The following is a 230,686-nucleotide window of genomic DNA, read 5'->3' as shown; positions in this document are numbered from 1 at the left end:
GACGCACAAAGCTCGCTGTAGCGCTTTGAATCGCTGCATGTCTTATTCTTGAACCGACGATGGTTTGAGAAAACGTGCAGCAGTCGATCGGATGCCGGTGGGGACGGAACGGGTCAATGCGTATCGGACTTCTCGCAGTCGGCCGCCTGAAGGCGGGGCCGGAAAAGGATCTCGCCGCCCGTTATCTCGATCGCTTCGCCAAGGCCGGGCCGGCCGTGGGCCTGGAACTGGCGCGGGTCGTCGAGATCAACGAGAGCCGCGCGGCGAATATGGAGACGCGCAAGCGCGATGAGGCGGCCCAGCTCGAAAAGGCGCTCGCCGACGGCAGCCTGCTGGTACTGCTCGACGAACGCGGCAAGGCGCTCGATTCGGAGAGTTTCGCCACGCTGCTCGGCACGTTCCGGGACGGCGGCAAGCGCGATCTGATGATCGCCATCGGCGGTGCCGACGGGCTCGATCCGGCGCTTCATGCCCGAGCCGATGCGGTTCTCTGCCTCGGCAAGATGACCTGGCCGCATCAGCTCGTGCGCATCCTCATCGCCGAGCAGCTCTATCGTGCCGTGACCATCCTTGCCGGCCATCCGTACCACCGAGCATAGTCGCCCCTCATCCGGCCTGCCGGCCACCTTCTCCCCGCGAGCGGGGCGAAGGAGACCCGCGGCGGCGCCTCGCCCGCTCGCCGGCGCGTTGGAATTGCGGGCGCGCGGCTTGTCCCTTCTCCCCGCGCTGCGGGGAGAAGGTCGCGGCAGCGGGATGAGGGGCACTCCCCGGTACTTGTCTTACCGCATGTATTTGGATCGGCGACGACTCAACGAAGGGCAACGCCTCCCTGAAGCCCTTGTCGAGCAATAACAAGAATATGTATTGGTGGCTTCCGCCAAATCGGATTAGGGTTTCCTGAATTATTTGCTAGCCGACGAGACAGGATGACGCGCGCCAGGAACAGAACCGACGTGGCCCGGATGAAATTTGCCGTCGGGCAGATCGGCCGGCACGCGGCGATCGCCGCCCTTCTCCTGTCGACCGGTGCGCCGGCGCTGGCGCAGGATCCCGGCGTGGGCGCCGCTCCAGGCCCGGCCGCCGCCAAGCAGGGCCCCCCGGATCCAGCGGCCGACCTGACCCTGAGGCGCGACAGCACGCGCAGCGAACTCGAGGCATTGTCGAAGACGATCGGCCTTTCGCGCGACCGCGCCGCGGCCCTCGAGCAGACGATTGCCGAGATCGACAAGAGCAACGCGGCGCTGCGTTCCGCGATTGTCGACTCGGCCGCTAAACGCCAGGAACTTGAACGGCAGATTGCCGAGGGAGAGAAGAAACTCAACGAACTGCGTGCCAAGGAGGACGTGGTCAAGCGTTCGCTTCGGGGTCGGCGGGGCCTGCTCGCCGAGGTGCTCGCTGCCTTGCAACGCATGGGCCGCAACCCGCCACCGGCGATCCTGGTGACGCCGGAAGATGCGCTGGCTTCCGTTCGCAGCGCCATCCTGCTCGGCGCCGTCGTTCCGGAAATACGCGAGCAGACCGACAGCCTGGTCGCCGACCTCAAGGCGCTTGCCGACATCCGCGCCGGGATCGCCCGGCAGAGGGACGACCTGACGGCGGCGATGACGGCCAACCTCGAGGAAGAGCGGCGCATGTCGATGCTCGTCGCCGAAAAAGAAAGGCTGCGGCAGCGGAGCGCCACAGAACTGGCCTCCGAACAGCGCAAGACAGAGGAACTCGCTTCGCAGGCGGGCAATCTCGAAGGGCTGATCTCGTCGCTCGAAAACGAGATCTCCTCGGTGCGCGAGGCGGCTGAGGCCGCGCGCGCCCAGGAGGAGGAACGGCTGCGGATGAACGAGGCCGAGCGCGAGGCGGCGCGGGAGCTTGCCAAGAGCGCAGTGCCCGACAAAAACCGCATTGCGCCCGCATATGTGTTTTCGGAATTGCAACAGAGGCTCAGCTATCCGGTCGCAGGCGCGATCCTGCGGCAATTCGGCGACGCGGACGGCACCGGGCACTCGCTGCAGGGGGTCATGCTGGAAACCAATGCAGGCGCGCTGGTGACCACGCCGGCGGACGGCTGGGTCGTCTATGCCGGCAGTTTCCGCAGCTATGGGCAGATGATCATCCTCAATCCCGGCGACGGCTACCATATCGTGCTGGCCGGAATGGAAAATGTGAGCGTCCGCCCCGGGCAGTTCGTCGTCGCAGGCGAGCCGGTCGCGACGATGGGTGCAAAAAGAGTGGCGAGTGCGGCGGCCTTGACGCTGGAAACGGACAGGCCGACGATTTACATTGAGTTCCGAAAAGACGGAAAGCCGGTTGATTCCCGACCGTGGTGGACCGCAGCAGAAGTTGGAAAGGCGCGAAATGATACGTAGAGCTTCACTTGTTCTGGTCGGGGCGCTGATGGGGGCGACGGCGATGGGCGTCGTCTATTCGGCAACGATCCCGGCCGTGGCGGCCAATTCGTCCACATACCGCGAGCTGGCGATTTTCGGCGATGTGTTCGAGCGCGTACGCGCGCAGTACGTGACGCCGCCGCAGGACGACAAGCTCATCGAGAATGCCATCAACGGCATGCTCTCCTCCCTCGACCCGCATTCGAGCTACATGAACTCGGCGGATGCCGAGGATATGCGCACCCAGACGCGCGGCGAATTCGGCGGCCTCGGCATCGAGGTGACGATGGAAGAAGATCTCGTCAAGGTGACGAGCCCGATCGACGACACCCCCGCCGCCCGCGCCGGCGTGCTTGCCGGCGACCTGATCTCGAAGATCGACGGCCAGGACGTTCGCGGCCTGAAGCTCGAGGAAGCGGTCGACAAGATGCGCGGTGCCGTCGGCACGCCGATCAAGCTCACCATCCTGCGCAAGGGTGCGGACAAGCCGATCGAGTTGACGATCGTTCGCGACGTGATCGCCGTGCGTGCGGTCAAATACCGCGTCGAAGGCGATGTCGGCTATCTCCGGGTGATCTCCTTCACCGAAAAGACCTTCGACGACCTCAAGAAGGGCATCGAGAAGGTCAAGACGGAAGTCCCGGCGGACAAGCTCAAGGGCTATGTCCTCGACCTGCGCCTCAATCCGGGCGGTCTGCTCGACCAGGCGATCAATGTTTCGGACGCTTTCATGGAGCGCGGCGAGGTCGTCTCGACCCGCGGCCGCAACCCGGACGAGACGCGCCGCTTCAACGCGACGCCGGGCGACCTGACGGACGGCAAGCCCATCATCGTTCTCGTCAACGGCGGCTCGGCTTCGGCATCGGAGATCGTCGCCGGCGCGCTGCAGGACCTGAAGCGCGCGACCGTGCTCGGCACCCGTTCCTTCGGCAAGGGCTCGGTTCAGACGATCATTCCGCTCGGCGATGCCGGCGCGCTGCGTCTGACGACGGCGCTCTACTACACGCCGTCCGGCAAGTCGATCCAGGGCACCGGCATTACGCCCGACATCAAGGTCGAACAGCCGCTGCCGCCGGAACTGCTCGGCAAGGTGGAAGCCCAGGGCGAGTCCGACCTGCGCGGCCACATCAAGGGCCAGAATGAGAGCGACGAGGGCTCCGGCTCGGTGGCCTATGTGCCCCCGGAAGCCAAGGACGACATCCAGCTCAACTACGCGCTCGACCTTTTGCGCGGCAAGAAGACGGATCCGTCCTTCCCGGCCAATCCCGAACAGGCCGAACTCAAGAAGTAAGCGGACGTTGCTGTAAGTGGCTCATTGGCCTGATCCAGCAATCCAAGTGGGCCTTCGAAGCGAATGAGATAAAGGCGCCGGGCTGTTCAACCCGGCGCCTTTATATTATGCATCGGCGATGTAGCCGACTGCCGATGATTCTTCGCGAGCGGGCGCATATCTCACCGGCAACTTCCTAAGGTCGAGGCTCCGTTTGGGAACTGATCTCAATGCCCCCCTTGGCCAGGGCCGGAAGAACAGGCCTAAGCCCAGGCGCGATCCGCGCCGGATGTTCGGCTATGCGTTTCTTGGCACCTTCACGCTTGCCGTCGCCGGGCTTTCCGGCTGGGCCGCCTTGGCACCCGATCACCTGATCCGCACGCCCGATCCGACCGCGAGTGCCGAAACGAACCCGGCGGCCGCCGAGCAAGCCACACCTTCCGCCAAGCCAAAGCGGGCGGCCGGCTCGCTTCGCCCGGGCGGCGCTTACTCGGGAGCCCATGTCGAGGAAATCCTCACCGACGACGGCGCCACGGTCACGAAATTCACGCCGAGGCCGCGCGAGGGGGACGGGCCGGCGCTGATCAGCGCCGAGACGGTGCGCGGTCAGGATCCCCGCATGGCGGCGCTGCCGAACGATGACCTCATCGAAGACACGCCGCAAGGCCGGTTGCCGATCGTCGGTCCGGACGGGTTGAGACCGATGGACCAGTATGCGCGCCCCTGGTCCGGCGCGCGCGGCACGCGCATCGGCCTGGTCGTCGGCGGCCTCGGCCTCAGCCAGACGGGAACCCAGCGCGCCATCCGCGACCTGCCGCCGGAGGTGACGCTCGCCTTCGCCGCGGCCGGCAACAGCCTGCAGCGCTGGATGCAGGATGCGCGGCGCGACGGCCACGAACTCCTCCTGCAGATCCCGATGGAGCCCTTCGACTACCCGGACAACGACCCCGGGCCGCAGGCGCTTCTCGTCTCACGCGGAGCCACGAAGAACCTCGCAGAGCTGCACCGCAGCATGGGCCGGATCACCAACTATACCGGCATCATGAACTATCTCGGCGGCCGTTTTCTCTCCAATGCGGATGCGCTCGAGCCGCTGATGCGCGATCTCGGCAAGCGCGGCCTCCTGTTTCTCGACGACGGCACCTCGGCGCAATCGCTTTCCGGAACGCTCTCCGGCGCCTTCGGCGTGCCGCACGGCTTCGCCGATCTGGTCCTCGACAGCGAACTCAGCCGCAACGCGATCCTGCGCAAGCTCGACGAGCTCGAACGCGTCGCGCGGCGCAACGGCACGGCGATCGGCGTCGCCTCCGCCTTCGACGAGAGCGTGGCGACGATCGCCGAATGGATGGAAGAGGCCGGCGCGCGCGGCATCGAATTCGTCGGTATTTCGGCCCTCGTCAACGATCCGCAACAAAACTGATCTAAGCAGGCAATCGGCTGAATGCCTGACAGCACATGCAAGGGAATGGCGACATGGGTAAGGACAAGGGCAAGGTTTTGAAGGCAGAGGACCTGCCCTATCGGCCGTGCGTCGGCGTCATGGTCCTCAATCGACAGGGGCTCGTCTGGGCGGGGCATCGGCTCGCCGTCGGCAATTCGGAATATGACGGCTCGCCGCAGCTCTGGCAGATGCCGCAGGGCGGCATCGACGAGGGCGAGGATCCGCTCACGGCCGCCTATCGTGAACTCTATGAGGAAACCGGCATTCGCACCGTCTCTTTCCTTGCCGAGGCGCCCAGCTGGATCAACTACGATCTGCCGGAGCACCTGATCGGCATCGGCCTCAAGGGCAAGTATCGAGGCCAGACCCAGCGCTGGTACGCCTTCCGCTTCGAGGGCGACGAAAGCGAGATCGCCATCAACCCGCCGCCCGGCGGCCACGCCCCGGAATTCGACGCCTGGGAATGGAAGCCGATGCAGGACCTGCCGAGGCTGATCGTGCCGTTCAAGCGCAAGGTCTATGAGGAGGTCGTCGCCGCTTTTTTGCATCTTGTGAAGTAGGCGGGTCCTGCCCCGGTAGAACGCCCGCCCCGAACCGGGACGGGCATAGCTCGTCGCGGAGCACGTCAGGCGAGGACGAAGTCGCTCGTCGAGAGCGTCGCGACCTTTTCGAGGATGGCGACGAGCTGCAGGTCGGCGTCGGTACCGGCTCCGTCGGCATCGAACCAGAGGCGGCCATTGTCCGTCTCGAACAGGAACGTGCCCTTCCCGCTTGTGGCAGCCGGATCCGTTCCGGTCACGAGCGTCACCGCCGTGTCGCCCGCCCCAATGCCGAAGCCGGCGCGCTCGATGACGAGTTTGTCCTGGCCGCGTACGAAGTCGGTTATCACGTCCCCCTGGCCGTCGAAACCGTCCTTGTCGAAGACGAACCGGTCATTTCCGGCACCTCCGGTCAGCCAGTCGTCGCCCTTCCCGCCGACCAGCGTATCGTTGCCGGCGCGGCCGTCGAGCAGGTCGTCGGCCTTCCCGCCATAAAGAACATTGCCGTTTGCATCGCCGCGGATCTCGTCGTCGGCGCCGCTGCCTTTGATGATCTCGACGTTCGTCACCGTAAGACCGAGCGCCAGGCCCCTGTTCGCCGCCTGGTCCTGGAGATCGAGAACGGCCGAAGTCAATCCGTCGCTGAAGGAGAACGTGTCGATACCGCTACCGCCGTCGAAGACATCCTTGCCCGCGTGATCATCGCGGATGAGGAGGTCGTCGCCGGCATCGCCGAAGAGCTGATCGTCGCCGGCGCCGTCCCGGAGCGTATCCTTGCCGCCGCCGCCGTGCAGAACGTCGTCGCCGTTGTCGCCTTTGAGCGTGTCGTCGAGATCGCCGCCGTTCACCCTGTCGCGGCCGTTGCTGCCCGAATATTCGAGCCCTTCGAAGCCGTTGAACCATGTCGCCGTATCGACGATGACGGCTCCGCCGGAGAAGGTGAAACTGATGTCCCGCGTCTGCCCCGTGAGATCGAGGTTCAGCACGTCGGTTCCGGCGCCGCCGACGGCCTTGTCGCCAATCCCGATATACACCTTGTCATCGCCATCCTCGGCATAGATCACATCCTTGCCCTCGGTGCCGGCGAGGCCTGCGCCGCGGATGACGTCGTTGCCCGCGCCGCCTCTCAAGCGGTCGTCCCCGGCATCGCCCGATATCGTGTCGTCGCCGGCGCCGCCATTGAGGACGTCGTTGTTGCCGCCGCCGCTCAATTCGTCAGCGAGGCTGCCGCCGACGAAGGTGTTGCTGCCCGCGCCGCCGATGAGCTTGACGCACTCGACGTTCCTCACAAAGACGGGCGCGTTGGTGGCGGTCACGTCGGCCGAGAGCTCAAAGCCGACATCCGCCCAGGAAGCGCTGAAGTCGATGGTCGCGAAGTCGATCCCGGCGCCACCGTCGAGGTCGAGAACCCCATTCGTGGCGCTGCGCGAAAAACTATCGTTTCCAGCGCCAAGATCGACGACGTTGTTGCTGGCGCCGCTCGATCCGTCGCCGACGGAAACCTTGTCGTCGCCGTCCCCGGCGCTGATCGTGTTGAAGCCGTCGAGGTCGTTGATCACATCGTCGCCGGCTCCGGATGTGAGCGTGTCGTTGCCATTGCCGCCATCCAGCCGGTCCGCACCGTTGCTGCCGATCAGCGTGTCGTTGCCGCCATGGCCGTAGAACCAGACGCTCTCGGCGGAGCCTACCGACGCGACCACGTCGTCGCCGGCGCCGAAATAGACGATGTAACGCTCGAAATTCGTAAGCACCGTACCGTCGGAAAGCGTGGCCGTCGTGCCGCTCACCGAGAAGGTCTGGGCCGTCGTCAACGAGAGGCGATGGAGAGATACATAGTCCGTCCCGTTGCCGCCATCGGCCAGATCCGGCCCGCCTTCGCAGAAAACCATCTCGTCATCGCCGTCGCCGCCGGACACGTTGTCCATGCCGGCCCCCGCATTGACGTAATCACGACCGGCGCCGAGGTCGACCGTATCGTCCCCACCATCGGAAAAGACGACGTCGTTGCCATCGGCGGTGACGATGTGGTTCGCGTCGGAACCGGCGGCGAAGAACGTATAATGCTCGATGCCCATGATCGTCGTTCCGTCGCCGAGCGTATTGACTTCGGACGGCGCCTTGGCGGTGAAATTGCCGGTGAAGTTCCCGACCTGCAGACGATCGCTGCCGCTGAAATCGGTAATCTGGTCCTTCCCTTCGCCATAGGTGTAGACGAAGACATCGTCGCCGGAGCCTCCCTCCGACATATCGTCTCCAAGACCGCCGTAGAGGACGTCGTCGCCCGCCCCTCCCTGGAGAATATCCGCGCCGTCACCGCCGGAGAGCTGGTCCCTGCCGCTGCCGCCCGAAAGCAGGTCGTTGCCGGCGTCGGCGATGAGCACATCTTCGTCGTCGCCGCCATAGAGCCTGTCGTCGCCGTCGCCGCCGTAAAGCCAGTCCTTTCCGGCGTCGCCGAAGATGACGTCACTGCCGGTTTCGCCAAAGATGCGGTCGGAACCGGAGCCGCCGGCGAGCATGTCGGCGCCGGTGCCGCCCGTCAGAGAATCGTCGCCACGGCCGCCCGAAAGCTCGTCGTTGCCGAGCCCCCCGGACAGAACATCGGCATAGTTGCCACCGACGACCACGTCGTCGAAATTCGTTCCGGTGATAGAGAAGGACTCGACATTGCTGATCTGCATGCCGCCGGTCAGCGTCTGCACGGAAGCCCAATCCTTGATCGTGATTTCGAGGCCGGCGCCATAGGTCGAATAGTTGAGCCTCATCGTGTCGAGGCCGGAACCGCCGTCGACGATGTCACCGACAATCTCGTCGATCCCGTTGGCAACGATGGTGTCGTTGCCGCTGCCGCCATTGAGCCTGTCCTTGCCGGCGTCGCCGGCGAGCACATCTTTGCCGCTGTCGCCGTTCAACGTATCGTCACCGTCACCGCCGTGAAGGTCGTCACCCTGAAATGAACCGCTGACGCTATCATTGTCCTCATAGCCGTAGGCACTATCGCCGCCCATGCCGCCATTGATGATATCGGCGCCGCCGTAGGCCCAAATGACATCGCCCTCGAGATCGCTGCCAATCAGCGTATCGGCGGCGTACGTGCCCTCAATCACTCCCATTCGTGTCTCCTGACTGTTGCGGGACGCGCAGGCTCCGGCCGCGATCATCGGTTCTCGCCGCATCGAACTCGTATTCGTTCGCAGAAATGCGATGGGCGTGCCCTGTTTCGATGCCGCTTGTCACATTGAAGCGCATCCGCCCCGCTAACGAACCATGAGCGGGCCGTGAAAAAAGCGCAAAATGAGCCAATGCCAGTGATTTTCGTAACCTGCTTCGAACCATACCAGGTGATGCGCTTGCATGACCTGCAGAACGGCGCTTCCGTTCCGCGCCGTTTATGTGCGATTTCGGGAGGCTCTCCTGTTCCCGTCGAAACAGACAGATGCGGACGGCGGCCAAGCCGCGATCGCAGCGCGACTTGGCCGCCGACCGCATGACGGATAGCGAGGGGCATCGGCAGAAAGCCTGCCTCACCGGAATGAGACAGGCTATTCTTCATCATGGGATCTTCTCAGGCGAGGACGAAGTCCGAGATCGAAAGCGTCCTGACGTTCTGCAGGATGGCGACGAGCTCAAGGTCGGCCTCGGTGCCCGAGCCATCGGCATCGAACCAGAGGCGGCCGTTGTCGGTTTCGAACAGGAAAGTGCCCTTCCGGCTCAAAGCCTCGGGTTCCGTCCCGGTCACGAGCGCTACCGCCGTATCGCCCGCCGCAATGCCGAAGGCGCCACGGTCGATGACGAGCTTGTCCTGGCCGCGCACGAAGTCGGTGATGACGTCCCCTTCGCCGTAAGACCACTCTTCGCCGAAGACGAACCGATCATTGCCGGCGCCACCGGTCAGCCAGTCGTCGCCGGCGCCGCCGACCAGCGTGTCGTTACCGCCGCGGCCGTCGAGGATGTCGTCGGCGGCCCCGCCACGGAGGATATTGCCGTTCGCGTCGCCACGGATTTCGTCATCGCCGTAGCCACCTTCGATGATCTCGAAATTCTTGACCGTAAGCCCGAGCGCCAGGCCCTTGTTGCGGGCCTGGTCCTGGAGATCGAGAACGACGTCGAGCTATCCTCGAAGGAGAGCGTGTCGACGCCGGCACCGCCGTCGAACAGATCCGTGCCGGACGGATCTTCACGGATGAAGCGGTCGTCGCCGGCGTCGCCGGAGAGCCGGTCGTCACCGGCGCCGTCGTAAAGCGTATCGTCGCCCTTGCCGCCCGAAAGAGTATCGTCTCCGGCATTGCCGCGGAGCGTGTCGCCGCGATCGCCGCCGGTTATCCTGTCCCGGCCTTTGCCGCCCCAATAGTCGAGCGCCTCGAAACCGGTGAACCACGTCGCCGTGCCAATTATATTCACGGCGTCCGAGACCGCGAAGCTGACGTCCTGCATCTGCTGCGCCAGATAGAGGCTCAGCACATCGGTTCCGGCGCCGCCGTCGGCCTTGTCGCCGATGCCCGCATAGACCGTGTCATCGCCGTCCTCGGCATAGATCACATCCCTGCCCTGAGCGTCGGAGGAGTTTGCGCCATATATGACGTCGTTGCCCGCCCCGCCCCTCAAGGCATCGCTGCCGGCGCCGCCCGAGATCGTGTCGTCGCCGGCTCCGCCGTTCAGGTCGTCGTTACCGCCGCCGCCGCTCAACTCATCATTGAGGTTGCCGCCCTCAAACACGTCATCGCGCGTACCGCCGGTGAGATCAATGCGTTCGACGTTCCTGACGGTGACCAGCGCGCCGGACGCGGTCACGTCCGGCGAGAGCTGGAAAATGATTCCCGCCGCGTATCTGCTGAAATCGAGGGTAGCAAGATCGACCCCGCTGCCGCCGTCGAGCATAAGCGCGCCGGTCGAGGCGTAGAGCCAAAAGTTGTCGTCCCCGGCGCCAAGATCGACGGTGTTGTTGCTGGCGCCGCTCGGACCGTCGCCGACGGAGACCTAATCCTTGCCATCGCCGGCGCTGATTACATTCCTGCCGTCGAAGTCGCGGATCGTGTCGTCGCCGGCACCGGAGGTCAGCGTGTCGTCGCCGTCGCCACCTTCGAGTCTGTCCGCCCCGTCACCGCCGATGAGTGTGTCGTTGCCGCCATAGCCGTAGAATGAAACGCTGCTGGCGGACCCGACGGACATGACCACGTCGTCACCGGATCCGAACTGGACGCTGTAGCGCTCGAAATTGGCGAGACTTGTGCCATCGGACAGGGTGGCGGTGCTGTCGATGGCCGAAAAGGTCTGGCCCCATGTCAGGGAACGGCGGTCGACCTCCACCTGATCCGTTCCCGTGCCGCCGTCGGCCTGGTCCGCACCGCCGCCGCCGAGACCTATCGTGTCATCGCCGTCACCTCCTGACACGTTGTCCTGGCCGAGGCCTGCGATGAAGACATCGTTGCCGCCACCGAGATCGACCGTGTCGTCGCCTGCCGCTGCATTGACGAGATCGTTGCCGGCACCGGTGACGATGTGGTTGGCGTCTGACCCGGTGGCGAAGATAGAATAATGCTCGATGCCGGTGAACGTCGTTCCACCGTCGAGCGTATTGACCTCGCTCGCCGCCTTGGCCGTGAAGTCGCCGGTGAAAAACTGGATTCTTAGACGGTCGCTGCCGCTGGAATCGGTGATCCGGTCCTTTCCCTCGCCATAATTGTAGTTGAACGTGTCGTCGTCGGCTCCGCCCTCCAGCATGTCATCGCCGAGACCGCTTGAGAGGGTGTCGCTGCCCGTCCCTGCGTTGAGGCTATCGGCGCCGTCGCCGCCGTAGAGCGAATCGTCGCCAGTACCGCCTGCCACAAGGTCGTCCCCGGCGTCACCGTAGAGCGAATCGTTGCCACTACCGCCTGATAGAATGTCGTTCCCAGCGTCGCCGCTGAGGGTATCATTGCCATCGCTGCCGTAAAGTTCGTCGTCGCCATCGCCGCCATTGAGGTAGTCGTCTCCGGCATCACCCGAAAGGACGTCATCGCCGCCGTCGCCTAGGATAGCGTCGGATCCATCGCCGCCAGCCAGTGTGTCGGCCCCGGCGCCGCCATACAGGACGTCGCGGCCACCACCGCCCGAAAGCTGGTCGTTGCCGAGCCCGCCCGACAGAGTATCGGCATAGTCGCCGCCGATGATCATATCGTCGAAACTCGTTCCGGTGATTTCGAAGGACTCGACATTCGTGACCTTCATACCGCCGGCAAGCACCTGCGGCGAAATCCAGTCCCTGATGACGATGTCAAGCGCTGCGTTATGTGCCGTATAGTCAAGCACCACCCTGTCGATGCCGGAGCCGCCGTCGACGATATCGCCGGCACTATTGCCGATCGAATCCGCGTAGATCGTGTCGCGGCCGCTGCCGCCATTGAGCGTGTCGTTGCCGGCGCTGCCCAACAGCCAATCGTCGCCGCTGCCGCCATTCAGCGTGTCGTCCCCCTCGCCGCCGACGAGGGAGTCATCCTGAAACGAACCGCTGATGGTGTCGTTTCCGTCGCCGCCATAGACCTCGTCGCCGTACATGCCGCCATCGATGATATCAGCCCCGTCGAGGCCCTCGATGAGGTCGGCCTCGAGATCGCTGCCGATCAACACATCGTTGCCGGCCGTACCCGTAATAGTTCCCATTCCGGTCTCCTAAGTGATAGCACGGGTGCTATTTTCCGTACCGCTGGCATCTATTGCGCGGCTCCGGGCGCCGTTCTGTACCCGTCGAAACAGATGGCTGGCTTCGGCCGGAGTCCGGTGCGGTCTTGCGCCCGGCCTCGGGGAAGGCCCGTCCCGCCAACGCGGGACGGGGCTCTCTGCGGATCGTTCGCGAAACCCCGTCAGCCGAGGAGGAAGTCGCTGGTCGAAAGCGTCGTGACGTTCTTGAGGATCGCCACCAGTTCGAGGTCGGCGTCCGTGCCCGACCCATCGGCGTCGAACCATAGCCGGCCGTTGTCGGTTTCGAACAGGAAGATGCCCTTCGTGCTCGTCGCCACCGGATCGGCGCCGACGACGAGCGTGACGGTCGCGTCGGCGGCGGCAATGCCGTAGTCGCTGCGGTCGATCGAGAGCTTGTCCTGGCCGCGGGTGAAGTCGGTGATGACGTCGCCCTCGCCGTCCCGGCCGGAGCTGTCGAAGACGAACAGGTCGTTGCCGGTGCCGCCGGTCAGCCAGTCGTCGCCGGCCCCGCCGTTCAGCCGGTCGACGCCGGCGCGGCCGTCGAGCACGTCGTCGGCGCCGCCGCCGTTCAGCGTGTTGGCGAGAGCGTCGCCGCGGATGACGTCGTCATTGGCGCTGCCGTTGATGATCTCGAAGTTCTTCACCGTCAGGCCCTGCGCCATGCCGCGGTTCAGGGCCTGGTTCTGCAGATCGAGCACCACCGAGATGTCGCTGGCGTCGGCGAAGGACAGCGTGTCGGTGCCGGCGCCGCCGTCGAACACGTCGGTGCCGCTGAAGACGGTGCGGGTCAGCGTGTCGTTGCCGGCGTCGCCGTAGAGGCTGTCGCTGCCGGCGCCGTCGGTGATGACGTCATTGCCGTCGCCGCCATGCAGCGTGTCGTTGCCGCCATTGCCCTCCAGCCGGTCGGCGAGGCTGCCGCCGGTGACCGTGTCCTTGCCGGCGCTGCCGAGATAGTTCAGCGCCTCGAAACCCTTGAAGGAGGTCGTCGTGTCGACCGTTGCGCTGCGGGTCGCGAAGCTGAAGGTGATGTCCTTCGTCTGGTTGCTCGCATCGAGGTCGAGCGTGTCGGTGCCGGTGCCGCCGTCGGCAATGTCGCCGATCCCGGCATAGACGCGGTCGTTGCCGTCCTCGCCGGAGAGCTTGTCGCGGCCGCCATAGAAGCCGACGCCGTCGCCCGACAGCGTATCGTTGCCGAGGCCGCCGGCCAGCGTGTCGTTGCCGAGATTGCCGGCCAGCACGTCGTCACCGGCGCCGCCCGTCAGGCTGTCGTGGCCGCTGCCGCCGTGCAAGGCATCGTTCAGCGCGCCTCCGACGAAGAGATCGTTGCCGCTGCCGCCGACGAGTTTCACCCGCTAGATGTTCTTGACCGTCACCGGCGCATTGCTGACGGTGACCGAGGGGGCGAGCTTGAAGGTGATCCCGGCCGTGTATTTGGAGAAATCGATCGACGCGAAATCCGTGCCGGTTCCGCCGTCGAGCGTCAGCTTGCCGGTCGAGGCGCTCCGCGTGAAGGAATCGTTGCCGGTGCCGAGATCGACGGTGTTATGACCGGTGACGGCGCCGCTGTCGCCGACGGTCACCGTGTCGTTGCCGTCGCCGGCGTTGACGACATTGGTGCCGCCGAAGTCGACGAGGCGGTCGTTGCCGGCCCCGGAGGACAGGCTGTCGCTGCCGGTGCCGCCGTCGAGCATGTCGGCGCCGGCCGTGCCGATCAGCGTGTCGTTGCCGGCAAACCCCGAGAAGCTGACGCTCAGCGCGCTGCCGACCGATTTCACCACGTCGTTGCCGGCACCGAACGACACCCGGTAGTGCTCGAAATTCTTCAGGCTGGTGCCGTCCGACAGCGTCGCGGCCGCGGTCGTCGCCGAGAAGCTCAGGCCCGCCGTCGCCGAGCGCCGGTCGACGACGACCGTATCCGTGCCGGTTCCGCCGTCGCCGCTATCGGCGCCGCCGTCGCCGAGGCTGACCAAATCGGTCCCGTCGCCGCCCGACACGGTGTCCTTGCCGATGCCGCCGTTCAGATTGTCGTTGCCGGCGCCGGTGACGATCCTGTTGATCCCGGTCCCGGTGGCAATGATGCTGTAGTGCTCGATGCCGACGAAGGTCGTGCCGCCGGCCAACGTGTTCAGCTGGGTCGAAAGCTTTGCGGTGAAATCGCCGCTGAAGTTCCGGATGACCAGCCGGTCGCTGCCGCCGGCGTCGGTGATCGTGTCCTTGCCCTCGCCATGGACATGGGTGATCGTGTCGTTGCCGGCGCCGCCCTCGACCTTGTCGTCGCCGGCGTTGCCGTCGAGCATGTCGTCACCGTCGTCGCCGAACAGGCTGTCGTTGCCGATGCCGCCGGAGACCGTGTCGAATCCCGTGCCGCCGCGTACTTCGTCGTCGCCGCCGTCGCCGGAAAGCAGGTCGCTGCCGCTGTCACCGGCAAGGATATCGTTGCCGTCGTCGCCGTTGAGTAGGTCGGTGCCGTAGCCGCCTTTCAGGGTGTCGCTGCCGAAGCCACCCATCAGCATGTCGAAACCGCGACCACCCGTCAGCCTGTCGTCGCCGGCGCCGCCCGTCAGCACGTCGCTGTAGTTGCCGCCGGTGACCGTGTCGGCGAACTCGGTGCCGGTGATGCTGAAAGCCTCGACGTTGGTCGCCTGGATGTTGCCGATCAGCGTTTGCGGGGTGATCCAGTCCTTGATCGTGATGCTCACGCCCTCCGAGAGCTCGGAAAAGTCGATCATCAGCCGGTCGGTGCCCGACCCGCCGTCGACGATGTCGCCGGTTCCGGAGAGCGGCACGTCCGACATGATCGTATCGCGCCCGGAGCCGCCCTTGAGGTGGTCGCTCTCGTCGCCGCCGTCGAGAAAATCATCGCCGCTGTTGCCGTTCAATGTGTCCTGGCCCGTGTCGCCGACGATCACGTCGCCCTGGAACGAGCCGCTGAGCGTATCGTTTCCGCCCATGCCGAAGATCTGGTCGCTGCCGAAATCGCCATTCAGCGTATCGGCGCCGTCGCTGCCCGGTATGAATTTCATTTGTTTCTCCTGAGTACCTGTTGGCATGGAAGCGTCGTTCGCCGGCTACTGCATGTCTCCCTGAACCACCTCGGTTTAAGGACAAAGACATGCAGCAATTCAAAGCGCTGCAGCGACCTTTGCGCGTCTGATGACGCGCGGCGCTGTAGGGGCAGCGTCGAAGAGGATTTGAGTTCTCGGAAAATGCCGCCGCGACTGGATGCCGGAGGGTCTCGCCTGTTCAAGCCGCCTTGTCGCGGCCAATCGCCTGGATCTTGTCCCAGACGTTTCCGGGCCGGGGAATGTCGATGTCGAAAACAGTTTCAAACGTCTCCGCGAGATGGTCCGCGCTTGTGATGCGGTGTTCGCCAACACCGTTGGGCGTGACGGTGCGCAAGCGGTCGTTCTGCAGGGCGACATAGCCGTCCGCGTTGTGACGCAGGACTGCCAGCGCGTTTGTGAACGGCGAACCGGGATCCCGCATCAGCCAGGCATGCGTGGCGCCCATCGCGGCCTCGTCGCTGTGATCGGCCCGGAAATCGAAGCTGCGCGCGATGCCATGCAATTGATTGTTGAAGCGCAGCCAGCCGTCTTCGGTCGGCATGATCGAAAAATCGAACCCGCGCTGGCTGATCGGTCCGACAGCAAGCGGCACGGGCTCGACGATCGCATCGGCCACGCCGACCTCGGCGAGATAGGGGCGGTCGAGATCGACGCGCAGGGTCAGGTGATTGCCGATGGCGATGTCGCCCAGCTTTTCCCGGTCGACGCCGCCGCACAGACGGGTGACCCGGAACCCGAGCGCATCAAGCGCTGCGCCGAAGAGACCGTTCATCTCGTAGCACCAGCCGCCGCGCCTGCCCTCCACCATCTTGGCGAAGGCGGATACCGGGGTGACAGAGGACGGCCATCCCATGAAGGCATCCAGCGCCTCCCAGGTGAAGGTCATGAGGTGAGCGCGGTGAAGTTTCGACAGGCTGTGAAGGTCGAGAGAAACCGGCCGGTCGACCGCGATTCTTTCGAGATAGGCATCCAGCTGGCGGGGCGTCAGGGTCATCCCGTTTTCGTTTGAGGGCACGTGTGTCATCCTTCGGTTTCCTTTTGATGGACCGTTGTCGAGTTTGTCGGTGCTGTATTTCGGGGCAGTGTGCCGCCTGTCCTCAGGCGACCTTGCGATCGTCGTGGGGGCGCTCGTCGTGGGGGAGACCGTCGTCGGGGACGAAGGTCACGCCGAAATCCTTGGCGACGGAGGCGATCTGTTCAGGGGTCTCTGGCTTGCAGAGGTCGATGATCGGAAAGAAGTTCTCGAAGCCGCCCGGCGTCACGACGACCATGAGGCAGCCTTCCGTTTCTCCGATGTTCCGGAAGCGATGCGGCACGCCGCGCGGCAGCGCGATGCAGCCCCCCTCGGCGAGCTCCACATAGTGGCCCGCACACCAGAAGCCGAAGCGGCCGGACAGGACGCGGAAGAACTCGTCCTCGCGCTCGTGCATATGAAGCGGCGGGCCTTCGCCGGGCGGCACGCTGGCCTCGAACATGCCCAGCGCGCCGCCTGTATTGGCCGCCATCATGCGTATGACGTGCTTGCCGGACGCCATTGCCGGCGTTCCGTGGTCCGGCGGCGATACCGCCGCATGCGTGAATGTCGTCATGTCGGATCTCCGTCTGCTTGGACAACCATCGATTACTTTGTGCTGCGTCCCATGATAAGAGCGATGAATTGACATCATTGAACGGATGATCGCTCTCATGAAAACGCTCGATCCGCTTGACGGGATTGCCGCCTTTCTGACGGTTTCCACGCATCTGAGCTTCACGAGGGCGGCGGACGAGCTGGGCATGTCGCGCGCGACGGTGGGAGCCCAGGTCAGGCAGCTCGAGGATCGCCTCGGCATCCGCCTCTTTCAGAGATCGACGCGCAAGATCGCCCTGACCGAGGCGGGGGCGGCCTACCGCGAAGCGCTTTCGGGTATCCTGCCGCAGATAAGGGAGGCGGAACGGGCGGCAACCTCGTTCCAGAAGGAAGCCGTCGGGCGATTGCGGGTGTCCGCGCCGCCCGACCTCGGGCATATGGTGATCGTGCCGGCGGTGTCGGAGTTCCTCAAGCTCAACCCGGCCGTGTCCATCGAGCTGGACCTGTCGCATCGGGCCGTAAACCTGGTCGAGGATGGCTTCGACCTTGCAATTCGTGGCCGCCTCGAGGTCGACGTCAATCTCATCACCCGGCAACTGGCGACATCGTCAATCGTGATTTGCGCTTCGCCAGCTTATGTTGCCGAACATGGCGCGCCGGAAACGCCGCACGACCTCGCACACCATTCCTGTCTCCACTTTGCCGAACTCAGATGGGGGCGGATCTGGCCGTTCATCAGGAACGGCGAGGAGTTTCGCATTCCGATCGTGCCCCGGCTGGAACTCAATCATAGCCTTGGCCTGCGCGACGCCGCCTTGGAGGGGGTCGGTATCGTCCTCCTGCCCGACTTCATCGTCGGGGAGGACATCAGGCAGGGCCGGTTGGTGCGCCTTCTCCCCGGCTGGGAAATCAGCACGATACAGCTGCAAGCGGTCTATCCGGCCAATCGCCACATCGCAGTAAAGGTCCGTCGCTTCGTCTCGTACTTGGCCGGAAAGCTACGGTCGTAGAGACAAGCTCAAAAGAAAGCGCCGCACGTTTGCACGCGCGGCGCTCTCTGTAATCGATCGATGTTTACTCGGCTTCGTTGGCCGGGGCGGCGTTGAGTTGCCCGTATTTTTCCTCGCCGATCGTCTCCAGCAGCTGGATCTGCGATTCGAGGAAGTTGATATGGCCTTCCTCGTCGGCGAGCAGTTCCTCGAAGAGCTTCATCGAGACATAGTCGCCGGCGGCGTGACAGACATCGCGGGAATTCTTGTAGGCCGTGCGGGCGTCGTATTCGCCGGCGAGATCGGCCTTCAGCACTTCCTTGACATTCTGCCCGATGCGCAGCGGTGCGACCGTCTGGAGGTTCGGATGGCCTTCGAGGAAGATGATGCGGTCGATGAGTTTGTCGGCGTGCTGCATTTCCTCGATGGACTCGGCGCGCTCCTTCTTGGCGAGCAGCGTGTAGCCCCAGTCTTCGAGGAGGCGGTAGTGCAGCCAGTACTGGTTTACGGCACCGAGTTCGAGAAAGAGCGCTTCGTTAAGCTGCTCTATGACCTTTGCGTCGCCTTTCAAGATCCGCCCTCCGGTTTTCTTCGTGGAATTGTTTTAGGCGGGTCATGAAATCAAATATCTCGGCTTCCGTCGAGTCGCCACGGGCGTGATATTGCTCGGTGGTGCGGATGATGATGTCGACGACATTGGGGAAACAGCCGCAGCAGCGGCCGCGCTTTTCCATCGCGTGATAGACCTTCGCCGGCACGATCAGTTGCCAACAATCCTCGTCGAGGAGAGCGATGATCGTGTCCTCGATCTCTTTTTCGGTGATGAAATTGCAGCTGCAAACCAACATTCGTCTTGCCTGTCAAACGCAACATCCTGATTTTGCGATAAAGCAAAAGAGGATATTTGCCGTCAACAAAAAACTCCTCTCCACAAAGTTGAGGGGCATATTAGATTGGTTCTAATCTTGAGGAAAAATTTCGTGTTTTCATTAGATTAGGAGAGTCTAAGGCGACTATTTTTCTCCCGGAGCGTGCAGATTGGGCTGGACAGGCTGCGACATTTTTACACAGGCATGTCCGGGACGCGAAAGAGGAAGGAAAACGAGGAGGCAACGATCGCCGGTAGCAGGCCTGACCGAGGGCTCAATGGAAATTGCGTCCCTTCGGCATGACCTCGGCCACCGCGCTCCCCGCCTCAGCTTCCAGCCCCTCGTGCGCAGGCGGCGCTGGGCGCAATTGCCGGAGCGCCTTCTTGTCGCGGGCATCCGCCGTCGGCCTGAGCGCCTCATCGGCGCGCTCATTGGCTCCGAAACGCCGGACCTCGTTGCGCAGGAGGCCGAGCATCGGCGTCATGTCTTCCATATACTCGGCGACCACATGGATGACGCCGCTTTCGCTCTGCAAGCGGCCGCGCACCTTCACGAGCCGCGACCCCATGACCTGCCGCCGATATTTCTGGAACGTCCTTTCCCAGACGATGATGTTGGCGACACCGGTTTCGTCCTCGATCGTCATGAAGATGACGCCATTGGCCGAACCCGGCCGCTGGCGGACGAGCACAAGGCCCGCCACCGTCACCCGCCTGCCGGCCGGGGTGCTCGCCAGGTCACGGCTGGAAAGAATGCCCAGGCGCGCGAAATCCCCGCGCATGAAGGAAACCGGATGGGCCTTCAGGGAAAGCGTCAGGTAGCGATAGTCATGGATGACATGCTCGCCCGCGGCCATGTCCGGCAGGGCGACCGCCGGCTCGACCTGCAGGTCGGTGGAGCCCGCCCCTTCGAAGAGCGGCAGGCGCTCGACCGCCGACTGCTCGTCGAGCGCCTTCACCGCCCAGAGTGCTCTTCGCCGATCGAGTCCGATGGAGCGGAAGGCATCCGCATCCGCAAGGCGCTCCAGCACGGCCCGGGTCAGGCCGGAGCGGACCCAGAGATCGTGGACGGAACGGTACCCCTCGCCACGGCGCGCAACGAGCGTCTCCATATCCGTTTGCTTTACGCCCTTGACCAGCCGGAATCCGAGCCGCACCGCCTTTTCGGCGCGGAAGACATCGCGCATGTCCGCATGACGCGGATCGATCGCATCCTTGCGGAACATCGCTTCACCTTCGAGCAGGGCATCCCAGGACGAATGGTTGACGTCGACCGGCAGCATCCTGACCCCGTGTTCGCGGGCATCGCGCACGAGCTGGGCGGGCGCATAGAAGCCCATCGGCTGCGAATTCAGGAGCGCGGCGCAGAAGATGTCCGGATAGTAGGCCTTGAACCAGGAGGAGGCATAGACGAGTGAAGCGAAGGAGGCGGCATGACTTTCGGGAAAGCCATATTCGCCGAAACCCTTGATCTGGTTGAAGCAGCGTTCGGCGAATTCCCTGTCATAGCCGTTCTTGATCATGCCATCGATCATCTTCCGCTCGAAAGTGTGGATCGTGCCGGTCCGCTTGAAGGTCGCCATGGCGCGGCGCAGGCGGTCGGCCTCGCTGGGCGAGAAGCCGGCGGCGGTGATGGCGATCTGCATCGCCTGCTCCTGGAACAGCGGCACGCCCAGCGTCCTTTCCAGGACCGCCTTCAATTCCGCACTCGGATAATCGACCGGCTCTCCCCGGCGCTGCGCCTCCCGCCGCTTCAGATAGGGATGCACCATGTTGCCCTGGATGGGGCCCGGGCGCACGATCGCCACCTCGATCACCAGATCGTACATTTCACGCGGCCGGAGGCGCGGCAGCATGCTCATCTGGGCCCGGCTTTCGATCTGGAATACCCCGACCGTATCGGCGCGGCAGATCATGTCGTAAACGGCCTCCTGCTGGTCCTGGTAGAGTTCGGCCAGGATCTTCTTTTCCCCATAATGCGCCTCAAGGAACTTGAAGGCCTTGGCGAGGCAGGTCAGCATGCCGAGCGCCAGCACGTCGACCTTGAGGATCTTCAGCTGGTCGAGATCGTCCTTGTCCCATTCGATCATGTAGCGGTCGGGCATGGCCGTATTCATGATCGGTACGACCTCGTCGAGCCTGTCGCGGGTGATGACGAAGCCGCCGACATGCTGGGAGAGATGCCGCGGGAAGTTCATAAGCAGGCTGGCATAGGCAAGAACGCGCCTGGTGAGCGGATCCGCCGCGTCGAGACCCGCTCCCTTCGCCTGCTCTTCGGTGAAGGGCGAGGTCCCCCAGCCCCAGATCGAACTGACGAGCGCCGATTGCACGTCCTCCGAAAGGCCGAAGGCCTTGGCGACCTCGCGCCCGGCCGAGCGCGAGCGATAGCTGATCACCGCGGCGGTGAGCCCGGCATGCTCCCTGCCATAGGTCCTGTAGATGTATTGGATGACCTCTTCGCGCCGCTCGTGCTCGAAATCGACGTCGATATCGGGCGGCTCGTCGCGGTCGCGAGACAGGAAGCGGTCGAACAGCAGCGTGAATTTCTGCGGGTCGACATCGGTGATGCCGAGGCAGAAACAGACCGAGGAATTGGCCGCGGACCCCCGCCCCTGACAGAGAATATCCACGCTGCGGGCAAATTTCACCAGCTTGTGGACGGTCAGGAAATAGGGCTCGTATTTCTTGTCGTGGATGAGTTCGAGCTCGTATTCGATCTGCCGCTGGACCTTTTCCGGGACGCCGGAAGGATAACGCTCGAGCGCGCCTTCGGCGACCAGCCGTCGCAGGCTTTCGGCCGGCGTCTCGCCCTCGGCGTTCTCGTCCGGATATTGATGGCTGAGCTCGTCGAGGCTGAAGGAAAGCCGCTTGAAGAATTTGCCCGCATTGACGATCGCTTCGGGATAGTCGCGGAAAAGCCGTGCCATCTCCTTCGGGCCCTTCAGATGCCTTTCGGCATTCTTCTGGAGGAGGAAGCCGGCGCTGGCGATCGTCACATGCTCGCGAATGGCGGTGACGACATCCGCAAGCGGCCTGTAGTGCGGATCGTGATAGAGCGCGTCATTGGTGGCCAGCAGCCGGACATCCAGGCTCCTGGCGACTGCGGCGAGCACGGCGAAGTCATGCCGGTCGAAACCGTCATAGCGGGGCGCCAGGCCGAGATAGAGCCGGCTGCCGGCATGCTCCTGTAATTTTTCAAGAAGTTTGCGAAGGGTTTTCGCCCGCGGCCGGCCTTCGCCCGGCATGACGATCAGGAGAAGATCCTCCTGCCATTCGAGCAGATCGGCGAGATAAAGCGTGCAGTCGCCCTTCTTCGAGCGCAGGTTGCCGGCGCTGAGCAGCCGGCAAAGATGCCCCCAGCCCCGCCTGTTCCTCGGATAGGCGAGAATATCCGGCGTGCCGTCGGCAAAAACCAGGCGGGCCCCCGGCTGGAAAGGGTAATTCTCCACTTTCGCCTTGGCATGGGCCCTGACGACGCCGGCCACGCTGTTGCGGTCGGCGACCCCGAGGCCTGAAAGCCCGATCTTCTTGGCAAAGACGACCATTTCCTCGGCCGGCGCCGCCCCTTCAAGGAAGGAGAAATTCGTGCGCGCCCCGAGCTCATGGAAGATCGGCCCCTCGCTCATGCGAAAACTCCATGCATGAACCAGCGGGTCGCGGCGACTTCCCTTCCGTAAAGGCCTTCGCGGAACAGCCAGAAGCGGCGGCCCTCCTGATCCTCGACCCGGAAATAGTCACGGGTCGGATGGTCCTCCCCGTCGATCCACCATTCGGCGGCGATCCGCTCCGGCCCCTCGGCGCGGGCGACCCGATACTGGGTCTTGCGCCAGCTGAAGCTGCGCGGGGCGCCGTCCGGCACCTCGGCCGTCGCCTCTACCAATTCGGGATGCGTAAAAATCCGTAAGGGCCGGTTTTCGGGAAAAGCCTTCTCTTCAGAGGCAGGAGAGCCGATCACCGCCGCAACATCCCTGACGGCGGCAAAGCCGCCCGCCCGCTCCGGCAGGTGGCTTTCGGCAAGGCTCGCCTGCATCAGGCAATCGGGGCCGAAACGGGCGGCAACCTTGTCGATGAAGGCGGCAAGCGGCTGGCTTTCCTCGGGCACGCCGGAAAAATCCTGCTGTGCCGGATCGAACCTTTCGCTGCGCAAAACGGCCAGCCTGAGGATTTCGAAGCCGTATCCGGCATCGAGATCGTCATGGACCGCCTGCAGCCGTTCGCGAAAGAGCGCCGCGATGCGATCGGCATCGTTCAACGGCATGGCCGCATGCGCCCGGACACGGAACACCCGTCCGTCGACGCGAAACAGGAGGAGTTCGAACAGCCGACCGCCTTCGCCATGCCGCTCCAGCGAGGCGCGGACGTCCTTGGCAAGGTGCCTTGTCAGTTCGAGAATGTATTCCTCGTCGATAAGCGGCTCGGCGAGCCGGCGCTCGGCGGAAAAGCTCGGCACCGGCAGGCGGGGCGATAAAGGTTCGTCCGCCTCGCCCCTCGCCTGGTCGAGCCTGAGGAGAAGAAGGGAACCGAAGCGGCGGGTGAGCGGCGCGCGCGGCGCTTCGAGAAGGTCGCCGATCTGTTTCAGCCCGACGCGTTCGAGCGCTGCGGCGGTTTCCTCCGGCAGGCGGAGCGCAGCGACCGGCAAGGGTGCAAGAACCCGGCCGGCCTCTTGCCGTTCGATGACGGCCACATTGCCGTAGCGGGCGGCAGCCCAGGAAAGGCCGGCGGAGGAGGAGACGGTCGCCCGCGCCTCGACGCCGAGCGAAAAAAGCCGGGACAAGACGTCGCTGACGAGCCCCTTCTCGCCGCCATGCAGATGGGCACAGCCAGTGATGTCGAGGAACAGGCCGTCCTTTCCGTCGAGCGCGACGAGCGGCGTATAGCGGTCGCACCAGTCGGCAAGCCCTTCCAGAAAGGCCTGGTCGGCGGCCGGATCGGCGGTGATCACGTCGAGCGCCGGACACATGGCGCGGGCCTCCGCGGCCCCCTGGCCGCGCTTCAGGCCGATGCGCTCGGCAAGTGTGTCGAGGGCGACGAGGCGCATGGCATTGTCGATCTTGGCGGCAAAAACGACCGGCGGATGATCAGGACGCCCGCGCGAAAGCCAGGAGGCGCCCCAGCGGCTGCGCGCGATGCGATCGGCCGGCAGATGCGGAAAGTGGATCGACAGGATTCTCTGGTCCATTGGCCTGAAGAGCGGCGCTCCGGCGCTCGTCGAGGGGGTAGAAGCGGCGGTCATGGGCGTTCCATTCCAGAAAGATGTCGGCAGCGGCATAAGCCCTGCTTTTTTCGACAAGGAGGTGAAAGGCGGGATGGTCGATGCTGCCGCAAAGCACCGAGCCATCGGGGAGAGGTCGCTCGCCGGCCGGTGCCGGCTTGATCTGGAACCGGAAGAAGGCGCTGCTCGCCTCCTCCTCGCCCGCCTGGCGGAAGAGAAGTAGAGGCACGCCGCCGGCCCGGGCCCGGACATGCAAGCGCCGGCTCTCGCTCAAGGCGAGACAGGCGGGATTGCCGCGGATTTCCAGAACGACCGCGGCGAAGACCGGCACCAAAAGCGCCGTCTCGGCGATCCAGAGCGCATCCTTGACGGTGCGCGCCGAGACGAAGAGGAAGCGTTGCGGGTCGAGCCCGTAGGACCTGAGACCGGGCGCATAGGGATGCCCCGCCTCGCGGGAAGCGAGCGCCTGGCTGATCCACAGCACCGGGGCGAGATGGCCTTTCTCCTTCCTCACTTGCTGATAAAGCACCGCAAGCGCCGCCACGAAGCCGGCGGCCGCGCCCGCGTCACGGGTTTCGGCATTGCGGATTTCCATCATGCCTTCGAGCGGCAGCCCGCCCTTGAGGACATCGTCGAGGGCCGCAATCCCAAGCGGCAGGACCTTGCGATGCAAGGTCCCTTCGCTGCCGCGCCGAAAACCGGCGGCATCGGCCGCCTTGGCGGTCCGCACAATTCCCGGCAAGCTGCAATTTTCAATCCGTGCTATGGTGTCACGAAGGGAAAGAATGGTTTGCCGTTGCACGGCGTTCTCGGCCATGACGGTCAACTCCCATCAAATGTTCATGTTATGTTCTTATGGATTCCAGACCTTGCAGAAAGAGTCAACAGCAAAGGATAAGAATTTATTCCTCATCCTGCCGCAACCGAATTCAACACTCGAAAAATAAAGGCGAAATCGTTATATGAGGGCAACAAGGAGTGCCCATGGCCCGCATTGACCAGACCGATGATTGGCGGGAACGCCACGCACCGACGCTTACCACATTCGAACAGCTCGCGTTTGAAGCCTACAGCCACCTGCCTGAGGAATTCCGCAAGCTGACGACCGATCTCATCATCGAAGTTGCCGACTTTCCAAGCGACGACGTCTTCGAAGACATGGCGCTCGAGACGCCTTTCGACCTGCTCGGCCTCTTCGAAGGCCGCGGCATCGGCGAGCGCTTCACCATGGAGACCGGCGAGTTTCCGAACCGGATCACCCTCTACCGCCGCCCGATCCTCGATTACTGGGCGGAAAACGAGGAGACCCTGGGCGACATCATCACCCACGTGCTGATCCACGAAATCGGCCACCACTTCGGTCTTTCCGACGACGACATGGAGCGGATCGAGGCGAGCGTCGAGCACGTCGGCGGGTAGCCACCCCGGTTTTCCGACCACAAATTGCCCCTCATCCGCCTGCCGGCACCTTCTCCCCGCAAGCGGGGCGAAGGGACTCGCGGCAAGCGCCCATCCGGTTGGCTGGCGAACGGGGCGAGGCGGCGCGGCATGCCCCTTCTCCCCGCTAGCGGTCCGCTTGCGGGGAGAAGGTCGCGGCAGCGGGATGAGGGGCAAAGCAACCGCCGCCTAATCCTCGATCTTGCGCGCCTCCGAGACCAGCATGATCGGCACGCCGTCGCGGATCGGATAGGCAAGGCGGGCCTTTTCCGAGACCAGTTCGTGGGCCTCGGCATCGTAGCTGAGCCGCCCCTTCGTCAGGGGGCAGACGAGCAGTTCGAGAAGTTTCGGATCGACCCGGCTGGCGTTTGCGTCCATGGCCTCGTCTTCACTGCAGAATGTTGTCGAGATCGCCGAAATTGCGGGCAAGCACGATCTCGGTGATGGCGATGAGCGTTTCGGCGCGCGTCTTGAGGTCGGGCGCTTCGAGCAGCGCCTGTTTCTCCGCCGGTCCATAGGGCGACATCATCGCCATCGAATTGACGAGCGTGCGGTTGCTGGCCCGTTCGACGCTCTCCCAGTCCGCTTCCAGCTTGTTGGCGTCGAGATAGGCGCGGAAGGCGGCGAGCAGCGCCTCGCGGTCGACGAGCGCCTCGTCGTCCGGGCCTTCGAGATCGGCTGCGAAGGGGCCGATGCGGAAACGGCGATAGCCGCGCACCCCGGAAATTTCCGCAAACAGCCTGTAGCGGCAGACGCCGGTGAGCGAGGTGATGTAGCGGCCATCGCCGGTCTCGGCGAAGGAAGTGATGCGGCCGATGCAGCCGACCTGGCAGAGCGCCGGCACCGGCGAGGAATCGATATCGCTGCGCCCCTCCGCAAAGGAAGGTTGGACGATGCCGATCAGTCGGTCACCGGAGAGCGCGTCGTCGAACATCGCGAGGTAGCGCGGTTCGAAGATGTTGAGTGGAAGCTGTGCGCCCGGAAGCAGCAGCGCGCCCGTCAGGGGAAAGACCGGAAGTATCTCCGGCAGATCCTTCGGACTGAGATAACGCGCATTTCCGACATGCATTTCCGATTGCCCCTGAAGATCGCGGCGTCCCCGTCGCACGAGCGTGGCCGCACGCTCAAGAGATGGTGCATTCCTTGAAAATCTCAAGGAGAAAAGCTGCGATCGGAGACGCAAAAAGCAGTTCCGCTGCCTGCCGCCAACCGGTCAGGAGAAGAGAAGTGCGGAAAGCTTGCGCCGGGCGGCAATCGTCGCCGGATCCTTCGGCCCCCAGACTTCGAAGAAGGACAGGAGTTCGCGCCGGGCGGCGTCGTCCTCGAAACTGCGGTCGCGCTTCATGATCAGCAGCAGATGGTCGGCCGCGCCGGCCCTGTCGCCCTCGACATTGCGGATTTTGGCAAGCTTCAGCCGCGCTGCGTGATCGTCCGGATTGACCGCCAGCTGATGCTCCAGCTGAACCGGATCGCCGAGCTTGCGTGCCTCTTCGATCTGGTCGAGCTTCTTGGAAATAGCGCCGATGGCCGCCGTCTTGCCAAGCTCTTCCGGCAGCTGCGAGAGCGCCTGGCGCGCCTCGGCAAGCTGGCCGAGCGCGATCATGCATTCCACCATGCCGGCGATCGCGTCGGCATTTTCCGGTTCCGCCTGCAGCACGGCACCGTAGAGGCCGGCGGCGTTCTGAACATCGCCGGCTTCGAAGAGCGCCTTTGCGTCGGCAAGCACGGCCTCGACCTCGGCCTTGGCATCGTCGACGGGCGGGCCGGCAATGCGGTCGATGAACTGCTTGATCTGGCTCTCGGGGATGGCGCCCATGAAGCCATCGACCGGACGTCCACCGACGAAGGCGATGACCGCCGGGATCGACTGGATGCCGAGCTGGCCGGCGATCGAGGGATGGTCGTCGATATTCATCTTGACGAGCTTCACGCGGCCGGCAGCTTCCTTGACGACCTTCTCGATGATCGGCGTCAGCTGTTTGCACGGCCCGCACCAGGGCGCCCAGAAATCGACAAGTACCGGCTGCTGGCGCGAGGCTTCGAGGACGTCGCGCGCGAAGCTGGCGGTGGTCGTCTCCTTGATCAGGTCGCCGGCGGCTGCGGCATCCGCTGCCGGCTGCCCGCCGAACGAGGCCGAGGCCGTCATCTGGTTGCCGAAGGAACCTGCATAGGGATTGTCGCTACCGCCCATTCTTCTCTCCTCGCGGGCTTGTCGCCCGACTTGATGCTTTCCGCGCCAAAGATCGTATGTCAGGCCGTCACTTTCAAGACAAGCGGTTCGTGTCCGGTCGCCTCCATGAAGCGCAGCATGTCCTTCGCGGCGATCGAGGTCGTTCGGTCGTTCGAGAGCGGATGGCAGTTGATCGTGTCGAATTCCATCAGGCCCTCGTCGAGAATGATCTTCACCTTGCCCGAGGTGTCGTTGATCGCGCCGAACGCGGTCACGGCACCGGGGATCACGCCCAGATACTCCATCAGCTTCTCCGGCTTGCCGAAGGAGACCTTGCTTGCCGCGCCGATGGTCTGATGAATGGTCTTCAGGTCCACCGTCGCATTCTCCTCGACGGTCAGGAGGAAATAATTGTCCTTTTTGTCCTTCAGGAACAGGTTTTTTGTATGTCCGCCGGGGATTTCGTCGCGCAGCGCCACCGATTCGGCGACGGTGAAGACCGGCTGATGCCGCTTCGTCTTATGTTCGATGCCGAGCTCGTCGAGAAAGCGGAACAGGTCGTCCGCGGTCTTCGGCTGTGCCTCGCTCATGCTCAATTCCTTTCTGCCGCCTGAGATTTTGTGCCGGTTTACGAGGAAGGGGCGGCTTGCGCAATCTCAAGGGCGGCGGTGAACGACCGAGATCGCGGCATTGCGACGCTTTGGATCAGCCCGAAAAATTTCTTGCCTTCACGTCATTTCCCTGTTGCATTTGAAAAATGCTTGGGCCATATAGCGCCCGTCGCCGCAAGACGGGGCGGCAACCCACGGTCCACAGACTACCCCGGGCCTGGGTCTGATGAGCGGGTGTAGCTCAGGGGTAGAGCACAACCTTGCCAAGGTTGGGGTCGAGGGTTCGAATCCCTTCGCCCGCTCCAGTTTCTCCATTGTCCGACCCGGAGACATAGGTAACAGAACGTACCTAAGACAGGGGTGACAACCTCGTGGCGAACGGGTTGTCGATGGTTTGCAAGGTTCTCTGCTCCAGGTCGATATATCCCAAATCATAATGCATGAAGCTGACGAGCCAAATGCCCCCGGATCAAGTCCGGGACAGGCTCTGTCGACTTCCTTGATCCCGAGTTTCTGTCCCGCCAGCACGGTCGAGATGTTGATCCTCTTGCGGTAGATGCAGATGCGGCCGCAATTGGTGACGAGCGCATCCCTGTCGTGGAAGGGGTAGCTGATCTCCGGCAGCCCCTTGGTAGGGTCTTGCGGATGCGACATAGAGGCTGGCGGGCATGGCGAATTACAAGAAGTGCTGGTCAACTCTTCGCAAAAACGTAATCCGTCTCCTGCCGAAGCGTCTCGCCCGGCCTGAGCACCGCCTTCGGAAAACCTGCGTGGTTCACTGCGTCGGGCCAGATTTGCGTTTCCAGGCAGAAGCCGGCGAAGGGGCCGTAGCGGCGGCCTTCGAGGCCCGGGACCGGGACGTTCAGCTTGCTGCCGGTATAGAGCTGGACGCCGGGCTCCGTCGTCAGCACCTCCATCGACACGCCGGAATTGATGCTGCGCGCCAGCGCCACGGAGCGCTTCTGCATGCGCTCCGGCGACAGGCAGAAATTATTGTCGTAGACGACCCTCCCGCCCTCCGTCTGTCGCCGCAGCGGGGTCATTTCGCGGAGATCGAAGGCGGTGTCGGCAACCGAGCGGATTTCGCCGGTCGGGATCAGCCGCTCGTCCGTCGGGAGATAGTGGTCGGCGGCGATCATGATGTCGTGGCCGAATGCGTCGGCGCCGCCATCGAGATTGAAATAGCTGTGCTGGCAGACGTTGGCGAGCGTCGGCGCGTCTGCTTCGGACTCATAGAGGACGTTCAGCGTGCCGCCCGGCTTCAGCGTATAGGTGCAGGTGACCGTGCAATTGCCGGGATAGCCGGCGCGGCCGTCGGGATCGGTGATCCTGAGCGTGACGCGGTCCTCCGCCCGGTCGACAATCGTCCAGTTGCGCTTGCCGATGTTGTCGCTGCCGCCGTGCAGGTGCGTGACGCCATTTTCATTGAGTTCGAGCTGATAGTCCCTGCCGTCGAGCGTGAAGCGCCCGCCGCCGACGCGGTTGGCGTTGCGGCCGGGGGTTGCGCCGAAATAGGCGGAATGGGCCGGATAGCTGTCGAAATCCGCAAAGCCGAGCACGAGCGGGGCCGCATGCCCCTCGAGCCGCAGGTCCTGGATGACCGAGCCCCAGCTGATCACCTTGGCCGTCAACCCGCCGCCCGTGAGCGTCACCCGGTAGACCGGTTCGCCCGTGGGCAGGTGACCGAAGATTTCCGTGCCGGTGCTCATCTTGTCTCCACTCGCTTCGTTTCCAGCGGGCGACAAACTGCGTCATTTCCTGCGGTGCGGCAACCGGAAAGTCACACTTTTCAGCGGCGTGTTTTCGTGGCCTGCAGTGAACCGATCCTGCTGCCTACTTACATCACGCTCCGGTGCCGATCTTTTCGAGCTCGTAGGGCGTCGTCTGGTACATCTCGTTGATCCAGTTGCCGAAGAAGAGATGCGCATGGCTGCGCCAGCGGTTCTGCGGCGGCAGGTCCGCATCGTTGTGGGGGAAATAGTCGTGCGGCAGCTTGATCGGCACGCCGGCGTCCACGTCGCGGAAATATTCGTCCGAGAGCGAGGTCGAATCATATTCGACGTGATTGAACATATAGAGCCGGTTGCCCTTCTTCTCGTGAACGAGGCAGACGCCCATCTCCTTCGATTCCATCAGGATCTCGAGGCCCGGCACACGGTCGATATCTGGCCGGCGCACCTCGGTCCAGCGCGACACGGGTACGGCGAAATCATCCGAAAAGCCGTTCAGATAGACGGAGGAGGGCTTGAGGTTCTGGTGCCGATAGACGCCGAAGGCCTTCTCCTTGAGCGGATATTTCGGCACGCCGTGGAAGTGGTAGATCGCCGCCATCGCGCCCCAACAGACGTTCAGCGTCGAATGCACATGCGTCGCCGTCCAGTCGAAGATGCGCTGCAGTTCCTCCCAGTAGGTGACCTCTTCGTAGTCGAGCGTCTCGACCGGCGCGCCGGTGATGATGAAGCCGTCGAACTTGCGGCCCTTCACCTCCTCCCAGGTCTCGTAAAAGGCGAAGAGATGCTCCTCTGGCGTGTTCTTCGGCCGGTAGCCGCCGATGCGCACCAGCGTCAGTTCCACCTGCAGCGGCGTCGCGCCGATCAGCCGGGCGATCTGGATCTCCGTCTTGATCTTGTTCGGCATCAGGTTCAAGAGCCCGATCTGAAGCGGGCGGATGTCCTGCCGGACCGCCGCCGTCTCGGTCATCACCCGCACACCCTCGTTGACGAGCGTTTCGAAGGCGGGCAGCGTATCGGGAATCTTGATGGGCATGGTTCCACTCGATCAATACAAAAAAACCGGCGGCGAAATGATCGCGACCGGTCCTCGGAAATCCGTTTTTCCTCGGCCCTTTAGCGACTTCTTTAACGTGGCTGCAAGCCGGCCGGCCAAATCACCACAGGAATGCTTGATAGCGTGACGCGGGGCCGATGGTCAAGAAAAACGATTCGATTGCGGGCGGCCCCTCATCCGCCTGCCGGCACCTTCTCCCCATCATGATGGGGAGAAGGGACTCGCGACACCCGCTCGGCTCCCTCTGCCGCTTGTGTGGTAAAGAGGAGAGGCAAGCTCCCATCCCCTCCCCGTTCTGACGGGGAGAGGACTAGGGTTAGGACTAGGGTATGGCAAGCGACTATGCAGACGGCGTCTATCGGATCTGTTGGTCGGAAAACCGCTTATCCGCGAAACGCCGTGACCTCGATTTCGATCAGCATTTCCGGGCGGATCAGATCGCAGACGATCATCGTCGCAGCCGGGCGGATGTCGCCAAAAACCTCGCCGAAGATCGGGAAGACCCGGTCGGCGAAGCTGGCATCGGTGACGATGTAGTGATTGCGCACGACGTCGGAAAGCGAGAAGCCGGCTTCCTTCAAAGCGCCCTCGATCGTCCTCAGGCAGTTTCGCGCCTGTTCCTCGACGCTCTCCGGCATGGTCATCGTGGCGTAGTCGTAGCCGCTCGTGCCGGAAACGAAGCACCAGTCGCCCTTTGCAACGGCACGCGAATAGCCCGCCGCCTTCTCGAAGGGCGAGCCGGAGGAGATGCGCTTGCGCGTCATCGCGCCGGTTCAGGCCCAGGGGCGCGATGCGGCAGTCGACTTCTCGAAGCTGTCGATGGCGTTTGCCTTTTCGAGCGTCAGGCCGATGTCGTCGAGGCCGTTCAGCAGGCAGTGGCGCTTGAAGGCATCGATCTCGAACTTGATCGAGCCGCCATCGGGACCGGTGATTTCCTGGGCTTCCAGATCGATCGACAACACGGCATTGGAGCCGCGGTTGGCATCGTCCATCAGCTTGTCGAGATCGGCCTGGCTGACGACGATCGGCAGGATGCCGTTCTTGAAACAGTTGTTGTAGAAGATGTCCGCGAACGAGGTGGAGATGACACAGCGGATGCCGAAATCGAGGAGCGCCCAGGGCGCATGCTCGCGCGAGGAGCCGCAGCCGAAATTGTCGCCGGCAACCAGGATCTTGGCGTTCTGATAGGCCGGCTTGTTTAGCACGAAGTCCGGATTCGGCGTGCCGTCCTCGTTGTAGCGGGCCTCGGCGAAAAGTCCCGTGCCGAGACCGGTGCGCTTGATCGTCTTCAGGTAGTCCTTCGGGATGATCATGTCCGTGTCGATGTTGACGACGGGCAGGGGCGCGGCAACGCCGGTGAGCTTGACGAACTTGTCCATGGTCTAGCCTTCGATTTCAGCGGAAGTGTCGGAGAGCGTTTAGATCAGTTTCGCGCCGAAATGAAGGGGAATCTGCGCTTGCGGGCTTCCCCGGCTCGATTCTAGAGCTTCCTTTGCGCGTTCAACTGAACGCGCGGCGCTCTAGAGATCGATGATCGTGCCGCGCCCGTCGTTCCAGATCCGCATTTCGCGCTCACGACCGGCGGCGCGGGCGCGCGCCGGGACCGGCTTCGCATTGAACCTGGCTGCGATCGCGCTGCCGGTCGCAATGACGGCGGCAATACCGGCGAGCGCCAGGGCCAGCGAGGCGGTCAGCACGAAGGCCGCAAACGTGATGACAATGGCTGCGGCCGTGAAGAGAACAGAGCGGATGCTTTGCATGTTCGTACCTTTCTATGCGGCATGTGGTGGCTCGCGGCACCGCTTGCAAGGCCCCTTCGAGCTTGCGTGAGGCAACAAACGCGGGCACAACGGGTTGCATGACACGAGCGACCGATCATCATCCCGTGCGGCTCCGCCGCTCCGTGCTTTCAGTTCCGGCCGACAATCCCCGCGCCCTCGCCAAGATCAAGGACCTTGCCGCGGACGCGGTGATCTTCGATCTCGAGGATGCCGTCGCACCCGAGCGCAAGACGCAAGCCCGCGACGCCCTCATCCGCCATCTATCCGATAACCGACCGGACGGCGAAGCGATCATCCGCATCAATGTGGCGGAATCGGGTTTCAGCGAAGCGGATCTTGCCGCCGCGGTCGCGGCAAGCCCGGATGCGATCCTCCTGCCGAAGGTCGAAAGCCCCGCCGATATCCAATCGGTGCTCGATTGGCTGTCTGATAACGACGCGCCGGAGAGCCTGCGGCTCTGGGCGATGATCGAGACGCCGCGCGGCGTCATCAACGCGCCGGCGATCGCCGAAATGGGCCGCACTTTCGGCGGTCGGCTCGATTGTTTCGTCCTTGGCCTCAACGACCTGCGCAAGGAGACAGGCGTTCCCGCACGCGCCGGCCGCACCTATCTCGTGCCCTGGCTGATGCAGGTCCTCATCGCCGCCCGCGGCAGCGGTCTCGACGCCATCGACGCCGTCTTCAACGATTTTCGCGATGCGGAGGGTCTTGCGGCCGAGTGCCGTCAGGGGCGCGACATGGGCTATGACGGCAAGATGCTGATCCACCCCGCCCAGATCGACGAAGCCAATCGCTGCTTCGGCATCGACGAGGCGGCCCTTGACGAAGCCCGCGCGATCATCGACGCCTTCGCCCGGCCGGAACATGCAGGCAGGGGCGTGATCAGTCTCAACGGCCGCATGGTCGAACGCCTCCATCTCGACCAGGCACTGAAACTCGCCGGGAAGGCGGACATCATCGAAAAGCGAAAGGCGAAACCTTGATACTCTACCGATTCCTGACCGGTCCCGACGACGCTTCGTTCTGCCACAAGGTGACGGCGGCATTGAACCAGGGTTGGAGCCTGCACGGGGCGCCGACTTACGCCTTCAACGCCGACACACAGCACATGCAATGCGGCCAGGCGGTGGTGAAGGAGGTGGAGGGCAAGGATTATCACCCGGACATGAAACTGTCGGAGCAGTGAGGCGAGGCATCGAGTGGAAATTTGCCCCTCACCCTAACCCTCTCCCCGCAAGCGGGGAGAGGGGATTTAGGCGGCGCCGCGAGTCTCCTTCGCCTGCGGGGAGAAGGTGGCCGGCAGGCCGGATGAGGGGCGCTCAAGCGAAGGGAATCCTCGCACCGCTAGATCGGCTGCCCCGAAAGCAATCGCGGGTCCGTTTCGCCGGCAACGCCGGCGGCCTGGCGGATGAAGAAATTCTTGAGCGACGGCAGGCGGTCGACGAGGCCGAGCCCGATGTCGCGGATCACCCTGACCGGCGTGATGTCGTTGGAGAACAGCCGGTTCAGCACATCGGTCGTCACACCCATGCGGAAAGTGTCGAAACGCCGCCAGGTCTGGTAGCGCTCGAGGACGGCAAGCGAGCCGATATCGAGGCCGAGGCGATCCGCCTCGACGATCGTCTCGGCAAGGGCTGCCACGTCCTTGAAACCGAGATTGAGGCCCTGGCCGGAGATCGGGTGAATGCCGTGGGCGGCATCGCCCGCCAGCGCGAAGCGGGATGCCACGAAATCGCGCGCCAGCGTCAGCCCGAGCGGAAAGGCCCTGCGGCCGCCGACCACCTTGAGGTGGCCGAGCTTGTGGCCGAAGCGGCGCTCCAGTTCCTCCTCGAAAATGAAGTCATCCTCTTTCACCAGCCGTTCGGCATCGTACGTGCCCTCCGTCCAGACGAGCGACGAGCGGTTGTTCTTGAGCGGCAGGGTGGCGAAGGGGCCGGCCGGCAGAAAATGCTCCTCCGCCGTGCCGCCATGCGGCCTCTCGTGCTCGACCGTCGTGACGATGCCGGACTGGCCGTAATCGAACTCGACGACCTTGATGCCGGCCGCCTCGCGCAATTTCGATCGGACGCCATCGCAGGCGACCAGCAGCCGCGCCTCCAGCGCCTCGCCGCCGGCGAGCGTCACGGCAACGGCGTGGTCGCCGCTCTTGAAGCTCTCGACCATAGCCGCCTGGCGGATCGCCACGCCGAGCTCCCGGCAGGCGTCGCGCAAGGCGCCGACCAGCGCGGTATTCGGCACCATATGCGCGAAGGGACGGCCCTCGCCGCCATCGCCCTCGAAGGTCAGGAACACCGGACGGACGGGGTCGGCGGTCTTCGAATCGGTGATCACCATCCTGAGGATCGGCTCGGCCTCCGGCGCGATCGCGCCCCAGACGCCGAGAACATCGAGCATGCGCTCGGCCGCAAGGGCGACCGCCGAGGCGCGCTCGTCCTTTTTCCAGGCGCCTTCCGGTGCCCCGTCGACGACCGTCACGTCAAGATGGGGAGCCGCCTTCTTGAGCGATACGGCGAGCGACAGGCCGACATAGCCGCCTCCGGCAATCAGGACATCGATCATTCCGTCTCTCCCAGCACTTGAGCATCCTCTCCTGGCTATATAGATCAATGCCATCGCCGTTCCTACTACGGGAGACCGCCGAAATGTCGCGCCCCATTGAGACCGCTACCCCCATGGATGCGCTGCTTGGGATTCTCGATCTTGAGAAGCTCGAAGAAAACCTGTTCCGGGGCCTCAGCCCCCAGGTCGGCTGGCAGCGGGTGTTCGGCGGGCAGGTGATCGGCCAGGCGCTCGTCGCCGCGCAACGGACCGTGGACGCAGGCCGCTACGTTCATTCGCTGCACGCCTATTTCCTGCGGCCCGGCGATCCCACCGTCCCGATCATCTACGAGGTCGACCGCATCCGAGACGGATCGAGCTTCGCGACCCGGCGGGTCGTGGCGATCCAGCATGGGAAGGCGATCTTCTCGATGTCGGCTTCCTTCCAGTATGACGAGGACGGTTTCGACCATCAGTTCGGCATGCCGGACGTGCCGATGCCGGAAACCCTGCCCGGAGAAAAGGAACTGCGGGAGAAGTTCCTCGTCCATGCCCCGGAAGCGATCCGGCGGTATTGGGAGCGGCCGCGGCCGATCGAGATCCGGCCGACCTCGCTCGAACACTATTTCTCCCGCGAGAGGGCCGCTCCGAGGCAGGACGTCTGGGTGAAGGCCGTCGGCAAGGTTCCGGACGAGCGGCATCTGCAGGCGGCCGTCCTTGCCTATCTCTCCGACATGACGCTGCTCGACACGTCGCTTTATGCGCACGGCACCTCCGTCTTCGACCGCACGCTCCAGGTCGCGAGCCTCGACCACGCCATGTGGTTCCATCGACCGTCCAGCATGGACGACTGGCTGCTCTACACTCAGGACAGCCCAAGCGCCCATGGCGCGCGCGGCATGACGCGCGGCAGCCTGTTCGATCGTTCCGGCGTGCTGATCGCCTCCGTGGCGCAGGAGGGCCTGATCCGCAAAAAGGCAATTGAGTAAAAAATAGCCGATTGTCAGCCAATTTTGCTCTTCTGCCTATTTTTTAAGCTATCTCATTGGCTTCTTTTTTAGCACTTCGCGGCGGAAGCGTCGCGAAAAGTGGTTTTTTCGTGTCTTTTCCTGAATTTGGACCCTCTCGCTTGAATCTGGCACGCCCCTTGAATGTGACTTTTCGGTTGCCCAGCGCTTCGCGCGCTTAAGCAGCAAGGAGAGACGGCCTCCGGGCCGAGGCAGACAAGGATGGGAAGCCGATGAAAATTGTGATGGCCATTATCAAGCCGTTCAAGCTCGATGAGGTTCGCGAAGCCCTGACCGCCGTAGGCATCCAGGGTTTGACCGTGACCGAAGTTAAGGGATACGGCCGCCAGAAGGGGCACACCGAAATTTACCGTGGCACCGAATATGCCGTGAGCTTCCTGCCGAAGCTGAAGATCGAGATCGCGGTTCCGTCGGAGATCGTCGACAAGGCCGTCGACGCGATCGCCTCGGCCGCCAAGACCGGCCAGATCGGCGACGGTAAGATCTTCGTCTATTCGATTGACCATGCCGTGCGCATCCGCACCGGCGAAACCGATTCAGAAGCACTGTAAGCAGCGCCGATCAGGGAGCATTTTTCGATGTCGTCATTCAATCTTTCCACCTCTCTTCGACGCGTGGGCGCCACCGCTGCCGCCTTGCTCGCGCCGGTTGTTGCTTTCGCCCAGGAGGCGGCGCCCGCCGCTGCCGAGGCCGTCGCGGCAACGCCGGTCCCCGACAAGGGCGACACCACCTGGATGCTGCTGTCGACCATCCTCGTCCTGCTGATGACCGTTCCGGGCCTCGCTCTCTTCTATGGCGGTCTGGTTCGCGCCAAGAACATGCTCTCGGTGCTGATGCAGGTCCTGATGATCACCGCCGTCGTGATGATCATCTGGGTGACCTACGGCTATTCGCTGGCCTTCACCGATGGCGGCTCGCTCAACTCCTTCGTCGGCGGCTTCTCGAAGATGTTCCTGGCCGGCGTTGACACGACGACGCTTGCGGAAAGCTTCTCGAAGGGCGTCTTCATCCCCGAATACGTCTTCGTCGTCTTCCAGATGACCTTCGCCTGCATCACGCCCGCCCTGATCGTCGGCGCCTTCGCCGAGCGCATCAAGTTCTCGGCCGTCATGCTGTTCGTCATCCTGTGGGTCACCTTCGTCTACTTCCCGGTCGCCCACATGGTCTGGTTCTGGGGCGGCCCGAGCGCCTACACGGCTCCGACCGGCCTGATCTTCTCCTTCGGCGCGATCGACTTTGCAGGCGGCACCGTCGTTCACATCAACGCGGGTATCGCGGGCCTCGTCGGCGCGATCCTGCTCGGCAAGCGCACGGGCTACAAGAAGGAGATCATGGCTCCGCATTCGATGACGCTCACCATGGTCGGCGCCTCGCTGCTGTGGGTCGGCTGGTTCGGCTTCAATGCCGGCTCGAACCTCGAGGCCAATGCATATGCAGGCCTCGCCATGCTCAACACCTTCCTGGCGACGGCAGCCGCGATCGTCTCCTGGGCCGTGGTCGAAACGCTGGTTCGCGGCAAGGCGTCGATGCTCGGTGCCGCCTCGGGTGCGGTTGCCGGCCTCGTCGCGGTAACCCCGGCCGCCGGCTTTGCCGGCCCGATGGGCGCGATCGTGCTCGGCCTCGTCGTCTCGCCGGTCTGCTACTTCTTCGTCGACGTGGTGAAGAACAAGTTCAACTATGACGACAGCCTCGACGTCTTCGGCATTCACGGCATCGGCGGCATCCTCGGCGCCATCGGCACCGGCATTCTCGTCAATCCGGCCCTTGGCGGCGCCGGCATCGTCGACTATTCCACGGCCGACTTCGCCGCCGGCTATGCCGGCACGGCAACGCAGGTCTGGGCGCAGCTCAAGGGCGTGCTCGTCACGGTCGTCTGGTCCGGTATCGGCTCGCTCATCCTCTTCAAAGTGGTCGATGCGGTCGTCGGTCTGCGCGTCTCGGTCGAGGCGGAGCGTGAAGGTCTCGACCTCTCCTCGCACGGCGAAGCCGCCTACCACACCAGCTAAAGCGCATCGCGGCGCTGGCAGAACGGCGCCGCCATCAGTCCCGTCGCGATCCTCATATTTCGTGGATCGCCCTTTCGCCCGGATCCTCGCGATCCGGGCTTTTTTTGTGTCGGCCGCCCCTCATCCGCCTGCCGGCACCTTCTCCCCGCAAGCAGGGAGAAGGAATGATGCCGCGCCGACGCCAGTCCCCTCTCCCCGTTTGTACGGGGAGAGGGTTAGGGTGAGGGGCAACCGTCCACACTGATTGTAGCTCGATCCGACCGCGATCCACCGCTATTTCCCTCCCACACGCGCATGGTTAATGTCGCATTAACCCTACTCCGCGTAGGTTGATTCCATGGCACGCAATGTGCCCGGAGCATTCTGCGTCCCCGCTGGTTTGGAGGCGGCAAGGATGCTCTGCAATCAATGGCTGGAATGTTCCCACCGTTCACTTGGAAGATGCGTGGCGTTCCGGCGGATCGAAACGGGCAGCAGGCAATATGAGCAGAAGCAATCCCGCAACGCTTGACAGCCGTTCCAATCAGTTCGTGCTGACCACCTTCCTCTGGCGCCAGACCGCGTCGCTGGCAGGCTTTGCGCTGTTCGGCGCCCTGGCGCTCGCCGTTGCCGCGCTGTCGACCTGGAACGTCGCCGATCCGAGCTTCTCCTATGCCACTTCGGACGAGCCGACCAACCTGCTCGGCTATGGCGGCGCAACCTTTGCCGACATCTTCATGCAATTTTTCGGCCTGGCGAGCGTCGTGGCGCTGCTGCCGGCCGTCGCCTGGGCTCTCGTGCTGATTGGCGGCAAACCTTTCGACAAGGTGTTGAAGCGGCTCGCCCTCTGGTTCCTCGGTTCGGTGCTGGCGAGCGCCGCATTGAGCTGCGTGCCGGCGCCGATCACCTGGCCGCTGCCGAACGGTCTCGGCGGCGTCTTCGGCGACATGATCCTGCGCTTCCCGGCGCTCTTCACCGGCACCTTCCCGACCGGCACCTTCGCGACCGTTCTCGCCTGCCTCTTCGCTGCGCCGGCCGCCTGGGCGCTGATCTTCAGCGCCGGGCTCATCGGCGTCCGCGAGGAGGACGAGGAAGAGAAGGCAACGGAGCCCGTCCCCAGCAAGGCGCGCACCATCCGCGAGGAACTCGAGGACGAGGACGACGAAGGTCCGCTGACCCTCCTGATGGGTTCGCTCGCCCATATGCGCTTCACGGCACAGGCCCGGCTGCGTCGTGCTTTCGGCATGAGCGCCAGCCGTGCCAAACGCCAGTACGACGAGCCCTACGATTTCAACAACGACGAATTCGGCACGCTCAACGAGCCGGCCCGGCCCAAGGCCCAGGCCGGCGCCGCGCGCATCGAACCGTCGCTCGATCGCGCCGAGCGCCGCTTCGTCACGCCGCCGCCGATCGTCGCCGATGAAGACGACCCGCCCTTCGACATCGACGAGCCCCGCCCTGCCGGGATCCTGCCGGACGACGAGGACGACATTGCCGCCGATTGGGCGCCGCGGCCGGCCCCGGCAAGGCCGGCGCTCAACGGTTCCAGGGTCGCCCCGCCGCCGACGCGGCCGAAGAGCGGCCAGCGCATAGAACGCGAAGCCCAGCGCTCTTTCGTCGACGACGATGGCGACTTCGCGCTGCCGCCGATCCATTTCCTTGCGGAGCCGAAGAATGTCGCGCGCGACGCCTCGCTGTCGGCCGATGCGCTCGAACAAAATGCCCGCATGCTCGAAGGCGTGCTCGAGGATTTCGGCGTCAAGGGCGAGATCATCCATGTGCGCCCCGGCCCGGTCGTCACGCTCTACGAACTCGAGCCGGCGCCGGGCATCAAGTCGTCGCGCGTCATCGGCCTTGCCGATGACATCGCCCGCTCGATGAGCGCCATTGCCGCCCGCGTCGCCGTCGTGCCGGGCCGCAACGCCATCGGCATCGAACTGCCGAACCAGCGGCGCGAAATGGTCTATCTGCGGGAGCTGATCGGCTCGCGCGACTTCGAGACCACCAAGACGAAGCTCGCCATGGCGCTCGGCAAGACGATCGGCGGCGAACCGGTCGTCGCCGATCTCGCCAAGATGCCGCATCTGCTCGTTGCCGGCACCACCGGCTCGGGCAAGTCGGTGGCGATCAACACGATGATCCTGTCGCTGCTCTACCGGCTCACGCCCGACCAGTGCCGGCTGATCATGATCGATCCGAAGATGCTCGAACTCTCCGTCTACGACGGCATTCCGCATCTGCTCTCGCCGGTCGTCACCGATCCGAAGAAGGCCGTCGTCGCGCTGAAATGGACGGTGCGCGAGATGGAAGAGCGCTACAAGAAGATGTCGAAGATCGGCGTCCGCAACATCGACGGCTTCAACGCCCGCGTCGAGCAGGCGCTGGCGAAAGGCGAGGCGATCACCCGCACCGTCCAGACCGGCTTCGACCGCCAGACCGGCGAGGCCGTCTACGAGACCGAGGAATTCGACCTCTCGCCGATGCCCTATATCGTGGTCATCATCGACGAGATGGCCGACCTGATGATGGTCGCCGGCAAGGATATCGAAGGCGCGGTGCAGCGTCTCGCGCAGATGGCGCGCGCCGCCGGCATCCATGTCATCATGGCGACGCAGCGCCCGTCGGTCGACGTCATCACCGGCACGATCAAGGCGAACTTCCCGACCCGCATCTCCTTCCAGGTCACCTCGAAGATCGACAGCCGCACCATCCTCGGCGAACAGGGCGCCGAACAGCTGCTCGGACAGGGCGACATGCTCTACATGGCCGGCGGCGGGCGCATCCAGCGCGTCCACGGACCCTTCGTCTCCGACACCGAGGTCGAAGAAGTCGTCGCCTATCTGAAGACGCAAGGCGTGCCGCAATATCTCGATGCGATCACCGAGGATGACGACGAGGAGAACGAAGGCGGCGGACCCCCCGGCACCTCGAACCTTGCCGATTCCGAGGACCCCTACGACCAGGCGGTGGCGATCGTGCTGCGAGACGGCAAGGCTTCGACATCCTACGTGCAGCGTCGTCTCGGCATCGGCTATAATCGTGCCGCCTCGCTGATCGAGCGGATGGAGCAGGAGGGCATCATCGGTCCGGCGAATCACGCCGGCAAGCGCGAGATCCTGGTGCCGACCGAGGGGGAGATCACGGGCCGGTAAATCTGGAGAGCCGGCCGGTAACGGTCATTTGAGAGCCGGGGTGTCGCGGCGCCGGACAACGCCTTGAAGGCGCCCCACTTGCGCTCCAAATGACGCTCATATGAAGGAGACTGCGATGACAGAGACAAGAAACGGCGACGGCAACACTCGGGCGATCTCGCGACGCCTCTTCGTTTGCGGCCTGGCAGCGCTCGCGGGCATCGCCGGAACGACGCTTGACGCGGCGCCCGCTTCGGCGCAGGCATCGGCCGTCGCCCAGAAGATCGCCGATCATTTTTCCTCGGTGAAGACGATGGCGGGCGAATTCGTCCAGTTTGGGCCGCGCGGCGAGCAGACCGGCGGCAAGTTCTACATCCGCCGGCCCGGACGCATCCGCTTCAACTACGAGGCCCCCTCGCCGATGCGGGTCATCGCCGACGGCAGGTCGGTGGTGATCGGCAACATGAAGCTGAAGACCTGGGACATCTATCCCTTGTCGAAGACGCCGCTCAATCTGCTCTTGAGCGAGCGGATCGACCTGAGCAGCCGCATGGTGCGCGACGTCCGGGTCGAGCCCGACCTCATCACCATCGTGCTCGGCGACCGCTCGATCTTCGGCGATTCGACCATCACCATGATGTTCGACCCGAAGACCTACAATCTGAGACAATGGACGATCACGGACGCGCAGAAGAAGGACACCTCGGTGATGATCTTCAACGTCCAGACCGGCATCCAACTGGACGACAAGGTGTTCCGCATTCCTTATGACGAGGTGCGCAACAAGGGCGGCAAATGACCGGACGCGCATCGACTCTGATGCTGTGCAGGCCGCCCTCGGGCGGCCTTTTTCATGCTTGTCGATCGGCGCCAGACCTGCTTAAACGCGCCGGACACTGCTCCGCCGCCGGCGAAACTTTCCAGAGGAATGTGAATGCCCCTTTCCATCGCCACGTGGAACATCAACTCCGTCCGCCTGCGCATGCCGCTGGTGGAACATCTATTGGTAAATTGGCAGCCGGACATCCTCTGCCTGCAGGAAACCAAGTGCCCGGACGACCAGTTTCCGTCGGCGCCTCTGAAGAAACTCGGCTACAACTTTATCGAGATGCACGGCCAGAAGGGCTATCACGGCGTCGCCACCATCTCGCGCCTGCCGCTTACCGAACTGACCGATCGCCGCGACTATTGCGGCGTCGGAGACGCGCGTCATCTCTCCGTCGTCTTTGCGGCCAGCGGCAAGACCATTCGCCTGCATAATTTCTATGTGCCGGCCGGCGGCGACGAACCGGATCGCGCGATCAATCCGAAATTCGGCCATAAGCTCGACTTCGTCGACGAGATGAAGCTCCTGCACGCGGAGGCCGAGGCGGGCATCTCGTCGATCCTCGTCGGCGACCTCAACATCGCGCCGCTGGAGCACGACGTCTGGTCGCACAAGCAGCTCCTGAAGATCGTCAGCCACACGCCGGTCGAAACCGACGGGCTCACCACGGTCATGACCGGCGGCGCCTGGGTCGACCTGATGCGCCAGCACACCCCGCCGCCTGAGAAGCTCTTCACCTGGTGGAGCTACCGGGCGAAGGACTGGGCCGCGGCCGACCGCGGCCGCCGGCTCGACCATATCTGGTCCTCCGCCGACCTCGCCGAAAAACTCGTCCGCGTCGACATCCTCCGGGAAGCACGCGGCTGGGAGCGCCCCTCCGACCATGTGCCGGTGATTGCGCATTTCGAGCTTTGAAGCGCGGGCAGTTGCCCCTCACCCTAGCCCTCTCCCCGTTCTCACGGGGAGAGGGGACAGGAACGCGCGGCTCGCTCTTCCTACAACGATAGGCGGTGCGAGACGGGGCCGCGAGTCTCCTTCGCCCCGCTCGCGGGGAGAAGGTGGCCGGCAGGCCGGATGAGGGGCAGAAACACGCCTCAGGCAAACCGCCCGGCCAGCGCCTCGACGCGGCGGATCATCGTCTGCAGGTTGTCGCGGATCCGCGCTTCGACCATTGCCGTCACCTCCGGATATTCCTCCAGCATGCGGCGGAAGAGCGGCCGGTTGATGCGGATCACCTCGCTGTCTTCGTCGGCGGTCGCGGTGAACTTCCGTTCGACCATCGATATCAGCGCCAGCTCCGACAGCAGCGCCCCGCGGGAGACGGTGTCGACGTGCTGCGGGCGTCCTTCGGCGTCGAGCTTCGATAGCGAGAAGCTGCCGACGGCAACCGCATAGGCGCAATCGGCCGGCGCGCCTTCGCGAAAGAGCTCGTGGCCCTTCGCGACACGACGGCGCTCGGCGCCGAAGGCGATCAGCCGGAGCTTGTCGTCGCCGATCTCGGCAAAAAGCGAGACGTTCGACAGAAGCGCGATATCGTCATTGAGCGCCAAGCAGCATATCTCCTAGCTGATGTCGAGGAGCGGGTCTGGAATGGAAAACCGCTTCCCACTTTCCGCGGCCGGGACTTACGGAACGATCTTGTAGCCGCCGTTCTCTGTCACCAAAATCTCGGCATTGGAAGGGTCGCGTTCGATTTTCTGGCGCAGCCGGTAGACATGCGTCTCCAGCGTGTGCGTCGTCACCCCGGAATTGTAGCCCCAGACCTCCTCGAGCAGCACGTCGCGGGTCACCACCTTCTGGTCGGCCCGGTAGAGGTAGCGGATGATCGCCGCCTCCTTCTCGGTCAGGCGAATCTTCTGGCCGTTCTCCATGGTGAGCAGTTTCTGGCTCGGCTTGAACGTGTAGGGGCCGACGCTGAAGGTCGCGTCCTCGCTCTGCTCGTGCTGGCGAAGCTGGGCGCGGATACGGGCAAGCAACACGGCGAAGCGGAAGGGCTTGGTGACATAGTCGTTGGCGCCGGCCTCGAGGCCGAGAATCGTGTCCGAATCGGTATCGTGACCGGTGAGCATGATGATCGGCGCCTTGAACCCGCCCTTGCGCAGAAGCTTCACCGCCTCGCGACCGTCCATGTCCGGCAGCCCGACATCCATGATCAGGAGGTCGACCTGGCGGGCGCGCGCCGTCTGGATGCCCTTGCCGGCGGTCGCTTCCTGCAGGAGGTCGAACTCCTCGTAGAGAGAGAGCTGCTCTATCAACGTCTCACGCAGATCATTGTCATCGTCGACAAGGAGGATAGTGCGCGTCGCCATGGGACAGTTCCTGTTGCTTCCTGAATTCAAACTAGCTCAAATGCCGCCCTTGGCAAAGCGCGGCGGCTACGCAATCTTGTCTCGGTGCAACCGTGCTTAGGGTGGCCGTGAGATCACGGGCAAAGCAAGAATCTGTGAGAATAATGCGCAAGAAAACGTCGGGAGTAAGATCGCGGAAATCCACGATCATGGTCCGGGCCGCGCCACGCGACCGCCGGCGCGCGCTGCTGAGCTTCGACGGCAGAACGGAGCAGGCGGCGATCGGCCGAAGCGGCCTCACGGCCATGAAGCGCGAAGGCGACGGCGCGACGCCGCGCGCGACGATGAAGCTGATCGGCGGCTTCATGCGCCGCGACCGCGTGTCGCTGCCGCCAACGCGATTGCCGATGCGCGGGATCCGTCGCGACATGCTGTGGTGCGACGCGCCGGACCATGCCTCCTACAACCGCCCGGTCAGGGCGCCGTTTACCGCGAGCCACGAGACGATGGCGCGGTCTGACGGGCTGTACGACGTCTGCCTCGTGATGGACTGGAATATCTCCTGCAGGCGGCGGCTAGCCGGCTCTGCGATCTTCTTCCACCTCATTCGACCCGGCTATGAGCCGACGCAAGGCTGCATCGCCGTCAGCCTGCCCGCGATGAAGCGGCTGATACGGCACATGCGCCGGGGAATGGCTGTCAGGGTCGCATAGTCATTGCTTCCGCTCGAGCATGCGCGGCGTCACGAAGCGGACGAGCCGGCCCCTGCCCGGTTCGATTTCCGACCATTGCCCGGCATCGAATTCGATCACGGCGAGGCCGGCGGTCGGAAATTTGTCGCGAAGACGCGGCAACGCATCGCCTTCCCCGGCGAGCAGAAGGGCCAGTTCCGCCATGCCCGGATTGTGCCCGACGAGGAGCAGGCTGCGCGCCGACGCCTCCACGCCTCGGATCACGCCGAGAATGGCCGTGGCCGAGACTTCGTAAATACCAACGGCATCGCGGACGTCGATGCGGCGGGGCAATGCCCCGGCCACGAGTTCCCATGTCTCCTGCGCGCGCCGTGCCGTGGAGACAAGCGCCAGATCCGGAAGGAGGCCGTGCGCGGCCATGTAGGCGCCAATCGTCGGGGCCGCCTTTCGTCCACGTTCGGCGAGCGGCCGGCGATGATCGGCGACCCCTTCGGGCCAGGCGGACTTCGCATGGCGGAGCAGCATCAGGCGGCGCACTGCGGTGTCATCGTGATCGGCCATGATGTTCTTCGCAGACAAATGGAATTGCCCATTGTCGCACCGTCGGCGCCGGATGTCTTGCGAGGATGCAGCGAAAGGGGTGCCAAATTCGCCCTTCCCCAACCCCTCCCCACAGGTGGGAGGGGATAACCGCGCTGCACCATCCTTTCGCTGCCTTCACCGTCACACCAGCTTCAAAGTGGAAGCCGGGGCGGCAAACGCAAAGCCCCTCCCCTTGCGGGGGAGGGGTCACCCTCCCGGAACCGGAAAAGTTTAAAACCGGTTTAGTTCCAATCGCGGATATCGACGAAATGGCCCGCTACCGCGGCGGCGGCGGCCATCGCCGGCGAGACCAGATGGGTGCGGCCCTTGAAGCCCTGGCGGCCTTCGAAGTTTCGGTTCGAGGTCGAGGCACAGCGCTCGCCCGGCTTCAGCCGGTCGTCGTTCATCGCCAGGCACATGGAGCAGCCGGGCTCGCGCCAGTCGAAGCCGGCTTCCTTGAAGATCTTGTCAAGACCCTCGGCTTCGGCCTGTTCCTTGACGAGGCCCGAGCCCGGCACGATCATCGCCGAGACCGTCGGGGCGACCTTGCGGCCTTCGACGACCTTGGCGACGGCGCGCAGGTCCTCGATGCGGCCATTGGTGCAGGAGCCGATGAAGACCCGGTCGATGGCAATGTCGGTGATCTTCGTGCCCGGCTTCAGGCCCATATAGTCGAGCGCCCGCCACTTCGACGCGCGCTTCGTCTCGTCCTGGATGTCGTCCGGATTGGGAACGGCGCCCTGGACCGAGATCACATCCTCCGGAGAGGAGCCCCAGGAGACGATCGGCGGCAGGTTGGCGGCATCGAGCACGACGACGCGGTCGTAATGGGCGCCCTCGTCCGTATGCAGCGTCTTCCAATAGTCGAGCGCCATCTCCCAGGCCTTGCCCTTGGGCGCCCGTGGCTTGTCCTTGATATATTCGAAGGTCGTCTCGTCCGGAGCGATCAGGCCGGCTCGGGCGCCGCCTTCGATCGTCATGTTGCAGACCGTCATGCGGCCTTCCATCGACAGAGAGCGGATCGCCTCGCCGGCGAATTCGATGACATGGCCGGTGCCGCCGGCCGTGCCGATCTCGCCGATGATGGCGAGGATGATGTCCTTTGCGGTGACGCCGGGCGGCAAGTGCCCGTCGACGCGCACCAGCATGTTCTTGGCCTTCTTCTGGATCAGCGTCTGGGTCGCGAGCACATGTTCGACTTCAGACGTGCCGATGCCGTGGGCGAGCGCCCCGAAGGCGCCATGCGTCGAGGTGTGGCTGTCGCCGCAGACGATCGTCATGCCCGGCAGCGTGAAGCCCTGCTCGGGGCCGACGATGTGGACGATGCCCTGACGCTTGTCGTTCTCGGAGTAATATTCGACGCCGAAATCGGCGGCGTTCCTGGCGAGCGCCTCGACCTGGATGCGGCTTTCCTCGTTCTTGATGCCCAGATGGCGGTCCGGCGAGGTCGGTACGTTGTGGTCGACGACGGCGAGCGTCTTCTCCGGCGCGCGGACCTTGCGGCCGGCCATGCGCAGCCCTTCGAAGGCCTGCGGACTCGTCACCTCATGCACGAGGTGACGGTCGATGTAGAGCAGACAGGTGCCGTCGTCCTGGCTGTTGACCAGATGATCGTCCCAGATCTTGTCATAGAGGGTACGCGGTGCGCTCATGGCGATATATCCATCGAATTTTCAAAAATACGGAAAAGCCGGCGGCGATGCTGCCGGAACGACACTGATCAGGCGATCAGGATAGGCGGCTCGTAGGCGCGCCGCAGACACGCGCGAAGAAACGTGCCGGCAGACGCTTGTGGTCCTGCAGCACGACGATTTTCTGTTCGCGACATCCGAATTTGGATTCCATGGCCGGTGCTCATATCAATTTTTCAGCCGTTCGGCAATCGGCGACGTGGAGAGCGGATGATCCAAAAGACCCCTCCCCAACCCCTCCCCACAAGGGGGAGGGACGTACGATGCCGCCCTCGCTCCACTCGTATCGCGCCTGATCCACCGGAGGGAATGTCGCAGTTGGAATTTCTGCAAAAGGGACTTGGTATAGGCTTGGCCGGCTGCCTCTCTGGTGAAGATGGGGAGGCGAGAGCGGCACGGTAAGCCCCTCCCCCTTGTGGGGAGGGGTTGGGGAGGGGTTTGCCTGCAGCCTACCGCGCCTCTGCCCTTCTCAGCCGCCGCTCGAACCCCCGCAGCGCCAGCGACAGGCCGATCGTCAGGATCAGATAGACATAGGCGACGATCGAATAGGTCTCGAAGAAGCGAAACGAGCCGGAGGCGTAGACCTTGCCCATCTGGGTGATGTCGGCGACGCCGAGCACCGAGACGAGCGAGGAGTCCTTGACCATCGCGACGAAGTCGTTGCCGAGCGGCGGCAGGATGACGCGGATCGCCTGAGGAAAGACGACCAGGCGGAAGCGCTGGTAGCGCGTGAGCCCCAGCGCCTTGGCGGCCTCCACCTGACCCTTGTCGACCGACTGGATGCCGGCCCGGAAGACCTCGGCGATGAAGGCCGAATAGCCGATCATCAGGGCGATGATCGCCCGCCACATCAGCGAGATGTCACGAACGACGAGCGGCTCGATGGCGCCAGCCTTGATGAGCGGCGCCGCCAAAAAGTTGACGGCTGTCACCAGTGCCGGTGCCCCGACGAAGGCGATATAGAAGAGCAGAACGAGGATCGGTACGCCACGGATGACTTCCGTATAGAAGCGGGCGATCTGGCGCAGCGCCGCGTGCTCGGAAAGCGCCATCAATGCCACGGCAAGGCCGAGCACGGTAGCCAGCGCGAAGCCCACGAGCGTGACGAAGACGGTGACGCCGAGACCCTTCAAGACGACGGCGAAGACCTGAGCGAAGATGTCATTGGCGGCGATCACCGCGGCAAGCGCCAAGGCGATCACGAGAAGGGCGACCAGCCACCAGGGATAGTCGCCCTTCTCGGAAGTGTCGGATTTAACTGGCGCCATCGTTAGCGATCAGCCGCCCATCTTGTAGTCGAGGAACCATTTCTTGTTGAGCGCATCGAAGGTGCCGTCCTCCTTGAGCGCCTTGATGGCGGCATTGACCGGCTGGACGAGATCGGATCCCTTCGGGAAGATGAAGCCGAAATCCTCGGTGCCGAGCGGCTCGCCGACCACCTTCAGCTTGCCCTCGGACGCATCGACATAGCCCTTCGCAGCGACGCTGTCGGTGAGCACCAGATCGACGTCGCCGGCCTTCAGCGCCTGCACCGTCGCACCGAAGGTCTCGAACAGCTTGATACGCGGGTTCTGCTCGTTGCCGTCGAGGATCTCATAGACCGCCGTGTAGAAGGGCGAGGTGCCGGGCTGGGCGCCGACAAGCGCGTCTTCGACCGCGGCGAAGCTCTTGGCGTCCTTGAAGCGGGTCTCGTCGGCGCGAACAAGCATGAACTGCTGCGAGCGCATATAGGGGTCGGAGAAGTCGACCTTCTCCTTGCGATCGTCCTTGATGGTGATGCCGGTCATGCCGATCTGATACTGGCCGTCGGAAACCGACTGGATCATCGCGTCCCAGCTGGTGTTCTGGTATTCGATCTTGAAGTTCAGCCGCTTGGCGATCTCGTTCATCGCGTCATATTCCCAGCCGACCGCCTGGCCGGACTTGGGGTCAACGAACTGCAGCGGCGGATAGGCGTTCTCGGTGACGACGACGACCGTCTTGCCGCCGAGGTCCGGCAGATCGCTCGCGACTGCGGGCGCGGAGAATGCGAATGGGACGGCGAGGGCAGCGGCGATGCCCGCGAGCACGTGGCGACGGATTGTCATTGGAGGAACTCCCGAAAATTGTGGCGACCGAAAATGTCACGAATTTCGTCGGGAAGACAAGCAGATAGTGCTAAAAAAGAAAGGCGGCCGAGAGACCGCCTTTCCGCAAATCCGAGGATTTGAAAACTTATTCCGCAGCGGCTTCCGCAGCCTTCGCCTCTTCCGCTGCCTTTGCTTCGGCGGCCTCGGCTGCTGCCTTCTCGGCGGCGAGCGCCTGGGCGGCTGCTACCTTTTCAGCCTCGATGCGTGCCTTCTCGTCGGCAACGGCCTGGCGCTCGGCTTCATTCAGCTTGCGGGCGCGCGTGCCGGTGTTCTCGACAATGCGGGCCGACTTGCCGCGACGATCGCGCAGGTAGTAGAGCTTGGCGCGACGGACCTTACCGCGGCGAACCACTTCGACGCTCTCGACGAGCGGCGAGTAAACCGGGAAAACGCGCTCGACGCCTTCGCCGTAGGAAATCTTGCGGACGGTGAAGCTCTCGTTGAGGCCACCGCCGGAACGGGCGATGCAGACGCCTTCATAGGCCTGGACGCGGGTACGGTTGCCTTCGACGACGCGGACGTTGACGCGGACGGTGTCGCCGGCGGAGAAATCGGGAAGGGTGCGCTTGGCGGCGATCTTGGCGGCCTGTTCGGCTTCCAGCTGCTGGATGATGTTCATCGGTCTAACCTTTGCTTTCTTCTGAAACAGCCAGAGCGCTCTCGGCCGGCCTGTCGGGATTTCCTCCAGGTCTTGCCCTCTTGGAGGACAGGAGCGGTTTCGCCATTCTTTGTTGGTGGTCGACGGGCAAGAACCCGAGCCGGGCCGGCACATACACCAAATGATCGGCCTTGTCATCCCCGATCGCGGAATTTCTCGGGCCACCACGGGCATGGCCGGATGGTAGCGGCACTCAAGACCCCTCCCCAACCCCTCTCCACAGGTGGGAAGGGCTTCAGCGCCCGCTGCGATCGCCTTGCTATTTCCGACCGTCGCGTCAGCCGCAAAGATCGACAAGGAGGCAAGACGGTGCGGCCGGTTAAGCCCCTCCCCCTTGTGGGCCCACAAGTGGGAGGGGCCATGTTCTGCCGGCAGGCTTGCGGTCGATTGCTCCAGCCGCTATCCCCGAATCCAAGCTTTTACGAGGACGGCCATGACGATATTCCAGGCGCTGCTGCTTTTTGTTGCGGGATTCCTGTCCGGCGCCGTCAATGCCATTGCCGGTGGCGGGACGTTTCTCACTTTCGGCGCGATGACGCTTGGCGGCCTGCCGCCGATCGTCGCCAATGCCACGTCCTCGATCGTCCAGTTTCCGGGCTACATCACCTCGGCGCTCGCCTATGCCAAGGAGATCCGCGCCGACCGTAGGAACGCCATCCTCCTCGGCGTCATATCGGCAATCGGCGGGCTTGCCGGCGCGCTGCTCCTGCTTTCGCTCTCCAACCCGTCGTTCCGCGCCATGGTGCCCTGGCTGCTGATCGCCGCGACGGCGATCTTTGCAGCGGGGCCTCTTCTTAAACCGAAGGCCCGCAGCGACGAGCACCGGATCGGGCCGCTCGGGGTCGCCAGCCAGATGGCGACCTCCGTCTACGGCGGATTCTTCGGGGCCGGCATGGGTATCATGATGCTTGCGGTGCTCGGACTTGCGACTGGCGGCAGCTACCACCGGCTCAATGCGCTGAAGAATTTCATCTCGATCGTCATCGCGCTGATCGCCATCCTGGTCTTTGCGGCAGGCGGCGTCGTTTCCTGGCTGCATGCGGCGATCATGGTGCCGGGTGCGGCACTTGGCGGCTATTGCGGGGTCTGGGCCGCCCGAAGGGTTCCGCAGGCCGTCATTCGCGCCATTGTCGTTGCCGTCGGCTTGCTGCTCGCCGCCTATTATTTCTTCACCGGCTGAGCCGGATCGCGCTTCAGGTTTTGATTTGCGCGTGTTTCTTCCGAAATCCGGTTCCCACTTTTCGGATCACGCTCAGGGTTTTGTGCAACGCGTGATTTTTCCGAAAACCGGTTCCCACTTTTCGGATCACGCTCAGGGTTTTGTGCAACGCGTGATTTTTCCGAAAACCGGTTCCCACTTTTCGGATCACGCTCCAGCAGATCCGGCCGGCGCTCCGCCGTCAGCCGCCGCGCTTCGGCCTCGCGCCACTTGGCGACGGCGCCGTGGTTTCCGGAGGTCAGCACCGCCGGGATCTCATGGCCCTCGAAGACCTGCGGCCGCGTATACTGCGGGTGTTCCAGCAGGCCGCCCTCGAAGCTCTCATGCACGCCGGAGAGTTCATTGCCCATGACCCCCGGCAGAACGCGAACGACCGAGTCAAGCAGGACCAACGCGGCCGGCTCGCCTCCGGAGAGGATGTAGTCACCGATCGAGACCTCTTCGAGATGGCGCGTATCGATCACCCTCTGGTCGACACCCTCGAACCGTCCGCAGACGATGACGGCGCCGGGGCCTGCGGCGAGCTCGCGCACGCGCGCCTGCGTCAGCGGCCTGCCGCGCGGGCTCATCAGCAGGCGTGGCCGGTCGTCATTCGCCGAGACATGGTCGATGGCGCGAGCCAGAACATCCGGCTTCAGGACCATGCCGGCGCCGCCTCCGGCCGGCGTATCGTCGACGGTGCGGTGCTTGTCCTCGGCGAAATCGCGGATCTGCACGGCTTCGATCGACCATTGCCCCCGCTCCAGCGCCTTGCCTGCAAGCGAGACGCCGAGATGGCCCGGAAACATCTCGGGGTAAAGCGTCAGCACAGTCGCACGAAACGGCATGGCCCGCGGCTCACTTGCGTTTCGTCGGAAATTGCTTGCCGAGGCTCTCGTCCTTGTCCTCGACGAGGCCGGCAGCAACAGGATCGACCAGCAGCCTGCCGGCCTCCAGATCGATCTCCAAGACCGACCATTCGGTGAAGGGGATCAGCACCGGCCGGCGGCCGGGTCCCTTGAGCTCCAGGAGGTCGCCTGCGCCGAAGTCGAAGATGCCGGTCACCGAGCCGTAGCTCTTGCCGGTGCCGTCCACCGCTTCCAGCCCTTCGAGGTCGGCATAGAAAAACTCGTCCTCGTCGAGATCGTCGTCGGGAAGGTTGTCGCGTTCGATGAAGAGTTCGAGGCCATTGAGCGCTTCGGCCGCCGTGCGGTCGTTGATGCCGCGAAAACGGACGATAACCACGTTCTTGGCCTCACGGATTTCCAGCACTTCGAAGACGCGGCCGTCCCCGCTGTGCAGGTTGCCGTAATCGCCGAGCGCCGTCGGATCCTCCGCGTAGGATTTCACCCGCACTTCGCCGCGCAGGCCTTGCGCCGCGCCGATCGTCGCCATCAGGACAGGGTTTTCGAGCTTCGTCATTTCGGCATCCAGCTGGGAACGGGCGCATTCTATTCCCGGTCCCGCTCCAATTCATTGAAGGTGCACATAAAGCAAAACGGGCGGCATGAAAATGCCACCCGTTTGCCACACCGTTTTGACGGTGATTATTCCGCGGCAGCTTCCGCAGCAGCAGCGGCTGCGTCTTCGGCCTTCTGCTTGGCTTCGGCGGCACGCTCCTGTGCCTTCTTGCCGGGCTGAGCCTTGGTCGGGTTGTTGCGGGCCGGGCGCTTGGCAAGGCCAGCCTGGTCGAGGAAGCGCAGGACGCGGTCGGTCGGCTGGGCGCCCTGGGCGATCCAGTGGCTGACACGCTCGGCGTCCAGTTCGACGCGCTTCTCGTCGTCCTTGCCGAGCATCGGGTTCCAGGAACCGATCTTTTCGAGGAAGCGGCCGTCACGCGGGCTGCGCGCATCGGCAACGACGATCTGGTAATAGGGACGCTTCTTGGAACCGCCACGGGCGAGACGAATTTTCAGTGCCATTTCAGTTTACTCCTTGCAGGCTTTCTTGACCGCTTCGTTCAAGCGGAACGGGTGGTGCCGGCGCTGCCCGCGGGCTGCGAGCGATCGGCGGCGATGGCTTCATGATGCCGGATGACTTCCTTGATGATGAAGTTCAGGAACTTCTCGGCGAAATCCGGGTCCAGATTGGCGTCCTTGGCCAAATGGCGAAGGCGTTCGATCTGGTATTCTTCGCGCGCCGGGTCGGCCGGCGGCAGCTTGTGCTTGGCCTTCAGAACTCCTACCGCCTTGGTGCAGCGGAAGCGTTCGGCCAGCATGTGGACGAGTGCGGCATCGATGTTGTCGATCGACTGCCGGTAGCTCGCCAATTCTTCTTTGATCTCGGGATCAAGCATTCGTCGCGATCCTCACTTCTTCTTGGGTAGGCCGGGAAGACCCGGGAAACCGCCACCGAGGCCGGGCAGACCGCCTCCGGGCAAACTGCCGCCGCCGAGGCCCGGAAGGCTGCCGGGCTTGCCGAGACCGGCGGCTTCCGCCTGCTTCTGCAGCGCTTCGAGCTGTTTCGGGTCGAGCTTCGAGAGATCAGGCATGCCGCCGCCCATTCCCCCGAGGCCCATCTTGTTGGCAAGGCCGCCCATCATCTGCTTCATCATGCCGCCTTTGCCCTTGCCGCCCATCATCTTCATCATGTCGGCCATCTGGCGGTGCATCTTCAGAAGCTTGTTGATGTCGGCGGCGTCGGTCCCGGAGCCGCTGGCGATGCGCTTCTTGCGCGAATGCTTGAGCAGGTCCGGATTGGCGCGCTCCGCCTTGGTCATCGAGGAGATGATGGCGAGCTGCCGCTTGAACAGCCTGTCGTCGAGGCCGGCGGCGGCCATCTTGTCCTTCATGCCGGCCATGCCGGGCATCAGCCCCATGATGCCGCCCATGCCACCCATCTTCTGCATCTGGCGCAACTGGTCGGCGAGGTCGTTCAGGTCGAACTTGCCCTTGGCCATCTTGGCGGCCATGGCGGCCGCCTTTTCGGCGTCGATGTTTTCCGCGGCCTTCTCGACCAGCGAGATGATGTCGCCCATGCCGAGGATGCGGTCGGCGACGCGGCGCGGATGGAACTCCTCGAGCTCGTCCATCTTCTCGCCGACACCGATCAGCTTGATCGGCTTGCCCGTGACGGCACGCATCGACAAGGCCGCACCGCCGCGGCCGTCGCCGTCCATGCGGGTCAGCACCAAGCCGGTGATGCCGACGCGGTCGTCGAAGTTGCGAGCGAGATTGACGGCGTCCTGACCGGTCAGCGCGTCGGCAACGAGCAGGATCTCATGCGGATTGGACTTCCGCTTGATCTCCGCCATCTCGATCATCAGCGGCTCGTCGATATGGGTGCGGCCGGCGGTGTCGAGGATGACGACGTCATGGCCGCCGAGCTTCGCCGCCTGCACGGCGCGCGCAGCGATATCGGTCGGCGACTGGCCGGCGATGATCGGCAGCGTGTCGACGCCGGTCTGCACGCCGAGCTGGCGCAACTGCTCCTGCGCGGCCGGGCGGCGCGTGTCGAGCGAGGCCATCAGGACCTTCTTCTTGTCCCTGGTCGTCAGCCGCTTGGCGATCTTGCCGGTCGTCGTCGTCTTGCCCGAGCCCTGCAGGCCGACCATCATGACGACGACGGGGGCCGGTGCGTTGAGGTCGATCGTCACGCCCTCGGAGCCGAGCATGGCGATGAGCTCGTCATGGACGATCTTGACGACCATCTGGCCGGGCTTGATCGATTTCAGGATCTCGGCGCCGACCGCCTTCTCGCGCACCTTCTCGGTGAAGGAGCGCACGACATCGAGCGCCACGTCGGCTTCGAGCAGCGCACGGCGAACCTCCCGAAGCGCCGCGGAAACGTCAGCTTCCGACAGGGCGCCGCGGCCGGTCAGTCCATTCAATATGGAACCAAGACGGTCCTGGAGGCTCTCGAACATTCTCTCTTCCTTCTGGTTTCCGGTTTCGCTTCAGGCTCGCCGGAAACTTGGGTTCCCTCGCGCGGAAAACAAGGCGCAAAGCCAAAAACCACCCGAGGGCGCAACGCGCTGTCGGGTGTTGACCGCCGGGCTCTCTTTATACCTTTGCGGGGCCCGGTCGGCGGCTTCGGAAGTCATCACTTGCGAAGGAATTTCGCCGCGATAAACAGGAAAGCGGACGAAAAGTCAAGGATGGAAGGCGAAACCCGCCGCACCCCTGTTCCGCGTTCGCTTTCACGCAAGAGCGATACCACCGCCGCTGGCCGGTTGCCATCTCGCAATAGATCTTGACGTCTTCTCGCTCCGGCCCTGTGATCGGGAAACGAAGCTGCCTATTTCTGCTCTTGTATTTCCTCGACTGAGGCAACCATGCGCAAACGCGCCAACCCCTACTACAGCGGCCCCGTTTCGGACCATTTCGACGGCACCCGTTTCTTCAATCCGGGCGGGACGCCTCCACGCGGCCTCGCGCACCTGCTACGCTGGCAGTTCGGCGGCAAACGCGTGCGATGGCCCGGGCGCTACGACAGCCCCTTCCTGGAGGTGCGGCCGGAACTCAGCGTCGACGGAGACCGGCTGCGGGTGACCATGATCGGTCACGCGACGCTCCTGATCCAGGTAGCCGGCATCAATATTCTCACCGATCCGGTCTGGTCGCACCGGGCGAGTCCTTTCGCCTTTGTCGGGCCGCACCGCCGCAACGCGCCGGGCATCCACATGGATGACCTGCCGCCGATCGATATCGTCCTCGTCACTCACAATCACTACGACCATCTCGATCTCGAGACGCTCAGTGCCCTCTACGCGGAGCATGCGCCGCATATCGTGACGCCGCTCGGCAACGACACGATCATCCGCCGCGCCGTTCCGGATGCGGAGATCTCCGTGATCGATTGGGGCGATCGGATCGACATGGATGACGGCTTGGTCATCCATGCGGAGCCCTGCCACCATTGGTCGGCCCGGGGCACACGCGACCGGCGCATGGCGCTTTGGGCAGCTTTCGTCCTCGAGACCCCGGCCGGCAAGATCTACCATGTCGGCGACACTGGTTTTCACGCCGGGATCAACTACCGGTCTGCTCTCGAAAAACATGGCCGCTTCCGGCTGGCCAACCTGCCCTTCGGGTCCTACGAGCCGCGCTGGTTCATGGAGAGCCAGCACCAGAATCCGGAAGAGGCGGTCATGGGCATGATCGCCTGTGGCGCCGAACATGTGGCAGGGCACCACTGGGGGACGTTCCAGTTGACGAACGAGGGCATCGAGGAGCCCCTGAGAGCCCTGGAGGCCGCGCTCGACAAGGCCGGCATCGAGCGAAGCAGGTTCCGGCCGCTGCGCCCTGGCGAAGCCTTCGACGTTCCGCCCTTGCCACAGGAATGACGGCGCCACTGGTAATTTCCGGGCTTTTCGGCCATATACAGCCCGAATGCAGGGTGCCTCCCCGGTGGGGGGGGCGAGTTTGGACGATCGCGATATGGCCGACCGCGTGCAATTTGCCAGGATGAACGGGCTTGGAAACAAGATCCTGCTGATCGACATGCGCGGCCGCAAGGATCGAGTGACGCCTGAAGCGGCGATCGCGCTCAACGCCGATCCGGCGACCGAGTTCGACCAGATCATGGCGATCCACGACCCGAGGGCCTCCGGCACCGATGCCTGGATCGACATCGTCAATTCCGACGGCTCGATGGCCCAGGCCTGCGGCAACGGTACCCGCTGCGTCGTCCAGGCGCTCGCCGCCGAGACCGGCAGGAAGGCCTTTCTCTTCCATACGGTCGCCGGGCTGCTCGAAGCGCAGGAGCATGACGACGGCTTGATCTCCGTCGATATGGGAAGCCCACGCTTCGGCTGGGATGAAATCCCGCTTGCGGAAGAATTCCACGACACGAGCCGGATCGAGCTGCAGATCGGGCCGATCGACGATCCGGTGCTGCATTCGCCTTCGGTCGCATCGATGGGCAATCCGCATGCGATCTTCTGGGTGGAAAGCGACGTCTGGAGCTACGAGCTCGATCGCTTCGGACCGCTGCTCGAAAATCATCCGATCTTCCCGGAGCGCGCCAATATCTCAATTGCCCATATCCGCTCCCGTGACGAGATGGACCTCAGGACCTGGGAGCGCGGCGCCGGGCTGACCCTTGCCTGCGGTTCCGCCGCCTGCGCCGCCGCCGTCAGCGGCGCCAGGACAGGGCGTACGGACCGGATCGTGACGGTGAACGTGCCGGGCGGTCCGCTCCTGATCGAATGGCGGGAGCGGGACGACCACGTCATCATGACGGGACCGGCCGAATGGGAGTGGTCGGGCACGGTCGATCCGGCCACCGGCGCTTTTCAGCGCGACGAGGCCACCGGCGAAAGCGGAGCACGGGCGCTTTGAGCGGCGTGGAGGTCATAACCTTCGGCTGCCGCCTCAACACCTATGAATCGGAAGTGATGCGGGCGGAAGCCGAGAAGGCGGGGCTGAACAACGCCATCCTCGTCAACACCTGTGCCGTCACGGCGGAAGCCGTGCGCCAGGCGCGCCAGGCGATCCGCCGGGCGCGACGCGACAATCCGCACGCCCGCATCATCGTCACCGGCTGCGCCGCCCAAACCGAGAAGGAAACCTTCGCCGAAATGGCCGACGTGGACGCGGTGCTCGGCAACGAGGAGAAGCTCAAGAGCGCCTCCTATCGCTCGCTGCCGGATTTCGGCGTTTCAGCCGAAGAGAAGCTGCGCGTCAACGACATCATGAGCGTGCGCGCCACCGCGCCGCAGATGATCAGGCATATCGACGGGCACGTGCGCGCCTTCATCCAGGTGCAGAACGGCTGCGACCACCGCTGCACCTTCTGCATCATTCCCTATGGCCGCGGCAATTCCCGCTCCGTGCCGATGGGCGCGGTCGTCGACCAGTCGCGCCGGCTCGTCGAAGGCGGCTATCGCGAGATCGTCCTGACCGGTGTCGACGCCACCAGCTACGGCGGCGACCTGCCGGGGACCCCGACGCTCGGGCTGCTCGCCAAGACGCTGCTCAAACAGGTGCCGGACATCCTGCGCCTGCGACTTTCCTCGATCGACAGCATCGAGGCGGACCCGCACCTCCTCGACCTCATCGCCGACGAGCCGCGCTTCATGCCGCATCTGCATCTTTCGCTGCAGCACGGCGATGACCTGATTCTGAAGCGCATGAAGCGGCGCCACTCGAGCGCCGACGCCCGCGCCTTCTGCGCCGCGGTGCGCGCTTTAAGGCCCGAGCTCAGCTTCGGCGCCGACATGATCGCCGGCTTTCCGACAGAGACCGAGGCGATGTTCGAGAATGCCATGCGCCTCGCCGAGGACTGCGGCATCGCCCATCTCCACGTCTTCCCCTACAGCCCCCGCCCCGGCACGCCGGCGGCGCGCATGCCGCAGCTCGACCGGGCGCTCGTCAAGGAGCGCGCCGCGCGCCTGCGGGGCAAGGGGGCGGAACTCTACGCCGCCCATCTCGATTCCATGATTGGCGGCGATGAGACGATCCTCGTCGAGATGAACGGCCTGGCGCACACCGAGAATTTTACCCTCGTCGATGCGGCCGGGCTCGAGCCGCGATCGCTTATCACGGTCGAAATCACCGGCCACAACGGCAAGCATCTGGCGATGCAAAGAAAACAGATGGCTGCGGCCTGACACCCGGACATTCAAATGGCGATTGGTTTCATCAAGAAGATTTTCTCCTTCGGCAAGGACACCGTCGAAGAGAAACCCGTGCCGGCGGCGGAGGTGGCGCCGGGGATGCCGGCTGCCGATGAGGCCGCGACAACCACCTCTGTCCCTTCGGGACATCTCCCCCACAGGGGGGGAGAGGGGGCGGCAGAGGCGACCGCCGAGGGTGACCGCGCTGCCTCGAACGAGGAAAGGGCCGCCACGGAGGAGGCGAAACCCGGCATGCACGATCTCGCTGTTCCGCCTGCGCCAGCCACGTCAACGCCGGAAGCGATAAGCGAAGAAGATTCCGAAAGCGCTGGTCCCACCGCACGTGAAAACATTGCGGTCGAGGAGGAGAGCGCGCCACTTCCGATCTCCCCCCTTGCGGGGGAGATGCCCGGCAGGGCAGAGGCGGGTGAGGCCCCGATCGGCGACGTTGCACTTGGTGATGGGGTCGCGACACCCCCCTCTGTCCCTTCGGGACATCTCCCCCACGAGGGGGGAGATCAGTCGGAGACCGAGGCCACAGCCGAAGAAAACCGGGCTGCCATCGAGGAGGCAATGACGGGCGCGGACGACTGCGCCGATTTGCCTGAGGTGACCCAGGGCGACGCTCCGGAGATAGCGACCCCCGAGCCTGAAGCCGAACTCGAAAACCTCGCAGCACCCCCTGACATCGCTCCCACCGAAGGCGTCGAGGCGGGCAAGGAGAGCGCCCCAATTCTCTCCCCCCTTGTGGGGGAGATGCCCGGCAGGGCAGAGGGGGTCGAGGCACCCGAAAACCCCGCAACCGCCCCTAGCCTCCCGAAGGGCTTCGCCGCCTCCGACCAGCGCCCGAAGGAGCAAGCCCCCACCCCGCAGCCAAAGCTTTCCTGGTACCAGCGGCTGCGCCGCGGCCTCGCCCGCACCTCGTCGCAGCTCACTGGCCAGATCGCCAGCCTCTTCACCAAGCGCAAGCTCGACGAGGCGACGCTGCAGGATCTTGAGGACCTTCTGATCCAGGCGGACCTCGGCGTCGAGACGGCGATGCGGATCACCGACACGCTCTCCTCCGAGCGATACGGCAAGGACGTGACCGGTGAGGACGTCTCGCGCATCATGGCTGGCGAGATCACCAAGGTGCTGGCGCCGGTCGCCAAGCCCCTCGAACTCGATCTCAGCCACAAGCCACATGTGATCCTTGTCGTCGGCGTCAACGGCACCGGCAAGACGACGACGATCGGCAAGCTCGCCGCCAAACTTTCCGGCGCGGGGCTGAAGGTGATGCTGGCGGCCGGCGACACGTTCCGCGCCGCGGCGATCGAACAGCTGAAGATCTGGGCCGAGCGGACGAAGTCCGACATCGTTGCCTCGAAGCTCGGCGCCGACGCCGCCGGCCTTGCCTATGAGGCCTACCAGCTCGCCCGCGAAAAGAAGTCGGACGTGCTGATCATCGACACGGCCGGGCGGCTGCAGAACAAGGCAGAACTGATGGCCGAACTCGAAAAGATCGTCCGCGTGCTCGGCAAGCTCGACCCGGACGCGCCGCACACGGTGCTGCAGACGCTCGACGCGACGACCGGGCAGAACGCATTGCAGCAGGTGGAGATCTTCCGCAATGTCGCCGGCGTCAGCGGCCTGATCATGACCAAGCTCGACGGCACGGCGCGCGGCGGCATCCTTGTGGCGATCTCCGCCAAGCACAAGCTGCCGGTGTATTTCATCGGCGTCGGCGAGGGCGTCGACGATCTCGAACCCTTCGAGGCGAAGGATTTCGCCGAGGCGATCGCCGGGGTTGCCGCCGCTTGATCAAGCGACGGGAAGCTTGCGGCCGCAACGGCGCTTGATATGGTTTTGCCGCAATGCTGGTGTTATGAGCGGCCAAGGAGCGGGGCGAGAAAAGCGGTCTTTTCTAACGCGTCTCCGCTCCACTGCATGTTTCCTTAAATCGGAACGGATTTAAGGAAACATGCAGAAATTCAAAAGCTACGGCGACCTTTGCGCGTCTCGAAAGCGCGCGGCGCTGTAGAAGGCACGACATGAAAGAACAGGATCCGCATATGTCGACAATCGAGGCCGAGAAGCCGAAGACGGAGGTCAGCCCGCTCCTGAAGCTCGTGCTGGAGCTCGGGCCGCTGATGGTCTTCTTCTTCGCCAATTCGCGCGGCGACTGGCTGGCGCAGCGTTTTCCGGTGCTTGCGGAGCTCGGTGGACCGATCTTCATCGCCACCGGCCTGTTCATGGCGGCGACGGCCGCAGCGCTCATCGCCTCCTGGATCATGACGCGCACCCTGCCGATGATGCCGCTCGTCTCCGGCATCGTCGTCTTCGTCTTCGGCGCGCTGACGCTCTGGCTGCAGAACGACACCTTCATCAAGATGAAGCCGACCATCGTCAACACGCTCTTCGGCGCAATTCTGCTCGGCGGCCTGCTGTTCGGCAAATCGCTGCTCGGCTATGTCTTCCACGCCGCCTTCAAGCTCGACGAGGACGGCTGGCGCAAGCTGACGATCCGCTGGGGCGTGTTCTTCCTGTTCCTCGCGGTCCTGAACGAGATCGTCTGGCGCTCCTTCTCGACCGACTTCTGGGTCGCCTTCAAGGTTTGGGGAACGATGCCGATCACCATTCTCTTCACGCTTGCCCAGATGCCGCTGATCATGAAGCACTCGCTGGATAAGGAGAGTGCCGAGTGACGATCGCCGCCGGGACGGACGACAACAGGCAACGCAGCACCTGGATCTGGCTGATCGCCTGCCTCGGCGTCGTCGCCATCCAGATCCTGACGCAGCACCTGATGGGGCGGCTGTGGATCTGCGAATGCGGTTACGTGAAGCTCTGGGAGGGCGTCGTCAACTCGAGCGGCAACTCCCAGCACATCACCGACTGGTACACGCCGTCCCACATCATCCACGGCTTCCTCTTCTACGGCCTCGGCTATCTCCTCTTGCGCGGCAAGCGCTTGAGCGCCCGCCTGCTGCTTGCCACCGTGATCGAGTCTGCCTGGGAGATTGCCGAGAACACGCCGATGGTGATCAACCGCTATCGCTCGGCGACGATCTCGCTCGACTATTTCGGCGACAGCATTCTGAATTCCACCATGGACACGCTCGCCATGGCGGCTGGGTTCCTGCTGGCCTCGCGGCTGCCGGTAGCGGTGACGGTCACGATCGCCATCGCCCTCGAGCTCTTCACCGGCTGGATCATCCGCGACAACCTGACGCTCAACGTGCTGATGCTCGTCTGGCCGCTCGATGCGGTGAAGGCGTGGCAGGCGGGAGTTTAGCGGCTCGCATTTGCCCCTCATCCCGCTGCCGCGACCTTCTCCCCGCAGGCGGGGAGAAGGGGCTTGCCGCACCCGATCGCTTCCTGTTGAGTTGAGAGAGAGAGAGAGAGAGGTGGGCTCGGCGGTGCCACGAGTCCCCTTCGCCCCGCTTGCGGGGAGAAGGTGGCCGGCAGGCCGGATGAGGGGGAGTATTTTTACGACCCCGCCAACGCCTTCTCGATCGCCGGCAGCAGCCCCTCGTTCAGTGTCCGCTCATCGAACGGGCCGGCGCGCTTGTAGAGGATCGTGCCGTCGGCAGCGACCAGGAAGGATTCAGGAATCCCATAGACGCCCCAGTCGATCGCCGCCTTGCCATGCGGATCGGTGCCGATCGCCGAGAACGGATTGCCGAGTTCGCCGAGGAACCGGAGCGCATTGTCGTTGCGGTCCTTGTAGTTGATGCCGACGACGGTGAGGCGCGGGTCTTTGGAGAGTTCGAGGATGATCGGATGTTCCTGCCGGCAGGGCACGCACCAGGAGGCCCAGACGTTGACGAGCGTCAGCCTGCCCTTGACGGCCGTGTCGGTGAGCGCCGGCATCGGCTGTCCGGCGGGCGTCGTGGCGCCTTCGAGCGGCGGCAGGTCCAACTTCGGCGCCCTGGTGCCGATCAGCGCCGAGGGGATTTCGCTGATGTCCCGGCCGGAGTTCAGCTGGCTCCAGAAGATCAGCGCAAGGGCCACGAAGATCAGGAGCGGCAGGGCCGCGAGCAGATAGCGCAAGGCGCCGGGCCTGCGCTCGTCGGGCTGCGGCGCTGGCGTGGTGGTCATTTGCCCTCCCCGATCGGCGCTTCCGCCGAACGGCGGCGAATGCCGGCGGCATTGAGTGCCTTCAATTCACGCTGGCGGGCGCGGCCGTCGCCGACAACCCAGAGCACAAGCCCCGCAACGACCGCTAAGGCGACGGCATAACTGGCGAAGACATAGGCTGCATGGCTCATCATGGCGCCAGGCTCTCCCGTCCGGCATTGCGGGCCACCTGGCGCCGAAGCGACGTCACCCGGCGGCGCCAGATCTCGTTCCGCATGGCGGCGATATGCAGCGTGAAGAACAGGAGCGTGAAGGCGATCGCCATGATCATCAGCGGCCACAGGAATTCCGGATCGATGGTGGGGCCGCCGAGGCGCATGACGCTTGCCGGCTGGTGCAGCGTGTTCCACCATTCGACCGAGAATTTGATGATCGGGATATTGACGAAGCCGACCAGCACCAGCACGGCCGAGACGCGGGCCGAGCGGGCCGGATCCTCCATGGCGCGGTTCAGCGCCATCAGCCCGAGATACATGAGGAAGAGCACGAAGACGGAGGTCAGCCGCGCATCCCAAACCCACCAGGTGCCCCACATCGGCTTGCCCCAGAGCGAGCCGGTGACGAGCGCGAGGAAGGTGAACGAGGCGCCGATGGGTGCCGCCGCTTTGGCCGAGACATCGGCGAGCGGATGGCGCCAGACCAGCGTGCCCAGCGCCGAAATCGCCATCACCGTGTAGCACATCATCGAGAGCCACGCGGATGGCACATGCACATACATGATGCGCACCGTCTCGCCCTGCTGATAGTCGCCCTCGGTGGTAAAGGAGAGCCAGAGCCCGGCGGCGAAGAACAGCACCGTGAGAGCGGCAAGCCACGGCAAGACGCGATCGGCCAGCGCCAGGAACCGGGTCGGGTTGGCGAGATCGCTGAATTTGCGGATGGCCAGGCTGTTTTCGCTCATGACGGCTCTTTAACGCGGAAGGCCTCCTTCGGCAATTGACCTACGGCGCCGCGCGTCCTTTAGACGCGCAAAGGTCGCTGTAGCACTTTGAATCGCTCCGCAATTTTATCCCTGGATCGAAATCGATCTAAGGAATTGTGCCGTGGTCAATCACGATTGCGTCAGTCGGCCGAATGCCTGAGGGCGGCAGCTGCCGCCAGTGGTCCGATCACCGCGAAGAACAGGGTTATCGCCATCAATATCATCAAAGGCGGCAGAAACGGGGCGGGATCTTCGACCGCCGCATAGACCGCGCTGACCCCGAAGATCAGCACGGGGATGGCAAGCGGCAGCACGAGGATCGAGACGAGCAGCCCGCCGCGCGGCAAGGCGACGGCGACGGCCGCGCCGACCGCCCCGATGAAGGTGATCGCCGGCGTTCCCGCAAGGAGCGTCAACATGGTGGCGCCGATGGCAAGCTCGTCCATGTTCATGAACAGGCCGAGAAAGGGCGACGCGACGACCAGCGGCAGGCCGCTGGCGGACCAATGGGCGGCGCATTTCACGAAGACGGTGAGGATCAGCGGTGTCTCCTGCATCAGCATGAGATCGAGCGAGCCGTCTTCGCGCTCGGCCTGGAAAAGCCGGTCGAGGCCGAGGAGGGAGGCGAGCAGCGCGCCGATCCAGAGGATCGCCGGGCCGATCCGTGCGAGCAGATTGAGATCCGGCCCGACGCCGAAAGGGATTACCGAGACCACCGTCATGAAGAAGAGCACGCCGATCATCGCGCCGCCGCCGGCGCGCACCGAAAGCTTCAGGTCGCGGAAGAAGAGAGACATCAATGCGAAAACCCCGTCATCTGCAACGTCTTCGACTGCCCGATCCCCAGCGACTGGTGCGTGGCGGCGATGACGATGCCGCCACGCTCGAGGTGGCTCGTCACCAAGCCGGCAAAGAGCCTGTCCGCCCCGGCATCGAGAGCGGCGGTGGGTTCGTCGAGAATCCAGATCGGCCGATAGGCGACAAGAAGCTTCGCCATGGCCATGCGCCGTTGTTGCCCGGCGGAAAGATAGCCGAAGGGCAGATGGGTGATGCCGGCAAGCCCGACGGCTTCGGCGGCAGCCGCGAGATCGATACCGGAGCCTCCCGGCGAATTGCCGAGAAAGCGCCGCCAGAAGGAAAGATTTTCCTCGACGGTCAATTCCCGCTTCATCGCGTTGCGATGGCCGAGATAGTGGCTGAGCTCGTGCGGATGCTCAAAGCCGGGGGGGCCGTCCTTGAGTGATATCTTCCCGGTTTCCGCCTGAAGAAGGCCTGCGAGGACGCGCAGTAAAGTCGACTTTCCCGAGCCGTTCGGCCCCGTCACCACAAGCGCCTCCCCCGCCGCAAGCGAAAAGGAAATATCGTTGAAAATCAAGTCTTCGCCTCGCCTCGCACTCAGACCCTCAACCAGCAGGCGCATCGATTTCAAGCTTTCCTTAATGCTCTTTTCCGCAGAGCAAAAAAAGTTCCGATTGGACCTTTGTTGGTCTGGCACGATTTCCAGAAATTATCTATAAGGCGGCCAACACGCCAGCGGTCGGCGTGAATTTCATCCAAGCGCCGAACCTGGAATGACATTCCACGTACGGACAGCGGAAATGGCCGCACCCGCATCCCATTTCGCGCCTCACAGGCGCTCGGGCGTTCGTACGTCAGTTTTTGGCGATCAGACGGAACGGGGTGTTTCCAGTGTCCAAGTCCCTAGACAGCTTCAATTGTCGCTCCACGCTCACGGTCGATGGCGTGGATTATGTCTATTACAGCCTGCCGAAAGCGGAAGCGAACGGTCTCGCCGGTGTGTCCAGGCTTCCCTATTCGATGAAGGTGCTGCTGGAAAACCTGCTTCGCAACGAGGACGGCCGCTCGGTCACCAAGAAGGACATTGAAAACGTTGCCGCATGGCTCAGCGACAAGGGCACTGCGGAAAACGAGATCGCCTACCGTCCGGCCCGCGTGCTGATGCAGGACTTCACCGGCGTTCCGGCCGTCGTCGATCTCGCTGCGATGCGCGACGCCATGGTCTCGCTCGGCGGCGACCCGGAAAAGATCAACCCGCTCGTTCCCGTCGACCTCGTCATCGACCACTCGGTCATCGTCGACGAATTCGGCACCCCGCAGGCCTTTGCCCGCAACGTCGAGCTCGAATACCAGCGCAACGGCGAACGCTACCGCTTCCTGAAGTGGGGCCAGCAGGCCTTCAAGAACTTCCGCGTCGTGCCGCCCGGCACCGGAATCTGTCACCAGGTGAACCTCGAGTATCTCGGCCAGGCGGTCTGGACCCGTGAAGAAGACGGCGAGATCACGGCCTATCCGGATACCTGCGTCGGCACCGACAGCCACACCACGATGATCAACGGTCTCGGCGTTCTCGGCTGGGGCGTCGGCGGCATCGAAGCGGAAGCCGCCATGCTCGGCCAGCCGGTCTCGATGCTGCTGCCGGAAGTGGTCGGCTTCAAGCTGACCGGCAAGCTCAAGGAAGGCGTGACGGCAACCGACCTGGTGCTGACCGTCGTCCAGATGCTGCGCAAGAAGGGCGTCGTCTCGAAATTCGTCGAATTCTTCGGCCCCGGCCTCGACAACATGACGCTCGCCGACCGCGCCACGATCGGCAACATGGGCCCCGAATACGGCGCCACCTGCGGCTTCTTCCCGATCGACGCCGAGACGATCAACTATCTCACCATGTCGGGCCGTGAAGAGAGCCGCATCGCGCTCGTCGAAGCCTATTCCAAGGCGCAAGGCATGTGGCGCGACGGCGATGGCTCCGAACTCGTCTTCACCGACACGCTGGAACTCGACCTCGGCGAAGTCGTGCCGTCGATGGCCGGCCCGAAGCGCCCCGAGGGCCGCATCGCGCTTGAAAACATCTCCTCCGGCTTCGCGGTAGCGCTTGAGAACGACTACAAGAAGCCCGGCCAGGGTGCGAACCGCTATGCGGTCGCAGGCACCGACTTCGACATCGGCCATGGCGATGTGGCGATCGCGGCGATCACCTCCTGCACCAACACCTCGAACCCGTCGGTGCTGATCGCCGCCGGCCTGCTCGCCCGCAATGCCGTCGCCAAGGGCCTGAAGACCAAGCCCTGGGTCAAGACCTCGCTGGCGCCGGGATCGCAGGTCGTCGGCGAATACCTCGCCAAGTCGGGTCTGCAGAAGGACCTCGACGCGCTCGGCTTCAACCTCGTCGGCTTCGGCTGCACCACCTGCATCGGCAATTCCGGACCGCTGCCGACGGAGATCTCCAGGACGATCAATGACAAGGGCCTGATCGTCGCCGGCGTGCTCTCCGGCAACCGTAACTTCGAAGGCCGCATCTCGCCGGACGTCCAGGCGAACTATCTCGCCTCGCCGCCGCTCGTCGTCGCCTATGCGCTCGCCGGCTCAGTCCAGAAGGACCTCACCAAGGATCCGATCGGCGAAGACAAGGACGGCAAGCCGGTCTACCTCAAGGACATCTGGCCGACCTCGCAGGAGATCCAGGAGTTCATCTTCAAGTACGTGACCCGCGAGCTCTATGCGACCAAGTACGCCGACGTCTTCAAGGGCGACGAGAACTGGCAGGCGGTCCAGGTTCCGGCCGGCCAGACCTATGCCTGGGACGAGGCCTCCACCTATGTCCAGAACCCGCCCTACTTCGTCGGCATGGGCAAGAAGGGCTCCGGGATCTCCGACATCGAGGGCGCCCGCGTCCTCGGCCTCTTCGGCGACAAGATCACCACCGACCATATTTCTCCGGCCGGTTCGATCAAGGCCGCGTCGCCGGCTGGCTCCTACCTGCTCGGCCATGGCGTCACCGTTGCCGACTTCAACCAGTACGGCACCCGCCGCGGCAACCATGAAGTGATGATGCGCGGCACCTTCGCCAACATCCGCATCCGCAACCACATGCTCGGCCCGAACGGCAAGGAAGGTGGCTACACAATCCACTATCCGTCCAAGGAGGAGATGTCGATCTACGACGCGGCCATGAAGTACAAGGAAGAGGGCGTTCCGCTGGTCATCTTCGCCGGCGTCGAATACGGCAACGGATCGTCGCGCGACTGGGCTGCCAAGGGCACCAACCTGCTCGGCGTCAAGGCCGTCATCGCCCAGTCCTTCGAGCGCATCCATCGCTCCAACCTCGTCGGCATGGGCGTCATTCCCTTCGTCTTCGAAGAGGGCACGACCTGGGATTCGCTGGGCTTGAAGGGCGACGAGGTCGTCACGATCGACAACCTCGTCAATGTCCAGCCGCGCGAGAAGCGCGTTGCCAAGATCAGCTATGGCGACGGTTCGGTGAAGGAGGTGCCGCTCATCTGCCGCATCGACACGCTGGACGAGGTCACCTACGTGAACAATGGCGGCATCCTGCAGACGGTTCTGCGCGACCTGGCGGCCTGAGCCGGTCGCGGACCGGAGCGCGATCAGCCTATCCGCCGCATTCCGCTTCCATCGATCTGGCCGGGGCATCAGCCGATGCCCCGGCCTTTTGCTGCCGGCCATCCGCTGAATCGGCCCAGGCACGGCTGCCGCCCGGTTTTCCCCAGCCTGGCGGCAGGTCACTCCAACGTGACTTTCCGTTGAAACCGGGCCGTCGTATGTAATGTACTCCCCTGTTGAAAGACGCCCGCCCGAAAAACGCAAGTGAAGCCATGACTTTCGCCTCGACGCCAATGATCCGCCGACTGGCCCTGACGATAGGGCTTCTCGGCGCCATCGGCGGCACGGCGGCGGCGGACGATGGCACGGCGCTCAAGGGTGTCGTCGAGCTCTTTACCAGCCAAGGCTGTTCGTCCTGTCCGCCGGCCGACGCCGCATTGAAGACGCTCATCGACGAGGGCGAGGTCGTGGCGCTCGCCTATCACGTCGATTACTGGAACTATCTCGGCTGGGCCGACACGCTCGCCACCAAGGAGAACACCGATCGGCAATATGCCTATGCCCGGATGCTCGGCCGCAGCGGCGTCTACACGCCTCAGGTGGTCCTGAACGGCCGCGACCACACGAACGGCTCGGACCTGCAGGCGATCAAGACCCGTCTGGCGACGATGAGCGCCAGCGGCGGCGGGCTCGCCGTGCCGGTCGATGCCTCGATGGGCGGCGAGGAAATCTCCATCAGGGTCGGCGCCGGCGAGGGCAAGGCGAATGTCGTCGTCGTCTATTTCGACCGGGCCCGGGAGGTCAAAGTAGAAAGAGGCGAAAACAGGGGCAGAGAGATCGCCTACTGGCATGCGGTCAAGGATATCCAGACCATCGGCATGTGGGACGGCAGACCCGCCCAGTTCACGCTGCCCGCCTCGGTGCTGATCGAGGGGCGCGGCAACAGCGGTTGCGCCATCCTGTTGCAGTCGATGAAGGATGCGGAAACGCCAGGCCCTATCATCGGCGCCACGACCCTTCTCGCGGGCCCGCAGGGCAAGCTTTAGCGACGCGGCAGGGTTGCAGAACTCGCTCGTGGGGAACCTACAGCGCCACGCGCCGTATCAGGCGCGCAAAGGTCGCTGTAGCACTTTGAATTGCTGCATGTCTTTGTCCTTAAATCGCGGTCGATTTAAGGAGACATGCAGGAGCGGGTGCGGCATCGTCCCTTCGCCCCGCCTGCGGGGAGAAGGTGCCGGCAGGCGGATGAGGGGCAGATGCGGCCGAATTTGAAGCAGAGGGGTGGTTCGGCCCGGCAGCATCGAGGGGCTGGGGCTGAGGGTTCGAAGTTACCGGACCGAACCGGCCATGTCTGCGTTCGGAAACCCTCCCGCAGCATGACGACCTGTCCGGACATACGGTGGCAACGACTCTGTCCGGCAGCGGAGGGAGTTTTGCGATGAATTGGGGCGGCGATTTGACTGAATTGCGGCAAGGGCAAGAATTGCCCGGCTTACCAACAGCTTCCGGCTTGCATTTCGTCTCTCGTCAGGCACACTGTCATGGTCCTGTCACATCAGAAGGCCGAAATGCCGATGACCGATCAATCGGATTTGCCGGAGGGCGAAGCGCGTCACCAGGGCCAGACCACATCGAGTGTGGTCGTCGATTTCCACGAATACAAGCAAGCCAAAAATCCCCCTCCCGTCACCTTCCACCGCCGTGAGCTGGACCTGATTCTCAGGCTGTATGGCCGCATGGTCGGCGAGGGCGAATGGCGCGACTACGCGATCGACCACCTGAGGGACCGTGCCGTTTTCTCGGTGTTCAAGCGCGCCGGTGAAGTCCCGCTCTTCCGGATCGAAAAGAACCCCAAGCTCGCCGCCAAGCAGGGCGCCTACAGCGTGCTCAACGCCCACGGCACGATTTTGAAGCGCGGCCACGAACTCACCCAGGTCCTCAAGGTTTTCGACAAGGTGCTGAAGCTCGTCGAAACGTGAGGTTTGAATTTTCGCCGGGGGCTGCCCCTCATCCGCCTGCCGGCACCTTCTCCCCGCCCGCGGGGAGAAGGGACTTGCCGCAACGTCTCAGCCCGGCGCGGTTGCGCCGCAGGCGGGAAGAAGGGCGATGCCGCGCTCAAGTCCCCTCTCCCCGCTTTCGGGGAAAGGGCTAGGGTGAGGGGCAAGATCGCCCGAAATCAGCTGCGATAGAGCGTATCCGGATATATGCCCTCGGCGGGCAGGGTGGCCGTTCCCTCGCCGAGCGGCCGCTGCATGATCGCGGTATCCAGCCAGCGTCCATGCTTGAAGCCGGTTGCCTTCATCAGCCCCTGATGCTCGAAGCCGACCGCGCGATGCACCGCGATCGAGGACGGATGGGCGCCGCCGATCACTGCCACCATCTGGCGGAACCCGAGCTTTGTGCAACGCCTGACGAGTTCCTCGAGCAGCGCCCTGCCGATACCCTGGCCGCGCGATTCCGGCGCCAGATAGATGGAGTCCTCCACCAGGAAACGATAGGCCGCCCGGGTGCGGAAAGCGAAAGCATAGGCGTAGCCGAGCACATCGCCCCGCTCGTCCGCTGCGACGATATAGGGATAGCCGTTGCCGGTGATCGTCGAAAAGCGCAGCGCCATCTCCGCCTCGGAGGGCGGCGCCACCTCATAGGTGGCGACCCCGTTGAGAACGGATTCGCGGTAGATCTCGGTGATCGCAGGAAGATCGGCAGCGACGGCGTCGCGAAGCGTGAAAGTCATGGGAGTTGTCGTCGTTACGATTACCGCAGCATTCGCATGAAGCGGCCGGATCGATCAAGATTTGGCGCAACAAAAAAGGCGGCCGGAGCCGCCTTCTTCGTCAATTCAATACCGACTACTCGTTCTTGTTGCCCAGGAACTGCAGCAGGAACATGAACAGGTTGATGAAGTCGAGGTAGAGCGTCAGCGCGCCCATGATGGCCTTGCGGCCGGCAACCGCGACGTCATCGGCCTCGTAGTACATTTCCTTGATCTTCTGCGTGTCGTAGGCGGTCAGGCCGGCAAAGACCAGAACGCCGATCACCGAAATCGCGAAGCCGAGCGCCGACGAGGCAAGGAAGATGTTGACGATCGACGCGATGATCAGGCCGAAGAGGCCCATGATCAGGAACGTGCCGAAGCCCGACAGATCCTTCTTCGTCGTGTAGCCGTAGAGCGAGAGCGCCCCGAACGAGGCGGCCGTCACGAAGAACGTCTGCACGATGCTCTGCCCGGTGAAGACCAGGAAGATCGAGGACAACGAAAGGCCCATCAGCGCTGCGTAGATCCAGAACGTCGTCTGGGCGGCGGATACGCTCATGGAGTTGATGCGGAAGCTCATGAAGAAGACCAGCGCGAGCGGCGCCAGCATCACGACCCACTTCAGCGGCGAGGCGTAGATGAGCTGGGCGAATGCCGGATTGGAGACGGCAAGCGCATAGGTCCCGTAAGCTGCCACGCCGGTGATCGCCAGCCCCAGGGCCATCAGGTTGTAGACCTTCAGCATGTATGCGCGAAGGCCTTCATCGATCACGGCACCCGCCTGAGCGCCGGCGGGCGACATTCGGGTTTGGTAGTTTCTCAGATCAGCCATTGTTTCCTCTTTAAGCCCCGGTTGGAATTACGGTGTCGGGCGGCAAGTGTCTGAACTTTCAACGCCCAGGCGCCGCTGCGGGGCTCCAGCATGCCTGGGGACAAATATGATGGTGAAAGCCGCGCTGCACAAGACCTAGCCTCTCCGGATTCGCGCGATTCCGGGCGTTTGAGCGATCAAACAAGGGTGATTTACGGTTAATCGCGCAGCTACAGCTCGCGTAGCACCGGAGCGGCCTTCTGCCCGAGGATGCGCCAGGTCCCGGCAAGGCCGATGCCGACGGTGACGACGAGGGCGACGGCGATGGTGCCGACGGCGACGTCCGGCAGGAAGCTCGAGGGCAGCGTCATGATGCGGCTGACGACGAACCAGGCAGCCACCCCGCCGGCCAGCAGCGCGAAAACGGCGGTGGCGAGGCCGAGAATGAAATATTCGTAGCTGAAGGCGCGGATCAGCGTTCCCCGCGTGGCGCCGAGGGTCTTCAGAACCACCGCGTCATGGATGCGCGCCCGGTTTCCGGCGGCAAGCGCCCCGGCGAGGACCAGCACCGAGGCGATCAGCGCCACGGCGGCGGCGGCGCGGATCGCCGTCGCGAGCTGCCCGAGCAGCGTGTTGACGATGTCGAGCGCGTCCTTGACGCGGACGCTGGTGATTGTCGGATAGGTATTGGTGACGGATTTCAGCACCGCCGCCTCCTGAGCCACCGTGGCATCCGGATCGATGATCGTCGCCAGCCAGGCATGCGGCGCCCCGACGAAGGCGTTGGGCGAGAAGACCATGACGAAGTTGATCGACAGCGATTCCCATTCGACATTGCGGAAATTGGCGATGCGGGCGGTGATGTTGCGGCCGAGCACGTTGACCGTGACCGTGTCGCCGAGCTTCAGGCCAAGCTCGCCGGCTTCCTCTGCCGAGAAGGAAACGAGCGGCTCGCCGCTGTAATCGGCGGGCCACCAGGCGCCTGCGGTGAGCGTCGAATTCTCCGGCTTGTTCTTCGCATAGGTGATGCCGCGGTCGCCGCGCAAGACCCATTGCCCGCTGGGCGGCACGGTGCGGCTGTTCACGTCCTCGCCGTTGAGCGCGACGATGCGGCCGCGCAGCATCGGCACCTCGACGATCTTGCCGTGCGGCATCGCCTCGCCGAGCAACGATCGGAAGCCGTCGATCTCGTGGCCCTGTATGTCGACGAAGAAGAAATTGGGGGCGCGCTCCGACATGCTGCCGGTCAGCTCGCGCCGCAGATTACCGTCGATCAGCGCCAGCGTGACCAGAAGCGCGAGGCCGAGCCCGAGCGACAGGACCACCGACGGGGTCAGCGCGCCGGGCCGATGGATATTGCCGATCGCCAGCCGGAGGGCCGGCGAATGGACGCGCGGGCTGCGCCGCGCCAGCCAACCGATGAGGAAGGCCACGGCGCGCAGTACGATGAAGGCAAAGGCGATGGCGCCGAGAAAGATCAGCGAGATGTAGCGGTCATAGGCCGTCCAGACGGCGAGGCCGGCGAGCGCCGCAAGGCAGATCAGGGCACCCGCGAGATAGGGCCAGGCCGGAAAGCCGCTCGGCTCGAACCCCTGCTGGCGAAAAAGCGCGGTGGCCGGGACGCGGCGTGCCCGGCCGAGCGGCAGGACGGCAAAGCCAAGCGCCGTCAGGAGGCCGAAGAGCGCTGCGAGGCCGAGTGCCGAGGGATAGAGCTCGAAGGCGGTCGAAACCGGCAGCACATCGGCCAGGAACTGAGCGGCCACGAACGGGATCAAGGCACCGATGACGAGGCCGACGGCGATACCGATCGACGCGATCATCAGGATCTGCGCCAGGTAGATCGTCGCCACCAGCGACGCCGGCGCGCCGAGGCACTTGAAGGTGGCGATGACGCCGCGCTTGCCATCAAGGTAGGATCGCACCGCATTGCCGACGCCGACGCCGCCGACGATCAGCGCCGTCAGCCCGACGAGCGTCAGGAACTGCGAAAAGCGGGTGATGTTGGCGTTGAGCGACGGGGCGGCATTGCTGCTGGTGCGGATCGACCAGCCGGCCGAGGGAAAGCGGGCCTGCGCTTCTGTCCGGATCGAGGCGACACGTGACGGTTCGGCGAGCCTGATCTTGTAGCTGTGCTCGACGAGGCTGCCGGTCTGCACCAGGCCGGAAGCGGCGAGCGCCTCGGCCGACACCATCAGCCGCGGCGCGAAGCCGAAACCGTCGGAGAGCGCATCGGGCTCGCGGATGATCGTGGCATTGACACGGATCCGCGCGTTGCCGAGCAGGATCTCGGCGCCCGGGGCGACGCCGAGCCGCTCGAGGAGCAGCGGCGCGGCGACGGCGCCGTAGACGTCGCCCTGCTTGGCAAACAGGTCGGCGAGCGGCTTTGCCGGCTCGCTCTCAAGAACGCCGTAAAGCGGATAGGCGCCGTCGACGGCCTTCAGTTCCACCAGCGCCTGGTTCGATCCGTCCGGGAGCCGTGCCATGGAGCGCAGCCCCGCCGACGCCGAAACACGGCCGAGGCCTTCTAGGAAGGCGCGCTCTTCAGGCGTCGCGACGCGGTTGTTGAGCTCGAAGCGAATATCTCCGGCAAGGATTTCCTGCCCTTGCGAAGCGATCGTCGCACTGATCGACTGCGACAGCGAGTTGATGCCGGCAATCGCCGCCGTGCCGAGCGCGATGCAGGCGAGAAAGATATAGAAGCCCCGCAAGCCCCCGCGCATCTCCCGGAGCGCCAGGCGCAGGGCGAGAAACGGGCGAAGGCGGCGGATGGCTGAGGCCGCGCTCATGCGGATGCGGCTTCCTGGCGAGCCGGTTCGGCCAGAGGCGCGGTCTCGGCGCCGGAGACGATCTCGCCCGAGCGGACCCGCACCTGCCGGGAGCAGCGCCCGGCAAGCGCGGCATCATGGGTGACGAGAATGAGCGTCATGCCGCGCTCGCGCTGTTCTGCAAAGAGCAGATCGGCGATCTGCCGGCCCGTCTCGGCGTCGAGATTGCCGGTCGGCTCGTCGGCGATCAGGAGTTTCGGCGACGGCGCCAGCGCCCTGGCGATCGCCACGCGCTGCTGCTCGCCGCCGGAAAGCTGCCCCGGATAATGCGTCAGCCGTTCGCCGAGCCCGACGGCGACGAGCTCCCGGCGCGCGACCTCGAAGGCGTTGCGGACATTGGCAAGCTCAAGCGGCACCGCGACGTTTTCGAGCGCGGTCATGTTGGGGATAAGATGAAAGGACTGGAAGACGATGCCGATGTTGCGGCCGCGGAAATCTGCGATCTCGTCCTCGCTCATGTGATGAAGCGCCGTGCCGTCGATGACGATCTCGCCGCCGTCGAGCCGCTCCAGGCCGGCCATGACCATCAGCAGGGTCGACTTTCCCGAACCGGACGGCCCGACGATGCCGACGGATTCGCCGGCATTGACAGTCAGGCTCACGCCCTTCAGCACATGCACCGAGGCCGCCGCCTCTCCAAGGGTCAGGTCCGCATTTTTCAGTTCGATGATGGTTTTTGCCACGCGGAACGATCCTATATGAAAGATAATCGAATGACGAAAAAGATTGCGTGCCGATTTAGGAACGAACTTATGCGATTGAAAGATTTTCTCCTGTTTTTCTTCAGCCTCGCAATGACAATCGCGTTATCGACCCCAAGCCGCGCCGAAAGCATGAGCCTCGTCGGCTTCGGCGACAGCCTGATGGCCGGTTACCAGCTTCCGCCGGAGGATGCCTTTCCCGCCCGGCTCGAAAAGGCACTCAAGGATAAGGGCATCGATGTCGCGATCGCCAATGCCGGCGTTTCGGGCGATACGACCTCGGGCGGCCTCGCCCGCATTGACTGGTCGGTACCGGACGGGACGAAGGGGGTGATCCTGGAGCTCGGCGCCAATGACGCGCTGCGTGGCATCCCGCCCGAGGAAACCCGGAAGAACCTGGAAGCGATGATCGCGCGGCTCAAGGGGCGCGGGGTCGCCGTCCTGCTCGTAGGCATGATGGCGCCGCCCAACATGGGTGCCGAATACGCGGCACGGTTCAATTCCATCTATTCCGACCTTGCGAGGGAACAGAATCTCGCCTTCTACCCTTTCTTCCTCGACGGAGTCGTAACCAAAGCGGAACTGCAACTCGAAGACGGCATGCACCCGAACAGCCAGGGCATTGCCGTGATGGTGGAGCGCATCCTTCCGGCAGCCGAGCAATTCGTCAAAACGCTTCAGAAAGGAGACTGACGGACATCCACAATTAAGCAGACGTTAACTTCCGGACTTGTCAAATAATGGTTGCGCGCAGAGTCGATGCGTGATTCGCTAAGACATCTGCAAGAGATTCGGGGAGCTCGCCATGCCGAGACTATTCACCGCCCTCGAAATTCCGCGAAATGCAGCAATGAGTCTTTCACTGCTGCGCGGAGGTCTTCCCGGAGCTCGATGGATCGATGTGGAGAACTACCACATTACCCTGCGCTTCATCGGCGACGTCGACTGGCGCACCGCCAATGAGATCATCGACGGGCTCGACCGCATCGAACGGCCGGAATTCCAGCTGCAACTGACGGGTACCGGCGCCTTCGGCTCGAAGAAGCCGCATTCGGTCTGGGCCGGCGTCAGCAACAACCCGGACATGTATGCCCTCCAGGCCGAGATCGAACGCATCTGCCAGCGCCTCGGCCTGCCGCCGGATCCGCGCAAGTTCACGCCGCACGTGACGCTGGCGCGACTACGCGCCTCACGTGTCGACGACGTTGTCGAATATCTTTCAGGGCGCGGCAATTTCATCACCGCGCCCTTTATCGTTCCGCGCTTCGTTCTGCTGTCCTCGCGCGACTCGGTCGGCGGTGGGCCCTATCTGACGGAAGAGGTCTTCCCGCTTCATGAAGGGCGTTCGAGCTTGGCGAGCAGCGAGGAGCATCCGGCTTCAAGCGTCTGGTAAAGCGCCTCGAACGCATCCGCCGTCTCGTAATAGGGATCCGGAACGTCAAGGTTCCGGCCTGTTGCGAACTTCATGAACAGATGCACCTTGTGGGCTGTTGCCGGCGAGGCGAGCCTGCGCAGCTCGACGACGTTGCGTCTATCCATGCCGAGGATCAAGTCGAATGCGGCAAAGTCTGCCGCGGCGATCCGGCGGCCGCGCAGATCCGTAATGTCGATGCCGTGGGCCTTAGCGACGGCGATCGAGCGCCGGTCGGGCAGATGGCCGATGTGCCATGCCCCGATGCCGGCGGAATCGACCGAGACCACCTCGCCATGGCCCGCGCGGCTCGCAAGTTCACGCATGACGCCCTCGGCCAGCGGCGATCGGCAAATGTTGCCGAGACAAACGAAGAGAATTCTGACCGGTTCCATGTTATCCATTGGGCATTTGGAGGGCCAACCGCTCGTTCGCCGAGTCATGGTTAGACTGCGAGTCATGGCTAGACTGAAAAAGGCAGGGAGAAAAGCGCATGAGACCCGAAAAGCTCGATGCCGAAGCCATCGCTGAATATCTGCACAGGATGGAGGGCTGGGTTCTCGCCGAGGACGGCGCCTCCATCTGGAAGGCGTTTCGCTTCCGGAATTTTGCCGAAGCCTTCAGCTTCATGACGCAATGCGCGCTCGCCGCCGAGAAGCTCAACCACCACCCCGAGTGGTTCAACGTCTACAACAAGGTGGATATCACTCTATCGACGCATGACGTCGGTGGGCTAACCGAACTCGATTTCAAGCTGGCGGCGAAAATGGACCGGGCTGCCGCCGGCCGGATGCCGGATCATATGAAATAACGCCATTTGAAATAGCGCCTGCCATGCCCATATCAGACGCAGCGCAAAGCGGAACGGACGCGATGGACGATATCAAGATCGGTGAGATTCTCCTTCCCGGCGAGGAATCCGAACAGGAGCGCCGCGAGCGCAAGGTGCGCCGCGGGTTCTGGCCGACCTTCCGCCGGGCGGTCCGCCAGATCCCCTTCAGCCGCGATCTCGTCGCCGCCTATTATTGCGCAGTGGACCCGCAGACGCCGACGCGCACCCGCGGCATATTGCTCGCCGCGCTCGCCTATTTCGTCCTGCCGCTCGATTTCGTGCCCGACGTGCTCGCCGCCGTCGGCTTTTCCGACGACGTCGCCGTGCTGACAGCCGCCTTTGCGGCGATCAGCGGCCAGATCAAGGAAAGGCACTATCGCAGGGCCGACGAGACGATTGGCGACCGGCCCGACGAATAGCGCTGCCGCCACCCGCATGTTTCCTTTAAATCTTAGCCGCTTTAAGCATAAAAACATGCCGCAAATACAAAGTGCTACTACGTCGCCGCATTGCCGCCCGCAAAGACAAACTCTTGCCCGATTCTTTGTGACATAGATTCCGGAAACGTGACGGCTGTGGGCAAGAAGCAGCAGGACGGCGCGTCCGATGAGATTTGAGACAGGATGACCACCGGCCACGGCCTTCCAGTACCGACGTTCGACCTAACCGGCAGTTCCGCACACGAGATTACCGCACGCCCTGGAATGGCCATAGGTCGTATACGGGCTGCCCTCGGCGGGGCGCAGCCAGGACGATGCGGCGGTCGTTGACGGTTTGGTAACCTGAATTAAGTCAAAATAAATTCAAATCGTGACTATGCGTTGCCCGTGTAAGCCTGGTACGGGCGACCGCAAGCTAGGAAATCGGCAGGAACTCATGTTTGCAAGAAAGATCGCAACTGCAATCGCAATCGTACTGGCGGCAGCCGGCGTGGCTTTGGCGCAATCGCCGACGCGACTCCAGCAGTTCAATGCCTGGGGCGCCTATTCCTACCAGGCCGGCAGCGGCAAGGTCTGCTACGTGCTGTCGGTCCCGAAGGAGAAGAGCCCTGCCGGTGTCGACCACGGCGATATCTTCTTCCTCGTCTCGCAGCGCCCGGGGCAGAACATCAGCTATGAGCCGCAGGCGATGATGGGCTACCAGCTGCAGGACAATTCGAAGGTCAACGTCGTCATCGACGGGCGCACCTTCGTGATGTTCACCAAGGGCAATTCCGCCTGGGTGGAAAACGCCGCGGAAGAGCCGGCGCTGGTCGCCGCCATGAAATCGGGCAAGGACATGTCGGTCAATGCCAAGTCCCGCAAGGGCACGGCAACGTCCTACTCCTATTCGCTCTCCGGCATTTCGGCCGCCTTGAAGCAAATCGAGGCCTGCCAGTAAGCGGCGGCAGCCCGTTTGCGATCTGAAGGGCCGGCCGCTGCGCCGGCCTTTTTGCTTTCCGGTGAAGTGCTCATGGTGACTCGCAGCCGAAAGAATGCTAAAGCGCCGGCAAATTCAGAGCCCTGCGCCCCGTCGAGCGCGCACCGAGGCTCACTACAGCGCCGCGCGTCTTACCAGACGCGCAAAGGACGCTGTAGCACTTTAAATTGCTGCATGTTTTATCCTTAAATCGGGTGCGATTTAAGGAAACATGCAGGAGATTTCAATTCGAGCCGTTGGGACCTGATCCGGAAGCGTTCTCCGGACGCCCCTTCGCTGTACGACAGGACATCGAGAGCATGGCAGCCACCGAGATCTTGAACAGGGCGGACATCGTCAAGGCGCCGCAGATGCGGCTTCAACCGCAGACGGAAAAGCCGTCGCTGATCGGCCTGCTGCGCGAGGACATGGCCAAGCTCCTGGTCGAGAAAGGCGTGCCGGAGCGGCAGGTCAGGATGCGCGTCAGCCAGCTCTGGCACTGGCTTTATGTGCGCGGCGTCTCTGACTTCGACCAGATGTCGAACGTTTCGAAAGACATGCGTGAAATGCTCAAGGAGCATTTCACCGTGGCCCGGCCGGAAATCGTCGAGGAGCAGGTTTCGGGCGACGGCACCCGCAAATGGCTGTTGCGCTTTCCGCCGCGCGGCGCCGGACGGCCGGTGGAGATCGAAACCGTCTACATTCCCGAGGAAGGCCGCGGCACGCTCTGCATCTCGAGCCAGGTCGGCTGCACGCTCACCTGTTCCTTCTGTCACACCGGCACGCAGAAGCTGGTGCGCAACCTGACGGCCGAGGAAATCCTCTCGCAGCTTCTGCTCGCCCGCGACCGGCTCGGCGACTTTCCGGAGCGCGACACGCCGCAGGGCGCGATCGTGCCGGCCGAGGGCCGCAAGATCACCAACATCGTCATGATGGGCATGGGCGAGCCGCTCTACAATTTCGAGAACGTCAAGACGGCGCTGTTGATCGCCTCGGACGGCGACGGGCTGTCGCTGTCGAAGCGACGCATCACATTGTCGACTTCCGGCATCGTTCCGGAGATCTACCGCACGGGCGAGGAAATCGGCGTCATGCTGGCGATCTCGCTGCATGCCGTGAATGACGAATTGCGGGACATGCTGGTGCCGATCAACAAGAAGTATCCGCTGAAGCAGCTGATGGAGGCCTGCCGCGCCTATCCGGGGCTTTCCAATGCGCGCCGCATCACCTTCGAATATGTCATGCTGAAGGACGTCAACGACAGCCTGGAAGATGCCAAGGAACTGGTGAAGCTCTTGAAGGGCATTCCGGCGAAGATCAATTTGATTCCCTTCAATCCCTGGCCAGGTACGAACTACCAGTGCTCGGACTGGGAGCAGATCGAGGCCTTCGCCGATTTCATCAACCAGGCCGGCTATGCATCGCCGATCCGCACCCCGCGCGGCCGCGACATCCTGGCCGCCTGCGGCCAGCTCAAGTCGGAATCGGAGCGCATGCGCAAGGTCGACCGCCTCGCCTTCGAGGCGATGATGATCGCCAATCACGGTGAGGATTGAGGGAGCGTTTGCCCCTCATCACGCTGCCGCGACCTTCTCCCCGCAGGCGGGAAGGGGTATGCCGCAATGGCAGCGCTCCAATTTGCGCCTTGAAGTACAGCCTGCCGTAGAGATGGGGACGGGGAGCGCGCCGCTTGTCTCTTCGCCCCGCCTGCGGGGAGAAGATGCCGGCAGGCAGATGAGGGGCACCCCGCCGGACTTGTCTCACCGCGCCTGCGTCAGAAAAATCTTCACCGCGAAAATGGAAAACACGCCGGCGAAGCTGTAGTCGATCGCCCGCATAACCCGCTTGTTGCGCTGCAGCCATGCCGCCAGCCAGTCGGCGGCGAGCACCACCAGTGCGTTGACCGGCATGCCGATGGCGATGAAGAAGAAGCCGAGGAACAGGAGCTTGCCGGTCACCGCCGGATCGTCGGCGCTGACGAATTGCGGCAGGAAGGTCATGAAGAAAATCACGACCTTCGGGTTGAGGATGTTGACCGAGAAGCCAGTCGCGATGTTCGAAAGAGCCGAGCCCTTCGCCTCCGTGACCTTCGTCACCGATAGGCTGGAGCCGTAGCGGATCGCCTGGATCGCCAGCCACAGGAGATAGGCGGCGCCGCCCGTCTTCAGGACCAGGAAGGCGGCCGGCGAGGCGGTGATCAGCGCCGAAATGCCGAAGGCGACCAGCAGCGTATGGACGACGATGCCAAGCCCGGTGCCGACCACGACGAAGAGGGCCGCCTTCTTGCCCTGCGCCAGCGCCCGGCTGATGGATAGCGTCATGTCGGGTCCGGGCGTTGCCGCGAGAAGCAGGCTCGCGGCGGCAAAGGCGAAGAGGGTCGGCAGGCTGGGCACGAAGTCCATGGCTATTCCTCAGGCGGCTGGTCTTTGCTGATACCGAAGCCTACCCGCTTTTGCCAGCAGATTCGTCCGAATGCCGCTGGTTCCGCTTGTATCGCTTCGAGTTCTGGCTAAAGTGCCGCAGATTTTGCACGGCGGCATCGCCGCCCCCGAAAAGCACGGACAGATATCATGGCATCGCACAAAGACGTGAAGAAGGTCGTTCTCGCCTATTCCGGCGGTCTCGACACCTCGATCATCCTCAAGTGGCTGCAGACGGAGCTGGGCGCCGAAGTGGTGACCTTCACCGCCGACCTCGGCCAGGGCGAGGAGCTGGAGCCGGCCCGCAAGAAGGCCGAGATGCTCGGCATCAAGGAAATCTACATCGAGGACGTGCGCGAAGAATTCGTGCGTGACTTCGTCTTCCCGATGTTTCGCGCCAATGCGGTCTATGAAGGCGTCTACCTGCTCGGCACTTCTATCGCCCGCCCGCTGATCTCCAAGCACCTGATCGACATCGCCCGGAAAACCGGCGCCGACGCGATCGCCCATGGGGCGACCGGCAAGGGTAACGACCAGGTCCGCTTCGAACTCTCGGCCTATGCGCTGAACCCCGACATCAAGATCATCGCCCCCTGGCGCGACTGGTCGTTCAAGAGCCGGACCGACCTGCTCGAATTCGCCGAGAAGCACCAGATCCCGGTCGCCAAGGACAAGAAGGGCGAGGCACCCTTCTCCGTCGACGCCAACCTGCTGCACTCCTCGTCGGAAGGCAAGGTGCTGGAGGACCCGGCCCAGCAGGCGCCGGAATACGTCCATATGCGCACTATTTCGCCGGAGGCGGCCCCCGACCAGGCGACCGTCATCAAGGTCGGCTTCGAGCGCGGCGATGCCGTCTCGATCGACGGCGTGCGCCTGTCGCCCGCGACGCTGCTTGCCAAGCTCAATGAATACGGTCGCGACAACGGTATTGGACGCCTCGACCTCGTCGAGAACCGCTTCGTCGGCATGAAGTCGCGCGGCGTCTACGAGACCCCCGGCGGCACCATCCTTCTCGCCGCCCACCGCGCCATCGAGAGCATCACGCTCGACCGCGGCGCTGCGCACCTCAAGGACGAGTTGATGCCGCGCTATGCCGAGCTCATCTACTACGGCTTCTGGTTCTCGCCGGAGCGCGAGATGCTGCAGGCGGCGATCGACAGGAGCCAGGAGCATGTGGAAGGCGAAGTGACGCTGAAGCTCTACAAGGGCAACGTCATGGTCATCGGCCGCGAGAGCCCGAAATCGCTCTATTCGGACAAGCTGGTCACCTTCGAGGACGACCAGGGCGCCTACGACCAGAAGGATGCCGCAGGATTCATCAAGCTCAACGCGCTGCGCCTGCGCACGCTCGCGGCGCGCAATCGTTAAGAGATCATTTTTTCGATGGAGCCGCGGCGGAGCGATCTGCCGCGGCTTTCGCTTGATTTGACGGACAAGCATTGGTTAGCGGGCGTCGACACCCCCCTCTGCCCTGCCGGGCATCTCCCCCGCAAGGGGGGAGATCGGCCAGCGTCGACGCTTTCCTGATCAACCGGTGCTGCAGAATGGGCAAGCATTTGCCGCACCTCCTCTCGCGCAGAGAGTCTGGATTTAACGCTGTCGGGACGGTGAAGCGTAGAGCTCGCGTCTTGCCGATCTCCCCCCTTGTGGGGGAGATGCCCGGCAGGGCAGAGGGGGGTGTCGACGCCCGAGACACGAATAACGCTGGGCGTTTGCGGGAACCGCGCATACTTTCGATCGCCCGCTCTACTCCGCCGCGTCGCGAAGCGGGGCTTCCACGGCGACCTGCGCAACGAGCGGCCGCAGCCGGACGGTCCGGCAATACCAGACATAGCTTGCTATGGAGATGACGCCGAAACCCGGGATGATCGTTCCGAGCGCCAGCGCCGGGGCGCCGACGAGGGCGGCCAGCGCACCGCCGAGGAGACCGGAGCCCATCTGGATGAAGCCCATCATTGCCGATGCCGTACCGGCGATATGCGGGAAGGGCGCCATCGCAGCCGTCATCATGTAGGGCATGACGAAGGCGATCCCGAAAGCGTAGATGCCGATCGGGATCATCACCGCGAGAAAGCTTGGTTGCAGCACATGCATCGCGAAGCCAAGGATGAGGCTCGCCAGGCCGATGAAAGCGAGGCCGGCCGGCACCAAGGCCTGCGGCGTGAAGCGCCGCATCAGGAGCCGCACGGTCACCGTGCCGGAAAAGAACAGGCCGGACTGCATCAGCATGCCGACACCGAACTCGGTCGGTGTCAGGCCGACCGCGCTGATCAGCACGAAGGGCAGCATGGTCGCCCAGGCATAGAGCGCGCCGACCGCGCCGGCGATCACCAGTGTCGAAGAGACGAAGCGGCCGTCTGTCAGCAGCTCGCGATAGGCGGCGAGGATTGGCTTGAGGTGCCCCTTGCTGCGGTCCGGTGTCACCGTCTCGGCCATGAAGAACTGCACGATAAAGCAGGCCATCAGCGCGAAGCCGACCATCAGGAAGAAGATCGACTGCCAGCCGAAAAGGCCGAGCGCGATGCCGCCGAGCGTCGGCGAGACCGCCGGACCGAGCGCCAGCATCATACCGATCATGTTCATGATGCGGGCAGCCGTAGTGCCGGTGAACTGGTCGCGGACGATGGCCCGGGCCACCGTCATGCCGACGGACGCGCCGATCCCCTGCACGAGCCGGCCTGCAAGCAGCACGGCGACGGATGGCGCAAAGGCCGCCATCAGGCTGCCGGCAAGATAGATCGCCATGAAGATCAGCGTCGCCGGGCGCCGGCCGATGACATCGGAGAGCGTGCCGGAGACGAGCTGGGCGAAGGCGAAGCCGCCGAAATAGAGCGACAGCGTCATCTTGATCGCCGCTTCGCTGGACGCGAAGGCGCGGACGAGCTCCGGCATGGCCGGCGTATAGAGCGCCATGGAAACGGGGCCGAGCGCCACCAGGAAGGCGCCGATGATGCTCGTGCGCCGTTCGCTCATCCGGAGCGTCATGCCACCGTCCCCTTCTCCTTGCCGGCAAGACAAGGATCGAGGCGCCGAAGATTGTCACGCAGGATGCGAAGATTGGCGCGCAGCAGTTCCCGGCCCTCCTCGTCGAGGCCTTCGGTATAGGCGTTCATCATCTCGCGCAGGCCGACCATCAGCTCGGCAAGCAGCGGATCGGCCCTGTCGGTGATGACGACATTCTTGGCCCGCCGGTCGGCCGGGTCAGGCACGCGCGCGACGAGCCCGAGCGCTTCGAGGCGATCGAGATAAGCCGATAGCGTCATCGGTTCGATCCCCATGCGCGTGGCGATTTCCGCCTGCTTGATGCCCTCGGTCACGGCCACCTGGATCAGCGCGCGCGCCTCTCCGGGCGTGATCCCGAGCGCCATCGCATTGACCTTGCGGTCGAAGGCACCGCGCAGCAGGCGCGAGACATCGGTGAGCAGCAATCCGATCGTGTCGGATTCGAGTTTTCTGGGCATCTGGACCGTTCACAGGGAAATTAATAAGGTTTTCTTATCATATTTACCCGGTCGGTTCAATGCAGGCGCTGCATCATTTCCCCTCCCCAACCCCTCCCCACAAGGGAGGGGCAAGGCGCCCCGTGGCGGTCGGCTCCGTCATTTGGAAGGGTCCGAGCCCGCAAAACCGTCGGAATGGAGCGGGCACGCGCGGCATTCTAAGCCCCTCCCCCTTGTGGGGAGGGGTTGGGGAGGGGCTTTTCTCGGACGCCTCAGCCCTCGAGCTCCTCGCGCAGCATTTCGAGCTCCAGCCACTCCTCCTCCATCCGCGCCAGACCCTCCTTAAGCTTCTCGAGCTCGGCGGCGAGTTTGCCGAAACCGTTGGGGTCCCGGGCAAAGAGTGCCGGATCGTGCATCTTCTCTTCGCGCCTGGCGATCTCGGCTTCCGCCTTGGCGATCTCCTTCGGCAGGTTTTCGAGCGCGAATTTCTGCTTGTAGGAGAGCTTGCCCTTGGCCTTCTGCGGTTCGGCCGCTTCGCCGGGCGCATCGTTCGCTTTTGCCCGCTCGGCCTTTTCAGACTTGCGCCGCTCCTCGATCGCGCCGCGGCGTTGCGCCATCATGTCGGAATAGCCGCCGGCATATTCGATCCAGCGGCCGTCCGGCGCCTCCGGATTGGCCGGCGCGATGGTCGAGGTCACGGTGCGGTCAAGAAAATCGCGGTCGTGGCTGACGAGGATCACCGTTCCGGCAAAGCCGGCGACGATCTCCTGCAAGAGGTCGAGCGTCTCGATGTCGAGATCGTTGGTCGGCTCGTCGAGGATCAGGAGGTTGGTCGAGCGCGCCAGGATGCGGGCGAGGATCAGGCGGGCCCGCTCGCCGCCGGAAAGTTCGCTGATCGGCGTGCGCGCCTGTTCCGGCTGGAAGAGGAATTCCTTCATGTAGCCGGTGACGTGGCGCTGTTCGCCATTGACGAGCAGCGTCTCGCCGCGCCCGTCGGTCAAATAATGCGCCAGCGTCTCGTCGAGGTTCAGGTCCTCGCGCTTCTGGTCGAGCGTGGCCATCTCCAGATTTGTGCCGAGTTTTACTGTCCCCGAATCCGGCCCGAGCTGCCCGGTCAGAAGCTTGAGCAGCGTCGTCTTGCCGGCGCCGTTCGGCCCGACGAGGCCGATCCGGTCACCGCGATGCACGCGGATCGAGAAGGGCGCGACGATCGTCCGCTCGCCATAGGCCTTGGTGATCTTTTCCGCCTCGATGACCAGCTTGCCGGATTCCCTGGCATCGGCGACAGTCGCCTGGATCGTGCCCTGCGGGCCCTTGTGGCCGCGATAGCGGGCCCTCATATCCTGCAACTCGCCGAGGCGGCGCATGTTGCGCTTGCGGCGCGCCGTGACGCCGTAGCGCAGCCAGTGCTCCTCGCGTTCGATCGCCTTGCCGAGCTTGTGCTGTTCGAGCTCCTCCGCCTCCAGCACCTCGTCGCGCCAGGCTTCGAAATGGGCAAAGCCGCGGTCGAGCCGCCGCGACTGGCCGCGGTCGAGCCAAACCGTGGCCGTCGAGACCTTCTCGAGAAAACGCCGGTCGTGCGAGATCAGCACGAGGGCCGAGCGGCTGCGGATGAGCTCGTCTTCCAGCCATTCGATCGTCGGCAGGTCGAGATGGTTGGTCGGCTCGTCGAGAAGCAGGATGTCGGGCTCCGGCGCCAGCACGCGGGCGAGCGCCGCGCGGCGCGCCTCGCCGCCGGAAAGCCGCTTCGGATCCTCCTCACCGGTCAAACCCAGATGCTGCAGCAGGTAGGTGACGCGGTAGTGATCGTCGCCGGGGCCGAGGCCCGCCTCCGCATAGGCCTGCACGGTGTCGTAGCCGTCGAAATCCGGGGCCTGGTGCAGATAGCGGATCGTCACCGAAGGATGCCGGAAGATCTCGCCGGACTGCGGCTCGGCAAGGCCCGCGGCGATCTTCATCAGCGTCGACTTGCCCGAGCCGTTGCGGCCGACGAGGCAGATGCGGTCGCCGGGCTCGACCTGCAGGTTGGCGCCGGCAAGAAGCGGCGTGCCGCCGAAGGTCAGGAAGATGTCGTCAAGCTTCAGGATGGGGGGCGCCAAGGCGTCAGGCTCCGGAAAGATCGTAGGGCCGGGCGAGAACCACCGCCCGGCCGGATTTCAGGGAAAAGCGAACCGGACCTTCGGCAACGTTGGAAATCGTCCGGGAGGAACCGAAAGGCAGCGCGAAGTCGTCGAGCGGATAGCGGGCGTTTTCGATCGACAGGCCAGAAAGGTCGGTGAAGCCGAGGATCGAGAACAGGCTGCCCTTCGGCAGGTCGATCTCACCGACGCCCGGCATCAGCGGATAGGCCTCCTCCTCGCCGGAGGTCATGAAGGCGGCGTGTCCCTCTTGCGCAAGCGCCGCGAGCCGCAAGAGGTGCAAGAAGGCATGGTCGCTGCGGGTGCCGCCGAGCGCCCCGGCAAAGACAAGCGACGTCGCGCCGCGCGCGAGTGCCGCCTCGACGGCAAGTTCGCCGTCGGTGGCGCTCTTGGCGGCCGGATAACGCTCCCGCGGAACATCGGCGTAATCTGCGAACAGCGCCTCATCGGTCGAATCAAAGTCGCCGACCCAGAGCTCGGGCTTCACCCCGAGCGCCTTCGCATGGCGTATGCCGCCGTCGGCCGCGATGAACCGGCTGCCGGAAAGCTGCGCCGCCAGCCGCTCCGTCAAGGTGAGCGCGCCGCCGAGAAGAATGGTGAAGGTCGATCTCGTCATGGCAGAAGCCCATAGCGCAAAGCGGCGCCCGAGGAAAAGGCCAGAAAGCCTTTTCGGCCTGCAATCGCCGCTTGCCAACGCGCCCCGCTCAGGTTCCCGTCGTTCCGTCCGGCGAAAGCATGCCCGCATAGATGCCGGGCGTCGAATCCGGAATCTCCACCGCACCGACGGCGCGGGCATAGAATTCCGCCGGGCCGACGCCGCCGATGATTGCATAGGCATAGCCGGCGGCGCGCATGGCGAACAGGCTTTCGAGAAGCAATGCCTCTCCGATGCCCCGGCCGCGCATCGCTTCGTCGACGCCCGTCGGACCGAAGAAGCCGAGCGCCGTGACGTCATGGCAGGCAAAGCCGGCAAGTTCCCCCTTGCATAGCGCAATATGGATCCGCGTTGGCGTCGAGGAGAAGGCCGCTTCCGCCTCGCCAGCCCAGAGCGCACCGAACCGTTCCTCGATCCAGGCGACGACGGTCCTGCGTTCGGCCGCGAGGGCTCGGCGAATGGTGACCTCGGTACCGAGCCGGGAGGCGCGGCCTTCCGGCAAGGCATAGAGGCGAACGAGCATATCCGGCATGAAATGGCCTCGCTTGGCGAACAAAACCCGCCGCCGTTGTTTGTAATCCAGAGCTTTCCGGCTTCCGGGAACTCTTGACTAGCGCAGGCGGCGCCTGGGGCCAATGCTTCGGCCGAAACTCCGCTTGCCTTGGTTGTCGTCGGAAGCTAAATCTTGGCTGCTCTAACGGGGTGCCTGAGGCCGGTTTCGGTCCGACGGCTGAGAGGCTTCGAGCCAACCCGCGGAACCTGATCCGGCTTGTACCGGCGGAGGGATTAGAAGCGATCGGACCGATACGCGCTTTTCCCGTGCAACATCAACAACAGGGAGAGGTGCCCAGATGTCCAGTTCACTCCATCGCAAGATCCTTAGCCGGCTCGCCATCGCAACGCTGGCTGCAGCCGCATTCTCAGCGAGCGCCGTGGCTGCCGAAAAGACGCTGACGGTCTACACTTATGAAAGCTTCATTACCGAATGGGGTCCGGGCGCCAAGGTCGCCGAAGCCTTCGAAAAGACCTGCGACTGCAAGCTGAATTATGTCGGCGTGGCCGACGGCGTCGAGTTGCTGACGCGTCTCAAGCTCGAGGGCGAGGGATCGAAGGCCGACATCGTTCTCGGCCTCGATACCAACCTCGTCGCAGAGGCCAAGGCCACCGGCTATTTTGCTCCGCATGGCGTCGACACCAAGGACGTGAAGGTTCCCGGCGGCTTTTCCGACGACACCTTCATTCCCTATGACTACGGCCATTTCGCCGTGATCTACGACACCGAGACGCTGAAGAACCCGCCGAAGAGCCTCAAGGACCTGGTCGAAGGCGATCCGGCGCAGAAGATCGTCATCGAGGATCCGCGCACCTCGACGCCCGGTCTCGGCCTGCTTCTCTGGGTGAAATCGGTGTATGGCGACAAGGCCGGCGAGGCCTGGGTCAAGCTCAAGGATCGCGTGCTGACGGTAACGCCCGGCTGGTCCGAAGCCTATGGCCTGTTCACCAAGGGGGAGGCGCCGATGGTGCTCTCCTATACCACCTCGCCCGCCTACCACATGGTTTCGGAAAACACCGACCGTTATCAGGCAGCACCTTTCGCCGAAGGTCACTACATTCAGATCGAAGTGGCCGGCCTGACGAAGAACACGAAGGAGCCGGAACTCGCCCGCAAGTTCCTCGCCTTCATGACCGGCCCGGAATTCCAGTCGATCATTCCGACCACCAACTGGATGATGCCGGTCGGCGCCACCATGGAGCCGCTGCCGGAGGCCTTCGGCAAGCTCGTCACTCCGGAAAAGACCTTCCTCATGCCTTCCGAAGAGGTTGCCGCCAACCGCAAGGCCTGGATCGATGAATGGCTTGCTGCGATGAGCAAGAACTGAGGCGGGCTTGTTTGGCGCCAGCGAAAACAGGATGACGATCGCCGCCGCGGCCTTCTGCCTCGGCGGCATCCTGCTTTTCGTCGGCCTGGCGGGCGCCGCGCTGCTCGCGCAGTCCGGTGAAAGCGGCGCCAACGGCCTGTTCGACGCCTATATCTGGCGCGTTACCCGCTTCACGCTGCTGCAGGCAGGCCTCTCGACGGGCCTGTCGATCCTCTTCGCCATACCCGTCTCGCGCGCTCTGGCACGCCAAGCGGCTTTCCCCGGCCGGATCTGGCTGCTGCGGCTGATGGCCTTGCCGCTCGGCCTGCCGGCTCTCGTTGCTGCGCTCGGCCTCATCGAGATCTGGGGCCGGCAAGGCTTCTTGAACAAAGGACTCACGGCATTGGGCCTGCAGCAGCCGATCAGCGTCTACGGCCTGTTCGGCATCCTCCTTGCCCACGTCTTCTTCAATATGCCGCTTGCGGCGCGGCTCATGCTTGCCGGGCTCGAGCGCATTCCCGGCGAATACTGGCGCACCGCCGCCAATCTCGGCATGGGCTCACTTGCCATCTTCCGCTTCGTCGAATGGCCGGCGATCCGGGGACTGCTGCCAGGCATTGCCGGCCTCGTCTTCATGCTCTGCGCCACCAGCTTCACGCTGGTGCTGACGCTTGGCGGCGGCCCGGCTGCAAGCACGATCGAGGTGGCCATCTACCAGGCCCTGCGCTTCGATTTCGATCCGCCGCGGGCGATCGCCCTTTCCGCCCTGCAGGTCGTGCTGACGGCCACGCTGCTTCTCGTTTTGAAGTTTCTCGCCCCGTCCCCCGAGGAAGGCGAGACGAGCGGCCGGGTGATCCGACGTTTCGATGGCCTGAGTAGGCTTTCGCGGTTCGCCGACGGGACTTGGCTGGCAGTCGCCCTCGTCTTCGTCGGCCTGCCCTTCATCGCCATTGCAACGTCGGGATTGCAGGCGGATCTGCGCCGCCTCGTCGGGGAACCGGCGTTCCATCGGGCACTTGCCACCAGCGCCGCCATTGCCCTTCCCTCGGCCGCCATTTCCGTGGCCATGGCCGCGCTGATGATCCGCGCACAACGGCTGGTCCTGGCCCGGCGGCACCGTGGAATGCCGGCCCGCCTGTTTGCCGGCACGGTCGGTGCCAGCACCTCCTTGATCTTGCTCGTCCCGCCCGTCGTGCTCGGTGCCGGCTGGTTCCTGCTCGTCCGGCCGCTCGGCGATGTCGCCCGCTTTGCCCCCTTTGTCGTCGTCGCCATCAATGCGCTGATGGCGCTGCCTTTCGTCCACCGCGTCCTCGCCCCGGCCATGGCGACCCATGCCGCCCGCACCGAGCGCCTCGCCGCCAGCCTGGGCATTGCTGGTCTCCATCGCTTGCGATGGATCGACTGGCCGTCGCTGCGCAAGCCTCTGCTGATGGCCCTCTCCTTTGCGCTGGCGCTGTCGCTCGGCGATCTCGGCGCGGTCGCCCTCTTCGGTTCGCAGGATCTCGCGACGCTGCCCTGGCTGCTCTATAGCCGCATGGGCAGCTACCGCACCGCCGACGCGGCCGGGCTTGCCCTGCTGCTGGGGCTCATCTGCCTCGTCCTGACGATGCTCGGCACGGCGGGAGAGAAGCCGCCGGAAGGACGAAGCGCATGACTTCGCTCGCCCTGTCGCTCAAGGACGTCAAGCTGCGCTTCGAGACGACCGCGCTGGCATTCGATTGCGCTGTTCCGGCCGGGCAGATCGTCGCCGTTGTCGGCGCCTCGGGCTCGGGAAAATCGACGCTTTTCAACGTGGTCGCCGGCTTCGAGACGCCGGAGGCGGGCGAAGTGCTGATCTTCGGCGAAGACATGGCCGGGCGCATGCCGGCCGAGCGGCCCGTATCCGTGATTTTCCAGGAAAACAATCTTTTCGCTCATCTCGATGTCGCGACGAATGTCGGCTTCGGAATCAGTCCCTCGCTCAGCCTCGACGCGTCCGACCGCGGCAGGATCGACGAGGCGCTGGCGCGGGTCGGGCTCGCCGGTTTCGGCAAGAGACTGCCGCCGACGCTTTCCGGCGGCGAGCGCCAGCGGGTGGCGGTTGCCCGCGCGCTGGTGCGGCACCGGCCGCTGTTGCTGCTCGACGAGCCCTTCGCGGCGCTCGACCCCGGCATGCGCGCCGAGATGCGCGACCTCATCGTCGATCTCCATGGCGAGGAAGGCAATACCATCCTGATGATCACGCATCATCCCGATGACGTGAAGGACCTCGCCGACGGCGTGCTTTTCCTCGATCAGGGGCGTATCGTCGCCCATGACGCCCTGGATCGATTTCTCGCCCGGCGCGATCTCGCGGCGATCAACCGGTTTCTTGGAAACGACGAGATCCGGTGAGACGAATGAGCGTCCTTCGATCTTGTCATCTCAATCGATCCGGGCACCGCGGCAGTATTTTTGGACAATGCGCGGTTCGCCACAATTTGACCGCCGCGTTGTGCGACGCGCGGAACGTCCGGCGGGATGTGCGCGTTACTCGCGCATCCGTTGCCGTGATACCACGGGGCAACAATTTCTACCGGGATCAGCTAGGCAGGCGGCGCTTAAATCGATACAGCAGAGTTGAGGCTGAAAAAACCGGTGTCGGCGCCCTTATGCGGCTGAAAAAGTAGGATTTTTCGACGCTGGCGCAGAGCGGATCGGCGGATGGAACGGGCTGAGGAATGACGAGGCAGACAGTCACAAAAGGCTGGTTTCCGACGCGGCACGGCGGCATGGCGCTGCGCGCTTTGGTTGCGCTGTCGTCGTTCGGCCTTCTTTCCGCCTGCCAGTCGATCATCGAGCAGACCTACGAGCCCGCCGTCTCCCCCTCCTCCAACCCGCAGATCGTCGAGGAGGTGCAGAAGAACGATCCGCGCGCCCAGCTCGGCGCGCGCGAGCATCCGCGCATCGTCGCGAGCTACGGCGGCGAATACAAGGACGCCAGGACGGAACGGCTCGTCGCCCGCATCACCGGCGCGCTGACCGCGGTTTCGGAAAACCCGCAGCAGTCCTACCGCATCACCATCCTCAATTCCCCGGCAATCAATGCCTTTGCGCTGCCCGGCGGCTACCTCTATGTCACGCGCGGCCTGCTGGCGCTTGCCAACGATGCCTCGGAAGTGGCCGCCGTGCTTTCGCATGAAATGGCGCATGTCACCGCCAATCACGGCATCCAGCGTCAGCAGCGCGAGGAGGCCGAGGTGATCGCCAGCCGCGTCGTCTCCGAAGTGCTGTCCTCCAACCTTGCCGGCAAGCAGGCGCTCGCCCGCGGCAAGCTGCGGCTTGCGGCCTTCTCGCGCAACCAGGAACTGCAGGCCGACGTAATCGGGGTCCGGATGCTCGGCGAAGCCGGCTACGATGCCTACGCCGCCGCGCGCTTCCTGGACTCGATGGCCGCTTTCAGCCGCTTCAGCGCGGTCGATCCCGAAGCCGACCAGAGCCTCGACTTCCTGTCGAGCCACCCGAACGCGCCGCAGCGCGTCGAACTCGCGCGCCGGCATGCCCGCGCCTTCGGCCCCGAAGGAACGAGCGGCGACCGCGGCCGTGATTATTATCTCGCCGGCATCGACGGGCTGCTCTATGGCGACAGCCCCGAGGAAGGCTATGTCCGCGGGCAGACCTTCCTGCACGGCCAGCTCGGCATACGCTTCGACGTCCCTCAAGGCTTCCAGATCGACAACAAGGCCGAAGCCGTGCTTGCCACCGGACCGGGCGAAGTCGCCATCCGCTTCGACGGTATTGCCGACACTGCCCGCCGAAATCTGACAGACTACATCGCAAGCGGCTGGGTGACCGGCCTGCAGCCCGACACGATCCGCCCCATTGCCATCAACGGCCTCGAAGCCGCGACAGCGCGGGCCTCCGCCGACCGCTGGGATTTCGATGTGACCGTCATCCGCATCGGAGACCGCATTTACCGCTTCCTGACCGCGGTTCCCAAGGGATCGACCGCGCTCGAAGCGACGGCGAGCCAGCTGCGCAGTTCCTTCCGGCGCATGTCGCCGAACGAAGTTCAATCCTTGAGGCCGCTGCGGGTCAGGGTGGTCACGGTGCGGCCGGGCGACACGATCTCCACATTGGCGGCGCGAATGATGGGAACGGACCGGAAGCTCGACCTTTTCCGGCTCATCAACGCCATGCAGGTCACCTCGACCGTCAGGCCCGGCGACAAGGTGAAGATCATCTCCGAATAGGTGATCGCCTCCCCCCGGCCGGTGCTCTTTCCTCGTCTTCCATGCAACGCGCCTCCCGCCGTAGCAACTTTGAATTGCTGCCTGTTTTGTCCTTAATTCGGCTACGATTTACGGAAACATGCGGTAGCTACTCACGGTCATTCGACGGGATAGAACAGCATGAAAAACAAGCACTTTCAGACGCTTGCAGTCGTTGCGGGCCTTTCTCTTTTCAGCGGTGCATGCACCCAGGCGATTGCCGGCGACGACGGAGAAAGCATTGGGCGCGTCGTTGACGAGGCGGTCCGCCCGGTGATGAAGGAATACGACATTCCTGGAATGGCTGTCGCAGTAACTGTCGAGGGGAGACGATACGTCTTCAATTACGGCATCGCTTCGAAAGAAACCGGCCGGAAAGTCGGCGACGAGACGCTTTTCGAGATCGGCTCCATCAGCAAGACCTTTACGGCGACTCTCGCCGCCTACGGCGAAGCGCGGGGGAACCTGTCCCTCTCTGATAGGGCCAGCAAGCACCTGCCGGCGCTCGCCGGAAGCCGCTTCGAGGAGATCAGCCTTCTCGACCTCGCCACCTATTCGGCCGGCGGCCTGCCTCTGCAGTTCCCGGCCTCGGTCACGAACCAGAAAGAGATGATCGCCTATTTCAAAGGCTGGCGGCCGGACTACGCTCCCGGCACTCACAGGCTCTATTCAAACCCCAGCATCGGCCTGTTCGGCTACCTTGCCGCCAAAGGCATGGGAGAGCCCTTCGACGCTCTCATGGAAAAGACGCTCTTTCCGGCCCTCGGCCTGACCGAGACCCATATCAGCGTGCCGGAAGATCGGATGGACGACTACGCCCATGGCTATTCGAAAGCCGGCAAGCCGGTCCGGGTGAATCCCGGCGTGCTCGATTCGGAAGCCTATGGCGTCAAGACGACGGCCGCCGATCTGATCCGTTTCGTCGAGGCAAATATGGGCGGCGCGGCGCTCGATGAGGCGCCCCGGCAGGCGATCGCCGCAACGCACATCGGTTACTTCAGTGTCGGTGACATGACACAAGGGCTTGGATGGGAGATGTATGCCCATCCGGTTGCTCTTGACCAGTTGCTGGCGGGAAATTCGCCCGAGGTCAGCTTCAAGCCCAACAAGGTCACGAGGCACGATCCGCCGCTGGCGCCTCGGGAGAACGTACTGATCAACAAGACGGGCTCGACGAGCGGATTTGGCGCCTATGCCGCCTTTGTTCCCGCCGAACGGATTGGCGTCGTCATCCTAGCCAACAGGGCCTATCCCATTCCGGCACGGGTGAAGGCCGCCTATCGAATTTTGACGACGCTTGAGGACGCAGGAACGAGCGCCCAATAACGGCCTCAGCCGGCGATCAGTGCATGGCGGCGGTCAGTGCCGGCGCCTTTGCAGCCAGCGCCGCCCTCAGCTTTTCCAGTGCTCGGGTTTCGATCTGCCGAACGCGCTCCTTGGAGATGCCCAGCGCGAGGCCGAGCTCCTCCAGGGTGGCCCCGTCCTCCGACAGGCGGCGCGCGCGGATGATCTTCATCTCGCGCTCGGTAAGCTGCGTCAGGGCGGTCTGCAGCCAGCGGCGGGCCCGCTCGCCGTCGATCATGTCGCTCACCTGCTCGTCTGGAAGTGGCGCATCGCTCGGAAGGAAATCGAGCCTCGCACCGCCATCGGCTTCGCCGTGCCCGACCGGCGCCTGCAGCGACGCGTCGTTGCCGGAGAGACGGGCATCCATGGTCTGCACATCGGCGAGGCTGACGCCCAGGGCGGCGGCGATCTCCTCATGCATCGCCAGCGATGTAAGTTGCCGGTCGCCCTGGGCGAGGCGCGCCCGCAACCGGCGCAAGTTGAAGAACAGCGCCTTCTGTGCCGAGCTGGTGCCGCCCCTGACGATCGACCAGTTGCGCAGCACGAAATCCTGCATCGATGCGCGGATCCACCAGGTGGCGTAGGTCGAGAAGCGGACCTCACGGCTCGGCTCGAAGCGTGCCGCCGCTTCCAGCAGCCCGATATGCCCCTCCTGGACCAGATCGCCCATCGGCAGGCCGAAGCTGCGGAACTTGGCCGCCATCGCGATCACCAGCCGCATATGCGACATGGCGATCTTGTTGCGGGCTTCCTGGTCGTGGTCGTTCCGCCAGGCCTCAGCCAGCGCATGCTCCTCGTCGCGCTCGAGATAGGGGGCATCCATTGCAATCTTGATCAAACGCCTGTCTGCTGTGAGGGTCTTCATCGATTGCTCCCTGGCTGGCGCCGAACGCCAACATTGTTGATCTAGAAGAGCCGAACGCCCGTCGCGGCGGTCGGTTGAAAGGCGGCCGGCGCTGCTTGACGAATTCAGGCAGTGCCCTAAATCGAAGAATACGAACCTGAGACGGATCGCGCGGGACGCAGGCGCAGGCCGGTCCCGTGAACGAGAAACGTGCGCAGGGTCGAAAAAGTTCCCACGTGTGATGACGATTTTAGATTGCAGGGATGCCTACCCTGCACCCGTCGCCCGGAGCTGGCGGCGACGAAACTCATGTGCGCGAGACACTCGAGCAAAGAAAAAGGCCCGGCCGAGCAAAGAAAAAGGCCCGGCGCTGCGGCCGGGCCTTGATCCAATTTGCTGAATTCTGGTCGAAGCGTTCGCCGCCGCTGCCGGTTAGGCGGCCTCGTCCTGCGTATCGTCTTCTTCGATGGCCTTGCCGCGCTTCGGCCCCTTGTTCAGATTGGCTTCGACGAGGCGCACGGCTTCCGTTTCCGACATCTTGTTCACGGCAGCGATTTCGCGCGCCATGCGGTCGAGAGCGGCTTCATAGAGCTGGCGCTCGGAATAGGACTGTTCCGGCTGATTTTCCGCGCGATAGAGATCGCGCACCACTTCCGCGATGGAAATGAGATCACCGGAATTGATCTTTGCATCGTATTCCTGGGCGCGACGCGACCACATTGTCCGCTTCACGCGTGCCTTGCCCTGCACAACCTTCAATGCGCGGTCGACGAAATCGGTTTCGGACAGCTTGCGCATGCCGATGCTGACGGCCTTGGCCACCGGAACCTTGAGACGCATCTTGTCCTTCTCGAAATCGATGACAAAAAGCTCGAGCTTCATGCCGGCGACTTCCTGCTCCTCAATCGCCACGATCTGACCAACGCCATGAGCCGGATAAACGATCGATTCACCGGTCTTGAAGCCTTGGCGCGTTGAAGATTTTTTCTGCTGGGTCGTCATTCGTTTCAAACACTCCCTAGTGCGCACCGGCCTCAATCGGCCGGGCCGGGTCGTGAGGCCCGGATAGACGGGGATACCGCCGGGTGGGGTCAATCCTGGTCCGTCCAACGAAACGCAAACGGCTTCTGGCGTCGCAGTCACAAGCAACGGAACGTTGCATATCTTGAAAGTGCCGCGCCGTGAAAATCGATTTGCTTTCGTGCTGGTTTTCGGGCGCGCAAAGGCACCCTTCTGTGGATCAGTGCGTGGAACCTATCACAAAAAAGAGCGGAAATCAATAATTTGCTGCATGGCAACGTTCAAGTCACCATGCTCGCACCTGCGAGGCGGCGGCGGGATTTCCCCAGATTTCCGGCATCGCCCTTATCAGTCCTGCGTCAGCCGCGACGAACCGGGCGGCCGCGTTTCAGTCGCCCTGTCCGGGCTTCTCGGAGAAATACTGCTCGAATTTCCCTTCGACGCCGTCCATCTCCTTGGCCTCCGGGAGCGGGTCCCGCTTGACGGTGATGTTGGGCCACTGGGTGGCGAAATCAGCGTTCAATTTCAACCACATATCAAGGCCCGGCTCGGTGTCCGGCTTGATCGCCCCGGCAGGACATTCCGGTTCGCACACGCCGCAATCGATGCACTCGTCCGGATGGATGACGAGAAAGTTCTCGCCCTCATAGAAGCAATCCACCGGGCAGACTTCCACACAGTCCGTGTACTTGCAGCGAATGCAATTGTCGGTCACGACATACGTCATGAAGTACTCCAGCCAATGCTCACATCTGGCGGCAGACGGTGATGCTCGATCGTCCGTGCATGCTAGGAATGTTCGTCGCGCATAGCTGCCGAAGCAAACCCCAAATGCCACCTCCTGCATGGTTCCTTAAATCGCTGCCGATTGAAGGATAAAGCCATGCAGCAGTTCAAATTCCTGCAGCGACCTTTGTGTGCCCGTTCAGGCGCATGGCGCTGCAATATGGCTTGTGACGTAACGGCTTTGGGCGGCCTTTGCAAGAATAATCCACGCGCGTTTTGCCGCGAAAAGGGCAGAGTTTTGCAGCATCGCCGCGGGATCGGATCGAAGCATCCAAACTTGGTGGGCGGCCCCGTCCTGACGCAGCCGCCGGCGCCGGCGACGGCATCCTGAAGCTCGCGATGGTCACGCAGATCGCGCGAGGCTCTAATCGTCATCGTCGAAGTCGGGCTTGAGCCGGTCGGTCACGCGCCGCTCCCGCTTCGTCGGCCGGCCGGCGCCGCGCTCGCGCGTCGCCTGTTCGAAAGGCGTGCGGCGCCCGGGCGGCAACTCCGGCGTCAGATCTTCATAAAGCAGCCGCGCCTCTTCATAGGGACCCCTCCGCGTTCCCGGCAACAGGACCCGCACGACGAGGTCGCGGCGTTCGAGCGAAAGCTCCAGCGTGTCGCCCGCCTTGACCTGCGCCGACGACTGCGTCGTCCGTGCGCCGTTGACCGCCACGTGGCCGGCCTCGATCGCCTTCTGGGCGAGCGAGCGCGACTTGATCAGCCGGGCGAAGAACAGCCACTTGTCGAGCCGCTGGCGTGCGGGCGAGGAGGGTGGCTGTTTCTCCATGGTCCGCCTACTTCTTCAGTTGCTCCTTGAGCGCGGCGAGCTTCGCGAAGGGCGAGTCCGGATCGATCGGCTTCTCCTTGCGCGGCGGGCGGTTCTCGAACTTCGCGCCCCGGTCGTGGCGCTCGTGACGCTCCTGGCGCTCCTTGCGCTGACCGCCGGGCTTGCCTTCCTGAGGCTTGGCGCGGCCGGGTGCAGCACCCTTGCGGCCGCCTTCCCTCGCTTCGGCCTGGCCGTGGCGCTCTCCGTGACGCTGGCCGCCGCGGCGCTGATCGCCCTGATGTCGGCCGACCCGCTGGTTGTCCTGGCGTGTACCGGGACGCCACAGGAGCACCGGCTTCGGCTCGGCCGGCTCCGTCGGCTCTGCCGGAGCGGAAGCCTCCTCGCCGCTCGCCTCTGCCGGGGCGGCTTCCGTCGAAGCGGCTTCTGCCGGCGGCGCATCCACGTCGGAAGACTCCGCCGCAGCATCCGCATCCGCCTCGACGGGTTCGCCAGACGCTTCCGGCGTCGCGCTCGCCTCTGCCGGCGTGCCGTCCTGCTTCGCGAGGTAGGCTGCCGCCTCCTCCGCGGTCACGCTGTCGGCGCGATAGCCGAGGCCCTTGAGGATCTCCTCCATATCGTCGGGCGTCGCGCCGAGGATCGACAGCATCGAGGTCGTCGCCGTGAAGCGACGGCCGTCATAGGCCCCGTCGGGCCGCGGCGTCGTGCCCGGCTTCCATTGCAGGAGCGGGCGGATGAGGTCCGCGAGACGCTCGAGAATGTCGATCCGCACCGCGCGCTTGCCGAGGTAGCGGAAACCGGCGAGCTTGTAGAATGTCCGCTCGAAGGACGGATCGGTGACGACCGAGGTCCGGCCGGCGGCAAGCATCGGGATGAGCTCGCCGGAGCCTGGCTTGTCCAGACCGTCGTTCTTCAGCGCCCAGAGAAGCGTGATCAGCTCCGCCGGCGCCGGCTTCAAGAGGGCCGGAAGGAAGATGTGGTAGGCGCCGAAGCGAACACCATATTTGCGGATCGACGCCCGGCTTTCCTGGTCGAGCGACTTCACCTCCTCGGCGACGTCGCGGCGGAAGAGCACGCCGAGGTTTTCGACGAGCTGGAAGGCCAGGCCCTTCGCCAGTCCCTCGAGATCCTCCGCGCGCGAAATATCGTCGAGCGGCTTCAGCACCGTTGAGATGTGATGGTTCACGAAGCGCTCGATCCGCGCCACGACATGATCGCGGGCATTCGCCTGCAGCTGCTCGTCGGCAAGCAGGATGACGCGGGGCCGCATGACATGGTCGCTCGCCGCAAGCCGCGCCACAGGATCGCCGAGCCAGCGCACGAGACCGTCGGACGAAAGCGCCAGGTCGTTGTTGCCGGCCGCATGCAGTCGGGCGGCGCGCGCCTCGAATTCCAGCGCAAGCGCCTTATGGGCGGCGCCCTGCACGGCCTTCGCGTCCGTTCCCTCGCTGCCGGCGGCGAGCGTGAACCGGAAACCGGTTAGCTGACCCACGTGGTGCCCTTCGACGAAGACATCACCATTCACACTGATTTCTGCTTCCAGCATCGCATTCTCTCTCAGGCGCTTCATGAGCACAGATGTCCTGCGGTCAACAAAGCGTTTCGTCAACCTTTCATGTAACGCGTCGGACAATCGATCTTCGATTTCCCGCGTCTTTTCTTGCCAGTGTGTCGGATCGGCAAGCCACCCGGGCCGGTTGGACACATAGGTCCAGGTCCTGATCTGCGCAATTCGCGCCGAAAGTGTGTCAATCTCGCCATCGGTGTGGTCGGCGCGCCGGACCTGCTCGGCCATGAAGTCCTCGTTGACCGTGCCATGGCGAACGAGATCGGCATAGATGCTCGAGATCAGGTCGGCGTGCTGAGCCGGCGCGATGCGGCGGTAGTCGGGAAGCGCACAGGCTTCCCATAGCTTCTCGACGCGTTCCGACGTCGCGGCGACATCGATGACTTCCGGATAGCGCGCCAGATGCTCCAGCGCCTGCTGGTCGACGGCCGGAAGGGCGCGCGTCAGCCCGGACACGGCCGGTGCCGCCTCGAGGCTGTGCTTCAGCGCCTTCAGCGAGGAATAGTCGAAGGCCTTGGAACGCCATTGCAGCACCCGGACCGGTTCGAACTCATGCGACTCGATCCGGTGGACCAGCTCGTCCTCGAAGGGGTCGACCCTGCCCGTCACACCGAATGTACCGTCGCGGATATGCCGGCCGGCGCGCCCGGCGACCTGCGCAAGCTCCGCCGGATTGAGGTTGCGGTACTGGTAGCCGTCGAACTTGCGGTCCTGGGCGAAGGCGACGTGATCGACGTCGAGGTTGAGCCCCATGCCGATCGCGTCGGTCGCCACCAGATAGTCGACGTCGCCTTCCTGATAGAGCGCCACCTGGGCATTGCGGGTGCGCGGCGAGAGAGCGCCGAGCACGACCGCAGCACCGCCGCGTTGCCGCCGGATGAGTTCGGCGATGGCATAGACCTCGTCGGCCGAAAAGGCGACGATCGCCGAGCGATGCGGCAGCCGGGTGATCTTTTTCGAGCCGGCATAGAGAAGCTGCGACATGCGCGGCCGTTCGACCACCGTGATGCCGGGCAGCAGGTGCTCGAGGATCGGCCGCATGGTCGCGGCACCAAGAAGCAGAGTCTCTCCCCGGCCGCGCAGGTGCAGGAGCCTGTCGGTGAAGATGTGGCCGCGCTCGAGATCGCCCGCGAGCTGCACCTCGTCGATCGCCACGAAGGACGCCGTCGTCTCGCGCGGCATCGCTTCCACCGTACAGACCGAGTAGCGGGCGCGATGCGGCGTGATCTTCTCCTCACCGGTGATCAGCGCGACATTGTGGTGCCCGACCTTCTCGACCAGACGCGTATAGACCTCGCGGGCAAGCAATCTCAGCGGCAGCCCGATGACGCCGCTGTCATGCGCGACCATGCGCTCGATGGCGTAATGCGTCTTGCCGGTGTTGGTGGGTCCGAGCACCGCGGTCACGCCGCGGCCGCTCAGGATCATGGATTGGAAGGACAAGGTCATCGATCCCGGGCAGTCTCAAAGAGACGGGATGCTCACGCACCCCGGCGGGCAACAGATGCCCATGCGGCGGCCTGAGCGCAAGGGGGCGCGCGCAATTAAAAGCACCAGGCGGCTGCGAGCCATATCTTGGGGCTCACTTCGCCGGCAAATATTGACATTTGGAACAGCGGTGGAACGAATCGGCGACGAATCGCTGACTCCAATCCATTCACTGTATGTTCACGACTAAATATAGGGATCCTCAGGATGATTCGCACCATATGCTGAATCTTACAATGTCTCTCGCATCGCAGCACGAACGAGGACGTGTATGCGCCCTGCCAACGGCGGAATCGGCTACAAGGATTCCGAATCCAAGAGTCTGGAAAGACTGGGAAATTTTCACCAAGATTCGTACGGAAAATCGAGAGGAAAGGAATAGAAATCGTCGCCTCGCTTTCCAATACGTCGAGCCTGAGTCCCTGAAAAGGCAACGGTGGTGTAGCGCTTCCCGCTTTGTTCACCACAAGATATAGATGCTAGCCAACCCAGCGACGGTGGAGTCAGATCAGGTCTACGACGGAATACCTGCTCGAACTTGCCGCCGACCAGGCGTCGGTCAAAGCCCGTTGGAGGGCGGCTAATGAACGAAACGTCCTCATCCGCCCTCCCTCTTTGATCAGGCGAAATACTGCCCGCCATTTGCCGATATCGTCGAGCCGGTGATGAAGCCGGATTCGTCCGACGCCAGGAACACGACGCAGCGGGCGATCTCGTCCGGCTCGCCGAGGCGGCCGACCGGGATCTGCGGGATGATCCTTTCGTTCAGCACCTTTTCCGGCACCGCACGTACCATCTCCGTGCCGATATAGCCGGGGCATATCGCATTGACGGTGACGCCCTTTGCCGCCCCTTCCTGCGCCAGCGCCTTGGTGAAGCCGAGATCGCCGGCCTTGGCGGCGGAATAGTTCGCCTGGCCCATCTGCCCCTTCTGGCCGTTGATCGACGAGATGTTGATGACGCGGCCGAAGCCGCGGTCGCGCATGCCCGACCAGACCGGATGGGTCATGTTGAAGAGGCCGGTGAGATTGGTGTTGATGACCTCTCCCCACTGTTCCGGCGTCATTTTGTGGAACATCGCATCGCGGGTGATGCCGGCATTGTTGACGAGGATGTCGACCGGCCCGAGATCCGCCTCCACCTTGCCGATGCCGTCGACGCAGGCCTGGTAGCTGGAGACATCCCACTTGTAGACCGGGATGCCGGTTTCCTGCTTGAAGGCCTGGGCCTTTTCGTCATTGCCGGCATAATTCGCGGCCACCTTGTAGCCGGCCGCTTTCAGCGCGACGGAAATTGCAGCGCCGATACCGCGGGACCCACCCGTAACCAATGCTACCCTGCTCATGTTCGCCTCCCACCTGGGTTAATTTGAATTTGCGAAAGCTATCCTTCCGCGGCCCGAGTTCCGGGCCGCGCGCTCGATCGACAGGGCGGGTGCCCTTGCATGCCGCTGACAGTTACAGGCGCTCGACGCACATGGCGACACCCATGCCGCCCCCGATGCACAGCGTTGCAAGACCCTTGGAGACGCCGCGCCGCTTCATCTCGAAGAGCAGCGTGTTGAGGACGCGGGCGCCGGAAGCGCCGATCGGATGACCGATGGCGATCGCACCGCCGTTGACGTTGACGATCGACGGATCCCAGCCGAGATCCTTGTTGACCGCGCAGGCCTGCGCCGCGAAGGCTTCGTTCGCCTCGACGAGCTCGACGTCGCCGATCGACCAGCCGGCCTTCTCGAGCGCCTTGCGGGAAGCGGGGATCGGACCGGTGCCCATGATCTGCGGATCGACGCCGGCCGTCGCCCAGGAGACGATGCGGGCGAGCGGCTGGATGCCGCGCCTGGCGGCCTCGGCCTCGGTCATCAGCAGCGCCGCGGCGGCACCGTCATTGAGCCCCGAGGCGTTGCCGGCGGTAACCGTGCCCTCCTTGTCGAAGGCCGGCCTGAGCTTGGCGATCGAATCGAGCGTGGCGCCGTGGCGGATATATTCGTCCTGATCGACGGTCACGTCGCCCTTGCGGGTCTTGACGATGAAGGGGACGATCTCGTCGGCGAACCGGCCGGCCTTCTGCGCCGCTTCCGCCTTGTTCTGCGAGCGGAGCGCGAACTCGTCCTGCTCTTCGCGGGTCAACTGCCACTTGCGCGCGACGTTCTCGGCCGTTGTGCCCATGTGATAACCATAGAAGGCGTCGGTCAGGCCGTCCTTGATCATCGTGTCGATCATCTTGTAGTCGCCCATCTTCACGCCGCCGCGCAAATGCGCGCAATGCGGCGCCATCGACATCGACTCCATTCCGCCGGCCACGATGATGTTGGCATCGCCGGTGGCGATCTGCTGCATGCCGAGGGCGACGGCGCGCAAGCCCGAGCCGCAAAGCTGGTTCATGCCCCAGGCGGTCTTCTCCTGCGGCAGACCGGCCTTGATCGCCGCCTGGCGGGCCGGGTTCTGCCCCTCGCCGGCCGGAAGCACCTGGCCGAGGATCACCTCGTCGACCTCTCCCGCCTCGACACCGGCCCGCTCGAGGACCGCCTTGATGACCGTTGCACCCAGTTCATGAGCGGGTGTGTTGCCGAAGGCGCCGTTGAAGGACCCGACGGCGGTGCGAGCGGCGCTGGCGATCACGATGGAGGGATTGCTCATGGGACGTTTCCTCTTGTTTCCTTTGCCTGGAGGAGCAGACTGGCAAAGCCGGGAGCGCAAGTCAAACGCCTTGATGCTCCGCCACAAAAGCTTCACGGGCGGCGTCGTTCATCACGTTTTGCACCTGCGTCGCCGCAACGCACAAAGAGATTGTCAGCGGCGCTCTTTTGCGGATACTCTTAAAAAACACAATAAAGACGGGACGATGGGTAAGAGGAGACCCTGATGGCGAAGAATGAAGGCCAGATCGTTATCAAGAAATACGCGAACCGGCGACTCTACAATACCGGCACGAGCACCTACGTGACCCTCGACGATCTGGCCGTGATGGTGAAGAGGGGGGAGGACTTCGTCGTGCAGGACGCCAAGTCCGGCGAAGACATCACCCATTCGGTACTGACGCAGATCATCTTCGAGCAGGAGTCGAAGACCGGCAATACGCTTCTGCCGATTTCATTCCTGCGGCAGCTCATCTCCTTCTATGGCGACCAGATGCAGATGGTCGTGCCGAGCTATCTCGAACATTCGATGCAGGCCTTCACCGATCAGCAGGCGCAGATGCGCGAGCAGATCAACAAGGCCTTCGGCGACACGCCGCTCGGCAAGAACCTGCAGGTGCCATTGCAGCTGGTCGAGGAGCAGGTGCGGCGCAACACCGAGATGTTTCATCAGGCGATGCAGATGTTCTCGCCCTTCATGGCCGCTCCTCCGGCCAAGGAAACCAAGAAAGCCGAGGCGAAGGACATCGACGAGCTCAAGGAGCAGCTGCGCGCCCTGCAGACCAAGCTCGACAATCTGGGCTAGCAAAATTCCCCTCCCCAACCCCTCCCCACAAGGGGGAGGGGCTTCCCCTGCCGCGCCCCCGGCGTGACACAAATCGCACCACATGTGGAAACGTTGAATTGGCGCAGGCGGCGGACGCCTGCGAGCCCCTCCCCCTTGTGGGGAGGGGTTGGGGAGGGGCATTTCGCCATGTCCAACGCACCAAAAGAAAAAGGGCCGGCAGAGCCGACCCTTCGAACTTCATCCGCAGATGGAAACGCTTATGCGCTTTCCTTCGGCGTCAGGACCTGGCGACCGCGGTACATGCCGGTCTTCAGGTCGATGTGGTGCGGGCGGCGCAGTTCGCCGGAGTTCTTGTCTTCGACATAGGTCGGAGCCTTGAGGGCGTCAGCGGAACGGCGCATGCCACGCTTGGACGGGCTCGTTTTTCTTTTCGGTACAGCCATTTCATTCTCCACTTATCGGGCAAAACACTGTTCAGCAGCCGAAAATGGCCGGGTCAAACAGATGTCGATCTCGGAAATTTCGCGCGCTTATACATGCCCGACCGCGCTTTGACCAGTCCCCGCACGCAAATTTTCGACTCGGCAGCACGCGGAAGCGTCCTTCCCCCGCAGAGATCAGGCCTCGTCCTCGGGCACGATCCACGGTTCGGCCCTTGCGGCTTCCTCCCATTTGCGGAAGGCCGGGTGCGCCTTGACGGCGTCCATGTAGGCGAGCGTCGCTGGATCCGTCGTGAGCGCGTAGACCTCCAGGCGGTTGACGACCGGGGCGAACATCGCGTCGGCGGCGGTGAACCGGCCGAAGAGGAAGGGTCCGCCGGAGCGGGCGATCGCCTCGCGCCAGATCTCTTCGATCCGCGCGACGTCGTCCATGACCCCATCGGGAAGCGCGATCGCCTTAACCGGCCGGCGGATGTTCATCGGGCAGGCGCCGCGCAGGGCCCGGAAGCCGGAGAGCATCTCCATCGAATAGCTGCGCGCGCGGGCACGCTCCTCGCGGTCTTCCGGCCAGAGGCCCGCCTCGGGATAGAGCTCCGCCACATATTCGATGATGGCCAGCGACTCCCAGACGCGCGTTTCGCCATGGTGGAGGACCGGCACGCGCCCCGTCGGCGAGATCTCGCGAAACCGAGGGTTGCCAGCCGGAAAGTCGAAGGGAATGACGACGTCTTCAAACGGGACGCCGCAGCCTTCGAGCGCGAGCCATGGCCGAAGTGACCAGGACGAGTAATTCTTGTTGCCGACATAAAGGACGAGCTTGGCCATAGATCCCCCGGTGTGATTTGGTTCGGCGAGAGGATTGCCACATCAGCCGCGGCAAGACCAATGAATTGCCTTCATCTCAATCATAAAGACATGTGATGTAGCCGCCGGAGCGGCTGGCGCGGCGCTCGATCACCGAGGCGAGGCGTCTCAAGCCCCGCCCGGGCTTGCCGGCATTGCGGTCGATCGGATTGGGCAGCGCCACGGCGAGCAGAGCGGCCTGGCGGCGCGAAAGCTTCGCGGCGGAAACGCCGAAATGATGCCGCGCGGCGGCTTCGATGCCGTAGATCCCGTCGCCCCACTCGGCGACGTTCAGGTAGATTTCCATCATGCGCCGCTTGCTCCAGACGAGATCGGCGACGACGGCGAGCGGCAGTTCCATTCCCTTTCGAATGAAAGAGCGCCCGTTCCAGAGATAGAGGTTCTTGACCGTCTGCATCGGGATCGTGCTCGCGCCGCGCGTCTGCTCGCCATCCAGCGCGTCCTCGACGACGCCGCGCATCTGCGTCCAGTCGACCCCGTTATGGGCGCAGAACTGGCCGTCCTCGGACATCATCACCGACTGGACGAGGACCGGGGAAATATCGTCGAACTCCACCCATTGCCGGTCATAGCCACGCAGGAGAACGAGGTCACGCAGCATCAATGTCGAAACCGGATGGATGAAGCCGATGAGATAGACGAAGATCAGCAGGTAAGGCAGCAGGAGAAGGGCAAGGACCGCGAGAACGAGACGCCGGCGCCGCGTTCGCCACGTGCGGCGCATGACAGACCACCGTCCGGCGGGCAACTCGCCCTCCTCGCGTTCTTCCGGAACGATGTCCACGGCCTGACTGTCCACCCCTCTATCCATTCCCACTCTTATTTCATGGCCCCGCTCTTATTTCATGGCCCACTCTTATTTCATGGATAGCGAAAGTTGAACGGCCTTTCGGGTAAAAGACAAGGATGCCTGTGGACTCATCCCGAACTAAACGCGCGACCTGCGACGCGAAAGTCCGTTGAAAGCCGCTCTTTCACGTGCCAAAGAGCCTCTCATGCAAGACGAGACACCATTTTTTGCGGAACGCCTCCAGGCCGCGGCGCTGGCGCTCGAGAGCCTGCTCTCGGGGCTGCTCGGGCCTGCCGCCCAGGCGGACGAGATCGCCCGGCCGGCGCATCTGCTCGAAGCCATGCGCCATGGCGTGCTCAACGGCGGCAAGCGGCTGCGCCCCTTCCTCGTCGCCGAAAGCACCGCGCTTCTCGACGGCAGTGCCGATGCGGCGCTCAGGATCGGCGCGGCGCTCGAATGCGTGCATTGCTATTCTCTCGTCCATGACGACCTGCCGGCGATGGACGACGACGACCTTCGGCGCGGGCAGCCGACCGTGCATATCGCCTTCGACGAAGCAACCGCCATTCTCGCCGGCGACAGCCTGCTGACCTTCGCCTTCGACATCGTCGCCGCCCCCGAGACGCCGCTCTCCGACCGCCAGAAGACCGCGCTCGTGCTGGCGCTGGCGCGCGCCTCCGGCCATGGCGGCATGGCTGGCGGTCAGGCGCTCGACCTCGCCGCCGAGAAGACGGCGCCGGATGAGGCGGGTATCGTCACGCTGCAGGCGATGAAGACGGGCGCCCTGATCCGCTTTGCCTGCGAGGCGGGGGCGATCATCGCCGACGCAAATCCCGAGGATAGCCGGCGACTGCGCGCCTTCGGCGAGAAGATCGGCCTTGCCTTCCAGCTTGCCGACGACCTGCTCGACCTCACCGCCGATGCCGAGGCCATGGGCAAGGCGACCGGCAAGGACGCCGCCCGCGGCAAGGGCACGCTCGTCGCCCTGCACGGCCAGGCCTGGGCCGAACGAGAACTCGAAAGACTGGTGGCCGAAGCCGAAGAGCTGCTGGCGCCGTACGGCACCCGCTCGGCCGTTCTCGTCGAAACCGCCCGCTTCATCGCCAATCGCAGGAGTTGACCGCTGTGAGCAAGTTCTGGTCGCCGATCGTTTCCACGCTGAAGCCCTATGTTCCGGGCGAGCAGCCGCGTATCGCGAATCTCGTCAAGCTCAACACCAATGAGAGCCCCTACGGCCCCTCGGAACAGGCGCTCGAAGCGATCCGGGCGGCGGCAAGCACAGATCTCCGGCTCTATCCGGATCCGGTCGCGCTGGGACTGAGGGAGGCGATCGCCACGCGATATGGCGTCTCGGCCGGCGAAGTCTTCGTCGGCAATGGTTCCGACGAGGTTCTGGCTCACGCCTTCGCCGCACTTCTGAAGCATGACGAACCGCTGCTTTATCCGGACATTTCCTACAGCTTCTATCCGACCTATGCGGGGCTCTTCGGCATCGACGCGATCGAAGTACCGCTCAATGCCGCATTCCGCATCGACCTCGCCGACTACCGCCGTCCCTGCGGCGCCATCATCCTGCCCAATCCCAATGCGCCGACCGGCATCGGCCTGCCGCTCGGCGAAATCGAGAAGCTCGTCGCCGAACATCCCGACCAGCCGGTGGTGATCGACGAGGCCTATATCGACTTCGGCGGCGAATCCGCGGCCGCCCTCGTCCCGAAACACGACAACCTGCTGGTCGTGCAGACCTTCTCCAAGTCGCGGGCTCTCGCGGGTCTGCGCGTCGGCTTCGCGATCGGCCAGCGACCGCTGATCGAGGCGCTGGAGCGCGTCAAGGACAGCTTCAATTCCTATCCGCTCGGGCGTGCCGCCCAGGCCGGCGCGACCGCGGCGATCAAGGACGAGGCATGGTTCGAGGCGACGCGCGGCAAGATCATCGCCACGCGCGCCAGGTTGACCAGCGAACTGGAAAAGCGCGGCTTTGAGGTCCTGCCGTCCCAGGCGAACTTCGTCTTCGCCCGCCATCCCGACCATGCCGGCCAGGCATTGGCGGCCAAGCTGCGCGAGCGCGCGGTGATCGTCCGCCATTTCGCCAAGCCGCGGATCTCCGATTTCCTCCGCATCACCATCGGCACCGACGAGGAATGCGGAAGGCTGGTTGCAGCACTCGACGAGATACTCTGAGGCCCGGCGGCGCTCACGTCCCGCGTCCAATTGGCAGCGGCTGACGCTTCGGCTACTGTCGGTGCGAATAGCAAAGGATGGCCGCTCCCATGTTCGATCTTACGCCTTATCTGCCGCAGCTTCTGGTCGCATGGATGGCCTATGTCATCGCCATCGTATCGCCAGGCCCGGCGGTGCTGGCGATCATCGCGACATCGGTGAGCCAGGGACGAAAGGCCGGCGTGACGCTCGCTCTGGGCGTGCTGAGCGGCAGCTATGTCTGGGCAATGTTAACCGCCTCGGGTCTCTCGGCACTCATCCGGACCTATGGCGAGGCGATCGTACTCCTGAAGTTCGCCGGTGCCTGCTATCTGTTCTGGCTCGCCTACAACGCCCTCAGAGCCGCGATGCGAGGCGATAGGGGGCAGGCAGCCGCAAGCGCTGCGCTGCAGACCTCACCGAAAAGGCTCTACCTCAAGGGACTTGGCGTCCACCTCACCAATCCAAAGGCAATCTTCAACTGGATCATGCTGGTTTCGCTCGGCATGCCGGAAGGCGCGCCGGTCACCGTCACCGCCGCTTTCATCGGCGGCTGCATGCTGATCGGTCTCTTGGTCTTCTGCGGCTTTGCGATCGTCTTCTCGCTCTCGCCGGTGCACCGCGCCTATCTGAAGTCGCGGCGGATCATCGAAAGCCTGATGGCAGGTTTCTTCGCCTTCTCCGGGCTGAAACTGCTGACAGCGCGGATTTGATCTCTCGCGGGAAGCGGGCGGAAAGCCGCCTCGCCCTTTTCCCATCCCGCTCGACTACTCCGCCGCCGCCTGACCGTGACCGAAGCGCTTTTCGATATAGTCGGCGACGAGGAGCTGGAACTCCTCGGCGATCTTCGGGCCGCGCAAGGTCATCGCCTTCTGGCCGTCGATGAAGACGGGGGCGGCCGGCGTCTCGCCGGTGCCGGGCAGCGAAATGCCGATATCGGCATGCTTGCTCTCGCCCGGGCCGTTGACGATGCAGCCCATGACGGCGACCTTCAGCGCCTCGACGCCCGGATATTTCTCGCGCCAGACCGGCATGCTGGCGCGGATATCCTCCTGGATCTTCTGGGCGAGCTCCTGGAAGACCGTCGATGTGGTGCGGCCGCATCCGGGACAGGCGGCGACGACGGGGATGAACTGGCGGAAGCCCATGACCTGCAACAGCTCCTGGGCCACCTGCACCTCGCGGGTGCGGTCGCCGCCGGGCTCCGGCGTCAGCGAAATGCGGATCGTGTCGCCGATGCCCTGCTGCATCAAGATGCCGAGCGAGGCAGAGGAGGCGACGATGCCCTTCGTCCCCATGCCGGCCTCGGTGAGCCCGAGATGGAGCGCATGGTCGGAGCGGGCGGCAAGCATCGCATAGACGGCGATCAGGTCCTGGACGCCGGAAACCTTGGCCGAGAGAATGATGCGGTTGCGCGGCAGGCCGAGTTCCTCGGCAAGCTCCGCCGAGAGGAGCGCCGACTGGACGATCGTTTCGCGCGTCACCTCCTGCGCCGTCAGCGGCGATCCATTGGCCTGGTTCTCGTCCATCAGACGCGTCAGCAGTTCCTGGTCGAGCGAGCCCCAGTTGACCCCGATGCGCACCGGCTTGTCGTAACGGATCGCCATCTCGATGATCTCGGCGAACTGCTTGTCCTTCTTGTCCTTGAAGCCGACATTGCCCGGATTGATGCGGTATTTGGCGAGCGCCTCGGCGCAGGCCGGGTGGTCGGCGAGCAGCTTGTGGCCGATATAGTGAAAGTCGCCGACGAGGGGCACGTCCATGCCGAGACGCAGCAACCGGTCGCGGATATTCGGCACGGCGGCGGCACTTTCGTCGCGGTCGACGGTGATACGCACCAGTTCCGAGCCCGCCCTGTGGAGTGCTGCCACCTGGGCCACGGTTGCGTCGATATCGGCCGTATCCGTATTCGTCATCGACTGGACGACGACCGGCGCGGCACCGCCGACGATGACGCCGCCGACATCGACGGCGACCGAGGCGCGGCGCGGCTTTGGCTCGAAATCGAAGGCAGAAGACATGAAGGCCTCTTCGTGGGTCCTGTTTGCCGGCCACGCATCCCGTGTCCCGCGTTCGCCCTTTCAGGTGGCGAAGGAAAGCGTGCTTGTCAACGGCAACATCACGCGCTGACGGCGAATTGATGGCAGGGCGCCGGGCGCTTTAACCTATCGAGACCTCAAGGCGTTGAACGCCCCCCATCCCGCTGCCGCGACCTTCTCCCCGTTTTGACGGGGAGAAGGGATCTGCCGCGCCCTCCTGCCCCACGTCGACTACAGGTGCCAAGGCGATGTGGGGAGCCCGGAGCATGCCGCGAGTCTCCTTCGCCCCGCTTGCGGGGAGAAGGTGGCCGGCAGGCCGGATGAGGGGCGAAGCGCCCGCACGCGGACATCCCGCGTGGCTAGGAATGACCCCTTCCATGGTCCGCGTGGACGGCGTGGTGCGAGAGGAGAAGCACGACGACGAAGAGAACGGGGAGCGATGCGAAGATCACGGCAAAGCCGCTATGCTCGGCAATGAAGCCGATCAGCGACGGCGCGAACAGCATGCCGGAATAGCCCATGGTGGTGGCGACCGCGAGGCCGATGCCCGCTTGCAGGCCCGGCATGTTGCCGGCCGCCGAAAAGGCGATCGGCACCATGTTGGAAATGCCGATGCCGGCGACGGCAAAGCCGAGAATCGCCAAAAATGCATTCGGCGCGAGCCCCGCGCCGACAAGTCCGACGAGCGCCGTGACCGTGCAGATGCGCAGCGTCTTCGTCGCACCGAAGCGATCGCGCACATGGTCCCCGGCAAAGCGCATCGACGCCATGGTCGCCGAGAAGGCGGCAAAGCCGAAGCCCGATAGTTCGACCGAGGCGCCGAGTTCGTTGCGGAGATAGAGCGCCCCCCAGTCGAGCACGGCCCCTTCCGGCACCATCGAGAACAACGCCATCAGGCCGACCAGCCAGGGCAGCGGCGTCATCGGCAGGCGCAGTTTCTCTTTAGCCGCCGCGGGATGAGGTTTATCGGCGAGGATGATCGGCCAGGCAGCCGCAAGGATCGCGGCGCTGAAGCCGGTCACCAGGATTGCATGCGGCAGCACGCCGACCCGCGCCATGAGGAAACCGCCGATGCCGGCGCCGATCAGCCCGCCGAGGCTCCAATAGGCGTGGCAGGAGGACATGATGGCGCGGCGCATGGATTTCTCGACTTCGACGGCATTGGCGTTCATCGCCACGTCCATGGCGCCGACGAAACCGCCGAGCAGGAACATGCCGATCGCCGCCGTCCAGACATTCGGCACCAGCGTCAGGACGAGGAGCAGGGGCGAGAGGACGATCGCCGTGGCCTTGGCCACTTTCTCGGAGCCGATGCGGGCAATATAGCCGCCGGCGATCGGCATCAGCACCAGCGAACCGACGCCGAACACCAGGATCAGGAGGCCGAGCACGCCCTCGCCGATCCCGAGCCGGTCCTTGAATTCCGGGATTTTCGGCGCCCAGCTCCCGGTGACGAAGCCGTTCATCAGGAACAGGAGGGAGACGGCGAGCCGGTTCTTCGACATATAGCCCTGCCGGACTGCGGCCTTCGGGGCGTTCTCTGTGCGCTGATCCATTTTGATCTTCCTGTTGCCGGTCGCGGCTCAAGTGGTGATTTCGATAGGATTGCCGTGGCGCGGTGTTCGTCCGGCGCCCTCCCCCGCCAGAACGACGGCCGCCCCCTGCGCGGCGAAGGCGGCGATCTGAGCCTTCGGCGCATCCGCCTCGAGGACGAGCCTCAAAGCGGGGTCGATACCGATCACCGCGTGCGGTGCGGCCGTGCCGAGCTTGTCCGTGGTGATGGCGGCGAGCACCGAGCGACTGCCCGAGGCTATCAGCCGCTTGAATTCCGCGTCCTCGAAATGGAAGGCCGTCAGCCCCGCATCCGCGTCGGCACCGCAGGTCCCGAGGACGCAGAGATCGGGCCTCAGCAACGCCGCGTCGCGCTGCGCCCTGGCCCCGACCGACGCCCCGACCGTTCGGTCCAGCGTGCCGCCGATCAGGATGAGGTCGAGACCCGGCTTCTCCATCAAGGCCGCAGCTATCAGCGGCGTGTTGGTGACGATCGTTGCCGATAAATCCGGGGCGATGGCGCGGGCGATCGCCAGATTGGTCGAGCCCGCATCGAGAAACACCGTCATGCCGCGCTCAATGAAGCCGACCGATGCCCGCGCCAGCGCCGCCTTGCGCTCAGGGGCGAGTGCCGCGCGCTCGCTCAACGAACCTGCGTCCGGAGCGATCGGCAGGGCACCGCCATAGACGCGCTCGCAAAGGCCCGCCGCGGCCATTTCCCGCAGGTCGCGGCGGATCGTGTCTTCGGAAACCTTGAACTCGCGCGCAAGATCGGCGGCGAGAACGCGGCCATCGGTTCTCAGGCGCTCCCGGATCAGGGATTTTCTTTCGCGCAGCAGCAACTCGGTCGACATAGCCCCAATCGTGCATAAACGTGCATGAATCGATGGGAACGTGAATACCACCCCTGCTTGGCGATTTCAACCTTGGATAACTCGGAACAGGCACGCCGCTTGGAGGTTTTTTTATGGCGGGCGTTCCGATGGGGGAGGGTTCGCTTGAGAAAATATTCTATCGAAACGGCTGAGGATTGGTCTTTTATGCGCTCAGGCGGCCCGGAATTTGTGCGAGTCTCGCCCACAATCCGGATGACGGGCCGGAGAACAACGAAGATGGAAACAAGACAATGAAACTCCTTCCGACACTTTTCGCTGCCGCCCTCCTGCAACTTGCCGCCTTTGCGTCGGCCGAAGCGGGGTCGAACCTCGACGAGGTCAAGTCGGCCGGTGTGCTGAAGATCGGCACCGAGGGCACCTATGCGCCCTTCACCTATCATGACGCGAACGGCACGCTCGTCGGCTTCGACGTGGAAATCGGCCAGGAAGTCGCCAAGCGCCTAGGCGTCAACGCCGAGTTCCTCGAAGGCAAGTGGGACGGCCTGATCGCCGGCCTCGATGCCAACCGCTACGACACCGTCATCAACCAGGTCGGCATCACCGAGGAACGCAAGAAGAAATACGATTTCTCCGAGCCCTATATCGCCTCCAAGGCCGTGCTGATCGTCAAGGGCGACAACGAGGAGATAAAGGACTTCGCCGACTTGAAGGGCAAGAAGTCCGCCCAGTCGCTAACCAGCAACTTCGGCAAGCTGGCGCAAGCCTCCGGCGCCGAGCTTGTCGGCACCGACGGCTTCGACCAGTCGATCCAGCTCGTCCTGACCGGCCGCGCCGATGCGACGATCAACGACAGCCTCTCCTTCCTCGACTTCAAGAAGCAGAAGCCGGACGCCCCGGTGAAGATCGCCGCTGAAAAGCCCGACGCCGACTATTCCGGCATCATCCTGCGCAAGAACGAGCCGGAACTGCTGGCGGCGATCAACAAGGCGCTTGAGGAGATCAAGGCCGACGGCACCTATGAGAAGATCTCGCAGAGATATTTCGGCGCCGACGTGTCGAAGTAGAGTGTGGGAACGCCGTGATTTGCCCCTCATCCGCCTGCCGGCACCTTCTCCCCGCAGGCGGGGAGAAGGGATACGCTGCAGCGCCTTAGTCCCCTCTCCCCGCGCACGGGGAGAGGGCTAGGGTGAGGGGCATCCGCGGCGCACATGCCCTGCGGCCGGCGGATCAACTTTCTGCGTGATTCCCCCTTGTGGGGAGTAGTACGCAGGGCCGGCAGGAGGCCTTTACGGAACAGTTGCATGGGGCGCGGTCACCGCACCTTTCCCCATCCCGCTCCATGATTTACGATCCGTTCCGGCCCCGGAGCGGATCCCAGCGTTTTGAAAGGTTTCCCTTGCCAGACTGGCTGAACCTCATGGCGGAATCGCTGCCGACCCTGCTCTGGGCCGGCTTGATCTTCACGGTGCCGCTGACCCTGCTCTCCTTCATACTTGGCCTGCTGCTCGGCCTCGTCACCGCCATCGTCAGGCTTTTCGCGCCAGCGCCCTTTGTCGCCGTGGCGCGCTTCTATGTCTGGGTGATCCGCGGCACGCCGCTGCTCGTTCAGCTCTTCGTCATCTTCTACGGGCTGCCGAGTATGGGTATCCTGCTGGATGCATTCCCGGCGGCGCTGATCGGCTTCACACTGAATATCGGCGCCTATACGTCCGAGATCATTCGCGCCGTCATCTCCTCCGTGCCGCGCGGCCAATGGGAGGCCGCCTATTCGATCGGCATGAGCTGGAGCCAGGCGATGCGCCGCACCGTCCTGCCGCAGGCGGGCCGCGTCGCCGTGCCGCCGCTCTCGAACACCTTCATCTCCCTGGTGAAGGACACCTCGCTCGCCGCGGCAATCACCGTGCCGGAGCTCTTCCAGACGGCGCAGCGCATCGTCGCCACCACCTACGAGCCCCTGATCCTCTATATCGAGGCGGCGCTGATCTATCTCGTCATGAGTTCCGTGCTCTCGGCCCTGCAGGTGAGGCTGGAGAAACGCTTCGCCCGCTATGGCGGCTTCCTGGAGGCGCGCGCATGATCGAGCTCACGCATATCGTCAAGCGCTTCGGCGCCAACACGGTCCTGAACGACATCAGCGTCAGCCTGGCGGAAGGCACCGTGACGGCCCTCGTCGGCCCGTCAGGCGGCGGCAAGAGCACGCTTCTGCGCTGCGTGAACCTGCTGGAAGTCCCGACCAGCGGCACGATCCGGCTCGGCGACGAGCGGCTGGACTTTGCCCCCGGCCGCAAAGTCGGCTGGCAGGCGATCCAGAGGCTGCGCCGTCAGACCGGCATGGTGTTCCAGAACTTCCAGCTCTTTCCGCACCAGACTGCGCTCGGCAATGTCATGGAAGGCCTGGTTACCGTTCTCAAATGGCCCGCCGACCGCGCCCGCGCGCGGGCGCTCGAACTCCTGGAGAAGGTCGGCATGGCTCACAAGACCGACGCCTGGCCCTCGACGCTTTCCGGCGGCCAGCAGCAGCGCGTGGCGATCGCACGGGCGCTAGCGCCCTCGCCACGCGTGCTCCTCTGCGACGAGCCGACCTCGGCGCTAGATCCGGAATTGGCAGAAGAGGTGGTCGAGGTCCTTAGTCGGCTGGCGCGCGAAGGCACGACGATGATCATGGCGACCCACGACCTGCGCCTCGCCTCGCGCGTCGCCGACCACGTGGTCTTCCTCGACGCCGGCGTCGTCGTCGAAAGCGGCCCGCCGCGCAAGATCTTCTCGACGCCGGAACGGGAGCGGACGAAGAGGTTCATCGCCTCGCTCAGCGCGCCGATGAGCTATGATATTTGAATGATCTGGCGAACAACCGGCTGTCGCCGCAACCGTGCCGATAGCGGCTGCCACATCCCTCTACCTGTCATCCTGGGGGGTACCCGCTACTACAGCAGTCCGTGCATCCTTTCACTTCAATGCGGCCGGAATGTTCCGGCCGCATCAGAAAAGAAGGCCGGGTGCCTCACCCGCCAAACACGATCAGCAAATCCTTGGCATCGATCTGGTCGCCGGCCCTCACCAGCACCTCGGCGATCGTGCCGTCCTTCTCGGCGTGCAGGGCCGTCTCCATCTTCATCGCCTCGATCGAGAGCAGCACGTCGCCGGCCTTGACCGGCTGGCTGGGGTGGACGGCGACGGTCGAGATGACGCCCGGCATCGGTGCGCCGAGTTGGGCGGCGTTGCCGGCCTCGGCCTTGCGGCGGATGGCGGCGGAGGCGCCGCGGTTGCGGTCCGGCACCTTGATCGAGCGCGGCTGGCCGTTCAGTTCGAAGAACATCTTGACCATGCCCTTCTCGTCGATCTCGCCCTGCGCCTGGTTGAGGATCACCAGCGTCTTGCCCTTCTCGATGTCGGCGAACAGCTCCTCGCCCGGCGCCATGCCGTAGAAATAGGCGGGCGTCGGCAGGACGCTCACTGGACCGTAGGTCTCGCAGGCCAGCGCATAGTCGGTGAACACCTTCGGATACATGAGGTACGAGGCGAATTCGAAGTCGTCGACGCTGCGGCCGAGCTTCTCCTCGATCGCCTTGCGTTCCGCGTCGAGGTCGGCGGGCGGCAGCAGCGAGCCCGGCACGGCCGTATAGGGCGCTTCGCCCTTCAGCGCCTTTTTCTGCAGCGCTTCCGGCCAGCCGCCCGGCGGTTGGCCGAGGTCGCCCTTCAGCATCGATACGACCGAATCCGGGAAGGCGATGTCCTTAGCCGGGTTCTCGACATCGGCGACCGTGAGGTCCTGCGAGACCATCATCAGCGCCATGTCGCCGACCACCTTGGAGGACGGCGTCACCTTGACGATGTCGCCGAACATCTGGTTGGCGTCGGCATAGGCCTGCGCCACCTCGTGCCAGCGGGTCTCCAGCCCGAGCGATCGGGCCTGTTCCTTCAGGTTGGTGAACTGGCCGCCCGGCATCTCGTGCAGGTAGACTTCCGAGGCCGGTCCCTTGAGGTCGCTTTCGAAGGCCGCATACTGATGGCGCACCGCCTCCCAGTAGAAGGAGATGCGGCGAATCCATTCCGGGTTCAGACCGGGGTCGCGCTCCGTGCCGGACAGCGCCTCGACGATCGAGCCGAGGCAGGGCTGTGAGGTGTTGCCGGAGAGCGCATCCATCGCCGCATCGACGATGTCGGCGCCGGATTCGACCGCCGCCAGCACCGTCGCCGCGGCAATGCCCGACGTGTCGTGGGTGTGGAAATGGATCGGCAGGTCGGTGGCGTCCTTGAGCGCCTTGAACAGCACCCGCGCGGCGGCCGGCTTCAACAGCCCCGCCATGTCCTTGACGGCGATGATATGGGCGCCGGCCTTTTCCAGTTCGGCGGCAAGCGCCGTGTAATATTTGAGGTCGTATTTCGGCCGGGCCGAATTCAGGATGTCGCCGGTGTAGCAGATCGCCGCCTCGCAGATCCGGTTCTCCTCGGCGACCGCTTCCATCGACACCCGCATGTTGTCGACCCAGTTCAGGCAGTCGAAGACGCGGAAGACGTCGATGCCGCCCTTCGCCGCCTGGCGGACGAAATATTTGACGACGTTGTCCGGATAGTTCTTGTAGCCGACGCCGTTGGCGCCGCGCAGAAGCATCTGCAGGAGCAGGTTCGGTGCGCCCTCGCGCACCATCGCCAGCCGCTCCCACGGGTCCTCCGTCAGAAAGCGCATCGACACGTCGAAGGTGGCGCCGCCCCAGCATTCGAGCGAAAACAAATTGGGCAGCGCCCTGGCATAGGTGCCGGCGATGCGCGCGATGTCATAGGTGCGCATGCGGGTGGCGAGCAGCGACTGGTGGCCGTCGCGCATCGTCGTGTCGGTCAGCAGCACCTGGGGCTGCGCCTTGACCCATTCGGCGAATTTCTTCGGCCCAAGCTCATCGAGCTTCTGCTTGGTGCCGGGCTTCGCCTCGCCATTGATGAACGGCACGACCGGCGCGGCGATATCGTCGTTGGGCTTCGGCCGGCCCTTTGCCTCCGGATGGCCGTTGACGGTGACGTCGGCGAGATAGGTCAGGAGCTTGGTGGCGCGGTCCTGCCGCTTGACCTGCTGGAACAGCTCCGGCGTCGTGTCGATGAAGCGGGTGGTGTAGCTGTTGTCCTTGAACTTCGGGTGGCCGATGATCGCCTCGAGGAAGGTGAGGTTGGTGGCGACGCCGCGGATGCGGAATTCGCGCAGCGCCCGGTTCATCCGCTGGATCGCCTCGTCCGGCTTCGGCGCCCAGGCGGTGACCTTTTCGAGCAGCGGATCGTAATAGCGGGTGATCACCGCGCCGGAATAGGCGGTGCCGCCGTCGAGCCTGATGCCGAAGCCGGTGGCGCCGCGATAGGCGGTGATGCGGCCATAGTCCGGAATGAAGTTCTGCTCCGGGTCCTCGGTGGTGATGCGGCACTGCAGCGCATGGCCATTGAGGCGGATATCCGCCTGCTTCGGCACGCCCGATTCCGGCGAGCCGATGGCAAAGCCGTCGAGGATGTGGATCTGCGCCTTGACGATGTCGATGCCGGTGACCACCTCGGTCACGGTGTGCTCGACCTGGATGCGCGGATTGACCTCGATGAAGTAGAACTTGCCGGTGTCGGCATCCATCAGATACTCGACCGTTCCGGCGCCGATATAGTTGGTCGCTTCGGCGATCTTCAGCGAATAATCGGCGAGTTCCTGGCGCTGCGCTTCGTTGAGATAGGGGGCCGGCGCCCGCTCGACGACCTTCTGGTTGCGCCGCTGGATCGAGCAGTCGCGCTCGAAGAGATGGACGACATTGCCATGCGTGTCGCCGAGGATCTGGCTTTCGACGTGGCGGGCCCGCTCGACGAGCTTTTCCAGATAGACCTCGTCCTTGCCGAAGGCGGCCTTCGCCTCGCGCTTCGCCTCGGTCACCTCGCGGATCAGGTCCTTCGGGTCGCGGATGGCCCGCATGCCGCGGCCGCCGCCGCCCCAGGAGGCCTTCAGCATCACCGGATAGCCGATCGCATCGGCGAGCCGCTTGATCTCGGCCTCGTCGTCCGGCAGCGGATCGGTCGCCGGCACGACCGGCACGCCGATCGAGATCGCCAGGTTGCGGGCCGCCACCTTGTTGCCGAGCTGGCGCATCGTCTCCGGCTTCGGGCCGATGAAGGTGATGCCGTTTTCGGCACAGGCCTCGGCGAATTCCGGGCTTTCGGAAAGCAGGCCGTAGCCGGGGTGGATGGCGTCGGCGCCTGAAAGCTTGGCGACGCGGATCACCTCGTCGATCGACAGATAGCTTTCGATCGGCCCTAGATCGCGGGCGAGATGCGGGCCGCGGCCCACCTGATAGCTCTCGTCCGCCTTGAAGCGGTGCAGCGCCAGCTTGTCCTCCTCTGCCCAGATCGCGACCGTTTTAAGCCCCAGCTCATTGGCCGCGCGGAAGACGCGGATGGCGATTTCGGATCGGTTGGCAACAAGGATCTTCGAGATGGACAAGTCGGACTCCTCATAGACTTGGAACGCGGGAATGCTGCACCCGCGAAAAGAACTATTAGCGAGTCAAGGAATGAAGTGCAATTTCAGATGCGACACGAAGCCTAACCCATTGGGTCATAGCGGAGCTCCGGGCCGTGCGGACAATCAGACCGGTGCCCCTCCGGCGGGCAGGCCAGAGGGGTTGAGCTAGGAAATCAAGCCGAGACGGAAGGCGATCGCGACCGCATGGTGCCGGTTCTTGGCCTTCAGCTTTTCCTGGATGCCGTTCATGTACCAGTCGACCGTGTGGCTCGAAATGTCGAGCACCTTGCCGATGTCGTTGGAGGTCATGCCGTCGGCGAGATAATTGAGCGCCTCCATTTCGCGGCGCGTCATCTGCACTTCGACGCGCGAGACGAGCTCGGCCATGATTTCGGGATCGGTCAGCTCGAGCAGCTTCCAGAACAGCCGCTTGGCGATCGCGTCGAAGAGGCTCAGTTCCACCGGACTCAGATCGACCACGCGGCCGCCGACGGTCAAGTTGCCCATCAGCCCGCGCCGGCCGTGTACGGGAAAGATGTAGCCGTCGAAAAGCCCGTGATTGCGGGCTTCGACCATCATGCTTTCCATGCGCTTGCGATGCGGGTCGGAACGGAAGGCGACGAGCGTGTCGCGCCAGCGGAAACCGCGCTGGGCGTGGCCGAGATAGCGAATCGTCGGATCGATGACGACATATTTCTTGCGGATGTAGATCTGCGGCCAGCCCTCCGGCCAACGGCCGGCGAGCAAAAGCCTCAGCGGGTTCTCGTGCGGTTTGGGCTGGCGCACCACGCCGTAGAAATCGAAGCCGCAGCGATCGAGCAGCCGCTCGAACTCGGGCAGGATTTCCTCGCGTGTCTTCATCTCCTCAAGAAGCGCCAGAAACTGTACGAGCAACGTTATATTCATGGAACACCCTGTGGTCGGAACGGACAGCGAGCGCTTGCGAATCCTTCTATGAACGTACCGTTCAGAAGCCATTCATGTTGCAACCGCGATAATTCTTCTTATCACGCCCGGTCCTGTACGAAACCTGCAAAAAATCGGAGTCGTGGCAAGAGATTGCGAACGATGGATCGTCCACCAATTCCTCCCTTGGACCCGGATGATCAAGCCGTCTGATTTGCCCGCTTCGCGTTTTCCGCAGGTTTTTCGCGGGGCCGTCTCGCGCGGCTTTGTCGGTCTTGCAGATCAATCCTGCGTCGACCGCCGGGGGCGCAACGCACTGCCGCACTGCTGTTGCGGCGCCAAATCCGATGCCCAAGAGGGGTGAGACAGTGTCTTTATTCCAGGTGTATGCAAGAGCGCTTCAGTATCTTGCTGTCCACAAATTTCGTGTCGGGGCGATCGTCATCGCCAATATCGTCCTGGCTGTCATCACGATCGCCGAGCCCATCCTCTTCGGCCGCATCATCGACGCGATCTCGTCGCAGAAGGACGTCGCGCCGATGCTGCTGCTATGGGCCGGCTTCGGTGTCTTCAACACGATCGCCTTCGTGCTCGTCTCCCGCGAGGCCGACCGTCTTGCCCATGGCCGCCGGGCGACGCTCCTGACGGAAGCCTTCGGCCGGATCGTCTCCATGCCGCTCTCCTGGCATAGCCAGCGCGGCACCTCCAACGCGCTGCACACGCTGCTGCGGGCCTGCGAGACGCTCTTCGGCCTCTGGCTCGAATTCATGCGGCAGCACCTCGCGACCGCCGTTGCACTCGTCCTGCTGGTGCCGACCGCCTTCGCCATGGATTTCCGCCTGTCGATGGTGCTCGTCGTGCTCGGCGCCGCCTATGTGCTGATCAGCAAGGCGGTCATGAACCGCACCAAGGACGGCCAGGCCTCGGTCGAGAACCACTATCACACCGTGTTCTCGCACGTCTCCGACGCGATCAGCAACGTTTCCGTGGTCCACAGCTACAACCGCATCGAGGCGGAAACGCGGGAACTCAAGAAATTCACCGAACGGCTGCTCTCGGCGCAGTTCCCGGTGCTCGACTGGTGGGCGCTGGCGAGCGCGCTCAACCGCATCGCCTCGACCGTCTCGATGATGGCGATCCTCGTCATCGGCACCATCCTGGTGCAGCGCCGCGAGCTCGGCGTCGGGGAGGTCATCGCCTTCATCGGCTTCGCCAACCTGCTGATCGGTCGTCTCGACCAGATGAAGGCTTTCGTGACGCAGATCTTCGAGGCACGCGCCAAGCTCGAGGACTTCTACAAGCTCGAGGATTCGGTGCGCGAACGCGAGGAGCCGGCCGGCGCCAAGAAACTCACCGGCGTCGTCGGCGAAGTCGAGTTCCGCGACGTCTCCTTCGACTTCGCCAATTCGGCCCAGGGCGTGCGCAACGTCTCGTTCACCGCCAAGGCCGGCCAGACGGTCGCGATCGTCGGCCCGACCGGGGCCGGCAAGACGACGCTCGTCAATCTTCTGCAGCGGGTCCACGAGCCGAAGCACGGCCAGATCCTGATCGACGGCGTCGACATCTCCACCGTGACGCGCCAGTCGCTGCGCCGGTCGATCGCCACCGTTTTCCAGGATGCCGGCCTGATGAACCGCTCGATCGGCGACAATATCCGTCTCGGCCGCGAGGACGCGACGCTGGAAGAGATCATGGGCGCCGCCGAAGCGGCCGCTGCCAGCGACTTCATCGAAGGCCGCCTCAACGGCTACGACACGATGGTCGGCGAGCGCGGCAACCGGCTCTCGGGCGGCGAACGCCAGCGGATCGCCATTGCCCGCGCCATTCTCAAGAACGCGCCGATCCTCGTGCTCGACGAGGCGACCAGCGCCCTCGACGTGGAGACCGAGGCGCGCGTCAAGGAAGCGATCGATGCGCTGCGCAAGGACCGCACGACCTTCATCATCGCCCACCGCCTGTCGACGGTGCGCGAGGCCGACCTGGTGATCTTCATGGATCATGGCCGGATCGTCGAGATGGGCGGCTTCAACGAGCTCAGCCACAGCAACGGCCGCTTCGCCGCCCTGCTGCGGGCAAGCGGCATCCTGACGGACGAGGATGTGCGCAAGAGCCTGACGGCGGCATAGCGTCGGCAGCATCCACACGATCAGATGCCCCGGGTGCTTCTGCCCCGGGGCATTTTTTCATTGATCGGGGGAGTTTCCGGGGCTTATGCGGCAGCGAGAAGGGGTGGCGAAGTACGGCAGCTCGACGCTAGTTTGTGATCGTGCCCTGGCGGACGAATTTCTCCAGGAGGAAGGAACGATTAGGACTCTTAAATTGATGGCCGACTATCACTGCTTTCCGGTTTGGGAGATTGCCGACGACAGTCTAGACAATGTCGATCCGGCTTCGCTTCCGATCTCGAAGGACCTGATTCTTCGTCTAAATTCGTGGGCGGAAAATTCGACAATACGCTGAATTTTGATGATCCGATTAAGTCCGGCTTCCAATCTGATGTGTTGGATGAAGCATTCCTCAATGAGGGCCGACATTTGTATCAAACTCTGCAATCTCAGCTGGGAGGCGGGTTTTTAGTCACCTATGAAGGTAGTGAGGCGACTAAACGCGCCACGCCTTAATGCACAAGCCTGAGGTGGGAAAGCCGGCTGGGTCTGCTGCTCCCCCTCATCCGCCTGCCGGCACCTTCTCCCCGCAAGCGGGGCGAAGGGACTCGCGGCACGCTCTCAGTCCCCTCTCCCCGTACTTACGGGGAGAGGGCTAGGGTGAGGGGCAAATTTGCATCGATCACCGCGCGCGCCACGCGCGATACGCACCAAAAGCCTTCGGATAAGCTACGCCGTCCTGAGCGGCTTCGCAGCGGCCATTTCCCGCAGCCAGTCGAGGTAGTAGGCATAGACGAAGTGCAGGCCGATGCCGGCGATGACGAAGAGCGAGCCGACGATCGGGTTCTTGCCGGTGACGAAGAGCAGCACCTGGCCCGCCATGGCGAGGATCGTGCCGAAGATGAACACCGCCAGCGAATGCCGGCCGACCATCACCAGCGGATGGTTGGTGTCGAGCCGCGTCAGCCGGCTGACGAGCGGGGTGATCGCCAGCAGATGGGCAAGCGCCAGCACGTGCAGGAGCCGTGTCAGCGACAGGAACGTCTTGTCGAAGCCGGTCAGCACCGCCGGCAGGCCGAAGGAGAGGTCGATGCTCCACCAGGAGAACAGCACCCAGGCGCCCGATATCAGCAGATAGGCGGCGGAAGGGACGATGAGCCACAAGCTGCGCGGCAGGCTGCCGCCGCGGCGCACATGGCTCATCGAAAGGATGCCGATCACGAACAGGAACTGCCATGACCAGGGATTGAGGAACCAATAGCCCTCGTCGAGGAAATTGTACGGCACCAGCTTGAAGCAGCCGGCGGCAAGCCAAAGAGTTGCCGAAAGGACGAACAGCAGTCGCGGACTGGCGGCATTCAGCCATAAGAGGCCGGGCAGCATCAGGAACAGCACCGCGTACATCGACAGGATGTTGTTGTAGCCGAGCTGGTGGCCGAGCAGCACCATGGCGACGATACCCTGCTCCGCCTGCTCGACGATCGGGCGGATGTTGATTTCGCCGATCAAGTCCTGGCGGCCGAAATAGAGCGCGCCGCCGGCAAAGATCGCCAGCGTCACCACGCTCGTCATGATATGCGCGACGTAGAGCGTCAGCGCCCGCCGCCAGGTCTTGAGCGTCAGCGCCAGCCGCGCACCGATGACAAAGCGGCCGCCATAAGCGACGCCGACCGACAGGCCGGAAATCAGCACGAAGGCCTCTGCCGAATCGGAAAAGCCGATGTTCTTGTGGGTGAGGTATTCGAGATACTGACCCGGAACGTGGTTGACGAAGATCGTCAGCAGGCAGAGGGCCCGGAAGACGTCGAGGCGGGTGTCGCGCCCAGTGGCCGGGCCAGTCGTGGCCGGGGCGGTTGCGATCCGGTCTCTGACGCCCCAAGAAGTCTTTTGCAGCATACGGTCCTTATCCGGGATTTGGCGCCCCGCCCGACCCCCTGTTGAAACCGGACGCCGCCGCCCACAGGGGCCTTTCGGCATCAATGAAACCGCAAACCCGCAATGGGTCGCGATGCCAAACCTGACGGCAAAGAAAAACCGGCCTCGCACGTTCGGTACAAAGCCGGCTTCTCCAGTGTCATTTCCGGCAGTTACAGCAAAATGCCTTCATGCGCGTTTTTTGTGACACTATTATTGACGCTGACGATCAACTCACCGGTTTTTTTGTCGCGGCTGACGGAAATCCGGTGCGTGGCACCGTTCAGCCGGACCTCGGCGGAATAGCCGTCCCAGTGTTCCGGCAGGACCGGCTGGATCGCCAGCCTCTCGCCTCGCTGGCGAATGCCGAGGATGCCCTCGACGCCGGCGCGGTAGAGCCAGCCTGCCGAGCCGGTGTACCAGGTCCAGCCGCCGCGGCCGGCGAGCGCGCCTTCGCCATAGACATCGGCCGCCACGACGTAGGGCTCGACGCGGTAATGCTCCGCATCGTCGCGATTGCGCGAATGCGATATCGGGTTCAGCATCTGGAATGCGCGCCAGGCTTCCTCCGCCCGTCCCTGCGCGGCGAAGGCCATCACGACCCAGGTGGCCGCATGGGTATACTGACCCCCATTCTCACGCACGCCCGGCGGGTAGGACTTGATATAGCCGGGATCCTGCTCGGTCTTTTCGAGCGGCGGCGTGAACAGCCGGACGATGCGCTTGTCCGGATCGACCAGTTCCGCCATCACCGCATCCATGGCGCGCCTGGAGCGCTCCGCGTCGCCCTCGCCCGACAGCGTGCTCCACGACTGCGCGATCGAATCGATCCGGCACTCGCCGCTTTCCGCCGAGCCGAGCGGCGTCCCGTCGTCATAGTAGCCGCGGCGGTAGTAGTCGCCGTCCCAGCCGGCCTCATCGAGCGCCCGCTTGACGATATCGAGATGCGATTCCCATAGCGCGACGCGCGTCTGATCCTTGCGCTCGCGCGCATGGGACAGGAAGGCGCGCAGGGCGCCTGCCAGGAACCAGCCGAGCCAGACGCTGGTGCCCTCGCCCGCCTCGCCGACGCGGTTCATGCCGTCGTTCCAGTCGCCGCCGAGGATCAGCGGCAGGCCGTTGGCACCAGTGCGCTTGATGGCGAGATCCAGCGCCCGGGCGCAATGCTCGTAGACATCGGCAAGCTCGTCCGCGATTTCCGGCGTGTAGAAGCTGTCGTGCTGCCCCTCCTCGAGCGCCGGCCCGACGATGAAGGGCAGTTTCTCGTCGAGAATGTCCTTCGTACCGGTGACGGTGCAATAATGCGCGACCGCATAGGCAAGCCAGACGACGTCATCGGAAATCATCGTGCGGACGCCGGCGCCGGTGCCGGGCAGCCACCAATGCTGCACGTCACCTTCGACGAACTGTCGGGAAGCGGCGTTCAGAATTTGCGCCCGCGCCAGTTCCGGCCGGTGGGTGAGGAAGGCCAGCGTATCCTGCAATTGATCGCGGAAGCCAAAGGCGCCGCTCGCCTGATAGAAGGCCGAGCGTGCCATGATCCGGCACCCGAAACTCTGGTATGGGAGCCAATTGTTGACCATGTGGTCGAAGGCCCGGTCGGGTGTCTCGACCTTTACGACGCCGGTGAATTCGCTCCAGAAGGCCTTTGACGCCTGCAGCGTCTTGTCGAAGGCGCCAGCACGCAACTCCCCGAGAACCGCCTCGACCTGGTCGCTGCTGTCCGCATCGCCGAGGAAGAAGGTAATCTGCCGCTCGGCCCCCGGTTCGACGGTGAGATCCGTCGCCAGCGCCGCGCAGACATCGCCGTCCACTTCGGTCAACCCGGAAAGCTCGGCGCCCGCGAGGACTGCCTCAGGTGCGAGGATCCCGCCGACCCGGCCGAGGAATTCGCGGCGGCTCGCCGTATAGCTCGCCGTGTCGCCATCGATGGCGAAGAATGCCGTTCGGCCGGCATAATCGACACTGTAGGGATTGGTCGCGAGCAGCGCGCTCGCAGCCTCCCGCCATTCAGCCAGCACGAAAGGCGCCGTGCGGCTGCGGTTGTTGCCGAGAACCCACTCGGCATAGCCGTAGACGCGCAGCTTGCGGGTGGCCGCACCGCGGTTGCGGACCGACAGGCGGACGAGTTTGGCCGGCAGCGACCTGTGTACGGTGTGGGTCGCTTCGATCTCGAGCTCGTCCTGCTTGCTTCGGAAGAGTGAATAGCCGAGGCCATGACGAGCTTCGAAAAGCGCCGACTTGCGCCGCGAAAGGGCCGCGTAGGGCGTCGAAACAGAGCCGCTGGACATGTCGCGGATGAAGATCGCCTCGCCCGGCCGGTTGACCACCGTGTCATTGGTCCATGGCGTCAGCTGGTAGTCGCGCGAGTTGCGGCTCCAGGAGAAGCTCGCCCCTTCGGCCGACACATGAGACCCGAAGCCCTCATTGGAAATGACGTTGATCCACGGGTGAGGGGTCGCCTCGCCGCCGCGCAGCCGCACCACATATTCGCGCCCCTCGTCGGCAAAGCCGCCAAAGCCGTTCCAGAACTCGAGATCGCCGCCGTCGACGGCCGCCGCCGCTCCGCCCGCCCTGTCCTGGCTCACCGGCAGCAGCATCCGTGTGCCCGCTTCCGCCTCTTCGCGAGGCTTTGCGTAGAGCGCCGCGGCACGGGCGATCTGGTCGGTGATCGTGCCGTTGCGGGCATGGAAGACGGCGCGCGAGGCCGAGATCAGCGTCGACCAGGTTTCAGGCTCCATCAGGTCGCGCCGCACCGCAAAGATGTGCTGGCGCGGGCCGTCCGAGAGGCCGCGCAGCCTCAGGTTCTCGCACATGGAATCGAGCGTGTGCTGCAGGTCCTGCGCATAGGACGAGGCGCGCTCGTTGATGACCACCAGATCGGCTGTGATGCCGCGGGCCCTGAGATACTCCTGGGCACGCAGCGCCTCGCGGGCGATGCCGAGGTCGCCGTCGTCATTGATCCTCAGGCAGAAGATCGGGAAGTCGCCGGAGATCGCCAGCGGCCAGAGCGCCGCCTGGGAGGCGAGACCGGCCTTGACGGTCGCCGTATCGGCGCGCAGGTGCATGTCCGGATAGACCAGGTAACGGCCGAGCATCTGGAAGCTCGCCGCCTCCTTCGAACTGATCCCGACATGGCGCATCTGCACCTGGCTGCGGGTCCAGGCATGGATGAGCTCGTGATTGAAGGTCTCCGGGTGGCGGTAGCGATCGATCGCCCGGTCGACCGCTTCACGGTCCGGGGCGGCGATCGTCCAGAAGATGACGCTCACCTTCTTGCCGGCCGGAACCCGGACGACGCGCCGGAGCGCCATGATCGGATCGAGCGTATAGCCGTCCGTGCCCGAGAGGCTGACGCCCGGGTCGAAGGCCGCGGCCTCCGACAGCGTGCGGCCCTGGCCGAGGAAGCGGCGGCGGTCGGTTTCCGCCTGGGTGTGGCGGTCGCTGCCGGCATTGTCGGTGATGAGATGCGCGACTTCGATATCGGGATCGCCGGGGCCGCGCTTGTTGCGCGATACACGGATGACGTCGCCCTGCCGGCTGATCTCGGTGCGGATGAACATCTTCGAGAAGGCCGGATGCGAACTGTCGGCGTCGTCGAACGCCAGCACCGGCTCGGCATAGGAGGTGACTTCGATGAACCGGTCTTCCGTGCCCGTATTGAGCAGGATGACCCGGCGGCCTTCCGCATCGTGTTCGGTCGCGACGATGCATTCGACCTCGCTGGTCAGGTCGCCGACGGTCTTGACGAACTCGGCCTTGTCGTCGCCGAAGCGGGTGAGCGTCTTCTCACCCTCGGCGCGCCGCGGCTCGGCGGTCGCCGACCACCATTCGTCGGTCACCGTGTCGCGCAGGAAGATGAATGTTCCCGTCCTGTCTTCGACCGGATCCGGCTTCCAGCGGGTGACGGCCTGGCCGTTCCAGCGTGCATAGCCGGCGCCGTTCGCCGTCAGCATGATCGAGTAATGGCCGTTCGACAGGAAGACTGTCTCGCGGTCCTGCGACAGCGGGTCCTCGATGATCCGCACTTCCGGTCGCAGCAGGTCGGCCTGGCCCTTGCCGAGCGATTCCGGTTCGCGCTTCGCCGCCATCACCGGAATGTCGCGCGGCGCCTTCTCCTGCAACAGGAGCTCCGCCGCCTCGATCACCGGATCGGCATGGAACCATTCGCGCAATTGCCCATTGAAGACGACGTTTGCGACGGCTGCGATCGACATGCCGTGATGGTGGGCATAGTAGTTGCGCACCACGGCGCATTTCTGCCCTTCGGGCACACGCGTCGGCGTGAAATCCACCGCATCGTGGTAGCCATAGGCGCCGAGCGCGCCGACTTCCCTGAGCCGCTCCAGATTGGCGAGCGCGGATTTCGGGTCGTACATGCAGGCAAGGATCGACGCATAGGGGGCGATCACCGCATTCTGGCCGAGGCCGCGCTTGAGACCCAGCGTCGGCACGCCGAAATTCGTGTACTGATAGGTGAGTTCGTGGTCGCGCGCGTTGAATGCGGCTTCCGAGATACCCCACGGGGTCCCGAGGCGACGGCCGTGGTTGACCTGCTCCTGCACGACCAGATTGTTCGTCTGGTTCAGGATGCCGCCTTGCCGCTCCTGCATGACGAGCGGCGGCATCAGATATTCGAACATCGAGCCGGACCAGGAGACGAGCGCGCCGCGCGCGCCGATCGGCACGATCGGGCGCCCCAGCTTGTACCAATGCTCGGTCGGGAGATCCCCCTTGGCGATCGCAAAGAGGCTCGTCAGCCGCGCTTCCGAAGCCAGGAGGTCGTAGCAGGCCTCGTCGAGCTCGTTGGCATTCACCCGGTAACCGATCGACAGCAGCCGCCGCTCCGGCCGGAACAGGAAGCTGAAATCCATCGAGAAGGCGATGTCGCGGGCCCGGTCCTTGAGAACCAGCAGGCGCTGGCGCAGCGAGTCGATCGCACCGAGATCGAAGACGCCGTCGGCAATGTGCGCCTCGCAGGTCGCCACCAAGGAACCCGCCCATTTCGCCACTTCGCCGCTCTGGGCGGTGCGGACCTCGTGGTCGAGATTGAGGGTAAGCTTGTGCATGTCGCGGGCAAGCACAGCCAGGTTGATGACCCGGATCGAGGCGAACTCATGCTCCCGCTTGACCGCGGCGAGCGCGTTCTGGAAGCCGGCGATACGCTCTTCGATCAGGCGGCGCAGCGGACGGACGGTCTTGCGGTCGTCCGGCAGTTCGTTCAGCACCTCGGCGAGGATGGCGGCGACGTCGCCGATGCCGTCGAGATTGCCCTGGACATGGGCGGAGGGCGCCTCGGCCCATTCCCGGCACATGGACGAGACCGCGATCAGGTGCCCGGCGAGATTGCCGCTATCGACGGACGAGATATAGCGCGGCTCCATCGTTTCGAGCCCTCGCGTACGGTACCAGTTGAAGAGATGGCCGCGGTACTTGGGCATGCGATCGATCGTCGCGATCGTCTGCTCGAGCCGGGTGATCGTCTCCTCGAAGCCGATCCAGCCGAAGGAGCGCGCCGACATCGCCGACAGGAGATAGACGCCGATGTTCGTGGGCGAGGTGCGTTCCGCCAGAACCGGCTGAGGGGTTTCCTGGAAATTGTCCGGCGGCAGGAAATTCTGCTCGGCGGTGACGAAGGTCTCGAAATAGCGCCATGTCCGCCGGGCGATCCTGCGCATCTCGTCGATCGCCTCGTCGGAGACGACGAGCTGGTCTTCCGTTTCCGCCGACTGGCTGACGAACCAGGCAACCGCCGGTGACGCCGCCCAGAGGAGGGCGAAGGGTATGCCGATGAAGGGCAGCCCGGTATCGGAGATCGCCGCGAGCGCCAGCGAGACGAGGGAGAGAGCCGGCGCTGTCCACATGGCGCGGAAATAGTCGCCGATCGAGCCGTGGCCGGCGCTCTGCACCTGCGCGGCCGTGCGCCATTCGAGCATCAGCTTGCGGCTGACGAAGGTGCGGTAGAGCGACCGGACGATCGCGTCCGCCATCATCGCCGCATTGTGGGCGATGAAGACGATGCGCAAGGCAACCTGGGCATTGGCGGCGCGGATGTCGGAAAGCACCGTGTGGATATGGGCTCTCGCGACGATATCGTTACGGCGCGGCATGATGCCGTTGATGAGCGACAGGGTCGGCGCGACGAAAAGGCTGAAGATCAGCACGATCTGCCAGATCAGCGCATCCGCCGGCTGCATGTAGTACCAGCCCATGACGGAGGCCGCGAGCCAGGCGACGGGGATCAGCGAGCGGCGCAGGTTGTCGTACATCTTCCAGCGGCCGAGCATCGAAAGCCCGTTCTTGAGGCTGAAGATGTAAGGCAGGAGCTGCCAGTCGCCGCGCGCCCAGCGATGCTGGCGCGACATCTCGACCTCATAGCGGGTCGGAAAATCCTCGACGAGCTCGACATCGGTCACCAGTGCGCAGCGCGCATAGGAGCCCTCGAGCAGGTCGTGGCTGAGCACGGCGTTCTCTTCGATCCGGCCCTTGAGCGCGGCCTCGAAGGCGTCGACGTGATAGAGGCCCTTGCCGGTGAAGCTGCCTTCGTCGGTGATGTCCTGATAGACGTCGGAGACCGTGAAGATATAAGGATCGATGCCGCGGTTGATCGAGAAGATGCGCTGGAAGGCGGAGGCCTCGTTGCCCGTCGTCAGCGACGGCGTCACGCGCGGCTGCAGGAGGCTGTAGCCGGCGACGACGTCCTGCGTCCTCGGATTGACGACCGGCCGGTTGATCGGGTGGTAGAGCTTGCCGACCAGCTTCGTCACCGCGTCGCGCATCAGCCGCGTGTCGGAATCGAGCGTCATGACATATTGCACGCCCTCCGGCACCAGATTGGCGCCCTGCAGGAACGAGGTGTCGCGATCGCCGCGCAGCAGGAGGTTCAACTCGTGCAGCTTGCCGCGCTTGCGTTCCCAGCCCATCCAGACGCCTTCGGCCTCGTTGAACAGCCGCCGGCGGTGCAGCAGGAAGAAGCGGGTCCTGCCGTCATAGGCATAGCGGGCCGTGAGCGATGCTATCTCCCGCTTGGCATATTCGAGCACGTCCGAATCCGCCGGCGTTTCCTCGAACTTGCTGTCGGCCCAGTCGCTCAGCAGCGCGAAATAGATCTCGCCGCGCGGATTGGCGAGATAGTGGACCTCGAGATTGCGCACCAGTTCGTCGACATGGTCGCGCTTGGCGATCAGGCAGGGCACCACGACGAGCGTGCGGGCGTCCTCGGGGATGCCGTCGAGGAATTCGTAGCCGACGAGCCGCGACGGTCTGACGAACAGCGTGACCAGCGTGTTGAACAGGCCCATCGCGCCCTCGGAAGCCGGCAGGGCGAAAAGCAGCAGCATGATCAGCTTGGCGCCGCTCGGAATGTCCATCGGGCTGACGAAAACGTAGACGGCGATCATCGCCAGTATGGTCAGGAGAATGTTCGGCCCGGCGATCGCAAACCAGTCCAGCTTGCGCACCATGCGGATCAGGCGCTGCAGGACCGACGGCGAATATCCGATCCGCCTCTCGAGGTCCTTGCGCTGTTTGCCGACGAGGAAGGTGCCGACATTCGGCTCCTGCAGCGGCGCCTCCACCGCGGCGGCGGCCCTCGCCTCCTCGACCATCTCGATCGCGGTCTCGGTGACCTCGTGCTCGCTGTAGCCGGAACGGCGGGCCAGCTTTTCGATCGTGTCGCGGTACTTGTTGCGCGAGCCGAAATCGAGCGCCTGATAATCGGAGCCTTCGCGCAGCGTCGCGTCGATCTTGCTGACGCTCTCGAACCAGACGGCCCAGTCCGTGTCGTCGATCTCGCGCAGGCCGCGAATGATGTTGCTCATCGTCGCGTTGCCCGACGACAGGCGGTTCTGCTCGGCGACCAGCGCCTCCTCGACGTCGGTGCCGCGCCGTTCCAGCCTTTCCTCGATCCAGGCGATGACCGCGCCCGAGGTCTGCGACCCGTCGCGCATGCGGTAGAGAAGCTGGGCTATGAAGGTATTGTCGGCGGCCAGCGCCTCCGACTCCGCCAGCAGCGCCCGGCATCGTTCCGGGTCGCCCAGGCGGATGATCTCATCGGCGACCTCGTTCGCCTTCCGCCGCATGCCGCGCGAGCGCTCGACGCGGATGGCGATGCGTCTGAGGTTTTCGATGAGCACGAAGCGCAGGATCGACGGCAGTGCCCACAACTCGCCGATCTTGAAGGTTTCATGCTCCTGGAAACCTTCCACCATCGCGGTGATGCTTTCCCGCGATACCGTGCTGTGGGTATGGGCGACGTAGAGCCAGGCAAGCGCCATCGTGCGCGGAATGGTCGTGCCGGAAACCGACAGCGTCGGCAATTGGCGATAGAACCGGCGCGGAAAGTCACGCCGGACCTCCTGGATCGCTTCCTCGACGACGTGGTGATTGTCGATCAGCCACTCGGCGGCCGGGGTGATCGAGGCGCCGGCCTCGACATCGGCCGCGGTAGCCCGATAGACGCGGAAGATTTCCTTCTCGTTTTCCCGGTGCCTGGTGCGGAACTCGAAGGGAAAGAACCCCGGAAGCGAGGAAACGCCGCTTTGCGCAAGCTCGGCCCCGCATGCCCTGAGGTCGTCGATCGAGAAATAGGTCGAGCGGATCGAATCGTTGTAGTCGATCTGCTTCGCTTCCGGTTCGCGCGGTGTATTGGACGACGTCGTTTGTTGGAGCATGGGTATGGATTCTGGTTCCAACCGGGGTTGATCGGCCCGGTTCTCGTTGATCTGCCGAAGTGGCTGCGGCCCTGAATATCCAGGCGGCGCCGGCGCGTTTCTAGACACGGTCATGTGTCCCCCCATCCGCCGCCGTCATCCCGGAGCCGGAAACCCGCGGAAGCAGGCGCCGAACGCGACCTGGGGCTTAGAGAGCGCAAAGCCGGCGGCGCGTTGGGTGTCACGGCCGCGTGATGCATGAAAGTGGCATTTTTTAGCCGCAGTGTCAGCGGCTTGCAAGGATTGCGAGCCCCGCTTTGGACGATTTGGGGGGGACTGCCGCCGCAGCAATGCGGCACGGCCGCGCCTTCCCGCCGGCTCGATGGATGCTTGCGTCAAATCCGGTCCCTTCCTGGTACGTGGCAGCGCGGCGATTCGAAGAGGACCGCTCGGAAAGCTGCCTTCCACCCTCCCCGGCTTCAGCCGACCTGCTCGCTGATCCATTCCCGGAAGGCGCGGCTGATCGGGTTTTCCAGTTTGCCTTCCGGTACGACGAGATAGTAGCTGTTTTCCGTCTGCATCGGTCGGTCGAGCACAATCCGCAGCGTACCTGCGGCGAGTTCCTGTTCGATCAGATAGCGGGGCAAAAGGGCAAAACCGAGACCTGCGGTCGCCGCTTCGATCACCATCGAGAATTGATCGAACCGGTTGCCCCGATAGGCGCCGTGGCTGTCGATACCGTTCGCATCGAACCATTGCGCCCAGAGCTTCGGCCGCGTCGCAAGATGAAGCAGCGGTCCGCCGGCGATGTCTTCGGGCATCCCGACCGGATTTGCGGCAAGAAGCGCCGGGCTTGCGGCCGGCACGATGACCTCGCTGCAGAGATAGCTGCAGGCGGCGCGCGCCCAGACCGGCTGGCCGTAGTGGATCGCGAGGTCGAAATTCTGCTCGTCGAAATCGAACGGCGCCGAACGCGAGGCGATGTTCAGGACCGTGCCGGGATAGCGCCTCAGGAAATCGGGCAGGCGCGGCACCAGCCAGCGGCTGCCGAAGGTCGGCAGCGAGGCGACGGAAAGGCTCGAATCGGCCCGTGCCGAGGCCATGGCGCGCACCATCAGCTCCTCGGTCTGATGCAAAAGGCGGCGGACCTCCGGAAGGAATTTCTGCCCCGCATCGGAAAGGATGACCCGCTGGCGGACCCGCTCGAAGAGCAGCACGCCCAGCTGCGTTTCGAGATCCTTGATCTGCCGGCTGACCGCACTTTGGGTGAGATTGAGCTCGGCCGCGGCTTGAGTGAAGCTGCCGTGGCGCGCCGCGCATTCGAAAGCCTGCAGCGTCGTCACGTCGGGAACCAGTCGGCGGCTTAACTTCATTCCGGCCTCGCATCAACATAGTCAGAAGCAACGCGATCCAAGCCCGCCACCTTCCGATATGATCAGAATTAAGAATGATCTTGTCCGTCACCCATAGCGCGAGGCGAGCCCCGGTGAAAGAGAATAGTTTCGTATCGGCCGACGATATTCGCTCGGCCTTTTCCGCCGCGATGTCGGTCATGTACCGCGAGGAGGTACCGGCCTATGGCACGCTGATGGAGCTGGTGGCGAAGGTGAACGGCGACACGCTGGCGGCGGATGCGGCCCTCAGGGGGCGCCTGGAGGCGACCGACACACTCGACCGCATCTCCGAGGAGCGGCACGGCGCGATCCGTCTCGGCACCCCGGCAGAGCTGTCGATGATGCGCCGGGTCTTTGCGGTCATGGGCATGTATCCAGTCGGTTACTACGATCTTTCGACCGCCGGCGTGCCGGTGCATTCGACCGCCTTCCGGCCGGTCGGCGAGGCGTCGCTGAAGCGCAATCCCTTCCGCGTCTTCACCTCGCTCCTGAGGCTGGATCTGATCGCCGACGAGACGCTCCGCGCGGAGGCCGACGCGATCCTGAAAGAGCGCAGGATATTCACTCCGGAGGCGATCGAGCTGACCGAGAAAGCCGAGCGCGACGGCGGCCTCGACAAGGCCGATGCCGAGCGCTTCGTGGCGCAGGTGCTGGAAACCTTCCGCTGGCACGACACGGCCAATGTGAGCGCCGACATGTACAAGCGCCTGCACGACGCCCACCGGCTGATCGCCGACGTCGTCTCCTTCAAGGGACCGCATATCAACCATCTGACGCCGCGCACCCTCGACATCGACCACGTGCAAGCGCTGATGCCGGAATACGGCATCGCCCCGAAGGCCGTCGTCGAAGGGCCGCCGACCCGCAACTGCCCGATCCTGCTTCGCCAGACTTCCTTCAAGGCGCTCGAGGAAGCGGTTTCTTTCCGCGACGCCGAGGACGGCTGGAAGGCCGGCTCGCATACGGCCCGCTTCGGCGAGATCGAGCAGCGTGGCATCGCCCTGACGCCGAAGGGCCGCGGCCTCTATGACCGGCTGCTCGGCGACTCGCGCAAGATCGTCCGCCCCGCCGCCGACGGCTCCAATGCCCGGGATTATGAAACGGCCCTCACCGAAGCCTTCAAGAGCTTCCCGGACAGCTGGGCGGAAATTCGCGAGGCAGGGCTCGGCTATTTCAGCTATTCTCTGACGGAAAAGGGCCGGCAGACGAAGCTCCCCGGTCGCCGCGATCTCGAAACGCTGATCGCCGACGGCCTGGTTCAGTTCGATCCGATCGTCTACGAGGACTTCCTTCCGGTCAGCGCCGCCGGTATCTTCCAGTCGAACCTCGGCGACGGCGCACAGCAGGAATTCGTCGCGAGCCCGAACCAGAAGCGCTTCGAGGCCGATCTCGGCGCCGCCGTCCTCGATGAATTCGCGCACTATGCCGGCATCGAGCAGGCATCGATCGAGAACTGCCTGAAGGCCTTGACCGCAGCCGTGGCAGCGGAATGATACGCCGAGGATGATGGAAAAGGACCATATCGACGCCCTGGCGAGGCAACTTGGAGACAAGGGCATCGTCACGCGTCCCGAGGACATGGAAGCCTATGAGACGGGGGCCTGCTACGACCGCGGTCGCGCCGCTGCCGTGTTGCGCCCGGCGGAAATGCCGGAGAAATTTCCCGTCGTCACGGTTTGCGGTTTCGGCCATATCGGCGACGGCGGCGTCCACTCCAACCTCGTCGTGGCGAAGGATAGTCCGCTATTGAGCGACCCGAGCTTCGAGCAGCGCCTGCGCGAATGGGTCTTCGGCGTGACGGTCGAGCAGTATCACGGCAGCTTCAGCGCGGAACATGCGATCGGCCGCCGCAACCAGGCCTATTACGATTTCTACACGCCGGAAAAACTGAAAGAGATGGCCGCCGGCCTGAAGACGTTCACCTCGCCGGGCAAGCTCGGCAGCGTGCGTTTCGGGTAGGCGAGGGTGGCATGAGGAAAAGTGTGAAGCGGTTTTCCGCCCGATCCCACGCCGACGAAGACAACACGGGAGTCAGACATATGAACATTGCAACGAAGAACATCGACGTCGCCAAGGAGGCAGCCGCGCTCCTCGACAAGATGGGCGTCGCCAAGGAGCTCTATACGGGCGGCGACATGCCGTCCTACAGCCCGGTCACCGGCGAGCAGATCGCCAGCCTCAAGACCGTGTCGGCGGCCGAGGCGGCCAGGAAGATCGAGAAGGCCGACGAGGCCTTCCGCGCCTGGCGGCTCATACCGGCGCCGAAGCGCGGCGAGCTCGTCCGCTTGCTCGGCGAGGAACTGCGCGCCTTCAAGGCCGATCTCGGCCGCCTCGTCTCGCTCGAAGCCGGCAAGATCCCGTCGGAAGGCCTCGGCGAAGTGCAGGAGATGATCGACATCTGCGATTTCGCCGTCGGCCTCTCCCGCCAGCTCTACGGCCTGACGATCGCCACCGAGCGCCCCGGCCACCGCATGATGGAAACCTGGCATCCGCTCGGCGTCGTCGGCATCATCTCGGCCTTCAACTTCCCGGTCGCCGTCTGGTCGTGGAACGCCGCACTGGCGCTCGTCTGCGGCAACGCCGTCGTCTGGAAGCCGTCGGAAAAGACGCCGCTCACCGCCCTTGCATCGCAGGCTATCCTCGAACGCGCCCTCGCCCGCTTCGGCGATGCGCCGGAGGGCCTGTCCGAGGTGCTGATCGGCGACCGCTCGATCGGCGAGGTGCTCGTCGACCATCCGAAGGTGCCGCTCGTCTCCGCGACCGGCTCGACCCGCATGGGCCGCGAGGTCGGGCCGCGGCTCGCCAAGCGCTTCGCCCGTTCGATCCTCGAACTCGGCGGCAACAATGCCGGCATCGTCTGCCCCTCGGCGGATCTCGACATGGCGCTTCGCGCCATCGCCTTCGGCGCCATGGGCACGGCCGGCCAGCGCTGCACGACGCTGCGCCGGCTCTTCGTGCACGAGAGCGTCTACGACCAGCTCGTGCCGCGTCTGAAGAAGGCCTACGCGTCGGTTTCCGTCGGCAATCCGCTGGAATCGGCCGCGCTCGTCGGCCCGCTCGTCGACAAGGCCGCTTTCGACAACATGCAGAAGGCGATCGCCGAGGCCAAGACGCATGGCGGCTCGGTCACCGGTGGCGAGCGTGTCGAGCTCGGCTACGAGAACGGCTATTACGTCAAGCCGGCGCTCGTCGAAATGCCGAAGCAGGAGGGCCCGGTTCTCGAAGAGACCTTCGCGCCGATCCTCTACGTCATCAAATATAGCGACTTCGACGCTGTTCTCGCCGAACACAATGCCGTGGCAGCCGGGCTTTCGTCGTCGATCTTCACCCGCGACATGCAGGAATCCGAACGCTTCCTCGCGGCCGACGGCTCGGACTGCGGCATCGCCAATGTCAATATCGGCACGTCCGGCGCGGAAATCGGCGGCGCCTTCGGCGGCGAGAAGGAAACCGGCGGCGGCCGCGAATCGGGCTCCGACGCCTGGAAGGCCTATATGCGCCGCGCCACCAACACGATCAACTATTCGAAGGCTCTGCCGCTTGCGCAGGGCGTCTCGTTCGACATCGAATAATTGGCGACATCGAATGATTGGCGATATCGAATAGGATCGACCATGACCATCAATGCAACGGTGAAGGAGGCGGGCTTTCTGCCCGCCTCGCGGATTTCCTCGATCGGCGTTTCGGAAATCCTGAAGATCGGCGCGCGCGCCAGCGCCATGAAGCGCGAAGGCAAGCCGGTGATCATCCTCGGCGCCGGCGAGCCGGACTTCGACACGCCGGACCACGTCAAGCAGGCGGCCTCAGAGGCGATCCAGCGCGGCGAGACGAAATACACCGCTCTCGACGGCTCTCCGGAACTGAAAAAGGCCATCCGCGAGAAATTCCAGCGCGAGAACGGCCTCGCCTATGAGCTGGACGAGATCACGGTTGGCACCGGCGCCAAGCAGATCCTCTTCAACGCCATGATGGCGACGATCAACCCCGGCGACGAGGTGATTATCCCGACGCCCTACTGGACCTCCTATTCGGATATCGTCCAGATCTGCGAAGGCAAGCCGGTCCTGATCGCATGCGATGCCTCGTCCGGCTTCCGCCTGACTGCCGAAAAACTCGAAGCGGCGATCACCCCGAAGACGCGCTGGGTGCTCCTCAACTCGCCCTCGAACCCGTCGGGCGCCGCCTACAGCGCTAGCGACTACCGGCCGCTGCTCGACGTTTTGCTCAAGCACCCGCAGGTCTGGCTGCTCGTCGACGACATGTATGAGCACATCGTCTATGACGGTTTCCGCTTCGTCACGCCGGCTGAGCTCGAACCTCGGCTCAAGGAACGCACGCTGACCGTCAATGGCGTCTCGAAGGCCTACGCGATGACCGGTTGGCGCATCGGCTATGCCGGCGGCCCGCGCGCGCTGATCAAGGCGATGGCCGTGGTCCAGAGCCAGGCAACCTCTTGCCCGTCATCCGTGAGCCAGGCGGCCTCGGTCGCGGCCCTCAACGGCCCGCAGGAGTTCCTGAAGGAGCGCACAGCAAGCTTCCAGCGCCGCCGCGACCTCGTCGTCAGCGGCCTGAACGCCATCGACGGGCTCGATTGCCGCGTTCCGGAAGGTGCCTTCTATACCTTCTCGGGCTGCGCCGGCATGCTCGGCAAAGTGACGCCGGCCGGAAGAAAGATCGACACCGATACCGGCTTCTGCGCCTATCTGCTCGAAGACGCCCATGTAGCCGTCGTCCCGGGCTCGGCCTTCGGCCTTTCGCCCTACTTCCGCATCTCCTATGCGACGTCGGAGGCGGAGTTGAAGGAAGCGCTCACCCGGATTGCCGCCGCCTGCGCGCGGCTTTCCTGATCCTGAGGGTTCAGCCGTCAGCTGCCCCTCCCCGGCCTCCCCACAAGGGTCAAAATGGGGAGGGGTTGGCGCTTCAGCGAATCAAGACCGCCCGGAAATCATTGACATTCGTGCCGGTCGGGCCGGGGACGAAAAGATCGCCGCTGGCCGAAAAGGCCGACCAGGCATCGTGGCGGGCGAGCTGGGCGCGCGGGTCGACGCCTGCCGCCCGCATTCGGCCAACGCTTGCCCCATCGGCAAAGGCGCCGGCATTGTCCTCCGAGCCGTCGATGCCGTCCGTATCGGCAGCGAGCGCATCGATGCCGGCGACTCCGTCGATGTCGAGCGCCAGCGAAAGCAGGAACTCGCTGTTCCGGCCGCCCTTGCCGTAATTGTTGCCGGAAATCGTCACCGTCGTCTCGCCGCCGGAAAGCAGCACCACAGGCTTGCCGAAGGGCCGGCCGCGTAAGCGGACTTCGCGGGCGAGTGCCGCATGCATGCGGCCGATGTCGCGCGCCTCGCCCTCGATCGCATCCGAGAGAATCATCGCTTCGATGCCCGCCTCCCTGGCACGGGCGGCTGCCGCCTCGAGCGACACGCTCGCCGAGGCGATCACCTGAACTTCGTTGCCGGCAAAGGCGGGATCGTCGGGGTCGGGTGCGCGCGCGGCATCGGAGGAAAGATGCATCATCACCCGCTCCGGCAAGGCGATCGCATAGCGCGCGACGATCTCGCGCGCCTCCTCGAGGCTCGACACGTCCGGCACGGTCGGGCCGGAGGCGACGAAGGCTGGATTGTCGCCCGGGACATCCGAGACCACCAGGCTGACGACGCGCGCCGGCGACGCCGCGAAGGCGAGTCGCCCGCCCTTGATGCGCGAGACATGCTTGCGCACCACGTTCATCGCCGAGATCGGCGCGCCGGAGGCAAGCAAGGCCTTGTTGACGGCGATCTCGTCCTCGAGCGCCAGGCCCTCCGGCGGCGCCGGCAGCAGCGCCGAGCCGCCGCCGGAAATCAGCGCCACCACGAGGTCGTCCGCCGTCAGCCCTTCCACCAGTTCGAGTAGTGCCGAGGAGGCGACAAGCCCCGCCTCGTCCGGCACCGGATGGGCCGATTGCAGCACCTTGATGCGTTCGCATTTCTCAATTGGTCCGTGTCGGGCGACGACAACCCCTTCGATCGGCCCCTCCCAAATCCGCTCGAAGGCGGCCGCCATCTGGCTTGCTGCCTTGCCGGCGCCGACGACGATCGTCCGCCCCTTCGGCCGCACCGGCAGATGGGCGCGAATGGCGGCTTCAGGATCGGCCGCAACGACGGCCGCTTCGAAGAGGGAGGTGAGGAAAGGGCGCGGCTCGATCGTTGCCATGGAATCCGTCCGGGATTTTTCCTGCATAATTCCTTAGATCGAATTCGATCTAAGGAAAAATTATGCAGCAAGTTGAAGTGCTACAGCGACCTTTGCGCGTCTAATAAGATGCGCGGAGCTGTAGGTCGTAGACGAGCACACCTTGGACGCCGCCTTCGGACGCCGCAACAATTTTTGCGCCGGTCCGGCGATGGTCTGCGTCATCGAGATAGGAGTCGCGCGCCATCCATGAGGTGGCGACGGGCGCGACGGCGCTGCGACGGCAGGGATTGCCCCTCTCCTCGGGTTTAACCCAGGGTTTACCCGAGGGGACTGAGACGGCGCGGCATACCCCTTCTCCCCGCGCGCGGGGAGAAGGTCGCGGCAGCGGGATGAGGGGCAAAACCGGTGCCTTCGGGGGTGCGGACGAATCATATTTCCTCCGGTTCAGCGAATATCGGCGCGGGCCCGCGGCCGCGTGTCGTTGCGCTCGTGCTGGAATACCGCGGGCGGCAGCGGCGGCAGACCGCGGATGATGTCGGCCCCCTTCTCGCCCATCATGATCGTCGGCCCGTTGGTATTGCAGGACGGCACCCGCGGCATCACCGAGCTGTCGGAGACGCGCAAGCCCTCGAGCCCGTGGACCCTCAGTTCGAGATCGACGACCGCCATCCGATCCGTGCCCATCTTGCAGGTGCCGACCGGATGATGGTCCGTCTTCGCATTGGCACAACCATAATCGAAAAGCTGCTCCTCGGTCTTGATGTCCTTGCCCGGCAAACGTTCGGCCATCACATAGGGCTCGAGCGCCGGCTGCTGCATGATCTCGCGGGCGATCTGCAGCCCCTCCAGCGACATCCTGCGGTCGTGCGGATCGTCCCAATAGTTCGGGTCGATCAGCGGTGCGGCCGCCGGATCGGCAGAGGAAAGCCGGACCGTGCCGCGCGAGCGCGGATGCAGATAGGCGGAGTTGAGGGTGACGCCGGCATTCTTGAGCCGCGCGACGCCTGCCTCGATGCCCGAGCCGAGGCCGAGATGGAACTGGATGTCCGGCGAGCGGGCATTCGGATCGGCATACCAGAAGCCGCCCGTCTCGAAGAGCGACGAGGCGACCGGGCCGCTGCGGAAAAGCACATATTGCAAGCCCGCCCAGAGGGTGCGGTGCAGCTTGGCGACATTGTCGTAGGTGTGGTCGCCGGTGCATTCGGAAATGACGAAGAGATCGAGATGGTCCTGGAGGTTGCCGCCGACGCCCGGGAGATCGTGGCGCACCTCGACGCCGACCGAGCGCAAATGGTCGGCCGGGCCGATGCCGGACTGCAAGAGCAGCTTCGGCGAGCCGATGGCGCCGGAAGAAACCAGCACCTCGCGTTCGGCGCGGATCGTCTCGCTGCCCTTGGCGGTCACCACTTCCACGCCGACGGCGCGCCTGCCTTCGAGCAGGATGCGGGCGACGCGGGCGCCGGTGCGTACCGTCAAATTCTTGCGATCCTTGATCGGCGAGAGATAGGCAAGCGAGGCGGACGAGCGCCGACGGTTGCGCTGGGTCAGCTGATAGAAGCCGACGCCTGCCTGCTGCTTGCCGTTGAAGTCGTGATTATAGGGAATGCCGAGCTCCTGGCCGGCGCGGATATAGGCATCGCAGATCGGCAGTGTCGAGACAGGCATCGAGACGCCGAGCGGCCCGCCATAGGAATGATAGTCGTCGGCGAAACGCTGGTTGTCCTCGGCGCGCTTGAAATAGGGAAGCACGCTGCGATAGTCCCAGCCGGCGCAGCCATCCTCGCTCGCCCAGAGATCGTAGTCGACGGCGTTGCCGCGGGTGTAGAGCTGCGCATTGATCGAGGAGCCGCCGCCGATCACCTTCGCCTGGGTATAGCGCAGCACCCTCCCCTTCATGTGCTTCTGCGGCACCGTGTGCCAGCCCCAGCTCGCCACACCCTTGGTCATCCTCGCGAAGCCGGCCGGCATGTGGAACAGCGGGTTCCAGTCGCCGCCGCCCGCCTCGAGGAGCAGCACCTTGACGGCCGGATCCTCGGTGAGCCGGTTGGCAAGCACGCAGCCGGCCGGACCGGCGCCGGTGATGATGTAGTCATAGGTCATTCATATCGTCCTCAAGGTCCGCGCTTTGGGCGCGATCATTTGGTTCATTGCCTCTTCGCCGCTTGGCTGCCCCTCATCCGGCTGCCGCCACCTTCTCCCCGCAGGCGGGGAGAAGGGCTCGCGGCACCGCCTTCCCCATCTCCACAGACGTGTCGCCAGGCACGTCCCCTCTCCCCGCTCGCGGGGAGAGGGTTAGGGTGAGGGGCAAATCCCGGGACGAGGGCCAAACTCACAGCCGGCTGATCGACAGCCCCCCATCGGCCTGGATGACCGAACCCGTGGCGAAGGCGAACTGGCCGCTGGCAAGCCCGGCGACGATATTGCCGATGTCCTCGGGCTCACCCCAGCGCCTGACCGGCACCAGACCCCCCGCAATCAGCGCATCGTATTTGCCGGAGACCGCGGCTGTCATGTCGGAGCGGATGATCCCGGGGCGGACCTCGAAGACCGAGATGCCGGTTTCGGCGAGTCTCAGCGCCAGGCCCTGGCTGAAGGCGGCAAGCCCGGCCTTGCTCATGCAGTAGTCGAGCCGTTCCGGCGAGGTCATCGCCGCGGAAACCGAGGTGATGTTGATGATCGAGCGCGGCACGCTCGTCCCCGCGGCAAGCATCGCCCTGAGGACGGCTTGCGTGAAGAAGACTGTTCCGCGCAGGTTGATGCCGACGATCGTGTCGAAATTCTCCGGCGTGAGATCGAGAAAATCGCCGCGCACCACGGAGGCGATGCCGGCATTGTTGACGAGGCAGTCGATCCGGCCGAAGGCTCCGATCACCGCATCGACGGTCGCCTGATGGCCGGAAAGGTCGGCGACATCGGCCCGAAGGAAGATGGCGCGCGCCCCGAGGCCGCCGAGCTCCGCAACGACCGGCGCCACGCCTTCCGCATCGCCGATGCCGGTGATGGCGATATCGAAACCGCCGGCTGCCAGGGCACGGGCGATGCCGAGACCGATGCCGCGACGGCCGCCGGTGACGATCGCGACGGGGCGTGTCTTGTCCGTCATGACCGAAGGTCCTCTTTGATGATGTAATCGGCGACGCGCAACGCCTGGGCTGCGACCGTCAGAGCCGGGTTGACCGCGGCCGAGGTCGGCAGGAAGCCGGCATCCACGACGAAGAGGTTCGGATGGTCGAAGGCGCGGCAATAGACGTCGAGCGGCGCCTGGGCCGGGTCTCTGCCGATCCGAACGGTCCCACATTGATGCGACGGCGTCCGCTTGTCGAAGGCCCGCGCCAGCACCACCGGGAAGCCGGCCTGCTTGAGGACCCCCTTCAGCTTGGCGACGAGCTTCAGGTGCGCCTGCCAGTTGGTGCGCACCCATTTGAGCAGGATGCGATCGCCGTCGACCATCACGCGGCTTTCCGGCGACGGCAGGTCCTCGCTCATGGCGTAGAAGTCGATGGCGCGCGACGAAACCTGGCTGAGCAGCCATTCCGGCATCGACTTCATGTTGGCCTTCAGGATCGCGCCGGAGACGCGGCCGAGAAGCTGGATATTGCCGAGCGGCGGTCCGCCCTCGCCGTCGGAGAGATAGAAATCGTTGAGCCCGAAGGTCTTTTGATAGACGGAATCGTTGCGATACCAGGGGCTGAGCGCAATCACGGCGCTCGAATTGTGATTCATGAAATTGCGGCCGACCTGGTCGGAGCGGTTGGCGAGCCCGGCCGGGTTGCGCTCATCGGCGGAGCGCAGCAGCAGCACGGCCGATTGCACGGCGCCGGCCGAGAGGATGACGAGCTTCGGCGAGACGCTGTGCTCGACACCATCCTTGACATAATGCACGGAGGAGATCGCCTTGCCATCCGACGCCGTGGTCAGCCGAGTGACGCGCGAGCCGATCTGCAGCCGCACATTCGGATATTCGAGTGCCGCCGTCAGCGCCGCGGTTTCCGCATCCATCTTGCCGTCGAAGCTGTTGGGATGCGCATCCCAGGGCGTCTTCCCCTTGGCGAGCCAGCGCTCGATATCGACGCCGAGCGGCAACGAATAGGGATGGAGGCCGAGGCCGCGCAGGCGCTTGCGCACCTTGGAAATTGCCGGCTCGTCCGGGACCGGGCCGTGGGCATAGTCGGTCGAGTGGGCGGGCTCCGTCGGGTCCTCGCCGAGGCGCCCACGCACCTGATAGAGTTCTTCCGCCTTGCCGTACCACGACTCGAGTTCCTCGTACGGAAACGGCCAGGCGGGCGAGACGCCGTCGAGATGCCGCATCTCTTCAAAGTCCTCGCGGCGATAGCGGGTGAGCACGGCGCCGTAGAATTTCGAATTGCCGCCGACATTGTAATAGTTGCCGGGGTTGAAGCCGGCACCGCCCGCCTCGTACCAAGTCTCCTTCGGCCGGAAATGACCGTTCTGGAAGATCGCCCGCTGGTCGCGATTGACCGGCAGGTCCTCGATGTGGTGGCCCGCTTCCAGGATGAGGATCTCGGCGCCCGAAGCGGCAAGCCCCGCCGCTATCGTTGCGCCGCCCACTCCCGAGCCGATGATGACGATTTCCGGCTGGTTCTGCATGCTCACGCGATCCGCATCTGGCTCTCGGGATCGAAGAACACCGCCTTATCGAGATTGAAGGCGAGCCGCGACGTCTGGCCGGGGGCGATGCGGGCGTCGGCCCTGAGCCTTGCTACGATTTCCTTGCCGCCGAGCCGGGTGACCGCGAAGGTATCGGAGCCGGCCGGCTCGACCACCTCGATCAGGCAGTCGCCCTCGGCGACGAACCTGGCGTTGCGGTCGGCCCCGTCCGGGTCGGTCAGCGCCTCCGGACGAATGCCGAAGACGACGTCTTTGCCGGCATAGGAAGAGAGCGTGCCGTTATGCGGCACGGCAAGCCTCAGCGGCTCGGCGTTCGGCCGCTCCAGCGTCACGGCGACCTCCGACCCGGAGGCTTCGATGCGCGCCTTCAACAGGTTCATCGCCGGCGATCCCATGAAGTCGGCGACGAACATGTTGGCGGGATTGTTGTAGATCTCGGCCGGCGTGCCGAACTGCTGCAGCACGCCGTCCTTGAGGACGGCGATCTTGGTCGCCAGCGTCATCGCCTCGATCTGGTCGTGCGTCACATAGACGATCGTCGTCTTCATGCGATGGTGCAGGCGTTTAATTTCCGTCCGCATGTCGACCCGCAGCTTCGCGTCGAGGTTCGACAGCGGCTCGTCGAAGAGGAAGACCTGGGGATTGCGCACCAGCGCCCGGCCCATGGCGACGCGCTGGCGCTGGCCGCCGGAAAGCTGGCTCGGCTTGCGCTCGAGCAGGTGGCCGATCTGCAGCATGTCGGCAACCTGCTTGATCGCCTTGTCGCGCTCCTCCTTCGGCACGCCGCGGATTTCCATGCCGAAGGCGATGTTTCCGGCGACCGTCATGTTCGGATAGAGCGCATAGGACTGGAAGACCATGGCGATATCGCGCTTCGACGGATGCAGTCCCGAAACCGAGCGGCCGTTGATGGCGATGTCGCCCGAGGTGATCGGCTCCAGGCCGGCAATCGTGTTCAGAAGGGTCGACTTGCCGCAGCCGGAGGGGCCGACGAGGACGAGGAAGCCGCCCTTTTCGATCTCGAGATTGATGTCCTTCAGGATCTCGAGCGAGCCGTAGGATTTGCGCAAGTTGGAGATTTGCAGGAATGACATGGGCTTATCCTTTCACGGCGCCGGACATCAGCCCGCGGACGAAGTAGCGGCCGGATACGATGTAGACGATGAGCGTTGGCAGGGCGGCGAGGATCGCGCCGGCGAAGTGGACGTTGTATTCCTTGACCCCCGTCGACGAGCTCACCAGATTGTTGAGCGCCACCGTCATCGGCGTCGAATAGGGGCCGGAGAAGGAGGCGCCGAACAGGAAGTCGTTCCAGATATTGGTGAACTGCCAGATGACCGAGACGACGACGATCGGCCCGGAGGACGGCAGCATGATCCGCCAGAAGATCTGCAAGAAGCTCGCGCCGTCGATCTGCGCGGCGCGCACCAGTTCGGTCGGGAAGGCCTCGTAATAGTTGCGGAAATAGAGCGTCGTAAAGCCGATGCCGTAGACCACATGGACGAGGATCAGCCCCCAGATCGACCCGGCAAGGCCGAGAATGCCGAGGATGCGTGCCATCGGGATCAGCACGATCTGGAAGGGGATGAAGCAGGACAAGAGCAGCATGCCGAAGAAGATGTTGGCCCCCGGGAAGCGCCACTTGGTCAGCACATAGCCGTTCAGCGCGCCGATGATCGTCGAGATCGCCACGGCCGGAACGACCATCAGGATCGAATTGATGAAGAAGGGACGAAGACCGGTCGGCTGCACGCCGATCTGCGCCGTCGACCAGGCCGAAAGCCACGGCTCGATGGTCCAGGTCTCAGGCAGGTTGAGCATGCCGCCCTGGCGGATCTCGTCGAGCGGCTTCAGCGAGTTGACCGCCATCACGTAGAGCGGCAGCAGCGAATAGAGCGCGAAGAGGATCAGCGCCGCATAGATCAGCGCCCGGGTCAGGCGGTTGTGCGAGATGACGTTCTCGGGACTGGGAGCGCCCATCAGCGTTTTCCTCCCCGGATTTCGGAATAGAGATAGGGAACGATGATCGAGAAGATCATGATGAGCATGATGATCGCCGACGAGGCGCCGATCGCCATCTGGTTGCGGGTGAAGGTGTAGGAATACATGAAGGTCGCCGGAAGCTCCGTCGCCTGTCCCGGCCCGCCGCCGGTCAGAGCGATGATCAGGTCGTAGGCCTTGATGGCAAGATGGGCGAGCACCACGAAGGCGGACAGGAAGACCGGCCGCATCAAGGGAATGATGATCCGCCGGTAGATGGTCGGCGTCGTCGCCCCGTCGATCTGGGCGGCCTTGATGATCTCGTTGTCGACGCCGCGTAAGCCCGCCAGGAACATCGCCATGATGAAGCCGGTCGACTGCCACACGGCGGCGATGACGACGCAGTAGATGGCGAAATTGCGGTCCTTGATCCAGTTGAAGGAGAAGCTCTCCCAGCCCCACAGATGCATGGTGTTTTCGAGACCGATGCCGGGATCGAGGAACCACTTCCAGGCGGTCCCGGTGACGATGAAGGAAAGCGCCATCGGATAGAGGTAGATCGGCCGCAGGAAGCCTTCGGCGCGGATCTTCTGGTCGAGCAGGATCGCGAGCCCCAGGCCGAGCACCGAGCAGATGACGATGTAGAGCGTCGCGAAGATCGCCAGGTTGCTGACCGCCCTCCACCAGTGCGGCAGGGCCCAGAGCCGGCCGTAGTTCGTCAGGCCGACGAAATTGTAGGACGGCAGCATCTTGCTGTCCGTCAGCGACAGGAAGCCCGTATAGACGATGAAGCCGTAGACGAACACCAGGACGATGAGAAAGCTGGGCGCGAGCACGAGCTTCGGCAGAAGCTCCTGCAGCCGGGTGCGGCTATCCATGTTTGTTACCACCGTATCGTTTCTTTTGGCGGGGGGCTGCCCCTCATCCGCCTGCCGGCACCTTCTCCCCGCTCGCGGGGAGAAGGGATATGCCGCAGCGCCTCCGTCCGCTCTCCGCACGGGGGCTAGGCGACAGCTCAGCCCTCAGGCGGTGAGAGGCACGCCGACCTCGCCGCTTGCCCCTTCTCCCCGCGAGCGGGGAGAAGGTCGCGGCAGCGGAATGAGGGGCGATCCCTCCCCTCGCGCCCCCTACTTCGCAGCCTCGACCGCCGCGACGAGTTCCTTCACCGCCTCATCCGAGCTCAGCTCGCCGTTGAACTGCCGGGTCACCACGTCGTAGATGGCGTTCTTGACGGCCGCCGGGTTGGCGTGGCCATGTGCCATAGAGCCGTAGAGCGTGCCCTTTGAGTTCGCTTCGGCGAGATCCTTGATGCCCTTCTTGCCGCAGGCGTCGAAGTCGGTATCCGGAACGTCGGTGCGGGCCGGAACCGATCCCTTGACGACGTTGAAGGCCGACTGGAAGGTCGGGCTCTCGATCGCCGAGGCCATCTGCAACTGCGCCGGGACCTTTTCATCCGAAACCTTGAACATCGCGAACTGGTCGGAGTTGAAGGTGACGGACCCTTGGGTTCCCGGGAAGCGGATGCAGACGAAATCGGTGCCGGGCACCTTCTTCGCCTTCAGGAACTCACCCTTGGCCCAGTCGCCCATGAACTGCAGACCCGCCTTGTTCTCGATGACCATGGCGGAGGCGAGGTTCCAGTCGCGGCCGGAGAAGTTGTCGTCCACATAGGAGCGAAGCTTCGTCATCCGGTCGAAGGCTTCCTTCATCTTGTCGCTGCCGAGCGCTGCCGGATCGAGGTCGATGAAGGCCTGCTTGTAAAAGTCGTTGCCGAGCGCAAGCACGACCGCATCGAAGATCGTCGCGTCCTGCCAGGCCTGACCGCCATGGGCGACCGGCGTGATGCCCTGCTCCTTGAACTTGTCGAGCAGCGCGATCAGCTCTTCCCAGGTCGTCGGCTCCTTGCCGCCGGCCTTGTCGAGCGCGGCCTTGTTGATCCAGACCCAGTTCGTCGAATGGACGTTCACGGGTGCTGCGATCCAGTGGCCGTCATATTTCGAGAACTGCTGCAGGGCGGCCGGAACCACCTTGTCCCAGCCCTCCTTGGCGGCGATCTCGTCAAGGTTGCCGAGCGCGCCTTCCTTGGCCCAGTCGAGAATGTCGAAGCCGAGCATCTGCACCGCCGTCGGCGCATTTCCGGAGGTGACGCGGGCACGCAGCACGGTCATCGCCTCCGTACCGCCGCCGCCGGCAACCGGCATGTCGGTCCAGGTGATGCCCTTGCTTTCCAGATCCTTCTTCAGAACGTCGAGTGCCGCCGCCTCGCCACCGGACGTCCACCAGTGCAGCACTTCCACGTTCTCTGCTGCGCGCGCGGCCGTCGCCGCCAACATCAGTGCTGCAACAGCCGTCGTCGTCATTAACTTGCGCATCGTTTTCCTCCCGTTTGCAAGTTGCCGAAGCGGAAATCTCCTCCGCCTTTCTAATTGCCGCCCACTCCACGGGGCAGCCTGGGCTTGCGGCATGCGCCACCCGCTCAATTTAAAACGTTACAAATCACCACAAGTCAAGCGGAGCGCGCCCCTCTGCCGTTTTCGACCCAAAACAGACTGAATCCGCTGCATTATACGGCATCATAGAGATGCTGCGATGCAGCAAATGTCCGTCATTGCGGCGATTTAAAACGTTTGCATGATACGATTGCCTATTGGTTCGCGTCACGTTACAAATGCCGCTCTTGACCGCTTGCAGGAAAGCATCCGTTTGGCCGATCCGTCGAAACCCGTCCGCCCGGAAAGTGCCGCACAAAGACGCGGCAAGCCGACCCTGCGCACCATTGCCGATATCACCGGGCTGGCCGTGACCACGGTGTCTCGGGCGCTTGCCGACGCTCCGCAGATCTCGCTCGAGACGCGCCATCGGGTGCGCGAGGTGGCGCTCCAGATCGGCTACTCGCCGGATCGCGCAGCGCAGCGCTTGAAGACGGGGCGCACCAATGTCATTGCCGTGCTGCTCGAGCCTCACGAAGAGATCCTGGGCTATGGGACCTCCGTCATGGCCGGCATCGCCAGGGCGCTGCAAGGCACCGCCTACCACCTGATCGTCATGCCGAACTTCCTCGATTCCGCGAGTATCGATGCGGTCAACTACATCAACCGCAACGGCATGGCCGACGGGCTGATCTTCTCGCGCACCGAGCCGCTCGACCCCCGCGTCAAGCTGCTTGCGGAGACCGGCTTTCCCTTCGTCACCCATGGCCGCACCGAACTTGCCACGGCCCACCCCTTCGTCGACTACGACAATTTTACCTTCGCCTATGAGGCGACGCGGCGGCTGATCGCCAAGGGGCGGCGCAAGCCGGCGCTGATCGGCGGTCCGGCCGGTTTCACCTTCACCGGCCATATTCTGCACGGCTTCATGACGGCGGTGCGCGAGGCGGGCTGCGCCTACGAAATCCTGTCCGACATCGATCTCGACAGCCCGGCGGGCGCCATTCGCGATCTGATCCGCCGACGCCGGGCCGAGAAGGATCCGCCGGACGGCTTCACTTGCGGCGGCGAGGTCTGCGCCTTGGCGACGATCACCGGCATGAGCGACTGCGGGCTTACCCTCGGCGTCGAATACGACATCGTCGCCAAGCAGACGTCGCCCCTGCTCGGCGCCATCCAGCCGCGGGTCGACACGATCTACGAGGATCTGACCGAAACCGGCGAGCACATGGGGCGTATCCTGCTGCGCCGCATCGGCGGCAGCACCGATATCGGCGAACTCCAATTGCTGCTCGACCCCGAGCTTCGCTTCAAGGCGCGGCCGGCCGAAGTGGCCACAGGAGATGGCGCTGTGTGACTCGCGCGCGATCGCAAGGCGAAGGCACGGCATCCGCCTCGCCTTTCCGATCGTCCCTGCGAACTGAGCCAACGAACCCATCTCCGATTTGCCTCCCGAACCCGATGTCAGCGCGGCATCCACCAGTTGGTGCGCCGGCCGATATGCATGTTGAGCGTTTTGGTTTCCGTATAGTCTTCCACGGCATGCCGCCCGAGTTCGCGGCCAAGCCCCGACTGGCGGTAGCCTCCGAAGGGCAGTTCGGACGCGCCGTCCATGAAGGTGTTCATCCAGATCGTGCCGGCGCGCACGCGCCGCCCGATCGTCAGACACGTATCGAAATCGCGGCTCCAGACGCCGGCCGAAAGCCCGTAGTCGATCGAATTGGCGATGCGGATCGCCTCCTCGGTCGTCTCGAAGGTGAGGACGGAGAGGACCGGGCCGAACACCTCCTCGCGTGCCACTGCCATGTCCGGCTTGACGGCCGAAAGGATCGTCGGCGCCATGAACTGGCCCATGCCGAGATCGAGCGCCGCGCCACCATGGCTGACGGCCGCACCCTCGCTCGCCGCGGCCGTTACATAGCCGGCGATCTTTTCCAGATGCTGTGGCGTGATGATCGCGCCGACCTGCGTCTCGGGATCGAGTGGATCGCCGACCTTGACCTTGGCCGAGAGGCTGGCGATGCGCGCCGTCACCTCATCGGCGATGTCACGATGCAGGATCAGCCGCGAGCCGGCATTGCAGCATTCGCCGGCATTGAAATAGGCGCCGAAGACCGCCGCATCGATGAACGCGTCGAGATCGGCGTCGGGGAAGACGATCTGCGGGTTCTTGCCGCCGAGTTCGAGCGACACCTTCTTCAGGGTCTGCGCCGCGTTCGCCATCGTCAGCCGCCCCACCCCGGTCGAGCCGGTAAAGGAGACCATGTCGACATCCGGGTGGGTGGTGAGCGGCGCACCCGCTTCCGGCCCGGTGCCGACGATGATGTTCACCACCCCGGCCGGCACGCCGGCAGCCTCGAGGATCTCGCCAAGGACGAGCGTCGAGGCGGAGGTGAGTTCCGAGGGTTTCACCACTGTCGTGCAGCCGGCAGCGAGTGCGAAGGGCAGTTTCTGGCTGACGATCAGGAAGGGAAAGTTCCAGGGCGTGATGATCGAGACGACGCCGATCGCCTCGCGCAGCACGACGCCGAGGGTGCCCTCGCCGAGCGTGTTGTAACTCTCGCCGGATAGGTCCCGCGCAAGTGCGGCCGCATAGCGCCAGATATCGGCGGCACCCCCCAGTTCGCCCTTGGCCTGGCTGATCGGCTTGCCGGATTCGACCGCGTCCAGAAAGGCGAGCTCATCGGCCCGCGCGGCGATCATGTCGGCGGCTCGGAGCAGGATCAGCGAACGTTCGGACGCGGTCATGCGCGGCCAGGGGCCATCGTCGAAGGCGCGCCGCGCCGCGGCAATGGCGCGCTCGGCATCCGCCTTCGCCGCCGCCTGGTAGCGGCTGACGACCACGCCGTGACCCGGCGCCACCCGCTCGATCGTCCGGCGCTCGGCGCCGGCCACCCATTGGCCGTCGATCAGCATTCGGAATTCGCGGACCTTGTAATCGCCGAGCGGTTTCGGCCTCACCAGAACCGTCATCACCATTCTCCCTTGAAGCGCGCTTCGCGCTTTTCGCTGAAGGCTGCGACGCCCTCCTTGAGGTCGCCGGTCTTGGCGACAAGGATCGAGCCCAACGCTTCGACCGCCGCGCCCCTGTCCTCGCCGCTTGCCGAGGCGATCATCAGTTTCGATATTTCGAGCGCCGCCGGGCCACGCGCCGCAATCCGGGCGGCATAGTCCCGCGCTGCGGTCACCACCGTGCCTGTCGCGACCACCGCATCGACCAGCCCTTCGGCCCTCGCCTCCTCTGCCGTGAACATCTCGCCGCCGAGCACCATGCGGCGGACGATCTGTGCGCCGAACCGCAAGGCGAGGCGCTGCGTGCCGGACCAGCCCGGCACCATGCCGAGACTCGTTTCGGGAAGGCCGATTTTCACCTGCGTCTCGGCGATGCGGATATCCGCTGCCGCCGCCAGTTCCAGGCCGCCGCCGAGCGCATGGCCGTTGAGTGCCGCGATCACCGGCATGCGCAGCGTCGCCAGCCGCTCGAAGACGCGGTGGCCGAAGCGCACCCAGTCATGACCGAAGGCGGCAGGGTCCATGCCGCCCCAGGCCTTGATGTCACCGCCGGCGGAAAAGGCCTTGCCCTCGCCGGTGAGGATCGCGACCCGCACGGCGCGGTCCGCCTCGACCGCATCGCAAGCGGCGGCGAGCGCCTTCAGCATGTCGATGTCGAAGGCATTGAGCTTTTCCGGCCGTGCGACCGTCATCGTCGCGACGGCGCCGTCGATCTCGACCCGGATGCGTTCGTCAGCCATTTGCGCCTCCCGCGATCTCGCGTTGCGGCTTGGCGGGGAGCTCGAGGCCAAGCGGAGCCTCGTGGAACAGCGCCGCGTCCATGACCTTCAGCTTGTCGGAAACGATCAGCGGGAACTCCGACTGGTCGAGGATATGCGCCTCAAGTTCGACGCCCGGAGCGATTTCGGTGAGCAGGATGCCCCCCGGCGTCAGCTTCATCACGCAGCGCTCGGTGACATAGGTGATGTCCTGGCCCTGCTCGACCGCGCGTCGGCCGGAGAAGGTGACGTGTTCGACCTGGTTGACCAGCTTCCTGAGCTTGCCTTCCTTCTCGATCACCAGCCTGCCACCGGCGACGCCAAGTTTCGCGCCGGCATTGAACATGCCGGAGAACACGATCTTCTTCGCCCGCGCCGTGATGTCGACGAAGCCGCCGGCGCCGGCCGTCACATGCGGGCGGAAGCTGAGCTTCGAGACATTGACCGAACCGGTGCGGTCGATCTCCAGGAAGGAGAGCAGCGACGCATCGAAGCCGGCCCCCTGGAAATAGGTGAACTGGTAGGGCGACGGCATGAAGGCATCGGCGTTCGACGCGCAGCCGAAGGCGAAATCCAAGAGCGGCACGCCGCCGACCGCGCCCTGTTCGATCACCCAGGTGACGGCGCCATGCAGCCCCTCTTCAAGCAAGATGCGCGGCACGTTGGCGGAGATGCCGAAGCCGAGATTGACGGCGCTTCCGGCCTCCAGCTCCTGCGCGACCCGGCGTGCGATCACCTTCTGGATGTTGAACTCCGGGACGCGGAAACTGTCGAGCGGCCGGAAGATCTCGCCGGAGATCGCCGGATCGTAGAGCGTCTGCGTCGTCTGCTTCTGTTCCGAATCGACGACGACGTAGTCGACGAGCACACCGGGCACGCGCACATCGTGCGGTTTGAACGAACCTTCCTTGGCGATGCGCTTCACTTGCGCGATGACGATGCCGCCATTGTTGCGGGCGGCGAGCGCCTGGTCGAGCCCGCCGAGATAGGCGCCCTCGTGCTCATAGGTGAGATTGCCGCGCTCGTCCGACGTGGTGGCGCGGATGATTGCCACCTCAGGCGCGATCGCCTTGAAATAGAGCCAGTCCTCGCCCTCGAAGGAGATCTTCTTGACCACCGGCTCCGCGGCAGCGGAAGCGTTCATGGCGCAGCCCTCGCGCGACGGGTCGACGAAGGTGTCGAGGCCGACCTTGGTCATCACGCCCGGGCGTTTCGCCGCCGCCTCGCGATGCATGTCGAAGAGAATGCCGGAAGGAATGTTGTAAGCTGCCACTTCATTCGCGCCGATCATCTGCCAGATCAGCGGCGGCTCGGCGCTCGACGGACCGGAAGGGTAGGAGCCGCCGATGATCTTCTTCAGGAGGCCTTTTTTTGCGATGTAGTCGACGCCCTTGATGCCGCTCATGTCGCCGGCGGCGATCGGGTGCAACGTCGTCAGGTCGCGGGGATGGCCTGTCGCGGCGAAGCGCTCGCCGATCGCCTTCAGCATCAGATCGGGGCAGCCGAGTCCGCTGGAGGAGGAGACCGAAACGATTGCGCCGTCCGGTATCAGGGCAGCCGCTTCGGCCGGGGAAATATGCTTGCTCATCGACATCCGGTCAAAGTCCCGTTTCGATCTGCGCGGCGACGCCTGTAGCCGCCGCCTTGACGACGGCAAGGCCGGTGGCGAGCGACCAGACGCCGTCCTCTCCCGTCGCGGAGGGCCGGCCGTTTCCTTCGATGGCCGCATGGAAGGCGAGGAGCGCTGTCTCGTAGAGATTGCGGTGGTCGAGCGGCAGTTCGATTTCGCCCTCTTCGTTGCGCAAGGTCACCGTGCCGACCGGGCGTTGGGTCATGACATTGCGGCCGATCAGCGAACCGTCCGTGCCATGCACTTCGAGCCCCGTCTCGGCATATTTCGTCGTAAAGGCGTCATGGAACTGGGCGATCACGCCGGAGCGGAAGCGTAAGACCCCCATGACGCCGTCCTCGAGCCCCTCCTTGCCCATGCCGGCGGCGTGGCTGATCGCCACCGCCTCGATCGGATCGTCGTCGAGGATGAAGCGCAGCGTGTCCGCGTCGTGGACGGTGATGTCGAGGATGACGCCGCCGCCGGCATCCGGCCTTTCGAGCCGCCAACCCTGCAGGTGCGGCGGCAGGTAGACGGCGTGGAAGACGCGTGCCGCGATCGGCCGGCCGATCCGGCCCGCGGCGATGGCGTCCCGCATGGCCCGGTGCGTGGCGGCATTGCGCAGATGATGGTTCGTGCCGAGCACGACGCCGGCCTCGCATGCCTTCAACACCATCTCGCAGCCGTCATTCAAGTTCATCGCCAGCGGCTTCTCGCAGAGCACGTGCTTGCCTGCGTGAATCGCCGCGAGTGCCTGGGCGTGATGAAGCTCATTGGTCGTCGAGATATAGACCGCATCGACGTCGGCATCGCCGACGAGCTCATGGAGGCTGCTGACGGACTTGGCGATGCCGTTTTCCGCAGCATAGGCCTGGCCGCGCTCAGGGCTCGAGCTCATCACCGAAACGACTTCCCCGCCGGCGGCGCGGATGGCGCCGATCACCCATTCGCGCGCGATCGTGCTGGCGCCGATCAATCCCCATCGGATCATGACGAAATCTCCTTCACTCTGCGCTCGACGGTGCCGCCGCAGCTCTGGCGGACGACGAGCCGCACCGGACTGATGATGGATTCGGCCTCGGCGCGCCCGGCCGTGATCTGCCTCAGGAGCAAGTCCGCCGCGCGCTCGCCCATGCCCTGCGGGTCGACGGACACCGTGGTCAGCGCCGGCACCGCGGTCTTTGCCTCGATCACATCGTCGAAGCCGATCACCGCGAAATCCGCGCCCGGCTCGAGCCGCCGCGCCCTGAGCCCGTCGCAAACCCCGAAGGCAACCGCGTCGTTGAAGCAAAGTGCGGCGGTCGGCCGTTCCTTGAGCATCATCGCCTGCTCGACCGCCGTCACGCCGCCGGCCCGCGACGGCGCCGAGCCGATGACCAGTTCGTCAAGGGCCGGCATTCCCGCCTCGCGAAGCGCATCGCGATAGCCGCGCATGCGCGCCTCGAAGACGGCAGTGTCCGGGAAGCCGCCGAGGAAGGCGATGCGCCGATGGCCACGCTCGATCAGGTGACGGACGGCGGCCATGGCGCCGGCATGATTGTCGGAGGTCAGCGACGAGACGCCGGCTTCCGCGATGTCACGCACGACGAGCACGACCGGAATGCCGCTGGCGACGAGCGGCGCGAGATCGGCGGCTTCCGTGCCGCGCGCCGGCGAGATGATCAGGCCCGAAACCCCATGCTCGCGCATCGAGGCGATGACCTCCCGCTGGCGCTCGCTCTTTTCACCGGTATTGGCCAGGAACTGGACGAAGCCGGCCGACTGCACCACCGCATCGACGCCGACCGCGAGCTCCGCGAAGAAGCTGTTCGTCAGGTCGTTGACGACGATGCCGATGATCTTCGACCGCGCCTGGCGCAGATTGGCGGCGCTGCGATTGTAGACATAGCCAAGCTCGCGGATAGCAGTATTCACCTTGGCACGCGTTGCCTCGTTGACCAGCGCACTCCCCTGCAGGACGAGCGACACGGTCGACTTCGACACGCCGGCGGCGCGCGCTATGTCGACGACTGTCACCCGCTCCTTCGCCATCGATCTCCTCCCTCCGCGTTGAATTCTGCATCCTTAATAATTGGAACGTTCCAATTTCGTCAAGAGGCTTTTGTCCACTTTTTGATGGCCCTGCGGAGATTCGGACTAGCGAGAATCCTGATTGAAAATTGCGTGAATTATCAGTGCTTGCCCCTCACAGAAAGCCCGCGTCCCACTTCAGCATGGAACAACCGGGGCGATTCGAGGAGCATGGAAGCGTCTGGGCGGATCAGCGCGAGAGAAATTTCGGCCTTGAAATTTGGAACGATCTAAATTATTCGATGCGACAAACCTGAGGAGGACGCACACCGATGACCAGCCTGATGCTGCTGCGCCAAGACGGCTTGCTCGAAGAATACCGGCTCCGGGGGACGCCGATCGCCCGGCCTGCTGCGGTGCCCACCTTCAACCGCATCGCCTATGCGGCCGCCCATGTCGTTTCCGATCCGCTTCGCGACGCCGATCCCTGGGACAATCCGGCGATCGACTGGGAGGCAACGATGGCCTTTCGCCATCACCTATGGGGCTTGGGATTCAAGATCGCCGAGGCGATGGATACCGCGCAGCGCGGCATGGGCCTTGCCTGGCCGGCCGCGCAGGAATTGATCCGCCGGTCGCTCGTCGAGGCGCGGAGCGTCCCCGGTGCGGATCTCGCCTGCGGCGCCGGTACCGACCATCTCCCTCCCGCGGAAGCCCGGTCGATCGAGGACGTCATCGCCGCCTATGAGGAGCAGATCGGCTTCGTCGAGGGCGAGGGCGGCCGCGCGATCATGATGGCGAGCCGGGCACTCGCCCGCGTGGCGCAATCCGCCGACGACTACCGGCGCGTCTACGGCCATATCCTGCGTCAGGCGAAGGACAAGGTCGTGCTGCACTGGCTCGGCGACATGTTCGACCCGCAACTGAAAGGCTATTGGGGATCGGAGAATTTCGAGGAGGCACTGGAAACGGTGCTGTCGATCATCGACGAGAACAGTGCCAAGGTCGAAGGCATCAAGATCTCGCTGCTCGACAACGCCAAGGAAGTGGCGCTGCGCAAGGGCCTTCCGGAAGGCGTGCTCTGCTTCACCGGCGACGACTTCAACTATGCGGAACTGATCGAGGGCGACGGCGCGAAATACAGCCACGCGCTGCTCGGCATCTTCGACGCCGTCGCGCCCTCGGCCTCGAAGGCGCTCGCCGCGCTGGCGAGCGGCGATCTCGCCACTTTCCGCGGCGTCATCGAGCCGACCGTGCCGCTGTCACGCAAGATCTTCGAGGCGCCGACGCAATATTACAAGGCCGGTGTCGTGTTTCTTGCCTGGCTGAACGGCCACCAGCGCCATTTCACGCTGCCGGCCGGCCTGCAGTCCGCCCGCGGGCTGCTGCACTACGCGGACGTCTTCCGCCTCGCCGACCAGGCAAATGTGCTCGACAAGCCGGAACTGGCGGCAGCCCGGATGCGCAATCTGCTGGCGGTGCTGGGGGTAGAGCAGGGGGGCTAATCCGACAGACCTTGGTTTATCAGGCATAGAGTGACGCCCCTCACCCTAGCCCTCTCCCCGCTTGCGGGGAGAGGGGACTTAGGCGGCGCGGCATACCCCTTCGCCCCGCCTGCGGGGAGAAGGTGCCGGCAGGCGGATGAGGGGCTGAGGGGCGAACGGGAAAAACCCGAAAGGCCCGCTACGCCGCCAGCCCCTTCTTCTGGAGCATCGCTTCCGGGCTCGGCAGCTTGCCGCGGAAGGCCTTGTAGGCGTCCTCCGGGTCGATCGCCCCGCCGACCGAATAGATATGGCCCTTGAGCTTCTCCGCCATTGTCGGATCGAAGGGATCGCCGGTCTCCTCGAAGGCGGCGAAGGCGTCGGCGTCGAGCACCTCCGACCACATATAGGAATAATAGCCGGCCGAATAGCCGTCGCCCGAGAAGACGTGCAGGAAATGCGGGCTGCGATGGCGCATGACGATCGATTTCGGCAGGCCGATCTTCTCGAGCGTCGCGGCTTCCAGCGCCATCGGATCGCCGGCGTTCTCTGCCGTATGATAGGCCATGTCGACAAGCGCCGAGGAGGTGAATTCGACGGTGGCGAAGCCGCAATTGAAGGTTCTGGCCGCGAGCACCTTGTCGAGCAGCGCCTGCGGCATGGGTTCGCCGGTCCGGTAATGCACGGCGTATTGCCTGAGGATCTGCGGCACCGTCAGCCAGTGTTCGTAGAGCTGCGATGGCAGTTCGACGAAATCGCGCGAAACGCCGGTACCGGAGACCGACGGATAGGTGACGTTCGACAGCATGCCGTGCAGGGCATGGCCGAACTCGTGGAAGAGGGTGCGGGCGTCGTCGATCGAGAGCAGGGCGGGCTTGCCGTCCGCGGGCTTTGCGAAATTGCAGACATTGTAGACGATCGGGATTTCACCAACCGCGCCGTTCTTCAGTCGCAATTTATGCTGCGACTGGAAGGAGCTCATCCAGGCGCCGGAGCGCTTCGACGAGCGGGCGAAATAGTCGCCGAGGAAGAGCGCCACGAGCTTGCCCGAAGCGTCTCGGATCTCGAAGACCCGGACATCCGGATGGTAGGCGGCGATGCCCTTCCTCTCCGTCGCCGTGATCCCGAAGAGCCGGCCCGCGACGTCGAAGCAGGCATCGACGATCCTTTCGAGCTGCAGATAGGGCTTCAGCTCGCTTTCCGAGAAGCTGAACTTTTCGGCCCGGAGCTTTTCCGCATAGTGGCGCCAGTCCCAGGGCATGACCTCGTGGTTGCGGCCCTCGGCAGCAATCAGATTGGCGAGATCCGCCTCCTCCTCGCGAGCGCGCGCGACCGCCTTTTCCCAGACCTGCATCAACAGCCCGTTCACCGCTTCCGGCGTCTTCGCCATCGTGTCGTCGAGCTTCAGCGCCGCGTAGTTCTCGTAGCCGAGCAGTTTTGCCTTCTCCGCCCGAAGCGAAAGCGTCTCGGCGATGATGCCGCGATTGTCGGTCTCGCCGCCGTTTGCGCCGCGCGCCGTCCAGGCTCTGAACGCCTGTTCGCGCAGTTCCCGGTTTTCGGAAAATGTCAGGAATGGCTCGATGATCGAGCGCGACAGTGTGACGGCGTATCTGCCGTCCTCGCCGCGCTCGCGCGCCGCAGCCGCCATGGCGTCCTTCAGGAAATCCGGAAGCCCTGCCAAATCTTCTTCGCTCGACAGCAGCAGCACCCAGTTCTTCTCGTCGGCCAGCACGTTCTGGCCGAATTTCGCCCCGAGCCCGGCGAGTGTCTCGTTGATCGCCGCAAGCCGGTCCTGCTCCGCCTTTTCGAGCTGGGCGCCGGACTTGACGAAACCCTTCCAGTGCCGTTCGAGAACGCGCGTCGCCTCGAGATCCAGGCGGAGCGCTTCCCGCTTCTCCCACAACGCGTCGATGCGGCTGAACAGGGCCGGGTTCGTGCCGATCCTGGAGTAATGGCGCGACATCTTCGGCGCGATGTCGCGTTCAAGTGCCTGGATCGTCTCGTTCGTGTGGGCGCCCGCCTTGGTCCAGAACAGCGCCGAAACCCGCGATAGCTCGTCTCCGGCAATTTCCAGCGCGACGACGGTGTTCTCGAAGCTCGGCGGCTCGGGGTTGTTGGCGATCGCATCGATCTCCGCCTCGTGGCTAGCGAAGACGGCCTCGAAGGCGGGGGCGAAGTCCTCGTCGTTCATCGCCTCGAAGCGAGGCAGGCCCTCATGGCCGGTCCAATTCACCAAGGCAGGATTGAGCGTAGCGTCGACGATCATGAGAACTCCTTTGCATGCGGACCCGGCACGCGGATCGTCGAGCCGGACGAGATGTTTGAAGTGGTTGATGAAAGCAAGGCCGTCAAGGCTTGCGCATGCCGAAAAGTCCGGGCGCCGCGTGCCAGATCGCCTGCGCCGCAAAGCCGATGAAGAGCAGCCCCGACAGCCGTACGATGGTGAGCTCATGGCGGCGATAGAAGCGGCGTACGACCGAGGCGCCGATGATGGCGATCAGGAGCACGTCGGCGAGCAGGAAGCCGATCAGCGACACGGCGAGCAGCATCGGCAGCGCATTGAATTCCAGCGCGTTGGCGGAACCGGCGAGCAGCGCCGTGAAGGTCGCCAGCGCCACCGGGTAGCCTTTGGGATTGGTGAGCCCGAAGATCAGCCCGCGTCGAAGCGGCCGCTCGACCGTCATCAGCGCTCTATTCTCGCCTTTCGGGCGGGCCCCGAGCGCCGTCCAGCCGATCCAGGCGAGATAGGCGCCGCAGAAGAGGCCGAGGATGTCGAAGATCGCCGTTCCGATCGACCGGGCACCGACGATGGCGACGAGCGCCAGCGTCGACCAGAGGATATCGCCGGCGAGATGGCCGCCCATGAACAGCGCGCCGGCCTTTCGCCCCTGGCCGGCGCCGATGCCGAGAAGCGCCAGAAAGGCGGGGCCGGGGATCAGCGTATAGGACAGCGCTGCGAAAAAGGCACCGACAAGAAGCGTCTCGGACATCCTGAGGACCCCGGTTGAAATTCGGCCATTCGAGCGCCCGGCGCCGGTTCCGTCAAGCGGAAACGGCAGTGGCTGCGGATCCGGCCGGCTGGCCGGCGCGCCCTCATCTTGACCTGCTTGCCTCTGCGGCGTCAGTGTCGATGCGAAGGCTTGCGGAAGGTAAGGATGTCCATCGTGGCCCGAACCAGCTCTGCGACAGCCCGGATGAACCTGCGCATGGGTTTTCCTCACCGTAGGCGAACCGGTGATCGGTCCATCCTATCATTTTCTCGCGTTCCGGCGAGCGGGGTCAGTTTCCGAGGGAACCGGTAAGGCGCGCATAATCTTTCGCCGACGCGATTTCCCTGGATACCAAGTTGCGCTAGAACGCCGCCCAGTTTCCCCCTCGAGAAGGACTATCCATGACTGTGCGCAATCTCTTCCTTCTGCCCGGCGACGGCATCGGCCCGGAAGCCATGGCGGAAGTCCGCAAAATCATCGCTTACATGAATGCCGAACAGGGCGGCGGCTTCGTGACGGACGAGGGGCTTGTGGGTGGTTCCGCCTATGACGCCCATGGCGTGGCGATCTCGGAAGACGACATGGCGAAGGCGCTGGCCGCCGATGCCGTGCTCTTCGGCGCCGTCGGCGGACCGAAATGGGATGCGGTTCCCTATGAGGTGCGGCCGGAGGCGGGCCTGCTGCGGCTTCGCAAGGACCTCGAACTCTTCGCCAACCTGCGGCCCGCAATCTGCTACCCGGCGCTTGCCAACGCCTCGTCGCTGAAGCCCGAACTCGTCGAGGGCCTCGACATCCTGATCGTCCGCGAGCTGACCGGCGGCGTCTATTTCGGCGAGCCGAAGGAGATCATCGACCTTGGCAACGGGCAGAAGCGCGGCATCGACACCCAGGTCTACGACACCTACGAGATCGAGCGCATCGCCGGCGTCGCCTTCGAACTGGCGCGCACCCGCAAGAACCGCGTCTGCTCGATGGAAAAGCGCAACGTCATGAAGTCGGGCGTGCTCTGGAACCAGGTGGTTACCGAGACGCACAAGGCGAAATATTCGGACGTGCAGCTCGAGCACATGCTGGCCGACGCCGGCGGCATGCAGCTCGTCCGCCAGCCGAAGCAGTTCGACGTGATCGTCACCGACAACCTGTTCGGCGACATGCTCTCCGACGTCGCCGCGATGCTGACCGGCTCGCTCGGCATGCTGCCTTCGGCTTCGCTCGGCGCACCGGACGCCAAGACCGGCAAGCGAAAGGCGCTCTACGAGCCGGTGCATGGCTCGGCGCCGGACATTGCCGGCAGGGGCATCGCCAACCCGATCGCGATGATCGCTTCCTTCGCCATGTGCCTGCGTTACTCCTTCAACCTCGTGAAGGAAGCCGACAACCTCGAGAAGGCGATCGCCAACGTGCTCGACAAGGGCATCCGCACCGGCGACATCATGGCGGAAGGTTGCCGCCAGGTCGGCACCGTCGAGATGGGCGACGCCATCCTGGCCGAGTTCAAGGCGCTCTCGGCCTGATCGGCCGAGGCTGCTTTCTACGGAAATGAACAGGCACCTCCGGACACACGTCCGGAGGTGTTTTTGTTTGGATTCTCTTGATTTTTCCTCGTTCGTTTTCACATGCAGGGAAACGACAGGAAAGACCGATATGAACCAACCGCTTGCCTCCACGGGCTGGATCCTGCTGACGACGATCGTTCTCGTCGTGGCGCTCGTTCCCTTCGATCCGCACGTGTCGGAATGGGCGCGGGGCCTGCCGGACGAGATCGTCGGCTTCAACCGGACGATCACCGACTTCGGCACCTTCGCCTGGATGCTCTATACGTCGGCGACCCTGCTCCTGATCGCCTTCGTCGTCCGGCGATCATCGAGGCGCGACACGGTACGGCAGAAGGCGCGAACCGCACGCAACCTCTCGGCCTATTTCCTGCTGACGATCGGCACGGCAAGCGTGCTGGTTCACGGACTGAAATTGCTGATCGGCCGCGCCCGCCCCGAGCTCTTCGCCGAATACGGCGCCTACAGTCTGACCCCGTTCACCGGCAGCGGCGCCTTCGAGAGTTTCCCCTCGGGCCACTCGACGGCGGCTGGCGCCTTCTTCGGTGCCTTCGCGATGCTGGCCCCGCAGCTGCGGCCGCTCTTCCTGATACTGGCGCTGTTGATCGGCGTCTCGCGCGTCGTGGTCGGCGCCCATTATCCGAGCGACGTGGCCGCCGGCCTGCTGCTCGGCCTCTGGGTCGCGATAATGTACGCCTTTCTCTTCGCCCGCCGGGATTGGCTGTTCCGCCTCGATACCGGCGGCTGGCCGGCACCGAAGAGCGCAAGTTCTCCGCCGAAGCGCAAATAAAAAGCCGGCGCGGAAGCCGCGCCCAGGAGCCCCAAACAAAAAGCCGGCGCGGAGGCCGCGCCGAGGAGCCCCAAACAAAAAGCCGGCGCGGAGGCCGCGCCGGAGTCAGGAGAGCTTGATTAGAAGCGGGAAGCGGCTTTTCGTCCTCATCCCGCGTCTTGATTCGAGTCCGCTCAGTCCATCTGGTGGATGTCGCGGTCCTTGGTTTCCGGCAGGAACAACAGGCCGATGACCAGCGTGAGGCCGGCGAACACGATCGGATACCACAGGCCATAGTAGATATCGCCCTTGGCGGCGCTCATCGCGAAGGCCGTCGCCGGGAGAAGACCACCGAACCAGCCGTTGCCGATGTGATAGGGCAGCGACATGCCGGTGTAGCGGATGCGGGTCGGGAAGAGCTCGACCAGCAGCGCGGCGATCGGGCCGTAGACCATCGTCACATAGATGACGAGGACCGTCAGAACCGCGATGATTACCGTCCAGTTGACGCGCTCCGGGTCGGCCACCATCGTGAAAGTGCCGGCCTTGTCGATCGAATAGACCGCCATTTCGGTGGCGCTGCCGACTTCTTCCTTGGTGAGCAGCTTGTCGGCGACGAGCTTGTCGGCCGGGACCATGGTCTTTTCGCCGGCGCGGATGGCGGCCGCGTCGAGGGCCAGTTCCGGATTGGCGGCAACGAAGCCGTCGAGCTTCGATTCCGGCACCTTGGCCGCACCGCGCACCAGCGGGTAGCCCGAAACTTGCAGCGCCATGTTGACCTGCTTGCTGAACGCGGCGTCCTCGGCCTTGGCCTTGTCGCCGGCGGCAACGGCGTCATAGCTGGTAATCGTCGTCTCGCCGACTTTCACCGTCGCCGGGGTTCCCGCCGCAGCCGTTGTCACGACGTCATAGGGAACCGAGTTCTTGGTCAGGAAGGCCGTTGCGATGTCGCACGAGGTCGTGAACTTCGCCGTGCCGGTCGGGTTGAACTGGAACTTGCAGTCCCCCGGGGCGGCAGTAACCGTCGCGCGAACGCTCTGCTGTGCCTCGGCCAAAGCCGGGTTGCCGGCCCAGGTCATTGTCTTGAACAGCGGGAAATAGGTCAGCATGGCGAGCAGCAGGCCGGCCATGATGATCGGCTTGCGGCCGATCTTGTCGGAAAGCCAGCCGAAGAACACGAAGAAGCCGGTGCCGAGCACGAGCGAGGCGGCAACCATCAGGTTCGCCGACTGGCCGTCGATCTTCAGGATGCTCTGCAGGAAGAACAAGGCGTAGAACTGGCCCGAGTACCAGACGACGGCCTGGCCGACGACGGCACCGAAAAGCGCCAGCAGCGCGACCTTGGCATTCCGCCATTGGCCGAAGGCCTCCGTCAGCGGCGCCTTCGAACCCTTGCCCTCTTCCTTCATCTTCTTGAAGGCCGGCGATTCGTTCATCTTCAGCCGTATCCAGACGGAAACACCGAGAAGCACGCAGGAGAGCAGGAACGGCACGCGCCAGCCCCAGGCGGCGAAGGCTTCCTTGCCGACCATGTACTGAACCAGCAGGATGACCACCAGTGACAGGAACAGGCCGAGCGTCGCCGTCGTCTGGATCCACGAGGTAAAGTAGCCGCGGCGTCCATGCGGCGCATGTTCGGCCACATAGGTCGCAGCACCGCCATATTCACCGCCGAGCGCAAGGCCCTGCAGCAGGCGAAGCATGATCAAGATGATCGGCGCGGCGATGCCGATCGAAGCGGCGCCGGGCAGGATGCCGACCAGGAAGGTCGAAAGACCCATGATCAGGATCGTGACAAGAAACGTATATTTGCGACCGACAAGGTCCCCGATTCGGCCGAAGACCAGTGCGCCGAAGGGGCGCACCAGGAAGCCGGCGGCAAATGCAAGCAGCGCGAAGATGTTGCGTGTCGTCTCCGGATACTGGCTGAAGAAGGTGGCGCCAATATAAACGGCAAGCGACCCGTAAAGATAGAAATCATACCATTCGAAGACGGTTCCGAGCGACGAGGCGAAGATGACCTTCTTCTCCTCGGCGGTCATGGGACCGGCTTTTCTTACGCCGTCCGCTGTTGCGACATTTGCCATTTTGATGATCCTCCACTTCAAAAGGAGCGTCCATTTGGATCGTCCCCGGCTCCTCCCCGAAGCCGCGAACGCGGTACGCCTGATTTGAGAAGATGTCAGAAAAGCCTTGCCGGAGGCAGGGATGCTTTGGGCTTATGACTTTCGTCTAATGCGGCCCGGTCCGGCACGGCGGCGCGGAAGCGCCGGACCCGCAATTCGAGGCGGAGAGCCGCCGCCGGCTTGACTCTTGTGGAAAAGCCGGTAAGAGCAGCGGCGAACGAGGAAACTTGAGATGCGACCGAGCAGTTCGTCCATCGATGCGCTGAACTTGCCGGCCCGTGCCGGGCAGGCTCGCTGTTTCTCGCTCGCCAGCAAAACAACGGCCAAAACGACGACGAAAACCGTCTGACGTCTCTGGCCCTCCGCTCTCTCCCCGGTACGGCCGGGGACAGGACCCTCGCGGACAATCCGCGCGGCTCCGCCTCCACCAGACGAGGAGAGACAGAAAGAGAGCTTAGATCATGGGTTTCAAGATTGCAGTCGCAGGCGCCACCGGCAATGTCGGCCGGGAGATGCTGAACATCCTTTCCGAACGGGGATTTCCTGCGGATGAGGTTGTGGCGCTCGCCTCGTCGCGCTCCGTCGGCACCGAGGTCTCCTACGGCGACAAGACGCTGAAGGTCTCCAACCTCGAAACCTATGACTTCTCCGACACGGACATTTGCCTGATGTCGGCCGGCGGCGCGGTCTCCCTGAAGTACTCGCCGAAGATCGGCCAGCAGGGCTGCGTCGTCATCGACAATTCCTCGGCCTGGCGCTACGACGCCGAGGTGCCGCTGATCGTGCCGGAAGTGAACGCGGACGCGGTTTCCGGCTTCACCAAGAAGAACATCATCGCCAATCCGAATTGCTCGACCGCGCAGCTCGTCGTCGCGCTGAAGCCGCTGCACGACCATGCGAAGATCAAGCGCGTCGTCGTTTCCACCTACCAGTCGGTCTCCGGCGCCGGCAAGGACGGCATGGACGAGCTCTTCAACCAGACGCGCGCCGTCTTCGTCGCCGATCCGATCGAGAGCAAGAAGTTCACCAAGCGCATCGCCTTCAACGTCATTCCGCACATCGACGTCTTCATGGAAGACGGCTACACCAAGGAAGAGTGGAAGGTTCTCGCCGAGACCAAGAAGATGCTCGATCCGAAGATCAAGGTGACCTGCACGGCGGTGCGCGTGCCGGTGTTCATCGGCCATTCGGAATCGGTCAATATCGAATTCGAGAACGAGATCACCGCCGACGAGGCGCGCGAGATCCTGCGCGAGGCGCCGGGCTGCCTCGTCGTCGACAAGCATGAGAACGGCGGCTATGTGACTCCCTACGAATGCGCCGGCGAAGACGCGACCTATATTTCGCGCATCCGCGAGGACGCGACCGTCGAGAACGGCCTCAACATGTGGGTCGTTTCCGACAACCTGCGCAAGGGTGCGGCGCTGAACGCCGTCCAGATCGCCGAACTGCTTGTCAACCGCGGCCTGATCAAGCCGCGCAAGCAGGCCGCCTGAAGAGGCGCCAATCAGGTGTAATCCGAAACCCCGCGCGGCCACACTGACCTTGCGGGGTTTCGCATTGAGTTCGGGCGATGGATTCACGTGAAACCATCGCCCGGGGGACGAGAGAGCGAACGAGAAGGCCCGGGCGGGGCGGGCTTTTCAAGTCAACTATTCGGGCTTTGACGGGGTATACAATGCACATGGCAAGGTGCGCAGTGACGGGGCTTGCAGCCCTCATCTCAACAGCATTTCTTCCGACGGCCGTCTCGGCGGCGCAATGCGGCAACGACGCCGGCGGCTTTTCCGCCTGGGTCGCCGAGTTCAAGCGCGAGGCCGCCGGCAGCGGCATCAGCCCATCTGTGCTCGATCAGGCACTTGCCGACGTCTCCTATAGCCGGGCGACGATCCGCGCCGACCGCGGTCAGAAGAGCTTCAAACTCTCTTTCGACCAGTTCATGAAAAAGCGGGGCGGCCAGGCGATCATCTCGCGCGGCCGGAAGATGCGCGCTCAGAACGCAGCGCTTTTCGACAGCCTCGAGCAGCGCTTCGGCGTGCCGGCCGGCCCGCTGATCGCGATCTGGGGCATGGAAACCGGCTTCGGCTCCTTCATGGGCAAGGAGCACACGCTCTCCGCCGTCTCGACGCTCGCCTATGATTGTCGCCGCTCCGCCTACTTTACCGACCAGCTCTATGCCGCGCTTCAACTCGTCGAACGGGGCGATCTCAGCCCGGCAGCGCGCGGCGCGGCCCATGGCGAAATCGGCCAGACGCAGTTCCTGCCGGTGAACGTTCTGAAATTTGGCGTCGACGGCGACGGCAACGGCCACATCGACATGGTCCGCTCCAAGGCCGACGCACTGGCCTCGACCGCAAACTTCCTGCGCGGCCACGGCTGGCAGCCGGGCGGCGGTTACCAGCCCGGCGAGGTCAATTACGCCGCGATCCAGGGCTGGAACGCCGCAAGCGTCTACCAGCAGGCGATCGCCATCATCGGCGCCGAGATCGACGGCGACTGAGGAAATAACAGCAGTCGCCCCTCATCCGGCTGCCGCTACCTTCTCCCCGTTCTGACGGGGAGAAGGCCCCGCTGCATGGCTTTCGCTTGCCAAAGAACGGCGACGGAGTTTCGTTATCCTCTGCAAAGATCCGAGCGGGAGAGCGGGGACTAAGGCGGCGCGGCAAGTCCCTTCGCCCCGCTTGCGGGGAGAAGGTGCCGGCAGGCGGATGAGGGGAGCTCTTCTGTTTTACATCCCCGGCCGGGCGAAATCGCCGGTCTTGGCGTCCATCACCCAAAGCTCGCCGGTCGAAATGTCGAACCAGGCGCCGTGAAGACAGAGCTTTCCCTTCGCTTCGAGAATCTGCACGCAGGGAAAGGTCTTGAGGTTCGCGATCGAATTCCGGATCGACACGCGCTCGAGCGCGCGCTGGCGTTCCGACTGCGTCATCACCTCATTGCTCTGGATCTGCTCCGCGGCGGGCTTCAGGAGGTTCATCCAGCGGCCGATGAAATCGCCGGGCGAGAGTGGTTCCGCATCCGGGTCCAGCGCCGCCTTGATACCGCCGCAGCGGCCGTGGCCCATGACGACGATGTCGCTGACGCGCAGCGACTGGACCGCGAATTCCAGGGCCGCCGAGGTCGAATGATAGTGCCCGTCCGGCTCATAGGGCGGCATCAGATTGGCGACGTTGCGGACCACGAAGAGCTCCCCCGGGCCACAGTCGAAAATCGTTTCGGGGGCAGCCCGCGAATCGCAACAGGCGATCAGCATCGTCCGCGGCTTCTGGCCCGTTTCTGCAAGCGTCTTGTAGCGTTGCTGCTGTTCGCTGAAGCGACCGTTCATGAAGTTACGGTAGCCGTTCAGAAGATGTTCCGGGAAGCGCTGCATATCCATCGGTTACCTCGCTGCGATCGACAGATCAATCCATTATGAGCAGTTTCTTTATTTCGGACGCATGCTCGGATGCATCAGCCGGCGCATCTGCACCATCGCCATCGGCGTCGCCAGACTCGAAGCATCCTGCTCGAGCGTCAGTTCGTCGGCGCCGCGCTTGCGGCTGCGCGCGATGACCTCGAACACGCTGGCGGTCGCCATCTGCAGCGCCCGATCCTCTGAAAGCCCCTGAAGAAGCCGCGCCAGAAAAACGGCGGAGAGCAGGTCGCCCGTGCCGTTCGGCGGATCGTCGATCAGCCGGTGTTCGGCAAGGAGCGCATGCCGGCCGGAAAGATAGAGATTGCCGGTGCCGCCGCTCATCATCGGGATCGCTGACGTCACCAGCACGCGGGACGCCCCGAGACCAAGTGCTGCGTCGAGGATCGCGGCGTTGCTTTCAAGTGCTGCGCCCGCAAGCCAGGCGAGCTCGAACCGGTTGGGCGTCGCCAGCGTCGCAAGCGGCAGCAGCCGATCGCGGATGGCGGCAGCGGTCTCGACCGGCACGTAAAGACCGTTCGCGTCACCGATCACCGGGTCGCAGGCGTAGAAAAGGTCCGGACTGCGTTCTTTGAGCGCCGTCACCAGTTGGGCAACGCCCTCGGCCTGCGCGGGTGAGCCCAGGTAGCCGGAGAGGACGGCGCGCACCTCGCCCCGCCAGGGCGCGTTGACGAGATCGCCGATGATCGACTGGAAATCCGCGTCAGGCATGACCACCCGCGTCGAGCGGCCATGGCCGGGATGCCAGGGAAGAATGACGGTCGGCAGCGCCCACACCCGGTGCCCGAGCGTTTCCAGGGCGAACACGGCGGCACGATTGCCGACGGTGCCGCGAACCACATGGCTGGATATGACGATGACGGCGCCGGGCGCGGCGGGCATTTCGGACATCGGGCGAGACCATCCTTCGATTCGAAGTGTGATCGCCCGCTGTCGCAGCCCTGTCAACAGGGAGTCCCTTGGGACCCATTTAGAGTACTGCGGCGTTTTTGTCCGTTTTCATCGTTTTTAGAGAAATTTTCGGAAAATGGCCCCCGATTTAAATGGATTTAGGTCGATTCTACGTGAATTTCTCCAAAAACAGGCTCGATTTTGCCCAAATCCGTCATAAAAACGATCGCCATTGACCATGGTTCTGATAGGGTCAACTATCATTTGGGGGAGCGAATTCATGGGCGTGAAGCATAATCCGAAGCGGGACCGTCACATCGATGCGGCCCGTGCGGCAGTGACCAAGATCGGGACCGAGACACTGCCGCCGGAGATCCTCTTCGGGGGCGCGAGCAACGACGACCTCGATCTCTATTCGCCGGACATGCTGGCGCTGACCGCCGCCCATGCCCGCAAGGAACTGGCCCGCTGGGATGGCGGCAAACCGCAGGTTTCCGTCGAGACGGTGCGGGGCGTAGCGCCGGGTGGAACCCAGGTCTCGATCATCGCCGTCACCGAGCGCAACATGCCTTTCCTCTATGACTCGGTCATGGGGGAAGTGACGAGCACCCACCGCGACATTCACCTGGCAATCCATCCCATCCTCGTCATGGAACCCGGCCAGCCGGTGAAACTCTTCGATCCGGACGAGGAAAGCAACCCGGCGCACCGCGTCAGCCATATCCAGATCCATTTGAGCAAGCTGACGCCGCTCGAGGAGCGGTCGCTGAGCAAGCGGATCACCGACGTGCTCGAACAGGTTCATCAAACGGTCCATGATTGGCCGGCAATGACCGCCTTGCTCGATCAGGCCATGCAGGAACTGGAGGACTACAACGCCTCCCGCAAGAAAAGCGACCGCGACGAGGCACTCGCCTTTCTTCGCTGGCTAAGGGACAACAATTTCACCTTCCTCGGGATGCGCGAATACACCTATTCCGGCAAGGGTGAGAAAGCGACGGTCGAACGTGGCAAGGGCCGGGGCCTCGGCATCCTGTCCAACCCGGAAGTCCGCGTCCTGCGCCAGGGCAAGGATGCGGTGCTGACGACGCCGGAGATCCTCGCCTTCCTGGAAGGACCGGACTTCCTGATCGTCACCAAGGCCAATGTGAAGTCGGTCGTGCACCGCCGGGCCTACATGGACTATATCGGCGTCAAGCGGTTCGACGCTTCCGGCAATGTCGTCGGGGAACTCCGCATCGTCGGGCTCTTCACCTCGACCGCCTATACGCGGCAGGCGGCCGAGATCCCGCTGTTGAGGCACAAGATCGAGAAGATCATCGATCACTTCGGCTACGATCCGCAGAGCCACTCCGGCAAGATGCTGGCGAATACGCTCGAATCCTATCCGCGCGACGATCTCTTCCAGATCGACGTCGGCCTGCTCGCCGCCTTCGCAGAGCAGATCAACGAACTCGGCGACCGGCCGCGGGTCCGCGTTCTGCCGCGCATCGACCACTTCGACCGCTTCGTCTCGGTCATCGTCTTCGTGCCGCGCGAGCAATATGATTCCGATGTCCGCGAGAAGATCGGCGATTACCTGAAAACCGTCTATGACGGCCGCGTCTCCGCCTATTACCCTGCCTTCCCCGAGGGCGGTCTCGCCCGTGTCCACTTCATCATCGGGCGCTCGGGCGGCAAGACGCCGCGCGTCCCGCAGGCCAAGCTCGAGGAGGCGGTCCGTACGATCGTCACCCGCTGGACCGACCGCTTCAACCTGCTCGCCCGCAAGGACGGCATCGAGCTTTCGGCCGGCGAAGCCTATCAGGCGGCATTCACGCCGGCCGAGGCCTATGCGGACCTTGGCGACATCGCCGCCTGCAGGTCGGGCGATCCGATTCGCATTTCCTTCTACAACCGGGACCGGGAGCGGCCCGACGCGCTGGAACTGAAGATATTCCACGCCGACACGCCGGTCTCGCTCTCCCTCCGCGTGCCGCTCCTCGAGAATCTCGGCTTCCGCGTCATCAGCGAGCAGACCCACGACATCGGTGTGCGCGCCCATGGCGAAGACCCGCGCGAGGTCGTGCTGCACGACATGGAACTCATCCACCGCGACGGCCACACGGTCCATCTCGCCAAGACGGGTGCCGCCCTGGAGGAAGCCTTCCTCGCCGCCTGGAACGGCACGATCGAGGACGACAACTTCAACCGGCTGGTCCTGCTCGCCGGGCTCACCGCCCGCGAAGTAACGGTGCTGCGCGCCTATTCGCGCTATCTGCGTCAGGCAGGGATCACCTATTCTCAAGGCTATATCGCCGACACGCTGAACAAATATCCGGCGATCGCCGCCGATATCTTCCGGCTGTTCTCGTCGCGGCTCGATCCGAGGGCGGACGCCAAGGCACGCGCGAAGAAGACCGGCGTCCTGCTGGCCGCGATCGAGGAGGCGCTCTCCGCCGTGCCCAGTCTCGACGAGGACCGGATCCTGCGCCGCTACATCAACGTCATCCAGTCGACGCTGAGAACCAATTTTTTCCAGAAGGATGCCGTAGGCAGACCGCGTCCCGTCCTTGCCTTCAAGCTCGATCCGAAACAGCTCGAAGGCCTGCCGGAGCCGCGCCCCTTCCGCGAAATCTTCGTCTACGGCACCGAAGTGGAAGGCGTGCATCTGCGTTTCGGCAAGGTGGCGCGCGGCGGGCTGCGCTGGTCCGACCGGGCCCAGGATTACCGCACCGAGGTGCTGGGCCTCGTCAAGGCGCAGCAGGTCAAGAACGCCGTCATCGTTCCGGTCGGCGCCAAGGGCGGCTTCTACCCGAAGCAGCTGCCCGTCGGCGGCAGCCGCGACGAGGTCTTCAAGGCCGGAACCGAGGCCTACAAGACCTATATCCGCACGCTGCTCTCGGTGACGGACAACATCGTCGGCCAGGAGGTCGTGCCGCCTCAGGACACGCTTCGTCTCGACGGCGACGACCCGTATTTCGTCGTCGCAGCCGACAAGGGGACCGCGACCTTCTCGGACACGGCGAACGGCCTGGCTCAGGAGGCCGGCTTCTGGCTCGACGACGCCTTCGCCTCGGGTGGCTCTGCCGGCTACGACCACAAGAAGATGGGCATCACCGCGCGCGGCGCCTGGGAAGCCGTCAAGCGGCACTTTCGTGAGATGGACATCGACATCCAGACGACGCCCTTCACGGTCGCCGGCGTCGGCGACATGTCGGGCGACGTCTTCGGCAACGGCATGCTGCTCTCGGAAAAGATCCGGCTGCTTGCCGCCTTCGACCACCGCGACATCTTCATCGATCCGAATCCGGATATCGATCTCTCCTTTGCCGAGCGCAAGCGCATGTTCGCGCTGCCGCGCTCGAGCTGGCAGGACTACGACCGCAAGACGCTTTCGCCCGGCGCGATGATCATCTCGCGGGCCGAGAAACTCGTCACGCTGACGCCCGAGGCAATGGCCGCGATCGGCATCGACAAGCAGAAGGCGACGCCGTTCGAGATCATGAACGCGATCCTGAAGAGCCAGGTGGATCTCCTGTGGTTCGGCGGCATCGGCACCTATGTGCGCGGCAGCAACGAGACGGACGCCGAGGTCGGCGACCGCGCCAACGACCCGATCCGCGTCACGGCGGACGAGGTGCGCGCCCGGGTGATCGGCGAGGGCGCCAATCTCGGCGTCACCCAGAAGGGGCGCATCGGCTTCTCGCTCGCCGGCGGGCGCTGCAATTCCGATGCCATCGACAATTCGGCCGGCGTCAATTCCTCCGACGTCGAGGTCAACATCAAGATCGCGCTCGCCTCGGCGATGCGCGACGGACGCCTGACCCGGCCCAAGCGCAACACGCTGCTGGCCGCGATGACCGACGAGGTCGCCCATCTCGTACTGCGCAACAACTACCAGCAATCGCTGGCGATCTCGCTCACCGAAATGCAGGGCCTCGCCAACCGCACGCCGCTGGCGCGGCTGATGGCGCGGCTCGAGACCGACGGGCATCTCAACCGCAAGGTGGAGACGCTGCCGACTGAGCTGGCGATGGCCGAGCGTTACCAGGCGGGCAAGCCGTTGACGCGCCCGGAGATCGGCGTGCTGCTCTCCTACGCGAAACTGGTGCTGTTCGAGGAACTGATCCAGAGCGGTCTGCCGGACGACCCCTATTTCACCGCGACGCTCGAACGCTACTTCCCGGCAAAGATGCGCAAGACCTATGCCGGGGACATCCACGGCCATCGGCTGCGCCGCGAGATCATTGCCACGGTGCTCGCCAACGAAACGATCAACCGCGGCGGCCCCGCCTTCGTCTCGACGCTGACGGACGCGACCGGTTTCCTTTCCGCCGACGTCGTCAAGGCCGCGGTCCTGGCACTCGACGGTTTCGACCTGCCGCGAATCTTTGGCGAGATCGACGCGCTCGACAACAGGATCAGCGGCGTGATCCAGAACAGGCTCTACCAGGAAGTCGGGCGCATCTTTGCACTCGTCGCAGAAAGGGCCTTGCGCACGCGAGCGAGTGAGGGTCCCGTTGCCGACGCCGTTCAGCGCCTGCGCGACGGGCTGCAGAAGCTGCGCGGCGCGATGCGCGCGGCGATATCGAGCGAGAGCGCCGAGGAGGCGCGCCTGAAGGCGGCAGGCTTCATCGAGAGCGGCGTGCCGGCAAAGCTCGCCGAAGAAATCGCGGAACTGTCGCTGATGACCCTGGTCCCAGAGATCATGCAGATCGCTACGGTAACCGGCGAGCCTCTCAATCGCACGGCTCAAGGCTACTTTGGCGTGACCGAAATGCTCCGGGTCAACCGTTTGCTGGCGGCCGCCGACCGGGTGCCCGCCGCCGAACAGTTCGAGGCGATGGCGCTGACCCGGGCCGTTGCCGACATCGCCACCGCCCGGCGCGATATCACAATCGCCGCACTCGTCGAACAGAAGCGAGACCGCAATCCGGTTGTCGCCTGGCAGGAGCAGGACCGTGAGCGTGTCACGCGCGCTGGCGACCAGTTGAAGCTCCTGACCGAAAAGGGCGAGACGACGCTTGCCAAGATCACCGTCGCCGCAGGCCTCCTCAGCGATCTTGCACGCGGCAGGGCGAAATGACACAGTCCTCCGGGCCGCTGGCCCGGAGGACTGATTCCGTTCCCGGTTCAAGCGAAATCAATGCATTGGCACTCGCGCCTGTTAAACGGCGCGGGCTGTCTTGATCCGGGAGGGGACCTTGGATTTGAGGGCCGGACGAACGACCGAACAGCCGAAAACCACCCGTCTCGGCATTGCCGGCTGGATGCTGTTCGACTGGGCGGCTCAGCCTTTCTTCACGGTTATCACCACCTTCATCTTCGCGCCTTATTTCGTTTCCCGGCTGACGACCGACCATGCCGCGGGGCAGGCGATCTGGGCCTACACGCTCACGGTTTCCGGCATCGTCATTGCGGTGCTTTCTCCGGTGCTTGGCGCCATTGCCGATGCGACCGGACCCCGCAAACCGTGGATCGGCTTCTTCGCCGTCATCAAGGTCGTCTCGCTCGCCATGCTCTGGTTTGCGGTGCCCGGTACACCGCTGATCTACCCCGCGATCTTCCTGGCGCTGGCAACGGTCGCCGCCGAGTTTTCGATCGTCTTCAACGATTCGATGATGCCGCGCCTCGTCGGCGAAAAGGAGGTCGGGCGAATCTCCAACCTCGCCTGGGGAATGGGCTATCTCGGCGGCATGACCGTGCTGATCGGAGTCGTCGCCCTGCTTGCCGGGAATCCGGCTACCGGCAAGACGGGGCTCGGGCTCGATCCGCTTTTCCGGCTCGATCCGGCCAGGGGCGAAGACGCCCGCATCACCGGCCCGATCGCGGCACTTTGGTACCTGGTCTTCATCCTGCCGATGTTTCTCTTCACCCCCGATGCAGGCAAGGCGAAGGCATCCCTCAGGGAGGCGACCGCCCGGGGCCTCACGGAACTCCGGGGCACGCTCGGCGAGCTCAGGGACAGGGCGGGAATCCTGCGCTTCCTGATCGCCCGTATGATCTACCAGGACGGCGTCAACGGCTTGCTCGCGCTCGGCGGCACTTTCGCCGCCGGCATGTTCGGCTGGCAGACAATGGAACTCGGCCTCTACGGCATCATCCTGAACGTCGTGGCGATTGGCGGCTGCCTTTGCGCCAGCTGGCTCGATACTCACCTCGGCTCAAAGAAGATCGTCGTCGCCAGCCTCGTCTGCCTGACGGTGGCGACGCTCGGCATCGTCTCGACCGGTCCCGGTTTCACGCTGTTCGGGCTTGTCGCGCTGCCGATCGCCGATTCGGGCGGGCTTTTCGGCACCGCGGCCGAGAAGGCCTATATCCTTTATGGCCTGCTGGTCGGTATCGCCTTCGGCCCGGTGCAGGCCTCGTCGCGGTCCTATCTCTCCCGCAGCGTCGCGGCCGACGAGGCCGGGCGCTATTTCGGGCTCTATGCGCTGTCAGGCCGCGCCACCTCTTTCCTGGCGCCCGCCTCGGTGGCGACCATCACGGTGATGACCGGTTCGGCCCGGATCGGCATGATGGCGCTGGTCGCCTTCCTCGCCGTCGGACTGGTCGCCCTGCTGCGCACGCCCTACCCGGCCCATCGGCCGGGGTGAAGCCGCCGGCAGAAGGTTTTTTGCGCGTAGTTCTCGGAGTGTAACGCCCCTCATCCGCCTGCCGGCACCCTCTCCCCGCAGGCGGGGAGAAGGGACAAGCGGCGCCCGCTCGGCGCATCGCCGCTCCTGCACGCAATTCGGCGCGCTTGGCGCCGCCTCCCTTAATGCCGGAAGTGCCGCATGCCGGTGAAGACCATCGCGACATTGTGCTCGTTGGCCGCCGCGATCACCTCGTCGTCGCGCATCGAGCCGCCCGGCTGGATGACGGCGGTGGCGCCGGCGGCGATTGCCGACAGCAGTCCGTCCGCGAAGGGCAGGAAGGCCTCCGATGCGACGGCGGACCCACGCGTCAGCGGCGCGGCAAGGCCGAGCGACTTGGCGGCTTCCTCGGCCTTTATGGCGGCGATGCGGGCCGAATCGACGCGGCTCATCTGGCCGGCGCCGATGCCGGCCGTCTGGCCATCCTTCGCATAGACCACCGCGTTCGACTTGACGTGCTTCGCCACCTTGAAGGCGAATTTCATGTCCTCGAGCTCCTGTGCCGACGGCGCGCGCTTGGTGACGACCTTGAGCTCCAGGTCCTCGACCATGCCGTTGTCGCGCGTCTGGACCAAGAACCCGCCGGCGACCGTCTTGGCGGTCAAGCCCGGCGTGCGCGGATCCGGCAGGCCGCCGGCCGCCAGCAGACGGAGGTTCGGCTTCTTGGCGATGATCGCCTTGGCCTCGTCGCTGATGGACGGCGCGATGATCACCTCGGTGAAGAGCTTGACGATCTCTTCGGCCGTTTCCGCATCGAGCTCTTGGTTGAGCGCGATGATGCCGCCGAAGGCCGAGGTCGAATCGCAGGCGAGCGCGCGACGATAGGCTTCGGCGAGCGACGGCGCGGTGGCGACGCCGCAGGGGTTGGCGTGCTTGATGATCGCGCAGGCCGGCGCCTTTTCGGGCAGGAACTCCGCCACCAGCTCGAAAGCTGCGTCCGTATCGTTGATGTTGTTGTAGGAAAGCTGCTTGCCCTGCAGCAGCGCCGCGGTCGCGACTCCGGGCCGGTTCTCGCCGGTAACGTAGAAGCCCGCCTTCTGATGCGGGTTCTCGCCGTAGCGCATTTCTTCCTTCAGCACGCCGCCAATGACGCGATGGCGCGGCATGGGCGTGTCGAGCGCCTCGGCGAACCAGTTGGAGATCGCCGCGTCATAGGCAGCCGTCCGGGCGTAGGCCTTGGCCGCCATTTTCTGGCGAAAGGCGTAGCGCGTCGTGCCGTTGGCGATTTCGTCGAGCAGCACCGAATAGTCGGCCGGATCGGTGACGATCGTCACATAGGCATGGTTCTTGGCCGATGCGCGGATCATCGCCGGCCCGCCGATGTCGATATTCTCGACGGTGGTCGGATAGTCGCCGCCCTGGGCGCGGACCTCCTCGAACGGATAGAGATTGATGACGACGAGATCGATCGCGGCAATGCCATGCTCGTCCATCGCCGCCTTGTGGTCTGCATCGTCGCGAATAGCGAGCAGGCCGCCATGCACGCCGGGATGAAGCGTCTTGACGCGCCCGTCCATGACTTCCGGAAAGCCGGTCAATTCGGAAACGTCCATGACGGGAAGCCCCGCCGCCGCAAGTGCCTTGTGGGTGCCACCGGTGGAGACCAGCCGCACACCCTTTTCGTCGAGCGCACGGGCGAGTTCGACGATGCCCGCCTTGTCGGACACGGAGAGGAGGGCGGTTTGGATCCGGACTTCGTCCGGAGCCGGGATTTTCTTGGAGGCGACAGCCATCAACCATGCTCCTTTGGCAGCGCCGGACGCTTGAAAGAGGGGGTGCCGGCGATTGGGATGGCTGCCCGTAGCATAGCTTGCCAGCGGAAGAAACCTTCGGCCGCTGCGGCGGGCGGAAAATAGCCTTCGTCGTTCGGTCTAAAGAATGTCGGGCTCTCGGCGCGCTTTCGACGCTGGTTTGTGCATGTTGTCATCCCAAACCCCTGCACAGTTTTCGGCGACATGGATTAACCCTCGCGGGTCAGCGTCCACTGGATCTCCGGTTGCGACCCCGCCGCGAAGATGACGGTGATCTGCGACGAGGCGCGCACACCGGAGGGGTCGGCGAAGAAGACGTCCTCCTCGATCGCCACTTCCCCGTCCCGGCAGGCAAAAAGCCAGCCCTCGCCGTCGGGCGCACTCAAATAGATCTCGCTCTTGCTGCTCTGGCGAAGCCCGATCGCCGGATGGATGTGAAAGCGGGCAACGGCAATCGCCGCATCGGACGCCTCCGGATCGCTGCCGCTTTCCCGGGCAAGCCGGTCGCGTCCTCGGATCAACCGGCCGCCGTTCAGGACACCGATGTCGCGCTCGTGGATGAGCCCGAAGGCGCCGAGATAGCCATCATGGCGCGCCTTGACCGATTCGATGCGGCCGGGCTCGTCGTTTCGCTCCGCCTCGATTCGCGATACCCCACTGACGATGATCGGACCGAGAAAGGCCGATTGCGAAAAGCGCGAGGAGGAGGTGTCGTTCACCGTCACCGTCGAGTGCGCGGCAGTGGCGCGGGCCATTTGCCGAAATCGTTCGCCGGCGAATTTGGGGGCGCCGGAATTGATGATCAGACGATTTCGTCCCGAAGACATCTCGAAGGAGAGGCAGCCGGCATGGGCGCCGCGCGACAGATCGACCGACAGCGGACGCCCGGTATCCACGATGACGACGGTCTCGCCGAGCGAGAGCCGCTCGAAATTGATATGCGGAAGCGACCGGAACGGCTCACCCGCGGTCTCGTCGTAACGCAGCACCGAAGCAAGCTCGTGCGCCGGCACCGAGGTGGCGCCGTTGAAGAGCGCCAGTTCCCCGCTCTGATGCCGGAAGAACCGAAGCGCAGGGTACATGCGATCGATGCCGGAGATCAGCCGCGACGGCACGTCGTGACCGAGATTGACATAGGTCTGGCGCAACGGCAGCAGATCGAGAAGCAGTTCGAGCCCGGCACGCGGATTGCGGGAGAAATGGCCGCCATCGGGCAGGATCTGCCGGTCGAGCTCGAGATCCAGGCTGCGCCCGGTCCGGCGCAGTGCCGAAGGGGAGACGGGCATCGACACGGACGCCATCGCCAAAGCGATGCGAACCCTGAGCCGTGCCTCACCATCCGGGACGGTCTCGGCGATGTGGCGGAGATAGCGGACCTGAAAGGCGAGGCTCTTCAGGAAGCGGCGATAGAAACCGTGCTCGGCGTGGCGCAACACCACCGGCGAATGCGACAGCCAGGCAATAACGCGCTGGGCGATCACGTCCGCCTCCCAGGCGATGCCGCCGATATTGCGGCCATGCGTGCCCATCCAGTCGTCGAGGATCTGCCGCAGCCTGGCAAAGCCGGCGTCGTCGCGGACGGCGCGCATGTGGCGCAGCCAGTCGAAGGCATGGAGCCGATTGGCAAATTCATGCGACGGCAGATCGATCTCGAAGGGCGATTCGCCTTCGGTATCGAGCACCCGGCCGGCCAGCGGATAGCGGCCCTGAAGTATCTCCTCCGCGACGAAAGGATCGATAGCCCTGAGATCCGTGGGTGCGACGATGAGCCGGTCCGGCGTCGATCCGGAAAAGCGCAGCGCCGACAACCGCCCGAGCGAAAGCCGGCGCGAAAAGCGGCGCCAGCCTTCGCGCAGGTACAGGTAAAGCAGCCTTCGTTTACTGGAAAACAGCATCGGCGCCTGCAGGTTTCTTGATTGCCGCAACGGGACCGTCGGAGCGCTTGGGCAGAATCGCTTTCATGGCCGGAACCGTGCCGGAAGGATGATTAAATTTCTATCAATTTGCCACCATTGATAGGCGGGCGGTCAAAAAGCGTCAATTGCACCGGAGAGACAGTCTGTTGACGAGCCTTATGCCGCCAATGCATGCCGCCCAAAAGTGTGTAACGGTTTTGGGACAACGACATGCACAAAAACAAAGACCCAATGCATGCCGCCCAAAAGTGTGTAACGGTTTTGGGACAACGACATGCACAAAAACGCATCGCATGAAATACGATTGAATGAGACGCGCTAGCCCCCGGGGCGGCGGAGCACAGCCGCGTAGAAACCGTCGAGCCCGCCGGAAAAGGGGGGGCCAAGCGGCAGCATCGCCGGCGTCGTGCGGAATTCGCCAAGAGCGGTGATCGCCGTCTCGAGCCCGGGCCAGTCCGATGGAGCGATCGGAATTCGCGCGCAAAGTCCGTCGTCAAGGACGCGCGCCACGACCTCTTCCCCCTCGCGCGGGTCCAGCGAGCAATTGGAAAAGACCACAAGGCCACCCGGCTTGACGACGCTTAAGGCATGGCGCAGCAGCCGCTCCTGAAGCCGGGCAAGCTTTTCGATGTCCTCCGGCCCTTTCGTCCAGAGCACATCCGGGTGACGCCGCGTCGTGCCGGTCGACGAGCAGGGGGCATCGAGAAGCGCTGCGTCGAAGAGCTCGTCCGGTCGGAAATCCGCCATGTCGATCTCTTTCGTCCGGGCTTCGAGACCGAGCCGTTCGAGATTGGCCTTCAGCCGCCGCAATCGGCTGGAGGACTGGTCAAGCGCCGTCACCTTCGCCCCGGCGAGAATGAGCTGGGCCGTCTTGCCGCCCGGCGCCGCGCAGAGATCGACCACCGCTTTGCCGGACAGATCGCCGAAAAGGCGCGCCGGAATGGAGGCGGCGGCGTCCTGCACCCACCAGGCCCCTTCCGCAAAGCCCGGCAAGGACGGGATCGTGCCGGTAAAATCGCCGAGCCGAACCGAGCCGGTCGGCAGCACCGAGCCGCCGAGACGCTCGGCCCATGAGGCGGGGTCGGACTTCACGGTCAGATCGATCGCGGCGGGAACGAGCTGCGCCTCCGAAATGCCTTCCGCCTCAGGGCGGCCGTAATGGGCGACGAGCCGGTCGTAGAACCAGTCCGGAATGGCCGGCACGGCCCGCACCTTTTCAAGGATCGCCTCCTTCTCGCGCGAAAGCCGCCGCAAGACCGCGTTGACGAGGCTGGCGAAGCGGCGATTGCGCGGATCAGACTGCGCCTGCTCGACCGCAAGGTCGACGGCGGAATGATCCGGAATATCGAGATAAAGGATCTGTGCTGCCGCGACCGTCAGCATGTGCTCCAACGCACGCGCGCCCTCGGGCAGCGGGCTCTGCAGGAGCGAATCGATAGCGGCACGAATCCGCGGCAGGTGACGAAGCGCCGAATTGAGGATGGCCCGCACCAGCGCCCGGTCGGCATCGTTGAGCCCGCGATAGGCGGGATTGCCGTGCTCCTGGTCGAGCATCCCGTCGAGCGAGGTCTTGCGATCGACCACCGCCGCCAGGATCTTGGCGGCCGCCTGACGGCTCTTCAGCCCCGGCTTGGCCTGGACGCTCGCGCCAGGCCGCCGCCCTCCGGTTCCGGACGGCTTGTGTGATCGGGCTCGTTTCGGACGTGAATCGTTCTTGTTTTTTTCTGACATCAGGACCAGGGGCCTCTCGGCGGTTCGGAACCACCGCGACCCCAGCCGGTTCTCGGGACAGAGCGCGATTTGCGCACCGCATTATCAGGGCGAACCGGTGACGTCGAGCCCGCCGGCATCTCGCCCGCCATCCGCTCGAGCGCCGCAACGCGGTTTTCGGTGTTCGGATGGGTCGAGAAGAGGTTGTCCATGCGCTCGCCCGAAAGCGGATTGATGATGAACATGTGCGCCGTCGCCGGATTCCGTTCGGCGTCATAGTTCGGAATTGCATGGGCGAAGCCGGCGATCTTCCGGAGCGCCGAGGCGAGCCAGAGAGGATTGCCGCAGATCTCGGCGCCGCGCCGGTCGGCGGAATACTCGCGCGTGCGGCTGATCGCCATCTGCACCAGCATGGCCGCGAGCGGAGCGACGATCATTGCGATCAGCACGCCGATGAAGCCGAGCGGATTATTGTTTTCGCGATTGCCGCCGAAGAAGAAGGCAAAGTTGCCGAGCATGGAAATGGCACCGGCGAGCGTCGCCGTCAGCGTCATCGTCAGGGTGTCGCGATACTGAATATGCGCGAGTTCATGCGCCATGACGCCGGCAACCTCTTCGTAGGAAAGCGACTGCAGGAGGCCGGTGGAGGCGGCGACCGCCGCATTCTGTGGGTTGCGGCCAGTGGCAAAGGCGTTCGGCTGCGGGCTGTCGATAACATAGACGCGCGGCATCGGCAGGCCGGCTTTCTGCGCCAGGTCGCGCAGGATGCGGTAATATTCGGGGGCGCTGCGCTCGTCGACTTCCTGGGCCCGATACATGCTCAAGACCAGGCGGTCCGAATTCCAGTAGGAGAAGAAGTTCATGCCCGCGGCCATGACCAGGGCGATCATCATGCCGCCCCTGCCGCCAATGACATAGCCGACGGCCATGAAGAGGACGGTCATGAAGGCAAGCAACATTGCGGTGCGCACGAGATTCATGAATGAGCTCCAGGCATTCTACTGCATGTTCCTGCAGCAATTCGAAGTGCTACAGCGACCCTTGTACGTCTGACAAGACGCACGGCGCTGTCGGTCGCTTCCGTCCGATGGCGAAGCCAGGACCGAATCAGGTGTCCCCGATCTCTCCTCAAACGTTTCACGTGAATCAGGGTTCCCGCTTCGGCGGAAGCGACTTATATGATGGGGATCAAGGCCCCGCTCTTCAATATGCCAGGGAACCCAGCCGTCTCATGCAGAACGACAACGACAATTCGCCCGATCGTCCGAAACGGTCGCTGCCGCCGGCAGCACTTCGCGCCCTGAAGGAGGCGGAGGAGAGACGGCACGCCGAGGAGCAGGCGGCGATGCCGGAGGAATTCGGCGGTCGCGGCGGCCTCGACCCTGCCCGTTTCGGCGACTGGGAGATCAAAGGCCGGGCGATCGATTTCTGAGAGGGATTACGTCGATACCAGCGACCAATCGTTTCGGGGGCGAATCGGTGGTGCTCGGCTGAACATTTCGCGTCCAATGCCGCTGGCGATCGCCCCTCGCCCTAGCCCTTACCCTAGCCCTCTCCCCGCACGCGGGGAGAGGGGGACTCGGGGGCGTGCCGCGAGTCTCCTTCGCCCCGCGTGCGGGGAGAAGGTGGCCGGCAGGCCGGATGAGGGGGGTTTCGTAGCGCCTTCGCGCCCTCATACCCCTAAATCCAACCTCACCCGCGGTTCTGGCGATTTGCGATCAGGTCGTCGACGACCGCCGGGTCCGCGAGCGTCGAGGTATCCCCCAGCGAGCCAAAATCGTCCTCGGCGATCTTCCTCAGAATCCGGCGCATGATCTTGCCGGAACGGGTCTTCGGCAGGCCGGGCGCGAACTGGATCTTGTCCGGCGTGGCGATCGGCCCGATCTCCGAACGGACATGCTTGACGAGTTCCTGGCGCAATTCGTCGCTGCCGGCCTCGCCCGCCATCAGCGACACGTAGCAGTAGATGCCCTGCCCCTTGATCGGGTGCGGATAGCCGACAACCGCCGCTTCCGAGACGAGATGGTGCGAGACGAGCGCCGATTCGACTTCCGCCGTGCCGAGGCGGTGGCCTGAGACGTTCAAGACGTCGTCAACGCGGCCGGTGATCCAGTAGTAGCCGTCCTCGTCGCGGCGGCAGCCGTCGCCGGTGAAGTATTTGCCCTTGTAGGTGGAAAAATAGGTCTGCACGAAGCGCTCGTGATCGCCATACACGGTGCGCATCTGGCCCGGCCAGCTGTCGGTGATGCACAGGTTGCCGTCGGCCGGCCCGTCGATCACCTTGCCTTCATTGTCGACGATCTGCGGCTGGACGCCGAAGAACGGGCGCGTCGCCGAACCGGGCTTGAGATCGGTAGCGCCCGGCAGCGGCGTGATCAGGATGCCGCCGGTCTCCGTCTGCCACCAGGTGTCGACGATCGGCGAGCGTTCTTCGCCGACGACATGATAGTACCACTCCCAGGCTTCCGGATTGATCGGTTCACCGACGGTCCCGAGCAGACGCAAGGACGAGCGCGACGAGCGTTTGACAAACTCGTCGCCGGCGCCCATCAGCGAGCGGATCGCCGTCGGCGCCGTATAGAAGATGTTGACCTTGTGCTTGTCGACCACTTCCCAGAAGCGGCCGGCATCCGGGAAGTTCGGCACGCCTTCGAACATCAGCGTCGTCGCGGCGTTGGCGAGCGGCCCGTAGACGATGTAGGAGTGGCCGGTCACCCAGCCCACATCGGCCGTGCACCAGTAGATATCCCCGTCGTGATAGTCGAACACATATTGATGCGTCATCGAGGCGTAGACGAGATAGCCGCCGGTCGTGTGCAGCACGCCTTTCGGCTTGCCGGTCGAGCCTGACGTGTAGAGGATGAAGAGCGGATCTTCGGCGCTCATCTTCTCCGGCGGGCAGTCCGGCTCGACGCTCGGGATTTCCTGGTGATACCAGAGGTCGCGCCCCGGTGCCCATGCGACCTTGCCGCCAGTGCGGCGCACGACCAGGACCTTGCTGACCATCACGTGCTGTCTGGCGGCAATGTCGATCGCCTTGTCGGTGTTTTCCTTGAGCGGAATGGGCTTGCCGCCGCGCACGCCCTCGTCGCAGGTGATGACGAAGGTGGATTCGCAATCGACAATGCGGCCGGCGAGCGCCTCGGGCGAGAAGCCGCCGAAAACGACCGAGTGGATGGCGCCGATGCGGGTGCAGGCGAGCATCGCATAGGCGGCTTCCGGGATCATCGGCATATAGATGGTGACGCGATCGCCCTTCTTGACGCCATGCTTCTTGAGCACATTGGCCAGCCGGCAGACCCTGTCGTAGAGCTCGTTATAGGTGATCTTCTTGTCGAGGTAGGGATTGTCGCCTTCCCAGATGATCGCGGTCTTCTCGCCATGCGTCTTCAAGTGGCGGTCGATGCAATTGTAGGAGACGTTGGTGAGCCCGTCTTCGAACCACTTGATCGAGACATTGCCTTCGAAGGACGTATTCTTGACCTTGGTGTAGGGCTCGAACCATTCGATCCGCTTGCCATGCTCGCCCCAGAACTTTTCCGGATCGGCAACGCTCTCCTCATACCATTCGAGATAGGTCGCGTTGTCGATGAGCGTGCGGTTCTTGGCCGCTTCCAGGACCGGATAGGTCTTGACGTCCATATTTTCCTCCCTGTGCATTTCTGCCTGGATCACGGTGATTGTGGGTCGAATCCGCCCGGACATCACCACGATCGGTTCCGAATGTTGGAGCGGGTGCGCACCGCTCTCGGGGGCACTCCACCGCCCTTTGGAAGAGTCATAGCAGGTCGAAACCCGGCCGCAATTAGACAAAAGCACATTCGGAAGTGAAGAATTGCAATTTCGAGACAACAACGATATAGAACGCTCAATTCCCGGAAATCAGTGGTAGACTCCACGGCCCGCGACACCGGCGCGGACGGACAAAAGGACTATATCCATGGCTCAGCAATTGCTTATGCCCAAGGCAACGGCCGTCTGGCTCGTTGACAACACCGCGCTGTCGTTCGACCAGATCGCGCAGTTTTGCAAGCTGCACCCGCTCGAAGTCAAAGCGATTGCCGACGGTGAATCGGCGCAGGGCATCAAGGGCCTCGACCCGATTGCCACCGGTCAGCTTTCGCGCGACGAGATCGCCCGCGGCGAGGCAAATCCGAACCACAAGCTCAAGCTTTCCGAACCGAAAGTCCGCGTTCCGGATTCGAAGCGCAAGGGGCCGCGCTACACGCCGGTTTCCAAGCGTCAGGACCGCCCGAACGCGATTCTCTGGCTGGTCCGCAACCATCCGGAACTGAAGGACGCGCAGATCTCGCGGCTCGTCGGCACGACGAAGTCGACGATCGAGCAGATTCGCGAGCGCACCCATTGGAACTCCGCCAACCTGACGCCGATGGATCCGGTCACCCTCGGCCTCTGCTCGCAAATCGACCTCGACCTCGAAGTCGAGCGCGCCGCCAAGGGCCGCCCGCTGCCGACCGCAGCGGAGGTCGGCGCGACGCTCGAAGCGGCACGGGAAACCGAAAAGCTCGACTACAGCTTCGAGCGCGAAGAGGAGAAGGAAATCGACGCCGACGCCGTCTTCGCCAAGCTCAAGTCGCTGAAGTCGGACCGCAAGGACGAAGACGAGGACGACAATTACTGATCGCTTTCTCGCCGAGAGACTCAAAAACCCGGATTTTGTGATCCGGGTTTTTTGTTGGCTATGTCTCACGCAAGGGACCCCGCATGCCGGGAAAGGGAACTAAGAGGGCATCGCGAGTCCCCTTCGCCCCGCTTGCGGGGAGAAGGTGCCGGCAGGCGGATGAGGGGCAATACCCCCTCTCAATAGGCCGAGCCCGACGAATCATTCAGGTTGTGGCGTTCGGTGCCCTTGAGCGGTGGATTGAAGACGCTGACGAGAACCAGGTCCTTGTCGCGGCCGCCACGCAGATAGTGCCTGTCATGCTTGTCGAGCACATAGATGTCGCCCTGGCGGATCGGGAAGACATTGCCGTCCATGTCCTCGACCTCGCCTTCGCCGGCGATGCAATAGCAGGCTTCGAGATGGTTGCGGTATTGAAGCAGCGACACGCTGTTGGCCCGCACAACCGTATGGCAGACGGTGAAGCCCATGCCGTCCCTTTCCGTCAGCAGTCGGTGGCTGGTTCCGCTGCCCCACTCGACGAAGTGGTCGGTGGTTTCGATATCCTGCAGGCTGCGCACGAACATGGCGTTCTCCTCATGTAAGAAAATTTGACAGAATGGGCGATGCGGCTCCAGGCCGATTGCGACTGAAGCGTTTATTTGCTTGATTTCCGTTTCCTACAAACGATGATTCCTTACCGGATTGTTGAGGAGAACTTACATATGATGCCCCCCTTGGGCGCCCTGCGGGTCTTCGAAGCCGCCGCCCGCCTTGCGAGCTTTTCCCGCGCCGCCGACGAATTGCACGTCACCCATGCCGCCGTCAGCCATCAGATCCGGCAATTGGAGGAATGGTTTGGCCGACCGCTGTTCCGGCGCGAAAAGCGCGGCGTTCGCCTTGCACCCGAGGCCGAACGGCTCGCCGAGGCTCTGTCTGCCAGCTTCGAGCGCATTGCCGCCGAAGTGGAATCCCTGAAGCTCAGGACCAAGTCGGAAATCACCGTCGCCTGCATTCCCTCGATCGCCACCCGATGGCTGATCCCGGCGCTCGGCGACTTCCTTGCAGGCCAGACCGATGTCACGGTCAAGGTGGTCTACGCCATCGCGGCGCAGCGTCTGCGCGAAACCGGCTGCGACGTGCTGATCACGCTTGGCGCCGACATGTCTGACGGAGTCCTCTGCGAGCGGCTCTTTTCACGCGTCAACCGGCCGGTCGCCAGCCCGCGCTACCTGGAGCGCAAGGGTCGGCTCGGCGACGCTGAACGCATCGCCAACGCGGACCTTCTGCACGACGAGACGACCGCCCATTGGCAAACATGGTTCGCCAGGGCCGGCCTGCAAACGACTGCAGCGAGGGGCCCGGTCTTTCAGGACTTCAACCTGCTCGCGACCGCGGCGATCGCCGGCCACGGCGTGGCGCTCTGTCCGGTGGAAGTATGCCGACGGGAGATCGCCAACGGCGACCTGATTGTGCTTTCGGAGATCGCAGTTCTCGAAGAGGAGGGTTATTTCCTGATCAGCAGGGCGTCCCGGCAGAAGGCGGTTTCTGCCTTCTGCGCGTGGTTCACGGGAGTGGTGGACCCGGCATCGGAATTGTAGATTGTCGCAACGTCTGCAGGTTCGCCCCTCTCCTCGGAAAAAACGGGGAGAGGGGACTCAAAGGCCGCGGCGTGTCCCCTTCGCCCCGCTTGCGGGGAGAAGGTGGCCGGCAGGCCGGATGAGGGGCCGGTGATCCGTTTGAAACGGTTGCTTAAGTCCCGATACCCCGGGCGTGCAGCGCCTCGGTGATTTCATCGAGGATCGCCGGGTCGTCGATTGTCGCCGGCATCTTCCAGGGCTGGCGGTCGGCGATCTTCTGGATAGTCGCCCGCAGGATCTTGCCGGACCGGGTCTTCGGCAGCCGCTTGACGCAGATCGCGGTTCGGAACGCGGCGACCGGGCCGATGCGCTCGCGCACGAGGGCGACGACTTCGTTCTCGATCTCCAATGTTTCCCGTGAAACATTCGAGTTGATCACCAGGAAGCCGGCCGGAATCTGCCCCTTCAGCGGATCGGCGATGCCGATCACCGCGCATTCCGCGACGTCCGGATGGCTGGCGCAGACCTCCTCCATGGACCCGGTCGAAAGCCGGTGACCTGCGACATTGATGATGTCGTCGGTGCGAGCCATGATGAAGACATAGCCGTCCTCGTCGATATAGCCGGCGTCGGCCGTCTTGTAGTAGCCGGGAAATTCCTCGAGATAGGCCGCGCGGAAGCGGTCGTCGGCCTTCCAGAGCGTCGGCAGGCAGCCGGGCGGAAGCGGCAGCTTGACCACCACATTGCCGAGCGTCCCGGGCTCGACCGGATGACCGGCATCGTCGACGACCTGCACGTCATAGCCGGGGAGGGGAACGGCTGGCGATCCGTACTTGACCGGCAGCAGGCCGAGGCCGAGCGGATTGCCGGCAACCGGCCAGCCGGTTTCCGTCTGCCACCAGTGATCGATGACCGGCACGCCGAGGGCCCGCTCGGCCCAGCGGATCGTGTCGGGATCGGCGCGTTCGCCGGCGAGATAGAGCGCCCGGAAGCGCGACAGGTCATGACGCGCCACGTGGGAGGCTTCCGGATCCTCCTTGCGGATCGCCCTGAGTGCCGTCGGGGCGGTGAACATCACGGCGACCCCATGCTCGGCGATGATGCGCCAATAGGTGCCGGGATCGGGCGTGCCGACCGGCTTGCCTTCGAAGAGGATCGAGGTGCTGCCGTTGAGGAGCGGCCCGTAGACGATGTAGGAATGCCCGACGACCCAGCCGATGTCGGATGCCGCCCAGAAGACCTCGCCGGGCTGGACGCCAAAGAAATTCTCCATCGACCATTTCAACGCGACCATGTGACCGCCATTGTCGCGCACGACGCCCTTCGGCTGGCCGGTGGTTCCGGAGGTGTAGAGGACATAGAGCGGATCGGTGGAAGCCACCCCGGCACAGGGCGCTTCCTCGCCGGCCTGCTTGGCCGCGGCCAGGGCGTCGGCGAAGTCGATATCGCGGCCGGGCACCATATCAGCGGAAAGCATGTCGCGCTGGAAGATCAGGCAATGGGCGGGCTTGTTGTTGGCGATCTCGATCGCCTGGTCGAGCAGCGGCTTGTAGGCGACGCTGCGCCCCGGCTCCAGCCCGCAACTTGCCGAGACGACGAGCTCGGCCTGGCAATCGTCGATGCGGACGGCGAGCTCGTTGGCGGCAAAGCCGCCGAAGACCACCGAATGCACCGCGCCGATGCGGGCCGCCGCCAGCATGGCGATCGCCGCTTCAGGGATCATCGGCATATAAATGACGATCCGGTCGCCCTTGCCGATGCCGAGCTTGCCATAGACCGCAGCCATCGCCTTCACGTCGGCGAGCAGCGCCGCATAGGTGATCCTTTCGGTCCTGCCGGTGACGGGACTATCGTAGATGAACGCCGTCTGTTCACCGCGTCCTGCGTCGACGTGGCGGTCGAGGCAATTGTAACAGGTGTTGGTTACGCCATCAGGAAACCAGTGCCCGTAGGTTCCGAGCTCGGCGTCAAAAATGCGGCGGGGCCTTTCGAACCAGTCGATCGCCTCTGCGGCCTCGGACCAGAAGCCTCTCGGATCGGCTTTCCATGCGGCATACACTTCGGAATAGCGGCTCGCCATCTCCGTTCTCCTCCACTGACCTCGCCGAGCTGTTCAGCCCGGCTCCTCGGCTGAGAAGGATAGGCCTGCGGAGGCAAATATGAAGCCCGACGAAAGCGTAATGGGGCGGATGTGCAACAGCCGCTTCCGGTCTCCCGTGCCGCCGATCACCGCGCGCCGAAGATCGCCGATCCGACCCGGACGCTGGTCGCGCCGAAGACAATGGCCGTTTCGAAATCGCCGGACATGCCCATGGAGAGCTTGGTGAGACCGCACTTGGCCGCAAGCTTCGCAAGCAAGGCGAAATGCGGACCGGGATTCTCATCGACGGGCGGGATGCACATCAGCCCTTCGACATCGAGGCCGAGTTCCAGGCGGCAGAGATCGACGAAGGCAACAGTGTCTTCCGGCGCTATCCCGGCTTTTTGCGGTTCGAGGCCGGTATTGACCTGCACGTAGAGGCGGGGTCTGCGGCCCTGGCGCTCCATCTCGGCGGCGACGGCGCGGGCGATCTTCTCGCGATCGATCGTTTCGATCACATCGAAGAGCGCGACGGCATCGGCCGCCTTGTTGGACTGCAGCGGACCGATCAGATGCAACTCGACATCAGGAGTCTCGCGCTTGAGCTCCGGCCATTTGCCTTGCGCTTCCTGGACCCGGTTTTCGCCGAAGACCCGCTGGCCGGCAGCGATGACCGGCCCGATCGCCTCCGCATCGAAGGTCTTCGAGACGGCGACGAGCGTGACGGCGCCTTCAGCCCGCTTCGCCGCCTTTTCGCTCACGCGAATCCGGCTCAGGACGTCGCTCAGCCGATCCTTTACGTCCATTCTGCGCTCCTTGCCGTATCGAGACACCAGCGGATTAGTGAAACTTGCGACGCTTGCCAAGCCCGGCAACCCGGACAGCGACCGAATATGCCAAAGTGCAGGCGCCCGGGCCGTCAAAACTTGACGGTCAGGCGGTTTCGTGATGAAGGTCAGGCCAGCTATTACGAGGGCGCTTCGGGCGCCGCAAGATTTCCGGAACATCGACAGAGACATGGCTACCGAACGATATAATCCGCGTGATGCCGAACCGCGTTGGCAGCAGGAATGGGACGCGGGCAAGGTCTTCGAAACGAAGAACGACGATCCGCGCGAAAAATACTACGTGCTCGAGATGTTCCCCTATCCGTCCGGGCGGATCCACATGGGGCACGTGCGGAACTATACGATGGGCGACGTCGTCGCCCGCTACAAGCGCGCCCGCGGCTTCAACGTGCTGCATCCGATGGGCTGGGACGCTTTCGGCATGCCCGCCGAGAATGCCGCGATGGAACGAGGCGTGCATCCGGCCGGCTGGACGTACCAGAACATTGCCGCGATGAAGGCGCAGCTCAAGGTGATGGGTCTGTCGCTCGACTGGAGCCGCGAGTTCGCCACCTGCGATCCGGCCTACTACCAGCGTCAGCAGCACCTGTTCCTCGATTTCCTGGAAAAAGGCCTGGTCTATCGCCGGCAATCGAAGGTCAATTGGGACCCGGTCGACAACACCGTGCTCGCCAACGAGCAGGTGATCGACGGTCGCGGCTGGCGCTCCGGTGCGCTGGTCGAGCAGCGCGAGCTGACACAATGGTTCTTCCGCATCACCGATTTCAGCCAGGAGCTGCTCGACGCGCTCGACAGTCTGGATCAGTGGCCGGAAAAGGTGCGGCTGATGCAGAAGAACTGGATCGGCCGCTCCGAGGGCCTGGCTCTCCGGTGGGACCTCGATCCGGCGACGGTTCCCGGCGAGACGAGGGAACTGACCGTCTATACGACGCGTCCCGACACGCTGTTCGGTGCATCCTTCCTGGCGATCTCGGCCGACCATCCGCTCGCCAGGGAAGCCGCCGCCAAAGATGCGGCGATCGACGCCTTCTGCGAGGAGTGCCGTCGTGCCGGGACCTCGCTCGCCGCGCTCGAAACCGCCGAAAAGAAGGGCATCGACACCGGCATTCGCGCCAGGCACCCGTTCGATCCGAGTTGGGAACTGCCCGTCTATGTCGCCAATTTCGTGCTGATGGACTACGGCACGGGCGCCATCTTCGGCTGCCCCTCGGGCGACCAGCGCGACTTGGATTTTGCCCGCAAATACGGTCTGCCGGTCGTGCCGGTGGTGATGCCGAAGGATGCCGATGCCGCAAGCTTCACGATCGGCGACGAGGCCTATGTCGGCGACGGCGTGATGATCAATTCGGGCTTCCTCGACGGGCTTTCGACGGAAGAGGCCTTCGAGACGGTCGCCTCGAAGCTCGAGAAGGAAACTCTGAACGGTGCGCCGCGGGCCGAACGCAAGGTGAATTTCCGCCTGCGCGACTGGGGTATCTCCAGGCAGCGCTATTGGGGCTGCCCGATCCCGGTGATCCATTGCGAGGACTGCGGCGTCGTTCCGGTGCCGAAGGCCGATCTGCCCGTCACCCTGCCGGCGGACGTGACATTCGACAAGCCGGGCAATCCGCTCGACCGGCATCCGACCTGGCGGCACGTCGCCTGCCCCGAATGCGGCAAGGACGCGCGTCGGGAAACCGACACGATGGACACCTTCGTCGATTCCTCCTGGTACTTCGCGCGCTTCACCGCGCCCTGGGAGGACAAGCCGACCGATCCGAAGGCTGCCAACCATTGGCTGCCGGTGGACCAGTATATTGGCGGCATCGAGCACGCGATCCTGCATCTGCTCTATTCGCGCTTCTTCACCCGGGCCATGAAGGCGACCGGCCACGTGGCGCTGGACGAGCCTTTCAAGGGGCTGTTCACGCAGGGCATGGTGGTACACGAGACCTATAGCCGCGGCGAAGGCGCGCAGCGCGAATGGATCACGCCTGCAGAGGTCCGCATTGAGGAGATCGACGGCCGCCGCCGCGCCCTCCTGCTCGAGACCGGCGAGGAAATCGCCATCGGCTCGATCGAGAAAATGTCGAAGTCGAAGAAGAACGTCGTCGATCCGGACGACATCATTGGCTCCTATGGCGCCGACACGGCGCGTTTCTTCGTACTGTCCGATTCGCCACCGGACCGCGACGTCATCTGGTCGGAAGCCGGCGTCGAGGGCGCCCACCGCTTTGTCCAGCGCGTCTGGCGGCTCGTCGGCGAGGCTGCCGAAAGCCTGCGCCGCGCGGAAGCTTCGCCGGCTAAGGAAGGCGAGGCGCTGGCGATATCGCAGGCTGCCCATCGCACGCTCCGCGCCGTCGAGTCCGACTACGACAAGCTCGCCTTCAACAAGGCGGTGGCGCGGATCTACGAACTCGTCAACGTGCTCGCCGCGCCGCTGACGCAGGTCGCCGCCGGCAAGGCGGACCGGACCGTCACCGCTGCGGTAAAGGACGCCACGGCGATCCTGATCGACCTGATCGCGCCGATGATGCCGCACCTCGCGGAGGAATGCTGGCGAGAGATCGGCGGGGAGGGTCTCATCTCCGAGAGACCGTGGCCGGCCTTCGACCCGGCGCTCGTCGTCGAGAACGAAATCACCTTGCCGGTGCAGATCAACGGCAAGAAGCGCGCCGATTTGACAATCGCGCGCGACGCAGATCAGAGTGCGATCGAAAGCGCCGTCCTCGCTCTTGACGCCGTCCAGGCGGCGCTCAACGGCGGCAGCCCGAGAAAAATCATCGTCGTGCCCCAAAGGATCGTCAATGTCGTCGTCTGAGAAAGCTGGCCTTCGTCTCCGGTCCTTCAGCATGCTTGCCGGTACATTGCTGCTGACGACACTGGCGGGCTGCCAGGTCCGCCCGCTCTATTCGGACGGCCCGACCGGCGCGACCTCTGCGGCGCTTGGCTCCATCGAGATCTCGGAAGCGGACGACCGCGTCGAGCAGGAAGTGCGCAATACGCTGATCTTCCTGGCCGCGGGCGGCCAGGGCGAGCCCGTCAACCCGCAATATCATCTCGCCCTGAACGTCACGCACCGCACGATGGGTGTGCTTTACGACGAGGCGGAGGACCGGGCGGGCGCGGGCCGCATCGTCGTCAAGGCGGACTACAACCTGACGAGGACGGCGACGGGCGAGACGGTGAAGGCGGGCTACCGCTCGGCGGTCGCGCTGGCCGATTTCCCGGAACAGGAATTCGCCAAGGTTCGCGCGGTTCGCGACGCCGAGAATCGCGCCGCCAAGGAGCTGGCGGAGCTTATCAGGGCCGATATCGCCGCCGCCCTCGGCCGTTGACACCGGTATTCGGATGAGCGAGGTCAAGTCGCACGAATTTGACGGCTTCTTGAACCGAGGTGCGTCGGGTTATCGCCTTTTCCTGCTCTACGGTCCCGATCGCGGGCTCGTATCCGAACGGGCCGCACAGCTGGCCGGCCGCTCCGGCGTCTCCCTCGACGATCCCTTTGCCCTCGTTAAGCTCGATGCGTCGGAGCTGCAGCAGGGCGCAGGCCGGGTGCTCGACGAGGTCAATGCCATCGGTCTGTTCGGCGGCGAGAAGCTCGTCTGGATTCGAGGCGCCTCGAACGAAAAGGCGATCTCCGAGGCTTTGCAGCTCCTCGCCGACGAGCCCCCAACGGGAAGCACGCTCATCATCGAGGCGGGCGACCTCAAGAAGGGAGCCGTCCTCCGGAAGATCGGCGAGTCGTCCCGGGCCGTTGCCTCCGTCGCCTGCTACAGCGACGACGCCCGCAGCCTGCATGCCCTCGTCGACAAGGAGCTCGCCGAGGCCGGCCTGCGTATAAGCCCGGCGGCGCGCGAGCGTCTTCTCGAAGCGCTTGGTGGCGACCGGATGGCCTCACGGAACGAACTCAGAAAGCTCGCGCTCTACTGCCTTGGCAAGGATATGGTCGACGAGGAGGATGTGCTCGCCATCGTCGGCGACGCCAGCGCCATCTCCGTCGATGACGCAGTGGATGCGGTGCTCCAGGGTGACGTCGATGCGCTGCTGCACGCCATGAAGAAGATCACCACCTCGAAAACGCCGCCCTTCCTGGCGCTCCAGGCCTGCCTCCGGCAGTTTCAGCAGCTGGATCTGATGCGCGCCGAAATGGACGCGAGCCGCCAGTCGGCAAGCCAAGTGGCTGCAACTCTTGGCCGCGGCCTGCATTTCCGCCGAAAGCCGATCGTCGAGGCTGCACTGAAGCACTGGACCGCCCCGGCTATCCGGCGCGAACTGAGCCGGCTCCAGGCCACCATTTACCAGAGCCGCGCCCGACAGAGCCTTGAAGAAAGCCTCGTCTTGCAGAACCTGCTGGCGATCGCGATTCAATCGGCAAGGCGCTAAGGCGGTGAGCCGACTTGCAGGGTCGCGTTCCGCTGCGTCCCCTATCTGAACTCGAAAAGCTGAATCTGAACCGTGCTTTCGCCCGCGGGAACCGTTTCCGAGCGAAGGCAGGAGAAAAATTTAATAATAATTTGAAGCACTTGGGCGCAAAAAGGACGGGGTCATATTCGCGCCCTCACCCTAGCCTCTCCCCGCGAGCGGGGAGAGGGGACCTGCCCCTGCACGCCACACCAGCAGAGGGGACTGGGAGGGCGCGGCATCGCCCCCTTCGCCCCGCTTGCGGGGAGAAGGTGCCGGTAGGCGGATGAGGGGGAGCTTCAGGTCTGCAACGCTCACGATGGCTCAACGCCGCTCGAGTAGCCGGCAAATCTCTTCGAGCTGATCAAGGGTCTTGTAGGCAATCCTGAGGTGGCCTCCCGAGGCCTTGTGGCTGACGGTCACCTCCAGTCCCAGGCTGTCCGACAAGGTGCGTTCCAGCGCCAGCGTATCGGCGTCCTTTTCCTCGCGATGCCGGCCCTTGGCGAAGTTCGGATCGTTCTGGGCCTTGATGTCGTTCTGAGCCAGACGCTCCGCTTCGCGCACCGAGAGGCCCTTGGCGACGATGGAGCGCGCCAGCGCCACCGGATCGGAGGTCGGGACGAGGGCGCGCGCATGGCCGGCCGAGAGGCTGCCTTCGGAAAGCATGTCGCGCACCGGCTCCGGCAGCTTCAGGAGTCGCAAGCTGTTGGCGACGTGGCTGCGGCTCTTGCCGATGATGTCGCCGAGATCGTTCTGCGTGTAGCCGTGTTCGGCAATCAGCTGCTCGTAGCCGAGCGCCTCCTCCAAGGGATTGAGATCCGAGCGCTGGACGTTTTCGACGATGGCAATCTCCAGAGCCGTTCGGTCGTCGACGTCCCGCACGATCACCGGTATTTCGGTGAAGCCGGCAAGCTGTGCTGCCCGCCAGCGCCGCTCGCCGGCGATGATTTCGTATCGGTCATGGTCAATGGTGCGGACCACGACCGGTTGGACGATGCCATGCTGGCGAATCGAGCTGGCCAGATCCTGCAGTTCCGATTCGTCGAATTGCCGGCGCGGATTGCGTGGATTTCGGGAGACGAATTCGATCGGCACCCGCCGGTCGGGATTGACCGGGCTTCCAGGCGCCGTCCCGCTTTGCAACGGCTGATCCATTTCGCCGATCAAGGCCGCCAAGCCCCGACCGAGGCGCCTCTTGGAGCTGTCGTCGTTCATACTACACCCGCTTGATTACGACACCGAAACAATTTACGCGGCCTTGCGCTGCCGCTCCCGTTGAATGACTTCCGACGCCAGCTGCAGGTAGGCCTGGCTGCCGGCGCATTTCAGATCATAAAGGATCGCCGGCTTGCCGTAGGACGGCGCCTCGGAAACGCGGACGTTCCTCGGAATCAAGGTGTGATATACCTTCTCGCCGAGATGCGTCCGGACGTCGCTGACGACCTGCTGGGCCAGATTGTTGCGCGAGTCGAACATTGTCAGCACGATACCCTGTATATCGAGGCTCGGATTGACGGTGCGGCGCACTTGATCGACCGTTTCCAAGAGCTGGCTTAGACCTTCAAGAGCAAAAAACTCGCACTGGAGCGGCACAAGAACCGAATGGGCCGCTGCCATGGCATTCATCGTCAGCAGGTTGAAGGAAGGCGGGCAATCTACCAGAACGTAAGTATAGGCGAGCGCCTCCGGGGCCGCCAATGCCTTGCGCAGCCGGAAAACGCGATCGGTTTCCCGCGAAATCTGCATCTCGACGCCGAGCAGATCCATTGTCGAGGGAACGATGGCGAGGTTAGGCACGGCCGTCTCGCGTGCGATTTCGCCTATGGAATGCGTGCCCATCATCAGCTCGTAGGAAGACAAGTGCCTGTCGCGACGCTGGATGCCGAGCCCGGTGCTTGCGTTGCCCTGCGGATCGAGATCGACGATCAATACCTTCTCGCCGATGGCCGCCAACGCCGTCGCTAGATTGATCGCGGTCGTCGTTTTGCCGACGCCGCCCTTCTGATTGGCAATGGTGATGATCCGATTTTTTGGGCCAAACATGCTTCGCTCGCCTATCACTTCGTCCGACGTGAAAGATTTGCAATCTCGAGCACAACCGAATCCGGCTCGACGACACTTGCATGTTTTACCAGATCGAATTGAAAGCGGCTAACGGCTTTGTCTATTTCCGATTGGTAATCCCGGCCTTTGTGAAAGAAGGCGACGGTCTTCGATCCTTCTGCGAGCATCCACGGCGCGCAATAGTCGAGCAATTGACTCAAATCGGCGAGCGCGCGAGCCGAGATCGCGTCGCATCGAGGTATCACGGACGGTGCTTGCTCGATTCGAATCGGATGCACCGATCCGCGCGCGCCAGTTTCGTTGAGAACGACGCGCAGAAATGCAGCCTTCTTATTGTTGCTTTCGACGAGATGCACCCAGCCATCGGAAAATTCCGACAGGCAGATGGCCGTGATGACGCCTGGAAACCCGCCGCCGCTGCCGAGATCGGCCCATGTCTTTGGAGAGGGAGACAACTGAAAGATCTGCAGACTGTCGACGATATGGCGTTGCCATAGATCTTCGAGCGTCGATGGGGCCACAAGGTTGATCGACCTCGCCCACTTCTGAAAAAGCCCGGCAAAATGCTCCAGCTTTTCGAGCGTTTCACGTGAAACACGCAGCGCTTTCATGCGCTCGGCAGGACTCGCTTTCATTGTGCCGCACGCCCCGCCGCACGCTGATTCTCCTGCCGGCGCAACCAGGACAGAAGCAAGGATATTGCGGCAGGGGTCATACCGTCCACCTTCATCGCCTGCGCCAAGTTGCGCGGCCGCTGTTGCGCAAGCTTCTGTTTCAGCTCATTGGAAAGTCCCGGCAAGCAGCTATAGTCGAAGCCGTCCGGAATTGTCGCGCTCTCCTCTTTTCGAATGCCGGCAATATCCGCGGCCTGGCGTTCCATGTAAACCGCATAAGAGGCATCGATCTCCAGCGCTTCGGTGACACGCCTGTCGATTGCCTCAAGCTGCGGCCACAAGGGCTTCAGCCTCTCAATCGTCTGGTCGGGATAGGAGAGGATTTCAAAGGCCGAGCGCCGTTGACCGTCCTGGTTGAGTTTCAGCCCAAACCGCGTGCCCTGATTTGGCGTAATCGACAGCGACTGCAGGAGCGTGCGGCCCTCCTCATAGGCGATCTTCCATGATGCAAACCGCGCCCGGCGCGCCTCTCCGACGCAACCCAGTTCGATACCGACCGGCGTCAGGCGCATGTCGGCATTGTCGGCCCTGAGCGATAGTCGATATTCCGCACGGGAGGTGAACATGCGGTAGGGCTCGGTTATGCCGCGCGAAGTCAGGTCGTCGACCATCACGCCAATATAGGAAGCCGTGCGACTGAACACGAAGGGCTCGCGTCCCGTTGCCGCCAAGGCGGCATTCAGGCCGGCCACGAGACCCTGCGCGCCGGCTTCCTCATAGCCGGTGGTGCCATTGATCTGACCAGCCAGGAACAGGCCGGGAATTTTTCGCACCGCCAGCGAAAGCTGAAGCTCACGCGGATCGACATGATCATACTCAATGGCGTATCCCGGCTGGAGAATCGTCACGCTTTCCAGACCAGGAATCGTGCGGATAAAGGCCTCCTGCACGTCCTCCGGCAAGGACGTCGAAATGCCGTTCGGGTAAATTGTGTCGTCGTCGAGCCCCTCGGGCTCGAGAAAGATCTGGTGACCATCCCGCTCGCCGAAACGAACGATCTTGTCCTCGATCGACGGGCAATAGCGCGGACCGACTCCTTCGATCTGGCCGGAGTACATTGCCGATCGCTGGATATTGTCGGCAATAATCTTGTGCGTTGCGTCCGTCGTTCGGGTGACGCCGCAGTCGATCTGGCAGTTCGCGATCGCCTCGGTCATGAACGAGAATGGTACTGGATCTTCGTCCGGTCCCTGACGTCCGACGCGATCCCAGTCGATCGTCCGGCCATCCAACCGAGCTGGCGTACCGGTTTTCAACCGCCCGAGCCTTAGCCCGAAGCGCGCCAGCGTTTCCGACAGCCCGAGCGACGGCTCCTCGCCGACCCGGCCCGCCGGGATCTTGCGGTCACCGATGTGAATCAGGCCTTTCAGAAAGGTGCCGGTTGTAAGCACCACTGCGGTGGCACGAAACGTCCGGCCGTCTTTCATGACCACACCGGCGACACTCTCACTCTCGGTCAGCAGATCAAAGGCGTCGCCTTCGATCACGGTGAGATTCTCGATCGCGCCGATCTCCCTCTGCATCGCCTCCCGGTAGAGCCGGCGATCCGCCTGGGTGCGCGGCCCTCTGACCGCCGGGCCCTTGCGCCGGTTGAGCAGCCGGAATTGAATACCGGCAGCATCGGCAACGCGACCCATCAGCCCATCCAGTGCGTCGATCTCGCGGACCAGATGTCCCTTACCCAATCCGCCGATCGCCGGATTGCAGGACATCACACCGATCGTCTCTTTCTTATGGGTGATCAGCGCCGTCTGCGCCCCGAGCCGCGCTGAAGCCGCCGCGGCCTCGCAGCCGGCATGGCCGCCGCCAATCACGATGACATCATAGCTCGTCATGCACACGCTCCGCTTGCCTGCATGTCCTCCTTAAATCGGCGCGATTTAAGGAGACCATCCAGGGAAAGTGCTACTGCGTCCTTTATGCGCCTGAAAGGACGCACTGCGCTGTAGGTCTTGATTCTCAATTCGCCGCAACGAGTCAAGAAGGTTTCACGTGAAACCTGTCGGACTCATGATTGTCGCCTCCGGCTTTCCGGCGTCATTTGCCAATGCAGAATTCCGAGAATATCACGTCGAGCAGGTTCTCGACATCGACGCGGCCGGTGATCCGTCCGAGCGCGTCGCTTGCCAGTCGAAGCTGCTCCGCCTTTATGTCTAGGCCCGTTGCCGTCAGGCCCAGCCAGAGCGCGGCGCTCGCCTGTTTAAGGCAATCCACATGGCGCTTTCGCGACGGCATCGCGAGCGACGTCCGGCCCGCCAGGTCGGGAAGGTGCGCCTTCAAGCAGTCCAGCAAATCGGCGATGCCGTCGCCCGTTTTCGTCGATAGGAACACATCCGCCTGTTCCGGCGACCACGTCATCTCGTTGCGGTCGGTCTTCGTTGCGACACGGATCACCGGCACATTCTTCCCAACCGGTTCGTCCCACACGAATCCATCCGGTTTTTCCGATAGCAGCAGGATCAGATCGGCGTGCCCGATGACTTCTCGCGCCCGCCGAATACCTTCGCGCTCGACGATCTCGTTCGTTTCCCGCAGCCCCGCGGTGTCGAACAATTTCACGGAGAATCCGGCTAAGGACAGGTCGACGGCGAGCACGTCCCGCGTGGTGCCGGCAATCTCCGTCACGATTGCGATGTCCCTTTTGGCAAGCGCATTGAGCAGGCTCGATTTACCGGCATTCGGCTCCCCGGCGATGACAATCTTCAAGCCGTCGCGAATGATCTCGGCCAGCCCGGCCTGATCGACGTGGGCCTCAATGTCCGCCCGCAGTTTCTCGAGGTCGGACCAGATGGTGTCGCCGACGGAGCCGGGAACATCCTCTTCATCGGCGAAGTCGAGTTCCGCCTCGATCATCGCCCGCGCATGCGTCAGGCGTCGGGCCCATCCCTGATAGAGAGCCGATTGACCGCCGCTCGATTGTTCAATGGCAAGCCGACGCTGCATTTCGGTCTCGGCCGTGATGAGATCCGCCAATCCCTCGACCTCGACGAGATCCATTTTGCCGTTCTGGAAGGCGCGCCGGGAGAACTCCCCAGCCTCGGCATGCCGCAATCCCTCGAACCCGGCAAGAGCGTCGAGAACGGCATGCACGACGGCCCGCCCGCCATGCACCTGCAGCTCGCAGCAGTCCTCGCCGGTGAAGGATCCAGGACCGGGAAAATAGATCACCAGACCACTATCCAGCACCTCACCGTTTCGAGTCCGAATCGTTCTGAGAGAGGCGGTGCGCGGCCTCGGTAGCGCGCCGCACAGCTGCACGATCGCCTCCGCCGTCGCCGATCCGCTGATGCGGATGACGGCGACACCGGCGGGCAGGCCGCCGCTGGAAAGCGCGTATATGGTATCCGTGAACTGCATCGCTTATTCGGCACCCTGGGCGCAAGGTCGAACCTGCGCGCCGCGTCGGATCCTGTCTGTGTTGAGATCAATCAGCCGCTCTTGGGCAGCCCCATGTCCCGTAACACCCCTGTATCGCATTGTGGCTGTGGGCGTGTGGGTCGGCGCAGACTTATGCATGTCTGCGAGCCGAAAATCAAGCTTCGCCGGGTCGCAGCGAAATCCGTGCGGACCGTCACGGCTGTTTCACGTGAATCATTACGGGAGCAAGTCGGGGCGATCCATCCAGGTGAAGCGGTCCCGGAATCCGGCTAAGGACATTCGGTCAAAGAAAGGGCCGGGATCCAGCGAATCCCGGCCGCATAGATGCTCTGTCCGCGATCGATCAGGTATTCATCGAATCGAAGAAATCGCCGTTGGTCTTCGTCTGCTTCAGCTTGTCGATGAGGAACTCGATCGCGTCGGTCGTGCCCATCGGCGCGAGAATGCGGCGCAGCACGAAGATCTTCTGCAGGTCCTGGCGCGGCACGAGCAGGTCTTCCTTGCGTGTCCCGGACTTCAGGATGTCCATGGCCGGGAAGATGCGCTTGTCGGCGACCTTGCGGTCGAGGACGATTTCCGAGTTGCCGGTGCCCTTGAACTCTTCGAAGATGACTTCGTCCATGCGGCTACCGGTGTCGATCAGCGCGGTGGCGATGATGGTCAGCGAGCCGCCTTCTTCGATGTTGCGGGCCGCACCGAAGAACCGCTTCGGGCGCTGCAGGGCATTGGCATCGACACCGCCGGTCAGGACCTTGCCGGAGGACGGCACGACCGTGTTGTAGGCGCGGCCGAGGCGGGTGATCGAATCGAGCAGAATGACCACATCACGGCCGTGCTCGACGAGGCGCTTTGCCTTCTCGATCACCATTTCGGCGACCTGCACGTGGCGAGTCGCCGGTTCGTCGAAGGTCGAGGACACGACTTCGCCTTTCACGGAGCGCTGCATGTCCGTCACTTCTTCCGGCCGCTCGTCGATCAGGAGAACGATCAGATAGCATTCCGGATGATTGGCGGTGATCGAATGGGCGATGTTCTGCAGAAGAACCGTCTTACCGGTACGCGGTGGCGCAACGATCAGGCCGCGCTGGCCCTTGCCGAGAGGAGCGACGAGATCGATGACGCGGGCGGAAAGGTCCTTGGAAGTCGGTATCTCGAGTTCCATCTTGAACCGCTCATTCGGGTAGAGCGGCGTCAGGTTGTCGAAGTGAACCTTGTGGCGGATCTTCTCCGGATCGTCGAAATTGATCGTGTTGACCTTGAGGAGCGCGAAGTACCGCTCGCCTTCCTTGGGGCCGCGGATCGGCCCTTCGACCGTATCGCCGGTCTTCAACGAGAAGCGACGAATCTGCGACGGCGAGATGTAGATGTCGTCCGGACCGGGCAGATAGTTTGCGTTTGCCGACCGAAGGAAGCCGAATCCATCCTGAAGGACCTCGACAACGCCTTCGCCGATGATCTCTATATCCTGCGAAGCGAGCATTTTGAGGATCGCGAACATCAGCTCCTGCTTGCGCATGGTGCTGGCGTTCTCGACCTCGAGCTCTTCGGCAAAGGCGAGGAGATCCGTCGGCGTCTTGTTCTTGAGGTCTTGAAGCTTCATTTCAGCCATGAAGAGTCCATGATTTGTAGGGGAATAGGAGGAGGCGTGATTTTCGTAAGGGAGCTGCGAGGGGAAGGGGCAGGCTCTAAACTTCGTCACAGGCCTTGGGATGAAGGAGATGCGCGAAAATAGCGATTCACGTGAAACGCCGCAAGGGGGCGCCGCAAATTAGCGGCAACTATTGCAGCTGCGAATCGATTGAATTCAAAATGGTTTCACGACAGCGAGGATAACGATGAGGATCATCAAGAGGGTCGGCGCCTCGTTCATCAGCCTCCAGTAGCGCGCGCTCTTCCGATTCGCGTCCCGTTGAAAGTCGGCGACCGTCCGGCTGAAATGCACATGCACCAGCGTCAGCAGCACGACGCAGAAAAGCTTGGCATGAAGCCATCCACCTCGGAAGCCGTAGACGCTTCCTGCGAGATAGAGGCCGAGCACCCAGGTGATCATCATGGCCGGGTTCATGATCACCTTCAGGAGCCGGCGCTCCATTGTCTTGAAGGTCTCGGACTGCACCGAACCGGGCAGCGTATCGGTATGATAGATGAAGAGCCGCGGCATGTAGAGAAGCGCTGCCATCCACGAAATAACCGCGATGATGTGGAGCGCCTTGATCCACAGGTAGAGATCGTCCGGCTGCGCGACGAAAAGCCCGGCCAGCAGAGCAACGAATACGGAAAGTGCGACGATCGCCCGAAGCCGCGCCCGCTTTCCGGGAGCGCTGTCCGTCTGCCGTTCGACCATCATCCGCTCCCGCGAACGCGCGCCACGAGGGCGGCAACGTTTTCCGGATCGGCCTCGGGCGTGATGCCGTGGCCGAGATTGAAGATCAATGGTCCATGGCCGAGCGCATCAAGGATCCGGTCGATACCGCTCTCCATGGCCGCACCGCCGGCAACGACCCGCATCGGGTCAAGATTTCCCTGGACGGGACCTTCCTTCTGCAATTCCGCGGCAAAGGACAGCGGCACGGCCCAATCGAGACCGATTGCGTCGGCGCCGGTCAAGCGGCGATAATCCTTGAGCAACAGACCGACTCCCTTCGCAAAGGCGATGATCTTCGCGCCGGGCCGGCGGGCCCGCACCGATGCAATCATCCGCCGCACCGGCTCGACGGCAAAACGGGCGAACTCATCCTCGCCGAGCACGCCCGCCCAGGAATCGAAGATCTGCACCGCGTCGGCACCGGCATCGATCTGTTCCACGAGGTAATCCGCGGAGACGTCGGCCAGAAACGCCAGCAGCTGCTCAAAGGCCTTCCGATGCCGGTAGGCGAAGAGACGTGCCGGCGCCTGGTCCGGCGTGCCGCGCCCGGCAATCATATAGGTGGCGACCGTCCAGGGCGCGCCGCAGAAGCCAAGCAGAGTCGTTTCCGCCGGCAATTCCCGCCGGAGCCGCGAAACGGTTTCGAAGACGGGAGCGAGGTGGCTCAACACGCCAGCGCCCTCGAGGCGCGCGATGCCGTCGGTGTCGATCGGTTCCATCCGCGGCCCGTGGCCCTCCTCAAAACGGACGTTTCGGTGAAGTGCGTCGGGAATGACGAGAATATCGGAGAAGAGGATCGCAGCGTCGAAAGCGTAGCGGCGGATCGGCTGCAGCGTCACTTCCACAGCAAGATCCGGCGTATAGCAGAGATCGAGGAAACTCCCGGCCTTCGCCCGCGTCGCCCGATATTCCGGCAGATAACGGCCGGCCTGGCGCATCAGCCAGACGGGTGGAGGGGTGAGGCATTTTCCGTTCAACACCTCAAGCACTTTGCGATGTGTCTCGGCCACTCGCCATTCCCCAATCTAAAATCAAACTGAATTGAAATGTTTTCTATTTCTTAGAGTCGGTGGCTATCAAGGATTAAAATCGATCCTCAGTTCGTCCAATCGGCGCGGATCGCCACGCGCATCACGGGAGAAAGTTCGTCCGGATTCGCGATGGATCTGGAAAATACGAGAAAACTTAGAAAAGTCAGCATCTTGCCCGCGCTACCGGATTTGCGATTCCTGTGGACAAGGAGTCGATCTGCGTGACAATTTGTCGTCGGCTTGAGTCTTGTCCACAACAGCGCGCGGGCGTTTTTCGTCCCGGCGCCGGATGTGAATAACGCGACGCTTTTCCACGGGCCTGGGCGGCGACCGCGACTTTTGCCGTCTGGTGTCCCGGCTCATCAACAGCCTCCGGAGAATTGCGTGGAGAACCGAAAAAACTACTTCCACCTGCATCTCGTCTCCGATTCGACGGGCGAGACGCTGATAGCCGCGGGCCGTGCGGCCGCCGCTCAGTTCCAATCCTCGCACGCGCTCGAACATGTCTACCCGCTGATCCGCAACAAGAAGCAGTTGATGCAGGTCCTCGATGCCATCGACGGCGCGCCGGGCATCGTGCTCTATACGATCGTCGACCGGGAGCTTGCCGGCATGATCGACCAGAGATGCCGCGAGATCGGCGTTCCCTGCGTCTCGGTCCTTGATCCGATCATCGAGCTGTTTCAATCCTATCTCGGTTCGCCGTCGCGTCGGCGTTCAGGCGCCCAGCATGTCATGGATGCCGACTATTTCGCCCGGATCGAGGCGCTGAATTTCACCATGGATCACGACGACGGCCAGATGCCGGCCGATTTCAACGAGGCGGACGTCGTGCTGGTCGGAGTGAGCCGGACCTCCAAGACGCCGACGAGCATCTATCTCGCCAATCGCGGCATCAAGACGGCCAACATCCCGATCGTGCCCGGCGTGCCGCTGCCGGAAGCGTTGACCAGGGCGACCAAACCGCTGGTGGTGGGTCTGATCGCCAGCGCCGACCGGCTTTCCCAGGTGCGCCAGCATCGCCTGCTCGGCACGACCCAGAGCTTCCACGGCGAGGAATATACCGACCGGGCGGCGATTTCGGAGGAGCTGAAATACGCCCGGACGCTCTGTGCCCGCAACAATTGGCCGCTGATCGACGTGACACGCCGTTCGATCGAGGAAACGGCCGCCGCGATCGTTGCCCTTCGCCCTCGGCTCAGATAGAGCGAGCCGCAGGAACCGGACGGGCGCAGGCCGGACGGGCGGTCGCGCCGTTCGGATCCGGTTCATGAGAAATCGATCATGATGATCGGATCGAAACGATCCACGACCAGCGTGATCCCTGGATTGCGAGATTGAGAAGATGACATCCTCGCTCGTGCTGGCCTCCGCCAGCCCATTTCGACGGGCGCTCCTTGCGAATGCCGGGCTGGCGTTCTCGGCCCGCGCAGCTCACGTGGACGAGCGCGCCCTGGAGCGGCCGCTGGAGGAGGCGGGCGCATCGCCCTCCGACGTGGCGCTCGCTCTTGCCGAAGCCAAGGCGAAGGAGGTCTCGCGCCATTTCGATGACGCACTGGTGATCGGCAGCGACCAGACCATGTCGCTTGGAGCCCGGGTTTATCACAAGCCGAAAGACATGGCGGAGGCCGCCGAGCATCTCCTGTCGCTCTCCGGCAGGACGCACAGCCTGAACAGCGCGATCGTGCTCGTCCGCAATGGCGATGTCCTCTGGCGGCATGTCTCGACGGCGCATATGACGGTCAGGCCCTTGGACCGGGCCTTTGTCGAACGGCATCTCAAACGGGTCGGGGAGAAGGCGCTTTCGAGCGTCGGCGCCTATCAGCTCGAAGGTGAGGGGATCCAGCTCTTCGAAAAGATCGATGGCGATTACTTTACGATCCTCGGCCTGCCGATGCTGCCGCTTCTTGAAAAACTCCGCCAATTGGGATCGATCGATGCGTGATTCACGTGAAACATTTGTTAACCACGCCTTCGTCACGGGCTATCCGATCAAGCATTCGCGCTCGCCGCTGATCCACGGCTATTGGCTGAAGCAGTTGGGAATTGCCGGAAGCTACCGGGCTCACGAGGTCGCCCCGGAAGCCTTCCCGGATTTCATGCGCCGATTGCGGGACGGCAGTGCCGGTTTCTGCGGCGGCAATGTCACCATCCCCCACAAGGAGATGGCCTTCGAGCTGTCCGACCGGCCGGATGAGCTGAGTGCCGAGCTTGGCGCGGCCAACACGCTCTGGCTCGAGGACGGAAGGATCTCAGCGACGAATACGGACGGGCGTGGCTTCGTCGCCAATCTCGACGAGCGGGCAAGCGGCTGGGACCGGATTTCGACGGCCGTCATTCTGGGGGCCGGCGGCGCCAGCCGCGCTGTCATCCAGGCCGTCCGCGATCGCGGCGTCAGGACCATCCACGTGGTGAACCGCACGACCGCCAGGGCGCAGGAACTGGCCGACCGGTTCGGCGAGGCAGTCGAGGCTCATCCGATAGAGGCGCTTTCCGAGGTCATGGCCGATGCCGGCCTTTTCGTGAACACGACGTCGCTCGGCATGGACGGCGAGCCGGCGCCGTCGATCGATTTCTCGCCCTTGGCAACCGGCGCCGTGGTCACCGACATCGTCTATGTGCCGCTGAAGACGCCGCTCCTTCGCCAGGCGGAGGAGCAGGGTTTCCGCATCGTCGATGGTCTCGGCATGCTCCTGCATCAGGCCGTACCCGGATTCGAGAAATGGTTCGGCCGGAGACCGGTTGTCGATGAAACGCTTCGGCAGGTCATCATAAAGGATATGGACGTTCACGCATGATCATCGTCGGGCTCACCGGCTCCATCGGCATGGGAAAATCAACGGCTGCTCAGATGTTCCGGGAGCTTGGCGTACCGGTGAACGACGCCGACGAGGTGGTCCACGACCTCTATCGCGGTGAAGCGGTGCCTCCCGTCGAAGCAGCCTTTCCGGGCGTCGCGAAGGAGGGCGTCATCGACCGGGCGGAACTTTCCCGACAGCTCCTTGCCCAACCGGAGCGCCTTGGTGAATTGGAGCGGATCGTCCATCCGCTCGTTCGCGCCAAGGAAAAGGAGTTCATCGCCAGGTACAGGGCGGCCGGGGCGCCCTTCGTGCTTCTCGATATTCCGCTGCTTTTCGAGACCAAGGCGGAAAAGCGCGTCGACCGGGTCGTCGTCGTCAGCTGCGATCCGGAGGCTCAGAGAGCGCGCGTCATGAAGCGGCCGGGAATGACGGCCGAGAAATTCGCGATGATCCTCGCCCGCCAGGTACCCGACAGTGAAAAACGCGCCCGAGCGGATTACGTGATCGACACCAGCGACAGTTTCGACGTCACCCGAGCGCAGGTTCGCACCATCGTCGATCGATTGCGATCGGGGTAGCGCCTGCCCCTCTCCTCGGGTTTAACCCGGGGACTAACCCTCTCACCGCAAGCCGGAGGGAGCAAAGGTGGTGCGGCTTGCCCCTTCTCCCCGCTAGAACGGGGAGAAGGGCGCTGCAGCGGCGCAGGTCGCGAACCTCCGCTTCAACTGCAAGCGAAATGCCATTAAAACGCAACGATCAGCGCGGACTGATTCGATCCGAACCGAGGTCCCAAGGGAAGCCGCATGCGTGAGATCATTTTCGATACGGAAACGACCGGCCTCGACAGTCGCGAGGACCGGGTGATCGAGATCGGTGGCGTCGAGCTCGAGAACCAGTTTCCGACGGGACGGACGATCCACATCTATATCAATCCCGGCGACCGCAAGGTCCACCCCGACGCGCTGGCGGTGCACGGCATCACCGACGACTTCCTCAAGGACAAGCCCTCCTTTGCCGACGTGGTCGACGAAATCGTCGATTTCTTCGGCGATGCGCGTTGGGTCGCCCACAATGCGACCTTCGACATCGGCTTCATCAATGCCGAGTTCGAGCGCCTGGGCCTGCCGCCGATTGCCATCGACCGGGTCACCGATACGCTGGCAATGGCACGGCGCAAGCACCCGATGGGCCCGAATTCGCTCGATGCGCTGTGCCGCCGCTATGGCATCGACAATTCGCATCGCGCCAAGCATGGCGCGCTTCTCGACTCCGAGCTGCTTGCCGAAGTCTATATCGAGATGATCGGTGGGCGGCAGGCGGCGCTGGGGCTGGTGACGAGCGAAATCAACGGTCTTGCCGTACAGGCGGACGACGCCCCGATCATCGTCATGCAAAGGGAGCGAGTGCTGACGCCGCGACTGACGGAAGCCGAGATCTCAGCCCATGCGGCTCTTGTTTCAAAGATCGGCGCCAAGGCGATCTGGGTAAGGTACAGCGGTTGAATCCAGCCTGTAAAACAAAAAACCCGGCCTGCCGAGCCGGGTTTTCAGTTTCTATCCGAGAACCTGTCAGTTGGTCGTGGTGTTGCTGTTGGCGACCTGGGCGCGGACTTTTTCTTCTGCCATGCGCTGCGCGAACATTTGCGCGAAATCGATCGGGTCGATCATCAGCGGCGGGAAGCCGCCGTTGCGGGTCGCGTCCGACACGATCTGCCGGGCAAAGGGGAAGAGCAGGCGCGGGCACTCGATGAAGAGCAGCGGCAGCATGTGCTCCTGCGGGAAGCCCGCAACGCGGAAGACGCCGCCATAGGCGAGTTCGACGTTGAACAGCACCTTTTCGCCGTCCTTTGCCTGGGCGTTCAGCGAGAGAACGACGTCGAAATCGTTCTCGGCGAGCGGGTTGGCATTGACGTTGACATTGATGTTGATCGACGGCGCGTGTTCGCGGGCCTGCAGCGAACGCGGCGCGCCGGGGTTCTCGAAGGAGAGGTCCTTGACATACTGGGCCAGAATATTGAGCGACGGCGCCTGCTGGGCGCCGCCGTTGCCGTTGGATGCGGTATCAGTCGTCATAAGAGTTTCCTCGGACTTCGAATTGGTGAGGCCATCTAGCATTTCGATCCTGTGCTTACAACCCTCGAAGCCCGGACCCGTTCCCGGCCTGAACGGCGTTCCAGGCCCTTTCCGGGTCACAGCGCCGCCCGTCTTAATCAGACGCGCGAAGGTCGCTGCAGCACTTTGAGTTGCTGCATGTTTTTGTCCCTGAATCGGCTACGATCCAAGGAAGCATGCAATCGAGCATTATAGACCTGATCTAGCGAGAAATCCGGTTGCTCGGCGGCGAGGAACCGTCTTCGCCGCCGTTCTTCCGGGAGAATTCGTCGGAGTCGAGATCGATGGTCGTGGGACCGTGCGGCCGGTGGCTCCTCGTGCCACCGTAATAGAAGCCGCTTCCCGTCGTCAGGATGGTCAACCGCGTCTGCAGGAAGGAAGCGATGGCGCGCCTGACGGGCGGCAGGAAGAGAATGAGGCCGGCAATGTCGGTGATGAAGCCGGGAACGATCAGAAGAATCGCCGCGACGAAGATCAGCGCGCCGCCGAGAACGTCCGGGCCCGGGTCCTTCCCTGCTCGCGCCGCCTCCTGCACGCGGCGCAAAGTGCCGAGACCCTGGATGCGCAGAAGCAAGACGCCGGCAACCCCGCTCAGCAGGACGAGCAGCAGCGTCATCGCCAGGCCGAGTTCCCGGCCGACGACAACGAAGCCGGCAATCTCCGCGATCGGCAGACCGAGAATGATGAGAGGAATGATCACCGAACGCATCGATCGTGCTCGCAAGAAGATGAGTGCAATTGACCGGCTCCCGGTTTATGGGTGCGACATCGCCATTTGAATGGTTTATCCTTGCAGACTATATGGAACACTAAGTCAAATTCTAACAGCGGTTCCGGGTGGAAATGGGCTCTTTCGACTTCATCACGTTTTTTTTCCTGATCGCGGCCGTGGTCATCTTCCTGCAGTTGCGCAGCGTCCTTGGCCGCAGGACAGGAAATGAACGACCGCCTTTCGACCCCTATTCGCCGCGCGAGGCGCAGGGTCCCGAGGCGAGGGACAATGGCAAGGTGGTGCAGCTTCCCCGTCGCGAGAGCACCGCGGAGGACGAGTCCCGCTACGCCGCCATCGACGGCCTATCCAAGCCCGGCACGCCGTTGAACGTCCAACTGAGGGCGTTGAGCGACGCAGACCCCAGCTTCGAGCCGGCCGAGTTCCTCAACGGCGCAAAGATGGCCTACGAGATGATCGTCATGGCTTTTGCCGATGGCGATCGCAAGACCCTGAAAGGGCTCTTGTCACGCGAAGTCTATGAGGGCTTCGAAGCGGCGATCGCCGACCGGGAATCCAAGGGCGAGGTGGTCAAATCGACCTTCGTCGGCATTGAAAAGGCCGAGATCGTCCATGCCGAACTCAAGAACGATGAAGAGAACGTCACGGTTCGCATCATCAGCCAACTCATCTCCGCCACATACGACAAGCAGGGCAAGCTGATCGACGGCGACGCCGATTCGGTTGCCGAAGTGAACGACCTCTGGACCTTTGCGCGCGACATCCGCTCGCGCGATCCGAACTGGAAGCTTATCGCCACCGAATCGGAAAATTGACCGCAAGGGGCGATAATGGCCTTTGAACTCGAACCGGTCGCCTTTTCGGAATTGCCCGGGTGGCAACAGGATGACCCGACGCCGGTCCTCGACGCGCTGCGCCGCTGTCACCATCATGTGACGACGGTGAAGCCTTACAGGACCGGCTCTCTCGGTGTTTCGGTCGCCGACCTGCTGCCCGCCTACGAGGCGGCCGGCGCGGTTTTCTCCGGTGCGTCGCAGGCGCGCAACTTCTTCGAGGACCAGTTCGTGCCGTTCCGGATCCGCCCCGGGGACAGCGAGACGGGCTTCGTCACCGCCTTCTACGAACCGGAAGTCGAGGTCCGCGCCACCGCCGACGAGGAGTTCCGCTTTCCATTCTACAGGCGTCCCGCCGATCTCGTCGATATCGACGAGGAGAACCGGCCCGAGGGCATGGATCCCTATTTCGCCTTCGGCCGGCTGCGGGACGGCAGGATCAACGAATATCCCGATCGCCGGGCGATCGAGGAGGGGTTTCTCAATGGCCGTGGCCTGGAGATCGCCTACGCCCGCTCGAAGGTCGACGTGTTTTTCATCCATGTCCAGGGCGCAGCCCGGCTCGTCTATCCGGACGGGTCGCGCCGCCGCATCACCTATGCGGCGAAGACCGGGCACCGTTTTTCCGCCATCGGCAAGCTGCTGATAGAGCGCGGCGAAATCGATGCGGCGACCGTCTCGATGGCGAGCATCCGCGGCTGGCTAGCGGCCCATCCGGAAAAGATCGATGAGGTCCTGTGGCACAACCGCTCGTTCATCTTCTTCCGCGAAGCGCCCGTCGAAGATGAAGACCTCGGGCCGGTCGCCGCTGCCAAGGTACCGCTCGAGCCGGGCCGGTCGCTCGCAGTGGACCGCCTCATCCATACCTTCGGGATTCCTTTCTATATCACCAGCGAAACCCTCACCCATCTCGATGGCGGCCGCCCTTTCGGACGGCTGATGCTCGCGCTCGATACCGGCTCGGCAATCGTCGGGCCGGCACGCGGCGACATCTTCACGGGCTCGGGCGAGGCCGCTGGCGAACTTGCCGGTTCGGTGCGCAACGACGCCGATTTCTTCATGCTCGTGCCCCGCGCGGCTGCCGCCAGATATCGCCATGGCCAGGGATAAAAAGCTGTCGCCGGAGGACCGCATCCTTTGGGGAAAGGTCGCGCGCTCGGCCAGGGCCATGCCGGGGCGATTGGAAGAGCTCGACGACCTGCTCGGCGAGATCGAACAGCCGTCGGCTTCGCCGTCTCCGCAGCAAGCGAACTCCGGCTCGTCCGCATCCGGGAAGCCGGAGCAGGGAATTGCCCTCAGCGGCAAGCCCGAGCAACGCCACCACCCGCTCGAGAGGCCGGTCAAGCGGAAGCTTTCGAAAGGGCGCCTCGCGCTCGAGGCGCGGATCGACCTGCACGGAATGATCCAGAGCGAGGCGCATGGCTTCCTCCTGCAGTTCCTCCTGAAGGCGCATGAGCGCGGCCTGCGTCATGTTCTTGTCATCACCGGCAAGGGAACGTCGTTCGGCAGCGACGGGGCGCTGAAGCGCGCCGTGCCGCTCTGGTTTGCCCTTCCCGAATTTCGCCCGCTGATCTCGTCCTACGAGCCGGCGGCGCGCAACCACGGGGGCGAGGGTGCGCTCTATGTCCGCCTGGCGCGCGCCAGGGGGAGTGCGTCGTGACGCCTTTCGGCGAGGCCATGCGCGAACTGCGCCACCGCAAGGGCGTCTCGCAGAAGGAGATGGCGGCGGCGATTGGCGTTTCCCCGGCCTATCTCTCGGCCCTCGAACACGGCAAGCGCGGCGCGCCGAGCTTCGACTTCCTGCAGCGCGTCGCCGGCTACTTCAACGTGATCTGGGACGAGGCCGACGAGCTCTTCCGTGTCGCACGGCTTTCCGACCCGCGAGTGGTGCTCGACACCTCGGGCCTGCCGCCCGGCCACACGGCCTTCGCCAACCGCTTGAGCGAGCGGATTCGCGGCCTGTCGGGCGAGGCGATCGAAGCAATGGAAGATATTTTGGAAAAAGCCACATTTCCTGATAATGACAGGGGATGAAGCCTCGCCCCGGCCGTGCTCCCGCCGCCCGGGATTTGGAACCCGTGGACAAATTTCCTATAGTCCGCGAGGCGTCCGCGCTGTGATTCGCAACGAATCGCTGCGTCCGAAGAACCTGGAAAGACCTGAAGCCGAATGACCGATATCTCTGAGACCGAAGCCGGCGCGATCGCCGAATATGGTGCCGATTCCATCAAGGTGCTGAAGGGCCTCGACGCCGTGCGCAAGCGGCCTGGCATGTATATCGGCGACACCGATGACGGCTCCGGTCTGCACCACATGGTCTATGAGGTCGTCGACAACGCGATCGACGAGGCGCTTGCCGGCCATGCCGATATCGTCACCGTCACGCTCAATCCCGATGGCTCCTGCACCGTGACGGACAATGGCCGCGGCATTCCGACCGACATCCACCGGGAGGAGGGCGTCTCGGCGGCCGAGGTGATCATGACGCAGCTTCACGCCGGCGGCAAATTCGACCAGAACTCCTACAAGGTTTCCGGCGGCCTGCACGGCGTCGGCGTTTCGGTGGTCAATGCGCTCTCCGTCTCGCTGAAGCTCAAGATCCGCCGTGCCGGCAAGATCCACGAGATGAGTTTCACCCACGGCGTCGCCGACGGGCCGCTGACCATCACCGGCGACGCCGGCGGCGAGACCGGCACCGAAGTCACCTTCCTGCCGAGCGAACAGACCTTCTCGAAGACAGAGTTCGATTTTGCCACGCTCGAACATCGCCTGCGCGAGCTCGCTTTCCTGAATTCCGGCGTCCGTATCGTATTGACCGACAAGCGCCACTCGGACATCCGCCGCGACGAGATGATGTACGACGGCGGGCTCGAGGCCTTCGTCGCCTATCTCGACCGGGCGAAGAAGCCGCTTGTCCACAAGCCGGTCTCGATCCGCGGCGAGAAGGACGGCATCACCGTCGAGGTGGCCATGTGGTGGAACGACAGCTACCACGAGAACGTGCTCTGCTTCACAAACAACATTCCGCAGCGCGACGGCGGCACGCACATGGCGGGCTTCCGCGGTGCGCTCACCCGCCAGATCACCTCCTATGCCGATACCTCCGGCATCACCAAGAAGGAAAAGGTGTCGCTGACCGGCGACGATTGCCGCGAGGGGCTGACGGCGGTTCTGTCGGTGAAGGTGCCGGATCCGAAGTTCTCCTCGCAGACCAAGGATAAGCTCGTATCGTCCGAGGTCAGGCCGGTGGTCGAGAGCCTCGTCAACGAGGCGCTGAGCGTTTGGCTGGAGGAGAATCCATCCGATGCCAAGATCCTGGTCGGCAAGGTCGTCGAGGCGGCCGCCGCCCGCGAAGCGGCGCGCAAGGCGCGCGAACTGACGCGCCGCAAGGGTGCGCTCGATATCTCGTCGCTGCCCGGCAAGCTCGCCGATTGCTCCGAGCGCGACCCGGCCAAATCCGAACTCTTCCTGGTGGAGGGCGATTCGGCAGGCGGTTCGGCCAAGCAGGGGCGCTCGCGCGAGAGCCAGGCGATCCTGCCGCTGCGCGGCAAGATCCTGAACGTCGAGCGGGCACGTTTCGACAAGATGCTGTCGAGCCAGGAAATCGGCACGCTGATCACCGCGCTCGGCACCTCGATCGGCAAGGACGAGTTCAACGCCGACAAGCTGCGCTACCACAAGATCATCATCATGACGGATGCCGACGTCGACGGCGCCCATATCCGCACGCTGCTGCTCACCTTCTTCTTCCGGCAGATGCCGGAGCTGATCGAGCGCGGCCACCTCTATATCGCCCAGCCGCCGCTCTACAAGGTGACGCGCGGCAAGTCCGCCCAGTACCTGAAGGACGAAAAGGCGCTCGAGGATTACCTGATCACCATGGGCCTCGAGGAGGCATCGCTGACGCTCGGCTCCGGCGAAGTCAGGACCGGGCAGGATCTCCGCGAAGTGATCAACGATGCCCTGCGCCTGCGCTCGCTGATGGAGGGGCTGCATTCGCGCTACAACCGGACGATCGTCGAGCAGGCAGCAATTGCCGGTGCGCTGAACACCGAGCTCAACAGTCACCAGGACGACTACCAGAAGGTCGCCGTCGAAGTGGCGCGCCGTCTCGATGTCATTGCCGAGGAAACCGAACGCGGCTGGGCCGGATCGGTCACGGCCGAGGGTGGCCTGAGGCTCGAGCGCATGGTGCGCGGCGTCAAGGAAGTCGCGGTGATCGACATGGCGCTGATCGGCTCCTCCGATGCCCGCCATATCGACCAGCTCACGGCGAAACTCAAGGAAGTCTATGCGGCGCCGCCGGTGCTCAGGCGCCGCGACGGCACGCAGGAGATCAGCGGGCCGCGGGCTCTTCTGGACGCGATCTTTGCCGCCGGCCGCAAGGGCCTGACCATGCAGCGCTACAAAGGTCTCGGCGAAATGAACGCCGAACAGTTGTGGGAGACGACGCTCGATCCGAACGTCCGCTCGCTGCTGCAGGTCAGGGTCTCCGACGCGACCGATGCGGATGGGCTGTTCTCGCGCCTGATGGGCGACGAGGTGGAGCCGCGTCGCGACTTCATCCAGGAAAACGCGCTGAGCGTCGCCAATCTCGATATCTGACGGCCGAAGAGATACACCGCCCAGCGGTGGAATTGCAGGCGTGGGACGGTTTTCGCCCCGCGCCTTTCTTTCGGGCTCAAGTGCCGCGGACGAGACAATCTCCGCGGTTTTGCTCTCAGTCGCCCTTGAACCGCCCCTCGAATACGAAGTCGCCCAGCGTCTTGCGCTGGCTCGGCTTTTCCCGTTCGCGCAGATCCTCGGGAAGCGTGGAAGGATCGGCGATCTTGCCGATCGCCACCGCAGCCTCGACCCGGTAATGCTCCGGCACGCCGAGCACCCGCATTGCCTTGTCGCGGTCGATCCCACCCATGGCATGCGCATGCCATCCGGCAAGCTGCGTCTGTAGCGCGAGCGCGAACCAGGCGGCACCCGTGTCGAAGGCGTGGGTGTAGGCGGGCCTGAGCTCGCCGGTCGATGTCAGCCTGTGGGTCTTCGAGACTATGATGACGAGCGCCGAGGCGTTCTTCGCCCAGCGCTGGTTGCCCTCATCGAGCGTCTCCAGCAGTGACGCGAAGTCTTCGGTGCCGCGCCGGGCATATATGAAGCGCCACGGTTGCATGTTGCTCGCCGAGGGCGCCCAGCGCGCCGCTTCGAAGAGCGCCAGCAGGTCCTTTTCGCCGATTTCCTCGCCGGTGAAGGCGCGCGGCGACCAGCGTTCGAGAAAGATCGAGTGGATCGGGTGGTCGGCTCTTCTGTGGTTGATGTCTGTCACGAACGAACGTCCTTGTCCTGAATGGGAATCCCTTGGGAGGCCCTCCAGACGAAGCGCCTGCGAAGGGCCGGATTCGCCGGGACGCTATAGAAGATGAAGGCGATTTGAAACGTGCTCTCCTGAAAGTGATCGAGTGGGTCGCCCGCGCGCGGGCGCCGCGCCGCAAGGCTGGAACGAAGCAGGGAGGTAGACGTTTGGTGATCGGGTTTACCGGGGAGCGTCCTGCTTTTTCGTGGAACGGAAGAAGCAGAGAGGCGGTTGTCGTAACAGAAAAAAGTTGTATAAGTTCTGTAAAGTTTCCGAGGGAAGGATCAGCCATGAACTTGAAGGACCCGTCGCTGTTTCGCCAGGCCGCGCTCGTCGGCGAAAACTGGATCGAAGCGGACCCGCAGAATGCCATCGATGTCAACAATCCGGCGACGGGCGAGATCATCGGCCGGGTGCCGAAGCTCGGTGCCCGCGAGACGCGGGTCGCGATTGAAACCGCCGCGCGGGTTCAGAAGGAATGGGCCGGGAAGACCGCCAAGGAGCGAGCGGGGATCTTGCGCCGCTGGTTCGAGCTGATGATCGAGAACAAGGACGATCTCGGCAGGATCCTGACGATCGAGCAGGGCAAGCCGCTCGCCGAGGCGACCGGCGAGATCGTCTACGGCGCGAGCTTCATCGAATGGTTCGCCGAAGAGGGGCGGCGCGTCTATGGCGATCTTGTGCCCGGCCACCAGAAGGACAAGCGCATCCTGGTGATGAAGCAGCCGATCGGCGTCGTCGCCGCGATTACGCCGTGGAACTTCCCGAATGCGATGATCACCCGCAAGGCCGGCCCCGCCTTTGCCGCCGGCTGCGCGATGGTGCTGAAGCCAGCCGCGCAGACCCCCTTCTCGGCGATCGCCATCGCTGTGCTCGCCGAACGGGCCGGCATGCCGAAGGGCCTGTTCAGCGTCATCACCGGTTCGGCGCGCGAGATCGGCGCCGAGATGACCTCGAACCCGACAGTGCGCAAGCTGACATTCACCGGCTCGACGGAAGTCGGTGCCGAGCTCTACCGGCAGAGTGCCGCGACGATCAAGAAGCTCGGCCTCGAACTCGGCGGCAATGCCCCCTTCATCGTCTTCGATGACGCCGACCTCGATGCGGCGGTCGAAGGCGCCTTGATCGCCAAGTTCCGCAACAACGGCCAGACCTGCGTCTGCGCCAACCGCCTCTACGTCCAGGACGGCGTCTACGAAGCCTTCTCCGAGAAGCTTGCCGCGGCCGTCGCGAGGCTCAAGACCGGAAACGGCATGGAAGAGGGCGTCATCCTCGGGCCGCTGATCGACAAGCCGGCGCTCGAAAAGGTCGAGGAGCATGTCGCCGACGCGCTTGCCAAGGGCGCTCGCGTCATTCAGGGCGGCAAGCGCCACGCGCTCGGCGGCAGCTTCTATGAGGCGACGGTGCTGGCCGACGTCACCCAGGCGATGGCCGTTGCGCGTGAGGAGACCTTCGGTCCGGTGGCGCCGCTCTTCCGCTTCAAGGACGAGGCGGATGTTATCAGCCAAGCCAACGATACCGAATTCGGCCTTGCCTCCTATTTCTACGCCAAGGATCTGGCGCGGGTCTTCCGCGTCGCCGAAGCGCTCGAATACGGCATGGTCGGCGTCAACACCGGCCTGATTTCCACCGCGGAAGCTCCCTTCGGCGGCGTCAAGCTCTCCGGCCTCGGCCGCGAGGGCTCGAAGTACGGCATCGAGGAATTCATGGAAATCAAATATGTCTGCCTCGGCGGCATCGCCTGAGGTCGACTCGGCATTTGCGAGATCAAAGAAACCGGCCGGAAAGTTCTGGCCGGTTTTTTCTTTTGTGGGTAAGACTTTGCAAGTGATTGATTGGAGCGGGATTCGCCCCTCACCCTAACCCTCTCCCCGCTCGCGGGGAGAGGGGACTTCAGCGGTGCGGCATCGTCCCTTCGCCCCGCTGGCGGGGAGAAGGTGCCGGCAGGCGGATGAGGGGCAAAGTTGCACTTTGTCGATCCCGCGCCGATACGTCCTGACGCCGAAGGAGAGACCATGCCGGCCCCCAAGAATCCCTTCAAAGCGGCGATCCGCGAAAACCGCTTCCAGCTCGGCCTGTGGGTGGCGCTTGCCAGCCCCTATGCCGCCGAGGTGGTGGCCGGCAGCGGCTATGACTGGCTGCTGATCGACGGCGAGCATGCGCCGAACGACTTGCCGCTGCTCGCCGCGCAGTATCGCGCCATTGCTGGCCGCGGCAGTCATCCGATCGTGCGCCTGCCGGTCGGCGACACCGCTCTCATCAAGCAGGTCCTCGATACGGGCGTTCAGACGCTGCTCATCCCGATGGTCGACACTGTCGAGCAGGCGCGGCAGCTGGTCCGGGCCGTGCGCTATCCGCCGCACGGCATTCGCGGCGTCGGCGCCGCCCTCGGTCGGGCCACGAATTTCGGGCGCATCACGGATTATCTGCAGAACGCCAACGACGAGATCTGCCTCATCCTGCAGATCGAGAGCCGGGCAGGTCTCGCTGCGATCGACGAGATTGCGGCGCTGGAGGGGGTCGACGGCCTGTTCATCGGCCCCTCGGACCTTGCCGCCGACATGGGGCATCTCGGCAATCCCGCCCATCCGGAGGTCCGGGCGGCGATCGTCGATGGCTTCGCGCGTATAGAGAAGGCCGGCAAGGCGCGCGGCATCCTGACCCTCGACCCCGTGCAGGCGCACGACTATCGCGATCTCGGCGCCGACTTCCTGGCGATCGGCACCGACGTGACCCTGCTCGTCAGCGCGACGGAGCGTTTGCGCCGCGAATTTTTGGGAGAGGCCGAGCCGGGGCGGACCGAATCCGGCTACTGATTGGCAGCGCGGCACGCAGGCCGAGTAGTATTTCCTCGGCGTTGAGGGCGATACCCCCCTCTGCCCTGCCGGGCATCTCCCCCACAGGGAGGGAGATCGGCTGGAGCTACGGCCCTGCCCAACGTTGATGTTGCATTCGCTGAACTCACGACATTCCATCGATGGCGGGGCATTTGGAAGAGCGGTGCATTGCCACGTGCCGATCTCCCCCCTTGTGGGGGAGATGGCCGGCAGGCCAGAGGGGGGTATCAACCCCCTTCGTCCTACGGAATCGACTGCAGCAGGGTCTCGCGTGCCGATTTCAGGTGCCGGCGGCAGGCCTGTTCCGCCTGCCTCGGGTCGCGCGACTGAAGCGCGGCGATATAGGCGAGATGCTCCTCCAGCGCCCGGGCGTTGCGCTCGCGCGCATTCGCCTTGTTCCACTGGTAATGGTAGTGGAAGACGATCGCGATGACGTCGTAGAAATCGACGATGAAGCGGTTGCTCGACGACCTGTGTACCAGGAGGTGGAAGCGCTCGTCGAGCTCGGAGAACTCACTGTAGCGTTTGTCGATGTCGGCGAGGATCTCGCGATGCAGCGTTTCGATCTGCTTCAGTTCGGCCCAGGCGGGGTCGTTCTCCGGCAGGGAGACGAAGCGAGCGGCCGAGCGAAGTTCGAACATCTCCCGCACTTCCGTCAGCTCGAGCGCGAATTCGCGGGTAAAGCCCTTGAGCACCCAATGGCTGTTCGGCCGTTTCTCGATGAGACCGAAGCGGCTGAAGCGGATCAGGAATTCACGCACGCTCGTCGTGCCGGTGCCGATCTCGCGCGCCAGCTCGAGCTCGTTGATCTGCATGCCGGGCTCGGCGCCGCCCGCCAGAATCCGGCGCATGAAGCTCCGTTCGATTCTCTCGGCGAGCGAATCGGTTTCCTCGGTCGGGAAATAATCGGAAGGCTCCGGACGCCTCAGCACGATCTTCTGGCGCTTGTCCCAGCTGATCAGCTTGGCCTCTTCACAACGCGACAGGATGGCACGAACCGTCGTGCGGCTGACGCCGAGCGCCTGTCCGAGTTCCGGTTCGGATGGCAGCGCGGATGTTTCCGAAAGCAGCAAGAGGCAGCGGTTGAAGGCATCCTTGAAGAGGGTGTTCTGCTTCGCCATGAGTGATCCGGCCGGTTGAAGGTGGTTGGTTATTTACAGCGCCGCGCGTCTTACCAGGCGCGCAAAGGTCGCTGTAGCACTTTGAATTGCTGCATGTTTCCTTAGATCGGCTACGATTTAAGGAAACATGCAGTAGCCCGGCATCGCCGGTTTGTCTCGGGGGTCGATCGCAGAATCCGTCGAGACTGTCTTTCGTCCTGCCATTCCCATGCCCCCATCGAGTGAGAGCATCGGCGTCCTTTGCGCAACAACAACCATAATACCCATTGACGAAAATCTGTCTATTGTGGATAAAAGACAAATCAGAGGACACGGGGCCCATCCCGTGAAAAGCGTTCCGGGAGAGCCTGAGATTGTCTGCACCGTCTTCGATCCTTCTTTCGCCGGAGGATAATGTCGCTGTCGCCACGGTGGCGATCGAGCCCGGCGAGACCCTGCCCGGCGGGCCGAGGGCAATGGCGCGGATCGAAGCCGGCCACAAGGCGGCGATCCGAGCGATCCCGGCCGGCGAGCCGGTCATCAAATATGCCCAGGCGATCGGCCGCGCCACGTGCGATATCGCCGCCGGCGAACATGTGCATTCCCACAATCTTGCCTTTGACCAGGACCGGCTGGCGATCGGCGCGCCGGTTCCGCCGGAAGCGGCGAGCGCGGCCGACAGGGCACGCACCTTTCTCGGTTACCGACGGGCCGACGGCCGTGCGGCGACCCGCAACTATATCGGCATCATTGCCAGCGTGAACTGTTCCACCACCGTCTGTCGCGCCATCGCCGAGGAGGCCAACCGGCGCATCCTGCCGCGCTACGAGAGCATCGACGGTTTCGTGCCGATCGTCCACGACCAGGGTTGCGGCATGTCGTCCTCCGGCGACGGCATGAAGAACCTGCACCGGACGCTTGCCGGCTATGCCCGCCACGCCAATTTCGGCGGCGCGCTGATGGTCGGGCTCGGCTGCGAGGTCAACCAGCTCACCCTTTACGGCCAGAGCGGCTCGGGCGCGGAAAAGCGGCATTTCAACATCCAGGAGGCCGGCGGCTCGCGCCGCTCGGTCGAGCGCGCCCTTGGTGCTCTCGAGGAAATCGCCAAGGAGGTGGCGACCTTCCGCCGCGTGCCGATTCCGGTAAGCGAGATCATTGTCGGGCTGCAATGCGGCGGCTCGGACGGCCTTTCCGGCGTCACGGCGAATCCGGCGCTCGGCGCCGCGGTCGACATTCTCGCCGGTGCCGGCGGCACCGCAATCCTCTCCGAGACCTCGGAGATCTATGGCGCCGAGCATCTCTTACGCAGCCGCGCCGTCAATGAGGCGGTGGCGGTGAAGCTCGACGGGCTGATCTCCTGGTGGGAGGATTACGTCGAGATGCACGGCGCCTCGCTCGACAACAATCCTTCGCCGGGCAACAAGCGCGGCGGCCTGACGACCATTCTGGAAAAGTCGCTCGGCGCCGTTGCCAAGGGCGGGCGCTCGCCGTTGACGGCTGTCTACAATTACGCGGAACGCGTGACGGAGCACGGCCTGGTCTTCATGGATACGCCCGGCTACGACCCGGTGTCGGCGACCGGCCAGGTGGCCGGCGGTGCCAATGTCATCGCCTTTACGACCGGCCGCGGCAGTTGCTTCGGCTGTCGACCGGCGCCGTCGATCAAGCTGACCAGCAACACGGCGCTCTATCGGGCGATGGAAGAGGACATGGACATCGATTGCGGGGTGATCGCTTCCGGCGAGGCGACGATTGCCGAGCTCGGCCGCCGAATCTTCGATCTCATCATCGACACGGCCTCGGGCCGCAAGACCAAGAGCGAGCTTTTCGGTTACGGCGACAACGAGTTCGTCCCCTGGCATCTGGGGGCGACGCTTTAGGGGGAGAACGGGGCGGCTGCCCCTCATCCGCCTGCCGGCACCTTCTCCCCGCGTGCGGGGAGAAGGAGACGCGCGGCGCCAACCTAAGTCCCCTCTCACCGCTTCCGGGGAGAGGGCTAGTCCTCGGGTTAAACCCGAGGAGAGGGGCAAATAGGTTCGAAGCTGATCGCATGCGTGAAGAACGCATCCTTGGAGGGAGGAGACAAGGAATGCAGACGAGAAAAATCGGTCGCACCGATCTGGCGGTCACCGAATACAGCTTCGGCACCGCGGGGCTCGGCGGCCTCTATCGCGAATGCCCGCGCGAGGCGGCGATGGCGACGCTCGACGCCGCTTGGGGGGCGGGAATCCGCTATTTCGACACGGCGCCCTATTACGGTCTTGGCCTTGCCGAGCGCCGGGTCGGCGATTTCCTGCGTGACAAGCCGTCCGACAGCTATGTGCTGTCCACCAAGGTCGGCCGCCTGCTTCACCCGGTCCCGGAAGACAAGGTCCCCGATTATTCCTACGTCAAGGCGCTGAATTTCGACGTCAGCTATGACTACGGTTACGACGCCATCATGCGGTCGGTGGAGATGAGCTACGCCCGCCTCGGCCTCAACCGCATCGATGTCCTCTATGTCCACGACGTTGGCGGCTACACCCATGGGGCGGCAAGGAATGCCGTCTACCTCCGGCAATTGCTCGATTCCGGCCTGAAGGCGCTGGAGGCGCTGAAATCGAGCGGTGCCATTTCGGCCTATGGCCTTGGCGTCAACGAGGTGCCCGTCTGCCTCGACGTGATGCGCCATGCGGATATCGACTGCATCCTGCTCGCCGGACGCTACACGCTTCTCGACCGTTCGGCGGTCGCCGAGCTTATTCCGCTCTGCGAGAAGAAACGGACCTCGCTTGTCGTCGGCGGCGTCTTCAATTCCGGCATCCTCGCCACCGGCCCTGTGGAAGGGGCGCATTTCGATTACATGCCGGCGACGGACGAGGTCCGGACGAAGGTTGCGGAGATGGAGCGGATCGCACAAGAGCGCGGTATGCCGCTCGCCGCGCCGGCCCTGCAGTTCCCGCTCGCCAACCCTCAGGTGGCCTCGGTCCTGCTCGGCACTGCCAAGCCCTCGAGCCTCGAGCGGAACATGGAACTGACCCAAAGGAAGATAACGGCGGATGAATTCGCCGCCTTCGATCCCTACACGCTCGTTGCGCCCGCGCTCGGAGCGGAAGCCGTGAGGGTCTGATTATCATGCCCGCTGCCGGAAGCGGCGGGCGATCCTTCTTGCGTCTTGGAGGAACGCAATGAACGGAACCAACCAATGTGGCCTTGCCAATTCGATCTGTCTGAATTAGCGTGCCAAAATGTTTTTTATTGATAAAAGACGATCTGCGAGCACCTGGCGGATCGGCCTCGATAACGGAACAGGGTGTTACTTGAGAGGAGAAACCTGATGAGCATTTCCAGACGCATTCTTTCCCGCCGCGCCTTCAACGCGCTCGCCGGCGCGGCCTTCTTCGCCGCCATGGCGCCAGTGCCGTCCTTCGCGCAGGACGTTACCATCCCGATCATCGTCAAGGACACGACCTCCTTCTATTGGCAGATCGTGCTCGCGGGCGCTCGTGCCGCCGGCAAGGACCTCGGGGTCAACGTGCCGGAACTCGGCGCGCAATCCGAATCCGACATCAACGGCCAGATCAGCATTCTTGAGAACGCCGTCGCCGGCGCACCGGCCGCGGTGGTCATCGCCCCGACCGAGTTCAAGGCGCTTGGCAAGCCGATCGACGAGGCCGCCAAGGCGGTGCCGATCATCGGCATCGATTCGGGCGCCGATTCGAAGGCGTTCTCGTCGTTCCTGACGACCGACAACGTCCAGGGCGGCCGCATCGCCGCCGACGGCCTTGCCGCGGCGATCAAGGAAGCGACCGGCAAGGAAGAAGGCGAGGTCGCCATCATCACCAGCCTGCCGGGCGTCGGCTCGCTCGACCAGCGCCGCGAAGGCTTTCTCGATCAGGTCAAGACCAAGTATCCGGGCCTGAAGGTGGTCGCCGACAAATATGCCGACGGCCAGGCGACGACCGGCCTCAACATCATGACCGACCTGATCACCGCCAATCCGAACCTCGTCGGCGTCTTCGCCTCGAACCTGATCATGGCTCAGGGAGCCGGCCAGGCGATTGCCGAGAACAAGCTCGGAGACAAGATCAAGGTCATCGGCTTCGACAGCGACGAAAAGACCGTCGGGTTCCTCAAGGAAGGCGTGCTGGCCGGTCTTGTCGTGCAGGATCCCTATCGCATGGGTTATGATGGCGTGAAGACGGCGCTTGCTGTTTCGAAGGGCGAGAAGGTCGAAGCCAATGTCGATACCGGCGCGAACCTGGTCACCAAGGCCAACATGTCCGAGCCGAAGATCGACGCGCTCCTGAACCCGAAGGTCAACTGACCTGTCGCGAATGCGTCGTGGCGTCTGGATGTCCTGCGCCACGACTTGTCTTTGGCGCGCGACGGCCGGCAGGAGGAGCCGGCCGTCGCGGACCGGAAAGTGAGGAGGGTACTATGACAGGGCTTCAAGAGGTCAGCCATCGGCACGAAGGCGAACTCGAGGCGGCCGTTCCGAAGGGCAAGCCGATCCTCGAGCTGCGTGGCCTGCAGAAGAACTATGGCGCCGTCCAGGCGCTGAAGCCCGCGACCATCACCTTCCTCTCCGGAGAGATTCACGCGATCGTAGGCGAAAACGGCGCCGGCAAGTCGACGCTGATCAAGCTTCTGACCGGCGTCATCCCGCGAACCGCCGGCGAGGTGTTCTGGCAAGGCGAGCCGGTCCTGCTGGCGAGCCCCAACGAGGCGATCGCCCGCGGCATCAATGCCGTTCACCAGGAAGTCGTTCTCTGCCCGCACTTGAGCGTCGCGGCCAACATGTTCCTCGGCGACGAGATGAACCGGCGCGGTCTCATGCGCAAGCGGGCCATGACCGATGCGGCCCAGGGCGTCCTCGATGACCTCGGCTTCAGCCTGCCGGCCAACGCGACCCTCGGCAGCCTGACCATCGGCCAGCAGCAGCTTGTCGCGACCGCCCGCGCCGCCATGCGCGGCACCCGTTTCCTGATCTTCGACGAGCCGACGGCCTACCTGACGCGGCAGGAATCGGCCCAGCTTTTCCGCCTCATTCGCCGGCTGCAGGGCGAGGGCGTCACCATCGTCTATATCAGCCACCGGCTCGAGGAAGTCTTCGAGCTTGCCGACCGCGTCTCGGTGCTGCGCGACGGCACCCATGTCGGCACGCGTGATATCTCCGCGACCAACGAGGCTGAACTGATCGCGCTGATGATCAACCGCACCATCGAGCAGATCTATCACAAGGAGCAGTTCGCACTCGGCGAGACGATCGTCGAGGCGCGCGGGCTTTCCGGCCCCGGTTTCAGCGACATATCGCTTTCCGTCAGGGCCGGCGAGATCGTCGGGCTTTATGGCCTGATCGGCGCGGGGCGCAGCGAATTCGCGCTCGGCCTTTACGGCCGCCATCCGCTCACCGCCGGCGAGGTGTTCTGGCAGGGCCGCAAGGTCGAGATCGACAACGAGCGCAAGGCGATGGAGCTCGGCGTCGCGCTTGCGCCGGAAAGCCGCCGCGACCAGGGCCTCTGCCTCAACCTGCCGATCGGTCTCAACATCAACCTGCCGGTCTTCCGGAAATTGACGCGCGGTTTGACGATCAACCGCGCCGAGGAGGCCGCCAATGCCGATCGCCAGATCCGCGACCTGCAGATCAAAACGCCGTCGCGCCGCGTGCTTGCCTCCGCCATGTCCGGCGGCAACCAGCAGAAGATCGTCATCGGCAAATGGCTGAGCCACGGCGCGAAGCTGTTCATCTTCGATGAGCCTACCGTCGGCGTCGACGTCGGCACCAAGGCGGAAATCTACCGGCTCTTCGCGCGCTTGCTGGAAAAAGGGGCGGGGATCATCCTGATCTCCTCCTATCTGCCGGAAGTCTACGAGCTCGCGGATCGCCTGCACGTTTTCCGGCAGGGGCGGCTGGTGGCAAGCCACGATTACCGCGCCGCCAGCCATGAGGACGTGTTGGCGCAGGCGATCAATGCCTGATCGTTGGAGCGGGATGAGGAAAAGCGTAGGCGGTGATCCGCCGGCATCCCGCTCCAGCTTTAGATCGAAATAAAAACGACTGCAGGGAGGACGCAATGAGTGTGGAAACGGTAGAAAGCAGCGCAGGACCGACACCGAAGAGAGGGGTCAGCATCCTGTTCGGGCTGACGCTACTCGGGCTGCTGGTCGTCCTCTGGCTGCTGCTCGGCCTGGCGACGAGCGCCTTCTGGACGCCGAACAATATCAGCAACCTGCTGCGACAGGGGGCGATGACTGCGATCCTCGCGGTCGGCCAGACCTTCGTCATCATCACCGCCGGCATCGACTTGTCGGTCGGCGCGGTCGTCGGCTTCACCAGCGTCATCGTCGCCTGGCTGCTCGCCGCCGGCGTGCCGCTCTGGCTGGCGCTGCTTGCGACGCTCCTGATCGGCGTGCTGATCGGCGTCTTTCACGCTTTCGGCATCGTCCGCATGGGCCTGCCGCCCTTCATCATCACGCTTGCGACGCTGACGTCGCTGCGCGGCATCGGCCTGCTGATCACCAACGGCTCGACGATCTCGATCACCAACGAGACCTTCACCAACTTCTCCCGCGCCGACTTCCTCGGTGTCCCGAGCCTCTTCTGGATGGTCATCGTCGTCGCGATCCCTGCTTACGTCTTCCTGCATCTGAGCCGCTTCGGCCGCTATCTCTTTGCCGTCGGCTCGAACAGCGAGGCGGCCCGCCTTTCTGGCGTCAACGTCAACCGGACGATCTATCTCGCCTATATCCTGTCTTCGACCTGCGCCGCCTTTGTCGGGCTGCTGCTGGCCTCGCGCATCGGCATAGGCAACGCCACCCAGGCGGAGGGCTGGGAATTGCAGGCGATCGCCTCGTCTGTCATCGGCGGCACCAGCCTTTTCGGCGCCGTCGGTTCGGTCCACGGCCCGCTTCTCGGCGCCTTCATCCTGGCGACCATCAACAACGGCGCCAACCTCTTGAACGTCAACTCCTTCTGGCAGCGCATCATCACCGGCGTGCTGATCATCGTGATCGTCTATTTCGACCAACTCAGGCGCCGGGGGGCGCGTTGAACTGCGCCCCGCCAAGGCCGGCCAAAACCGCGAAGATCAAACTACGGAACGTCCCATGAAAGCTGTCGTCTGTTCAGAACCCGGTCGCCTGGAAATCACCGACCGACCCCGGCCGGTGGCGCCCCCCGAGGGCTGGGCTCGCCTTGCCGTCAGCCGTGTCGGCATCTGCGGCACCGACTATCACATCTTCGAAGGCAAGCACCCCTTCCTCGAATATCCGCGCGTCATGGGCCACGAGATTTCCGCGACCGTGGTCGAGGCCGGCCACGGTTCCCGGCTCGCACCGGGAACTCTGGTGGTCGTCAATCCCTACATCTCCTGCGGGAGCTGCATTGCCTGCCGGCGGGGAAAGCCGAATTGCTGCACGGCGATCCGGGTTCTCGGCGTCCACACCGACGGCGCCTTCTGCGAAGAGATCCTCATGCCGGAACAGAACCTCTATCCGGCGAACGGTCTTTCCCCCGAAGCGGCCGCGACGGTGGAATTCCTGGCGATCGGCGCCCATGCGGTCAGGCGCTCCGGGGTGGCGCCCGGCGCCCGGTCGCTGGTGATCGGTGCCGGCCCGATCGGCCTCGGAACGGCGATCTTCTCGCGGATTGCCGGGCACGAGGTAACGCTTCTCGACACGAGCGCCGAGCGGCTGGGCTTCGCTGCGGACGAGCTCGGCTTTTCAGGCGGCCTTCTCGCCGGTGAGGGGCTGGGAAAGGCCGTTGCCCAAGCGACCGATGGTGACGGTTTCGACGTCGTCTTCGACGCCACCGGCAATGCGATCTCGATGGAACGCTCCTTCGCCCATGTTGCCCACGGCGGGACCCTGGTGTTCGTCAGCGTGGTGAAAAACTACATCCGTTTCTCTGACCCGGAATTCCACAAGCGCGAGATGACGCTGGTGGCAAGCCGCAATGCGACGCGCGAGGATTTCGATCACGTCATCGCCTCGATCGGCAAAGGCCTCGTGCCCGTCGACAAGCTCGTCACCCACAGGACCACCCTCGACCAGGCGGTTCACGACCTGCCGCTTTGGGCACATGACAAAGCCGGTCTTGTAAAGGCGGTCATCACGGTCGGTGCCGCATGAGCTTCATCGATGCCCACCAGCACTACTGGACTTTGGGCCTCGGTCATAACGACTGGCCAGGACCGGATCTTGAACCGATCTTCCGCGACTTCTGCCCCGGCGATCTGAAGCCGCATCTCAGCGCCGCTGGCGTCAGCCGCACCGTCCTCGTCCAGGCGGCGCCGAATGTTGCGGAGACCGAGTTCCTGCTGGAGATCGCCAAGCGCGAAGAGACGGTTGCGGCGGTCGTCGGCTGGATCGACATCCTAGCCCACGACGCCGGTGCCGAGCTTCGGCGGTTGAAGATGCACCCGAAATTCAAAGGCATCCGGCCGATGCTGCAAAGTATCGCCGAAACCGCCTGGATCCTGCGGCCTGAAGCGATCGCCACGCTCGAGATGCTGGCGCAGCTGGACCTGCGTTTCGACGCGCTCATCCAGCCGCGCCACCTGCCGGTGATCGCCGCGCTTGCCGATCGCCTGCCGGACCTTGCCATCGTCGTCGACCACGGCGCCAAGCCTTTCATCGCAGAAGGCCGCCTCGAACCCTGGCGCGCCGATATGGCGGCGCTCGCCCGCCGCCCGAACGTTCACGTCAAGCTGTCGGGGCTC

The 230,686-nt window shown here is 64.0% G+C and carries 189 protein-coding genes, 1 tRNA gene, 3 pseudogenes and 2 riboswitches (1 of these 195 running past the window's edge); of the genes and pseudogenes, 85 read left to right on the top strand and 108 right to left on the bottom strand.

Annotated elements, in window-relative coordinates:
* The first annotated feature begins 116 nt into the window (after window positions 1–116).
* The 5 genes from rlmH to AU381_RS14775 all read left to right on the top strand — a co-directional run bounded on the left by rlmH (window position 117) and on the right by AU381_RS14775 (window position 5,652).
* Window positions 117–599, top strand: a complete 483-nt coding sequence (gene rlmH, locus AU381_RS14795) for a 23S rRNA (pseudouridine(1915)-N(3))-methyltransferase RlmH (RefSeq protein WP_064242497.1) — start codon at window positions 117–119, stop codon at window positions 597–599.
* A 327-nt stretch (window positions 600–926) separates the two neighbouring features.
* Window positions 927–2,360: a murein hydrolase activator EnvC family protein gene (locus AU381_RS14790; protein ID WP_064242496.1), complete on the top strand. Its 1,434-nt coding sequence runs from the start codon at window positions 927–929 to the stop codon at window positions 2,358–2,360.
* Complete coding sequence (locus AU381_RS14785) at window positions 2,350–3,672, top strand: S41 family peptidase (RefSeq protein WP_064242495.1); 1,323 nt, start codon at window positions 2,350–2,352, stop codon at window positions 3,670–3,672. The genes AU381_RS14790 and AU381_RS14785 overlap by 11 nt, the downstream gene beginning before the upstream one ends.
* Window positions 3,673–3,865: 193 nt before the next feature.
* Complete coding sequence (locus AU381_RS14780; protein ID WP_064242494.1) at window positions 3,866–5,071, top strand: divergent polysaccharide deacetylase family protein; 1,206 nt, start codon at window positions 3,866–3,868, stop codon at window positions 5,069–5,071.
* A 53-nt stretch (window positions 5,072–5,124) separates the two neighbouring features.
* Window positions 5,125–5,652 (top strand): RNA pyrophosphohydrolase, encoded by a 528-nt coding sequence (locus AU381_RS14775; RefSeq protein WP_064242493.1) that lies wholly within the window; start codon window positions 5,125–5,127, stop codon window positions 5,650–5,652.
* A gap of 65 nt (window positions 5,653–5,717) precedes the next feature.
* Here AU381_RS14775 and AU381_RS14770 read toward each other — a convergent pair whose 3' ends face one another.
* From AU381_RS14770 to AU381_RS14750, 8 genes are all read right to left on the bottom strand, one after another.
* A complete protein-coding gene (locus tag AU381_RS14770) occupies window positions 5,718–8,741 on the bottom strand; it encodes a calcium-binding protein (RefSeq protein WP_064242492.1) in 3,024 nt (1,007 codons plus the stop codon).
* Window positions 8,742–9,193: 452 nt separating this feature from the next.
* On the bottom strand, window positions 9,194–9,607 hold the full coding sequence (locus AU381_RS30745) for a M10 family metallopeptidase C-terminal domain-containing protein (protein ID WP_244520073.1): 414 nt from the start codon (window positions 9,605–9,607) through the stop codon (window positions 9,194–9,196).
* Window positions 9,520–10,506, bottom strand: a complete 987-nt coding sequence (locus AU381_RS30740; RefSeq protein WP_244520065.1) for a calcium-binding protein — start codon at window positions 10,504–10,506, stop codon at window positions 9,520–9,522. The genes AU381_RS30745 and AU381_RS30740 overlap by 88 nt, the downstream gene beginning before the upstream one ends.
* Window positions 10,507–10,605: 99 nt before the next feature.
* The gene (locus AU381_RS30735; protein WP_244520064.1) at window positions 10,606–12,267 is read right to left on the bottom strand and encodes a calcium-binding protein; all 1,662 of its coding nucleotides are present in this window, start codon (window positions 12,265–12,267) and stop codon (window positions 10,606–10,608) included.
* A 200-nt stretch (window positions 12,268–12,467) separates the two neighbouring features.
* On the bottom strand, window positions 12,468–13,655 hold the full coding sequence (locus AU381_RS31320) for a calcium-binding protein (protein WP_483151399.1): 1,188 nt from the start codon (window positions 13,653–13,655) through the stop codon (window positions 12,468–12,470).
* Between the two features lie 3 nt (window positions 13,656–13,658).
* Window positions 13,659–15,329 carry a calcium-binding protein gene (locus AU381_RS31315; protein ID WP_483151398.1) on the bottom strand — a complete coding sequence of 557 codons (1,671 nt, stop codon included), beginning with the start codon at window positions 15,327–15,329 and terminating at the stop codon, window positions 13,659–13,661.
* Between the two features lie 220 nt (window positions 15,330–15,549).
* Window positions 15,550–16,395: an arylamine N-acetyltransferase family protein gene (locus AU381_RS14755; RefSeq protein ID WP_064242491.1), complete on the bottom strand. Its 846-nt coding sequence runs from the start codon at window positions 16,393–16,395 to the stop codon at window positions 15,550–15,552.
* Between the two features lie 73 nt (window positions 16,396–16,468).
* Window positions 16,469–16,960, bottom strand: coding sequence for a cupin domain-containing protein (locus tag AU381_RS14750; RefSeq protein WP_064242490.1), 492 nt, complete (start codon window positions 16,958–16,960; stop codon window positions 16,469–16,471).
* Between the two features lie 97 nt (window positions 16,961–17,057).
* Here AU381_RS14750 and AU381_RS14745 point away from each other — a divergent pair, with 97 nt between their 5' ends.
* A complete protein-coding gene (locus AU381_RS14745) occupies window positions 17,058–17,951 on the top strand; it encodes a LysR family transcriptional regulator (RefSeq protein ID WP_064242654.1) in 894 nt (297 codons plus the stop codon).
* Window positions 17,952–18,015: 64 nt separating this feature from the next.
* On the opposite strand, the gene bfr is transcribed toward AU381_RS14745, so the two are convergent.
* The 5 genes from bfr to AU381_RS30110 all read right to left on the bottom strand — a co-directional run bounded on the left by bfr (window position 18,016) and on the right by AU381_RS30110 (window position 24,827).
* Entirely contained in the window at window positions 18,016–18,501 is a 486-nt protein-coding gene (gene bfr / locus AU381_RS14740) for a bacterioferritin (protein WP_064242489.1), read from the bottom strand.
* A complete protein-coding gene (locus AU381_RS14735) occupies window positions 18,467–18,778 on the bottom strand; it encodes a hypothetical protein (protein WP_064242488.1) in 312 nt (103 codons plus the stop codon). The genes bfr and AU381_RS14735 overlap by 35 nt, the downstream gene beginning before the upstream one ends.
* 295 nt (window positions 18,779–19,073) lie before the next feature.
* The gene (locus tag AU381_RS14730) at window positions 19,074–22,424 is read right to left on the bottom strand and encodes an error-prone DNA polymerase (RefSeq protein WP_064242487.1); all 3,351 of its coding nucleotides are present in this window, start codon (window positions 22,422–22,424) and stop codon (window positions 19,074–19,076) included.
* Window positions 22,421–23,977, bottom strand: coding sequence for a DUF6504 family protein (locus AU381_RS14725; protein WP_082910012.1), 1,557 nt, complete (start codon window positions 23,975–23,977; stop codon window positions 22,421–22,423). The genes AU381_RS14730 and AU381_RS14725 overlap by 4 nt, the downstream gene beginning before the upstream one ends.
* Window positions 23,877–24,827: an ImuA family protein gene (locus AU381_RS30110; protein ID WP_064242486.1), complete on the bottom strand. Its 951-nt coding sequence runs from the start codon at window positions 24,825–24,827 to the stop codon at window positions 23,877–23,879. The genes AU381_RS14725 and AU381_RS30110 overlap by 101 nt, the downstream gene beginning before the upstream one ends.
* Window positions 24,828–24,994: 167 nt before the next feature.
* Here AU381_RS30110 and AU381_RS14715 point away from each other — a divergent pair, with 167 nt between their 5' ends.
* Complete coding sequence (locus tag AU381_RS14715; RefSeq protein WP_064242485.1) at window positions 24,995–25,429, top strand: metallopeptidase family protein; 435 nt, start codon at window positions 24,995–24,997, stop codon at window positions 25,427–25,429.
* A gap of 207 nt (window positions 25,430–25,636) precedes the next feature.
* Here AU381_RS14715 and AU381_RS14710 read toward each other — a convergent pair whose 3' ends face one another.
* From AU381_RS14710 to AU381_RS14695, 4 genes are all read right to left on the bottom strand, one after another.
* Window positions 25,637–25,825 (bottom strand): Trm112 family protein, encoded by a 189-nt coding sequence (locus AU381_RS14710; RefSeq protein ID WP_018235934.1) that lies wholly within the window; start codon window positions 25,823–25,825, stop codon window positions 25,637–25,639.
* Between the two features lie 10 nt (window positions 25,826–25,835).
* Window positions 25,836–26,516 (bottom strand): LON peptidase substrate-binding domain-containing protein, encoded by a 681-nt coding sequence (locus AU381_RS14705; protein WP_064242484.1) that lies wholly within the window; start codon window positions 26,514–26,516, stop codon window positions 25,836–25,838.
* A gap of 144 nt (window positions 26,517–26,660) precedes the next feature.
* On the bottom strand, window positions 26,661–27,638 hold the full coding sequence (gene trxA, locus AU381_RS14700) for a thioredoxin (protein ID WP_064242483.1): 978 nt from the start codon (window positions 27,636–27,638) through the stop codon (window positions 26,661–26,663).
* 59 nt (window positions 27,639–27,697) lie between these two features.
* Window positions 27,698–28,207: a prolyl-tRNA synthetase associated domain-containing protein gene (locus AU381_RS14695; RefSeq protein ID WP_064242482.1), complete on the bottom strand. Its 510-nt coding sequence runs from the start codon at window positions 28,205–28,207 to the stop codon at window positions 27,698–27,700.
* A 251-nt stretch (window positions 28,208–28,458) separates the two neighbouring features.
* On the opposite strand from AU381_RS14695, the gene AU381_RS14690 reads away from it, so the two are divergent.
* Window positions 28,459–28,533, top strand: a tRNA-Gly gene (locus tag AU381_RS14690).
* A 44-nt stretch (window positions 28,534–28,577) separates the two neighbouring features.
* On the opposite strand, the pseudogene AU381_RS31230 reads toward AU381_RS14690, so the two are convergent.
* The 6 genes and pseudogenes from AU381_RS31230 to AU381_RS14665 form a co-directional block, all read right to left on the bottom strand.
* A pseudogene (locus AU381_RS31230) lies at window positions 28,578–28,898 on the bottom strand (IS481 family transposase); the annotation flags it as partial.
* A 22-nt stretch (window positions 28,899–28,920) separates the two neighbouring features.
* On the bottom strand, window positions 28,921–29,937 hold the full coding sequence (locus AU381_RS14685) for an aldose epimerase family protein (RefSeq protein WP_064242481.1): 1,017 nt from the start codon (window positions 29,935–29,937) through the stop codon (window positions 28,921–28,923).
* Between the two features lie 133 nt (window positions 29,938–30,070).
* Entirely contained in the window at window positions 30,071–30,994 is a 924-nt protein-coding gene (metA, locus tag AU381_RS14680; protein ID WP_064242480.1) for a homoserine O-acetyltransferase MetA, read from the bottom strand.
* Between the two features lie 60 nt (window positions 30,995–31,054).
* A riboswitch (SAM riboswitch) is annotated at window positions 31,055–31,132 on the bottom strand.
* A 266-nt stretch (window positions 31,133–31,398) separates the two neighbouring features.
* On the bottom strand, window positions 31,399–31,779 hold the full coding sequence (locus AU381_RS14675; protein ID WP_064242479.1) for a RidA family protein: 381 nt from the start codon (window positions 31,777–31,779) through the stop codon (window positions 31,399–31,401).
* A 9-nt stretch (window positions 31,780–31,788) separates the two neighbouring features.
* Window positions 31,789–32,394: a 3-isopropylmalate dehydratase small subunit gene (leuD, locus tag AU381_RS14670; protein ID WP_064242478.1), complete on the bottom strand. Its 606-nt coding sequence runs from the start codon at window positions 32,392–32,394 to the stop codon at window positions 31,789–31,791.
* Between the two features lie 141 nt (window positions 32,395–32,535).
* Entirely contained in the window at window positions 32,536–32,775 is a 240-nt protein-coding gene (locus AU381_RS14665) for a hypothetical protein (protein WP_064242477.1), read from the bottom strand.
* Between the two features lie 98 nt (window positions 32,776–32,873).
* Here AU381_RS14665 and AU381_RS14660 point away from each other — a divergent pair, with 98 nt between their 5' ends.
* Both AU381_RS14660 and AU381_RS14655 read left to right on the top strand, forming a co-directional pair.
* Window positions 32,874–33,779, top strand: coding sequence for an HpcH/HpaI aldolase/citrate lyase family protein (locus AU381_RS14660; protein WP_064242476.1), 906 nt, complete (start codon window positions 32,874–32,876; stop codon window positions 33,777–33,779).
* Window positions 33,776–33,982 carry a DUF1737 domain-containing protein gene (locus AU381_RS14655; protein ID WP_064242475.1) on the top strand — a complete coding sequence of 69 codons (207 nt, stop codon included), beginning with the start codon at window positions 33,776–33,778 and terminating at the stop codon, window positions 33,980–33,982. Before AU381_RS14660 ends, AU381_RS14655 begins: the two co-directional genes overlap by 4 nt.
* Window positions 33,983–34,140: 158 nt before the next feature.
* Here the strand turns inward: AU381_RS14655 and AU381_RS14650 are convergent, their stop codons facing one another.
* The gene (locus AU381_RS14650) at window positions 34,141–35,355 is read right to left on the bottom strand and encodes a ubiquinone biosynthesis hydroxylase (RefSeq protein WP_064242474.1); all 1,215 of its coding nucleotides are present in this window, start codon (window positions 35,353–35,355) and stop codon (window positions 34,141–34,143) included.
* Between the two features lie 83 nt (window positions 35,356–35,438).
* Between AU381_RS14650 and tesB the strand changes: the two genes are divergently transcribed.
* The 6 genes from tesB to AU381_RS14620 all read left to right on the top strand — a co-directional run bounded on the left by tesB (window position 35,439) and on the right by AU381_RS14620 (window position 43,219).
* Window positions 35,439–36,323, top strand: coding sequence for an acyl-CoA thioesterase II (gene tesB / locus AU381_RS14645; protein ID WP_064242473.1), 885 nt, complete (start codon window positions 35,439–35,441; stop codon window positions 36,321–36,323).
* 251 nt (window positions 36,324–36,574) lie between these two features.
* Window positions 36,575–36,913, top strand: coding sequence for a P-II family nitrogen regulator (locus tag AU381_RS14640; RefSeq protein ID WP_014766401.1), 339 nt, complete (start codon window positions 36,575–36,577; stop codon window positions 36,911–36,913).
* A 27-nt stretch (window positions 36,914–36,940) separates the two neighbouring features.
* Complete coding sequence (locus AU381_RS14635) at window positions 36,941–38,368, top strand: ammonium transporter (protein ID WP_064242472.1); 1,428 nt, start codon at window positions 36,941–36,943, stop codon at window positions 38,366–38,368.
* A gap of 482 nt (window positions 38,369–38,850) precedes the next feature.
* Window positions 38,851–41,499, top strand: a complete 2,649-nt coding sequence (locus tag AU381_RS14630; RefSeq protein WP_064242471.1) for an FtsK/SpoIIIE family DNA translocase — start codon at window positions 38,851–38,853, stop codon at window positions 41,497–41,499.
* Between the two features lie 115 nt (window positions 41,500–41,614).
* Entirely contained in the window at window positions 41,615–42,277 is a 663-nt protein-coding gene (locus tag AU381_RS14625) for an outer membrane lipoprotein carrier protein LolA (protein WP_082910010.1), read from the top strand.
* A gap of 135 nt (window positions 42,278–42,412) precedes the next feature.
* The gene (locus tag AU381_RS14620) at window positions 42,413–43,219 is read left to right on the top strand and encodes an exodeoxyribonuclease III (RefSeq protein ID WP_064242469.1); all 807 of its coding nucleotides are present in this window, start codon (window positions 42,413–42,415) and stop codon (window positions 43,217–43,219) included.
* 179 nt (window positions 43,220–43,398) lie between these two features.
* On the opposite strand, the gene AU381_RS14615 is transcribed toward AU381_RS14620, so the two are convergent.
* The gene (locus AU381_RS14615) at window positions 43,399–43,854 is read right to left on the bottom strand and encodes a cyclic nucleotide-binding domain-containing protein (protein ID WP_012709631.1); all 456 of its coding nucleotides are present in this window, start codon (window positions 43,852–43,854) and stop codon (window positions 43,399–43,401) included.
* Window positions 43,855–43,929: 75 nt separating this feature from the next.
* Window positions 43,930–44,613: a response regulator transcription factor gene (locus AU381_RS14610; RefSeq protein ID WP_018235924.1), complete on the bottom strand. Its 684-nt coding sequence runs from the start codon at window positions 44,611–44,613 to the stop codon at window positions 43,930–43,932.
* Window positions 44,614–44,756: 143 nt separating this feature from the next.
* Between AU381_RS14610 and AU381_RS14605 the strand changes: the two genes are divergently transcribed.
* Window positions 44,757–45,305, top strand: a complete 549-nt coding sequence (locus AU381_RS14605) for a L,D-transpeptidase family protein (protein ID WP_064242468.1) — start codon at window positions 44,757–44,759, stop codon at window positions 45,303–45,305.
* On the opposite strand, the gene AU381_RS14600 is transcribed toward AU381_RS14605, so the two are convergent.
* The 5 genes from AU381_RS14600 to rplS all read right to left on the bottom strand — a co-directional run bounded on the left by AU381_RS14600 (window position 45,306) and on the right by rplS (window position 50,305).
* Window positions 45,306–45,845 carry a SixA phosphatase family protein gene (locus tag AU381_RS14600; protein WP_064242652.1) on the bottom strand — a complete coding sequence of 180 codons (540 nt, stop codon included), beginning with the start codon at window positions 45,843–45,845 and terminating at the stop codon, window positions 45,306–45,308.
* A 263-nt stretch (window positions 45,846–46,108) separates the two neighbouring features.
* Complete coding sequence (leuC, locus tag AU381_RS14595; RefSeq protein ID WP_064242467.1) at window positions 46,109–47,518, bottom strand: 3-isopropylmalate dehydratase large subunit; 1,410 nt, start codon at window positions 47,516–47,518, stop codon at window positions 46,109–46,111.
* Window positions 47,519–48,006: 488 nt separating this feature from the next.
* Entirely contained in the window at window positions 48,007–48,825 is an 819-nt protein-coding gene (locus AU381_RS14590; protein WP_064242466.1) for an amino acid ABC transporter permease, read from the bottom strand.
* Window positions 48,826–48,834: 9 nt separating this feature from the next.
* Window positions 48,835–49,644, bottom strand: a complete 810-nt coding sequence (locus AU381_RS14585; protein ID WP_064242465.1) for a basic amino acid ABC transporter substrate-binding protein — start codon at window positions 49,642–49,644, stop codon at window positions 48,835–48,837.
* 127 nt (window positions 49,645–49,771) lie between these two features.
* Window positions 49,772–50,305, bottom strand: coding sequence for a 50S ribosomal protein L19 (gene rplS / locus AU381_RS14580; protein ID WP_064242464.1), 534 nt, complete (start codon window positions 50,303–50,305; stop codon window positions 49,772–49,774).
* Between the two features lie 472 nt (window positions 50,306–50,777).
* Here rplS and AU381_RS14575 point away from each other — a divergent pair, with 472 nt between their 5' ends.
* Entirely contained in the window at window positions 50,778–51,524 is a 747-nt protein-coding gene (locus AU381_RS14575) for a sulfite exporter TauE/SafE family protein (protein WP_064242463.1), read from the top strand.
* Window positions 51,525–51,646: 122 nt separating this feature from the next.
* Here the strand turns inward: AU381_RS14575 and trmD are convergent.
* From trmD to ffh, 5 genes and pseudogenes are all read right to left on the bottom strand, one after another.
* A pseudogene (gene trmD / locus AU381_RS14570) lies at window positions 51,647–52,390 on the bottom strand (tRNA (guanosine(37)-N1)-methyltransferase TrmD); the annotation flags it as partial.
* 10 nt (window positions 52,391–52,400) lie between these two features.
* Complete coding sequence (gene rimM, locus AU381_RS14565) at window positions 52,401–52,964, bottom strand: ribosome maturation factor RimM (protein ID WP_064242462.1); 564 nt, start codon at window positions 52,962–52,964, stop codon at window positions 52,401–52,403.
* A 125-nt stretch (window positions 52,965–53,089) separates the two neighbouring features.
* On the bottom strand, window positions 53,090–53,464 hold the full coding sequence (gene rpsP / locus AU381_RS14560; RefSeq protein WP_064242461.1) for a 30S ribosomal protein S16: 375 nt from the start codon (window positions 53,462–53,464) through the stop codon (window positions 53,090–53,092).
* A 38-nt stretch (window positions 53,465–53,502) separates the two neighbouring features.
* Window positions 53,503–53,838: a chorismate mutase gene (locus AU381_RS14555; protein ID WP_018235965.1), complete on the bottom strand. Its 336-nt coding sequence runs from the start codon at window positions 53,836–53,838 to the stop codon at window positions 53,503–53,505.
* A gap of 12 nt (window positions 53,839–53,850) precedes the next feature.
* Window positions 53,851–55,407, bottom strand: a complete 1,557-nt coding sequence (gene ffh / locus AU381_RS14550) for a signal recognition particle protein (protein WP_064242460.1) — start codon at window positions 55,405–55,407, stop codon at window positions 53,851–53,853.
* Between the two features lie 408 nt (window positions 55,408–55,815).
* Here ffh and AU381_RS14545 point away from each other — a divergent pair, with 408 nt between their 5' ends.
* The 6 genes from AU381_RS14545 to AU381_RS14520 all read left to right on the top strand — a co-directional run bounded on the left by AU381_RS14545 (window position 55,816) and on the right by AU381_RS14520 (window position 62,374).
* Complete coding sequence (locus AU381_RS14545) at window positions 55,816–56,826, top strand: MBL fold metallo-hydrolase (protein WP_064242459.1); 1,011 nt, start codon at window positions 55,816–55,818, stop codon at window positions 56,824–56,826.
* A gap of 94 nt (window positions 56,827–56,920) precedes the next feature.
* On the top strand, window positions 56,921–57,823 hold the full coding sequence (dapF, locus tag AU381_RS14540) for a diaminopimelate epimerase (RefSeq protein ID WP_064242458.1): 903 nt from the start codon (window positions 56,921–56,923) through the stop codon (window positions 57,821–57,823).
* Window positions 57,820–59,094, top strand: a complete 1,275-nt coding sequence (gene mtaB / locus AU381_RS14535; protein ID WP_064242457.1) for a tRNA (N(6)-L-threonylcarbamoyladenosine(37)-C(2))-methylthiotransferase MtaB — start codon at window positions 57,820–57,822, stop codon at window positions 59,092–59,094. Before dapF ends, mtaB begins: the two co-directional genes overlap by 4 nt.
* A 15-nt stretch (window positions 59,095–59,109) precedes the next feature.
* Window positions 59,110–60,900 carry a signal recognition particle-docking protein FtsY gene (gene ftsY / locus AU381_RS14530; RefSeq protein WP_064242456.1) on the top strand — a complete coding sequence of 597 codons (1,791 nt, stop codon included), beginning with the start codon at window positions 59,110–59,112 and terminating at the stop codon, window positions 60,898–60,900.
* 251 nt (window positions 60,901–61,151) lie between these two features.
* Window positions 61,152–61,784 carry a septation protein A gene (locus AU381_RS14525; protein ID WP_064242651.1) on the top strand — a complete coding sequence of 211 codons (633 nt, stop codon included), beginning with the start codon at window positions 61,152–61,154 and terminating at the stop codon, window positions 61,782–61,784.
* A complete protein-coding gene (locus AU381_RS14520; RefSeq protein ID WP_064242455.1) occupies window positions 61,781–62,374 on the top strand; it encodes a DUF2585 domain-containing protein in 594 nt (197 codons plus the stop codon). Before AU381_RS14525 ends, AU381_RS14520 begins: the two co-directional genes overlap by 4 nt.
* Window positions 62,375–62,568: 194 nt before the next feature.
* Here the strand turns inward: AU381_RS14520 and AU381_RS14515 are convergent, their stop codons facing one another.
* From AU381_RS14515 to ccmA, 5 genes are all read right to left on the bottom strand, one after another.
* Window positions 62,569–63,180 carry a DsbE family thiol:disulfide interchange protein gene (locus AU381_RS14515; protein ID WP_064242454.1) on the bottom strand — a complete coding sequence of 204 codons (612 nt, stop codon included), beginning with the start codon at window positions 63,178–63,180 and terminating at the stop codon, window positions 62,569–62,571.
* Window positions 63,177–63,353 (bottom strand): heme exporter protein CcmD, encoded by a 177-nt coding sequence (ccmD, locus tag AU381_RS14510; RefSeq protein WP_082910006.1) that lies wholly within the window; start codon window positions 63,351–63,353, stop codon window positions 63,177–63,179. Before ccmD ends, AU381_RS14515 begins: the two co-directional genes overlap by 4 nt.
* Window positions 63,350–64,120, bottom strand: a complete 771-nt coding sequence (locus AU381_RS14505; RefSeq protein WP_064242453.1) for a heme ABC transporter permease — start codon at window positions 64,118–64,120, stop codon at window positions 63,350–63,352. Before AU381_RS14505 ends, ccmD begins: the two co-directional genes overlap by 4 nt.
* Window positions 64,121–64,281: 161 nt before the next feature.
* Window positions 64,282–64,941 (bottom strand): heme exporter protein CcmB, encoded by a 660-nt coding sequence (ccmB, locus tag AU381_RS14500; protein ID WP_064242452.1) that lies wholly within the window; start codon window positions 64,939–64,941, stop codon window positions 64,282–64,284.
* Window positions 64,938–65,561, bottom strand: coding sequence for a heme ABC exporter ATP-binding protein CcmA (gene ccmA / locus AU381_RS14495; RefSeq protein ID WP_064242451.1), 624 nt, complete (start codon window positions 65,559–65,561; stop codon window positions 64,938–64,940). The genes ccmB and ccmA overlap by 4 nt, the downstream gene beginning before the upstream one ends.
* 269 nt (window positions 65,562–65,830) lie before the next feature.
* Here ccmA and acnA point away from each other — a divergent pair, with 269 nt between their 5' ends.
* From acnA to AU381_RS14480, 3 genes are all read left to right on the top strand, one after another.
* On the top strand, window positions 65,831–68,521 hold the full coding sequence (gene acnA / locus AU381_RS14490) for an aconitate hydratase AcnA (RefSeq protein WP_064242450.1): 2,691 nt from the start codon (window positions 65,831–65,833) through the stop codon (window positions 68,519–68,521).
* A gap of 251 nt (window positions 68,522–68,772) precedes the next feature.
* Entirely contained in the window at window positions 68,773–69,546 is a 774-nt protein-coding gene (locus AU381_RS14485) for a DUF1223 domain-containing protein (RefSeq protein ID WP_082910004.1), read from the top strand.
* 522 nt (window positions 69,547–70,068) lie between these two features.
* Window positions 70,069–70,479 (top strand): DUF2794 domain-containing protein, encoded by a 411-nt coding sequence (locus tag AU381_RS14480; RefSeq protein ID WP_082910044.1) that lies wholly within the window; start codon window positions 70,069–70,071, stop codon window positions 70,477–70,479.
* Between the two features lie 197 nt (window positions 70,480–70,676).
* Here the strand turns inward: AU381_RS14480 and AU381_RS14475 are convergent, their stop codons facing one another.
* From AU381_RS14475 to AU381_RS14460, 4 genes are all read right to left on the bottom strand, one after another.
* Complete coding sequence (locus AU381_RS14475) at window positions 70,677–71,234, bottom strand: GNAT family N-acetyltransferase (protein ID WP_064242449.1); 558 nt, start codon at window positions 71,232–71,234, stop codon at window positions 70,677–70,679.
* Between the two features lie 115 nt (window positions 71,235–71,349).
* On the bottom strand, window positions 71,350–72,087 hold the full coding sequence (locus tag AU381_RS14470; RefSeq protein ID WP_064242448.1) for a Bax inhibitor-1/YccA family protein: 738 nt from the start codon (window positions 72,085–72,087) through the stop codon (window positions 71,350–71,352).
* A 209-nt stretch (window positions 72,088–72,296) separates the two neighbouring features.
* Window positions 72,297–74,852 (bottom strand): ABC transporter permease, encoded by a 2,556-nt coding sequence (locus AU381_RS14465; protein WP_064242447.1) that lies wholly within the window; start codon window positions 74,850–74,852, stop codon window positions 72,297–72,299.
* Complete coding sequence (locus AU381_RS14460) at window positions 74,849–75,574, bottom strand: ABC transporter ATP-binding protein (RefSeq protein WP_064242446.1); 726 nt, start codon at window positions 75,572–75,574, stop codon at window positions 74,849–74,851. Before AU381_RS14460 ends, AU381_RS14465 begins: the two co-directional genes overlap by 4 nt.
* A 69-nt stretch (window positions 75,575–75,643) precedes the next feature.
* Here AU381_RS14460 and AU381_RS14455 point away from each other — a divergent pair, with 69 nt between their 5' ends.
* Window positions 75,644–76,285, top strand: coding sequence for an arylesterase (locus AU381_RS14455; RefSeq protein ID WP_064242445.1), 642 nt, complete (start codon window positions 75,644–75,646; stop codon window positions 76,283–76,285).
* Between the two features lie 112 nt (window positions 76,286–76,397).
* Window positions 76,398–76,985 (top strand): RNA 2',3'-cyclic phosphodiesterase, encoded by a 588-nt coding sequence (gene thpR, locus AU381_RS14450; protein ID WP_064242444.1) that lies wholly within the window; start codon window positions 76,398–76,400, stop codon window positions 76,983–76,985.
* Here thpR and AU381_RS14445 read toward each other — a convergent pair.
* A complete protein-coding gene (locus AU381_RS14445) occupies window positions 76,925–77,398 on the bottom strand; it encodes a low molecular weight protein-tyrosine-phosphatase (RefSeq protein ID WP_064242443.1) in 474 nt (157 codons plus the stop codon). The genes thpR and AU381_RS14445 overlap by 61 nt on opposite strands.
* Before the next feature lie 98 nt (window positions 77,399–77,496).
* Between AU381_RS14445 and AU381_RS14440 the strand changes: the two genes are divergently transcribed.
* The 4 genes from AU381_RS14440 to rlmN all read left to right on the top strand — a co-directional run bounded on the left by AU381_RS14440 (window position 77,497) and on the right by rlmN (window position 80,789).
* On the top strand, window positions 77,497–77,814 hold the full coding sequence (locus tag AU381_RS14440) for a 4a-hydroxytetrahydrobiopterin dehydratase (protein WP_064242442.1): 318 nt from the start codon (window positions 77,497–77,499) through the stop codon (window positions 77,812–77,814).
* A gap of 62 nt (window positions 77,815–77,876) precedes the next feature.
* Window positions 77,877–78,254: a YkvA family protein gene (locus AU381_RS14435; protein ID WP_064242441.1), complete on the top strand. Its 378-nt coding sequence runs from the start codon at window positions 77,877–77,879 to the stop codon at window positions 78,252–78,254.
* Between the two features lie 457 nt (window positions 78,255–78,711).
* Entirely contained in the window at window positions 78,712–79,215 is a 504-nt protein-coding gene (locus AU381_RS14430) for an invasion associated locus B family protein (RefSeq protein WP_064242440.1), read from the top strand.
* Window positions 79,216–79,604: 389 nt separating this feature from the next.
* On the top strand, window positions 79,605–80,789 hold the full coding sequence (gene rlmN, locus AU381_RS14425) for a dual-specificity RNA methyltransferase RlmN (protein WP_425288622.1): 1,185 nt from the start codon (window positions 79,605–79,607) through the stop codon (window positions 80,787–80,789).
* Window positions 80,790–80,993: 204 nt separating this feature from the next.
* Here rlmN and AU381_RS14420 read toward each other — a convergent pair whose 3' ends face one another.
* A complete protein-coding gene (locus AU381_RS14420; protein ID WP_064242438.1) occupies window positions 80,994–81,635 on the bottom strand; it encodes a LysE family translocator in 642 nt (213 codons plus the stop codon).
* Window positions 81,636–81,803: 168 nt separating this feature from the next.
* Here AU381_RS14420 and AU381_RS14415 point away from each other — a divergent pair, with 168 nt between their 5' ends.
* Window positions 81,804–83,021 (top strand): argininosuccinate synthase, encoded by a 1,218-nt coding sequence (locus AU381_RS14415; RefSeq protein ID WP_064242437.1) that lies wholly within the window; start codon window positions 81,804–81,806, stop codon window positions 83,019–83,021.
* 378 nt (window positions 83,022–83,399) lie between these two features.
* On the opposite strand, the gene AU381_RS14410 is transcribed toward AU381_RS14415, so the two are convergent.
* From AU381_RS14410 to AU381_RS14390, 5 genes are all read right to left on the bottom strand, one after another.
* A complete protein-coding gene (locus AU381_RS14410) occupies window positions 83,400–84,638 on the bottom strand; it encodes a multidrug effflux MFS transporter (RefSeq protein WP_064242436.1) in 1,239 nt (412 codons plus the stop codon).
* A complete protein-coding gene (locus AU381_RS14405) occupies window positions 84,635–85,114 on the bottom strand; it encodes a MarR family winged helix-turn-helix transcriptional regulator (RefSeq protein ID WP_064242435.1) in 480 nt (159 codons plus the stop codon). Before AU381_RS14405 ends, AU381_RS14410 begins: the two co-directional genes overlap by 4 nt.
* A 251-nt stretch (window positions 85,115–85,365) precedes the next feature.
* Window positions 85,366–87,192 carry an ABC-F family ATP-binding cassette domain-containing protein gene (locus AU381_RS14400; RefSeq protein WP_064242434.1) on the bottom strand — a complete coding sequence of 609 codons (1,827 nt, stop codon included), beginning with the start codon at window positions 87,190–87,192 and terminating at the stop codon, window positions 85,366–85,368.
* Between the two features lie 4 nt (window positions 87,193–87,196).
* Window positions 87,197–87,847, bottom strand: a complete 651-nt coding sequence (locus tag AU381_RS14395; protein WP_064242647.1) for a thiamine diphosphokinase — start codon at window positions 87,845–87,847, stop codon at window positions 87,197–87,199.
* A gap of 88 nt (window positions 87,848–87,935) precedes the next feature.
* Window positions 87,936–88,418, bottom strand: coding sequence for a GNAT family N-acetyltransferase (locus tag AU381_RS14390; RefSeq protein ID WP_064242646.1), 483 nt, complete (start codon window positions 88,416–88,418; stop codon window positions 87,936–87,938).
* A gap of 156 nt (window positions 88,419–88,574) precedes the next feature.
* Window positions 88,575–88,689: riboswitch (TPP riboswitch) on the top strand.
* 48 nt (window positions 88,690–88,737) lie between these two features.
* On the opposite strand from AU381_RS14390, the gene thiB reads away from it, so the two are divergent.
* From thiB to ampC, 5 genes are all read left to right on the top strand, one after another.
* Window positions 88,738–89,766 carry a thiamine ABC transporter substrate binding subunit gene (gene thiB, locus AU381_RS14385; RefSeq protein WP_064242433.1) on the top strand — a complete coding sequence of 343 codons (1,029 nt, stop codon included), beginning with the start codon at window positions 88,738–88,740 and terminating at the stop codon, window positions 89,764–89,766.
* 31 nt (window positions 89,767–89,797) lie between these two features.
* Window positions 89,798–91,399 (top strand): thiamine/thiamine pyrophosphate ABC transporter permease ThiP, encoded by a 1,602-nt coding sequence (gene thiP, locus AU381_RS14380; protein WP_064242432.1) that lies wholly within the window; start codon window positions 89,798–89,800, stop codon window positions 91,397–91,399.
* Entirely contained in the window at window positions 91,396–92,118 is a 723-nt protein-coding gene (locus AU381_RS14375; RefSeq protein WP_064242431.1) for a thiamine ABC transporter ATP-binding protein, read from the top strand. The genes thiP and AU381_RS14375 overlap by 4 nt, the downstream gene beginning before the upstream one ends.
* A gap of 377 nt (window positions 92,119–92,495) precedes the next feature.
* Window positions 92,496–93,956, top strand: a complete 1,461-nt coding sequence (locus AU381_RS14370) for a M48 family metalloprotease (RefSeq protein WP_483151400.1) — start codon at window positions 92,496–92,498, stop codon at window positions 93,954–93,956.
* 159 nt (window positions 93,957–94,115) lie between these two features.
* Entirely contained in the window at window positions 94,116–95,300 is a 1,185-nt protein-coding gene (ampC, locus tag AU381_RS14365; protein ID WP_064242429.1) for a class C beta-lactamase, read from the top strand.
* A gap of 16 nt (window positions 95,301–95,316) precedes the next feature.
* On the opposite strand, the gene AU381_RS14360 is transcribed toward ampC, so the two are convergent.
* The 7 genes from AU381_RS14360 to AU381_RS14330 form a co-directional block, all read right to left on the bottom strand.
* Window positions 95,317–96,183 (bottom strand): RNA polymerase factor sigma-32, encoded by an 867-nt coding sequence (locus AU381_RS14360; RefSeq protein WP_064242428.1) that lies wholly within the window; start codon window positions 96,181–96,183, stop codon window positions 95,317–95,319.
* A gap of 411 nt (window positions 96,184–96,594) precedes the next feature.
* A complete protein-coding gene (locus AU381_RS14355) occupies window positions 96,595–97,164 on the bottom strand; it encodes a CarD family transcriptional regulator (protein ID WP_034852776.1) in 570 nt (189 codons plus the stop codon).
* Window positions 97,165–97,570: 406 nt separating this feature from the next.
* Complete coding sequence (gene fdxA / locus AU381_RS14350; protein ID WP_064242427.1) at window positions 97,571–97,909, bottom strand: ferredoxin FdxA; 339 nt, start codon at window positions 97,907–97,909, stop codon at window positions 97,571–97,573.
* Between the two features lie 423 nt (window positions 97,910–98,332).
* Entirely contained in the window at window positions 98,333–98,740 is a 408-nt protein-coding gene (locus AU381_RS14345) for an RNA-binding S4 domain-containing protein (protein WP_064242426.1), read from the bottom strand.
* Window positions 98,741–98,747: 7 nt separating this feature from the next.
* A complete protein-coding gene (locus AU381_RS14340) occupies window positions 98,748–101,732 on the bottom strand; it encodes a helicase-related protein (RefSeq protein ID WP_064242645.1) in 2,985 nt (994 codons plus the stop codon).
* Window positions 101,733–102,411: 679 nt separating this feature from the next.
* On the bottom strand, window positions 102,412–103,137 hold the full coding sequence (gene phbB, locus AU381_RS14335) for a beta-ketoacyl-ACP reductase (protein ID WP_064242425.1): 726 nt from the start codon (window positions 103,135–103,137) through the stop codon (window positions 102,412–102,414).
* Window positions 103,138–103,249: 112 nt separating this feature from the next.
* Complete coding sequence (locus tag AU381_RS14330; RefSeq protein ID WP_064242424.1) at window positions 103,250–104,431, bottom strand: acetyl-CoA C-acetyltransferase; 1,182 nt, start codon at window positions 104,429–104,431, stop codon at window positions 103,250–103,252.
* Here AU381_RS14330 and AU381_RS29750 point away from each other — a divergent pair.
* Together AU381_RS29750 and phaR are read left to right on the top strand one after the other, a co-directional pair.
* Window positions 104,430–104,657, top strand: coding sequence for a hypothetical protein (locus AU381_RS29750; RefSeq protein WP_156528605.1), 228 nt, complete (start codon window positions 104,430–104,432; stop codon window positions 104,655–104,657). The genes AU381_RS14330 and AU381_RS29750 overlap by 2 nt on opposite strands.
* Window positions 104,657–105,235, top strand: a complete 579-nt coding sequence (gene phaR / locus AU381_RS14325) for a polyhydroxyalkanoate synthesis repressor PhaR (protein WP_018235994.1) — start codon at window positions 104,657–104,659, stop codon at window positions 105,233–105,235. Before AU381_RS29750 ends, phaR begins: the two co-directional genes overlap by 1 nt.
* A 239-nt stretch (window positions 105,236–105,474) precedes the next feature.
* On the opposite strand, the gene rpmF is transcribed toward phaR, so the two are convergent.
* The 3 genes from rpmF to mtgA form a co-directional block, all read right to left on the bottom strand.
* Complete coding sequence (gene rpmF, locus AU381_RS14320) at window positions 105,475–105,660, bottom strand: 50S ribosomal protein L32 (RefSeq protein WP_003543812.1); 186 nt, start codon at window positions 105,658–105,660, stop codon at window positions 105,475–105,477.
* A gap of 174 nt (window positions 105,661–105,834) precedes the next feature.
* Window positions 105,835–106,482 carry a glutathione S-transferase family protein gene (locus tag AU381_RS14315; protein WP_064242423.1) on the bottom strand — a complete coding sequence of 216 codons (648 nt, stop codon included), beginning with the start codon at window positions 106,480–106,482 and terminating at the stop codon, window positions 105,835–105,837.
* Window positions 106,483–106,558: 76 nt separating this feature from the next.
* Window positions 106,559–107,305, bottom strand: coding sequence for a monofunctional biosynthetic peptidoglycan transglycosylase (mtgA, locus tag AU381_RS14310; protein ID WP_082910043.1), 747 nt, complete (start codon window positions 107,303–107,305; stop codon window positions 106,559–106,561).
* 211 nt (window positions 107,306–107,516) lie between these two features.
* Here mtgA and AU381_RS14305 point away from each other — a divergent pair, with 211 nt between their 5' ends.
* The 3 genes from AU381_RS14305 to AU381_RS14295 all read left to right on the top strand — a co-directional run bounded on the left by AU381_RS14305 (window position 107,517) and on the right by AU381_RS14295 (window position 110,223).
* Window positions 107,517–108,431, top strand: a complete 915-nt coding sequence (locus AU381_RS14305; protein ID WP_064242421.1) for a polyprenyl synthetase family protein — start codon at window positions 107,517–107,519, stop codon at window positions 108,429–108,431.
* 5 nt (window positions 108,432–108,436) lie between these two features.
* Window positions 108,437–109,492 (top strand): histidinol-phosphate transaminase, encoded by a 1,056-nt coding sequence (gene hisC, locus AU381_RS14300; protein ID WP_064242644.1) that lies wholly within the window; start codon window positions 108,437–108,439, stop codon window positions 109,490–109,492.
* An 89-nt stretch (window positions 109,493–109,581) separates the two neighbouring features.
* Window positions 109,582–110,223 (top strand): LysE family translocator, encoded by a 642-nt coding sequence (locus AU381_RS14295; RefSeq protein WP_064242420.1) that lies wholly within the window; start codon window positions 109,582–109,584, stop codon window positions 110,221–110,223.
* 54 nt (window positions 110,224–110,277) lie between these two features.
* On the opposite strand, the gene ispG is transcribed toward AU381_RS14295, so the two are convergent.
* The 3 genes from ispG to AU381_RS14280 form a co-directional block, all read right to left on the bottom strand.
* Window positions 110,278–111,531, bottom strand: coding sequence for a flavodoxin-dependent (E)-4-hydroxy-3-methylbut-2-enyl-diphosphate synthase (ispG, locus tag AU381_RS14290; protein WP_064242419.1), 1,254 nt, complete (start codon window positions 111,529–111,531; stop codon window positions 110,278–110,280).
* Window positions 111,532–111,908: 377 nt separating this feature from the next.
* Window positions 111,909–113,105, bottom strand: a complete 1,197-nt coding sequence (locus tag AU381_RS14285; protein WP_064242418.1) for an MFS transporter — start codon at window positions 113,103–113,105, stop codon at window positions 111,909–111,911.
* Window positions 113,106–113,132: 27 nt separating this feature from the next.
* Entirely contained in the window at window positions 113,133–113,954 is an 822-nt protein-coding gene (locus tag AU381_RS14280) for a DeoR/GlpR family DNA-binding transcription regulator (protein WP_064242417.1), read from the bottom strand.
* Between the two features lie 272 nt (window positions 113,955–114,226).
* Between AU381_RS14280 and AU381_RS14275 the strand changes: the two genes are divergently transcribed.
* The 3 genes from AU381_RS14275 to AU381_RS14265 all read left to right on the top strand — a co-directional run bounded on the left by AU381_RS14275 (window position 114,227) and on the right by AU381_RS14265 (window position 116,771).
* Window positions 114,227–115,000, top strand: a complete 774-nt coding sequence (locus AU381_RS14275) for an amino acid ABC transporter substrate-binding protein (RefSeq protein ID WP_064242416.1) — start codon at window positions 114,227–114,229, stop codon at window positions 114,998–115,000.
* A gap of 332 nt (window positions 115,001–115,332) precedes the next feature.
* Window positions 115,333–116,013, top strand: a complete 681-nt coding sequence (locus AU381_RS14270; RefSeq protein WP_064242415.1) for an ABC transporter permease subunit — start codon at window positions 115,333–115,335, stop codon at window positions 116,011–116,013.
* Window positions 116,010–116,771, top strand: a complete 762-nt coding sequence (locus AU381_RS14265; protein ID WP_064242414.1) for an amino acid ABC transporter ATP-binding protein — start codon at window positions 116,010–116,012, stop codon at window positions 116,769–116,771. The genes AU381_RS14270 and AU381_RS14265 overlap by 4 nt, the downstream gene beginning before the upstream one ends.
* Before the next feature lie 166 nt (window positions 116,772–116,937).
* On the opposite strand, the gene pyc is transcribed toward AU381_RS14265, so the two are convergent.
* Window positions 116,938–120,396: a pyruvate carboxylase gene (pyc, locus tag AU381_RS14260; protein ID WP_064242413.1), complete on the bottom strand. Its 3,459-nt coding sequence runs from the start codon at window positions 120,394–120,396 to the stop codon at window positions 116,938–116,940.
* A 186-nt stretch (window positions 120,397–120,582) separates the two neighbouring features.
* Window positions 120,583–121,323, bottom strand: a complete 741-nt coding sequence (locus AU381_RS14255; protein WP_037390409.1) for a helix-turn-helix transcriptional regulator — start codon at window positions 121,321–121,323, stop codon at window positions 120,583–120,585.
* A gap of 368 nt (window positions 121,324–121,691) precedes the next feature.
* On the opposite strand from AU381_RS14255, the gene AU381_RS14250 reads away from it, so the two are divergent.
* A complete protein-coding gene (locus AU381_RS14250; protein ID WP_064242412.1) occupies window positions 121,692–123,449 on the top strand; it encodes a glucan ABC transporter ATP-binding protein/ permease in 1,758 nt (585 codons plus the stop codon).
* A gap of 708 nt (window positions 123,450–124,157) precedes the next feature.
* On the opposite strand, the gene AU381_RS14240 is transcribed toward AU381_RS14250, so the two are convergent.
* From AU381_RS14240 to AU381_RS14230, 3 genes are all read right to left on the bottom strand, one after another.
* Window positions 124,158–125,324: an OpgC family protein gene (locus AU381_RS14240; RefSeq protein ID WP_064242411.1), complete on the bottom strand. Its 1,167-nt coding sequence runs from the start codon at window positions 125,322–125,324 to the stop codon at window positions 124,158–124,160.
* A gap of 191 nt (window positions 125,325–125,515) precedes the next feature.
* A complete protein-coding gene (gene ndvB / locus AU381_RS14235) occupies window positions 125,516–134,128 on the bottom strand; it encodes a cyclic beta-(1,2)-glucan synthase (RefSeq protein ID WP_064242410.1) in 8,613 nt (2,870 codons plus the stop codon).
* Between the two features lie 344 nt (window positions 134,129–134,472).
* Window positions 134,473–135,366 (bottom strand): LysR family transcriptional regulator, encoded by an 894-nt coding sequence (locus AU381_RS14230; RefSeq protein WP_064242409.1) that lies wholly within the window; start codon window positions 135,364–135,366, stop codon window positions 134,473–134,475.
* A 113-nt stretch (window positions 135,367–135,479) separates the two neighbouring features.
* On the opposite strand from AU381_RS14230, the gene hglS reads away from it, so the two are divergent.
* From hglS to AU381_RS14210, 4 genes and pseudogenes are all read left to right on the top strand, one after another.
* On the top strand, window positions 135,480–136,880 hold the full coding sequence (hglS, locus tag AU381_RS14225; RefSeq protein ID WP_064242408.1) for a 2-oxoadipate dioxygenase/decarboxylase HglS: 1,401 nt from the start codon (window positions 135,480–135,482) through the stop codon (window positions 136,878–136,880).
* A 151-nt stretch (window positions 136,881–137,031) separates the two neighbouring features.
* Window positions 137,032–137,346: pseudogene (locus tag AU381_RS14220) on the top strand (FAD-linked oxidase C-terminal domain-containing protein); the annotation flags it as partial.
* Between the two features lie 80 nt (window positions 137,347–137,426).
* Window positions 137,427–138,959, top strand: coding sequence for an L-piperidine-6-carboxylate dehydrogenase (gene amaB / locus AU381_RS14215; RefSeq protein ID WP_064242406.1), 1,533 nt, complete (start codon window positions 137,427–137,429; stop codon window positions 138,957–138,959).
* Window positions 138,960–139,001: 42 nt separating this feature from the next.
* On the top strand, window positions 139,002–140,234 hold the full coding sequence (locus AU381_RS14210) for a pyridoxal phosphate-dependent aminotransferase (RefSeq protein ID WP_064242405.1): 1,233 nt from the start codon (window positions 139,002–139,004) through the stop codon (window positions 140,232–140,234).
* Between the two features lie 73 nt (window positions 140,235–140,307).
* Here the strand turns inward: AU381_RS14210 and AU381_RS14205 are convergent, their stop codons facing one another.
* The 8 genes from AU381_RS14205 to AU381_RS14170 form a co-directional block, all read right to left on the bottom strand.
* Window positions 140,308–141,579, bottom strand: coding sequence for a glycerate kinase type-2 family protein (locus AU381_RS14205; RefSeq protein ID WP_064242404.1), 1,272 nt, complete (start codon window positions 141,577–141,579; stop codon window positions 140,308–140,310).
* Window positions 141,580–142,005: 426 nt separating this feature from the next.
* Window positions 142,006–143,661, bottom strand: a complete 1,656-nt coding sequence (locus AU381_RS14200) for a GMC family oxidoreductase (protein WP_064242403.1) — start codon at window positions 143,659–143,661, stop codon at window positions 142,006–142,008.
* A 229-nt stretch (window positions 143,662–143,890) separates the two neighbouring features.
* The gene (locus AU381_RS14195; protein ID WP_064242402.1) at window positions 143,891–144,664 is read right to left on the bottom strand and encodes a 3-ketoacyl-ACP reductase; all 774 of its coding nucleotides are present in this window, start codon (window positions 144,662–144,664) and stop codon (window positions 143,891–143,893) included.
* Window positions 144,661–146,169, bottom strand: coding sequence for a GMC oxidoreductase (locus AU381_RS14190; protein WP_064242401.1), 1,509 nt, complete (start codon window positions 146,167–146,169; stop codon window positions 144,661–144,663). The genes AU381_RS14195 and AU381_RS14190 overlap by 4 nt, the downstream gene beginning before the upstream one ends.
* Window positions 146,170–146,171: 2 nt before the next feature.
* Window positions 146,172–147,284, bottom strand: coding sequence for an ABC transporter ATP-binding protein (locus AU381_RS14185; RefSeq protein WP_064242400.1), 1,113 nt, complete (start codon window positions 147,282–147,284; stop codon window positions 146,172–146,174).
* 4 nt (window positions 147,285–147,288) lie between these two features.
* On the bottom strand, window positions 147,289–148,170 hold the full coding sequence (locus tag AU381_RS14180) for a carbohydrate ABC transporter permease (RefSeq protein WP_064242399.1): 882 nt from the start codon (window positions 148,168–148,170) through the stop codon (window positions 147,289–147,291).
* Window positions 148,170–149,048 (bottom strand): carbohydrate ABC transporter permease, encoded by an 879-nt coding sequence (locus AU381_RS14175; protein WP_064242398.1) that lies wholly within the window; start codon window positions 149,046–149,048, stop codon window positions 148,170–148,172. Before AU381_RS14175 ends, AU381_RS14180 begins: the two co-directional genes overlap by 1 nt.
* A gap of 249 nt (window positions 149,049–149,297) precedes the next feature.
* Window positions 149,298–150,542 (bottom strand): ABC transporter substrate-binding protein, encoded by a 1,245-nt coding sequence (locus AU381_RS14170; RefSeq protein ID WP_064242397.1) that lies wholly within the window; start codon window positions 150,540–150,542, stop codon window positions 149,298–149,300.
* A 331-nt stretch (window positions 150,543–150,873) separates the two neighbouring features.
* On the opposite strand from AU381_RS14170, the gene AU381_RS14165 reads away from it, so the two are divergent.
* Window positions 150,874–151,956 (top strand): LacI family transcriptional regulator, encoded by a 1,083-nt coding sequence (locus tag AU381_RS14165; protein ID WP_064242396.1) that lies wholly within the window; start codon window positions 150,874–150,876, stop codon window positions 151,954–151,956.
* A gap of 107 nt (window positions 151,957–152,063) precedes the next feature.
* Here AU381_RS14165 and AU381_RS14160 read toward each other — a convergent pair whose 3' ends face one another.
* From AU381_RS14160 to AU381_RS14140, 5 genes are read right to left on the bottom strand one after another with little or no spacing between them, the layout of a single operon-like run.
* A complete protein-coding gene (locus AU381_RS14160) occupies window positions 152,064–153,572 on the bottom strand; it encodes an aldehyde dehydrogenase family protein (protein ID WP_064242395.1) in 1,509 nt (502 codons plus the stop codon).
* Entirely contained in the window at window positions 153,572–154,351 is a 780-nt protein-coding gene (locus tag AU381_RS14155) for an enoyl-CoA hydratase/isomerase family protein (RefSeq protein ID WP_064242394.1), read from the bottom strand. The genes AU381_RS14160 and AU381_RS14155 overlap by 1 nt, the downstream gene beginning before the upstream one ends.
* On the bottom strand, window positions 154,344–155,963 hold the full coding sequence (locus AU381_RS14150; RefSeq protein ID WP_064242393.1) for an acyl CoA:acetate/3-ketoacid CoA transferase: 1,620 nt from the start codon (window positions 155,961–155,963) through the stop codon (window positions 154,344–154,346). The genes AU381_RS14155 and AU381_RS14150 overlap by 8 nt, the downstream gene beginning before the upstream one ends.
* A gap of 4 nt (window positions 155,964–155,967) precedes the next feature.
* The gene (locus AU381_RS14145; protein ID WP_064242392.1) at window positions 155,968–156,969 is read right to left on the bottom strand and encodes a Gfo/Idh/MocA family protein; all 1,002 of its coding nucleotides are present in this window, start codon (window positions 156,967–156,969) and stop codon (window positions 155,968–155,970) included.
* Window positions 156,966–158,009 carry a LacI family DNA-binding transcriptional regulator gene (locus tag AU381_RS14140; protein WP_064242391.1) on the bottom strand — a complete coding sequence of 348 codons (1,044 nt, stop codon included), beginning with the start codon at window positions 158,007–158,009 and terminating at the stop codon, window positions 156,966–156,968. The genes AU381_RS14145 and AU381_RS14140 overlap by 4 nt, the downstream gene beginning before the upstream one ends.
* Before the next feature lie 311 nt (window positions 158,010–158,320).
* Here AU381_RS14140 and AU381_RS14135 point away from each other — a divergent pair, with 311 nt between their 5' ends.
* Entirely contained in the window at window positions 158,321–159,493 is a 1,173-nt protein-coding gene (locus AU381_RS14135; protein WP_064242390.1) for a dihydrodipicolinate synthase family protein, read from the top strand.
* A gap of 178 nt (window positions 159,494–159,671) precedes the next feature.
* Here AU381_RS14135 and AU381_RS14130 read toward each other — a convergent pair whose 3' ends face one another.
* On the bottom strand, window positions 159,672–161,735 hold the full coding sequence (locus tag AU381_RS14130) for a M3 family metallopeptidase (RefSeq protein ID WP_064242389.1): 2,064 nt from the start codon (window positions 161,733–161,735) through the stop codon (window positions 159,672–159,674).
* Window positions 161,736–161,817: 82 nt separating this feature from the next.
* Window positions 161,818–162,459 carry a LysE family translocator gene (locus AU381_RS14125; RefSeq protein ID WP_064242388.1) on the bottom strand — a complete coding sequence of 214 codons (642 nt, stop codon included), beginning with the start codon at window positions 162,457–162,459 and terminating at the stop codon, window positions 161,818–161,820.
* A 401-nt stretch (window positions 162,460–162,860) separates the two neighbouring features.
* Between AU381_RS14125 and leuB the strand changes: the two genes are divergently transcribed.
* Together leuB and AU381_RS14115 are read left to right on the top strand one after the other, a co-directional pair.
* Window positions 162,861–163,973 carry a 3-isopropylmalate dehydrogenase gene (leuB, locus tag AU381_RS14120; protein WP_064242387.1) on the top strand — a complete coding sequence of 371 codons (1,113 nt, stop codon included), beginning with the start codon at window positions 162,861–162,863 and terminating at the stop codon, window positions 163,971–163,973.
* A 130-nt stretch (window positions 163,974–164,103) separates the two neighbouring features.
* Window positions 164,104–164,802, top strand: coding sequence for a phosphatase PAP2 family protein (locus tag AU381_RS14115; RefSeq protein WP_064242386.1), 699 nt, complete (start codon window positions 164,104–164,106; stop codon window positions 164,800–164,802).
* A gap of 173 nt (window positions 164,803–164,975) precedes the next feature.
* On the opposite strand, the gene AU381_RS14110 is transcribed toward AU381_RS14115, so the two are convergent.
* Complete coding sequence (locus tag AU381_RS14110) at window positions 164,976–166,868, bottom strand: MFS transporter (RefSeq protein WP_064242385.1); 1,893 nt, start codon at window positions 166,866–166,868, stop codon at window positions 164,976–164,978.
* A 500-nt stretch (window positions 166,869–167,368) separates the two neighbouring features.
* Between AU381_RS14110 and AU381_RS14105 the strand changes: the two genes are divergently transcribed.
* Complete coding sequence (locus tag AU381_RS14105; RefSeq protein WP_064242384.1) at window positions 167,369–168,403, top strand: aspartate-semialdehyde dehydrogenase; 1,035 nt, start codon at window positions 167,369–167,371, stop codon at window positions 168,401–168,403.
* Window positions 168,404–168,585: 182 nt separating this feature from the next.
* Complete coding sequence (locus AU381_RS14100; RefSeq protein ID WP_064242383.1) at window positions 168,586–169,407, top strand: lytic murein transglycosylase; 822 nt, start codon at window positions 168,586–168,588, stop codon at window positions 169,405–169,407.
* Window positions 169,408–169,635: 228 nt separating this feature from the next.
* On the opposite strand, the gene AU381_RS14095 is transcribed toward AU381_RS14100, so the two are convergent.
* Together AU381_RS14095 and pdxY are read right to left on the bottom strand one after the other, a co-directional pair.
* A complete protein-coding gene (locus tag AU381_RS14095; RefSeq protein WP_064242643.1) occupies window positions 169,636–170,277 on the bottom strand; it encodes a carbonic anhydrase in 642 nt (213 codons plus the stop codon).
* 54 nt (window positions 170,278–170,331) lie between these two features.
* Entirely contained in the window at window positions 170,332–171,210 is an 879-nt protein-coding gene (gene pdxY, locus AU381_RS14090) for a pyridoxal kinase PdxY (protein ID WP_064242382.1), read from the bottom strand.
* A gap of 280 nt (window positions 171,211–171,490) precedes the next feature.
* Between pdxY and AU381_RS14085 the strand changes: the two genes are divergently transcribed.
* Together AU381_RS14085 and AU381_RS14080 are read left to right on the top strand one after the other, a co-directional pair.
* Complete coding sequence (locus AU381_RS14085) at window positions 171,491–176,278, top strand: NAD-glutamate dehydrogenase (RefSeq protein ID WP_064242381.1); 4,788 nt, start codon at window positions 171,491–171,493, stop codon at window positions 176,276–176,278.
* Window positions 176,279–176,396: 118 nt separating this feature from the next.
* On the top strand, window positions 176,397–177,788 hold the full coding sequence (locus AU381_RS14080) for an MFS transporter (RefSeq protein ID WP_064242380.1): 1,392 nt from the start codon (window positions 176,397–176,399) through the stop codon (window positions 177,786–177,788).
* Window positions 177,789–177,949: 161 nt separating this feature from the next.
* Here AU381_RS14080 and purH read toward each other — a convergent pair whose 3' ends face one another.
* From purH to htpX, 4 genes are all read right to left on the bottom strand, one after another.
* Window positions 177,950–179,560, bottom strand: a complete 1,611-nt coding sequence (gene purH, locus AU381_RS14075) for a bifunctional phosphoribosylaminoimidazolecarboxamide formyltransferase/IMP cyclohydrolase (protein ID WP_064242379.1) — start codon at window positions 179,558–179,560, stop codon at window positions 177,950–177,952.
* A 227-nt stretch (window positions 179,561–179,787) separates the two neighbouring features.
* Complete coding sequence (locus AU381_RS14070; RefSeq protein ID WP_064242378.1) at window positions 179,788–181,473, bottom strand: heparinase II/III family protein; 1,686 nt, start codon at window positions 181,471–181,473, stop codon at window positions 179,788–179,790.
* Window positions 181,474–181,812: 339 nt separating this feature from the next.
* A complete protein-coding gene (locus AU381_RS14065) occupies window positions 181,813–183,225 on the bottom strand; it encodes an RsmB/NOP family class I SAM-dependent RNA methyltransferase (protein ID WP_064242377.1) in 1,413 nt (470 codons plus the stop codon).
* Window positions 183,225–184,184 (bottom strand): zinc metalloprotease HtpX, encoded by a 960-nt coding sequence (gene htpX, locus AU381_RS14060; protein ID WP_064242376.1) that lies wholly within the window; start codon window positions 184,182–184,184, stop codon window positions 183,225–183,227. The genes AU381_RS14065 and htpX overlap by 1 nt, the downstream gene beginning before the upstream one ends.
* 251 nt (window positions 184,185–184,435) lie before the next feature.
* On the opposite strand from htpX, the gene AU381_RS14055 reads away from it, so the two are divergent.
* Window positions 184,436–184,636 carry a DUF1674 domain-containing protein gene (locus tag AU381_RS14055; protein ID WP_064242375.1) on the top strand — a complete coding sequence of 67 codons (201 nt, stop codon included), beginning with the start codon at window positions 184,436–184,438 and terminating at the stop codon, window positions 184,634–184,636.
* A gap of 260 nt (window positions 184,637–184,896) precedes the next feature.
* On the opposite strand, the gene acs is transcribed toward AU381_RS14055, so the two are convergent.
* Window positions 184,897–186,846, bottom strand: a complete 1,950-nt coding sequence (gene acs, locus AU381_RS14050; protein ID WP_064242374.1) for an acetate--CoA ligase — start codon at window positions 186,844–186,846, stop codon at window positions 184,897–184,899.
* Between the two features lie 298 nt (window positions 186,847–187,144).
* Between acs and AU381_RS14045 the strand changes: the two genes are divergently transcribed.
* Window positions 187,145–187,846: a DUF1013 domain-containing protein gene (locus tag AU381_RS14045; protein WP_064242373.1), complete on the top strand. Its 702-nt coding sequence runs from the start codon at window positions 187,145–187,147 to the stop codon at window positions 187,844–187,846.
* Window positions 187,847–188,025: 179 nt separating this feature from the next.
* Here AU381_RS14045 and AU381_RS14040 read toward each other — a convergent pair whose 3' ends face one another.
* The gene (locus AU381_RS14040; protein WP_064242372.1) at window positions 188,026–188,412 is read right to left on the bottom strand and encodes an ectoine synthase; all 387 of its coding nucleotides are present in this window, start codon (window positions 188,410–188,412) and stop codon (window positions 188,026–188,028) included.
* Window positions 188,413–188,550: 138 nt separating this feature from the next.
* On the opposite strand from AU381_RS14040, the gene AU381_RS14035 reads away from it, so the two are divergent.
* Window positions 188,551–189,426 (top strand): LysR substrate-binding domain-containing protein, encoded by an 876-nt coding sequence (locus tag AU381_RS14035; RefSeq protein ID WP_064242371.1) that lies wholly within the window; start codon window positions 188,551–188,553, stop codon window positions 189,424–189,426.
* Window positions 189,427–189,577: 151 nt separating this feature from the next.
* Here AU381_RS14035 and AU381_RS14030 read toward each other — a convergent pair whose 3' ends face one another.
* Window positions 189,578–191,485, bottom strand: a complete 1,908-nt coding sequence (locus AU381_RS14030) for an AMP-binding protein (protein ID WP_064242370.1) — start codon at window positions 191,483–191,485, stop codon at window positions 189,578–189,580.
* Window positions 191,486–191,631: 146 nt separating this feature from the next.
* Complete coding sequence (locus AU381_RS14025; protein WP_064242369.1) at window positions 191,632–192,291, bottom strand: YggS family pyridoxal phosphate-dependent enzyme; 660 nt, start codon at window positions 192,289–192,291, stop codon at window positions 191,632–191,634.
* A gap of 211 nt (window positions 192,292–192,502) precedes the next feature.
* On the opposite strand from AU381_RS14025, the gene leuS reads away from it, so the two are divergent.
* From leuS to holA, 3 genes are read left to right on the top strand one after another with little or no spacing between them, the layout of a single operon-like run.
* Window positions 192,503–195,133 (top strand): leucine--tRNA ligase, encoded by a 2,631-nt coding sequence (gene leuS / locus AU381_RS14020; RefSeq protein WP_064242368.1) that lies wholly within the window; start codon window positions 192,503–192,505, stop codon window positions 195,131–195,133.
* The gene (locus tag AU381_RS14015; RefSeq protein WP_064242367.1) at window positions 195,120–195,650 is read left to right on the top strand and encodes an LPS assembly lipoprotein LptE; all 531 of its coding nucleotides are present in this window, start codon (window positions 195,120–195,122) and stop codon (window positions 195,648–195,650) included. The genes leuS and AU381_RS14015 overlap by 14 nt, the downstream gene beginning before the upstream one ends.
* A 13-nt stretch (window positions 195,651–195,663) precedes the next feature.
* A complete protein-coding gene (gene holA / locus AU381_RS14010) occupies window positions 195,664–196,698 on the top strand; it encodes a DNA polymerase III subunit delta (protein ID WP_064242366.1) in 1,035 nt (344 codons plus the stop codon).
* Between the two features lie 342 nt (window positions 196,699–197,040).
* Here holA and AU381_RS14005 read toward each other — a convergent pair whose 3' ends face one another.
* The 8 genes from AU381_RS14005 to hemE form a co-directional block, all read right to left on the bottom strand.
* Window positions 197,041–197,931, bottom strand: a complete 891-nt coding sequence (locus tag AU381_RS14005) for a ParB/RepB/Spo0J family partition protein (protein WP_064242365.1) — start codon at window positions 197,929–197,931, stop codon at window positions 197,041–197,043.
* 33 nt (window positions 197,932–197,964) lie between these two features.
* On the bottom strand, window positions 197,965–198,759 hold the full coding sequence (locus tag AU381_RS14000; RefSeq protein WP_064242364.1) for a ParA family protein: 795 nt from the start codon (window positions 198,757–198,759) through the stop codon (window positions 197,965–197,967).
* Between the two features lie 14 nt (window positions 198,760–198,773).
* Entirely contained in the window at window positions 198,774–199,415 is a 642-nt protein-coding gene (gene rsmG / locus AU381_RS13995; protein WP_064242363.1) for a 16S rRNA (guanine(527)-N(7))-methyltransferase RsmG, read from the bottom strand.
* Window positions 199,412–201,289, bottom strand: coding sequence for a tRNA uridine-5-carboxymethylaminomethyl(34) synthesis enzyme MnmG (gene mnmG, locus AU381_RS13990; protein WP_064242362.1), 1,878 nt, complete (start codon window positions 201,287–201,289; stop codon window positions 199,412–199,414). Before mnmG ends, rsmG begins: the two co-directional genes overlap by 4 nt.
* Window positions 201,290–201,491: 202 nt before the next feature.
* Window positions 201,492–202,811, bottom strand: a complete 1,320-nt coding sequence (mnmE, locus tag AU381_RS13985) for a tRNA uridine-5-carboxymethylaminomethyl(34) synthesis GTPase MnmE (protein WP_064242361.1) — start codon at window positions 202,809–202,811, stop codon at window positions 201,492–201,494.
* A 364-nt stretch (window positions 202,812–203,175) separates the two neighbouring features.
* Window positions 203,176–204,441: a transcription termination factor Rho gene (rho, locus tag AU381_RS13980; RefSeq protein ID WP_082909993.1), complete on the bottom strand. Its 1,266-nt coding sequence runs from the start codon at window positions 204,439–204,441 to the stop codon at window positions 203,176–203,178.
* Window positions 204,442–204,636: 195 nt separating this feature from the next.
* The gene (gene hemJ, locus AU381_RS13975; protein ID WP_064242360.1) at window positions 204,637–205,179 is read right to left on the bottom strand and encodes a protoporphyrinogen oxidase HemJ; all 543 of its coding nucleotides are present in this window, start codon (window positions 205,177–205,179) and stop codon (window positions 204,637–204,639) included.
* Window positions 205,176–206,207, bottom strand: a complete 1,032-nt coding sequence (hemE, locus tag AU381_RS13970; protein WP_064242359.1) for a uroporphyrinogen decarboxylase — start codon at window positions 206,205–206,207, stop codon at window positions 205,176–205,178. The genes hemJ and hemE overlap by 4 nt, the downstream gene beginning before the upstream one ends.
* 405 nt (window positions 206,208–206,612) lie before the next feature.
* Here hemE and AU381_RS13965 point away from each other — a divergent pair, with 405 nt between their 5' ends.
* The 5 genes from AU381_RS13965 to dnaQ all read left to right on the top strand — a co-directional run bounded on the left by AU381_RS13965 (window position 206,613) and on the right by dnaQ (window position 210,531).
* Window positions 206,613–207,434, top strand: coding sequence for a pyruvate, water dikinase regulatory protein (locus AU381_RS13965; RefSeq protein WP_064242358.1), 822 nt, complete (start codon window positions 206,613–206,615; stop codon window positions 207,432–207,434).
* A 139-nt stretch (window positions 207,435–207,573) separates the two neighbouring features.
* The gene (locus tag AU381_RS13960; RefSeq protein WP_064242357.1) at window positions 207,574–208,173 is read left to right on the top strand and encodes a Maf-like protein; all 600 of its coding nucleotides are present in this window, start codon (window positions 207,574–207,576) and stop codon (window positions 208,171–208,173) included.
* Window positions 208,166–209,026, top strand: coding sequence for a shikimate dehydrogenase (locus AU381_RS13955; protein WP_064242356.1), 861 nt, complete (start codon window positions 208,166–208,168; stop codon window positions 209,024–209,026). The genes AU381_RS13960 and AU381_RS13955 overlap by 8 nt, the downstream gene beginning before the upstream one ends.
* On the top strand, window positions 209,023–209,607 hold the full coding sequence (coaE, locus tag AU381_RS13950; protein ID WP_064242355.1) for a dephospho-CoA kinase: 585 nt from the start codon (window positions 209,023–209,025) through the stop codon (window positions 209,605–209,607). The genes AU381_RS13955 and coaE overlap by 4 nt, the downstream gene beginning before the upstream one ends.
* A gap of 225 nt (window positions 209,608–209,832) precedes the next feature.
* Window positions 209,833–210,531, top strand: a complete 699-nt coding sequence (gene dnaQ / locus AU381_RS13945) for a DNA polymerase III subunit epsilon (RefSeq protein ID WP_064242354.1) — start codon at window positions 209,833–209,835, stop codon at window positions 210,529–210,531.
* Window positions 210,532–210,597: 66 nt separating this feature from the next.
* On the opposite strand, the gene secB is transcribed toward dnaQ, so the two are convergent.
* Window positions 210,598–211,101 (bottom strand): protein-export chaperone SecB, encoded by a 504-nt coding sequence (secB, locus tag AU381_RS13940; RefSeq protein ID WP_064242353.1) that lies wholly within the window; start codon window positions 211,099–211,101, stop codon window positions 210,598–210,600.
* A 241-nt stretch (window positions 211,102–211,342) separates the two neighbouring features.
* Window positions 211,343–211,849, bottom strand: a complete 507-nt coding sequence (locus tag AU381_RS13935) for an FxsA family protein (RefSeq protein ID WP_064242352.1) — start codon at window positions 211,847–211,849, stop codon at window positions 211,343–211,345.
* Window positions 211,850–211,983: 134 nt separating this feature from the next.
* Between AU381_RS13935 and AU381_RS13930 the strand changes: the two genes are divergently transcribed.
* The 5 genes from AU381_RS13930 (at window position 211,984) to gyrB (ending at window position 217,308) form a co-directional block, all read left to right on the top strand.
* On the top strand, window positions 211,984–212,685 hold the full coding sequence (locus tag AU381_RS13930) for a Tim44/TimA family putative adaptor protein (protein WP_064242641.1): 702 nt from the start codon (window positions 211,984–211,986) through the stop codon (window positions 212,683–212,685).
* Between the two features lie 15 nt (window positions 212,686–212,700).
* Window positions 212,701–213,813: a murein transglycosylase A gene (gene mltA / locus AU381_RS13925; RefSeq protein ID WP_064242351.1), complete on the top strand. Its 1,113-nt coding sequence runs from the start codon at window positions 212,701–212,703 to the stop codon at window positions 213,811–213,813.
* Complete coding sequence (locus tag AU381_RS13920; RefSeq protein WP_064242350.1) at window positions 213,800–214,363, top strand: Smr/MutS family protein; 564 nt, start codon at window positions 213,800–213,802, stop codon at window positions 214,361–214,363. The genes mltA and AU381_RS13920 overlap by 14 nt, the downstream gene beginning before the upstream one ends.
* Complete coding sequence (locus tag AU381_RS13915) at window positions 214,360–214,737, top strand: helix-turn-helix domain-containing protein (RefSeq protein WP_064242349.1); 378 nt, start codon at window positions 214,360–214,362, stop codon at window positions 214,735–214,737. The genes AU381_RS13920 and AU381_RS13915 overlap by 4 nt, the downstream gene beginning before the upstream one ends.
* Window positions 214,738–214,872: 135 nt before the next feature.
* Window positions 214,873–217,308 carry a DNA topoisomerase (ATP-hydrolyzing) subunit B gene (gene gyrB, locus AU381_RS13910; RefSeq protein ID WP_064242348.1) on the top strand — a complete coding sequence of 812 codons (2,436 nt, stop codon included), beginning with the start codon at window positions 214,873–214,875 and terminating at the stop codon, window positions 217,306–217,308.
* 115 nt (window positions 217,309–217,423) lie between these two features.
* Here the strand turns inward: gyrB and AU381_RS13905 are convergent, their stop codons facing one another.
* The gene (locus AU381_RS13905; protein WP_064242347.1) at window positions 217,424–218,020 is read right to left on the bottom strand and encodes a nitroreductase family protein; all 597 of its coding nucleotides are present in this window, start codon (window positions 218,018–218,020) and stop codon (window positions 217,424–217,426) included.
* Window positions 218,021–218,337: 317 nt separating this feature from the next.
* Here AU381_RS13905 and gabD point away from each other — a divergent pair, with 317 nt between their 5' ends.
* On the top strand, window positions 218,338–219,792 hold the full coding sequence (gabD, locus tag AU381_RS13900) for an NADP-dependent succinate-semialdehyde dehydrogenase (protein WP_064242346.1): 1,455 nt from the start codon (window positions 218,338–218,340) through the stop codon (window positions 219,790–219,792).
* 270 nt (window positions 219,793–220,062) lie between these two features.
* The gene (hpaI, locus tag AU381_RS13895) at window positions 220,063–220,863 is read left to right on the top strand and encodes a 4-hydroxy-2-oxoheptanedioate aldolase (protein WP_064242345.1); all 801 of its coding nucleotides are present in this window, start codon (window positions 220,063–220,065) and stop codon (window positions 220,861–220,863) included.
* A 263-nt stretch (window positions 220,864–221,126) separates the two neighbouring features.
* Here the strand turns inward: hpaI and AU381_RS13890 are convergent, their stop codons facing one another.
* Entirely contained in the window at window positions 221,127–222,005 is an 879-nt protein-coding gene (locus AU381_RS13890) for a GntR family transcriptional regulator (RefSeq protein ID WP_064242344.1), read from the bottom strand.
* Window positions 222,006–222,358: 353 nt separating this feature from the next.
* On the opposite strand from AU381_RS13890, the gene AU381_RS13885 reads away from it, so the two are divergent.
* The 7 genes from AU381_RS13885 to AU381_RS13855 form a co-directional block, all read left to right on the top strand.
* Window positions 222,359–223,864: a UxaA family hydrolase gene (locus AU381_RS13885; RefSeq protein WP_064242343.1), complete on the top strand. Its 1,506-nt coding sequence runs from the start codon at window positions 222,359–222,361 to the stop codon at window positions 223,862–223,864.
* A 209-nt stretch (window positions 223,865–224,073) separates the two neighbouring features.
* Window positions 224,074–225,093 (top strand): aldo/keto reductase, encoded by a 1,020-nt coding sequence (locus AU381_RS13880; RefSeq protein ID WP_064242342.1) that lies wholly within the window; start codon window positions 224,074–224,076, stop codon window positions 225,091–225,093.
* Between the two features lie 207 nt (window positions 225,094–225,300).
* Window positions 225,301–226,290, top strand: coding sequence for an ABC transporter substrate-binding protein (locus AU381_RS13875; RefSeq protein WP_064242341.1), 990 nt, complete (start codon window positions 225,301–225,303; stop codon window positions 226,288–226,290).
* Window positions 226,291–226,403: 113 nt separating this feature from the next.
* On the top strand, window positions 226,404–227,945 hold the full coding sequence (locus AU381_RS13870) for a sugar ABC transporter ATP-binding protein (protein WP_064242340.1): 1,542 nt from the start codon (window positions 226,404–226,406) through the stop codon (window positions 227,943–227,945).
* Window positions 227,946–228,040: 95 nt separating this feature from the next.
* Window positions 228,041–229,018, top strand: coding sequence for an ABC transporter permease (locus AU381_RS13865; protein WP_064242339.1), 978 nt, complete (start codon window positions 228,041–228,043; stop codon window positions 229,016–229,018).
* A gap of 55 nt (window positions 229,019–229,073) precedes the next feature.
* A complete protein-coding gene (locus tag AU381_RS13860) occupies window positions 229,074–230,096 on the top strand; it encodes a zinc-binding alcohol dehydrogenase family protein (RefSeq protein WP_064242338.1) in 1,023 nt (340 codons plus the stop codon).
* Window positions 230,093–230,686 carry the 5' portion of an amidohydrolase family protein gene (locus tag AU381_RS13855; protein ID WP_064242337.1) on the top strand. Its footprint extends 243 nt past the window's final position, so 594 of the gene's 837 nt are visible here — the first part of the coding sequence; it begins with the start codon at window positions 230,093–230,095; its stop codon lies beyond the right edge, outside the window. Before AU381_RS13860 ends, AU381_RS13855 begins: the two co-directional genes overlap by 4 nt.

It is taken from the genome of Sinorhizobium glycinis, from assembly GCF_001651865.1.
GTDB lineage: Bacteria > Pseudomonadota > Alphaproteobacteria > Rhizobiales > Rhizobiaceae > Sinorhizobium > Sinorhizobium glycinis.
This window is presented reverse-complemented; position numbering and strand designations above follow the sequence as displayed.

Coding starts and splice junctions, on each gene's coding strand:
- rlmH (WP_064242497.1), top strand. CDS start 117: ATGCGTATCGGACTTCTCGCAGTCGGCCGCCTGAAGGCGGGGCCGGAA.
- AU381_RS14790 (WP_064242496.1), top strand. CDS start 927: ATGACGCGCGCCAGGAACAGAACCGACGTGGCCCGGATGAAATTTGCC.
- AU381_RS14785 (WP_064242495.1), top strand. CDS start 2,350: ATGATACGTAGAGCTTCACTTGTTCTGGTCGGGGCGCTGATGGGGGCG.
- AU381_RS14775 (WP_064242493.1), top strand. CDS start 5,125: ATGGGTAAGGACAAGGGCAAGGTTTTGAAGGCAGAGGACCTGCCCTAT.
- AU381_RS14770 (WP_064242492.1), bottom strand. CDS start 8,741: ATGGGAGTGATTGAGGGCACGTACGCCGCCGATACGCTGATTGGCAGC.
- AU381_RS30740 (WP_244520065.1), bottom strand. CDS start 10,506: ATGCTCGACGGCGGCAGCGGGGTCGATCTTGCTACCCTCGATTTCAGC.
- AU381_RS30735 (WP_244520064.1), bottom strand. CDS start 12,267: ATGGGAACTATTACGGGTACGGCCGGCAACGATGTGTTGATCGGCAGC.
- AU381_RS31315 (WP_483151398.1), bottom strand. CDS start 15,329: ATGAAATTCATACCGGGCAGCGACGGCGCCGATACGCTGAATGGCGAT.
- AU381_RS14755 (WP_064242491.1), bottom strand. CDS start 16,395: ATGACACACGTGCCCTCAAACGAAAACGGGATGACCCTGACGCCCCGC.
- AU381_RS14750 (WP_064242490.1), bottom strand. CDS start 16,960: ATGACGACATTCACGCATGCGGCGGTATCGCCGCCGGACCACGGAACG.
- AU381_RS14745 (WP_064242654.1), top strand. CDS start 17,058: ATGAAAACGCTCGATCCGCTTGACGGGATTGCCGCCTTTCTGACGGTT.
- AU381_RS14735 (WP_064242488.1), bottom strand. CDS start 18,778: ATGTTGGTTTGCAGCTGCAATTTCATCACCGAAAAAGAGATCGAGGAC.
- AU381_RS14730 (WP_064242487.1), bottom strand. CDS start 22,424: ATGAGCGAGGGGCCGATCTTCCATGAGCTCGGGGCGCGCACGAATTTC.
- AU381_RS14725 (WP_082910012.1), bottom strand. CDS start 23,977: ATGGACCAGAGAATCCTGTCGATCCACTTTCCGCATCTGCCGGCCGAT.
- AU381_RS30110 (WP_064242486.1), bottom strand. CDS start 24,827: ATGGCCGAGAACGCCGTGCAACGGCAAACCATTCTTTCCCTTCGTGAC.
- AU381_RS14715 (WP_064242485.1), top strand. CDS start 24,995: ATGGCCCGCATTGACCAGACCGATGATTGGCGGGAACGCCACGCACCG.
- AU381_RS14710 (WP_018235934.1), bottom strand. CDS start 25,825: ATGGACGCAAACGCCAGCCGGGTCGATCCGAAACTTCTCGAACTGCTC.
- AU381_RS14705 (WP_064242484.1), bottom strand. CDS start 26,516: ATGCATGTCGGAAATGCGCGTTATCTCAGTCCGAAGGATCTGCCGGAG.
- trxA (WP_064242483.1), bottom strand. CDS start 27,638: ATGGGCGGTAGCGACAATCCCTATGCAGGTTCCTTCGGCAACCAGATG.
- AU381_RS14695 (WP_064242482.1), bottom strand. CDS start 28,207: ATGAGCGAGGCACAGCCGAAGACCGCGGACGACCTGTTCCGCTTTCTC.
- AU381_RS14685 (WP_064242481.1), bottom strand. CDS start 29,937: ATGAGCACCGGCACGGAAATCTTCGGTCACCTGCCCACGGGCGAACCG.
- metA (WP_064242480.1), bottom strand. CDS start 30,994: ATGCCCATCAAGATTCCCGATACGCTGCCCGCCTTCGAAACGCTCGTC.
- AU381_RS14675 (WP_064242479.1), bottom strand. CDS start 31,779: ATGACGCGCAAGCGCATCTCCTCCGGCTCGCCCTTCGAGAAGGCGGCG.
- leuD (WP_064242478.1), bottom strand. CDS start 32,394: ATGGACAAGTTCGTCAAGCTCACCGGCGTTGCCGCGCCCCTGCCCGTC.
- AU381_RS14665 (WP_064242477.1), bottom strand. CDS start 32,775: ATGCAAAGCATCCGCTCTGTTCTCTTCACGGCCGCAGCCATTGTCATC.
- AU381_RS14660 (WP_064242476.1), top strand. CDS start 32,874: ATGACACGAGCGACCGATCATCATCCCGTGCGGCTCCGCCGCTCCGTG.
- AU381_RS14650 (WP_064242474.1), bottom strand. CDS start 35,355: ATGATCGATGTCCTGATTGCCGGAGGCGGCTATGTCGGCCTGTCGCTC.
- tesB (WP_064242473.1), top strand. CDS start 35,439: ATGTCGCGCCCCATTGAGACCGCTACCCCCATGGATGCGCTGCTTGGG.
- AU381_RS14640 (WP_014766401.1), top strand. CDS start 36,575: ATGAAAATTGTGATGGCCATTATCAAGCCGTTCAAGCTCGATGAGGTT.
- AU381_RS14635 (WP_064242472.1), top strand. CDS start 36,941: ATGTCGTCATTCAATCTTTCCACCTCTCTTCGACGCGTGGGCGCCACC.
- AU381_RS14630 (WP_064242471.1), top strand. CDS start 38,851: ATGAGCAGAAGCAATCCCGCAACGCTTGACAGCCGTTCCAATCAGTTC.
- AU381_RS14625 (WP_082910010.1), top strand. CDS start 41,615: ATGACAGAGACAAGAAACGGCGACGGCAACACTCGGGCGATCTCGCGA.
- AU381_RS14620 (WP_064242469.1), top strand. CDS start 42,413: ATGCCCCTTTCCATCGCCACGTGGAACATCAACTCCGTCCGCCTGCGC.
- AU381_RS14610 (WP_018235924.1), bottom strand. CDS start 44,613: ATGGCGACGCGCACTATCCTCCTTGTCGACGATGACAATGATCTGCGT.
- AU381_RS14605 (WP_064242468.1), top strand. CDS start 44,757: ATGCGCAAGAAAACGTCGGGAGTAAGATCGCGGAAATCCACGATCATG.
- AU381_RS14600 (WP_064242652.1), bottom strand. CDS start 45,845: ATGGCCGATCACGATGACACCGCAGTGCGCCGCCTGATGCTGCTCCGC.
- leuC (WP_064242467.1), bottom strand. CDS start 47,518: ATGAGCGCACCGCGTACCCTCTATGACAAGATCTGGGACGATCATCTG.
- AU381_RS14590 (WP_064242466.1), bottom strand. CDS start 48,825: ATGGCGCCAGTTAAATCCGACACTTCCGAGAAGGGCGACTATCCCTGG.
- AU381_RS14585 (WP_064242465.1), bottom strand. CDS start 49,644: ATGACAATCCGTCGCCACGTGCTCGCGGGCATCGCCGCTGCCCTCGCC.
- rplS (WP_064242464.1), bottom strand. CDS start 50,305: ATGAACATCATCCAGCAGCTGGAAGCCGAACAGGCCGCCAAGATCGCC.
- AU381_RS14575 (WP_064242463.1), top strand. CDS start 50,778: ATGACGATATTCCAGGCGCTGCTGCTTTTTGTTGCGGGATTCCTGTCC.
- rimM (WP_064242462.1), bottom strand. CDS start 52,964: ATGACGAAGCTCGAAAACCCTGTCCTGATGGCGACGATCGGCGCGGCG.
- rpsP (WP_064242461.1), bottom strand. CDS start 53,464: ATGGCACTGAAAATTCGTCTCGCCCGTGGCGGTTCCAAGAAGCGTCCC.
- AU381_RS14555 (WP_018235965.1), bottom strand. CDS start 53,838: ATGCTTGATCCCGAGATCAAAGAAGAATTGGCGAGCTACCGGCAGTCG.
- ffh (WP_064242460.1), bottom strand. CDS start 55,407: ATGTTCGAGAGCCTCCAGGACCGTCTTGGTTCCATATTGAATGGACTG.
- AU381_RS14545 (WP_064242459.1), top strand. CDS start 55,816: ATGCGCAAACGCGCCAACCCCTACTACAGCGGCCCCGTTTCGGACCAT.
- dapF (WP_064242458.1), top strand. CDS start 56,921: ATGGCCGACCGCGTGCAATTTGCCAGGATGAACGGGCTTGGAAACAAG.
- ftsY (WP_064242456.1), top strand. CDS start 59,110: ATGGCGATTGGTTTCATCAAGAAGATTTTCTCCTTCGGCAAGGACACC.
- AU381_RS14525 (WP_064242651.1), top strand. CDS start 61,152: ATGTCGACAATCGAGGCCGAGAAGCCGAAGACGGAGGTCAGCCCGCTC.
- AU381_RS14515 (WP_064242454.1), bottom strand. CDS start 63,180: ATGACCACCACGCCAGCGCCGCAGCCCGACGAGCGCAGGCCCGGCGCC.
- ccmD (WP_082910006.1), bottom strand. CDS start 63,353: ATGATGAGCCATGCAGCCTATGTCTTCGCCAGTTATGCCGTCGCCTTA.
- AU381_RS14505 (WP_064242453.1), bottom strand. CDS start 64,120: ATGAGCGAAAACAGCCTGGCCATCCGCAAATTCAGCGATCTCGCCAAC.
- ccmA (WP_064242451.1), bottom strand. CDS start 65,561: ATGCGCCTGCTGGTTGAGGGTCTGAGTGCGAGGCGAGGCGAAGACTTG.
- AU381_RS14485 (WP_082910004.1), top strand. CDS start 68,773: ATGACTTTCGCCTCGACGCCAATGATCCGCCGACTGGCCCTGACGATA.
- AU381_RS14480 (WP_082910044.1), top strand. CDS start 70,069: ATGCCGATGACCGATCAATCGGATTTGCCGGAGGGCGAAGCGCGTCAC.
- AU381_RS14475 (WP_064242449.1), bottom strand. CDS start 71,234: ATGACTTTCACGCTTCGCGACGCCGTCGCTGCCGATCTTCCTGCGATC.
- AU381_RS14470 (WP_064242448.1), bottom strand. CDS start 72,087: ATGGCTGATCTGAGAAACTACCAAACCCGAATGTCGCCCGCCGGCGCT.
- AU381_RS14465 (WP_064242447.1), bottom strand. CDS start 74,852: ATGAGCGCGGCCTCAGCCATCCGCCGCCTTCGCCCGTTTCTCGCCCTG.
- AU381_RS14455 (WP_064242445.1), top strand. CDS start 75,644: ATGCGATTGAAAGATTTTCTCCTGTTTTTCTTCAGCCTCGCAATGACA.
- thpR (WP_064242444.1), top strand. CDS start 76,398: ATGCCGAGACTATTCACCGCCCTCGAAATTCCGCGAAATGCAGCAATG.
- AU381_RS14445 (WP_064242443.1), bottom strand. CDS start 77,398: ATGGAACCGGTCAGAATTCTCTTCGTTTGTCTCGGCAACATTTGCCGA.
- AU381_RS14440 (WP_064242442.1), top strand. CDS start 77,497: ATGAGACCCGAAAAGCTCGATGCCGAAGCCATCGCTGAATATCTGCAC.
- AU381_RS14435 (WP_064242441.1), top strand. CDS start 77,877: ATGGACGATATCAAGATCGGTGAGATTCTCCTTCCCGGCGAGGAATCC.
- AU381_RS14430 (WP_064242440.1), top strand. CDS start 78,712: ATGTTTGCAAGAAAGATCGCAACTGCAATCGCAATCGTACTGGCGGCA.
- rlmN (WP_425288622.1), top strand. CDS start 79,605: ATGCGGCTTCAACCGCAGACGGAAAAGCCGTCGCTGATCGGCCTGCTG.
- AU381_RS14420 (WP_064242438.1), bottom strand. CDS start 81,635: ATGGACTTCGTGCCCAGCCTGCCGACCCTCTTCGCCTTTGCCGCCGCG.
- AU381_RS14415 (WP_064242437.1), top strand. CDS start 81,804: ATGGCATCGCACAAAGACGTGAAGAAGGTCGTTCTCGCCTATTCCGGC.
- AU381_RS14410 (WP_064242436.1), bottom strand. CDS start 84,638: ATGACGCTCCGGATGAGCGAACGGCGCACGAGCATCATCGGCGCCTTC.
- AU381_RS14405 (WP_064242435.1), bottom strand. CDS start 85,114: ATGCCCAGAAAACTCGAATCCGACACGATCGGATTGCTGCTCACCGAT.
- AU381_RS14395 (WP_064242647.1), bottom strand. CDS start 87,847: ATGACGAGATCGACCTTCACCATTCTTCTCGGCGGCGCGCTCACCTTG.
- AU381_RS14390 (WP_064242646.1), bottom strand. CDS start 88,418: ATGCCGGATATGCTCGTTCGCCTCTATGCCTTGCCGGAAGGCCGCGCC.
- thiB (WP_064242433.1), top strand. CDS start 88,738: ATGTCCAGTTCACTCCATCGCAAGATCCTTAGCCGGCTCGCCATCGCA.
- thiP (WP_064242432.1), top strand. CDS start 89,798: ATGACGATCGCCGCCGCGGCCTTCTGCCTCGGCGGCATCCTGCTTTTC.
- AU381_RS14375 (WP_064242431.1), top strand. CDS start 91,396: ATGACTTCGCTCGCCCTGTCGCTCAAGGACGTCAAGCTGCGCTTCGAG.
- AU381_RS14370 (WP_483151400.1), top strand. CDS start 92,496: ATGGCGCTGCGCGCTTTGGTTGCGCTGTCGTCGTTCGGCCTTCTTTCC.
- ampC (WP_064242429.1), top strand. CDS start 94,116: ATGAAAAACAAGCACTTTCAGACGCTTGCAGTCGTTGCGGGCCTTTCT.
- AU381_RS14360 (WP_064242428.1), bottom strand. CDS start 96,183: ATGAAGACCCTCACAGCAGACAGGCGTTTGATCAAGATTGCAATGGAT.
- AU381_RS14355 (WP_034852776.1), bottom strand. CDS start 97,164: ATGACGACCCAGCAGAAAAAATCTTCAACGCGCCAAGGCTTCAAGACC.
- fdxA (WP_064242427.1), bottom strand. CDS start 97,909: ATGACGTATGTCGTGACCGACAATTGCATTCGCTGCAAGTACACGGAC.
- AU381_RS14345 (WP_064242426.1), bottom strand. CDS start 98,740: ATGGAGAAACAGCCACCCTCCTCGCCCGCACGCCAGCGGCTCGACAAG.
- AU381_RS14340 (WP_064242645.1), bottom strand. CDS start 101,732: ATGATCCTGAGCGGCCGCGGCGTGACCGCGGTGCTCGGACCCACCAAC.
- phbB (WP_064242425.1), bottom strand. CDS start 103,137: ATGAGCAGGGTAGCATTGGTTACGGGTGGGTCCCGCGGTATCGGCGCT.
- AU381_RS29750 (WP_156528605.1), top strand. CDS start 104,430: ATGGGACGTTTCCTCTTGTTTCCTTTGCCTGGAGGAGCAGACTGGCAA.
- AU381_RS14330 (WP_064242424.1), bottom strand. CDS start 104,431: ATGAGCAATCCCTCCATCGTGATCGCCAGCGCCGCTCGCACCGCCGTC.
- phaR (WP_018235994.1), top strand. CDS start 104,657: ATGGCGAAGAATGAAGGCCAGATCGTTATCAAGAAATACGCGAACCGG.
- rpmF (WP_003543812.1), bottom strand. CDS start 105,660: ATGGCTGTACCGAAAAGAAAAACGAGCCCGTCCAAGCGTGGCATGCGC.
- AU381_RS14315 (WP_064242423.1), bottom strand. CDS start 106,482: ATGGCCAAGCTCGTCCTTTATGTCGGCAACAAGAATTACTCGTCCTGG.
- AU381_RS14305 (WP_064242421.1), top strand. CDS start 107,517: ATGCAAGACGAGACACCATTTTTTGCGGAACGCCTCCAGGCCGCGGCG.
- AU381_RS14295 (WP_064242420.1), top strand. CDS start 109,582: ATGTTCGATCTTACGCCTTATCTGCCGCAGCTTCTGGTCGCATGGATG.
- ispG (WP_064242419.1), bottom strand. CDS start 111,531: ATGTCTTCTGCCTTCGATTTCGAGCCAAAGCCGCGCCGCGCCTCGGTC.
- AU381_RS14285 (WP_064242418.1), bottom strand. CDS start 113,105: ATGGATCAGCGCACAGAGAACGCCCCGAAGGCCGCAGTCCGGCAGGGC.
- AU381_RS14280 (WP_064242417.1), bottom strand. CDS start 113,954: ATGTCGACCGAGTTGCTGCTGCGCGAAAGAAAATCCCTGATCCGGGAG.
- AU381_RS14275 (WP_064242416.1), top strand. CDS start 114,227: ATGAAACTCCTTCCGACACTTTTCGCTGCCGCCCTCCTGCAACTTGCC.
- AU381_RS14265 (WP_064242414.1), top strand. CDS start 116,010: ATGATCGAGCTCACGCATATCGTCAAGCGCTTCGGCGCCAACACGGTC.
- AU381_RS14255 (WP_037390409.1), bottom strand. CDS start 121,323: ATGAATATAACGTTGCTCGTACAGTTTCTGGCGCTTCTTGAGGAGATG.
- AU381_RS14240 (WP_064242411.1), bottom strand. CDS start 125,324: ATGCTGCAAAAGACTTCTTGGGGCGTCAGAGACCGGATCGCAACCGCC.
- ndvB (WP_064242410.1), bottom strand. CDS start 134,128: ATGACCGTGTCTAGAAACGCGCCGGCGCCGCCTGGATATTCAGGGCCG.
- AU381_RS14230 (WP_064242409.1), bottom strand. CDS start 135,366: ATGAAGTTAAGCCGCCGACTGGTTCCCGACGTGACGACGCTGCAGGCT.
- amaB (WP_064242406.1), top strand. CDS start 137,427: ATGAACATTGCAACGAAGAACATCGACGTCGCCAAGGAGGCAGCCGCG.
- AU381_RS14210 (WP_064242405.1), top strand. CDS start 139,002: ATGACCATCAATGCAACGGTGAAGGAGGCGGGCTTTCTGCCCGCCTCG.
- AU381_RS14205 (WP_064242404.1), bottom strand. CDS start 141,579: ATGGCAACGATCGAGCCGCGCCCTTTCCTCACCTCCCTCTTCGAAGCG.
- AU381_RS14200 (WP_064242403.1), bottom strand. CDS start 143,661: ATGACCTATGACTACATCATCACCGGCGCCGGTCCGGCCGGCTGCGTG.
- AU381_RS14195 (WP_064242402.1), bottom strand. CDS start 144,664: ATGACGGACAAGACACGCCCCGTCGCGATCGTCACCGGCGGCCGTCGC.
- AU381_RS14190 (WP_064242401.1), bottom strand. CDS start 146,169: ATGCAGAACCAGCCGGAAATCGTCATCATCGGCTCGGGAGTGGGCGGC.
- AU381_RS14185 (WP_064242400.1), bottom strand. CDS start 147,284: ATGTCATTCCTGCAAATCTCCAACTTGCGCAAATCCTACGGCTCGCTC.
- AU381_RS14180 (WP_064242399.1), bottom strand. CDS start 148,170: ATGGGCGCTCCCAGTCCCGAGAACGTCATCTCGCACAACCGCCTGACC.
- AU381_RS14175 (WP_064242398.1), bottom strand. CDS start 149,048: ATGGATAGCCGCACCCGGCTGCAGGAGCTTCTGCCGAAGCTCGTGCTC.
- AU381_RS14170 (WP_064242397.1), bottom strand. CDS start 150,542: ATGCGCAAGTTAATGACGACGACGGCTGTTGCAGCACTGATGTTGGCG.
- AU381_RS14160 (WP_064242395.1), bottom strand. CDS start 153,572: ATGACGGTTCTGGTGAGGCCGAAACCGCTCGGCGATTACAAGGTCCGC.
- AU381_RS14155 (WP_064242394.1), bottom strand. CDS start 154,351: ATGGCTGACGAACGCATCCGGGTCGAGATCGACGGCGCCGTCGCGACG.
- AU381_RS14150 (WP_064242393.1), bottom strand. CDS start 155,963: ATGTCGATGAGCAAGCATATTTCCCCGGCCGAAGCGGCTGCCCTGATA.
- AU381_RS14145 (WP_064242392.1), bottom strand. CDS start 156,969: ATGATCCGATGGGGATTGATCGGCGCCAGCACGATCGCGCGCGAATGG.
- AU381_RS14140 (WP_064242391.1), bottom strand. CDS start 158,009: ATGGCGAAGGAGCGGGTGACAGTCGTCGACATAGCGCGCGCCGCCGGC.
- AU381_RS14135 (WP_064242390.1), top strand. CDS start 158,321: ATGACCAGCCTGATGCTGCTGCGCCAAGACGGCTTGCTCGAAGAATAC.
- AU381_RS14130 (WP_064242389.1), bottom strand. CDS start 161,735: ATGATCGTCGACGCTACGCTCAATCCTGCCTTGGTGAATTGGACCGGC.
- AU381_RS14125 (WP_064242388.1), bottom strand. CDS start 162,459: ATGTCCGAGACGCTTCTTGTCGGTGCCTTTTTCGCAGCGCTGTCCTAT.
- leuB (WP_064242387.1), top strand. CDS start 162,861: ATGACTGTGCGCAATCTCTTCCTTCTGCCCGGCGACGGCATCGGCCCG.
- AU381_RS14115 (WP_064242386.1), top strand. CDS start 164,104: ATGAACCAACCGCTTGCCTCCACGGGCTGGATCCTGCTGACGACGATC.
- AU381_RS14110 (WP_064242385.1), bottom strand. CDS start 166,868: ATGGCAAATGTCGCAACAGCGGACGGCGTAAGAAAAGCCGGTCCCATG.
- AU381_RS14105 (WP_064242384.1), top strand. CDS start 167,369: ATGGGTTTCAAGATTGCAGTCGCAGGCGCCACCGGCAATGTCGGCCGG.
- AU381_RS14100 (WP_064242383.1), top strand. CDS start 168,586: ATGCACATGGCAAGGTGCGCAGTGACGGGGCTTGCAGCCCTCATCTCA.
- AU381_RS14095 (WP_064242643.1), bottom strand. CDS start 170,277: ATGCAGCGCTTCCCGGAACATCTTCTGAACGGCTACCGTAACTTCATG.
- pdxY (WP_064242382.1), bottom strand. CDS start 171,210: ATGTCCGAAATGCCCGCCGCGCCCGGCGCCGTCATCGTCATATCCAGC.
- AU381_RS14085 (WP_064242381.1), top strand. CDS start 171,491: ATGGGCGTGAAGCATAATCCGAAGCGGGACCGTCACATCGATGCGGCC.
- purH (WP_064242379.1), bottom strand. CDS start 179,560: ATGGCTGTCGCCTCCAAGAAAATCCCGGCTCCGGACGAAGTCCGGATC.
- AU381_RS14070 (WP_064242378.1), bottom strand. CDS start 181,473: ATGCTGTTTTCCAGTAAACGAAGGCTGCTTTACCTGTACCTGCGCGAA.
- AU381_RS14065 (WP_064242377.1), bottom strand. CDS start 183,225: ATGTCAGAAAAAAACAAGAACGATTCACGTCCGAAACGAGCCCGATCA.
- htpX (WP_064242376.1), bottom strand. CDS start 184,184: ATGAATCTCGTGCGCACCGCAATGTTGCTTGCCTTCATGACCGTCCTC.
- AU381_RS14055 (WP_064242375.1), top strand. CDS start 184,436: ATGCAGAACGACAACGACAATTCGCCCGATCGTCCGAAACGGTCGCTG.
- acs (WP_064242374.1), bottom strand. CDS start 186,846: ATGGACGTCAAGACCTATCCGGTCCTGGAAGCGGCCAAGAACCGCACG.
- AU381_RS14045 (WP_064242373.1), top strand. CDS start 187,145: ATGGCTCAGCAATTGCTTATGCCCAAGGCAACGGCCGTCTGGCTCGTT.
- AU381_RS14040 (WP_064242372.1), bottom strand. CDS start 188,412: ATGTTCGTGCGCAGCCTGCAGGATATCGAAACCACCGACCACTTCGTC.
- AU381_RS14035 (WP_064242371.1), top strand. CDS start 188,551: ATGATGCCCCCCTTGGGCGCCCTGCGGGTCTTCGAAGCCGCCGCCCGC.
- AU381_RS14030 (WP_064242370.1), bottom strand. CDS start 191,485: ATGGCGAGCCGCTATTCCGAAGTGTATGCCGCATGGAAAGCCGATCCG.
- AU381_RS14025 (WP_064242369.1), bottom strand. CDS start 192,291: ATGGACGTAAAGGATCGGCTGAGCGACGTCCTGAGCCGGATTCGCGTG.
- leuS (WP_064242368.1), top strand. CDS start 192,503: ATGGCTACCGAACGATATAATCCGCGTGATGCCGAACCGCGTTGGCAG.
- AU381_RS14015 (WP_064242367.1), top strand. CDS start 195,120: ATGTCGTCGTCTGAGAAAGCTGGCCTTCGTCTCCGGTCCTTCAGCATG.
- holA (WP_064242366.1), top strand. CDS start 195,664: ATGAGCGAGGTCAAGTCGCACGAATTTGACGGCTTCTTGAACCGAGGT.
- AU381_RS14005 (WP_064242365.1), bottom strand. CDS start 197,931: ATGAACGACGACAGCTCCAAGAGGCGCCTCGGTCGGGGCTTGGCGGCC.
- AU381_RS14000 (WP_064242364.1), bottom strand. CDS start 198,759: ATGTTTGGCCCAAAAAATCGGATCATCACCATTGCCAATCAGAAGGGC.
- rsmG (WP_064242363.1), bottom strand. CDS start 199,415: ATGAAAGCGAGTCCTGCCGAGCGCATGAAAGCGCTGCGTGTTTCACGT.
- mnmG (WP_064242362.1), bottom strand. CDS start 201,289: ATGACGAGCTATGATGTCATCGTGATTGGCGGCGGCCATGCCGGCTGC.
- mnmE (WP_064242361.1), bottom strand. CDS start 202,811: ATGCAGTTCACGGATACCATATACGCGCTTTCCAGCGGCGGCCTGCCC.
- rho (WP_082909993.1), bottom strand. CDS start 204,441: ATGGCTGAAATGAAGCTTCAAGACCTCAAGAACAAGACGCCGACGGAT.
- hemJ (WP_064242360.1), bottom strand. CDS start 205,179: ATGATGGTCGAACGGCAGACGGACAGCGCTCCCGGAAAGCGGGCGCGG.
- AU381_RS13960 (WP_064242357.1), top strand. CDS start 207,574: ATGACATCCTCGCTCGTGCTGGCCTCCGCCAGCCCATTTCGACGGGCG.
- AU381_RS13955 (WP_064242356.1), top strand. CDS start 208,166: ATGCGTGATTCACGTGAAACATTTGTTAACCACGCCTTCGTCACGGGC.
- coaE (WP_064242355.1), top strand. CDS start 209,023: ATGATCATCGTCGGGCTCACCGGCTCCATCGGCATGGGAAAATCAACG.
- dnaQ (WP_064242354.1), top strand. CDS start 209,833: ATGCGTGAGATCATTTTCGATACGGAAACGACCGGCCTCGACAGTCGC.
- secB (WP_064242353.1), bottom strand. CDS start 211,101: ATGACGACTGATACCGCATCCAACGGCAACGGCGGCGCCCAGCAGGCG.
- AU381_RS13935 (WP_064242352.1), bottom strand. CDS start 211,849: ATGCGTTCGGTGATCATTCCTCTCATCATTCTCGGTCTGCCGATCGCG.
- AU381_RS13930 (WP_064242641.1), top strand. CDS start 211,984: ATGGGCTCTTTCGACTTCATCACGTTTTTTTTCCTGATCGCGGCCGTG.
- mltA (WP_064242351.1), top strand. CDS start 212,701: ATGGCCTTTGAACTCGAACCGGTCGCCTTTTCGGAATTGCCCGGGTGG.
- AU381_RS13920 (WP_064242350.1), top strand. CDS start 213,800: ATGGCCAGGGATAAAAAGCTGTCGCCGGAGGACCGCATCCTTTGGGGA.
- gyrB (WP_064242348.1), top strand. CDS start 214,873: ATGACCGATATCTCTGAGACCGAAGCCGGCGCGATCGCCGAATATGGT.
- gabD (WP_064242346.1), top strand. CDS start 218,338: ATGAACTTGAAGGACCCGTCGCTGTTTCGCCAGGCCGCGCTCGTCGGC.
- hpaI (WP_064242345.1), top strand. CDS start 220,063: ATGCCGGCCCCCAAGAATCCCTTCAAAGCGGCGATCCGCGAAAACCGC.
- AU381_RS13890 (WP_064242344.1), bottom strand. CDS start 222,005: ATGGCGAAGCAGAACACCCTCTTCAAGGATGCCTTCAACCGCTGCCTC.
- AU381_RS13880 (WP_064242342.1), top strand. CDS start 224,074: ATGCAGACGAGAAAAATCGGTCGCACCGATCTGGCGGTCACCGAATAC.
- AU381_RS13875 (WP_064242341.1), top strand. CDS start 225,301: ATGAGCATTTCCAGACGCATTCTTTCCCGCCGCGCCTTCAACGCGCTC.
- AU381_RS13870 (WP_064242340.1), top strand. CDS start 226,404: ATGACAGGGCTTCAAGAGGTCAGCCATCGGCACGAAGGCGAACTCGAG.
- AU381_RS13865 (WP_064242339.1), top strand. CDS start 228,041: ATGAGTGTGGAAACGGTAGAAAGCAGCGCAGGACCGACACCGAAGAGA.
- AU381_RS13860 (WP_064242338.1), top strand. CDS start 229,074: ATGAAAGCTGTCGTCTGTTCAGAACCCGGTCGCCTGGAAATCACCGAC.